This window comes from Candidatus Pelagibacter sp. PS_41, assembly GCF_059417725.1.
In genome coordinates this window covers 229974-460659 of sequence record NZ_CM182062.1, presented here as the reverse complement: position 1 = coordinate 460659, position 230686 = coordinate 229974, and the positions used below count along the sequence as shown (strand labels likewise).

The following is a 230686-nucleotide window of genomic DNA, read 5'->3' as shown; positions in this document are numbered from 1 at the left end:
AAGTTCTATACTGATTATCTGTTAGAAAAACATAAACGATTAAACTTGACAGAAAAAAAAGATAAATCAGAGATAAACTTTTAAAAAAAAATTTTAAAATTCTATTTTTAAAATCTTTTTTTTTAAAAATTTTTGAAATTAGCCCTAAAAACTCAATCCATACAATTATTGAAATAATAAAGAGAGAAATAATCAAAATATAACTATAGAGATACATTAATAGTAGAAGAGCAACTAAAAATATTGATGTTACTATTCTTTTTTTTAATTCTTTCATTTTATATTGAGCCAAAATTCCTTTTTAATAATCTAAACTTTTTAAGAATTCTTTTATAATCATCCTTACTAAATTCAGGCCAAAACTTTTTTATAAAAAAAATTTCTGTGTAGGCAATCTGCCATAACAAGAAATTGCTTAATCTATTAGTATTGCCTGTTCTGATTAGGATATCTGGATTTGGTATTTTTTTTGTATATAAATTATCATTTATATTTTTCTCAGTAATAACTTTTTTTTTTTTAATTAATGTTTTACATGCAGTAATTATTTCATCTTTAGAGCCATAATTAAGAGCAACATTTATTTGAAGTTTATTATTAAATTGTGTTCTTTTTTCTGAATCATTTATTATTTTCTGCAGTTTTTTTGAAATTTTTTTTTTATTTCCAATTACATTAAATTTAATACCATTTTGAACTAAATTAATTGTTTTCTTTAAAAGAAAATTTTCAAAAATTTTGAATAAAAACGTGATTTCTTGCTTTGGTCTTTTCCAATTTTCTGTAGAAAATGTGTAGAGTGTTAAATATCTAATTTCTTGTTTTAAACTCTCTGTAATAATATTTTCTATAGTCTTTAAACCTTCTGTATGCCCTTTATTTCTTGAACCTCTATTCTTTATGCCCCATCTACCATTTCCATCCATAATAATGGCAACATGTTTAATTGGGTTCATATAGTCATGATTTCTTTTTCTTTAATCTCAACTTTTTGATCAATCGTTTTAATATGATTGTCAGTAAACGTTTGTACTATCTTTTCATATTTCTTTTCATCATCTTCACTAATTTCTTTAGATTTAAGTAAATTTTTTAACTCATCATTAGCTTCTCTTCTAATGTTTCGAATTGATACTTTGCACTTTTCACCCATTGATTTAATAACTTTTTTAATCTCCACTCTTCTTTCTTCACTTAAATCTGGAACAGGTAATCTTATTAATTGACCATCTATCTGAGGATTTAAACCCAATTCAGATTTTTTTATAGCTGAATCTACTAATGAAACATTGTTGGCATCCCAAACTTGAATATTTATCATTCTTGGTTCAGGTGTTGTGATACTAGCAACTTGATTTATTGGCATAGCTTGGCCGTACACATCAACTTTAACAAGATCTAGCATTGCAGCATTTGCACGACCAGTTCTTAAAGATGTTAGTTCTTTAGAAAAAACCTCAATGGTTTTATCCATTTTTTGATTATATGTTTTGTCGTTAAACATTTATTCACCAATTTTTAATCTATAAAAATCATTAATCTTTAAACCAGAAATATTAAGTTCTTTAACAATATCTTGAACTTTCTTTTTTGGCTCCATAACCCAAGCTTGAGTTAATAATGCATTTTCCTCTTTAAATTTATTCATTTTGCCTGAACTAATTTTTTGAACAATTTCATCTGGTTTGCCTGAGCTTTTAAGTTCTTCTGTGACTAATTCTAGTTCTTTTTGTATAAGATCTTTATCAATTGAATCTGCATTTAAAGACAAGGGACTAGATGCTGCAATGTGCATTGCCAATTGTTTTCCAAAAGTTTTGACTTGATCTGAAACATCTTTAACTTCAAGCGACACAATAACAGAAAGTTTAGATAAATTATCTTTAACAACTGTATGTAGGTAGTTAAAATTTTTAGAACCTGAGTTATTAAAAGTTTTTGCTCTACCTATTGTTATTTTTTCACCCATTTTAGCTATAAGTGCAACTAAACTATCTTTAACAGTTTCGCCATTTGACATTTTAGTTTCGCTTAGCTTTTCAATATTAGATTCTGCTTGATTATTAAGTTCACTCAATTCTTTAGCAAATAATACAAAATCATCGTTTTTGGCAACGAAATCTGTTTCACAGTTAACTTCAATAATAGAAATTTTATTTTCATCACCAGAAGTTGCAATTACACCTTCTTTAGCATCTCTTGACATTTTCTTAGAAGCTTTTGATATTCCTTTTACTCTTAAGATCTCAACAGCTTTATCTAAATCTCCACCAGACTCTTTAATTGCAAGATTACAATCTTTAAAACCAGCACCTGTTGCTTCACGTAATTGTTTAACTTTTTCTATATCGCTCATTAGTTTAATTTTTCTTTATTCTTTTTAGCAAATTTGGCATCAAGTTTTTCTCTATCAATTTCTTGAACTTTTTTAGTAGATGCTTCTTTTGGCTTGCCTTCATCTGCTTCTGGTTTATCATCTACTTTTGCTGGAGCAGCTTTTTTTGCATTTTCAATAGTTTCTTTTACCAAATTACAATAAAGATCAATTGCTCTTCTAGCATCATCATTTCCCGGTATTGGAAAATCTATTCCATCAGGGTTTGAGTTACTATCCAAAATAGCACAAATTGGAATGCCTAATTTAGAAGCTTCTGCTATTGCTAAAGATTCATAGTTAGTATCAATTATAAAAACTAAATCTGGAACTTTTTTCATCTCTGCAATTCCTCCTAGAGCTCGTTCCAATTTGTCTTTTTTGACACTCATTTTTAATAATTCTTTTTTTGTGAAACCTCTATTTTCAGCAACAAGATCTGCCTCATATTTTTTCATTTTCTTAATTGAGCCTGAAATAGTTCCCCAGTTAGTTAGCATTCCACCTAACCATCTATAATTTACAAAGTATTGGCCAGTTTCTTTAGCAACTTCGGCTATAGCTTCTGATGCTTGCTTTTTTGTTGATACAAAAAGTATTTTTCCATTATTAGCAATTGTATTGTAAACTTTTTCTAAAGCTACGTTGGTAAGTTCTAGTGTTTGAGTTAAATCAATAATATGTATTGAGTCTCTTTTTCCAAAAATGTACTTTTTCATTTTTGGGTTCCATCTTAGAGTCTTGTGACCTAAGTGTACGCCTGCTTCTAATAGTTGTTGGATAGTTAAACTTGGTATTTTCATATTTATTCCCGGTTAAGCCACCACAGTAATTTCCATTTAAGGACCGGAGGTATAAAACCACAAACTGTGTGCGTGTTAATTTAATTTACCAGGTATTTACAAATATTTAATGAAACAAACAAGTCTTTTTTACTGTATTATTACTGATATATCGTCTTTTCTTAGTAAATTTATAGCTTTTCTATCAATTAAACGTCTGTTCTTAAGTTTAAAACTAATATTGTTGTCGTTAGTATTTAAATTAATTTTTACCTCTGTTGTCCCCTCTTTACCTAATAATTTGGATATTTTTTCAATATCATCAACAGTCTTAATATTAAAAGCAATTTCATTAACTGGTTTATTAAATAAGTCTTTAAGAGAAGCGATTTTTTGAACATTTGTTCTCTTTAATCTGTTTTCATCATTTGAAATTGTTTTAATTAAAGTAATAATTAGTGAATTTCCCTCAATCAAAATTTCTCTATTAATCTCAAGAATATCTGAAAAAATAAAAAGTTCAAATACACTAGTTAAATCTGTAAATTTAATAACCGCATAAGAGTTTCCTTTGGCTGTTTTACGTTCAGAAATTTTTAATAAAGTAGCTGCTATATTTGCATCTTTAATATTATCATCAGAATTAAACTTTATATAATCAACAATTTTATAATCATCAAAAATTTCTTTAAACTGATTTAAAGGATGGTCTGATATAAAAAAACCAATAGCTTCAAATTCTCTTGAAAGTCTATCCTCAAATTTCCAATCCTCTATATTAAAAACAATTTCATTATCCTGCTCTTCATCAGCACCAAATAAGTCTATTTGATTAGCTGCTTTGTTTTCATAAATGTTTTTAGTTTTAAGAATGAAATTTGGAATTGAATTAAACAAAGCTTGTCTGTTCTTTTCAATATTATCAAAGGCTCCTGCTTTAACTAGCCCTTCTAATTGAAGTTTATTAATATCCTTAGGATTTACTCTATTTAAAAAATCATTAATTGATTTAAATTCACCATTTGCTAGTCTTTCTTCTACTACATTTGATATAGCATCAAACCCAACACTTTTAATTCCACCTAAGGCATAATAAAAGTTTTCTTCATCAAATTTAAAATCAGCATAACATTTATTAATATCTGGTCTTATAACATTAATATTTATTCTTTTAAGTTCCTCATGAAATTCACTTAATTTATTTTGATTTGAAATATCCATAGTCATCGATGCTGCAAAAAACTCTTTTGGATAATAAGTTTTCAAAAATGCTGTTTGATAAGAAATTATTGCATATGCTGCAGCATGACTTTTGTTAAAACCATATTCAGCAAATGGTTCGATTTTTAAAAAAATACTTGCCGCAACATCTTTGCTAATACCATTTTTTAGTGCACCTGCAATAAATCCTTGTTTTTGCTTTTCTAGTTCAGCTCTTTTCTTTTTACCCATTGCCCTTCTTAAAATATCAGCTTCACCTGCAGTAAAACCTGATAATTTTTGAGCTATTTGCATTACTTGTTCTTGATAGATTATGACACCATATGTTGGTTTGAGAATGTCTTCTAAAAGAGGGTGTAAATAATCAGGCGTTTGTCTTCCATGCTTACAATCGTTATATACAGGAATATTGCTCATAGGTCCTGGTCTATATAAAGCAACTAATGCAATAATATCTTCAATATGATTTGGTTTCATTTGCATTAAAGCTTCACGCATACCGGCACTCTCCACCTGAAATAAACCAACTGTATAACCTGAAGAAAGTAATTCAAAAACTTTTTGATCCTCAAAATTTATGTCTTCAATATTAAAATTTTTATCTTTCTTTTTAATTAGTTTTTGAGTTCTATTAATGACTGTTAAAGTTTTTAGACCTAAAAAATCAAATTTTATTAAACCTGCATTTTCAGCAGAATACATATCAAATTGAGTTGATGGTAATAAAAGATCTGCGGAGGCGTCTTTATATAAAGGAACTATTTCAGTTAATTTTCTGTCGGCTATAACAACACCGGCAGCATGAGTTGCAACATTCCGATTTAGTCCCTCTAACTTTAGTGATAAATCAGTAAGTTTTTTTACTCGAGGATCTTCATTTACTAATTTTTGAAGTCTTGGCTCACTATTTATGCATTCAATTAAACTTTGTGGACGTGAAGGATCAAATGGTATCATCTTAGAAATGCTATCTACAAAACCATATGGTAAACCTAAAACTCTACCAACGTCTCTTATAACCATTCTTGCTTTTAATTTTCCAAAAGTAATTATATGAGCAACACTATCTTTGTATTTTGTAGTTAAATATTCAAATACAAGATCTCTTTTTTCTTCACAAAAATCTATATCAAAGTCAGGCATAGATATTCTATCAGGATTTAAAAATCGTTCAAAAATTAGATTAAACTTTATTGGATCAACATCAGTAATTGATAAACACCAAGCTACTAAAGAGCCAGCACCAGAGCCTCTACCGGGTCCTACCGGAATATCATTTTTCTTAGCCCATTTAATATAATCAGAAACTATTAAAAAATAACTTGGGTATTTCATTTCAATTATAATTCTTAGTTCATGATCTAAACGATCTTTATAAAATAAAAATTTTTCATCATTAATGAGGTTTTTTTCTTCTATTTTAAAAATTTTTAAAAATTTTTCTTTTAATCCATTTAAAGAGTCCTTTTTCAATATTTCATCGGCACTACCATCTTTTTCTGTGCTTATATTAGGAAGAACAGGTTTGGAAAATTGAGGTCTAAAACTACACCTGTATGGTAAATTAAAATTATTTTCTAAAGCTTCGGGTAAATCAGAAAATAGAGCACGCATTTCTTCTGAAGACTTAAAATAGTGTTGATCGCTATATTTAATTCTATTTTTATCATTAAGATATGTTTTTTCACCAATGCAAGTAAGAGCATCATGGGCTTCATGCATGTCTTTGGTTAAATAATAAACTTCATTTGATGCAATAATTGGAATTTTTAATCTAAAAGATTGTTCTAAATTAAACTTTTCAAAGGATTTTTCATTTTGATCACCATGTCTTTGAATTTCTAAATAAAAATTATCTTTAAAATTTTTTAGTAAATCTTTGTAGATTTTTTGTATTTCATCAAATCTTCCTTTTTCAAATAACTTGCCAAATAAGCCATGATTTGTTCCTGAGAAAAGAATAACATCACTAATGTTATCTAGTAATTCTTTGATATCCAAATGTGGTTTTGATAAAACGTCATTTTCTAAATATGATTTTGAAGACAATTCAATAATTTTTTTGTAACCATTTTCATTGAGGGCGATTAAGGGGAGTAAACCTGTTGTGTCTTCATATTTAAAATTAATTTGAGTTCCAATAATAGGTTGAGTGCCTACTTTAGAGATATTTTCAGAAAATTCTAATGCACCACATAAATTTTCAGTGTCACAAATTCCAACAGATACTAATTTATTTTCTTTACAAAAATCTTTTAAACTCTCAATTTTGACAGCTCCTTCACAAATGGAGTACTGTGTATGAACTTTGAAGTGAGTAAAATGTTTATTGTTTGAATTTTGCATTGATAGTTTTTATATTACCATCAATCATTTCTAGTTTGCAATCTGCCATATTGGCAAAATATCTATTATGAGTTGCATATATAATTAATCTATTATTATCCTTTAATTTAAAAAGAATATTAAAAATTTCTTTAGCTGTACTATGATCTAAACTTCCAGTTGGTTCGTCAGCTAATATTACCTCAGGTTCATTAATCAGTGCTCTAGCAATTGCTGTTCTCTGCATTTCACCACCAGATAATTCTGATGGATAATGATCTTCTCTTGATTTTAAACCCATCTTTTTTAAAATTATTTTCGCCTTATATTTTGCCTCTTTTTTATTATTAGTTAAAGATAAATGAGCCATGTAAACATTCTCTAAAGCCGTAAAGTCAGTTAATAAATTATTTTGTTGATAAATAATGCCAATTTTTTCTGATCTAATTTTATCATTGTCTAAAGTTTTTGAAAAATTCACCACTTTATTACTTATAGATAAACTTCCACTAGTCGGCCTATCAATCATTGATAAAATATTAAGCAAAGTTGACTTCCCAGAACCAGATGGTCCTACCAAAGAGTAAATTTTACCTCTTGTAAATGAATAATTTATTTTTTTTAATACTGAAATTTTTTTATTATTATAAAATGATTTAGAGATATTCTTTAAATTTATAAGATTATTCATATTTCAAACCTTTTACTGGATCAAGCTTAGAGGCTTTTATAGCAGGATATATTGAAACAATTATGGTTATTAAAATCGAACAAACGGAGATTATTAATATAGAAACAAGGTTTATTTCTGTGGGCATTTTACTTAAAAAATAAATCTCTTCAGGAAATAAACTTATATTAAAAGTATAACTCAAAAACTGTCTAATATTTTCAATATAAAGTGAAAACAATACACCCAATAAAATACCAAATATTGTAGCTGTTGTCCCAATTGTAACTCCTACTAAGAAAAAAATTTTAGTAATTGATTTATTTAGAACACCTATTGATTTAAGAATTGCTATATCTCTAGTTTTATTTTTCACCAATATTGTAAGACCTGAAATTATATTAAATGCTGCTACTAATATTATTAAAGACAAAATTATAAACATTACATTTCTCTCAACTTTTAATGCTGAAAATAACGAACTATTCATATCAGCCCATGTATAAATAAATTCATCTTTAAATACTTCTTTAACTTTATTTTTTGCAATAACTATGTCTGAAGGATTTTTAAGATAAATTTCTAAATTTCTATCATCTTTATTAAAATCAAAAAAATTTTCTAATGTATTTATATTTATAAAAGCTATATTTCTATCAAAGTCAGCTAATCCACTTTCAAAGATTGAGCTAACAGTAAAAACTTCTTGTTTGGGTAAATTACCAATAATAGTTTCTATCCCAGATGGAGAGATAATTGATAATTTATCTCCAATCTTAAGTTCTAAATCAAAACTTAATTCCTTACCGATTGAAATATTATTTTTATAAAGTTTCTTCGAATTGCCAGAAAATCGACCTTTATTTACCACGTTAAGTTTTGAGAAATCTTTTTGACTGTACCCCCTTAAAACAATACCTTTGGTAAAATCTTGACTAATAATAATTGCTTCACCTGAATTACTATATAGCAATTCTTCAGAAATCTTCTTTAACTCTTTATTATTAAGTTTATCTACAGAGATAGAATTTTCATAAGGCTTAATAGTTATATGAGGATTAAAACCAACAATTTTGTTTATAAGTTCTGTTCTAAAACCATTCATTACCGACATAACGATAATTAAAACAGCAACACCTAGACTTATTCCAATAAAAGAAAATATTGAAATTATATTTAAAAAACCATCTTTTTTTCTAGTTTTTAGATATCTAAATGTAATCTCTTTTTCTAAAGTAGAAATCAATTTTTTTCTTTTTGTTTAATTAAAATTTTTAATATTTGATCTAAAGTTAAATTTTGAGGATCTTTGCCAATTTCTTTAAATTCTAGTAAATCACCATCTGACTTTTTTCCAATAATAATTTGATAAGGAACGCCAATTAAATTAAATTTTTTAATTTTAGATGATAGGTTTTCATCCATATCATCAATTATTGCATCAATACCATTGACATTAAAAAATTCAAAAATTTTATTTGCTTTTTCTAAAGTTGAATTATCATTTTTGTTAATCATTGGTAATATTGCAAGTTCAAATGGAGCAATAGCAAATGGCCATTTCATGATTTCTTCTTTATCATCATATTTAGCCTCAATAATTGCACCAACTAATCTAGACACACCGATTCCATAAGATCCCATTTTAACAAAATCTTTCTTACCCTCAGGCAAATCTACTGATGCATTTAATGGTTTAGAGTACTTATCTCCAAAATAAAATATATGTCCAACTTCAATTCCTTTTGTTATCAATCTATTTTCAACCGAAACTTCTTTTTCAAATTCTTCTTTTTTGAATTTTTCATCTGTAACAGAATAATATTGTTCAAATTTTTTTCTTAAATTTTCTAAAGAATTTTTTTCTATTATTGAACCATCGCTATTCAAGTCAAAAATTCTTTTGTCTGTAAAAATTTTACTTTCACCTGTGTCAGCAAGAATAATAAATTCATGTGAAAGATTTCCTCCAATTGGGCCTGTATCGGCAGCCATAGGAATTGCAGTTAACTCAAGTCTTTTAAAAGTTTTTAAATACGATAAGAAGAATTTATTGTAAGAAAATACAGCCTCTTCATCACTCACATCAAATGAATAAGCATCTTTCATATAGAATTCTCTACACCTCATTATTCCAAATCTTGGTCTTACTTCGTCTCTAAATTTCCATTGAATATGATATAATAATTGTGGCAATGATTTATATGATTTAATACTAGATCTGAATATATCAGTGACTAACTCTTCATTTGTTGGACCATATAACATTTCTCTATTTTGGCGATCATTTATCCTTAACATTTCTTCTCCATAATCGTCATAGCGTCCACTTTCTTTCCAAATTTCACTAGATTGAATAGTAGGCATCAAAATTTCTTGAGCACCAATTTTGTTTTGCTCTTCTCTTACAATTTGTTCAATTTTTTTCATCACCTTAAATCCTAAAGGTAACCAAGAGTAAATACCCGCCGAGGATTGTTTTATCATACCGACTCTTAACATCAATTGGTGTGATTTTATTTTAGCTTCAGAAGGGTTGTTTTTTAATATGGGTATAAATGATTTTGATATATGCATATTTAACTAATTATATTTCTTAAATTTAAGTATTCATATTTAATTAAAATATAAATTATTATAAAAATTAAGGATGTAATACCAGTACAATAAAAAAATTTTTTTAACATCTTTGGATTTTCAGGAGATCCAGCATCTTCACCTTCAATCTTAATAGTCTTATTTCTATTAACATCTATTGGTAAAATTACAAAAAATACTATCCACCATATTATGATATAAATAATTGCTAGTCCTGTTGCGCTCATCTAAATTTTTACTAAATTGATATTTGTAAAAGGTTTTTTTCCTGTCATTTCTTTAGTATATTTTTTACAAGTGATCTTTAATGCATCGATTAAGTTATATTCTTGTTTTTTATTACCTAAAGAAAAGGTTCTTATTGTGCCTTCAATAGCTTCCTCTAATCCATAAATAAATTCATCTACATCATAAACTGGGATACCTCTAAAAGTTAATACTGGTCTTTTATGTATATTTCCTTTCTGTGAAATTAAAATTGTAACTTCCATATATCCATTTGCACTTAAATTTTTTCTATCTTTTATCGATTGTGAATCTTCTTCAACACTCATATTTCCATCAAGATAAAGTCTACCACTAGGTGCTTTATCAAATACATGAGGTTTTCCTGGAAATAATTTTACAATATCACCATTTTGTACTTGTACTGGATGTGGCACCTTCATTTCATGTGCAAATTTCATATGTTCAATCATATGACGATGCTCTCCATGTACTGGGATTACACAATTAGGCTTCACCCAATCATACATTTCTCTTAAGTCGTCTCGATTAGGGTGACCAGAAACATGTACAAATTCACTTTCTTCTGAAATAACTTCGATGCCATCTTTGACTAATTGATTTTGCAATTTAAACAATTTTTTTTCATTTCCTGGAATAATTTTAGATGAAAAAATAACTGTATCATCTTTCTCAATAAAAACATCGGGATGTGTGTAGCTAGCAATTCTCATCAAAGCTGCCATTGGCTCACCCTGACTACCTGTGCATAAATAAACAATTTTTTCTCTAGATATTTTTTTTGCCTCTCTAGCATCTATTGGTTCAATTACATTTTTTAAATAACCGCATTGTCTAGCAGCTTTAAAAATTCTATGCATTGATCGACCAACTAAAGAAATTTGTCTGCCAGTTTTTTCTGCACAATAAAAAGCTGTCTCCATTCGTGCAACATTTGATGCAAAAGATGCCATGACAATTCTTTTTTTTAGACTACCCATAATATTTAATAGGCTCTTTCTAACATCTAACTCTGAGCCTGCTTTACCCATGCTGAATACATTTGTTGAGTCACATATCATTGCAAGAACACCTTCTTTACCAACTTCTTTTAGTCTGTTTGAATTAGTTTTTTCACCAATTAAAGGTTCTGGATCAATCTTCCAATCTCCAGTATGTAAAATTATACCAGCCGGTGTTTCAATTCTTAGTCCATTAGGTTCAAGTATAGAGTGGGTTAGTGTTATATATTCTATCTTAAATGGTTCTAGATTTACTGTACCGTTAAGTTGAACAATCTTTAAATGATTAGTTATATCTATATTTTTTTCTTTAAATTTTTCTTTAATTAAAACAGCAGTAAAAGGTGTTGCAAAAATTTTGCACTTAAGCTGTGGCCATAGCAGAGCTATTGCGCCAATATGATCTTCGTGCGCATGTGTTAAAATAATTCCTAGCAGATCTTCTTTTTTATCAACAATAAAACCTGGATCTGGATATATTAGGTCAACACCTGGAATGGTATCGTCAGCAAATGTTACACCAATATCTACCATAATCCATTTATGTTCACCTGCTTTTCCGTAAGCAAACAAATTCATATTCATTCCAATTTCACCAGAGCCACCTAAAGGGCAAAATAATAATTCATCTTTCATATTTATTTAATTAGAATTGAGGCTTTGATTAAGCCATTAATAGTAATATCTTTATTTAATGTAACTTTCGCTTTGATTGATTTTTTAAACAAATTAGAAAATCCTCCAGTAATTATTATTTCAAAGGACTTCTTTGTCTCTTTCTTAATTAAATTAACAATATTGTCAATTAAACCTGCATATCCCCAAAAAAAACCAGACCTAACTGCATTTATAGTATTTTGGCCAATAACTTTTTTTGGCTTTTTTAGGTTTATATTTGGTATTAAGCTAGCTTTATCAGATAATGTTTTTAATGACAGTTTAACACCAGGTGCTATTACACCACCATAATAATTTTTTTTAACCAATACATCAAAAGTTGTTGCTGTACCAAAATCTAAAATAATATAATTTTTTTTTTCACCAATAACACTTAAAGCATTAGCCAATCTATCAGATCCAATTTGTTTATAATTAACCTTGATATTAATCATTTTTTTGAGATCTAAATCTTTAAGTTCGTAAATTTTAATTTTAAGCTTTTGATAAAAAATTTTTTTTATTTGATTAAAAGCTTTAGGTACAACACTACAAAATAAAACTTTTTTAATATTTATTTTGCTCAATTTAAATTTAGTCAATAGCACTGATAGAGAACTATTGTTAATATCTTTAGTTTTGATTATAATTTTTTTAATAATCTTGTTTGATTTGTCAATTAAACAAACCTTTGTCTCTGTGTTTCCTATGTCTCCAACTATTATCATTTCAAAATACTATATATTTTTTCAATATTATTTTTTTGTATCATCGGAATATATTTTTCATAAATTTTTATTAACTTTTTTTGAACATTATTAACTGTTATTTTGCTATTTGTTAAATCTAAAAGATTGGTAGTAGGATAATTTGTTAAATTTGGATTTTTAATCAAATTTACACCTATTCCAATAATTATGAATTTTTGATCAAGTTTTAATAGAGTTTCTTGTAATATTCCTGAGACTTTTTTATTATCGATTAGTAAATCATTTGGTTTTTTAATTTTTATTTTTCCTTTATAGAATGAAGAGATTGTTTTTTTAACTAATAAACAATTTATGAAAGTAAATTTCTTTAAATCAAAGTGTTTATTGTCTATTGGAAAAAAAATACTTACATACAGATTGCCTTTTGGAGATTCCCAAGTTTTACCATATTGCCCTCTACCTTTAACTTGCTTTTCTGCAGAAACAATCCCAAACTTATTTTTTGAGTGTAGTATTATTTTATGCGCTAAATTATTTGTGCTATTTACTATTTTAAAGTTGAATTTTTTTAGCTTCATCAAAGAATATTAATTCTTGAGACTACCTCAACTATTTGACCTGGAAAGATAAAATATAAAAGAATTAACAATGTTGATAAAGTTAGTGATGCTTTTAACCAAATATTATGATCATCATCATATTTGTCTTTTTCTTGATCAAAATAAATAACTTTAATTATTTTAAGATAATAGAACGCCGCTATTACAGTAGATAACAACCCAACGATTGCTAAAAAATACATAGATTGTTCTATTACAGCTTTAAATATATAAAATTTTGCAAAAAAGCCTGCCAATGGAGGAATACCTGCTAATGAAAATAATATGATAAGTAAAGATAATGATAAGACTGGATGATTTTTTGATAAACCTGATAAATCATCAATAGTTTCAAAGTATTCATCGTTTCGCTTAAGCATTAATAGACAGCTAAAAAAAGCTAAATTCATAACTAAATAAATGCTTATATAAACAATTGAACTTTGAATTCCTTCGTTAGAACCTACTGATAATCCTGCAAGGGCATATCCCATATGACCAATTGAACTATAGGCAATAAGTCTTTTAAGATTACTTTGACCTATCGCTGCAATGGCTCCAAAAATCATAGAGGCGATAGATAAAAAAATTAATATAGGTTGCCATTGTTCAATCATACTTACAAATGGTACATATAAAAATCTTATAAATACTGTAAGTGCAGCAACTTTTGGTACTAGAGCGAAAAATAATGTTACTGCTGTAGGAGAACCTTCATACACATCAGGAGCCCACATATGGAATGGGACTGCTGATATCTTAAAAGCTAACCCAACTAAAATGAAAACAATTCCAAAAGTTAATCCATAATTATTTGAGTTCATTGAATTATTTATAATTTCAAAGTTTGTAGACCCTGAGAAGCCATAAATTAAAGAACATCCATAAAGCAATAAACCTGATGATAAGGCACTTAAAACAAAATATTTAAGTCCAGACTCTGATGATTTTAATTGATCTCTATTGAATGAAGCTAAAACATATAAAGCTAATGACTGAAGTTCTAGACCAATATAAAACACCATGAGATCATTAGAACTAATCATCACCATCATTCCTAGTACTGAGGATAGTATTAAAATTGGGTATTCTATTAAAAAAATCTTAAATATTTTTAGATATTTAGTTGATATAGATAAAACAAATGCTGTAGCTATAACTGTAAGAATTTTCATATATGATGAAAGTTTATCGACAACATAACTGTCATTAAACAACATAATATTTTGATTTAATGACTCATTAAAAATCAAAACACCAGTAATTAATAAAGAAGCTAAAGCACAATAATGAACAATAATTGAACTATTCTTTTTAAATACTCCAAGAAGAAGTAAAAACATTATTGATAGTGAAATAAAAATTTCTGGTAAAATGGAAGCTATATTGTTCATTAATTATTTACCTCCAATATTGTTATTTAAATTAAAATTATACATCTCAATTAAATCTTTTACTGAAACTTCTATTGTATTGATAATTGGTTCTGGATAAAAACCAAAGAACAATACTGGAATTGCTAAAGACCATAATATTAGCTTTTCTGAATTATCAAGGTCAGTCATTTTTAAAAGATCTTTGTTTACAATTGTACCAAAAACAACCCTTCTATATAACCAGAGCATATAGGCTGCACCAAAAATAACTCCCAAGCTAGCTATAACTGCAACTAAAAAATTGTCTTTAAAGGCTCCCATTAGTATTAAGAACTCTCCAATAAAACCACTTGTACCAGGCAAACCTAAAGCTGCTAAAGTAAAAAGCATAAATAATATTGAATACTTTGGCATAACAGATACTAATCCACCATAAGTTGCTATTAATCTTGAATGCATACGGTCATAAATAATTCCGACGCATAGAAATAATGCTGCAGAAACTAGTCCATGACTAATCATCTGAAATATACTTCCTTCGATACCTTGCTGAGTAATTGTAAATATACCTAAAGTAACAAAACCCATATGAGCAACAGAAGAATATGCTATTAATTTCTTCATATCTTCTTGCATTAATGCAACTAAAGATGTGTAGACAATAGCAATTAAACTTAAAATATAAACTAGAGGTGTAAATAATTCAGAAGCAATAGGAAAAAGTCCTAAAGAAAATCTTATAAAACCATAACCAGCCATTTTAAGTAATATAGCAGCAAGTAAAACAGATCCTGCTGTTGGAGCTTCTACGTGGGCATCTGGTAGCCAGGTATGTACTGGCCACATTGGTGTCTTAACAGCAAATGAACTAAAGAAGGCAAGCCATAATAAATTTTGATATTTGCTATCTATTCCAAATTCATAAAGTTGAGTAATATCAGTTGTTCCAGATATCCAATAAATTGAAATTATAGCTATCAACATTAATACAGAACCAAGAAGTGTGTATAAGAAAAATTTGAATGCTGAATAAACTCTTCTTGTGCCACCCCAAATTCCAATTATTAAAAACATGGGGATTAAACCAGCTTCAAAAAATAAATAAAATATTACTAGATCTAATGAACAAAAAACACCGATCATTAAACTTTCCATCACTAAAATTGCAATCAAAAAATCTCTTAATCTATATTTAACAGAATTGTTGACCGATATAATGCAAAGAGGAGTTATGAATGAAGTTAAAACAACAAACAATATTGATATACCATCAACACCTATTTTATAATTAATGAAACCTTTTAACCACTCTCTATCTTCAACAAATTGAAAACTCGATGTAGTTGGATCAAATTGATACCAAAGATAAATTGAAATTAAAAAATTAACAAAAGATGTAAATAAAGCAACATACTTTCCTGTATTTGAATTTGTATCTTTTGAAAAAAGTAAAAACAAAGAACCAATTACTGGAAGTAAAATTAATGATGATAGAATTGGAAAATTCATTAGTTTAAAATTAAAAAAGTTAATAATGCAGAAAATCCTAATAATATCATGAAAGCATACTGATAAATAAATCCACTTTGAAATTTACTAGCACGTAATGATAAATTTTTAATCAATAAAGAAACTCCATCTGGACCAAATTTATCAATCACCTTTACATCAATTATTTTCCAAAAAAATAAACCAATTTTTTTTGAAGATTGAATAAACAAAACATTATAAAGTTCATCAAAATACCATTTATTTATTAAAAAATTATATAGGGGTTTATTGGATTGAACGATACGATTTGGTATATCTTTATCCTTAACAAACAAATAATAAGCAAGTGGTATAGATATCAATACTAAAATTGGGGTAGTTAAAAGAAACCATAATGGTGGATGCTCTGTGCTCAAAGGATTTAAAAATTTTATCGAATTTCCCCAAAAAACATTTTGCTCACCATGACCAATGAATAAATCTTTAAATAAAAAACCTACAAATATTGCACCAATTGCAAGCACAAATAAAGGTATAAGCATTACCAATGGTGACTCGTGCATTTCATTAATATCAATTTTTCTATTATTGTATTCACCATGAAATGTTTTAAAAATTAATCTCCAAGAATAAATTGAGGTTAAAACAGCAGTAAAAATACCAATTCCAGCTGCATAATATCCTGTCGTGTTACCTTTAAGATATGCAAATTCTATAATTGCATCTTTTGAGTAAAAGCCTGACAAAAAAGGAAATCCTGTAAGCGCTAAAGTACCAATAATCATAAAGATATATGTGTAAGGTAACTTTTTATATACAGCACCCATTTGGTTGATGTCTTGTTCATCTTTGAATGAATGAATAACTGAGCCTGAACCTAAAAAAAGTAATGCCTTAAAAAAGGCATGAGTGAAAAGGTGAAACATTGCAACATTATATGCGCCCACACCAGCAGCAAAAAACATATAGCCTAATTGACTACACGTAGAGTAAGCAATGATTTTTTTAATATCAGTTTGAACTAAAGCAATAGTTGCAGCAAAAAATGCCGTAGTCATTCCCACTATTGTAATTATATTAAGTGTTAAAGGTGAATATTCAAATATTGGAGAACATCTAACTACTAAAAAAACTCCAGCTGTAACCATAGTTGCAGCATGTATTAAAGCTGATACAGGGGTCGGTCCCTCCATCGCATCAGGCAACCATGTATGTAGAAATATTTGTGCTGACTTACCCATTGCACCAATAAATAAAAGAATACAAATAAGATCAACAGCATCTATGTTCATACCCAAAAATAGTAATTTTTTGTCAACAACTTCAGGAATCTGATTAAACACTTCATTATAATTTACCGTACCAAATAAATAGAAAATCAAAAATATTCCTAAAGCGAATCCAAAATCACCCACTCTATTTACCACAAAAGCTTTAATTGCGGCCGCATTAGCAGAGTCTTTTTTAAACCAAAAACCAATTAAAAAATAAGAGCATAGACCTACTCCCTCCCAGCCAAAAAATAACTGAAGAAAATTATCTGAAGTAACCAACATAAGCATTGAAAAAGTAAAGAGTGATAAGTATGCCATAAATCTAGGTTTGTGAGGATCATGAGACATATATCCAATCGAATAAATATGCACCAAAGCAGAAACTAAAGTCACAACAACTAACATTACTGAAGATAAAGCATCTACTTTTATGGACCAGTTAACATCTAAACTTCCAGAGTTAATCCATGTGGCAATGACTACGTTATTCTCATAGTCATTAACAATGACATTATAAAATATCAGTAAAGAGATTATTGCAGAAATTGAAACAAAAACACTTGTGATAATTTCAGAATTTCTGTCGCCCAAAAGTTTACCAAAAAAACCTGAAATAATTGATGCTAGTAAAGGAAGAAATAATAATGCAATTTCCATATTATCCCTTCAGGCTATCAATATTTTCAACATCTATAGTTGATGAATTTCGATAATAAACAACAATAATTGCCAAACCTATTGCTGCTTCAGCCGCTGCAACTGTTAAAATAAATAATGTAAAAATTTGTCCAGATATATCATTTAAAAATATGGAAAATGAAACAAGATTTATATTTACTGCTAGCAATATAAGCTCAATACTCATCAATATTACAATAATATTTTTTCTATTTAAAAATAATCCAACTATGCCAATGGTAAATATGATTGCCGCCAAGGTTAAATAATGACCTAATCCAATGCTAATCATCTGCTTTTACTCCTTCATTAATTTTGACATCTATCATCTCAACACTATCTGATCTTTCTCTAGTAATTTGATTAAAATATCCTTGCCTTTTAACACCAGACCTTCTTCTATAAGTTAGAACAATTGCACCAATCATTGCTACAAGCAAAATCATGCCACTAAGCTGAAATATATGTATATAGTCAGTGTATAGTACATAGCCTATAGAGTGTGTATTGCTGATATCTTGATCTATAGGTAAAGACATAGCAGAAACAACATCTGGTTTATACTTCCAGCCACCTATAACTATAATTAATTCAAAAAATATAATGACACTTACTATTAGCCCTATTGGAATATGTTTTGAGCTTTCTTTAGAAGAAAACCATTGATTTTTTTGTTGAGCAACATTGAGCATCATAACAACGAATAAAAATAGAACAGCAACGGCACCAACATAAACAATTAGCATAATCATGCCTAAAAATTCTGCACCTATCATGATAAATAAACATGAAATGCTTATAAAATCTAAAATTAGAAAAAAAACAGAATGAACAGTATTCTTAGAAACGGTTACCATGATGGCCGAAACTGTTGCTATAAATGCAAATATATAAAAAAAAATTGCGTGCGCTAACATAATTATCTATAGGGATTATCAGCTTTAATATTTGCTGCCAAAATATTCTCCCACCTGTCTCCATTATCTAATAATTTTTCTTTGTTATAATAAAGTTCTTCTCTTGTTTCGGTAGAAAATTCAAAGTTTGGACCTTGAACAATTGCATCTACGGGACAAGATTCTTCACAAAGACCACAGTAAATGCATTTCATCATATCAATATCATATCGAGTAGTTTTTCTGCTACCATCTTCTCTTTCAGAAGATTCGATAGTAATAGCTTGAGCAGGACAAACAGCCTCACATAATTTACAAGCTATACATCTTTCTTCACCATTAGAATATCTTCTTAAAGCGTGCTCACCTCTATAACGAGGAGAAATTTTTCCTTTTTCAAAAGGATAATTAATTGTTTTTTTTGATTTAAAAATTTCTTTTAAAGCAATTATTAACCCTCCTAGGAAGTCTAATAAAAAAATTGTTTTAAATATTCTAGATATTTTCATAATTAGTTTGTTGGTAATAAATTGAAGTAAAATAAATAGCTAGCAGTTAAAACTACCCAAGTTAGTGACATTGGAAGAAATACTTTCCATCCCAAACGCATTAGTTGATCATATCTATACCTAGGAACAATAGCTTTTACCAATGCAAATAATATAAATAATAGCAAAATTTTTATTATCAACCAAATTGCACCTGGAATTAAGTTAAATGGATAAAGCTCAATTGGAGACAGCCATCCTCCTAAAAAAAGAATAGAACCCATAGCACACATTAAAAGAATATTTGCGTACTCACCTAGCCAAAACATTGCATACATCATTCCCGAGTATTCTGTTTGATATCCAGCAACCAATTCTGCTTCTGCCTCAGGTAAGTCAAAAGGTGGTCTATTTGTTTCTGCTAATGCTGAAATAAAGAAAATTACAAACATTGGAAACAAAGGTATTACAAACCATAGATTTTCTTGAGCCATTACAATGTCGTTTAAGTTTAATGAGCCAACACATAACAAAACATTTATAATAATAACACCAATAGAAACCTCGTATGAAACCATTTGTGCTGCTGATCTAATCGCTCCCAAAAAAGGATATTTTGAATTAGAAGCCCATCCTCCCATAATAATTCCATAGACACCTAAAGATGAAACGGCAAAGAGATACAAAATTCCAACATTAATATCTGCTAAAACTTGTGTTGCACTAAAAGGTATAACAGCCCATGAAATTAATGCTAATGTCATAGTTACGATTGGGGCTAAAATAAAAATTACTTTATTAGAGCTTGAGGGAATAATAACTTCTTTAAAAATGTACTTTAACGCATCAGCTAAAGACTGTAATAAACCAAAAGGTCCCACAACATTTGGTCCTTGTCTTTTTTGAACAAAGGCCCATATACGACGATCTAACCAAACTATCATAGCTACAGAAACCAAGACCGGAACTAATAAAAATAATATTTTATAAGTTTCAGAAAGAATTATATTTAAATATTCCATATTTATCCTTCTGTTCCTGTAGATTTGAAATTAGTTTTAGCAGATTTGCATTCAAACATGGTCTTTGATGCTCTAGCTATAACATTAGAATAATAGTAGTCTTCATTAGTAATCTTTAAAATTTCATCTTCAAATATTAAATCTTTAATTTCAGTTGAAATAACTAAATTATCTTTTTCTAAATAAAGATTTAGATAATTAAGCATGCTACTATCAAGTTCATCTTTATCATTGAATAATTTTCTATGATTCATAGCTTCAGCTAACTCATTAATTATTAACCAATCTTCTTTTGCTTCTTCAGGTGGATAAGAGGCCTTATAGGCTTTTTGTAGTTTTCCCTCTAAGTTTGTAAAATAACCATTCTGTTCTGTATAAGCGGCACCTGGCAGTATAATATCTGCAATTTCTGCACCTTTGTCACCATGACTACCTTGATAAATAATAAACTTATTCTTTTTTTTAAATTGAAAACTATCTAGACCTAATAAATAAACAATTTCAAATTTATTGTTATTTAGATCTTCTAAAACTTTGTTTGAGCCATCAGTAGTTTTATATAATCCTAAATCTAAACTTCCAACTGTTGAGGCATTATCCGAAATTATATTTAGCGAATTCCATTCATTGGAAATCTTATTATTCTTATTTATAAAACTCTTCATAGCCTCAAATATATATTTTGCAGATTTTGATTTAAAAGCAGATTGACCAAATACAATTAAAGGTTTTTTAGCTTCTTTTATTAATTTTGAGACTTTATGACTATCCTTTGAAATTTCTTTAATATTATTAATTTTACCATCAAGAAACTCGTAAGGGTATGTAAGGTCTCCAACATTATTTAAAGAAATAATTTTTGTTTTATTTTGGACATAAGATTTCCTAATACGTGCATTTAAAATAGTAGCTTCATATCTAGGATTAGTTCCAATCAGAAAAATAAAATCTGATTCCTCTACCCCATTTATTGTTGAATTGAATAAATAATTTTCTCTTTTCTCTACATTTAAATAAGAATGATCATTTCTAGACTCGACATTTTGTGAACCAAGTGTCTTATTAAAGAATTCTTTAAATATATATAGTGTTTCCATATTTACTAAATCACCTGTTAAGCCACAAATTTTATTTTTATCTGTATTATTAAATTTTGATTTAATTATATTAAAAACTTCATCCCAAGATGCTTTTTCAAATTTATTATTATACTTTACATAAGGTGTATCTAAACGCTGATTTAATAAACCATCACAAGCATATCTACTTTTATCAGATATCCATTCTTCATTGATGTTTTCATTAATTCTTGGAAGAATTCTTTTTACTTCCCATCCATAAGTATCAACTCTAATATTGGAGCCAATTGCATCCATTACATCTATGGACTCTGTTTTCTTTAATTCCCAAGGACGAGCTTCAAAAACATAAGGTTTTGATGTAAGTGCACCAACAGGACATAAATCAACAACATTAGCTGACAGCTCAGATTGCATAGACTTTTCGAGATAAGTTGTAATTTGCATATCTTCTCCTCTGCCTATTGCTCCTAATTCTGGTACTCCTGCAATTTCAGTTGCAAATCGTACACATCTAGTGCAATGAATGCATCTAGTCATTTGTGTTTTAATTAATGGTCCCATATTTTTTTCTGGAACTTGTCTTTTATTTTCGTTGAATCTTGACTTGTCTACACCGTAGAACATTGATTGATCTTGAAGATCGCATTCTCCACCTTGATCACAAACTGGACAATCTAAAGGATGGTTAGCTAATAAAAACTCCATAACACCTTTTCTAGCCTTTTCTACAAAAGGAGTGTTGGTTTTAATATTCATTCCTTCTGTTGCTGGCATTGCGCAAGACGCAACTGGTTTAGGTGATTTTTCCATTTCAACAAGACACATTCTGCAATTTCCAGCTATTGATAATTTTTCGTGGTAACAAAATCTTGGAATTTCAACTCCAGCTTTCTCACAGGCCTGCAAAACTGTTAAACCCTCTTCAACCTCAACATCTATATTATTAACTTTTAATTTAAGCATTTTTTTTATCCATTAAATGTTGATCCACCAAATATGGAATATTCTTTTTCTTTTTAATTGAGGGATCAAAATTATTTCTTTGCTCTATTTCTTTTTTAAAATGTCGCAACAATCCTTGCACTGGCCATGAAGAACCCTCACCAAAAGCACATATTGTGTGACCTGCTATTTGGTTAGTAACATCTCCCAACATATCAACCTCTTCTCTTGAAGCTTCACCTTTTGCCATTCTTTCAAGCATTCTCCACATCCATCCAGAACCTTCTCTGCAAGGTGTACATTGACCACAGCTTTCATGTTTATAAAATCTAGCAATTCTTGCCATACATTTAATGATATCTTGATCTTTATTTATAACAACTATACCAGCAGTACCTAAGCCACTTTTTTCAGCAACTAAAGAGTCAAAATCCATTGTTAAAGTTTCACAAGTTTTTTGAGGTATCAATGGCATTGAAGATCCACCAGGTATTACTGCTAATAAATTACTCCATCCTCCCACTACTCCTCCTGCATGAGCTTCAATTAATTCTTTTAGAGGGATACTCATTTCCTCTTCTACATTACATGGTTTATTAACATTACCTGAAATACAAAAAATTTTAGTTCCTGTATTTTTAGCTTTGCCTAGAGATGAAAACCATTTTCCTCCTCTTTTTAAAATTGTTGGAACAACTGCTATTGTTTCAACATTATTAATTATTGTCGGACAACCATATAGACCTATAAGAGCTGGAAATGGTGGTTTCAATCTTGGTTGGCCCTTTTTACCTTCAATACTCTCAAGTAATGCAGTTTCCTCACCACAAATGTAAGCACCAGCTCCATAGTGAATATAAATGTCTAAATCCCAACCAGTACCAGCTGCATTTTTGCCAATTAAATTTTTTTCATAAGCTTCATTAATTGCTGATTGAAGTTTTTGACCATCTACAAAATACTCGCCTCTAATATAAATATAACAAACGTGTGCCTGGACAGCATATGCTGCAATCAAGCAACCCTCTATTAACTTGTGAGGTTCAAATCTTAAAATATCTCTATCTTTGCACGTACCTGGTTCAGACTCGTCACCATTAATTACTAAATAATGTGGTCTGGAACCTAACTCTTTTGGAGCAAAAGACCATTTTAAACCAGTTGGAAATCCAGCGCCCCCTCTTCCTCTCAGCTCTGAGGTTTTAACCTCATTAATAATCCATTCTCTTCCTTTTTTTATTAAATCTGCAGTACCTACCCAATCACCTCTATTTTTTGAAGAATCGTAATCAGATCCTCTATCGTTATATAAATTCTGAAATATTCTATCTTCGTCTTTAAGCATTTTTTAAATCTAAAAGTGTTTTTCTATTATTTTCTGGTTCATTATTAATTCTGCCTCTGTAAGAACCTGGTTTTGGTGTTTTATCATTTAATATATCATCCAGAATTTTTAAGGTTTTTTCTTTATCAAGATCTTCATAATAATCATCATTAATTTGCATCATTGGTGCGTTCACACAAGCTCCCAAGCATTCAACTTCCATCCAAGAACACATTTTATTTTGAGACAATTCATTTTCATTTTCAGAGATTTTTTCCTTACAAGCTTCAACTAATTTATATGCTCCTCTAATCATACATGGTGTTGTAGTGCAAACTTGTACAAAATGTTTACCTACAGGAGAAAGGTTATACATTGTATAAAATGTAGCAACTTCATAAACCTTTATATAAGGCATGTCTAAAAATTTACCTATGTATTTCATAGCTGCTAATGGAATCCAATTTTCATTTTGTTTTTGAGCAATATATAATAATGCCATTACTGCACTTTGCTGCTTACCATCGGGATAGTTAGAAATAATTTCTTTTGCAGCAGCTAAGTTATTTTGATTGAATTCGAAACTTTCTGGTTGATCTTTAGCAGGTTTTCTTAAACTCATTATCTGTCTACCTCACCAAAAACTATATCTAAAGAACCTAATACTGCTGGTACATCAGCTAACATATGACCTTTAATTAAGTAATCCATCGCTTGTAAATGAGAAAAACCAGGGGCTCTAATTTTGCATTTATATGGTTTGCTTGAACCGTCAGAAATTAAATAAACACCAAATTCTCCTTTTGGTGCTTCAACTGCGGTATAAATTTCATCATTAGTTACACGATAACCCTCTGTAAAAAGTTTAAAGTGGTGAATTAAAGCCTCCATGGACTCTTTTATATCTTTTTTTGGTGGGGGGCTAATTTTTCCATCTAAGGATTTAATTGGTCCTCTTGTCATTTTTGCTAAACATTGCTTTATTATAGAAATACTTTCTCTCATCTCTTCAATTCTACATAGATATCTATCATAACAATCACCATTTTTTCCAACTGGTATTTTAAATTCAATTTGCTCATAACAATCATAAGGTTGTGATTTCCTTAAATCCCACGGCACACCAGATCCTCTTATCATCACACCACTAAAAGAATAATCTAACGCATCTTCTTTAGTAACAATTCCTATATCTACATTTCTTTGTTTAAATATTCTATTGTCAGTTAATAGAGTTTCAAGATCATCAATTATTTTTGGAAAGGTTTCACAAAATTTTGCAATATCGTCTTCCAGCCCCATTGGTAGATCTTGATGAACACCACCTGCTCTAAAATAATTAGCATGCAGCCTTGATCCGGAAGCTCTTTCATAAAAAGTCATAAGTGTTTCACGTTCTTCAAATCCCCATAGGGATGGTGTTAATGCCCCAACATCTAAGGCTTGTGTAGTAACATTTAATATATGACTTAAAATTCTTCCAATCTCACAAAACATTACTCTTATAAATTGAGCCCTAATTGGAACATCAATGCTTAAGATTTTTTCAATTGCCAAAGCAAATGCGTGTTCTTGATTCATTGGAGCCACATAATCCAACCTATCAAAATAAGGTACAGCTTGCATATAAGTCTTGTTTTCAATTAATTTTTCTGTTCCACGATGTAATAATCCAATGTGAGGATCAGCTTTCTCAACTACTTCACCATCTAATTCCAAAATTAACCTTAAGACACCATGAGCAGCAGGATGCTGAGGACCAAAGTTAAGATTTAATGTTTTAGTTTTTTTTGTCATTTTCTTGATCTGTCTGTTTCTTAATATACTTTGTTCCTTCCCATGGACTCTCATAATCAAAATTTCTATAGTTTTGTTCTAATTTAACTGGTTCACTAATAACTTTTTTTTGATCTTCACTATATCTAACCTCAGTATGCCCAGTCAGAGGAAAATCTTTTCTAAGCGGATGACCTTCAAACCCATAATCTGTAAGAATTCTTCTTAAATCTGGATGATCTTTAAACTTAACACCATACATGTCAAAAACTTCTCGCTCCATCCAGTTTGCAGCAGGAAATATTGATGTTAATGAAGGAATCACTTCATTTTCATTAATTAAATAACTTAATATAATTCTTTGATTAAACTCATGACTTAAAAATAAATAAACAACTTTAAACCGTTGAGAATTTTCTGGATAGTCAACAACTGTTATATCAATTAATTGTCGGAATTTAGTATTTTCATTATTTTTTATAAATAAAGCTACATTTAATAAATCTTTACTTTCAATATTTATATAAAGTTGATCGTGTCTAATTTCAGTTTTTTTTATTTTAGTGGTAAGTTCTGAATTAATTTTTTTTTCTAGATCTATAAAGCTTTTCATAAATATTATCTTTCGAAAGAGCCTTTGTTTCTAATTTTTTTCTGCAATTGCATAATTCCATATAATAAAGCCTCTGCAGATGGTGGGCATCCTGGAACATAAACATCAACAGGTACAATTTTATCACAACCTCTAACTACAGAATAAGAATAATGATAATAACCTCCTCCATTTGCACAGCTTCCCATTGATATAACATATCTTGGTTCTGGCATTTGATCATAAACCTTTCTTAGCGCTGGTGCCATTTTATTTGTCAATGTTCCAGCTACAATCATGACGTCAGATTGTCTTGGTGATCCTCTTGGTGCTGCACCAAATCTTTCTAAATCATATCTAGGCATAGCTGTTTGCATCATTTCGACAGCACAACAAGCTAGACCAAAAGTCATCCAATGTAATGATCCAGCTCTTGACCAATTGATAAGATTATCTAGAGATGTGGTTATAAAACCATTTTTACTAAAATCCTCAGAGAGCTTTTTAAACTCTTCGGGTATTTCATTATTTTTTTTATTCAAATCCATAATCTAAATTATTATTCCCAATCTAATGCACCTTTTTTCCATTCATAAATAAATCCTACTGTTAAAATGAATAAAAAGATCATCATGGAAGTAAAACCCAAACCTCCAATAGCTCCAAGACTAATTGCCCATGGAAAAAGAAAAGCGATTTCTAAGTCAAAAATAATAAATAAAATTGCAACTAAATAAAATCTAACATCAAATTTCATTCTTGAGTCTTCAAAGGGTTCAAAACCACATTCGTAAGCTGATAACTTTTCAGGGTCTGGATGTTTTGGAGAAAGTATCAAATTAACAACTACAAAAGCCCCACTTAAACCAAGTGCAATAATCAAAAATATTATAATAGGCAGATAATCTTTTAAAAACTCTGAAAGCATGAAATCTATATAGCAGTTTTTTTAACTTCTTGAAGTGTGCATAAGGGGCAATTTTGACACTATTAACAGTCAATATTAAGAAAAGTGGCGGGAGTGAAGGGACTCGAACCCTCGACCTATCGCGTGACAGGCGATCGCTCTAACCAACTGAGCTACACCCCCACTTTAGTTGTTTTGGTGGGCAGTAAAGGACTCGAACCTTTGACCCCCTCGGTGTAAACGAGATGCTCTACCAACTGAGCTAACCGCCCAAAACAAGCGCTACTAATACATCAACGAATAGATAATGTAAATTGGTAATTATTGAATACTGGCTTGAGATTTATCGTCAGATTTAGAAATTTGTTCAACTTCAACCCACTCAACTCTTTTCAATTCTTTAGTTAAAGCTATTTTTAATACCTCGTCTGCATATTCGACTGGAGTAATTTTTATATCGTCAATAATCTTCTTTGGCATATCTACTAAATCTTTTTCATTCTCTTTAGGTATAACGACCTGTTTGATTCCAGCTCTATGAGCAGCTAAAAGTTTTTCTTTAAGTCCACCGATAGGTAAAACTTGTCCTGTTAAAGTAACTTCTCCAGTCATTGCAACATCTCTTCTAACAGGAATTTTTGTAATTGCTGAAACAATTGAAGTAACCATACCTATACCTGCAGAAGGACCATCTTTAGGAGTTGCTCCTTCAGGAACGTGAATATGAAAGTCTTTCTTTTCAAATAATGGAGGAATAATTCCATAATCTAAACTCTTAGATCTTATAAATGATTTAGCAGCTTTGATTGACTCTTGCATTACATCTCCCAGTTTTCCAGTAATTTGCATTCTACCCTTTCCAGGCATAACAACAGTTTCAATCTTAAGTATTTCTCCACCATATTCAGTCCATGCTAAACCAGTTACAACACCAATTTTATCTTTTATCTCAAGCTCACCGAATTTAAATTTTTGTATTCCTAGGAAATCATGAAGATTTTTTAAATCTACTTTAACCTGTTTTTCTTCACCAGAAACAACTTTTTTTACAACCTTACGTGCAACTTTTGAAATTTCTCTTTCTAAGTTTCTAACACCAGACTCTTTGGTATAACTTCTGATAATTTCTTTAATTATATCATCAGATAAAGTCATTTCATTTTCTTTAACACCATTGTCTTTTATCTGTTTTGGTAAGAGGTAATTGTTTGCTATATTAATTTTTTCATCCTCTGTATAACCAGCTAACCTTATAACTTCCATTCTATCTAGTAATGGTGGTAATATGTTTAGTGTATTAGCTGTTGTGACAAACATTACATCAGATAAATCATAATCAACTTCTAGATAGTGATCATTAAATGTTGAGTTTTGTTCAGGGTCCAATGCTTCTAATAATGCTGATGAGGGGTCACCTCTATAGTCATTGCCAATTTTATCAATTTCATCTAGAAGAATTAAAGGGTTTTTAGTTCCTGCTTTCTTCATCATTTGAATAATTTTACCAGGTAATGAACCAATATAAGTTCTTCTATGCCCTCTAATTTCAGCCTCATCACGCATTCCTCCAACAGATACTCTTACAAATTCTCTATTAGTTGCTTTTGCAATTGATTTACCTAAAGAAGTTTTTCCAACACCTGGAGGTCCAACTAAGCATAATATAGGTCCTTTAATTTTATCCATTCTTTTTTGGACAGCTAAAAATTCTACAATTCTCTCTTTTACTTTTTCTAAACCAAAATGATCAGCATCCAATACTGATAATGCTTTTTTAAGATCAATATCAACTTCACTTTTTTTATACCATGGAAGCTCTATCATCCAATCAAGATAATTTCTAATCACAGTTGCTTCAGCAGACATTGGGCTCATATTTTTTAATTTTTTTAACTCTGCCAAACATTTTTTTTCTACATCTTTAGGCATTTTTGCCTTAATAATAGATTTATTCAGACTAGATGTTTCATCTTTACCATCTTCAATTTCACCTAACTCTTTTTGAATTGCCTTAAGTTGCTCATTCAAATAATATTCTCTTTGAGTTTTCTCCATTTGAGTTTTAACTCTACCTCTAATTCTCTTTTCAACTCCGATTATGCTAGTTTCATTTTCCATGATTTTGACAATGGAATTTAATCTCTTCTTTACATCTATAGTCTCAAAAATTTGTTGTTTTTCCAAAATGGTAGCTGTTAAGTGTGAGGCAATATTATCAGCAATATGAGATGCATCAGTTAATTTTTTGATATTATTGATTGTCTCTGTTGAAACTTTTTTATTAATTGAAGTAAGTTTTTCCAATCTTCTTACCGCAGTCATAGCTAAAGGTACTAAGTCTTCATCTTTAGACACTACATCATGATGATGAGCGTACTCACAAACTATAAATTTTTCATTATCTTTAAAATCTAGTATCTTAACTCTTTTACTTCCCTCTACTAAAACTTTAACTGTTCCATCCGGTAATTTTAATAATTGAAGTATATTACCTTCACAGCCATACATAAATATATCTGTTTTTTTGGGATCATCTATTTCTGAATTTTTTTGAGTAACAAGAATAATCTTTTTATCCTTTTTCATTACTTCATTTAGAGCTGCAATTGATTTATCTCTTCCAACAAATAAAGGGATTACCATATTTGGAAACACCACTATATCTCTTAAAGGTAATAAAGGTTTTTCAATTTTAACGTCCATGATCTAAATATGGATATTAAAAAAAAATTTGCAATAGCTATTTATTAGTTATTAACGTTGAATTAAGCGGCAGACGTTTTGTCCATCTTTGTTTTTGTATTATTTTTTGAATGAACAATGATGGGTTGCGATAGACCTTTAGCCGCACTAGCATCTACTATCACTTCTTCAACATTATCCTGACTAGGTAAATCATACATGGTCTTTAATAAAATATTTTCTAAGATCGATCTCAGTCCTCTGGCACCAGTTTTTTTGGTGATTGCTTTTTGTGCAATTTCTTTTACTGCATTTTCTTTAAAGCTTAATTTAGCACCATCTAATTTAAATAATTCTTGATATTGTTTGATTAAAGAATTTTTTGGTTCTTGTAATATTTTGATTAAAGATTTCTCATCTAAATCTTCTAGTGTAGCTATCATTGGTAATCTTCCAATAAACTCTGGTATCAAACCATATTTCAATAAATCTTCAGGTTCTAACGTTTTCATCCATTCACCAGTTTTTTTATCATCAGTTTTTTTAACATTCGCACCAAAACCAATAGAGGTTCCCTTGTCTCTTTGTGAGATAATTTTATCTAAACCAGCAAAAGCGCCACCACAAATAAATAATATATTTGTAGTATCAACTTGTAAAAATTCTTGTTGAGGGTGCTTTCTACCTCCTTGAGGTGGAACACTCGCGACTGTTCCTTCCATAATCTTTAAAAGAGCTTGCTGAACACCTTCACCAGAAACATCTCTTGTAATTGAAGGGTTCTCAGATTTTCTACTAATCTTATCTACTTCATCAATGTAGACAATTCCACGTTGTGCTTTTTCTACATTATAATCAGCTGCTTGTAATAATTTTAAAATAATGTTTTCAACATCTTCACCAACATAACCAGCTTCTGTAAGAGTGGTTGCATCAGCCATTGTGAAAGGAACATCAAGTATTCTAGCCAAAGTTTGTGCTAATAAAGTTTTACCACAACCTGTAGGACCCACTAGTAGAATATTAGATTTTGATAGTTCAACAGTTTTATTAGTCTTGTTTTCATAGTTTAATCTTTTGTAGTGATTGTGCACCGCTACAGACAAAACTTTTTTTGCATGAGACTGTCCAATTACATAATCATCTAATACTGTGCAAATTTCTTTTGGCGATGGTAATCCATCTTGATGTTTTACAATTGAGTCTTTGCTTTCTTCTTTTATAATATCCATACAAAGTTCAACACACTCATCACAGATAAAAACTGTAGGACCAGCAATTAATTTTCTAACTTCATGTTGGCTCTTGCCACAGAAAGAACAGTAAAGAATATTTTTATTATTTGTGCTCATAATTTATAAACGAATCATCATTGTTACTTTAATATAGATGACTCATACTAATCAAGTATGTACTTAATAATTTTCAAGATATTGTGGTTTAAGATCTGTTCTCTACTACTTCATCTACTAAACCAAAGTCTTTAGCAATATCAGGGGTCATAAAATTATCTCTTTCAAGAGCTTTTTTAATATCATCTACTGATTTGCCAGTGTGCTTTGAGTAAATTTCATTAAGTCTTTTTTTAAGTGCCAAGACTTCATTTGCATGAATTTCAATATCTGTAGCTTGACCTTGAAAACCTGCAGATGGTTGGTGAACCATAATTCTAGAATTAGGTAGAGAAAACCTTTTACCTTTTTTTCCAGCAGCTAAAAGAAAAGATCCCATTGAAGCAGCCTGACCAATGCATAAAGTTGAAACATCTGGTTTGATGTATTGCATAGTATCATAAATACCTAGACCAGCAGTTACTAGACCGCCTGGACTATTAATATATAAATTAATTTCTTTTTTTGGATCCTCAGATTCTAAAAATAAAAGTTGTGCAGTAACAAGAGACGCTACGTTATCATTAATTGGTCCAACTAAAAAAATTATTCTTTCTTTTAAAAGTCTTGAATAAATATCATAAGCTCTTTCACCCTTGTTAGATTGTTCCACAACCATAGGGACTAATGTATTCATTTGATCAGAAAAATTTGTTGTCATAAGTTGATTCTTATCAGTTATACAACTTGTGATTACTTTTTGCTAACTTTTTTTGGTGCAGCTTTTTTTGTTTTTGTGGGCTTAGTTGCTGCTTTTTTTGGTGCAGTTTTTTTAGGTGCAGCTTTTTTGGGTGCTACTTTTTTTTGTGAATCTTCATGATCATGATCGTGATTATGATCATTCTCTTGCCTTTGATGTTCTTTTAGTATTTTTTCAGCTTCGTCTTTGCTTATTTCTTTTTTATTAGGTTTTGCTTTTGATTTAATTACATCAATTATTTTTTCTTCATATACTGTTCCTCTTAGGCTAGCCAAAGCTGAGGGATTTTTTTGATAAAATTCCATAACCATTTTTTCTTGACCTGGCATCATTCTAAGTTGTTTTTGTACCTCGGCTTGTATTTCTTGCTCTGTAACTTTAATTTTGTTTTGCTCACCAAACTCATTCAAAATTAATCCAACTTTAATTCTTTTTTTAGCTATTTCTTCAAATTTTTTTCTACTTTTTTTAGAGTCTTCCTCACTCATGCCTTGTGATAAGATTTTAACCTCTTCCTCTAAAAGATTTTCAGGAATTTCATCGACTTTAAAATTTTCAATTTCTTTAAGAATTTGTGTTTTAGCCAACCTACCTAAAGAATTTTTATATTCATCATTAATTTGCTTAGATACTAAAATTTTTAAATCAGCCAAGTCTTTAGCTCCTAAATTTTTTGCAAATTCGTCATTTATTTTTACTTCTTCAGATTTTCTTACAGATATAATCTTGCATGTAAAACTAGCTTTTTTATTAGCAAATTCTTTATGAGGGTAATTTTCAGGTAGTGTAGCCTCTACAACTTTTTCATCGTTTTTTTTGACGCCAATTAATTGGTCATCAAATCCTTTAATAAATAAATCTTTTCCAAGTATTAATTGAGTATTTTTACCTTCACCACCAGTAAATTCTTTACCATCAATTGTTGCTTTATAATCAAAAATAACCAAATTTTCTTTTAAAGCTTTTGTTCCATCAGCAACATCTTTAAAGTTATTCTGACTTTTGGCGATTTCATTAATTCTCTTATCTGTTTCTGAATTATCAATTTTAACTGAATATTCATCAAATTTTATATTTTCAACAGACTTAAGTTCAACTTTTGGAAGTTCTGTTACAGAAATCACATATTCTAAATCCTTATCTTCTCCATAGGTTTTTAAATCAAGTTTTGGTTGGCCTGCTGGTTTTATTTTATTATCTTCTAATGCCTTGGTGGAGGTTTCTTTTAAAACCTTGTCTAAAACTTCACTAAAAATTGCTTGGCCAAATTGTCTTTTAAGAATTTCTTTGGGAACTTTTCCTGGTCTAAAGCCTTTTAAATTAACAGTCCCTTTAATTTCTTCATACTTTGCGTCCATATGAGTACTCATAGTTTTTTTATCTATGAAAACTTTAATGTCCTTATTTAAACCTTTTATATTCTCTACTGTTACTTTCATAATTTTTATAACTTTTTGGTAGGCGAAAAAGGACTCGAACCTTCACATCTTGCGATACTGGTTCCTAAGACCAGCGCGTCTACCAATTCCGCCATTCGCCCACAATCTTGTGGGGTTTTATATATTATTGATATCATTTGTCCAATGACAATAATTATAAAATATATTAATAATCATGTGATTTAGTAATAATTTATAAAAATGATAATTTCACCCTGCATCAGTATATGCAAAACCGATCCCAAAACAGGGTATTGTTACGGTTGCGGTAGAAACAACGAAGAAAAAAAAATGTGGAAATTAGACAGTACTACTAATCAATGGAAACAAGATAATTTAATTAACATTCAACAAAGACTTAACGGTTGGCAGCTTGAGAGCTTTAAAGATTCATACAAACATAAAATAGAGAATGGTATTTCTTTATATAAAAAGGTTTTAAATAATGAGTAAATCAACATTAGCTATTATAATTTATATAGTAGGACTTATATTTGGTGCTTTAGTGCTAGATTTATGGAGTGCGGAAACAGGGCCCAAAGCTTTCATTGGTATTGGTTGGACAGCCATTCTGCTAGTTGCCCTACTCCATGCTGATAAGTATGAAAAAAAATAGTTTACAAACTAAAATAATTTATTTTTTATTTTTTTTTATTAGCATTCAATCAGTATCTATTTCAGAAATAATGCATTTGACTGGTTGCAAAAACCTAAAAGATGGGTTTATTAAAAATGAATATATTTTAAACTTTGAAAAATCATTAATGATTAGAAATTATATATATGACAATAAGACATTTAAAAAATATAAGTCTACTGATCTAAGTGTGAAACAAGAAGGTTCAGTAGAAAGATTTATTTATGAAGAATCAGATCTAATTTATACTGATAAAGTTGGCTATCCACAGTTCTACACTCAACTTATGTTTAAAAAAGATAGTCCAATAATAAATATCAAAACAGTAATTAACGGAGAAGAAGGTATATCAAAAATATCTACTTGCAAAAAAGTTGAGGTATTTGTTAAAGAAAGTTAAGATTTTTTATTTTTTTTATTTAACTTACTTATAAAATTAGTTTTTTTTGGAATAGGTCTATTGCTTGTAATATTACTTCTATGTTTAGCAAATGCTTGTTTTTGAGCTAACTTCATTGCTTTTTTTGATGACATTATTTTATTCTATATTTATTCCTAATAAAATAAACTTTAATTAATCGAAATTTTTTGTCTTTGTAAAACGTTAAAATTTTTATCAGTAATTACCATTTCACCAGATGAAACAGCAGTATTCGTAACTTCTAAGATTGTAACATAATGGGTAATTAAAACTAAATTTTTACTACTATTCCATTCATTTACATATTCTTTTAGTTCATTGATTTGTTTGGTTTTATTTTTTGAAAATTTTTCACTAAAAAAAGAATTTAAAAAGCTTTTTGTTTCAAATTTTTTAAAAGCATATTCAGCTGTTTGTTTGCATCTACACCATTCACTAGATAAAACTTTATCAACCTTTATTTGATTTTTTGTAAAAAAAATTCCTAAATTTACAGATTGAACGATACCCTCTTCATTTAAATTCCTTTGGGTGGAACAATCGGTTACATCAAAATTGCTAGGATCTCCTCCTCCAGGGGCATAAGCATGTCTCACAAATATTAATTTTCCCCCGTCCTTTAAAATATTTTCAATGTTTGTGTTAGAATAAGTTTTAAATGGTAGATTGAAAGATATAAGTAAAAATATTACAATTTTAATAAGTTTCATGAATGACTATTAAGTTCGAAAAAATAAATAATTCAATAATTAAATGTAAAAAATGTCCTCGCTTAATTAGTTATAGTAAAAAAATTTCAATAGACAAAAGAAAGCAAAATATTAACGAAATTTATTGGGGAAAACCTGTGCCCGGGTTTGGTGACATTAATGGCAAATTAATGATTATTGGACTTGCTCCTGCAGCACATGGAGGAACAAGAACAGGTAGAGCTTTTACTGGAGATAAGTCGGGTGATTTTTTATTTAATTGTCTCTATAAAGTTCAAATTTCAAATCAACCTAAATCTACAAACATCAATGATGGTTTAAAATTAAAAAATACTTACATCACAAACATACTGAAGTGTGTTCCCCCAGAAGATAAGCCCTTAAAAAGTGAGTTGGATAATTGTTCAAGTTATTTTGATTATGAAATTAAAAATTTAAAAAAATTGAAGGTAATTTTAACTCTAGGAAAGATAGCTTTTGATAATTGCATTAAATTTTATAATAAAAGTTATAAATTTGAAAAAAAATTAAAATTCAAGCATGGAGCAAAATATAAGTTGCCAGATGGGAGGACTTTAATTGCAAGCTATCATCCGAGTCCAAGAAATGTAAATACTAAAGTTATTAATACAAAAAAAATGATTTCATTATTAAGAAAAGCTAAAAAATTATTTAAACTTTAATACTGTCACAAAAATAAGGTTTTAAATCTTCAAATAAACTTCCTGGAATTTTCATGGGTTTTCCCTCTTCATTAACAAAGACCAAATGAACTTTAGCTTCTGTTATCAAATCTTCATCCCTACTAATAAATTGATTCATAAAAAAAGAGGTTTTTGTAACTGACTTTATAAAAGATCTCACTTTAAGTTGATCTTCAAGATATGAGGGTTTTATGTATTCTATATTGCATGACTTTACTATTATTAAAGCTCCAAATTTTTCTTTTATCTTTTTATTACTAAAACCAAGTTCGACTAAAGCTTCAGTTCTAGCTCTTTCAAGAAATTTTAGATAATTTGCATAATAAACTACACCACCCACATCTGTGTCTTCGTAATAAACTTTTAAATCATAAAAAAAATTTTCATGCATGTAAGTATACTAACAAAAAAAATGATTTTTAACATCAAAGTAAGATATAATAATAATAATGAAAGTTTATATAATTTGGCTAACTACCGTTATAGCTTGGAATTTTATGGTGCCTAGAGCAACACCATTAGAAGATGTGGTTGTTGCTGTACTTTTGTCGTTAATGAGTATGTTTCTTAAAAAAAAACTTTAAATCAAATTTATTTATCTGAAAAATAAATGTTTTGATAATACGATATTGCTTTTAGTTTTGAATTATCGGTATCAGTCATTATTGCTACACCTGAAATATTATCGACATCTAAACCATGTAACTTCATAAAATCTTCTTTAACATTAGCTTTAACTGTAACCCATGTATTAGGTTTGTCGATTGTAGTAGATAAAACATAGTCAATAGATTTTTTTGTGTACGGACTAGGCCAATTTTGATCAATTATATTATTGCTTGAAAATACATAGTTAATTGCTCTATTTGACAGGGGTGTTGCTCCTGTTTTTTTAATTACAAAAACACGTGCTGCATAATCATGACCTTTTTTACTATTTTCAATTATCCCTGAAAGGTCTTTTTCAACTTTCCAAGTAATATTTATAAATGGTGTTTTATTTAAATCTATTTCTATTTCCCTACCGAGTCCTGAGCCTACTCCTTCAGCTTCAGCTTTGATATAAGCACCATTTTCATTAGACCCGAGTGTCCATTTGGTTTCTCCTTTGACTTTTTTTATTTGTAGATTCTTGAACTCTTCGTCTGTAAAATCAAATACCCTAATATTTTCAGCAACAGTACTGGTTGAAAATAGAATTAATGTTAGAAATAAAATTAAAAAATTTTTTATCATTGCAGTCTATATAGCTATTGTATTTCAAAAAACAATATTTGAACAAAATTTAAACATTTAAAAATCAACTTTAGGTATTAATTCTAATGTTATGAAAATAATTTCTATATTTGTCCTTTTAATCTATTGGTCGGTAATACTGCTTGCACCTGTAATTTCTAAAGAACAAAAAATTTACAAGACTGAGACCAAAATAACCTTAAATAAGCTTAATAAGTAGATCTACCGCCACTAATATCAAATACTGCTGCTGTAGAAAATGAATTTTCTTCAGAAGATAACCAACAAACTAATGAAGTAAACTCTTCAATTTCTAAAAATCTTCCTCTTGGAACTTTTGACAACATCCTAGCTACGTGTTCTTTTGACATTTGGTCTAAGATTCTAGTTTTTGCACCAGCTGGCGTTATTGCATTAACAGCAATATTTTTATCGGCTAATTCTTTACCTAGTGATTTAGTCAGACCAATAGCCCCTGCTTTTGCTGAACTATAAGCGCTCGCATTTGCGTTGCCATCTTTGCCAGCAACTGAAGCAACGTTAACAATTCTTCCATAGTTATTCTTGATCATATTGGGAACAATGCATTTGCAGCAATTAAAAGTGCCCATTAAATTAATCTGAACTATCTTATTCCATTCATCAACATCGTAGTCCCACAGAGATGAGGTTGAGCCAGTAATACCAGCATTATTAATTAAAATGTCAATATTAGATATTTTTGTTATTTGGTCTACGGTATTTTTAACATTACTAAAATTAGATACATCCACTACATTATATGCAAGGTTTGGATTGTTTATTTCTTTTACAGCTTTTTGTAATTCTTTTTCATCAATATCCCAGATTATAGTTTTTACGCCAGAATTTAAAAATCTCTTTGCAATATCTAGACCGAAACCTTGGGCGCCACCAGTAATTATTGCAGTTCTATTTTTAAGATCAAATTGATGCATTAAGATTTTTTATTAGCAATAAGATAATAGGTTAAAGAAGAGATAAAAGTGCCAATTATCCAAGAATAAGAATGAAAACTCATTAAGCTTTCATTCCAAATTGTAGAAGCGGAAAAGATAAAGCCTAAAAACAAAGAATAAAGACCTCTTAAATTCCAACCATTTGAATAAAAATATAGCCCTTCAGTATTTGATGAAAAAATTTGTCTATTGTCTAAATTAGTTTCTTTAACAAAGTAATAGTCAATAATTATAAGTCCAAATATTGGTCCAAAAAAAGAGCTTAGAGTGTCAATAAATGCTAAAATGCCGATCTGACTTAATAAAGGTAACCAAAAAATACCAACTATAAAACCAGTACAACCAATTATGATTGCTGAACTTCTTAAATTTAGAACACTTGGAATAAAATTTATTAGTGAATTTTGAGTTGGAATATAATTAGCAATTAAATTAGTTGAAGCAGATGAAAAAATAATAAAAAATAAAACAATCACGGTTAATTGTATATTACCGATCTTACCCACTATATCAGTTGGGTTTGTTAAAATTCTTTCCATAAGTTCTAAATTTTTATTTAAAAAAATATCTGCCCCGATGACAATAAAAACTGTAAAAAAAGAAAATAATAATAAATTTAATAATAGACTTAAGTTACCTTTTTTTAATTCCTTTTCGTCTTTAACATATCTGCTAAAGTCTCCATAATTTACAATTATAACAGAAAAATATGCAAAAACTGTTCCAACCACAGCAAGTAATGGAGCTATATTGGTTCTATCAAATAGATTGTTTATAGAAAAAATATCAACAAAAGCTGAACTTATAACTTTAACGTCATAGAGCAATACAACTAAAAAAAATATTAACATCCCACTATAAACAGTAATTGCTGAAAATTTTATTATACTTCTATTAAATTGATGGCTTTTGCTAAATAAAAAAAGCTGTAAACTAATTGTAAAAATAAAAGCTGTCCAATCAATTAAATTTAATCCTAAAATAAAAATTAAAAAAATATCTTCATCAAGAAAAGAGCTATCAATAGAAAAAATTGAAATTCTAATAAGATAACTAAAAAGTTTTGATAAAAAATAAGTTTGAATGCCAAACATAAAGATGCCAACAATTCCTCTTGTTAAAGCAAAATATTTAGCACCATTAATTCCAAGAGCACTTCTTAAAATTACTGGAAACGGTAATCCATATTTTTGGGAGGGTTTACCGATTAAATTTGCGAAAAAATAAACAATTATAGATGCAATTAAACTACCAAATAAAACTACAAATATATTAAGTTCATAAACTAAATAAAGAGAAGCAATTAAAGAAAAAGCAATTACACTTTGAATATTACATCCCCAAAAATAAAATAACTCTTTCCAAGTCCAATTTTTGTCATTGGGATTAACACTTACTAACTCCCAGTTTATTAAAGCATTGTTTGATTTGATTTGATTCACTAGTTTTATAATAAACTAATAAATACTACTGTCCATATAGATAGGTTGGTAGCCATAAAGCAATTTGTGGAAATACTATTATTAAAATAAGTCCAATAACTTGAATCACCATAAATTGCATCATTCCATAATAAATATCTTTAAGATCCCATTCTGGAACTACACCTTTTAAGAAATAAGCAGATAGAGCTACAGGTGGTGAGAGCCATGCGGTTTGCAGATTAACTGCAACAAGTATAGCAAACCAAGTTAAATTAAATCCTAGAGCTTCAACTAATGGTATAATTATTGGAACTATAATCATTACTATTGGTACCCATTCTAAAGGCCAACCTAATAAGAAAATTATAACCATAATCATGCCAAGGATTAAATATCTATTCATTTCTAAACTTAGTAAAAATTCAGTTAAAAGCATCGGTGTTCCTAATCTAGAAAACACTGCCCCAAAAAAATTTGATGCTGCAACCAATACCATTATCAAAGCTGAAATTTCTAGAGTTTTAACTAAAGCCTCTTGTAACTTTTTAAAAGTTAATTTTCTATAAGCGACCGCTAAAAGCAAGGATCCCATTGCACCACAGCCTGCAGCTTCAGTTGGAGTTGCAAAACCAAATAAAATACTTCCTAGCGCAGCGAAGACTAAGGCGGCTGGTGGAACTAGTCCTAGAAAGAATTCTATCCAAACTGCTTTCATGCTAGTAGCTCTCAACTCTACTGGTAAAACCGGTCCAAGACTTGGGTCAATCCAACATCTAATTGTTGTGTAAGCCGCATATAAGGTTGCTAATAATATTCCAGGAATAATTGCTGCAGCAAAGAGGTCTGTTACTGGAATTTCCATTATTGGACCCATCACAACTAACATAATGCTTGGTGGTATTAGAATACCCAGTGTACCACCAGCTGTAATTGTTCCAGCGGCCAATCTCACATTATAACCTGATTTATTCATAGATTTGGCTGCCATTATTCCAAGTATAGTTACAGATGCACCAACAATTCCTGTGGCAGCTGCAAAAACAACTGATACAAAAAGAACAGCATAATATAAAGAGCCTCTTACTTTAGAAAGCATTAGCTGAAATGCTGAAAATAATCTCTCCATCAAACCAGCCTGCTCCATCATAATTCCCATAAAAACAAAGAGGGGAACAGCGGCCAAAGTTTGCTCTGTCATGACCATAGAAAACTGCAGGGTCATTAAATAAAATACTAATTTACCAAATCCAAGGTATCCAAAAACAAATCCAAGGAATATTAAAGTAAATGAAATTGGAAAACCTACAAAAATAGAGAACAACATTACTCCTATTAAAATGAAACCTAAGACAGCTGGATCCATAAATTCAGCTAACATTATTTTTGTTCTCCTGGCCACTTACCTTTAGTTGCGGCCCAATAGCTTTTTAATAATTCAGATACACCTTGAACTAATAAAAATATAATTCCTAAAAATAAACATGCTTTAATTGGCCACATATATGGCATCCAAGCAGTGTCCATCCCTTTTTCACCTCTCATTATAGATTCTTGTAAAAACCCAGTCGACATATACAAAAATACGCTTAATCCAGGAAAATAAAATATAAGGTATAACCAGAAATCTATTCTACCTTGGTTTTTAGTTTTAAAATTTCTGTATAAAAAATCAGCTCTTATATGAACACCTTTTGATAAAGCATAACCAGCACCAAGCATGAATAGAGCTCCATACATAAATCTACTCATGTCATACGCCCACATTGTAGGAGCATTAAAAAGTTTTCTTGCTAAAACCTCATAAACCATCGCAAATATTAAAGGGATGGTGATCCAACAAACCACATTACCAATCCACTTACTTGCTAAATCAATTTTTGTAATAGTTAATGCCATCCATTTTGGCATATCGTCAGGCATTGATCCTGAACCACCTCGCCTTTCAGCTATCATTTCATCGGATATATCTAATTTGGTAGGTTCGTTTGCCATAATAAATTCTCTAAAAAAAAACTAAAGCGGATCGTTAAATCCGCTTTAGTTATATTTATTTTTTTTCTAAATACTACTTTAATGTTTCAGCGTGAGCCATTCCTAGCTTAGCGTTAGACATTTGAGATCCAGACCAGAAAGGCACTGCAATATCAGCAAATGCTTTTTGAGAGTCCCAAACTTTTTTAAAGAATTTGTTCTCATTAGCATTTTTTTCTAAACTTGCTTTTGCAGCAGCCATATATGCTGGGAAATAATCAGCTGGGGTATCATGTAAAATCACACCGTGTTTTCCAGTCAACTCAGCTAGAGCTTTTCCGTTTTCATATATTCTGTAACTCATTGATTTTGATAGAGATGCATTCGCAGCAACTTCTAAAGCTTTTTTCTCTAAAGCAGACATCTTTTTGTATTTAGAGCCTGTAATATAGAAGTCAGCATTTACTACTACTTGGTGAAGACCTTGTAGGTAGTAATGTTTTAGAACTTTCTGGAAACCGAATGTCATGTCAGGTTTTGGACAACACCATTCAGCAGCATCAATTGTTCCTGCTTCAAGAGCTGGGAGAATATCTCCACCACCCATTGCAACAGAAGCTACACCGATATCTTTATAAGTTTGTCCTGGAATTCCCGGAGGAGTTCTGAACTTATACTTTCTAAAGTCAGCCATGCTATTAATTGGCTCTTTGAACCAACCTAAAGCTTCAGGGCCTACTGGTTGTAACATAAATCCTTTGATGTCTCTTCCCATCTCAGACCATAGTTGGTCGTAAAGTTCTTTACCACCACCGTATTGGAACCAAGATAAAAATGCGATGTTATCGATACCAACACCTGCACCTGCTACTGGCGAACCAAATAACATAGCTGCTGGGTGATCACCTGACCAGTAGTGAGTCCAAGCAAAACCACAATCGATTAATCCTTTATCAACTGCATCTAAAGTTTCTTTTACACCTACTACAGCGCCTGCTGGCATAATTTCGAACTTAAGTGATCCACCAGTTAATTCTGTTACTGTGTCAGTGAAATCTTTTAACATTACCACTTCATCAGCTTTTGAACTAATTACTGTTTGACACTTAAGAGTTTGTGCGGATGCACCTGTTACTGTCATTACAGTAAGTAGAAGTGATCCAACGAACAAAGATATTATTTTTTTCATATTAATATTTCCTTCTTATTGTGTTTTTTTATGTACGAGACCTTCTCAAAAAATTTAATTAGAAACAAGTGTTAATATAAAAAAAAACTAAGTTATTTTCATTGCTAACGCTAGTATTTTATTTTTTTAGATATTATAAGACCTAAGTCATGGACAAATTCGATTTTATCATACTTGGAGCTGGTTCAGCAGGTTGTGTACTAGCAAACAGATTGTCTGAAAATCCTCATCATAAAGTTCTTTTAATTGAAGCTGGTGGCAAAGATAATTATCCATGGATTCATATACCAGTTGGTTATTTTAAAACTATGCACAATCCAAATGTGGATTGGTGTTACAACACTGAGCCGGATGAAACTATGAACAATAGATCTATTAGATATCCAAGAGGTAAAACTTTGGGTGGCAGTTCATCTATTAATGGTTTGCTTTATATAAGAGGACAGCACAGAGATTATGATATTTGGAGACAGTTAGGAAATAAGGGTTGGAGTTGGAATGATGTTTTGCCTTATTTTATTAAAGCTGAAAATCAAGAAAGAGGTAAAAATGAATATCATGGTGTTGGGGGACCTCTTTCAATTTCAAATCAAAGAATGAGTTTACCTTTATTAAATGAATTTAGAAATGCAGCAGAAGAGTTTGGAATTCCAAAAACAGATGATTTTAATACAGGCAACAATCATGGTTCTGGTTATTATCAAGTTACAGAAAAAGATGGATTTAGATGTAGTACAGCCGTTGGATATTTAAATCCAATTAAAAAAAGATCTAATTTAAAAATAATTATAAATGCACATATAAAAAAAATAAATTTTGAAAATAAAATTGCTAAAGAGGTTGAGTACTGGGTCGATAATAAGTTATTTACTGTCGGTGCTGATAAAGAAATTATCTTATCATCAGGGGCAATTGGATCTCCACAACTTTTACAAGTTTCTGGTATTGGAGACTCAAAAAAACTTAAAAAATTAGGTATTGAAGTAGTTCATGAATTGAAAGGTGTTGGTGAAAATTTACAGGATCATTTAATGTTCAGACCTATTTATAAAATTCAAAATTTAAAATCACTTAATAAAAAAATTAATAGTCTTATTGGTAATTTATTAATTGGGTTAGAATATGTTTTTAATAGAAGCGGTCCAATGACTATAGGAGCCAGTCAACTTGGGATGTTTGCTAAAAGTGATCCTTCGATAGAATTGCCTGATTTGCAATGGCATGTTCAACCTATGAGTATGGATACTTTAGGTGCAACTAAAAATCATGATTTCCATGCATTTACTCCTACTGTTTCTAATATAAGACCAACTAGTAGAGGACATATAAGTATTGTAGATAAAGACTCTCGAACTTACGCAAAAATAAAAATGAACTATCTGTCAACAGATGAAGATAGAAGAATTGCAGCAGCGGGTCTTAAATTGACTAGAAAAATTGTTTTAGAATCAGAAACATTTAAAAAATATCAACCAGAAGAATATAGGCCTGGAATTCATCTTAATGAGGATGAAGAAATTTTAAAAGCTGCAGCAGACTATGCACAAACAATATTTCATCCTGTTGGCACTTGTAAAATGGGAAATGATGATAGTGCAGTAGTTACAGATCAATTAAAGGTTCATGGTATAAATAATTTAAGAGTAATTGATGCTTCAATCATGCCCAACATTACTTCTGGAAATACTAACGCACCTACAATAATGATTGCAGAAAAAGGTGCTGATATGATACTAAACAATTGATGTTTGCTGAATTGATAAGTCCAGAACAGCTAGTTATTTTAACTCAAATTATTTTTATTGATTTAGTTTTAGCAGGAGACAATGCCATTATTATTGGAATGGTTGCTTCTAAATTTCCACCTGAACAAAGAAAAAAAGTAATCTTTTGGGGAATAGGTGGTGCGGTAATTTTAAGAATAATCTTAACTATGTTAACTGCTTATTTATTGCAAATAACAGGATTAAGATTGATAGGAGGATTACTTCTCCTTTACATAGTCTACAAACTCTACACAGACGTAATCAAAGGTCAGTCAAGTGATGAAGATATTAAAGTAGATAATTCAAGCTTTATGAAAGCTATATGGACTGTTTTACTTGCTGATTTTACAATGAGTTTGGATAATGTTTTGGGTGTAGCTGGTGCTGCTGGTGATCACTATGTATTATTAGTATTTGGTTTAGCTTTATCAATAATTCTTATGGCAACAGCTGCCACTGTAATTTCAAGATGGATTAATGAATATAAATGGATAGCCTGGATTGGTTTAATTGCTATACTGGTTGTCGCAATCGAATTAATTTATACTGATTTAAAATTATTTATTTAAATGTACTTACAAAAAATAAACCTTAAAAACAAATATGCATTAGTTACAGGTGCTGGTAAAGGATTGGGAAGAGCCTGCTCTATCGCTCTTGCTGAAGCTGGAGCTACAATAATTGCATTGAGCAGAACACAATCGGATCTTGATAAGCTTGAAAAAGAAATAAAAAAGTTAAAAGGTAAAGTTATCAAAGTTAATTGTGACGTAATGAATTACAAAGAATTAAAAGAAAATCTAGATAAAATTAAAATCATAGATGTTTTGGTTAATAATGCTGGAACAAATATTCCAGAACCTTTTGAAAAAATTAAACAAGAAAGCATGCATTACTTAGTAGATTTAAATCTAAAAGCTGCTTTTAATGTTGCTCAATTAGTTGTTAAAAAAATGCTAAAGAATAAAAAAAGAGGTGGGTCAATTATTAATATGTCCTCTCAACTTGGTCATGTTGGAATGGCTGGTAGAAATATTTATAATATGACAAAATTTGGTATTGAGGGTTTAACTAAAGGGATGGGTGTTGAGCTTGCAAAAAATAATATTAGAGTAAATACGGTGGCCCCCACTTTTGTAGAAACACCAATGGTTAAAAGATTTTTTAAAAATAAAGCATTTAAAAAACTTGCTTTAGGAAATATCCCAATAGGCAGAGCAGCAACAGAAAGTGATATTGCAACAAGTGTTTGTTTTTTAGCTTCATCTGCTTCATCTATGATTACAGGAACATCTATAATAATAGATGGTGGTTGGACTGCTCAATAATGTCTAGATTGCTAATATTAATAGCAATTTTTTTTACAACCCAATCTTTTGCGTTAGAATTTCAGGGAAAATTCATTCAAGGACATTACATTATTGGAAAAACTGAACCTGGTAATTTAATCTTAGTAGATAAGAAAAAAGTTAAAGTCTCAAAAGATGGTTATTTTGCATTTGGAATTGAAAAAGATAGAAAATTTGACATCATAATTACTGAAAACAATAAAGATATCATAAAAAAGATTCAAAAGAGGAAATATAATATTCAAAAAATAGAAGGTTTGCCTAAAAAAAAAGTTACCCCTCCTAAAGAATTCTACGAAAGAATAAAAAGAGAAAATAGATTAATTGTTGATGCAAGAGAAATAGAAAGTGACTTACAATTTTTTAAGGAAAAATTTATTATTCCAGTTGATGATGCAATAATTACCGGTGTTTATGGTAGTCAAAGAATTTTAAATGGTATACCCAAATGGCCACACTATGGTTTAGATTTTGCTCAAAAAAAAGGTACTCCTATTAAAGCAATGAATAACGGTATAGTTACTTTGGCTGAAAAAGACTTGTTTTATACTGGTGCTACTTTAATTTTTGATCATGGCCATGGAGTTTCAACTCTCTACATGCATATGGATGAAATTTTTGTAAATGTAGGTGATCACGTTAAAAAAGGAGACATCATCGCAACTGTTGGTTCCTCTGGTAGATCAACTGGACCTCATCTGGATGTAAGGCTTAATTGGTTTGGTACTAGACTAGATCCTGCAACTATATTAAACATTCAATAATGAAAAAAACCTTATTAGAAAAAACAGCAGATAAATTAGTTAATGCCTTTGTAAACAATAAAATAATTGCTCCTCTTCCAGCTAAATTTACAAAAAAATTAGGTGAAGCTCAAAAACTAAGAAAATTATGTGAGAGTAAAGTTAAAGATCCAATAATTGGATTTAAAGCTGCGGGTACTGGAATACCTGTAATGAAAAAACTTAAAGAAAAGAAACCTTTCTACGCTGCAATCTTTAAAAAGAATTTTATCAAAAGTGGAAAAAAAGTGAAAATTAACAAATCTACTTTAGGTATAGAGCTTGAGGTTTGCTACTTAATTAAAAAAAATTTTTTCTCATCTAAGAGATCAATTACTATGAAAAACGTAACAAAGTACATTTCATATATGGCTCCTTGTATTGAGGTTATAGGTTATAGACAAAAGAAAAAAGGCATAACTAGCTTTGGTGATTTATGTAGTGATTTTGGTGCTAACGTTAAATTTTTGATTGGTCAAAAGAAGAAATACAAAAGAATAAAAATTGGAAACTTAAAGACAAATATTACTAATAAAAAAATTGGGCAAATTGTTAATGGAAATACAAATACTGTTTATATAAATCCGCTTAATTCACTTAGATTTGTTTTGAATGAATTAAAAAAAGATAAAGTAAATCTTGATAAAGATTTTTATGTATTCACTGGATCAACTGTTGGGGTTGTGCCAATTTTAGGTAAAGGTCTTTACACTGGAAAAGTAGATCAACTTGGATCTGCCAAAGCAATTATTCATTAATTTTTAAAAAATTTTTTAATGGCGTTACACTTTAGTAAACAAGAATTTGAAAAAAGAAAACTAGCAACATTAAAGTCTATGAAAGAGCAAAATCTTGATGCTCTTTTAATGTTCAGACAAGAATCTATGTTTTGGCTCACAGGTTATGACACCTTTGGCTATGTTTTTTTTCAAACTTTAATATTAGACCATAAAGGAAATATTATTCTTTTAACAAGAGCTCCAGATTTAAGACAGGCTCAAAACACTTCAAATATTGAAGATATAAGAATTTGGGTAGATAAAGACCAGTCTAATCCAACAGATGATCTTAAAATCATCTTAAATGAACTAAATTTAAAAGATAAAAAAATTGGTATTGAGTATGAAGCTTACGGTATGACAGGTCGTAATGCTTTAAGACTTAATAAGTCACTGAAAGGTTATTGTGAGGTAGAAGATCAATCAGAATTAATTACCAAACATAGGGTTATTAAATCTCAAGAGGAGATTGTTTATGTAAAAAAAGCTGCAGAGCTTGCTGATCAAGCCCTTGATGAAGCATGGAAGCATACAAAAGCTGGCGCTAGTGAAGCAAAGATTTTAGCTGAAATGCAAAGAGTAGTTTTAGAGGGTGGCGGTGACTACCCAGCAAATGAATATATAATTGGATCTGGACACAACGCATTACTATGTAGATATCAATCAGAGAAAAGAATTTTATCTGATACTGATCAATTAACTATTGAATGGGCTGGAACTTATAAACATTATCACTCTGCAATGTTTAGAACCATTCCTATTGGTAAAGCTGACCCCAAACATATTAAAATGCATGAGGCTTGTGTTGAGGCTTTAACCAATTGTGCAAAGACTTTAATACCAGGAAAAACTGCTGGAGATGTATTCGATATACACGCTAAAACTTTTGATAATCTTGGATACAATAAAGCAAGAATGAATGCTTGTGGTTATTCATTAGGGACAACCTTCTCACCAAATTGGATGGACTGGCCTATGCTATACACAGGTAATCCATATATCATCACACCAGGAAACGTCTTCTTTATGCATATGATCCTAATGGACTCAGAAAGTAACCTTGCTATGAATTTAGGGGAAACTTATTTAGTGACCGAGAATGGTAATGAAAGATTAGGAAAACAAAAGTTGGATTTAGTAGTACTCTAGGTATTCAGATTTTAGTTAGGTTCAAACTCCAAAGGAAGTTAAAAAAAGACTTCTTAATAGTAATCATATTTAAATATCAGATCGAGATCTAAATCTCTCAAATATCAATCTTGTTTTAACTCCTATATTTAAAAATGGTTGTGGTGGAAGCCATGTAGGCTTACTTCTAGATTCTATTATATTAATTTCATCACTATTTTCATTACTTGCTTTAATTGCTATCTGTTCACCAAATAAAGTTCCAACTCCAATACCAGAACCATTATAGCAACCTGCTACAAAAACATTATCTTCTATTTTTTCAAAAATTTGTGAACTATTTCTAGTTCTGGATACAACCCCAGACCAACTAGATACAATAATATCATCTGCTAAACTTGGAAATCTTTTTTTTATTCCAAGTTTTTGATTTAAAGATCTTTTATCCAACTCTGATTTAGACATTTTAAAAGGATTATGAACTTCTGCAGTATTTCTAATTAAAATCCTTTTATCTTTTGTCATTCTAATAGTTGCACCCATTGGTCTTACAGGTAATACTCCCCACTCTCTGGGCTCACCAATGGACTTATACTCTGTATCAGTTAATGGTCTTGTCATGCTTGCAGTCAAAGTTAATGGGAAATTATAATTATTTTTTATACCAAGTGATTTTAAAAAACCATTAGTACAAAAAATAATTTTTTTAGTAATTATTTTATGATTATTAAATTTACAAATAATAGTATCAATATTTTTTGACCATTCATCTAATTGAGTATTTTCTAATAGCTCAACATTATCTGGTAAAGTGTCAATCATAGCTCTGACTAATTTTCCAGGATGTAGTAAAATTCCTCCCTTAGTATAAAGTGCTAAATTATAAAAATTCGTACCCAATCTTTTACTTAAATCATCTTTATCTAAAATATTATGCTCAAAATTTAATTTTAATAAAGTTTTACTAAAATTTTCTAATATCTTTCTGTCTTTTTCATTTGATGAGGCAAAATACTTTCCACTTTCATTCCAATCACAATCTACCTGATGCTCTTTGATAAACTTTTTTACAACATCAATTCCTAATTTATAAATGTCTGTTTTCTTTTTATAATTAGAAAGTTCTTTATTTGAGGTAAAACCATCGTTAAGGGTTGTATCGACTAAATATCCTGAGTTTCTTCCACTAGCACCTTCACCTGCTAATTGGGCATCAACAATAATAATTTTTTGATTTGGGTGTAGTTCTGATAATTTTCTAGCAGCAGACAAGCCTGTATAACCAGCACCTACTATTAACCAATCACAGGATTTATCTTTATCTAAAACTTTTATATTAGACCTTCTAGCAAGATCATTAATCCAACTACAACCAGTATCATTAACTACATTCATGCAGTTAGATTATGACAGATAAGATATTTTTAAAAGATCTTAAGATACCAATGATGGTTGCTTGATCATGTCTTCTTTTTTGATCCCTGCAACTTTAACTGGTTTTTTCATAGCATCTCTTCTGAAAGGCTCTCCCAGTTCTTGGTTAAGAATTACTTCAATAAATGTTGTAATCCCTTTCTTTTGATCTTCGCATGATTGTTTAAGAGCAACTGTAGTCTCTTCCATTGTACGAACTGTAACACCTTTTAAACCACAAGCATCAGCTACTTTTGCATAACTTAATTCTGGATCAAGTTCAGTGCCAACAAAATTATTATCAAACCATAAAGTAGTATTTCTTTTTTCAGCACCCCATTGGTAATTTCTAAAAATCACCATCGTAATTGCTGGCCATTCTTTTCTAGCACATGAGCTCATCTCATTCATACTAATACCAAACGCACCATCACCTGCAAAACCAATTACTGGTGTATCAGGGCATCCAATTTTTGCTCCAAGAATTGCTGGAAAACCATATCCACATGGACCAAATAATCCTGGCGCTAAATATTTTCTTGGTTTTTCGAATGTAGGGTATGCATTTCCAATAGCACAATTGTTTCCAATGTCGCTTGAAATAATTACATCATCAGGCATACCTGCTTGAATTGCTCTCCATGCTTGTCTAGGAGACATTCTATCAGAGTCTCTTTTCCTAGCTTCAGCATTCCAAACTGTTCCTTTATCATCGTCTTCATGATCTAAGCTTGATAGCTCTTGCAACCAAGCAGATTTAGTTTGGTGGATTATGTTTTTTCTCTCTTCTCTATTAGTATCTCCTGCTGTTGGAGAAAGTTGAGCTAAAATTTGTTGAGATACTAATTTTGCATCTCCACAAATACCAACTGTAACTTTTTTAGTTAAACCAATTCTATCTGAATTCATATCAACTTGGATAATACTTGCATCTTTAGGCCAGTAATCCATTCCATAACCTGGCAAGGTTGAGAAAGGATTTAATCTTGTACCAAGTGCAAGAACTACATCAGCTTTTTTAATTAATTCCATTCCAGCTTTAGATCCATTATAACCTAACGGTCCAGCAGCTAATGGGTGACTTCCTGGAAAACTATCATTATGTTGATAACCTGAACAAACTGGAGCATCTAATTTCTCAGCTAATTTTTTACAATCTTCAATCGCTCCACCAATTACAACACCTGCACCAGATAATATTACTGGAAACTTTGCGTTTGATAATAAGTCAGCTGCTTTTTTAATTGCATCAACTCCACCTGCTTGTCTTTCAAGTCTAACAATTGGAGGAAGATCAATATCAATAACTTGTGTCCAATAATCTCTTGGTACATTTATTTGTGCAGGAGCTGATCCTCTGATCGCTTTTTCAATTACTCTATTTAATACTTCTGCCATTCTTGAAGGGTCTCTAACTTCTTCTTGATAACAAACCATATCTTTAAATAAATTCATTTGTTCTACTTCTTGGAAACCACCTTGGCCCATAGTTTTATTGGCAGCTTGAGGTGTTACCAATAATAATGGTGTGTGGTTCCAGTATGCAGTTTTAATAGGAGTAACAAGACCGGTAATTCCAGGACCATTTTGAGCAATAACCATTGACATTTTGCCAGTAGATCTTGTGTAACCATCAGCAATTAATCCACCGTTTGTTTCATGAGCAACATCCCAAAAAGTAATTCCAGCATCAGGAAAAATATCTGAAATAGGCATAAATGCAGAACCAATAATTCCGAATGCGTGTTCAATACCATGTATTTGTAAAACCTTTACAAAAGCTTCTTCAGTTGTCATTTTAGTCATAATAATTAGGCCTTCCTGCTTAAGTTTGTTAAAAAAATCTATAAATAATTTGTTAATTTTTAAGATTAATATATAAGAATTTAAAAATTTCAAACAAACAAATCGACCCAATTATGGCCACAGATATTATAATACATGATGAGAAAGACAACGTAGGAGTAGTTGTTATTGATAAAATCACTCCAAAACAAGATTGTGCATGCTGGATTATGGAGAATGATAAAACAGTTCAAATTCAATCTGTTGACGAAATTCAATTAGGACATAAAATTGCAATGGTTGATCTTAACGAAGGTGACACTATTTTGAAATATGGTCATGATATTGGAAAAGTAGTTAAATCAATCAAAAAAGGTGAGCATGTTCATGTTCATAATGTAAAAACTAAGAAATGGTAAAAAATATGGAAATTCCAAAAAGTTTTTTAGGTTATAAAAGAGAAAATGGCAGAGTTGGTACTAGAAACCATGTGATCATCTTGCCTGTAGACGATATTTCAAATGCTTGTGCTGAAGCTGTAGCAAACAACATTAAAGGAACAATTGCCCTTCCTCACTCTTATGGAAGACTTCAATTTGGTGCTGATTTAGATTTACACTTTAGAACAATGATTGGGACTGGAAAAAACCCTAACGTTGCTGCTGTAATTGTTATTGGAATTGAACCTAAGTGGACAAAAAGAATCGTTGATGAAATTGCTAAAACTGGAAAACCTGTTGAAGGATTTCATATTGAAAGAACTGGTGATATTGGAACAATTATGAAAGCTTCTAAAAAAGCTCAAGAATTTGCAATGTGGGCTTCTGAAAAACAAAGAGAAGAATGTCCTTTAAGTGATTTATGGATTTCGGTTAAATGTGGTGAATCTGATACAACATCAGGTCTTGCTGCTAACCCAACTGTTGGAAACCTGATGGATAAATTAGAGCCATTAGGAGTTCATTTATGTTTTGGTGAAACATCAGAGTTAACTGGTGCTGAAAAAGTTTGCGCTACACGTGGTGCAACCCCTGAAGCCTCAAAAAAGTTCATGAAAACATGGAGCGATTACAACGATTTTATTTTAAAAGAAGCAACAGATGACCTTTCTGAAAGTCAACCAACTGCAGGAAATATTGCAGGTGGATTAACTACAATTGAAGAAAAAGCGTTTGGAAATTTCCAAAAAATTGGAAATTGTAAGTTTATCGATGTTTTAGAGCCAGCTGAAGAACCTACTAAAGGAAAAGGATTATACTTTATGGATACTTCATCTGCTGCAGCAGAGTGTATTACCCTTCAAGCAGCTGCTGGATTTAACATTCATTTATTCCCAACAGGTCAAGGTAATATTGTAGGTAACCCTATTGAACCAGTTGTAAAATTAACTGCCAACCCATTAACTGTAAAAGGCATGGGTGAACATATTGATTGTGATGTATCAAAAATATTATCACGTGAGATGAACATGTCTGAAGCAGGTGATGAATTAATTAAATCGATGATTAGAGTTGCTAATGGCAGATTGACTTGCGCAGAAGCTTTAGGTCATAAAGAGTTTGTTATGACTAAACTTTACAGAAGTGCTTAATAATAAAATCTAATAAATATTCATGATATTTAAAAAATACCTGGTCGTTGTACCAGGTATTATTTTAGCATTTGTTCTCTACAGTTTATCTCAAGGTTTTAATAATATCATTGGAATTGAATTGTTAGGCTATGAAAAAAGCCCAATATCTACAGCAATGATTGCTATTTTACTTGGAATGGTTTTTGGAAACATATTTCAAATGAGAAACAACTTCGTTAAAGGTTTAGAATTTACTCAGTCATATATTCTCAAACTTGGAATAATTTGTTTAGGAATTCAGTTAAAACCTTTTGAGTTTATAGAATTTGGTGCAATAGCAATACCTTTAATCATAATTTGTATTGTAGCTGTACTGATAGTTATAAAGCTATTAATTAAAAAACTCAAAATCCCTACTAGAATGGCCTATTTGATTTCTATTGGCAGCACCGTATGTGGGACAACAGCAATTATGGCGACTGCTCCTGTAATAGGTGCAAAAAAAAATGAAGTATCTTATGCAATCGCTAACATCACATTGTTTGGAATTTTATCAATGCTCTTATACCCTTATTTTGCCAACCATTATTTTGATGCTGAGCCAATGTTTGTTGGTTTATTTTTGGGGACATCAATTCATGAAACATCTCAAGTAGCTGCTGCTGGACTTATTTATGATCAACAATTTAATAGTCCCGAAGCACTGAATGTTGCAACAGTAACAAAATTAATAAGAAATACATTTCTGGTAATAATGATTCCTCTATTTGCATATCTTTATAATAGAAATAATGTTGTTAAAAAAGACTATTCAATAATTGCAATTTTTCCTTATTTTGTACTAGGTTTTGTGGCTATGATAATTTTAAGGAATATTGGAGATCAATTTTTTTTAAACACTTATAATAATTTGTGGCTAGAAGCAGTTGATACTATCAAATCATCATCAAAAATATTTTTAACAATGGCGATGGCTGCTATTGGTTTGTCTACTAATCTAAAAGATCTTAAAAGTATGGGTTACAAACCATTTTTGGTGGGGTTTATAGGGATGGCGACAGTAGGCTTGGTTAGTATTTTAAGTATAGAATTTTATATTAATTTCTTAAACTAAGATTTCTTCAGTAACATCTTTTTTTTAAAATTAGAAAAAACACGTCTAATAAGAGCGGTTCCAACTCCTAAAATAATTGCAAACATAATTGAAAATAATCCATAAAAAAATGGCATGTCTTCTGAAAATTCTAAAATAAATAATGAGAAAAAGTTTAAATCTGAAGTTAATACTTGTATTATTTCTTTTTCAGTTTGCTCAGCAAAAAAAGTATCATAAGCAATAGCTATACCAACTAACAATAATAAAATTGCCAGTAGTGCTTTTAAACCAGAACTATCAATTTTTTCACCAAGTTTTTGTCCTATTTGAACACCTATAATCGATCCAATAACTAACATTAGTACTAGCATTAAATCTATAGATCCAAAATTAAATGAATGCAAAAAAGTAACTATGACACTCACAAAAATTGTTACAAACAGAGAAGTTCCTGGAACTAATTTTGTTGGCATTTTAATTATATAAATCATTGCAGGTACCAATATAAAAGCACCTCCTATACCCATAATAGCTGCAATAAATCCTACAATTAAACCAATTATAATTGGGGTAAATATACTTTCGTATAATTTTGATTTTGGAAATCGCATTCTTAATGGAAGACCATGTATCCAATAATGAACATGTAATTTTTTTTTAATAATAAGATTTCTTTTTGCTCTGTCTATTTCTCCAAGACTTTCGACTAACATTAATGTGCCAATTATTGCAAGTATATACATGTAGGCTAAAGAAATAACTGTATCAATTTTTCCAATACCTTTAAAATATGTAAAAGTATAAATACCTAATGTAGTTCCAATAGTTCCACCAATAACAATCATAAGACCCATTTTATAATCTAAAGTATTTTTTAAATAATGAGTTGTTGATCCTGATACCGATGTTGCAAGAATATTGTTAGCTTCATTTGCAACTGCATATGCAGGTGGTACACCTAAAAAAATTAAAAATGGTGTCATTAAAAAACCACCACCAACACCAAATAAACCTGAGAGCACTCCAACGATTGCACTTAATAAAAGTATTTCAATGGGGTTAACAAATACTTGTGCTATTGGTAAAAATACTTCCATAAAAAATTAATAGTTGTTAAAAAACAACCTAATTAAATGTGATAAAAGTTCCAATTAAAATAACACCCCAATAAGCAGCTAGACTAACGAAGATCCCTGTTTTTATTAAAGTTGCTTTAAAATTTGAAAGTTTATTTATTATTTTTATGTTGAAAATTGACATTACAACCGTCAATACACCCAGTTAATTATTTGTCAAATAAATAGTTTATCTAAAATGATTTTTTTTTATTAGTAGATGGTCGCTCCAAAAACTTTGACTTCATCCCCCTCAACACCAAGGACCAATCTTCCAAGGAACTCACCTTCAATTTCCTTACTCCTCTGTTTGAATAGAACTGTGATGTTTTGGCCTCGTCTTAAACAGCCAAATGCCTGATAGTCTTCTTTTAAGCTTGTTAAAAGCTTATTATTAGCCCACTGCTTTCCAAGCTCAACTTCATTCGCACCAAACAACATTTGAGTACCAAAATCTTTAGTGAAACCACCATAATCTTTCATATTTGAAGTTTTAACAAGATTGTCCCAAATAGGATTAGCAATTGCTATAATCTCATCATCAGATTTCTCTAATAAATTCATAATTTAAGTTTTACTATTTTAAGAAGCTTTTTTCTTCTCGTTCTCGTCAACTATGTGATAAACTGGAACTTTCTCAAGTGAAAATTTACCAGTTTTAGGATCACGTCTAGAAACCGTTAAACAATGCCAATTATCATCGTCAAGTTTCATGTGATCACCTCTGTAATAGTAACCAGGCCAACGTGTTTCCTCACGAAACATAGTATGTTCTGTAACACACTGTGAAGTTAAAGCTCTATGCTTTAATTCCCAAGCTCTCATTAGTTCGTGGTAATCTTTAGCACCAACGTTTTCTAAATCTTCCTCTAACCAAGCCAATAATTCTAAGCCTCTTTTAAGCATATTACCATTGGTCATATAGTTAGTTGCAATTCCTCCAACATATTCGTCCATAATTCTTTGTAGACGTTGTAGTCCTTGAATAGGTGAAATGTAGCTTGGTGAAACTGTTCCACCAGTAATTTCGTTTTGACCTACAGTGTAGTTTTCCAAAGGTTTATAAACTGTAGCTTTAAAATCTTCACATTGTTTATCAGAAACTTTAATTCCTTCAGCTTTTTTATCTTCAATATATTTTACAGCAGCTTTTGCAGCTAAACGTCCTTCTGTGAAAGATCCAGATGAAAATTTATGCGCACTTCCACCAACTGTATCTCCAGCACCAAAAAGTCCATCAATAGTTAACATTCTATTGTATCCCCAAAAGTATTCTGGTGGAGATAAGTCTTCTGGTCCACTTACCCAAGCTCCTGAACAAGTTGCATGAGAACCCATAACGTAAGGCTCAGATGTTGTTAGTTCTGGATTTGTGTACTTAGGGTCAATATTTTGTGATGCCCAAACAACAGCTTGACCAACCGTCATACCAAGGAAATTTTCCCAGCCAACAGTCTCTAAATGTGGATCTTGGAATGCTTCAGTAGTAACCATGTGAATTGGTCCACCACCTGCCATTGTTTCTTGAATAAATGCATGATTTCTTAAACATGTTGGAGTTGGATGATGGTCAATGTATTCACCAACTAATTCTTTAGTTTGGTCGTACCATTTCTTCTCGTAGTTTTCTCCATTCGCATTTTGAGTATAAGTTTTAAGATGTAAAAAATATGCTCCAACTGGACCATAACCATCTTTAAATCTACATAACACAATTCTATTTTCCATTTGTGTCATTTTAGCGCCAGCTGCAATTGGTAATGCATAAGCAGAACCATTACTCCATGGTGCATACCAAGTTCTTCCCATTCCTTCACCAACGGCTCTTGGTTTGAAAATATGAGAAGCTCCACCAGCTGCAACGATTACAGTCTTTGATCTAAATACATGAAAATCACCGGTTCTCATGTTGAAGCCTACAGCACCACCTACTCTATTTTCTTGAGTCTCATCCATTAAAAGATGAGTAATCATTATTCTATTATAAATTTTATCAGCAGATTTTTTGGCAGCTTCAGCAACAATTGGCTTATAGCTTTCTCCATGAATCATGATCTGCCATTTACCTTCTCTAAGGTAACGGCCAGTTTTTTCATTCTTCATCATTGGTAATCCCCACTCATCAAACATATGAACAGTTGAATCTACGTGACGAGCCATATCATATCCTAAATCTTCTCTAACCATTCCCATTAAGTCATTTCGAGCATATCGTACATGATCTTCGGGTTGGTTTTCTCCCCACTGCATACCCATATAACAGTTGATAGCATAAAGACCTTGAGCAACCGCTCCACTTCTATCAATATTAGCTTTTTCAACACAGATGATTTTCATATCTCTGCCCCAGTGTCTAGCTTCAAATGTAGCACCTGTTCCAGCCATACCTCCACCAACTACTAAAACATCACAATCTTCAAAATGTGTCTTATGCTTAGCCATTAGTAGTAAACTCCTTTTTTAAATGAGTCTTTTGGAACTGACGGTAAATCTCCATCAATATTTAAACCTTTTGGTTCAGTGTAAAGTCTTTGTGAATTAATTTCACCTTGATTAGGTTTATCAACTTCAGCTAATTTTGGTATAAATTTTCCCCAAGGCTTTGTTGTAATTGGAGACACAAAATCCTTTGTAGTTCCATTTCTAAATTTAATTTTCCAAGAGATAGTTCCTTTTTCTTCTTCACGTCTAACCCTAACACTGTGACCCATTGGTGCAAAGTCTGCATAACCACGAACATCTATTGCATGATTAGGGCACGCTTTTACACATGAATAACATTCCCAACAAAAGTTAGGTTCGATATTTACTGCTCTTCTAATATTTTCATCAATGTGCATGATATCTGAAGGACAAATATCTACGCAGTGACCACATCCATCACATCTCGTCATGTATACAAAAGTTGACATATTATTTTACCTCTCTCTATTAATAGTGCTTTGGTTGTTCTCTTTTAATGCCTAATCCAAATTGTTTTGGTGCATCTGCAAGTGGAGGAAGATTATCTCTTGAACCATCTGCTTCAGCTAAGTTTTTTTGGATAGCTGCACCAGGTTTATAAAACATGTGTGCAAATTTTGACCAATAAACTCCCCCAAATAAAACAATGTTTGAGGTAATAAATAAAATTAAAAATAAATAACTAAGTCCCATTGAATTTGATGATTGAAAATAAGACCATGCAAGTCCAGTAGTTGCGCAAGCTAATAATGCTAAAACAAATAAGTCTGCTTTAATAATTCTATACCAAGGATGAGCTTCGGCTAATACATCAACTCTTAAAAATAACCAAAACCAATATCCACCAACACAAGTCATAATTGCTCCAATATGCCAAATCATTGGCCATATTGTAGGTGTCATTATTTCTTTCCCAGTATAACAAAAAACCATTACAACTGAGGCTACCCAAAATAAAATAGTGCCATACATACCTAGTACATGCGCAACTCTTCTTTTTCCAGCTCCAAGTTCTGCTGTTGTTGCAATGTCATGTACTACAGTTTTTAAAATTACTGATGTTTTTTCAGCTGCACCCAATTCTCTATCAGCTGACAATTTTGCTTTTTTTGCGTTATTAAAAAAATAAGTAACATTTTTATGATGGATCATCTGAATAATTGTTCCAATAATAATAAGAGCAATCATTGCTAATACAAAAAATTGTATAGTTGCTGGAGATATAGTTTCAGCCAAAACTGAAAAAGGGTTAATTGACATCATAATTAGTAGTACCTTAATTTAGATTCTATATTGATTGTGATTTTTTAGTACAGTTAAAATAATAGATCAACCGTTTTATATGGGTTATTTTATCATATAAGGTTTTACACCTTGCGCTTGTAATGTTGTTGCTTTGGTATAACCGACCGAACTCCTCCTTGTGGGTTATCAACATCACCTTCTCTACGAGGAATTAAATGAATATGACAATGCAAGATTGACTGTCCAGCAATAGCGCCAGCATTTGTTCCAATATTAAACCCTTTAACTGCAGGATCTTTTAACATTATTTCTTCTTTAATTTGCTTGATTAAATTATTGCAAGCAATCACCTCATCATCATTTAAATCAAAATAATCCCTAACATGACGTTTTGGAATAATTAAACAATGAAATTCAGACACAGGATATGTGTCATAACTAGCATAAGCAAACTCATTTTCAGCGGCCAAACCACTTTGTTTAGAATTGCAGAATAGACAAGGATTGTTTGGGTCGAACATAAATATTATTTATAGATAGAACATTTGTTAACTTCACTTTTATAAAAACTAGAAAATATTTTATAAAATTTTAAACTTTTTCTCTTCCAATTAATTTCATTAATATTTTTTATTGATGCAACACCTTTTCCAGAGCCAATAAGAAGGATTTCATCATACTCAGATAAACTTTTAATCAAAATATCTTTACTAATAATTTTTCCTAATTTCTTTTTAAAAAACCTATAAGTTATACCTTTGTAAATATTATTAAGTGGAGAATATACTTTATCATTTTTTATAAATAGCATATTTGAAGTTCCACTTTCTAAGATAGTATTTTTGTAACAAAGTCCCACATCCGAGGTGGTATTATTCATTTTTGATAAATGCTTAAGTATAAACTTATATTTAAGATTTTTATATTTAGGATCAAATCTTTTATGATTTATGAGTTTTAAATTAAAATTTAATTTGGGAGTTTTTCTGTTTCTTAATGAAATTGATATCATCTTTTTATTTACAGCAACCCTAAGAAGATGATTATAAGATTTTTTTCTATCAATATTTAATTTTATTAATTTAAGAATATTTTTTTCAAGATTGGGAGTATTTAATTTATAAACCTTTAAAGATTTAATTAAATTTTTAATATGTTTTTTAAAAAAAAGTATCTTTGCTGGTTTTCCAAAAATCCACATTGTTGTAAACACACCCTTGTCCCCCCAAAGATCATTAAAATTAATTTCTTGGTTGGTTTTAAGCTGATAAGATTTTTTTAATAAGTAAGTTACCATTTTCAGTTAAAAAAGATTCAGGGTGAAATTGAAAGCCATATATTTTCTCTTTATTATTTTCTATTGTCATTGCTGTATTTGAAATAGCACACCTCATTGTAATTTCAAAATTTTTGGCAGTAAACGGCTCTTTTAATTTTAGAGAGTGATATCTACCTACAGTGAATTGACTATTTCTTTTAAATAATGAGTTTTTGCTAGTTACTTTTATTTTAGATTGGAAACCATGGTAAATCTTTTTTTGTTCAATTATTTTTCCATTTTCACAATGAAGAATTTGTTGAAACCCAAGACAAATTCCAATAATTTTTTTTTTACCTTTGAATTTTTTATAAATCTCAGAACTAATTGGGTAGTTTTTTGGAGCACCTGGACCTGGTGAAAAAACAATAATATCTGCTTTTTTTAATTTACTTTGATTTATTTTATTAAAATTAGTGCAAACCACTTCATCAAAATTTTGAAATTGATGCACTACGTTTTGAGTAAAAGAGTCATGATGATCGATAATGTATATCATTTGTAAAGATCCATTAATGACTTTGCTTTAATATAGTTTTCATCAAATTCATGAGCTGCATTGCTGTCAATTACCACTCCTGAAGCCACAGAAATTTCTGATTTACCTTTAAAATTTAATATCGCTCTAATAATGATATTAAACCTCATATCCCCATTGAACTTTAAGTAACCAAAACTACCTGTATAAATATTTCTACTTTGTTTTTCCTGTTTGTTTAACAAATTTAATGTACTAATTTTAGGACATCCTATTACAGAACCCCCTGGCATCATTGCTTTTATAATCTCTAATGAGGTAACTTTATTCTTGAGTTGTCCTCCAATTAAACTCACATAATGATAAAGATCTTTGTATTCTTCAACTATCTTCTTTTTTAAAATTTTTACTGAACCTGGTTTACAAATTTTAGATAGGTCGTTTCTTTCCATATCAACAATCATGTTGTGTTCTTTGGATTCTTTTAAGTTTTTTCTAAAAAAAGTAAGGGCTTTATTTTTATTTAATTTTTTAGTTTTTTTTAAAGTGCCTGCTATAGGCTTCGTTGTTATAAAATTATTTTTTTTTGTTATCAAATTTTCAGGTGAGCAGCTTATTATTGAATAATTTTTATCCTTAATCATAAAAGCTTCGGGTGCCATATTACTTTTTACAAGTCTACAAAAGAAGTCTAAAGCATCAATTTCTGATTTATTACTATATTTCGTACAAATTTTAATCTGGTATGTTTCTCCAGATTTTATTTTCTTTTTAAATTTATCAAATATTTTCTTATAGGATTTGTTATTAATATTTATCTTAAATAAATCATTAGCATTTAATGATCTTGTCTTGTTATACTCAAGATTATTTGAAAGTTTTATTTTTGTTTCAGGTTTGTAAAATATTCCTTTAGGGAAACTTATTGTTTTTTGTTTTTTAATTTTTACCTCAATTAAATTATTTAATATTTCATAGCCAAAAAAACCGATAAATAGATCTGTTTCTTTGTGGGGGGATCTCGATCTATTATTTTTATTAATAAATTTTTTAATATTATTATTGTTTAAAATGATCTTTTTCGAAAAGTCTGTATAAAGATCAAACCCTTTATCTGATTTATAGATTATGAAGGGTTTCTTTGAATTATTTAAATCCAGTAAGTAGTTTTTCTTATTCAATTTCTATTCTGTTTTTAGTCTTAGAACTGCCTCTTCTTTAATTGGTAAATGTATTATTGCTGCAAAAACAGATAAAGCAATTGCTAAATACCAAGCATAATCATAAGAGCCATATAAATCATGAAATAGTCCTCCAAGAAATGCTCCAAAAAATGAGCCTACTTGGTGACTTAAAAAAACTATTCCATAAAGAATACCAAGATATTTTGTTCCAAAAATATGAGCAACTATTCCACTTGTAGCAGGTACTGTTGAAAGCCATAAAAAACCAAAACTTGCACCAAAGATAAATGCATTAATGTTACTTGCGGGTAAAAATATGAATAATATAATTGAAATTCCTCTCAATGCATAAATAGAGCTTAAGATAATTTTTTTACTAATTTTTGTAGATAGATATCCACTTAATAAAGAACCAAATATGTTAAATAATCCAATTAATGACAATATTGCAGCAGCCGTCCAGCTTTCTAAACCTCTATCTATTACGTATTTTGGGACGTGTGTTCCAACTAAAGTTATATGAAAACCACATACAAAAAACCCTGAGACTAAAAGTATATAACTTTTGTTTTTGAAAGCTTCCTTAAATGCCTCTATAGCGCTTTGGTTGTTTGGTTTTTCAATGGATTGAGATAAAGAAGGAGATCTAACAAAGAAAGCCACTATAAGTCCAATAAATAAGAATATCGTGAATACAAAAAGTGTGTCCACCCATCCATTTTTAATTAACGAATAACTCGTATAAAGCGGAGAGATAAAATATCCTAAAGAACCAACGGCTGTCACTATACTCATTGCTATAGTTCTGTTTGATAGTGGAAAATGTTTTCCAACAATGGACATTGGAATACTAATTGCTGTTCCACCCAAACCAATTCCAACTAAAAGTCCTAAATCTATCTGAAAAAAAATTCCAGTATTTGGACCAGCATATAAAAAATAAATTCCTAAAATATAAAAAATAAAAGCTAAACAAATCGCTTTATGTCCACCATATTTGTCTGCAATGGCTCCAAATATAGGACCAGTTAAACCCCACATTAACATTTGAATGCCAATTGCTAATCCAGATTGAGTTATTGAGATATCCAGATCATTTTTAAAATCCATAAAAAACAAACCAAAAGTTTGTCTAACTCCAAGAGAAATTAAAACTACAATACAGGCTGCAATCAGCGTTATTAAAGCTGTTCTATTTTGAATAAATTTTTCTGAACTCATTTAACGTGTTTAATAGATCTTTTTAAATCATCAATGAGATCTTTTGGATCCTCTAAACCAATATGTAATCTAACTAAATGTTCATCTTTTGCTAATTTTAAATATTTTCTATTGCCCTGTTCTCTTTTGTCTTGATATAAAGCCAAACTTTCAAACCCACCCCAACTATAACCATAGCCAAATAACTTAAGAGAATTTACAAATTTGATCACAGAATTCTTATTTTTAGATTTTATTTTAAGACCCATTAATCCTGATGCACCAGAATAATATTTTTTCCACATTCTAAAATTGAATGAATCTTTTTTGTGGGGATATAAAAGTTTTATATTTTTGTAATTAGACAAAAATTCTGCAACTAACTTTGCATTTTTTTGATGTCTGTCTAACCTAACATCTAAAGTCCTAAGACCCCTTGTTATTAAATACGCATCATCTGGTCCAAGTCTTAGACCGGTAATTTTATTTGTTTTGTCAACTTGTTTAAAAACTTTTTTATTAACAGCTAAAGTTCCACCCATTACATCTGAGTGTCCTGAGTAATATTTGGTAGCTGATACTATAGACATATCAAATCCTAAGTTCATAGGTTTTAAAAAATATGGTGTTGCCCAAGTATTATCAATTGCAGTTAAAACTTTATTCTTTTTTGCAATTGAAACTATTTTACCTAAATCTTGAAAATCAAATGTGTTACTTCCTGGATTTTCAACAAAAATTAATTTAGTTTTTTTTGTAATTGCTTTTTCTAAAGTTTTCAGATCATGTGGGTTATAAAAAATTGATTTTATATTAAACTCACTTAAAAAATTTTCTGTTAAAATTCTTGTTGGTGAATATGTGGGATCAGCCACAATAATTTCATCACCTGGTCGGGTAACACTGAAGATTGACAAAAAAACTGCACCAAATCCTGTTGGAGTTAAAAAAACATGATAAGCCTCTTCAATTTCTTTAAGAATTTGTGATAAAATATGTGTTGTTGATGTACCTTGTCTTCCATAATCAAAATGTCCACCCGTTGGATCTTTTTTGCTTTTCTCTTGCATTTTTCTAATATCTTGCATGGATTTGAAGATAATAGTTGATGCTCTAACAATTGGAGGGTTGACTGACTGATTATGGTAATCTTTAGCTGTATGTTTAATGAATGTCTTAAAAGATTTAGTCATAAAAAATTTGATAAGTTCATAGGAGAATGCTATATCCCTCGAATTACGTCAATAAAATTAATTATAGGATAGTATGGGTTACCCAAAAAAACATAGAGGTCGAAGAAAACAGGGTTCTAAAAAAAGAAGAGCCAAAAGAAAAAATAAAAAGAAATAGTTTCCAATGGAGCAGATCAACAGGGTTAAGTCCATAAGTATATGGATTTTTATCGTACCGTTTGTTGCAGTAAATACTTGCTTAATACTAATAACCCAATTTCAAGAATTATTTCCTAATCAAGAGGATATCATCCACAATACAATACCTTATTTTGATGGAGGAGCTTCCATCAGCAGAACTGCAAGACCTTATCCGTCGTGGCTTGTTTTTAAACCAGCAATGTTTTTAACCTCATTCCTATTAATTAAATATTGGCTATTCAATAAAGCTATTGCATCCTCATTTGAAAAAAATCATAAATATATTAATAAATTTGTTTATTTTGGGATAGCTTCGGCAATAGCCTTAACTGTTCACTCAATTTTCCTAGGAATAAAATTTGATAATGATTTTTATAAATTATTCAGACGTGTTGTTATGCTTATGTTTATAATTTTTGAAATTGTTGCCCAAGCATATCTAGTTGCAACTTTATACTCTTTTAAAGATAAACTATCTAAGTATATTAATAAAACTTATCTAACTTTAAAATTATATCTTGTAAGCATTTTAATTGTTGTAGCAGTAATAAGTGTCCCTATAATTAGTTTACCAGGTAATAATTTTTTAGGTTTTAGTGTAAAATTTTTTAAACATGGTTTAGAGTGGAATTATTTTATAGGCGTAATAACATTTTATCTATTAACTTATTTGATGTGGAAAAAAAAAATTAATTAGTTATCCACCCACCCCCAAGAACTTTATACCCATTATTATTTTTTGAATAAAAAACACACGCTTGACCTGGAGCAATACCATGCTCCTCTTCTAATAAAAGAACATTAGCTGTAGTGCTGTTTATATCAATTTTAGCTTTTATTAGTCTTCCAGTGGATCTAACTTTGACTAATAATTCTTTTTCAAAATCTTTATGATTATTAGTAATAATATTTAAATCTTTTAAATTTATTTCTGTTTTAACAAGATGCTCTTTAGAGCCAACGATTATTTCATTTTTATTAGCAATTATTTTTATTACATACAAAGGATTTTTATCGGAAACACCAATTCCTTTTCTTTGGCCAATTGTATAGTTAATTATGCCATCATGTACTCCTATTACATCACCGTCAATATTCTTGATGTTGCCTTTGCTAAAAGAATTAGGTCTAAATTTTTCTATAACAGAAGCATAATCACCATTTGGAACAAAACAAATATCCTGACTGTCAGGTTTATCTGCAACATTAAGATCTAAATCTCTTGCTATTTTTCTAGTTTCATCTTTTAGCAAGTTTCCAAGTGGAAATCTTAGAAAATTTAATTGATCTTTTGTTGTATTGAATAGAAAATAACTTTGATCTCTATTTAAGTCAATTCCACGGTACATATCAGTATTATCAAAGTCTGTTATACTTTTTACGTAGTGTCCTGTAACTAGCGCATCAGCTTTTAATCTTTTTGCTTCTTTAAACAAATCTGTAAACTTAACTGTTTTATTACATTGAACACAAGGAATGGGTGTTTCTCCATTTAGATAGCTATCAATGAAGTTATCAATAACTCCCTCTTTAAATTTATTTTGATAATATAAAATTTTATGTTCAATTTTTAATTTATCAGCTACCCTTTTTGCATCCATAATATCTTGTCCGGCACAGCATTGTTTTGAAGATGCGGTTTCTTTATTATCATTGTAGAGCTTTAGTGTTATTCCAATAACGTTATAGCCCTCGTTTTTCATCATCGCTGCAACTGTAGAGGAGTCAACTCCTCCAGACATAGCAACAACAACTAACGTATCTTTTGGATCTTTGGCTATTCCAATTGAATTCAATTTTGTCATATTTACTAATATTTATTAGTATATTATCTATAAGTAAATTAATGATTTTAGATTTTGAACCTGGTGACAAAGTAACTAATCCTGACAACAAAGAATGGGGTATTGGACAAGTTCAATCAATAATTAATGGTAAAGTTACAGTAAATTTTGAAAATGTAGGAAAAAAAGTAATCAACTCTAAACTAATAGAATTAAAAAAATTATATAAATGAATTTAGAAGAAAAAAAAAATAACCCTTTCGTTAATAGATACTTTTAATAAAGCAGGAAAAGTAGCTTTAGATCTTAGAGAAGCAGGATTAACAAAAGAAACTAAGTCGGACAATACGCCTGTAAGCAATGGAGATATTGAGGTTAATAAACTTCTTACTAATAAAATAAAAGAGATTACACCTAATATTATAATTGTTTCAGAAGAGAGTGCAAATCACAAGCAGGATATTGATTTAAATAATTTTTGGTTAATAGATCCAATAGATGGAACTAGGGATTATATAAATAATAGAAATGAGTTTACTCTAAATGCATCATTAATCTTAGATAAAAAACCAGCAATAGGAATTATAACTGCTCCTGCAAAAAATAGAGTTTTTTACTCATATGGATTATCACATAGTTATGAGTTGATTAACACTCAAGAAATTCAATTAATAAATAAAAAAAAAAATCATAATACAATAACAGCTGTAAGTTACTCTAATGAATTAAAACCAGAAATTTTAGAAATACATAAAAAAAATAATATTACGTCATATCAAAAAATGAAAAGCTCCTTGAAATTCTGTGTAATTGCTGCTGGTGAATTTGATATGTATGTTGCTGAGCCTAGAGCTTGTGAGTGGGACATTGCTGCAGGGCACGCAATACTTGAACATGCAGGAGGTAAAATAACAGATTTTAATGGTCGTGAAATACTTTATGGTAAACCAAGTTTTAAAAACCCAAGTTTAATTTTAAAAAGTAAAAATATACTGTAATGGATGAACAATTAAGAATAATATTGATTATAATAGTTTCAGTTTCAATATTTGGTCTTGTAACTTTTGTATTTGTTAGAAACTATATCAAAAATATTATCAACCAATTAGTTAAGAAAGATAAAAAAAAATCAAAGTAGTTTAATTATCTTTAAATAGTCAGCTTGATCAATATCCATTATTCTTTTTGATGTTTCAAAGTCAAAACCATTTCTAGCAAGTAAAGAAATATCTTTTTTGTAGAATAAAGTTCTATTGTCTTCTGCTCTAGCAGGTCCAATTCTTTTTTTTTTACAAATCTTTATACCTGAGAAAAAATCTTGATCAGAATTATCCTCTTTAATCTTATCAATAGTTTCTTTGATGTAGGTGTCATCAATGCCCTTTACCATTAAGTAGTTTCTAATTTTATTAATTGAGCTACCTCTTTGAATAAGGCTTCTTGATTTACTTTCTGAATAAAATTTATCACTAATAAATTTACTTTTTTCAAGATCTACTAAAACAATATCTATCAAATCAGTAATATCTTGTTTTTTAACATTAGGGACATTTGCTTTTAAATATTTTTTTAATAAGTAGGTTCGTAGTTGTTGTTTTGAAGGAGCATATTTCTCTATGTAAGCGAAGGAAAAATTTCTCATTTCTTCCATGGTAACTTCTAGTGTTTTTTTTCTATTTCTTATGGGAATCATGCTATCTTGTAATATAATACACTAAAAAATGATTGATCAAATTTATACATATTTTACTATTGAGATGATTTTTCTATGGTTGAATTTAGGTGTTTTGCCATTCTGGCTAGTGTTAATAATTTTTCCACAATCACAAATATGTAAGGTTTTTATAACATCAATCTTTCCTATTTCTATAATAAGCTTGGTTTATTCCTATTTGTTATATTCATTGTTTAATGATGGTTATGATTTTCTAAGAAATTTTGAGCTTTATTTAGGGTTAAACTCAATTTTAAATCTATTTTCAGATAGATCTTTTTTAATTTTATTTTGGTGTCATTTTTTAGCTATAAATTTATTTTGTGGTGGATGGATTGTTAAAGACTCTCAAAAATTTGGTATCAATAAGATATTGATAACTTTACCTCTCATATTAACTTATTTTATTGGACCAATAGGAATTACTATTTATTGGTTTATAAGAATTTTTTATTCAAAAAAAATAAGTCTATATGACTAAGGAATTAGAATTCTATTTTGACTTTATAAGTCCATATGCATACCTAGCTCATAAAAAAATCCAGTCACTTCCAAGCAGTATTAGAACAAGTTATAAGCCTATATTATTAGGTGGTCTTCACAATTTAGAGGGAATAACAGCTCCCGCATTTATAAAATCAAAATTAAAAAATATGATTAATGATTGCAATCTTGTTGCAAAAAAATTTAATTTTAATTTCAAGTGGAATGATAAGTTTCCCCTAAACTCATTAAATATCATGCGTGGTTACTTTTCGGTGAATTCAACCATTAAAGATCAGTATGTAAATACAATGTTTGATGCATATTGGAAAAACAATTTGGATATTACTGATGAAAAGATATTAATTACTCTTCTTAAAAATTGCAAAATTGATCCTGATCAATTTTTTGAAACAATTAAAGAACAAATGATTAAAGATAAATTAAAAGAGGCCACTAAAGATGCTCACGAAAAAGGAATATTTGGTGCACCAACTTTTATGATTAATAATCAAATATTTTGGGGTCAAGATCGATTAGAGTATGCATTAGATGAATACAGTAGTTAGGTTAGACTATTTCAAAATCACTTTGACTAATTGCAGCAAATCCACCATCAATATGTGAAACCGTTTCAAAGCCCATTTCTTTTAAAGATTTTGCAGCAAGAGCAGATCTTAAACCACCCGCACAAAATAAAACCATTTCTTTATTCATGTCCAGCTTACCATCTTTGAAATAAGCACTATTTGGATCTAACCAAAATTCTAACATTCCTCTGGGAATATGGTTAGAGTTTTCAACTCTACCCATTTTATCCAATTCACCTTTTTCTCTAATATCAATTAAATTACATTTTCCTTCATTGGACAGCTTTAAAGCCTCTGCAGGAGTAATAGTTTTAATTTCTTTAAGTGCCTCAGAAACAAGAGTTTGTGATGATTTAATAGTCATAATACTGTAAAAATATAATCATAAACAATTATATGAAAAAGACCATCCTTAAAAAATTATTTATTAAAATTTCAAAATTTTTAGGATATCAGATTATTGATCAGGCAAATTTTTACTCCCCCACTCTTGATAAAGAATTAAGTAATGATCTTTCTTCAATTAACAAAAAATCTATTGTTTTGCCACTAGGCGAAGTTCCAATTACTAAAAAAGTAAAATCTGTACTGTTAATTTTTAGAACTAATACAGATATTGAGATTTGGGATCAAAATAAAAGAAGATTATTTGAAAAGCCAAAAATTGAATATTCATTAAGATCTTTAAATTCACTTATTAAATCAATTAAATTTTCTAAAAACAAATATTCTAATATAAATTTCAAAATGATAATTGTAGATGACAAGTCTAAAAAAGAAAACTTTGAAAAAATAGAAAAATTAATAAATGAAAGTAATCTAGATATTAATATTATTTCAGTAGATCATGAAAAATATAAAAATAAAATTAAGCCACAAAAAACTCATCAAACTTTTTCAAATTTGGCAAGCTTGCTTCAATGTTTTGAATTAGGAAAAAAATATGGTGAAGATTTAATTTACTTTGTAGAAGATGATTATTTGCATTTTGAGTCAATGCTAGAAGAAATGATTGCGTCTTATGAAAGAATTGCTTCCCAGGTTAATAGAGATATTTTTATGTGTCCTGCTGATTATCCCTATCTTTATATGAATAATCAAAAGAGTAATATTATAATTGGTAATAAGAGACATTGGCGTACAATTAATCAGACCTTGTGTACTTTTCTTACAACTAAAAATTTACTTAACAAATATTGGGAAAACTTTAATAAAACTTGTCTAGATAGACATGATCCTTTTGAAAAATATTTAAATGATATTTATAAAGATGAATTTTGTATATCACCTTTAAAGAGTTTATCTTTGCATTTAACCAACATAAACTCTAGTTATGGTCTATCCCCTTTTATAGATTATAAAAAACTATGGGATGCAAATGAAATAGTTGATGCTTAAGATAAATTCTAAAGCTCCTAATTTTAATCTAGTTTCTACTAATGGTAGTTCGTATTCATTAAAAAATTCTATTGGAAAATATGTAGTTCTATATTTTTATCCAAAAGATGATACTCCAGGATGCACTATTGAGACTAATGACTTTAATAAATTATTATCTAAATTTAAAAAACTTAATTGTGAGGTATTTGGCATTTCAAAAGATAACCTTAAAAGTCATCATAAATTTAAGGAAAAATATAATATTAAATTTGATCTTTTAGTAGATGAAGAAATTAAAATTGTAAAAAGTTATAAAGTTTGGGCTAAAAAAAAATTTATGGGTAAAGAGTTTATGGGTGTAGTTAGAAGTACATTTTTGATTGATCCTAAGGGTAAAATTGTAAAAATTTGGGACAATGTAAAAGTTAAAGATCATGCACAAGAGGTCTTGAGTACCCTAAAAGACCTTTAGAAATAAAAAAGGCCCCAATTAAGGGGCCCCTTTTCAACTATAAGAGAGCAATAGTTATTTTTTTAATCTCTAATTGCGTAAGCAATTACACCTGTTTCTGAAACGTCTGTACCTTTTGTTTCAGCTTCTTTACTTAATCTAAGACCAACAGTTGCCTTCATAATCGACCACACAATGTAAGCAATAACAAAGATAAATATATTAACTGCTAGTACTCCAATTAACTGAGCACTAAAAGAAGCATCAGGGTTAGTTGCTGGTACAATTAATGTTCCCCAGATACCTGCGAACAAGTGAGCTGGGATAGCTCCTACAACATCATCAATTTGTAAAGCAAATAATAATTTAGTACCGTAGACAACAATTACACCACCTACACCACCAATTAAGATAGCAGCTAATGGAGATGGCATTAATGGTTCAGCTGTGATTGCAACTAATCCACCAATACATCCATTAAGCATCTGTACAACGTCAGTTTTTCCAAATCCTAATCTTGTAACTGTTGCAGCAGCCATTACACCACCAGCTCCAGCTAAGAACGTATTAATAAAGATTGTTGACACAGCAATTGCATCAGCAGCAGTTCCCATAGCTAGTTGTGAACCACCATTGAAACCAAACCAACCTAACCATAAAATAAATACACCAACTGTAACTAATGGAATTGATGAAGCAGCAAATGGCTTAATAGGAGCTGGCGCACCAGACTTTGTAAATCTTCCAAGTCTTGGTCCAATTATTATTGCGCCCGCTAAAGCTGCAGCACCACCAGTTGAGTGCACAAGAGTTGAACCAGCAAAATCAGAAAAACCTAATTCTGCTAACCAGCCACCACCCCACTGCCAACCCATTACGATTGGATATAAAATTCCAGCTAAAATTGCTGCAAATAAAAAGAATGGCCATAATTTAATTCTTTCCGCCATTGCACCTGATACAATAGATACTGTAGTTGCACAAAATACCATCTGGAAATACCAATCAGATCCATCTGAATAACCTGTTTCAATTGCACTACTATCAGACCAAGGAATAATAGTTCCTATATATCCACCTTCTGGTATGCCGTAAGCTAAATTATAACCTACTAACCAGAACATTATTCCAGCTATTGAAAATAAACCGATATTTTTTGCACAAATTACTGATACACTTTTTGAAGTTACCATCCCAGATTCTAGCATTGCAAAACCCGCCGCCATGAACATGACAAGGAAACCACAAATTAAAAATAATAGAGTATTAAAAATAAACCCTACTTCTGCTGACACTGTAGTCTCAGCATGCCCAACACTTGTTAAGCCCATTAATATTACTAATGAATATAAAAGTGCTGTTATTAGTTTAATCATTTTAGTCATAAGACCTCCCGTTTAATGAAAAGACTTATAATTTAGTGACTTACAAAAACTAACGTTGATTAGGTAAAATAGCTATGCAGTATTCGCATATAGAAACGGCCTAATTGCTTATACTTAAAACATTTAGGCCGTTTAAAAAAAGTGTTATTTATTGAATACTTCTTTTAATGCTTTTGCTGGTAAGAATTTAACTTTTTGAGAAGCTCCGATTTGAATTTGCTCTCCAGTTCTTGGATTTCTTCCAACTCTAGCTTTTCTTTTTGCTACTTTATAAGTACCAAATCCGGCGATTTTAACTGAATCATCGCCTTTTAAAGCATCTAGAATAGTGTTTGTTATCGTATCAAAAGTACGCTCTGCATCAGCTTTACTTAGGTTTAAAGAACCTGAAAGTTTAGCGATTAGTTGTTTTTTGTTCATTTATTTAGCTCCGGTTTTATTGGTTATTTTCACATAATTTACATAAAACCCTATAAATCAAGCTTTTTATTAGTGTCTCTTAAAATAAAAACCTCAACATGTTGTGATTAATTAAATAAACGTTGATTTTAAAGGGTTATTTAAGAAATGTAATTGTTAAAAAACTTAAATAAACCAACATCTTTTAGGTCATTAAATGTGGTGAAAAACATCAATGATAACAATAAAAACATACCGATTCGAAAGAAACCTTCTTGTGTTTTTTGTGATAAGGGACGACCTAATATTTTTTCAATTCCATAAAACATTAAATGTCCACCATCAAGCATTGGAATTGGAAACAAATTGATTAGCCCTAAACTTATAGAAATATAGGCCATTAAACTAATAAAAGGTAAAATACCAAATTCTGCAACCTGCCCACTTATTTTTGCAATTCTTATGGGTCCACCTAATTGTGAGCTATCACCATTTCCAGCGATCATACTACCTAAGTATTTAAGTGATGAGGTAGTCACATAATAAACCTCATTAACAGCATAATATATAGCTTTAGAGGGACCAAGTTTTACATGGTTTACTTCATTATTGTAAGCTCCAAGTTTTATGCCAATCATTCTTTTATTGATTTTATTACCAAGATTGTCTTCGCTGTTAACTAAATTGGGCTTAACTCTAAAAATTAGTTCTTGATCAAATCTTTTTATAGTAAAGCTTATAAATTCATCAGTAGACATGGTGATAAATTTAGAGACATCCATTATGCTTTTTACCTCATTGCCATCAATTGAAATCACAATATCATTATCTTTTAGGCCTGCTACCATTGCAGGGCTATCTTTTTGAACTTCATTAATCACAGCTGGAGTAAAGTCTTTGCCAGCAAATGTATAAATTGAAAAAAATATCAAAATTGCTAATAAAAAATTAGCTAAAGGGCCACCAAAAACAATTAAAGCTCTTTGATATAAAGGCTTTAATACAAATAATTTTTCTTGATCTTCTTTACTATATTCTTTTATAATTTTTTCATTATCAGCTTGGCTATAAACATTTCTATCACCAAAAAATTTAACATATCCACCAAGTGGTATGACACAGATCTTCCATCGCGTACCAGATTTATCATTCCAACCAAACATTTCTTTTCCAAATCCAATGGAAAAATCAGTAACCCCTACTCCATAGCGTTTAGCAAAATAATAGTGCCCATATTCATGGATAAAAACCACTACAACAATTAGAGCTATAAAGGGTAAAATATAAGATAACATAATGATGGTTTATAATACTGTTTTTAAACTAAATTTCTAGCTCTTAATATTATAACCTTTTTTAAGTAAGATGCTCACAAGTGTAATACAGACCATTAAGAAGAAGACCATTGAGCTGATACTGATCCAGATATTAAAATCAGACACCCCATAAAAAGAAAATCTTAAACCATCAATTAAATAAACCACAGGATTAAAATAAGAAACTGTTTGCCAAAACGGTGGCAGCATATCAAGAGAATATAAACTTCCTCCAAGAAAAACCATGGGTGTAATAACTAACGACGGGATTATAGACATTTGTTCGAAGTTTTTACTAACAACACCAATTAAGAAACCAAATAATGCAAAGGTAAAAGAAACCAAAACTAATAAAAATATCATCAACGTTGGATATTTGACTGTGACATCAGCAAAAAAGGATGCGGTGGTATAAATTACAGTTCCAACGATTAATGTTTTGGTAGCTCCTGCTCCAACAAAAGCAATTACTGTTTCAAGTGTTGAGATAGGTGCTGCTAAAATTTCATTAATAGTTCCATTAAATTTTGGAAAAAATATTCCAAAAGATGTATTGCTTATAGATTGAGTTAACAAGGTTAACATTAATAATCCAGGGACAATGTATGATCCGTAACTCACACCATCAATTTTTTGAATATAACTGCCAATAACTGAACCGAAGACAACAAAATATAATGAGGTTGATATAACAGGAGATAAAATGGATTGACCTACAGTTCTTATAAATCTATTCATCTCGTGAACATATATAGCTTTAAAACCATAATAATTAAATTTCATTGTTCTCCTTTACCAAATTAACAAATATTTTTTCTAATGTGCTTTGTTCAGTTTTTAAATCTTTTAATTTTAAGCCAGCATCTTTTAAATTTTGCAATAAATCTGTAATCCCAGTTTTTTCTGCCTGAACATTATAAGTATAAATTAAATTTATATTTTCATTACCTATTTCAAGATTATACTTAGATAAATCTTCAGGTATTTTTGTAATTTTTTCTTGTAACTCTACAGTTAACTTTTTATGGCCCATTTTTTTAATAAGTTCTTTTTTGTCTTCAACAACAATAATTTCACCTTGATTAATAACAGCCACCCGATCAGCAATAGCTTCTGCTTCTTCAATATAATGAGTAGTTAGAATAATAGTTACTCCTGTTTTTCGAAGTTCATCAACAACTAGCCACATATCTCTTCTAAGCTCAACATCTACACCTGCTGTTGGTTCATCAAGAAACAATATTTTAGGCTCATGCGATAAAGCTTTAGCAATTAAAACTCTTCTCTTCATTCCGCCCGATAATTGTCTAAGCCTTTGGTCTTTTTTATCCCACAAGGTTAAATCTTTTAAAACTTTTTCAATATGTTTTGGGTTAGGTGATTTTCCATAAAGTCCCCTAGAATAAGATACAGTATCAAAAACTGTTTCAAAAGATTCTAAATTTAGTTCTTGAGGAACAAGTCCTATTCTTGATCTTGTCTCTCTATAATTTTTTATAATATCAAAATTATCTATTGTAACTGTGCCTGAGGAAGGCTTAACAATACCACAAATAATACTAATTAAACTAGTTTTGCCAGCACCGTTTGGTCCAAGCATTGCAAGAATCTCTCCTTGTTTTACTTGAAGACTAATATTCTTAAGTGCATTAAAGCCATTATCATAAACTTTGGATAAGTTGTTAATGGATATTTGAATCTCAGACATTTGTTAAGGTGTATATAGTTACTTATACACCTTTTACAAATTATTAGGTCTATTTTTTAGATCCTTTTATTTTCCAAAATATTACGGGCAAAAAAGTTGCGATAATAAAAGATAAAAACAACAATGATTGAGAGACAAAAGCTGGAAAAGTATCTACTGGTAAAATTATACCAACTAACAAACTCTTTGAAAAATCAGGAGCTGGGAATAAAAGAAATCCTCCAATTAATCCAATAATAATTGAAATGTATGCTGTTTTTTCATTCAACTTCTTATTATAGAAACTATAAAAAACAGTAAGTACAAACGCACAACAAAATAAATCAGCTAATAAGAATAAGTATAAAACACTGAACCCTTTTGAGGCAATTGCAAAAGCTATAATTGAAAGTACTACTATAAAATATTTTGAAAAAGTTAAGTAATTAGTTTTCTTATTTAAATTTAAAGTCGCTTTACCATCAACTACTATTAAGCTTGATATTGCATTAACTAAAGTATCAACAGTACTAATTGTTAATGACAAACCAAGGATCACAATTACTAATGATAAAAATTCTGTCTGATCACTTAATAATAAAGAGAAGAAACCAAGGTCAGGAATAACTTTGGGATTAGCTGATACTGCAACTAAACCACTAAAGCCCATAAAAAAGACTATTGGAATAATTACAATAAATGCAACAATTAAACTTTTCTTTAAAACTTCGTTATTTTTTGCAGCATAAACTCTTTGCCAATTTCCTTGGTGGAAAAGATTGGTTGCTGCAACTGCTATAAAGAAAGTTAATCCTGCGGTATAGTTTGGAATATAACTTGCACTTAATAAGTGAGGACTTTTTTCTTTAATAAATGAGAAAGAAAACTGATCTCCTGTAAATGATGTTAGATAAAATACTGAAATTAATAATAAAGCTACAATTACAATCATTTGAATATTATCTGTAAAAATTGAAGCTCTTAATCCACCATATAAAGTATAAGCAAGTGTTGCGATCAAAATAATTAAAGAAGTAACCCAAAGCTCAGTGCCCGAAATATAATTTATCAATATTGCAACAGCTGTAACTTCAGCGCATAAAAAAACAAACATATAAAATACTGTCATCAGTAAAATAAGTTTAAATAAACTCTTACCAAATCTTTTTCTTAAAAATTCAATTAAAGTTGAACCTTTTGGAAACTCCGTTCTTATTTTCTTTCCAAGTGAAATTAAAAAGATCATAGGAAATGCCGTTCCTAACGCGTAACCAATCACAGCTCCAATTCCACCCCATGTTGCAGCTGATGCTGGACCAAATAAAATCCAAGCCCCAAGTGCTGATGCAATTAGGCTTGTTGTTAGTGAAAAGAAACCAATGTTTCTATTCGCAGTTAGATAATTGTTAATCCCTTGATATTTTTTAGAGTAAATTAATCCAACTATTGTAAAGATTAAGCTTATAGTTATGACGAGTGTTAATGATGTTGATTGACTTATAAAGTATGTTTTATCCATTGTTCTCCCTTTCTGAATTACCGGACAGGTTATTAGGGTTTATTCTCAGTCAGTTACGACACCCCTAACAATTTTTATAGACTATAATTTAGAATATTAAAGAGAAACTTAGTGTTTAGTATCTAATATTTCTAAAGGTAATGGTGCTTCAGGGTATTTTTCTTTACACAATTTTTCATAATTTTTGCAAAGAGTACTTACCGTGTCATGTGCTTCATCTTTTGAAGTTAAAAATTTAATTAAAGTATCTCTCTCGAGTTCGATTTCTTTAATATCTGCTCCTCTTAAATATTCACCAGTTTCAACTTCCCAGTAAGTATCATTTAATTCACCAATATCTAAAGTATTAAGTTTACTCTGAAGTTCAATAATAATCTCATCGTCCGTTTTACTATCTTTCATTGGAGAGTTAACTAATTTTCCTAAACATTTGTCTTTAAGATCATCTAAAAAAGTATTGTAGGGTTTACCTTCAGCTAAACCTTGAAAGTGATTGCTTTCAAAGTACTTACTGATTGCAGCATTAGTTGAAATTTTATTTTTACCCTTAGCAACAGCTACTTGAACGTAAACTTCCTGGCTAATGTATTCGTTTAAATAATCTTTAATTTTATCCGATAACATTAGTTAAAAAAATTACAGAGTTTTTAAAGGATCGACATAATCATACCCAAAAACATCAGCCACTGCTTTATACGTTACTTGACCTTTACAAACGTTTAGTCCTGCAAGTAAATGTTTATCATCGCTTAGTGCTTTAGCATAACCCTTGTTTGCAATTTTAATTAGATGTGGAAGAGTTGCAGTATTTAATGCAATCGTTGAAGTTCTTGGAACTCCACCTGGCATATTTGCTACACAGTAATGAACAACATCATCAATAATAAAAGTTGGGTCACCATGAGTTGTTGGTTTACTCGTTTCAACACAGCCCCCTTGGTCAATTGCAACATCAACTATTACAGATCCTCTTTTCATTAATTTTAACATTGGTTTAGTAACTAATTTTGGAGCTTCAGCACCTGGAATTAAAACACCTCCAATTAAAAGATCAGCTTCTGCAACTAATTTGTTTAAATCAATTTTATCACTTTGTTCTGGAGTAATTTTATCACCAAACATTTCAACAAGTTGTTTTAGTCTTGCTTCAGATTTATCAACAATATGAACTTTGGCTCTCATACCAGTTGCTATCACTGCAGCATTTTCTCCAACAACACCACCACCTAAAATAACAACAGTTCCACCTTCAACTCCAGGAGCACCACCTAATAAAAGCCCTCTACCATTTTGATTTTTTTCTAAACAATGTGCACCAGCTTGAACTGACATACGTCCTGCAACTGCACTCATTGGTGCAAGTAATGGTAATCTCCCATTATCATCAGTGACTGTTTCATAGGCTATGCAAACACTTTTAGATTTAATTAGTCCCTCAGTTAATTCTTTCGCTGCTGCTAAATGTAAATAAGTATAAACAATCTGATTTTCTCTAATCATCTTAACTTCACCTGATTGAGGCTCTTTTACTTTGACAATAATATCTGCATCATTGAAAATGTCTTCGGCTTTATCAATGATTTTAGCACCAACACTTGTATATTGATCATTTTCAAAACCAGCTTCAAAACCACCATTATTTTCAACTAAAACTTCATGACCCTCTGATATTAAAGTTTTTACACTCTCAGGGGTTAATCCAATTCGATGTTCTTGGGGTTTAATTTCTTTAGGTACGCCAATCTTCACAAACTTATCTCCTTAATTTATTATTTTAAAACTTTAAAGTTCTTAGTTTTTTTGATTTTTTTGATAGTTGGTAATACCAGTTCTTAACTTTTCAATAATTTCATCAATGTGTTTTTCTTCGCAGATGAATTGAGGAGCTATAATTAAACAATCTCCTGTAGCTTTAAAGTTAACACCAGCTTCATAGCATGCTTTAAAACATTCATAACCAGCTTTACCTGGTTTAGTATTTAACTTCATGTCTATACCGCCCATCATTCCATATCCTCTAATATTGTCTACTGACTCTAGATCTTGAAGAGAGAACAACCCTTTTTGAAAATAAGGAGCTAAATTTTTTGCTCTATTGAAAATATCATCTTTTTCAAAAATATCTTGCACTGCAAGAGCAGCCGCAACTGCAACTGGAATTCCTGAATAAGTGTAACCATGAAATAATTCAACTGAACCTGTTGGTGAAGCATCCATTACCGCATCATAAATATAATCATTACATGCAACAACACCCATAGGTACAACACCATTTGTTGTAGCTTTAGCCATTGTCATAATGTCAGGAGTTACACCAAATTCATCTGCACCGAATTTAGAACCAGTTCTACCCCAACCAGTAATTACTTCGTCAAAAATTAAAAGTATTCCATGCTTATCACAGATCTGTCTAAGTTTTTGCAGATATCCTTTTGGTGGAACTAATGTTCCAGTAGATCCAGCAATAGGTTCAACTATACAAGCAGCTATGTTTTCACCACCAAAGTTTTGACAAATAGTTTCTAAATCATTTGCTAAGTAGTCTCCTGTTTCCGGTTGACCACTAACAAATTTATGCTCTGGCAAATGTGTATGACTAATATGTTGAACACCTGGCATTAAAACACTTGCGAATGTTTTAACATTGTTCACCATTCCACCAACTGATATACAGCCAATATTCATTCCATGATAACCCCGCTCACGTCCAACAAACCTAAATCTTTCTGCATGACCTTTTGCTCTATGATAAGCTATAGCAATTTTAAGTGCAGTCTCAACAGCTGTTGAACCACATATAGTAAAAAACATTTTGTTTAAGTCACCAGGTGTATGTTTTGAAATTTTTGTAGCAAGCTCAAATGAACCACCAAAACCTTGTTGGAAAGGTTGTGCGTAGTCTAATGTTTCTAATTGTTTTGTAACAGCTTCTGTAATTTCTCTTCTACCATGACCAAGTGGATTGCAAAATAAACCTGAGCTCGCATCTATTTGAGTTTTGCCATGATGAGTTTTTAAATAAACCCCTTTAGCTTCTGTGATTAATCTTGGATTTGCTTTAAAATCTTTATTAGATGTAAAAGGCATCCAATGTTCATTTAGTGAATTAGGTACGGCAGTTCTATTTTCTGAGCTCATAAATTTCTCTCTGTTTATGTGTTGTTTAATAAATTCTATTTTTAAGTATTAGACTAAATCATAATGTTTTCTAGAATTATTTTTTTTAGAATCTTTCTTAAGTAAATACAACTTACAAGTGTAAAAAATTTGTTTTACATCCTTTCTAATTTCAATTTAAATACATGTAATTTAATTAAATTACTAACAGAGGAATAATAATGAAAAAAATACTTAGTTTTATTCTTGGTGCTGTAGTTGCTCTTAACTTATCTATTTCAGTTGCAAATTCAGCTGCTAAAGAAGTTAGAGTTGCATTCTTTTTAGAATGGCCTACTCCAAACCAAGAAGATAAAGTTAAAGGAATGTACGAAAAAGCATTGGGTGTACCAGTTAAGTGGACAAACTTCACTAACGGTGGTGCAATGACTGATGCAATGTTAGCAGGAGATATTGATATCTCTTACTCACAAGGTTTAGTTCCTTTTATCAATGCTGTAAAATCAAAAGCGCCTATCAAATTAATTGATGTCGCTATGGAATACGGGATGGGTGGAACAACTTGTGTAACATCAAATGCTTCAGGAATCACAAAAGCAAATGGTTCTGAATTAGAAGGTAAAAAAGTTGCTGTTCCACTTGGAACAATGGCTGAATACGTTTTTGATGAAAGTATGAAAGTTGTTGGTGCTGACAGAAAAAAAATGGATATCATTCAAATGGACCCTGAAGAAGGTGCTGCTGCATTAGTTAGTGGCGATGTTGTAATGGCTTGTTTATTTGGTGGTAATTCTATCAAAGCTGCAACAGCAGTTGGTTCTAGACTTTTAACAGTCCAAGAAGCTAGAGATGCTGGAATATTAGGTATCGATATTACTTCTGTAACTACAAAGTTTATGAAAGAAAATCCTGGAATGGTTAGAACTTTTATCGAAGTAACTCATGAAGCTAATGCTAGATACAAAGCAGGTAAATCTGACTTAAATGTTATAGCAAAAGATGCTGAAATGAAACTTGGTGATATGAAAGAAACTATTGGTGGATTTAAATTTCTAGATGCACAAGAAACAAAAACATCTATGGAAAGTGGTAACTTACATAAGTTCCTTCAAGGTATGGGTACACCTAGAGGAAATGTAGATACTAGTTTCTTACCTCTATAATATTACAGAGATATAAAAGTTTAACAGGCACCAAAATTTTTTGGTGCCTATTTTTATTAAAAATTCTAATATAAAATTATTCAATGAGCGAATTAGTTTCTCAAGATCTGAACATGATTTTTAAAACTCCTAAAGGAGAAACTGTTCATGCTTTAAAAGATGTAAATTTCACTTTAAAAAAGGGTGAGCTCTTAACTGTCCTTGGTCCATCTGGTTGTGGAAAAACAACTTTATTAAATATTACTGCAGGATTTATTAGACCAACATCAGGTAAGATTACTTTAAATAATAATGAAATTGATGGACCTGGTGTTGAGCGAGGAATGGTTTTTCAACAAGGCGCTTTATTTGAATGGTTAACAGTTTCTGAGAACGTTAACTTTGGTCTTCGTATGAAAAAAGAAGATCCCGTAATAACTCAGAAAAAAGTTGATGAATGGCTTGATATTGTTGGTCTTAAAGGGTTTGGCAATACTCCAACTTATCAATTATCAGGTGGAATGCAGCAGAGAGTAGCGCTTGCAAGATGTTTGATTAATGACCCTGATTTAATTTTAATGGATGAACCTCTTGGTGCATTAGATGCTTTGACAAGAGAAAAAATGCAATCTTTAGTATTAAAAATTTGGAAAGAAACTGGAAAGACAATTATTTTAATAACACACTCTGTTGAAGAAGCGTTATTACTTGGTGAAAGATTATATGTAATGGCTCCAAGACCAGGAAGAATACATAAAGAATACAAATTACCTTTTGCAAACAGAGGATTAAAAGAAGATTTAAGAGAAATTAAAAAAGATAAAGAATTTTCGAAAACACGAGAAGAAATCTTAACTATGATTTGGAATATGGAAGAAGAAATTATGGGTAAAGAATGAAATGATTACACAGATTCTTACAATATTAATCTTAATTACAATTATTGGATCTATTGTTTATGGTCGAAAATTAATTCAAACTGAAAAAATTGATGCAGTTTTTGGAAATCCAGAAAGATCTAAAGGTGGTACACATTGGGTAGTTTTAGGAAGTTGTTCATTACTTTTAATTTGGATGTATTATTCTTGGGATATTGCGAGAGGTTTTTATCCAAAATCTGCTAATGAGCTTTGTCAGGTAGCTAAAATTAACGATTCTCTTTTAGGATTGAAATATCAATTTCCAATAGAACAAAGAGAATTAAAAAGTACAGCCCAAATAAAAAAAGAAAATGAAAATATTAGAAGCTTATCAACTGAAATCCAAAATTCAGGTGTAAGTGCTCAGCAAAAAGAAATTTTAATTGGTTTTCTTAATAAAACTTCTCAATTAATCCCATTATTAACTAATCAAGATTTAATTGAAAATGAAACAAAAGAAAAAATAAATGAAATAACAGGAAAAATTAATCTATTAACTGAAAATTTTAAAAAGCCTGAATATCCTTTTGAAACTAAACAACAACTTCAAGAAAGACTTGATGCAGCAAATAAAGAAGGTGGTTGGGGTATAGTAAAAGTTGATGCCGGATCTGGATCTATTGAAAATACCTTAGAGGTACCATTAATCCCCTCAACCGATTTAGGTTTAAAATTTCATGTGGCTGCAGAAAAAATAGGTTTAATAAGTGAAGAGTTTTTTAAATTAAGAAATCATAATTCACAATTCAAAGATCAGATTAATGAGATTAAAGATCAAATAAAAATTTATAGAGGTGAGTTAAATGAAAGTGAAGATGTTGCTTCTGAATATGCTAAAAATATTGTTAAAATTGCAAGACGTATAGAGTTTGCAAGCATCTATCCACCTAATGCTCTTGATAATTTACAAGAAGCTGTTGTTAATTTTGACAACGCAAAAAATAAAATTCAAGGTGGGTTAAGATTAGTTGATATTTTTTTATTTCCTGCAGGAACTATTGTAGCTAGTGGTCAAAGTTGTTCAGAACAAGGTTCGGGAAGATGGCTTCCAAAACCATCTGATACTTTTAATAAATTTATACTGATGTCTAATCCTAGCATTGGCTATAAAGATGTTCCTCTTTTATGGATACAATTAATTGATGTTAGTCAAATAATTGGTTTCATTTTGCCTGATTGGATTGCAGATATTATACCTGGTGAGTACCCTATTCACACTAAAGAAGGTATTGTTGAACAGAACTTTAAAGGAAATGTTTTAAAAATTGTTACAGGTGACTTTAGTTTATTTAAAGTTCCTGTTCCTTACGGACATATCTGGGACTCTTTCTTAAGAGTTTTATTAGGATTAATTTTTGGAATAATAATTGGTGTTCCTTTAGGATTATTTATGGGTCTTAATAGATTTGCTAAAGGATTTTTTGATCCTTTAATCGAGCTTTATAGACCGGTACCTCCTCTAGCATGGGCTCCTTTAATTATTTCTGTACTTGGAATTGATAATTCAGGAAAAATCTTCTTATTATTCATGGTCTCTTTATCTATTATGATTATCTCAGCAAGAGCTGGAGCATCTGGAACGCAATTGTCAAAAATCCATGCAGCTCACTCTCTAGGGGCATCAAAAAAACAAATATTAAGATATGTAATATTTCCAAATTCTTTGCCTGAAATATTAACGGGTATAAGAGTTGCGGTTGGTATGTGTTGGGGAACTCTAGTTGCAGCTGAATTTCTAGCAGGAACAACTGGTATAGGGTTTGTTGAAAATGTTGCTAAAAAATATTTTCAATATGAGGTTATTTGGATTACAATTTTTATAATGGGAATGCTTGGATTATTGTTTGATGTAACTTTAAGAAAACTTATAGATAAATATATTCCTTGGAGAGGAAAAGGATAATCACACTATCCTTTTGAACAATTATGAATTCTTCAAAATTAAAGGCAATAATTAAAGATATATTTATAAAATATAAATTAAGTAAAGATCATGCTTCGATCTGTGCTGAGGCATTGATTAATGCTGAATTAGTTGGTGCACCCTCACATGGGTTATCTCGTCTTAAAATGTATTGTGATCGAATTTCAAAAAAAGTGATCAATCCAAGAGCTAAAATTAAAATTAAAAAGATTTCTCAATCAATTGCTCATATTGATGCGAATAATAGTATTGGCTTTGTTGCAGCAGATACTGCCATTAAAACTGCCATAAATAATGCTAAGAAAACAGGGATTGGCTTAGTTGCAGTTAAGAATAGTGGTCATTATGGTTTGTCCGGCTATTACGCAGAGCAAGCCGTTAAAAAAGGCTTAATGGTTATGGTGTTTACAAATGCACCTCCAGCAGTTGCACCTCATGGTGCATTAAAAAGTTTATTTGGAACAAACCCTATTTGTTTTGGAACTCCCACTGGATCAAAGGTTCCTTTTATTTTAGATACATCTATTTCAATGATTAATAGAGGAAAAATTAGAGTAGCAGCAAGAGAGGGAACTAAAATTCCTGAAGGTGTTGCTTTAGATAAGTTTGGTAAACCCACTACTGACCCTAAAAAAGCATTAGAAGGTGTTCAATTACCAATAGCTGGTTTTAGAGGTTCAGGATTAGCCTGGATGGTTGACATTTTAAGTGGTGTATTAACTGGTGGTAATCATGCCGGAAGAGTTAAAGATCCATTTACTGATTTTAGTGGACCACAAAATATTGGTCATTTATTTTTTGTGTTAAAGCCTAATTTATTTGTCGGTAATTCTTTTAATAAAAGAATAAAAGATAATATTAAAACTATAAAAAAACTACCTAAAATAAAAGGCGTAAAAGAAATTCTTTATCCAGGACAAAGTAAATTCAAAAGATTTAAAAATAATCTTAAAAAAGAAATTAATATCTCAAAAGCTGTTTTAAAAGACTTGGAGTATTTAAAGGATCGTTAACTAAAAGCCTTGGTTCCTATAAAGCAGCAAAAAGTCTCTCATTTGTTATCTCAGTCCATAAAGTGATATTTATAAATTAACTAACTATTGATCTAAAATTTGAAATTTAAAAGCATTTATCTTGATATTTTTACACTATATACTTTTGTAAATTTGAGGATAAAAATACCTTATGCTTTCTAATAAAGAAATTGTTTGTCCAAATAACCTTTTGGACCATGCCAATAAAAAAAGAGGCGTTAATGCAGCTATTGTTAATGCGGGTCTTCCCTTGCCCATGCTCTCTGTTCAAGATGCTGTAAAAGAAGGTCTTATCAGACCTATCTTTATAGGAAATAAAAAAGAGATCTTAAAATGTGCAGAAAATTTAAAATGGGATATCTCTGAATTTGAAATTATTGATGAGCCTGTAGAAAATAATACAGCTGCTATTGCTGCAAAGCTTGCTAGTGAAAAAAAGATAAAGATTATTGTTAAAGGTCATATTCATACAGATATTTTAATGAAAGAAGTTTTAAAAAGAGATTATAATTTACTTGGAAAAACTAGACTAAGCCACATATGGCATATGACAAATACTAAAGACGACAAACCACTTATAATTACTGATGGTGCTTTAAATGTTTTGCCTAATGTAAAAACCAAAATGCATATTTTAAGAAATGTAATTGATTTTTCAAATCGTATAGGAATTGAAAGACCAAAAGTTGCAGTTCTATCAGCGACAGAAGAAATTTTAGATAGTGTACCAAGCTCAATCGAAGCAGATGAAATTACAAAACTTGCAAAAGAAGAAAATTTAAATGCTGATGTTTTTGGTCCCCTGGCATTTGATAATAGTATTTCAAAAAAATCTGCTGCTATAAAAGGTGTTAAGAATATTGTTGCTGGTGATGCAGACGTATTATTGGTTCCAAGTGTTGAAACTGGAAATAGTTTGGTTAAAATGATGATTTACTTTATGGGAGCTTGTGCAGCTGGTGTAGTTGTTGGTGGTAAAGTTCCAATAGTAATTACAAGTAGATCTGATGAGGCACAAGCTAGATTGGCCTCTATTGCTGCTGCTGTTGTTACTTTAGACTGATTCTTCATTGAAATAATCATATTAATGTTTTAAATAAAGCTTCAAAATTAAAGAGGAAAACAATGGCTATAACTTATTTAAAAAAATCACCTAAAACATCATCAACAGATGACACTAAAACAACTGGAATTGTTCAAGATTTATTAAAAAATATTGAAACTACCAAAGAACAAGGGTGTATCGATCTTACAAAGAAATTTGATAAATATGATGGTGATATTATTGTTTCCAAAGAAAGAATTGAAGAAATCAAAAAAACATTAGACCAAAAAACAAAAGATGATGTTCAATTTTCATATGAAAGAGTTAGAAAGTTTGCTGAAGCACAATTAAAAAACTATGGTCAGGACTTTGAAGTGGAGCTTTCAGATGGATTATTTGCTGGTCAAAAGTTAATACCAGTTAATACTGCTGGATGTTATGTACCAGGAGGTCGTTATGCACACATTGCATCTGCAGTGATGAGTGTAACAACTGCTAAAGTTGCTGGTGTAAAAAATGTTATTGCATGCAGCCCTCCTAAAGAAGGTGTGGGTGCTCATCCAACAATTGTTTATACAGCTGACTTGTGTGGTGCTGATGTAATTTTAAATTTAGGTGGTGTTCCAGCTATAGCTGCAATGACTAATGGTTTATTTAATAATCCTCCTGCTGATATTATTGTTGGTCCTGGAAATCAATTTGTTGCTGAAGCTAAAAGAATTTTATTTGGAAAAGTTGGTATTGATTTATTTGCAGGTCCTACTGAAATTGGAATTATTGCAGATGCTAAAGCTGATCCTGAAATAGTTGCTGTTGATTTAGTGGGTCAAGCTGAACATGGTTATAATTCACCCTGCTGGTTATATACAACAAGCAAGGAACTAGCAGAAAAAGTGATGAAAAGAGTTCCAGAATTAATTGCAGAATTGCCTGAGGTTCCAAGAACAAACGCTGATGCGGCTTGGAGAGATTATGGAGAAGTTATTCTTTGTGATACTGATGAAGAAATGGCAACCATTAGTGACGAGTATGCTCCAGAACACTTAGAAGTTCAGACAGAAAATTTAGAGTGGTTTCACAAAAGACTTACTAACTACGGTTCTCTATTTATCGGAGAAGAAACGACTGTTGCTTATGGGGATAAATGTTCAGGAACTAATCACATACTTCCAACTAAAGGTGCAGGAAGATATACGGGTGGACTATTTGTTGGTAAGTTTGTTAAAACTTTAAGTTTCCAAAGAATGACTAAAGAATCTACAGAGCTAGTTGGTGCTGCAGCTGCAAGAATTTCTAGATACGAAGGAATGGAAGCGCACGCAAGAACCGGTGATGTTAGACTTAAAAAGTATGGTTATTCTAACTAAACTTAGATAATTTCTATTAACACTGTTAAGGCTAAAATAGACATAAAAAGAATAATTAAATAATTTATTCTTCTCCATATATTTTTACTTTTTAGATGTTTGGAAAAATATTTTGATAAATATCCCAACATAAAAAAAAATAAGAACGAGGAAGTAGCTGCACCAACTCCAAAATAATACTTATCTATCTGGTTAAAATTTTTAGAAAAATTTCCAAGAAAAAATACAGTATCTGAATAAACATGTGGATTAAGAAAGGTAAATCCCAGAGTTTTAGTTAAAATCCCAAAAAAATTATTAGTTTTACTATCCATATTGAATGTTGCTTCTAAAACTTCAGTTTTTAATTTTCCCCAAATAAAATGTAATAAGAATATTAAGAGTAAAATGTTAAAGATTAGCTCTACTGTTGGAGTAAAAAAATTACTTAAATATTGAAATAAAAAAATACCTAAAAAAATTAACAATAAATCTGATAATGAACATACTAAACAAACAATAAAGATTTGTTGTTTTTTTAAACCTTGTTCAATGACAAATATATTTTGAGCACCTATTGCTAAGATTAAACTTAATCCAGTAAAAAAACCCAATAATAAAAAATCCATTAAGTTTTATTAAACTCTTTTTTTACCTTGAACAACTCTATCCAGTATTAAAGCAACAAACAAAATAGCAATACCTGCTAGTATACCTTGTCCAACATTAGCATACTGTAAAGCCTCAAGAACATCTTGTCCTAAACCTTTTGCACCAATTAGAGATGCTACAACTACCATAGCCAAACTAAGCATTACAGTTTGGTTAACACCTGCCAAAATTGAAGGTGTGGCTAGTGGTAAATCTACTTTTCTAAGTAAATACCATTTAGTTGCACCGTAAGCGATAGCTGCCTCACGAATTGTTTCTGGCACTCCACGTAACCCTAAAACCGTAAGTCTTACAACAGGTGTACCACCAAAAATCATTGTAATAATTACTGCCGCAACCTTTCCAGTTCCAAAAAAAGCTATAACTGGAATCATAAATACAAAGGCTGGCATTGTTTGCATGAAATCCATTATAGGTCTTATTAGTGAATAAAATCTTTGTCTTCTTGCACAATAAATTCCAAGAGGAATACCAATTGCTATACTTAAAATTGCAGCAGTTCCAAGTAACGCAAGAGTTGTCATGGCTTTTACCCAAAACCCTAAAAATCCCATATAACATAAAAATCCAGTTGAGTATATTGCTGCCCTTGGTCCAGCTGATAAACCAGTAAGTGTTACAATGGCTGTTATAATTACTATCCAAGGGGTTTTAACGAATAGTAATTCTAAAAAATCTAGAACTGACCTAATACCAATTGTTATAGCAGTAAAAATTACATCTCCTTTAACAACTGCATAATCAAAAATAATTTCTATCCACTTAATTGAAAATAATCTTATTTCTGGATGGGTTGGAAACGTATCCATTAACTGAAGTAAACCTGGAAAGCTGTAATGGATAACAGTAAAAATCATTATTACAGAAGTAAAAACACTACTTAAGATATAATTTTTCATCTGCATACCTGGATCAATAGATTTATCAGATAACCATTCAGAATATTTTTTTTCCAAAATTGAATTCGCCAAAACTCCTTGAACAACCTTTACTACTATCAATAAAATAAACCCAAAAATTGTAATCCAAATTGCTGAGGCTTCTACTCTTGTAATCTCATCAAGATAACCTTGCATAGCATCCTCTAATGATTTTATATTTCTTTTAAAAACATCAATCTTATCTGGATTATTTTCTATAGCTGCTTCTAATTGTTTATTCCTAAAAGCTATTGTACTTTTAACTTGTTCTACTTTAGCAATAGCATCTGCTGTAATATTGCCAAATAAACCTCTGATGATTTGCACTACTGAAAAAGTTTCAATAATTAAAAAAGCTAATGTCCAATTCCAAACATTACGCATTCCAAACCAAACTGGACCTAAAATAAATGCAAATAGATTAAATGAAAATGAATAAGTAGGTTTACTACCAATTTTTTTAAACTCTTTAATATAGTAATTTGGATTACTTTTTACAAAATCAGTAATCAATTCATCTCTAGATGGATTTTTAACTGCTTTACTCTCCATCACTACCCTCTACAACAGCCTTAAGTAAATCAGCTTGTGTTATCACCCCAACATTTTTATTATCATTGTTAATTACTAATATTGGTTCGTCTTTAATAGAAGATTTTTCAATCAATTTATTTAGCAAATCATTTTCATAAACACTTTCTAAATCTTTGGCCAGTGATCCAAATTCTTTTTTGAATTTTTCAATTGGTTGCATGATAGATTTAGCTTGAACAATTTTTAATCTAGATATTCCTTTTACAAAATCAGCAACATAGTTATCCACTGGCTTCATTACTATTTCCTCTGGTGTTCCTATTTGAATAACTTTTCCATCTCTCATGATAGCAATTCTATGACCTACCCTAACAGCTTCATCTAAGTCATGCGTTATAAACACTGTAGTTTTTTTCATTTGTTTTGAAAGTTTGATAAATTCTGCTTGAAGTTGTCTTCTAATTAATGGATCTAATGCACTAAATGGTTCATCCATTAATAAAAAATCAGGATCGGCCGCTAAAGCTCTTGCTAATCCTACTCTTTGTTGCATTCCGCCTGATAGCTCATGAGCAAATTTATTTCCCCAGCCTTGAAGTTCTACGATATCTAAAATTTTATTAGCGGCATCTAGCCTATCATTTTTGCTAATACCTCTTATTTCAAGTGGCATTGCTATATTATCCAGTACAGATCTATGGGGCATTAAAGCAAAGTTTTGAAAAACCATACCTATTTTTTTATTTCTTAAATCTTGCAAACTTTTTGAGTCAAACTTCATCACGTCTTCATTATTGATTAAAATTTGTCCAGAGGTTGGCTCTAATAATCTATTAATATGTCTAACTAAAGTAGATTTACCACTTCCAGAAAGACCCATTACACAAAAAATCTCTCCTTTTTTAACATTAAAAGAAACATCAGATACACCAATTACTGAATTATATTTTTCTAAAGCTTCCTGTTTTGAAATACGTTGATTTTGAATAGCATTTAATGCTTCTTCAGAATTATTACCAAATATTTTCCAAACATTTTTTATTTCAATAGCTGATTCCATCAGATCCATTCGAAAATTTAATAAATTTTTTTTTAAGAAAATTACCTGGCAACTAAAAAGTTGCCAGGTAAAAATTTAATTTAACCTAAAGTCCTAACCAACCGTCAACTTTGGACTTATTATTTTTCATCCATGTTCTAGCAACAGCAGCTGGATCTTTTTTTTCAACTGAAATTTGATAGGCCATTAATGAAACATCATCTGCTGACAATTGAAAGTTCTTAAAAAATTCAACAATAGCTGGTGATTTAGCTTCTAATGAAGTTCCCCAACCAATTTGAATTTGTTTAAGAGCATCTTTCGATGCAACATAAGATTTTTTGTACCAGTCAGCATCTTCTTTGGGTTGAACCATTTTATATTTAGCTTCATCAAACTTTGGTTCTGTTAACATTACAACATCTGCCATTCCCCAAATTGCATGTGGCTTGTAACAATAAAATGCATAGCCCTCACCTTTTTTAATTGAATCAAGCACTCTTGCATTTTTAACAGCTTCTGCTGCTCTTATGCCTTCAATACCAGCATCATATAAACCGTAATCTCTAAGTTTAACTTGGTTTACATTTGCTGAAGCCCATCCATCAGCACCAATCCAAAACTCACCTTTTCCATTTCCGTCGCTGTCCATTGCTTTAACAACTTCTGGTCTAGCTAAGTCTTCAATTGCTGTAATTTTCATTTTTTTAGCAAATTGTTGAGACACACAATATCCTTGGTTTCCCTCATACGGTTTTGAACTTAACTTAAGAGTTCCTTTAGGAACTAGATCGTTAGTATAAGCCTGTTGATTAGGTAGCCAGATATCTGGGTGAACTTCTATTTCACCTTTGCTTCTATCAATTGCTGCGTAGATAGCAGTATTGTTCCCTGGAACTAATTCTGCTTCTCCACCCATTTTATCATTAACAACTGCTGCTAATAAATTTGCAATAGCTGTTGCACCTGTCCAACCTGGATCTCCAATTTTTACTTTCTCAGCAAATGTTGAAAAAGTAGCAAATAAAGAAATCAAACCAGCTACAAGTGTAGTTTTAATTATTTTCATTATCTTCTCCTATTAATTTAAAAAATAAGTCTAACGCGAATGAATAAAGTGTGTCAAAGGAAATAAAGATATAAAAAGTATATATAACTGGCCTATATTTTACAAATTTATCAAAATCAATTATGACTGATCCAGATAGTTTTTGTTTTAAGATAAGCTGTTATTTAACAGTTATTCAGGATTACTTGTAAGAGTTTTAATTTCTAAAATGTTTTCGTTAGGATCTTTTACAAAGAAAGTTTCTTGCTCATATTTAGTGCCCTTAAATCTTAAATAAGGTTCATCGTAATATTTAGTACCATTATCTTTTAATCTTTGTTTAAGAGCATCAAAATCTTTTCTTGATAAGTGTACACCAAAGTGAGGAACAGAAACATTTCCCATATCAACATCGTGTCTTTCATTTTCTAATTTATGTGCACTTGCGTGAAGAGTTAATTCATTTCCCCAAAAATCAACATCAGCCCATTCTTGAGCTGAATTATCTAATCTGCAGCCTAAAGCTTCGTTGTAAAATTTTTTTGCAACTTCTAAGTCACCGCAAGGTATTGCAAGGTGAAAACAGTTGGTATTTTTGTACATATTTTTTCTCTTTAATTAATAAATATAATGACTATATAAAGATCGCTTTTAAGTCAATCTAGCAAAAAGATAAAATGGAAAAATTTTTACAATCTATAATAGACAGAGACCCTGCTGCAAAATCAAAATTAAGTTTAATATTAACTTATCCTGGAGTTAAAGCAGTTTTTTTTCACAAAATTGCTAATTTTTTTAGTACTGCTAAATTTGATTTAATTGCTAGAATTATTTCACAATTTTCAAGATTCTTAACTGGTATTGAAATTCATCCAAAAGCAAAAATTGGAAAAAATTTATTTATTGATCATGGTATGGGAGTTGTGATTGGAGAAACCTCTGAAATTGGTGATAACGTCACTATCTATCATATGGTAACACTAGGTGGAATTGCTCCAAGTATTAATTCAAATGATCAGCGTAATATAAAGAGACATCCAACAATTGAAGATGAAGTTGTAATTGGCTCAGGTGCGCAAGTATTAGGTCCTGTTAGAGTTGGAAGATGTGCAAAGATTGGTGCTAATGCAGTGATTACAAAAGATGTTCCAGAAAAAGCTGTAATGGTTGGTATACCTGCAAAAAATGTTGGTATCGCTGATAGTGAATTCAAACCTTATGGTATTACTCCAGATAGTGATACAAAATCAGATTAATGAGCAACATTCAAAATGATTTTATTTCAGGAATTGGTAATACTCCTTTAATAAAATTAAAAGCAGCATCAGAAATTACAGGGTGCAATATTTATGGTAAGGCTGAATTTTTAAATCCAGGTGGATCAGTTAAAGACAGAGCGGCCCTAGCTTTAATTAAAGACGCTCAAGAAAAAAAGTTAATTTCAAAAGGTGGAACGGTTGTTGAAGGTACAGCTGGCAATACTGGAATTGGCTTAGGGCTCTTAGGAAATTCATTAGGATACAAAACAATTATTGTAATGAATGACAATCAAACTCAAGAAAAAAAAGATTTACTTAGAAATTTAGGTGCAGAACTAAGATTGGTTCCTGCAAAACCTTACAAAGATGACAATAACTTTGTAAAAATTGCAGCTAGACTTGCTGATGAGCTTAGACCATCAAACAATAATGGAGTTATCTGGGCTAATCAATTTGATAATACTGCAAATGCAAAAGGACATTACGAGGGAACAGGACAAGAAATTTGGAAACAAACAGAAGGTAAGGTTGATGGTTTTGTATGTTCATCTGGAACAGGGGGCACAATTTCAGGTGTAAGTAATGCTCTTAAGGAAAAGAATAAGGATATAAAAATCTATCTATCAGACCCTAAAGGATCTGCTCTCTATAATTATATAAAGAATGGTGAATTAAAATCTGAAGGTGGTTCGATTACAGAAGGAATAGGTTCTAGTAGAGTTACCAAAAATTTTGAAAATGCTAAAATAGATGATGCTTATTCAATAGACGATCATGAGGCATTGCCTATTCTTTATGATCTAATTCAAAATGAAGGTTTAAGCCTTGGTACTAGCTGTGGAATTAATATAGCGGGAGCAATAAGATTAGGTAAAGAATTAGGTCCTGGAAAAACTATCGTTACAATTCTTTGTGATAAAAGTGAAAAGTACGCAACTAAAATGTTTAATAAAAAGTTCCTTGAAGAAAAAGGTTTGCCATTTCCCTCTTGGCTTTAATAAAAGAAAATTTAATCTGTGAAGTGCATCCATCCTGTAATAATATATTTTGAACCACTATTTAAAACAGATCCTCTATGTGCATGAGTCCATTCAGATGGCCATATAACCGTTTTACCTTGTTGTGGTTTTATTTTTAAATCAAAATATTTAAAATCAGTTGTACCACCATCTTCAACATCATTTAAGTATGTCATCCATGCAAACAATCTATGAATTGAACTTAAATTAGTTCTTTCTGAATGGATTGATGAAAAATGATCTCCTTTTAAATATTTCTGAATGTTAAAATGACCTATGTGAACTTTTTTGGCCATAACTTTTAAAAAGGAATACTGATCCTTATAATCCTCAAAACATTCATTTAATTTTTCAAAATATTTATTAAAGATTTGATATTTTGGTTCTTTTAAACTTTTTGGATTAATTGTGATATCTATTGTTTTTTTTACAGAATAATCTACTCCACCTGAAGTTGTTCCAATAATATGTAAATCTTTATTTTCTTCAAAAAAGTTAATTAGTTCTTTGCATAGTTTATTATCTTCTATGTTCCACAAGCCAATAAAACTCTCAGATCTAAAATCGTCTATTTTAATTTTTTTCATTAATTAGTAATTATACTTATATTATTATCATTAAATTCAATAAAACCTGTTCCTTTTTTTAAATACTGTAAAGCTTCTCGGTGACAATTTTTTTTCATTAAATTTTTACTTAATAATTTGTACAAATATTCATTCTCAGGATCAAATTCGATTTCTTTTTTGCAATAATCTATCGCCTCATCAATATTGTTATTATAAGTTAAGCAAGAAGCCAAATTGTTTTTATTAATTTTTTTTTGGGGTTGTATTTTCAAAGATTTTTTAAACAACTCAATTGCTTTATCGAACTTTCTTTGTTTTAAAAAAATATTTGCTAGATTATTAATAAAAACAATTTCTTCTTGATTAAAATTAAAACATTGAAGATAATATTTTTCAGCTTCAAAAAAATTATTCAAACTTTCATACGCTGCTCCAAGATTATTTATTGCCGGAATTATATTGGGATTGATCGATAATATTTCTCTATACAAATTAATTGATTCTTGTGTTTTTTTTTCCAAAAAAAGCTTCTCGGCTAAAGTAAATTTGGCTCTTAAATCTTGATCTGAATTCATACAATATCAATCATAAATAGACCCTAACATAAATTAAATTTTAATTAAATTTTAATTTTTATGAAACCTATAATGATTTCACTTGAAACTGGCGTAACTAAGATACCTAAATAATTATATATATTTAGCGAGATTTCATTTAAAGTTAAAGAATGAGTCTCGCTACTTCATATGGATTTCTGTTCCTAGCAGTTATTCTTGGAGTAACTTCAAATAGTTTCGCAAAAAGTGCTGAAGGGTTCACGCTTCTATTTCCAAGTATTATTACAGGTATAACAATCGTTGCATGTATGTATGCGCTCTCAATGGTGATGAAAAATATTCCAATGGGAATTACTTATGCTTCATTTGCAGGATTAACAATTATTTCAACTGTAATTGTTGGTATAATTAGATTTAATCAAATGCCAAACCTTTATTCAATGATTGGTTTGGGTTTAATTATAATAGGTGTATTAATGGTCAACTTGTTAGGAAATAATTAATTATAATTAAAAATTATAAAACTTTTTTTACAGAAAATATTGTAATGAGATTTTTTAAATTATCGAGATCCTATTACTTTGCTAGGTTGCATACAATTGATTTATTTCACATAAAGTAAAATAAATGTTTTGAATGCAATTTTTAGAAATGATATTGTCTAAATATCAATAAAGGAGGTTGATTATGAACTTATCACCACCTGACACATAACTGGTGTGATTAAATAACCAAAGACTAATTAAGATCAAAAAAATATAAAGTCCATTATTATGGATTTTGGCGTATACCGCTAACTTACAGGGGAACTCTTTTGGAGCTTTCTGAAAGGGTGAACCCCTTAAAAGATAAGTTAAAATATAGATGGTAAGACGTGAGTACCATCATCATCTAAAGTAATATCAAATTCTTCTACAACATTAGATAAGTCAAGTGGTGAATATAAATGGGGAAACATATTTCCATCAGAGGCTTGTTCCCAAACTAGATGATCTAGTTTTAAAGTATCTATCTTTAATAAAATTAAATCATTTTGATTTTGGTAAAATTTTTTAAGAGTTCCAGCAACCTGATCATCACCTGAAAAATGAATAAAGCCATCTTCTAAATCTTTTTTAAAACCTGTTAATTGACCTTTACTTTTAACTTCTTGCCACTCAGATTTAGTGCATATTTTATAAACAAACTTAAAGTTCATTTAAAATTTATATTATTCAGTGGGGATGATGACAATAAGAAACTTCCCCTTTCGGGGAAGCTTATATTAACTAACTAAAGAGAGAGAGAAGTTAATGTTAATTATTGAATTTCGTACTTTCTTTATAGACGGCACATCAAAATATTAAAGCGATATATTATCATTATAGGTATGATAATATTGAATATCTTATTTTACCTGTTCACTTAATGAATATTTACCAGGAAGAGTTCGGTTGACTTAAAAACTCTATCTCTTCAGGAGTAGATTTTCTTCCTAACACTATGTTTCGATGAGGATATCGATGAAATTTCTTAATTGCTAATGTGTGATCTTTCCAAAATTTTTTTATAGAAACTAAGTCTGGATGATCTTTTAAATATTTATCGAGTAAATAGTAGGCCATATCATGGTCGGTTATTTCTTCACTATGAATAAGTGGCAATAGCATAAAAAATCTTTGATCTTGGTCCTCCATTTCATCTAAAAATCCTGCATAAACAGAATCATTAACTATTAACCTTGCTTTATGATCTTGGCTAAAGACTTTTGGGTCATCTCTAAACATATTTCTTGAAAATTGGTCAAATAAAATAACTAAAGCTAATGAACCAAGGGGGCTATCTTGCCAATCATCATACTCATTGGAACCTGCCAGTTCATAATCTTTTAAAAAATTATTTTTTATTAGTGCATCAAAATCTTTATGTTTTTGAAATCTTTTTTTTGGTGGGGTTTCTTTAAACCAAAAATCTAATATTTTTTTAGCTCTTGTATGCATTTATCTTGCAATAGGTTTTAAAAGTTTAAGCATTTTATTATGAATAGATTGATTAGCTGAAACTAAAATATTTCCTGCGTTAACTGCATTTCTATTATTCCAAGTTGTAACAATTCCTCCTGAAGCTTTTATAATTGGCATCAATGGGTGAATATCCCAAATTTTATTATTAGCTTGAAAAACAACATCAATTTTTCCCTCACATAAATGAGAGTAGCTTAACGCATCTGCAGTTGGAAATTGCATTAATTTTAAAACTTTTGGAATTCTCATTTGCTGCTTAAGAGAGACCGCTTCATAAAATGCTCCCGATACTTTAATCTGACTAAATAGTATTTTTTTTGAAACAGAAATTTTTCTTTTTTTACCTTTTTCAAAAACAAAACAATTTTTGTTATCAAAGTTTAAATAATATTTATTTAATATCGGGAAATTTGCTAAACCCACAACTGGTATGCCTTTAAAATTAAGAGATATTAAATTACTCCAAGTTGGGTTACCTATTACAAATGATCTTGTCCCATCAATCGGGTCTATCACCCATGTAAAGTCACTAGTTGATTTTTTGTGACCAAACTCTTCACCTATAACTTGATGATTTGGAAATTTTTTTTTAATTTTCAATCTAATAAATTTTTCAAATGCTTTGTCAGATGTTGTAACAGGGTCATACCCTTTGCCTTTAAGCTTGTTAGATATCGCAAAAGTTTTATTAAGTTTTGAATAATAAAATTTATTTAAATCTTTTGCTAAAGTATTTAAAAAGTTTGAATATAATTTGTACTCTTTCACACTTAATAAGCTCATTATGTTATGTTCTCAATTTGACTTTCTGCTTCTTTAATTGATTTTTCATAATCTATAGCCAATTGATCAGCAGCAATAATATCTATTTTTTTTATACCAAAAAAATTTAAAACATGGGTTAGCCAGGGTGTTAAAAAATCATCTTTACTATTAATCTTTGTGCCACCAGAGGTAATTATTAGATAAACCTGTTTGTCTTCAAGCAAGCCTACCCTGCTTCCGTCTTCATTATATTTAAATGTCTCTTTAACTCTTGCAGCCAAATCTGCCCAGGCTTTTAGCGTTGCAGGCGGACCAAAATTATAAATTGGTACAGAAATTATAATTGTATCACTTTCTTTTAGTTCCATGACTAGTTTATCTGACATTTCAAACATTTTCTTATGTTGCTCTGTTTGCTCGCCCTCTGGAATTTTCATTCCAGACTCTGTTAAATTAGAAATAAAAATCATTTCGTCATTAAGATCTCGATAAACAACCTCATCTTCTGGTTTTTTTATTTTGTCTAATAATTTTTTTGCTAAAGCTCTTGAAGTAGAACCTTCTTTTCTAGCACTAGTATCAATTTGATATATTTTCATGAATTAATTGTTTCAGATAGTTCTAACCGAAATTTTGTAAAAAAGGCAAATAATTTAAAATATAGTATCCAAGAACTTGTAATTGATTTGTTAAAATTAAAATTCCTGTAATTAAAAGTATTATGCCACCCCCTTTAGTTACTAAATTAATATTTTTTTTAAAATTCTTTGAAAATAATAGAAACCTTTGCATCAAATACCCCGATAAAACAAAAGGTATGGCAAGTCCTAAAGAGTAAAAGCTTAAAAGTATAATTGCTCTATAAATTGTTTCCTCTGTTGAAGCTAAAGCAAGTATTGATCCTAAAATAGGTCCTATGCAAGGTGTCCATCCAAAACCAAATGCCATTCCTATAATAAATACAAAGAATATATTATTTGATTTTTTTGTATAAAATTTCTTCTCAATATTAAGAAATTTAATATTTAAAATACCAATCAATTGAAGTGAGAAAATAACTATTATACTTCCAGCAACAAGTCTTAGGATTTGTGAATTTTGTAAAAGAATTTGCCCTAAAAAGGATGCAGTTGCTCCAAAAATAATAAAAACAAAAGAGAAGCCAAGTGAAAAAATTATTAACGGCAATAAGTTAATTTTTTTATTTTCTAAAATTTCATTTAATGAACTTCCTGTAACAAAAGAAACATAACCAGGTATTAATGGTAAAACACAAGGTGATAAAAAACTAATAAGACCTGCTCCTAGCGCAACAACTAATTCTATCATATCAAATTATTCTTTTATAACCTTAATATTTTGTTTTCCAAGGTTATCGACCGAAAGTTCCATCTCATCTCCATCTTTTAAAAAAATAGGAGGTGTCATTCCAAGACCCACTCCCGGTGGTGTTCCAGTAGTCACTATATCACCAGGCATTAATGTTATAAAACTTGTAATATGAGCAATTAAAAAATTAAAATTAAAAATCATTTGGCTTGTATTTCCTGTTTGATGTCTATTACCATTAACATCTAGCGTTAAACTCAAGTTATTAACATCCTCTATTTCATCTCTTGTCACTAAATATGGGCCTAAAGGTCCGAAGGTATCACCAGATTTTCCTTTAACCCACTGACCACCTTTTTCTTTTTGCCACTCTCTCTCACTTATATCGTTACAAATGCAGTATCCAAAAATATAATCTTGTGCATCTTTTTCTATAACTCTTTTTGCTTTTTTTCCTATTACAAAAGCAATTTCAACTTCATGGTCTAATTTCTTTGAATTAATAGGTATAATTACATTGTCATTTGGTCCTATAATTGAATGAACAGATTTATTAAATAATACTGGATGCTCTGGTGGCTTTGCCCCAGTTTCTTTTGCATGCTCAGTATAATTCAATCCAATAGCAAAAAAATTTCCTGGTTGAGTAATACAAGATCCTATTCTTTCACTTCGATCTATCTCTTCTAGATTTTCTAAATTTATTTTCTTTAATTTATCGAGAGTTTCAAAATTAATATTTTCTGGATTTAAGTCTTTAATAATTGATGATAAATTTCTAAATTTTCCATTTTTATCTATAGCCGCTGGAACTTCCTGGCCAATTTTTCCTATTCTTAATAATTTCATTCTATTTTTTATTTATTTTTTCAATAGCATTATATAAAGAGCTATGATCAGTATTTCCATGTCCATCAGCTACTAAGTCTTTATACATTTCTTTTATTAAGCTCGAAATAGGCAAATGAGTCTCTACAGCCTTTCCTGCATTAACAATATTAGTCATATCTTTTAGTTGTGTTGTTGTTTTTCCTTTTGGTGTAAAATCTTTATCGATCATTCTTCTTCCGTGTGTTTGCAGTATTTTACTATCAGCCCAACCTCCCGATAAAGCTTCAATCATTTTATAAGGATTAGTTCCTGATTTTTCACATAATGTAATTGCTTCTGCAACTGCTCCAATAGTAACGCCTACAATAATTTGATTAGCTAATTTAGATATTTGACCTGATGATACTGGGCCAACTAATGTTGGGTTGCCCATTTTTTTTAGAAGCTCGTAGCAATTTTTAAATGTTTCTTCATTACCACCAACCATTATAGCTAAACTTGCTTCTTCAGCTCCTATTGTTCCACCTGAAACTGGGGCATCTAAATAATTTATTTTTTTTTCTTTTAATTTTTTTGAATACTTTATGGTCAAAACTGGATTAACCGAACTCATATCAATAACAGTAGCTCCTTCTTTAATATTAGATATAAATTCATCACTACTCATTACTTTCTCAACTGCAGCATCGTCTGTAAGCATTGTAATAACCACATCTGCATTAGTAACAACGTCCTTAATGGATAGGGATATTTCTGCTCCATATTCTTTTAATCTATCTGCTTTATCTTGAGATCTATTATAGGCTTTTAAATTATACCCCGATTTAAGAAGATTTTTGGCCATAGGAAATCCCATGAGACCAATTCCAATAAATCCAATATTTTTCATCTAAAGTTTTTGAAGTGTTAACCTTTTATACCGAGGTGTGTATATTTAACATTTAGATAGTCTTTAATTGCCATCGAACCACCTTCTCTTCCATATCCACTCTGCTTTATTCCACCAAATGGTGCCTCAGCAATTGCAACAAATCCTGTGTTAACAGCAACTGATCCTGTCTCTAATTGCTCAGATGCTAAATGAGCTCTCTCCATTGAGTTGGTACAAACATAACTACAAAGTCCAAGCTCATGATTATTTGCTCTTTCGATTACTTCATCAAATGATTTAAATGATAACATTGGAACCAATGGTCCAAAAGGTTCTTCTTTCATAATGGTAAAATCATCTTTTACATCATCAAATATTGTTGGTTCATAAAAAAACCCTTTATTGAATCCTGCGGGTCTTTTTCCACCTAATAAAACTTTAGCTCCTTCTTGCTTAGTTTTTTCAACTAGTGTTTCAATTTCATTTAATCTTTTTTGAGTTGTTAAAGGACCTAATTGAGTATCGGGATCCATACCATTACCAATTTTTAACTTTTTAGTCTTCTCTACAAATAGATCAATAAATTCATCTTTCTTCTTTTCATGAATATAAAATCTATTAGGAGAAATACATACTTGGCCATTGTTTCTAAATTTTGCAGCTATAGCCATATCTGCTGCCTTTTTGATATCAGCATCATCAAAGACTATAAATGGTGAATGACCACTTAATTCCATTGTTACTCTTTGAACTTTATCAGCGGCTTGTTTTAATATTAGTTTTCCTACTCTTACAGAGCCAGTAATAGAAATCTTCTTAATAATATCTGATTGAATTAATTGAGATGCAATACTTGGAGGGTCACCTGATAAAAGATTAATTGCTCCAGGAGGAACACCGCATTCTCTACAAATATCAACTAACTCCATTACAACACCAGGAGTGATTGTATCAGGTTTAATAATTACCGAACAACCGGCAGCAAGTGCAGTAGATATTTTTCTAGCTGCTAAAATAAGTGGAAAATTCCAAGGCGATAATGCTGCTACAACTCCAACTGGCTGGTAATAAACATGAACTCTTGTGTCTTCAAATCTACTTTCAATAGTTTGTCCAAAAATTCTTTTTGTCTCTTCAGCATTCCATTCAAAAATGTCTGCTGCTCCATTTGTTTCACCAACACCTTCTGCTAATGGTTTTCCATTTTCTAAAGTCATCCATTTGGCTAATACATCTTTTTTCTCTCGAAGTTTATCTGCTATACGTCTAAGAATATAAGATCTGTTCCAAGGTGTTGTTTTTTTCCAGACTTGTAATCCTTTTTCAGCTGACTTTAATGCTTTATCAACATCAGCAGATGTTGCTTTAGAAGCATGACCTAAAACTTCTTCTGTCGCTGGATTGATAACCTCATAAGTTCCCTTGTCTGTTGAAGGAGACCAGCTACCATCGATGAATTGTCCAAATTTTTCGTACATTATTTGCTAAATATAGAATTGATCTTATAAAATTTTGTCTCAATTATCTAACAAATATGTTTTAATGTTTCAATTTAATAATGTAATTAAAATTAGATGAAAGCACTAACTGATACTTTTGGAAGAAAATTCCCCTACATAAGATTATCGATTACAGATGTGTGTAATTACAGCTGCACTTATTGCTTGCCTCAAGGTTATAAAAAAACACCTGGAGACACGAGAAGCTTTATGTCTGCCGAAGAAATATCCAGATTAACAAAAGCATTATCTGAATTAGGTGTTTGTAAAATTAGATTAACTGGTGGAGAGCCAACAGTTAGAAAAGATTTTTTTGATATCCTTAAAGATATGAAACAAAATTCAAATATTCCCAAAGTAACAATGACGACTAATGGTTATCGTTTGGACAAAATTGCAAAACAATTATCTGAAGCTGGCTTAGATGGAATAAATATTAGTATAGATAGTTTAAATAGAAAAACTTTTAAAAAACTAACAGGACATGATAGGCTTGAAGAAATTTTAGAAGGCATAAAGACTTTACAAAAATTAAATTTTGAAAATATCAAAATTAATGCTGTTTTACTTAAGGGTGTTAATGATAACCCTGATGAGTTTAACAAATTTGGGAATTTTATAAAAAATAACAAAATTGACTTTAGATTTATAGAATTGATGCAAACTGGTGATAATTTTGAATATTTTAAGAAAAATCATGTTTCTTCTAATTTATTCAAAGATTATTTAGAGAAAAATAATTGGATCCCTCAAACTTATGGGAAAGATGCAGGCCCTTCATTAAATTTTATACATCCAGAATTTAAAGGTAAATTTGGATTAATTGCTCCTTACACTAAAGATTTTTGTCAAACATGTAACAGATTGCGAATTACCTCAAGAGGTGATTTGAGATTATGTTTGTTTGGTAATACTGGAATTAGTATTAGACATTTACTGCAAGACGATGCTCAAAAAGATGAACTTGTAAATCTTATTATAAAACAATTGCATCTTAAAAAAGAGTCACATTATTTAGAATTAGGTGATACTGGAATTACTCCTAATTTATCAAGTACCGGGGGATAAATGAAAAACTTAAAAATTATAAATGAAGAAAATTTAAAAGATTGGGCAAAAGAAATTTTTCAAAAAAACTCTTTTAATATGGTTGATGTTTCATCTAAAAAAGAAACATTCCGTAGAGCTTTGGCTTCTGGAAAAATTTATGTTGGAAAAGAAGTTTTTAATTTAATTAAAGATAAAAAAATGCCCAAAGGTGATCCAATTACTTTAGCTGAGGTATCAGCTGTACTAGGTGTTAAAAAAACTAGTGAATTAATTCCTTTATGTCACCCTCTTCCAATTGATCACACTGCTACTAAAATAATTATAAATGAAGTTGATAGCTCATTGGAAGTTTTTTGTGTTGTGTCAGCGGTAGCTAAAACAGGTGTTGAGATGGAAGCTATTATGGGAGTTAATGCTGCATTAATAACCATTTATGATTTAAGTAAAATAGTAAATCCTCATCTTAAAATTGATAATGTTAAGTTATTAATTAAAGAAGGTGGAAAAAGTGGATTATGGACTAATCCAGATGGATTACCTGAATTTCTTAAAAATATTTTTTAATATTTAATGTCTGTTTATTTAAGTTCTCAAAAAGTTATCAAGGATTGGATTGATTATAACGATCATATGAATGTTTCATATTATCTTTTAATGTTTGATAAATATGGTGCTGATACTCTAAATAATATCTTTAAAATGGGTGAACACTCTGCAAAGACAACTAAGAAAAGTACAATGATTGTAGAGTCTCATATAACTTACAATCAAGAACTCCAACTAAATGATGAAGTTGATATTAATTGTGTTTTTTTTGATCATGATAAAAAAAGACTTCAATATAAAATGGAAATGATACATAAAGAAAAAAAATTCCTAGCCTCAACAATTGAAATTCTAGCTTTATATGTGGATCTTAATGAAAGAAAAGTTGCTGAATTTGAGGAAGAAAAAGTAAAGATTATGAATGACTTTATTAGTAAAAATAAATCTGAATTTAAAGATAAAGACTTAAAATTTTCATCTAAATTAAAAAAATGAAAATCAAATTAGAATTATTTGGAGCTAGTAGAGATTTTAGTGATAAAGATCACTTAGAATTAGATATTAAAGATAAAGCTTCAATAGATGATTTAAGGAATGAAATTATCAAATATATAGACAAAAATTTTCAAGGTAACGAAGACTTCATTAAAGTTGTAAAATCTTCTGCTTTTTGTTCTGAAAATAATGAAATAATTAGCGACAATTATAAAATCACAAAAAATCAAAAGATTGGTATTATACCACCTATCGGAGGAGGCTAATGCTTCATACAAAAATAGTAGATTATAAAAAAGATAAAATACTAACTTCAAACGCTGAAAAATTTATTAAAGATTCTATGTTTGGAGCATCAATTTATTTTTTAGGTACTGTAAGAAGTATTAATGATAATAAAAAAGTTATTGGAATTACTTACGATAGCCATGACGAAATGGTGATCAAAAGTTTTGAAAAAATTTACAATGAAGCAGATCAAAAACTTGACATTAAAGATAAAGCTGTATTTATTGAACATGCAAAAGGTCATCTAAAATTAGGTGAAATAAGTATTATTATCGCAGTTGCTTGCAAACATCGTGATCAAGCTTATGTACTCTCAAGATATATAATTGAAGAAATTAAAAAAAGATCTCCAATTTGGAAAAAAGAACATTATGAAAATAAAGAAAGTGAATGGTTAAAAGGAAATCCTATTGCTAATGAAAAAGTTTAAATATTCAGAGATAACTCCAGAAAAAATTTATAACAAAAGAAGATCTTTTATAAAGTCTATGGGCTATGGTTTGAGTGCACTTACCTTTAGTTCAGTTCCACTAATTAATGCTAAAGCAAATAATTTAAATGAGCCAACTAGTTATAAAGATATAACTACATATAACAATTTCTATGAATTTGGTACTGGCAAAGGTGATCCCCATAGACGAGCAAAAAATTTTTCTACAAGACCCTGGACTGTTAAAATTGAAGGTGAAGTTGAAAAGTCAATTGAACTTCCAATTGAGGAAATTCTAGATATCAAATCTGAAGAGAGAATCCTAAAACTTCGATGTGTTGAAGGTTGGTCTATGGTAATTCCTTGGTTGGGCTTTTCATTAAGTGAGCTACTTAACAAAGTTCAGATTAAATCAACTGCAAAGTTTGTAGAATTTGAAACAGTTTATAATCCAGAAGAGATGGTTGGACAGAGATATCCTGTTTTAAACTGGCCTTACATTGAAGGTTTGAGATTAGATGAAGCAATGCATCCTCTAACAACTGTTGTAACTGGTTTGTACGGCAAGTCACTACCAAATCAAAATGGTGCGCCTTTAAGAATATTTATTCCGTGGAAGTATGGTTTTAAGAGTGCTAAATCCATTGTTAAAATCAGGTTAACGAAAAATATGCCTAATACTGCTTGGAAAAATGCTTCGCCAAGAGAATATGGTTTTTACTCAAATGTAAATCCAGAAGTTGATCATCCACGATGGTCTCAAGCAACTGAAAGAGTAATTGGGGAAAGTATATTAGCTCCAAGAATAAAAACTTTAATGTTCAATGGTTATGGAGATGAGGTTGCTCATCTTTATAGTGGTATGGACCTTAAAAAAAATTATTAGATAAATTGAAAAATTATTTCAAGCCTGCTGTTTTCTTACTATCACTTTGGCCGATTTATATAATCACCTATCAATTAATTTATAATAAATTAGGTCCTGAGCCTGTTGATAGGATTATAAATCATTTTGGAAAATGGACTTTAATCTTTGTACTTTTAACTCTTTCAATGACACCTCTTAAGAAAATCACAAATTCCTTAGCGTGGATAAAATTTAGAAGGATGCTGGGTTTGTTTGCATTTTTTTATGCTTCGGTTCATATGCTTAGTTATGTTGGTCTAGATTATAGGTTTGATTTTGAACCATTAATTGATGATGTTTTGAAAAAAAAATTTATTTTTATAGGATTTTCTGCTTGGTTATTACTAATCCCTTTAGCGATAACTTCATCAGATAAAATGGTTAGAATTTTAAAAAAAAATTGGAAAAAACTACATAGATTAGTTTATGTAATTTCAATTTTTGGAGTTTTGCACTTTATCTGGTTATCAAAAACAATATTTTTTAAACCTTTAATATTTTTAATTATCTTAATTATTCTTCTTTTATTCAGAATAAATTTAAAGAAATTTAATTTATCGTAGTATCTTCGGGAATACAGATCTCAGATCTAGTTAAAAATCTTCTACCAGTACCATTATCTAGAGAAAACATTCCACCCATACCTTTGACACAATCAATTATCAAATCTGTATTTTTCCAAGCTTCATGTTGAGTTTCACTAATATAAAAAGGAATGCCACCTATTTTACCTATCATTAAATCATCTTGTCCTACTTGATATTCTTTAGATGGATAACACATTGGAGCACTACCATCACAACATCCGCCTGATTGATGGAATAGCAATTCTTTACCGTGATCTTTTTTTAAATCTTCAATAAGCTTTAAAGCAGAAGGTGTCGCTGTAACTTTCATATTTATATGGCCCGTAATTTAATACGGGCCATTATAATATATCTGTTAAAAGAAGCCTAATTTTTTCTCACTGTAAGACACGTGTAAATTTTTCACCTGTCTGTAGTGATTAAGCATCATTTTGTGGGTTTCTCTACCAATACCAGATTGTTTGTAACCACCAAAAGCAGCATGAGCCGGATAAGCATGGTAACAATTAGTCCAAACTCTTCCTGCCTGGATTCCTCTTCCCATTCTATAGGCTATGTTACCATTTCTAGTCCATACACCAGCACCTAACCCATAAAGAGTATCGTTAGCAATTTCTAATGCTTCCGCTTCATCTTTAAATTTAGTAACTGAAACTACTGGTCCAAAAATTTCTTCTTGAAAAACTCTCATAGAGTTTTTTCCTTCAAAGATAGTTGGTTCAATGTAGTTACCTTTTTCAAGACCACTATTTACTTTTGCAACATTTCCACCACATAGAACTTTGGCACCTTCTTTCTTACCTAAATCTAAATAAGATTTTATTTTTTCCATTTGTTCTACCGATGCTTGTGCACCAATCATAGTTTCCATCTGCAAAGGATTTCCTTGTTTAACAGCTTTAGTTCTAGCTACAGCTTTTTCCATAAATTTATCATAGATAGACTCTTGAACTAGCACTCTACTAGGGCAAGTACAAACTTCACCTTGGTTAAGAGTAAACATTGCAAATCCTTCCATACATTTATCAAAGAAATCGTCATCATGATCCATGACATCTTCAAAGAAAACATTTGGAGATTTTCCACCTAATTCTAAAGTTATTGGAATTAAGTTTTGTGATGCATATTGCATAATTAAACGTCCAGTTGTTGTCTCACCAGTAAAAGCAATTTTTCTAATTCTTTTAGATGAAGCTAATGGCTTACCTGCCTCAAGACCAAAGCCACTTACAACGTTAACAACTCCTGGAGGTAATAAGTCTCCAATAAGTTCCATTAAAAGTAAGATAGACGCTGGTGTTTGTTCAGCTGGTTTTAGAACTACACAGTTACCTGCAGCAAGTGCTGGTGCAAGTTTCCACGTTGCCATTAACAATGGAAAGTTCCAAGGTATAATCTGACCAACTACACCAAGAGGTTCAGGTATATGATAAGAATATTCACTATTACTTATCTCAGCTACCGAACCTTCTTCCGCTCTTATTACTCCAGCAAAATATCTCCAGTGATCAACAACTAATGGCAAATCTGCTGCCATACATTCTCTAATTGGCTTTCCATTATCTAAACACTCAGCAGTAGCTAATAAATCTAGATTTTTTTCAATTACATCTGCTATTTTAAGCAGCATGTTTGATCTTTCAGTTATTGAAGTAACTCCCCATGTAGGAAATGCAGCATGTGCAGCATCTAATGCAGCATCAACATCTTTAGCATCTGACCTTGGAACAGAGCATATAACTTCATTGTTAATTGGGCTTACGTTATCAAAATATTTACCTGATTTTGGTTTAACGAATTTACCCCCTATAAAATTTCCATATTGCTCTTTAAATGGAAATTTAACTTTAAGGTGAGATGTATCCAGTAAAGGAGACTTCCCAGCTTTGATTGTTTCTGTACTCATCTTTTTTACCTTTCTTGTTTTTTTATTTTTAAGCTTGTTATTTATTCTAGAATTTTTAGAACGCTTCTTAGTCGCAGACTTTTTGGTCGCAACTTTTTTATTTTTTTTTATTTTTCTAGATTTATTGACCAACTTAGATTTTTTCTTTTTGGCCTTAGTTTTTTTCTTTTTGGCTTTTTTTCTCTTTTTAGTTGCCATAGTTAATTTAACCAAAGAAACTGCATAGGATCTACTTTTATAAAAATTTTATTTCTACCAACAATTGAATTAAACCTACATCTTGTGCTTAATTAAAATGTGTCTAATATTTTATTTATGACTAAAGATAAAAAACAAGAATTACAATCAGCTACTTTTGAGAGACTACTTAAACATTTAAATGAGAGAAAAGATGTTCAAAATATAGATATTATGAACCTTGCTGGTTTTTGTAGAAACTGTTTATCAAAATGGTATCGAGAAGAAGCTGAGAAAAGAGGTGTTGAAATTTCAGACCTAGATGCACGTGAGCATGTGTATGGTATGCCTTATTCTGAGTGGAAAGAAAAATATCAAAAATAATTATTTTTCTTTAAGTCTTGGAAACAACTCTACAAAATTACAAGGTTTATGATTTACATCTAACTGGTGTTTTAAAATTCCATCCCAGGCATCCGTGACCCCACCTGAAGATCCTGGTAAAGCAAACACATACTTACCATTAGCCAGTACAGCACAAGCTCTAGATTGAATAGCAGATGTGCCAACTGTTTTTAAACTTATCGTTCTAAACACCTCTCCAAAACCTGGAATATGTTTGTCAGCAATCTCGTTTACTGCCTCTGGTGTGATATCTCGACCCGTAAGTCCAGTGCCACCTGTTGTAATTACAACATCTATTTCAGATTGATTAATCCAATCTTTAAGGATTTTAATAATGTCTTCTTTATTATCTTTACAAATTTTTCTATCTACTAATTTATGTTTAGCCTCCTCTATTTTTTTGACTAAGATCGCACCTGACTTATCGTTCTCAAAAGTTCTGGTGTCCGTAACAGTTAAAAGTGCTATATTTACAATCATAAATTTAAAATAATTATTATGATTATATTATCATTTTTATTTCTTCTAACAGCAACTTTATACTCTAGTGTTGGATTTGGAGGTGGTTCTACGTATTTAGCTCTTCTGTTAATTTGGGATGTTCCCTACTTAATCTTTCCTGTAATTGCCCTCTTTTGTAATATTATTGTCGTATCAGGAAATTGTATTAATTATATTAAAGCTGGAAATATCAATCTTAAGATCCTTGCCCCATTTTTAATATCATCTGTCCCACTTGCATTCATAGGTGGCTCTTTATCAATAAATAAAGAAATTTTTGAAATTTTACTTTTTGTAGTCTTAACACTAGCAGGAGCTCTACTTCTTGTGAAATTTAAATCTTTTGATCAAAAGATTGAAGTTTATAAAAAAATACCAAAAATGTTATCCTTATTAATAGGCGCATCTATTGGATTTGTGTCTGGTGTAGTTGGGATTGGTGGTGGAATTTTCTTAAGCCCCATATTGTTATTGATTAGAGCAGATAAAGTAAAAAATATTGCAACTGCCGCATCATTATTCATACTGATTAATTCTCTGTCAGGTCTTGCTGGTCAATTTACAAAGTCATCGACAATAAATGGAATTTATGATTATTGGCCTTTATTTCTGTTTGTTTTAATAGGCGGTCAAATAGGAAACTATTTAAATCTTAAAATTTTTCCTGCAAAAATGTTGGCTTTAGTGACATCAGCACTTGTCATATTTGTCGCTATTCGAATAGGATTGAAGTTGTTTGCATAACGGAAGTATTAAATTATTATAGATAAAATATGAAAACATTTAGAGCTTTTGGACCAACTATTGGAAAAACAAAGTTATCTAAAAAAATTATTAACATATTAAATAATCACGTTGATAAGACCCAATCATCTATAAAAGATGATTATAGTTCTAAGCTAGCAAGTCAAATTAAGAATGAAATCAAAATACCTAAAACAATAGTTAATAAAAGTTTGTCTAAAGAGATAATAAAAAATATCAAAGTTTATCTTGATAAGTCAGGAGTTAAAAAAATTAAAGAAATTAAGATAATCAACCTATGGGTAGTAAGACAATTAAAAAATGAGTATAACCCAATTCATTATCATGAAGGACAACTATCAGGGGTTGGGTATCTTAAAATCCCAAAAGATATGAATCAAAATAAACTTCTTAAGAATAAAAAGATTAAAACTAATGGAACTATTGATTTTATCAATGGTCAAAAAAATTTTTTAAGTAAAAGCATCTACAATTTAAACCCTAAATTAGGTGATTTATTGATTTTTCCAAATTATTTAATGCACACAGCTTACCCATTTAATGTTGATGGTGAGAGAAGATCCTTCTCATTTAATGCTAAAATATTATTTAAGAAGTGATTTACTAATCAGTCTATTTGATATATAAACACATTAACCGATTTGATCCATATTGCAGGTATTAACTGCTAAAAAGGAAATCATTATATAATTGGTAAAGGTAGTTGGACTATATTGTGCACCTGGCATAAAGCAAAAGCACTAAAAAAGTAAGGAGTAAGAATGGATATTAATTTTTTTAAAACAACACGAATTTTAGATGGTGGTATGGGGCAAGAATTATTAGCTCGTGGTATGAAACCTAATGGAACATTGTGGAGTGCTAACGCATTGCTTAAAGAAGAATATCATCAGCTATTATTAGATACTCATTTGGATTTTATTAAAGCTGGAGCTGAAGTTATTGTTACCACAACTTTTACAACTAGAAGAGTTAGGTTACGTGACAATAAAGTTGAGGATAAATTTGAATACCTAAATAAAAAAGCTGGGGAGATAGCTCAAAAAGCTAAAAAACAATTTCCACATATTTTGATAGCTGGGGGTCTTCCACCTCAATATTTAACTTACGAAGAAGACACGAGAGCAGATGAAGAAATTAAACAAAATTTTTATGATCAAGCAAAATTACTTGATCCATATGTTGACTTTTTTTATTTAGATGTTTTATCAAGTGTTAAAGAATTCAGACTAGCAATTGAAGCAATCCAGGATTTCAAAAAACCTTATCTGATAGGTGCGCACATATCTGAGGGTATTAATCTTCCAAGTGGTGAAAAAATATCTAATATTGTAAATAATATTGACCACAAGAATTTACTTGGATTAATCTTATCTTGTATTTCACCTGAAAATTTTTCTATAAATTTGGAAGAGGTTAAAAATTTAGGTATTCCTTTTGGATTTAAGCTTAATGCATTTGAAACGACCAAGCCCAAAAATGGATATACTAATTCCTATAATAAAAGTAAAACAGGGAATCCTAATGAGTTTTTAGGTCAAAGAAAAGATTTAACACCTGAATTGATGGCAAATTTTGTTAAAAAGTTTAAAAATGCTGGTGCAACTATTTTAGGTGGATGTTGTGAAACAAGGCCTTCTCATATTAAGGAAATGGTTCAATTTAAGTAGTTTTTTTTTGATCTGATTTTTTTACAAAATAAATTCCAACAACAACTGCTAATAAAGATAATAAAACTTTAGGTGTTATTATTTCTTTTAGGAAAATATAACTTAATATAGTGCCAAATATTGGAATTAAGTAAGAAACTTGTGACTGAAATATAAGACCATTATCTTTTAGAATTTTAAATCTTAGTAACCAAGCAACACCTGTTGAAATCATTCCTAGATAAACTACTGATATTGTAGATTCAATGCTTGGAACCGAGTTCCATGGTTTTTCAATAAAATAAACAAATGGTATTAAGATTAGGACAGCCCAAATTAATATAGAGCATGTTACATTTTCATTCTTTTTCTTACTAATTTTAAGAGTTAAAACTCCCCCAATAACATAACAGGTTGACCCAAGTAATATTAATAACGCAGAAATAAAATTACTATCATTTATCAATAGATTATCTGAAAATAAATAAATAATTCCTGAAAAGCCAATTAGTATTCCAAAAGTTTTAACTAAATTAAACTTTTCATTTTTTGTATAAAAGTGACCCAATATTGTTGAGCTTAATGGTGTTGTAGACATTAATATTGCAGCCAAGTTACTTTGCACTGATTTAACACCGTAAGCTATTAGAAAAAAAGGTAAAACTAAATTTACAAAACCTATTATAGCAAACCAATACCAATCTTTAGAGAATGCCTCCACTCTTATTTTTTTGTAAAAACATAATAATAATACTGGAATAGATCCAAAAAAAACTCTTAGAAAAGCAATTGTAACAGGGCCAAAAGATTCTGTTGCAATTTTAATATTAAAAAAAGCTGAAGACCAAATTAAAGCTAGAATTACTAACAATATATAATCAATTAATTTAGGTTGTCTCATTCAGTTATATTTTCAATTTCTCCATTAGTGATTTTTTGAATATTGGTAAAATTTATTTTAAATACACAATTTGGATGTCCTGCTGCTGCAAATAGCTCATTAAACCTTTCTAGAGAATTGTCTATAATAATTTCGATTTGCTTTAAATGACCAATAGGTGATACACCGCCAATTGTATATCCTGTTTGAGATTTTACGTCCTCTGGATTTGCCATTGAAACATCTTTTTTGTTAATTATTTTTTTTATTTTATTCAAAGAGGCTCTCTTATCACCTGCAACCAAACAAAGTATAAAACTATCATTTGTTTTAAATAATAAACTTTTAACAATTGCTCCAACATTACAACCTAATGCTGTTGCTGCATCTAGAGCTGTTCTTGCTGATTTATCTAAAACAATAACCTCTAAGGATTGATCAAAATCCTTGAGGGATTTCTCGGCTCTTTTAACTGGCTCTTTGTCTAATAAACTCATAATTCAACTAACAATTGATTGATAATTTAACAAATAATGATGTAATTCATATGTAAAAAACGCATAGGTGTTATTAATTAATCAAGCAATATAATTAAGATAATTTTTGATAATTTGACATAGCAAAATTTAAAAAGGAGAAATCATGAGTGCTAAAAACGTACTAAAATTTATTAAAGAAAAAGAAGCAGAGTTTGTTGATTTAAGATTTACTGATCCAAGAGGAAAACTTCAACATTTAACTATGGATTCTACAATTGTAGATGAAGATATGTTAAATGAAGGTGTGTTTTTTGATGGGTCATCTATTGCTGGATGGAAAGCTATCAATGAGTCAGACATGATTTTAAAACCTGATACTTCAAGAATGGTCATGGATCCATTTACATCTCATAATACGTTAGTACTTTTTTGTGATATCCTCGATGCAGTAAAGAAATCTCCTTATGACAGAGATCCAAGAGGAACAGCTAAAAAAGCTGAAGAGTATTTAAAGAAATCTGGTATTGGTGATAAAGCTTTTTTTGGTCCTGAGCCTGAATTTTTTGTTTTTGATGATGTAAGAATTAATAATGATCCAAACAATACTGGTTTTAAAATAGACAGTAAAGAAGGCCCTTATAATTCAGGGACAGAATATGCAAATGGAAATATGGGACATAGACCTCCAGTAAAAGGTGGCTACTTTCCTGTTCCTCCAGTAGACAGTGAACAAGATATGAGAAGCGAATACCTAAAAAGTCTAAAAGAAGTTGGGATTAAAGTTGAAAAACATCACCATGAAGTAGCTCCAAGTCAACATGAACTTGGAATGTATTTTGGTACTCTGGTTGATCAAGCTGATAATGTTCAGTTATATAAATATGTAGTGCAAATGGTTACTCATTCTTTTGGAAAAACTGCAACATTCATGCCAAAACCAATTGCAGGTGATAATGGTTCTGGAATGCACATTCACCAATCAATATGGAAAAATGATAAACCGGTTTTCTCTGGCGATGCATACGCTGGATTATCAGAGACTGCACTTCATTACATTGGTGGAATTTTAAAACATGCTAAAGCAATAAATGCATTTTCTAATTCTACTACTAACAGCTATAAAAGATTAATACCTGGCTTTGAAGCTCCAGTGCTACTTGCTTATTCTGCAAGAAACAGATCTGCTTCTTGTCGTATACCAATTTCATTAAGCAAAAATGGAGCAAGATGTGAAATAAGATTTCCTGATGCCTCAGGTAATCCTTATCTTACTTTTGCAGCAATGCTTATGGCTGGACTTGATGGAATTAAAAATAAGATACATCCAGGAGAGTCGTTTGATCAAGATCTATATGATTTACCTCCTGAAGAAGTTAAAAATATTCCAACTGTTTGTGGTTCATTAAGAGAAGCAATGGAAAATCTAGATAAAGATAGAGAGTTTTTAACTGAAGGTGGAGTATTTACTGACGATCAAATTGATGCTTACATTGCATTAAAATTTGAAGAGATACATAAATTTGAACATGCACCTCATCCTGTTGAGTTTGAGATGTATTACAGTAGTTAAATATAATTACTGTCTAGTTGTTGCTATTGTATCTTTGTTAATTCCTTTTTTAACAACGTAATCCTGTGTGCCATTAGCACCAGTATTTACCTCTGTTCTAAGAGTTTTAAAAAAAGTTCTTTCTTTTAAAGACTTCTCCAGTGATTTAACAAGATTTTTAAATTCAAATTTATTCATATCTAATTAATACACTAGATATGTGTTATTTGCAATACAGATATGCGTATAATTAATATCAAATTTTAAAAGACTCTCCACAACCACAACGTTCAGACTCATTGGGGTTATTAAAGACAAAAGATGATGAAAATTCTTCCTTTTTATAGTCCATTTCTGTACCCAATAAATACATTACAGCTGCTGCATCAACAAAAACTTTAACACCCTTATCTTCTATAATTTCGTCTGTAGGATTAATTTCTTTTGCATACTCCATAACATAAGACATTCCAGCACAACCCCCAGATTTAACTGCAACTCTTACACCAATAGAATTTGATTCTTTATCTGACATTATTTCTTTAATTCTATTAGCCGCATTATCGCTTAATCTAATTATAGGATTCATTATAAATTTAACTCCAGTTTAGCAGCTTCTGACATCATTGATTTATCCCATGGTGGCTCAAACACTAAATCAAGATCTACTTCTTCTATACCCTCTACTTGCATAGCGCTGTCTTTAACTTCTTTAGGTAGGCTTTCAGCAACTGGACAGTTTGGAGTGGTCAATGTCATTATAATTTTAGCCTTATCATCTTTTACTTTAACATCATAAATTAGACCTAATTCATAAATATTAACTGGTATTTCAGGATCATATATTTTTCTAATTTCAGCTATTACTTGTTCTCTTAAGTCCATATTTTAATCTAATCTTTCAGTATTAATTTCTTCTTGAGTATTGTCAATTGCAGAAACTAAAGTATGCCATGATAAAGTTGCACATTTAACTCTCATTGGATATTTTTTTACTCCAGATAAGCACATTAATTTGGTTTTTTCATCCTCTTTTAAATTTTCTGAATTTAATTCAGGATTTTCTTTTATCATTCCTAAAAAATCTTCAACAATTTCTTTAGCTTCATGTTCATTCTTACCTTTAATTAAGTCTGTCATAATTGAGGCTGACGCCATTGAGATAGCGCAACCACTACCTTCAAAAGAAATATCTTCTACTATTTTTTGTCCATTAAGTTTTAAATAAATATGTACATTATCACCACATAAAGGATTATGTCCTTTAGCATCTTTATTAAAATTTTCAGTTTTTCTAAGATTGCGTGGATTTTTACCATGCTCTAGTATTATTTCTTGATATAATTCTTTTAAGTTCATTTTTGGTTAAATATTTTTTTACAATTATTTATTGCATCATTAAGTGTATCTAAATCTTCTCTTGTATTATAAATTCCAACAGATGCTCGCGAACTTGCAGGTATATTTAATTTATCATGTAGAATTTGACAGCAATGATGACCCGCTCGAATTGCAACTCCATCTCCATCTAAGATAGTTGCTACATCATGTGGGTGAATACCCTCAATAGTAAAAGATAAAACCCCACCTTTATTTTTAGGATTACCAATTAATCTAACTGAGTTATTTTTTTGTAATAGTTCCTGCCCATATTCAACTAAGTCAGCTTCATGTTCCACCACATTATCTATACCAATTCTTTCTAAAAATTTAATAGACTGATCAAATGCAATCACTTGAGCTGTAGCCATAGTTCCTGCCTCAAATTTATTAGGAAGATCGCCATAAGAAATTCTATCTTTTTTAACCTCATTGATCATTCCACCACCACCTTGATATGGAGGCAATTCTTCTAACCATTTTTTTTTACCATACAAAACACCTAAACCGGTAGGGCCATACATTTTATGACAAGAAATAGCATAAAAATCACAATCAAGATCTTGCATATCTAATCTTAAATGAGGAGCGCCCTGACAACCATCAACTACAACAATTATACCTTTTGAATGAGCAAGCTCTGTTATTTCTTTAATTGGTAAAATAGCACCTGTAACATTTGATAAATGTGTAATTGAAATTACTTTTGTTCTAGAAGTAATTCTTTTTTCAATTTCTTCTAATGTTACTTCACCATCATCATTAATTTCAGCAAAATTAATTTTTATATTTTTGGATTTTCTTAGAAAATGCCAAGGCACATAATTAGAATGGTGCTCCAATTCAGTGATAAGCACTTCATCACCATCCTGTAAATAATTTTGACCCAATATATTTGCAACTAGATTAAGTGCTTCTGTTGCACCTTTGGTAAAAACAATTTCATTTTTATCCTTAGCATTAATAAATTTTTGAACTGAAGTTCTTGTGTTCTCATATAAATTGGTAGCAGCAACCGCAAGATAATGAACACTTCTGCCTACATTAGAAAATTCTTTACTATAAAATTCATTAATTCTATCTATTACAACTTTTGGTTTTTGAGAAGAATTTGCACTATCTAGATATACTAAATCATTATTTTGAATTTTTTCATCAAAAATAGGGAACTCTTTTTTTATCTTGTCTATATTCATTCTTTAAGTCCAATCATGTTTTTAATTAAATTTTTTATTTCAGAGTCAGTTATTTTTTCTATTACATCTAGTAAAAACCCATTAATTAAAAGTTCTCTTGATTGTTGATAATTTAACCCCCTAGACATTATATAAAATATAGAGTCCTCATCTAAACTACCTGATGCTGAACCATGTGAACATTTAACATCATCTGCATAAATTTCTAATTCTGGTTTTGCATTAAATTCAGATGCTTCATTTAATAAAATTGCTTTACTTAGTTGATATCCATCTGTTTTTTGTGCTTCTGAATTAACAAATATTTTTCCCTGATATACAGCTTTAGAACTATCGTTTAAGACACTTTTAATTAATTGATAGCTTTTGGTATTTTTTGTTAGGTGATTTATGGTAGTTCTAACTTCATGGTGTCTATCATTAGAAAGTGAAAAAATACCATTTATATATGCTGATGAATATTTTCCATTTAAATTACAATTAATCTCATTCTTAAAGAAATGTGATCCAGATGATAAAATAAATGTTTCTGATAAACTGTTAGCAGCTTGTTCAATATTATTAAAAGAATATTTTACATTCGTATTTTCTATTTTATCAATTTTATAATTTTTTAAAATTGCATTTTGTTTTAAATCAAAATTATAAAAAATATTTAAAAAATTTTTTTCTGAATTATCATTAAATAAGTCTATTAATCTCAAGGAGCTATTTTCTTCTAGTTGAAAATCTAAGTTTAAATTTATGTTTTTGGACTTAATCTTATCATTCGTTACGTGATAAATTATTAAAGGTTTTTCTAATTGATAATCTTTTTTAATTAAGATTTTATAAGATTTATTGGTAAAAGCTTTATTTAAATCAATTAAAGAGTTAAAGTTATTTGACCTGTTGTCAATTTCTGGCTCATCAACTATTTTTATCTTATCTTTTTTTTCATAATCAAAATCAATTTTTTCAATTCTGCCATTTACAAAAACGATCTTGTTATGTTCAAGCCCATCAATAAATACTGATGTATCAATCTTATTTGATAATGAATAATCATTATAAAAGCTTAGATCACCAATATTTTTTTTAATTATTTGATTTAAATCAGAAAATTTCCAATTTTCATCTCTTCTATTTGGAAAGCCTGTTTTTATAAATTCATTCAAAGAGTTTTGTTTAAGTTCAATATCTCTTTTGGTAAAACTTGAAGTTTTTATAATATTATCAAAATCTATTTGAAGTTGTTCTTTCATTAAATTAAAAACTTTCATATCCTTTTTTTCTAGTTCTAAAGCTAATTCTGCTCCACCAGATTTAATAATCTTTCCATTTTTCAATACATGCACAAAATCAGGTTTAATATAATCTAGTAGCCTCTGGTAATGGGTAATTATTAGAAAAGAATTTTTCTTATCCCTTAAAGTATTCACCCCATCGGCAACAATTTTTAAAGCATCAATATCTAATCCAGAGTCGGTTTCATCTAAGATTGATAACTTTGGTGCTAACAATGACATTTGCAAAATTTCATTTTTCTTTTTTTCTCCACCAGAAAAACCAACATTTAATTGTCTATTTAGTTTTTCTTCATCAAACTTAAGTTCTTTTGCTTTTTCTTTTACTAATTTTAAAAACTCGATAGCATCAAGCTCCTTTTCACCTCTTGCTTTTTTTACTGCATTTAATGAAGTTTTTAAAAATATATTTGTATTAACTCCTGGAATTTCTAAAGGATACTGAAATGCTAAAAAGATACCTTTGTGTGCTCTTTCCTCTGTTTCTAAATCAAATAAATTTTTATTTTCAAAAAGAACCTCTCCTGAAACTTCATATCCTTTTTTACCTGATAAAATATTTGATAATGTACTTTTTCCTGATCCATTTGGACCCATTATAGCATGAACTTCTCCTGGGTTTATTTCAAGAGAAAGTCCTTTTAAAATTTCTTTACTATCTATCGTTGCATTTAATTTATTTATCTTTAACATTACCCAACACTTCCTTCCAAACTAATGCCAACTAACTTTTGGGCTTCAACAGCAAATTCCATCGGTAATTGTTGCAATACCTCTTTACAAAATCCATTCACTATTAATCCAACTGCTTCTTCTTGACTCAAACCTCTTTGCTGACAATAATGAAGTTGTTCTTCACTTATTTTTGAAGTTGTTGCCTCATGAGCAATATTTGATTCTGAGTTTTTGTTTTTAATATACGGAACTGTATGTGCTCCACACTTATTACCCATTAACAATGAATCACATTGAGTATAATTACTAGAATTTGATGCTTTAGAGGAAATATCAACTAGACCTCTGTAAGTCATATCTGAAAATCCTGCGCTTATTCCTTTTGAAATAATTTTACTCTTTGTATTTTTACCTAAATGGATCATTTTTGTACCCGTGTCAGCTTTTTGATGGTTATTTGTAATCGCAATTGAATAAAACTCTCCAATTGAATTGTCTCCTTTTAAAATACAACTTGGATATTTCCAGGTAATAGCAGATCCTGTTTCTACTTGTGTCCATGAAATTTTAGAATTTTTACCTTTGCACAATCCTCGTTTAGTAACAAAATTATATATTCCACCTTTTCCATCTTTATCACCAGGATACCAATTTTGAACTGTAGAATATTTTATTTCAGCATCATCTAGTGCTATCAACTCTACATTAGCAGCGTGCAATTGATTTTCATCTCTCATAGGAGCTGTGCAACCTTCTAAATAACTTACATAACTTCCTTTATCTGCAACAATTAAGGTTCTTTCAAACTGACCTGTATTTGAGGCATTAATTCTAAAGTAAGTAGATAGTTCCATCGGACATCTTACGCCTTCAGGTATATATGCAAATGAACCATCAGTAAAAACAGCAGAATTAAGAGTTGCAAAAAAGTGATCAGTTGTAGGAATTACAGATCCTAGATATTTCTTAACTAGTTCAGGATGATTTTGAATAGCCTCCGATATAGGACAAAATATAATTCCTAGCTTAGACAGTTCTTCTCTAAAAGTTGTGGCAACTGAGACCGAGTCAAATACTGCATCAACTGCAATACCATTTAATCTTGCCTGTTCTTGAAGTGGGATCCCAAGTTTTTTATATGTTTCTAAAAGTTTTGGATCTAATTCGTCTAAACTTTTAGGTTTATCATCCATACTTTTTGGTGCTGAATAATAATATAAATCTTGATAATCAATTTTTGGATACTTTGGTTTTTGCCAATCTGGTTCTTTTAATTGTTTAAATCTTTCAAATGCTTTTAATCTAAAATCAAGCATCCATTTAGGTTCTTTTTTAATATTTGAAATAAATTTAATTACTTCTTCATTTAAGCCTTTGGGCGCTGTTATACTTTCAATGTCAGTTGAAAATCCATATTTATAATCTTTTAATTTTTCTATTTCTTTTTCTCTAGCGTCCATTTTAATTTCTACTTTCTGATGAGTTGCTTATAAGATCTTTTAAATTTTTTTGTTCAAAAAAATGATTGATATGGATTTCAAGTTCGTCCCATAAGTTATGAGTGATGCATTTTGTGGTCTTGCTATTGCATCCCTTTTTAGACTCCTTCTTGCATTGAACAGTTTTAACTTCTTCATCAACAGCACTAAGTATGTTTGCTAATTTAATTTCTTCTGGTTCTTTGTTTAAGATATAACCTCCATTAGTTCCTCTAATGCTCTTTACGATATTATATTTTTTTAACTTAGAAAAAATTTGCTCTAAAAAATCCAAAGAAATTCCTTGTCTTAACGATATATCTCTCAAAGGAACTGGATTAACGCTGTTGAACCTAGCAAGGTCAGCTAAAGCCATTACCGCATATCTACCTTTTGATGTTAATTTCATATTTACCCTTATTTAAGAAGGCTTTTTATATAAACTTGACCAAATTAGTCAAGTATCCAATATGAAAAAAAGATAACATATTGTCGCTTAGTTATGATAAGTGTATTTTTTTTTGAGAATAATAATCAATATCATTTATGGATAACAAAATAGTAGAAGTTTTCATACCTGGGCCTGCTGGAAGATTAGAAGCAAAATATTATAAAAGTAATAAAAGCACTTCACCAATAGCGTTGGTGCTTCAGCCACATCCTCAATATGGTGGAACAATGAACAATAAAGTTGTTGTTGATACATTTCATACATTTATGGAAAATGAATTTTCAGTTTGTAGAGTTAACTTTAGAGGTGTTGGTAAAAGTGATGGTGAATTTGATAATGGCCAAGGAGAATTAGCTGACGCAGCCGCCGCACTAGATTGGCTTGAGAGAGAAAACTTTGATAATTCTCAATGTTGGGTTTCTGGATTTTCTTTTGGTTCATTAATTGCAATGCAATTATTAATGAGGAGACCTGAAATAAATAGATTTATTGCAATATCTCCTCAGCCAAATGTGTATGATTTTTCATTTTTGTCTCCTTGTCCAACTTCTGGATTAATGATCTATGGAAAAAAAGATGAACTAGTTCCAGTTGAACATATTACTGAACTTGATAAAAGATTAAGTGCTCAAAAGGGAATTAAAGTTGACTTTCAAGTTATAAGTGATGCTAATCATTTTTTTTCAAAGACTGAGGATGTTTTAATTAAATATTTAGATAAATATATTAAAAAAGAGTCTGCTTTATTTTAAAGTTAATAATTTTTAACTAAAATTCCACCAGTGCAAGATTTTTTAACATTTGTTGTTTTAACAAATGAAATTTCTTTTTTAAGTAATGATCTTATTGCAAGATATGCAAAAGCCTGTGATTCAATAAAATCGCCATTTATATTATAGTCGTCAATTAAATCTAAATTAATATTATTTGGTAGTTTATTTCTAATATTTTCAATTAGTGTTAAGTTTTTTCTTCCACCACCACAAACTAATAAATTAATCTTATTAGTTTTATCTTTTTTTGTGTTTTTAATTATTGAGTCACAAATAATTTCACTAGTAAATTTTGTCAAGGTTGAGAGTCCATCTTCATAGGATAAGCCTCTAACAAAACTTAAATCAAAATTTTTTATATCAAATGAGAGATTTTTATTTTTGTTTATATTTTCAAAATTTTCAGTAGCTTGGTTCAAGATGATTTCATCTATTTTTCCAATACTTGCAGCTTTGCCATTTAAATCATATCTATAACTAGTATGCTTTCTAACCCATTCATCTAATAAACAATTACCAGGCCCTATATCATAACTTATCAGATCATCATTTTTATTTGATGTTATGATAGTAATATTTGCTATGCCTCCAATATTTAGAATAAAAACTGGTAGCTCAATTTTATTTTTATTTATTATTAAATTATGAAAAATGGGTGCAAGTGGGGCGCCTTGACCACCATTCTCTATATCATTAGCCCTAAAATTATAAATTACATCTTTTTTTAAAAGACTAGATAATAAGGATCCATCACCTAATTGTTTTGAAATTTTTTGGCTTGCATCATGAAATATGGTTTGACCATGAAAACCAATTAAATCCACCTCATAATCACTTTTATTAATAATCTTATTGCAAATTTCCGCATGATATAAAGTGATTTTTCTCTCAATTTCACTTACTAATTCAGAATTAATAATTATATCATTAGCAGAATTAATCTTGTTTCTTAGATTTACTAAATCTTTATATAAAGCCTGATCATATTCAAAGAATTCATCAAAAATTGACTCATATTCATTTTCCCCATCCGATCTAATAATTGAAGCATCAATACCATCCATTGAAGTTCCGCTCATTAAACCTAAAGAGGTGTAAAATTTTTCCATTCTTAATTTCTAAATAAATATTGTATATTCTTGATAGCATATTTATGAATATTTTTTTAAAAGAATTTAAAGAAAGAGGTTTTTTTTACCAATGTACTGGAGAAGAAAATCTATCTCAATTACTTGATAAAGAAAAAATTAATGCTTACATTGGTTTTGATTGTACAGCTGAAAGTCTTCATGTTGGAAGCTTGCTTCAAATTATGTGTCTTAGATTACTACAAAAACATGGTCATCGTCCTATAGTGTTACTGGGTGGGGGGACTACTAGAATTGGAGATCCATCAGGAAAAGATAAAACTAGAACTATTTTATCAGAAGAAGAAATTGAAAAAAATATTAAGAATATTGAAAAAATATTAAAAAATTTTTTAACTGATACTAACCCAAAAACAAAACCTATATTCGTAAATAATTATTCTTGGCTAAAAAACTTAAATTACATTTCTTTTTTAAGAGATATTGGAAAACATTTTACAATAAATAAGATGTTAAGTTTTGATAGTGTTAAAACTAGATTGGAAAGAGAGCAATCTTTGAGTTACATGGAATTTAATTATATGATTTTACAAGCATATGATTTTCTTGAACTAAATAAAAAAGAAAATTGTATGTTGCAAATTGGTGGTTCTGATCAATGGGGAAACATTGTAAATGGTGTTGAATTAATTAAACGATATTCAAATAAACATGTTTACGGTCTCACTACACCTTTAATAACTCTAGCCTCTGGAGCAAAGATGGGAAAAACAGAATCTGGTGCTGTTTGGCTAGATAAAAGATTTCTTTCTAGTTATGATTATTGGCAATTTTGGAGAAATATTGATGATCGTGATGTTTTAAAGTTTTTAAAAATTTTTACAGATATTACATTGGAAGAAATTGAAACTGTTAAAGATAAAAATATAAATGAATTAAAAATTTTATTAGCAAATAAAACTACTGCACTGCTACATGGTGATGGAGAAGCAAAAAAATCTGAAGAAACAGCAAAACAAACGTTCGAGGGTAGAGTGCTGGGAGATAATTTGCCAACTATTCAAATTATGAAAAAAAAATTAGACAATAAACTAAACATCATAGATCTAATAGTTATGTCTAAGTTAGAGAATTCCAAAAGTGAAATTAGAAGATTAATTAAAGGAAATGGTGTTAAGATTAATAATCAAACTATCTCTGATGAAAAAATGCTTATCTCTAAAACTTTATTTAAGGATAATTTAATAAAACTTTCTTTAGGTAAAAAAAAACATATAAAAGTAGAATTAATTTAGTTCTTTTTTAATTTTTCTAGAGTTCTTGTAATAAATCTTGGTGTTAAAGTTTTAACAGGATTAACAGTAGTTGATAAGTCTTCTGGTGGTCCTTTAATTTTAAAGCTAACACCAAATACTCCCTCTCCAACCTTATCTCCAATTAATAGATCGCCTACAATTGGTATCGAAGCAATAGATCTATTTATTGTTGTTGCTGGCACTAACGTTCCTCTTAGACTAACTAATTTTTTACTTTCTATATAACCATCCATTAATATCGATACAGCTGGCCCTATGGCATACATTTCATCAATATTAGTAAGGCCTTTTTTATTAGAAAATCTCATTTCGAGGTCAGTAAATCTTATTCCTTCACCAGTAAGAATATCTGCTATTCCCTGAAGTGAAGCTAAGCTTAAAAGTTTAGCAAAAATAGGGACTTCTTGAACTTTGAAGTCATCAATAATTAATTCTGAGTTCGATACACCGTCTTTTTTAATGGATTTAAAATTTAAATTTCCTTCTTCAAATCCTTTTATAAATTTATATCTCTTAATTAATGGTTTTGGGTAATCTGTAATTAGACTTGTGGTGGTTTCCTTTGCATCATTAGTTAATACTGTAAGTGAAATGTTTTTATCATTTGGAAAGTCTGCATCAAGTATTAGATTGTTAATCTTATTATTTTTTAAAATTATATATCCTGATAAATTATTGAGATGATTAATTTCATCAATATAAGTTTTTTTAATATTTATATCGACTCTACTGTTAAGATTTTCAAATATAGAAGAATTTTCATCATTGTTATCCATGATATTATCAATTAGCTTTGAAAGATCTAGGTTATCTCCCTCAATAATAAAATTGGAATTATCTTTTCTTAAATTGATTTTATTAAGAATTTTATTTTTATTTTTAAAATTGATATTAGCTTTTTCTATATCTAAAACTTTAAAATTATTATCTAGCTTTAAATTATTAATCAAAATTTTATTTTTGTTTTCTTCTAAAGAGATAGTTTTAAATTTAAGTAAGTTTCCTTTTTTGAAGTCTCCATTTATTATAATTATAGAGTTTACATCTTCTTTTTTTTCATAATTTAGAGGAACAATTTGGAAGGAATTATCTTTAATATCAAATTTAGTATCAAATGAAAATTGATCATTACTCTTAATAATCTCATAAGTTATTTGTTCAGATTTATCAGTAAAAAAAATACTACCAGTTCCTTTCACTTTCAGTTTGTCTTTTTTGTAATTAATTTGAATTTTATTTTTTTCAAATAATATTTCTTCTTTTGTATTTTTTAAATATGCACTTAAATCAATAAATTTTTTAGAGAAAATTAATTTATCTAGGTCAAGTGTAGTATTAATATCAAGTTTATTAATCTTAAATTTCTTATTAATTTCAAATGAAAGTTTGTTGTTGGAACTAAATTCAATTTCTTTTATATCTTTAAGATTAATTAAACCTTTGGATATAAAATTTAAATCATCACCATCTAATTTTTGATTTTTTGTTAAAAATATTCCATCTATTAAATATGAATCTTTTTTTTTTGTAATTTCAATCAGCGGTGAATTTAATTTAATTTCATTAAAAGAAGTTTTAATTTTACTTAATGAATATTGATTTTTATTTAAATTAAATAAAAAGTTTAAATCGTTAATGGTTGACTGATTTAATAAATCCAATCTTGCATTTTTAATAGATCCTTTAATCTGATAGTCGTCTTTTACTTTGCCTTTAGTATCAAAGTTTATACTAACATCTGCTTCTATTGAGCCATCCTTAATTATTGTGCTTATAATGAATAACTGAGGAGAATTGTGAACTTTTCTAGTAAAGAATAATAAATCATTAATCTCTATTTCAGCTGTTGAGATTTGCAAATCATCGATTGAAAATTGATTGTCAATAAAAGATTTTATTGAAATATTTGTTTTAATATTCTTAATATCAATCAGTCTATCTTCAATTAATAATTTGGAATTATTTGTTGAAATATTTATACTTAAATTTTTTAGATTTAATAAATAGTTAACATCATTTAATTGAAAATTAATTTTATTATTAACTTCTGAAATACTTTTCTTAATCTGATTATTAAATTTCTTTGTTTTTAAACCAAAAATACTCAGATATCCTATTCCAAGAATTAAGACTAAAAAAAAAGTTAATAGAGTTTTAATAATTCCTTTAATCATTTTACTTTATATAGGGAACTTTCTAAAAAGTCGTCAATTTCTCCATCTAGTACTTTATCGGGATTTGAGCTTTCAAAATTAGTTCTATTATCTTTTACCATTCTGTAAGGGTGTAAGACATAAGATCTAATTTGGTGACCCCATCCTATTTCTGATTTTGAAGACTCTAAATTTTGACTGTCTTTTTCTTTTTTCTTCATTTCAAAATCATAAAGTCTCGCTTTAAGCATATTCATACAGGTTTCTTTATTTTTATGTTGAGATCTTTCATTTTGACACTGAACAACTATTTTAGTTGGTAGGTGCGTAATTCTAACAGCGCTGTCGGTTGTATTAACATGCTGTCCTCCTGCACCACTAGATCTGTAAGTATCTATTCTTAAATCTTTTTCAACAATTTCAATATCAATATTTTCGTCTACTATAGGATACATCCACACGCTAGCAAAGCTAGTATGTCTTCTTGCTCCTGAGTCAAATGGAGAAATTCTGACCAATCTATGAATACCCGACTCGGATTTAAGCCAACCAAAAACATAATCACCTTCAATTTTAATTGTTGAAGATTTTATTCCTGCTTCATCTCCTTTATGCTCACTAATTAATTCTGATTTAAAACCTTTAATGTCAGACCATTTTAAATACATTCTTCTTAGCATTTCTGCCCAATCTTGGCTTTCTGTACCTCCTGCCCCCGCATGTATTTCTACATAGCAATCTAAACTATCGGTTTCATTAGACAGGAAACATTTTGTTTCATTCTCTTTAGCTGTCTTTTTTAATTTTATAATACTTTCTAAAACTTCTTTAATTATTGATTGATTTTTTTCTTCTGTGGCTAAATTATTTAATTCATCTAAATCGGTAAGAGATAAAGAAGTATTCTCATATGAGTTTATTAAGTCTTCATATAGCTTTTTTTCTTTAATTATTTTTTGTGAGATAGATTTATTCTGCCAGAAATTACTTTCTAACATCTTTGCATTATTTTTCTCTAATTTTTGACGAATATCATTTTTTTCAAAGATACTCCTTAACTCTATGGTTAATTTTTTCTATTTCTAATTTGTAATTTATGTATTCGTTATCCATTAATAAAACCTTAATATATTATTATTTTTTAATCTATTGTTAATATCTTGATTTGCTAAATTATCACTAGGTAAATTTTTATATGCCTCAATTATGGTTGATTTAGTTGATGAGCTTGGTTTTTTTCCAGTAATTGGATCTATTACTTTCATGATAATATTATCTGCAACTTTGAATGGTCTAGCTTCTTCTTTTTTAACTGCATTTTTTACAAAATTTTTAAAAATTGGTAATGCTGTTTTTGCCCCTGTTTCATATTTTCCTAACGATTTGGGATTATCAAACCCAACATATGCACCAATGACAAGTTTTGATGTAAAGCCTATGAACCATGTATCGGTATTGCTATTTGTGGTGCCAGTTTTTCCACCAATATCTAAGTTCAAATCTTTTAAATTTTTTCCTGTACCATTTTGAACAGTACCCTCCAATATTGATGTCATTTGATAAGCAGTTTCAGAAGAAAAAATTTGTAAAAATTCGTCTCTAATATTTGGATAATTTTCACTTAAATAAGAAATCTGATCACAATTAATACACTTTCGTTTTTCATTATTGAATATCGTGTTTCCTTCACTATCTTGAATTCTGTCAATCATTATGGGCATTATAAGCTTTCCTCCGTTAACAAAAGATGAGTAAGCTGATGTTAATTTTAATAGTGTTGTTTCAGCTGAACCAAGTGAGATTGATAATAGTTCACTTGGATCTTCGTAAATTCTTAGTTGTTTTGAAAAATTAACTATCTTCTTAAGACCTAGATCTTGAGCTATTCTTACAGTCATCAAATTTCTAGATTTTTCTAATCCCATTCGTAAAGTTGAAGGACCATAGAATTTTTTTCCATAATTTTCAGGTTTCCACATCTTAAGATCTGATCCCTGCTCTAAAACGAGAGGAGCATCTAATATTAAAGTTGATGGCGTATATCCATTCTCAAGTGCCAACGCATATATGAATGGTTTAAATGCTGACCCAGGCTGTCTTAATGCTTGAGTTGCTCTATTAAACTCACTTTTTTTAAAACTAAAACCACCACTTAGTGCTAACACTCTTCCAGTAAATGGATCCATAACAACTATTCCCCCATTAACTTCAGGAAGCTGTCTTAATGCAAAAGTATTACCTTTTAATTTTTCAACATAAATTATATCACCAACCTTTAGTATTTGATCAAACTCTTTTTTTACCCAAGAAATATTTTCATATTTTATGGTGCCATTTTTTTTATTTTCTGTTTCAACATCTACAAAAAACTTATCAATCTTTATTACTATAGCAATCTCCCAATTAATTGATTTTTCTAATCTAAATTTATCTAAATTAATATCTTTGTTCCAATTATCTAATTTTTTACTATTAATTATTGGACCTCTCCACCCTCTTCTTTTATCGTAACTTATTAGTCCTTCTCTTAAAGATTTTATTGCAATTTTTTGTAAATCTAAATTAATTGGAGTGCTTATATTCAATCCTTGTTTATAGACTTTATCAAAACCTAATTTTTCAACAACATCTTTTCTAATATCTTCTACGTAATAACTGGTATCTTCTATAAAAGTTTTTTTTCTTTTTTTTAAACTGATTTTATTATTAGTGAATTCTTTGTAATCACTTTCATTTATGTAGCCATTTTCTAAAAGATTTTTTAACACTAAGTCTCTTCTAAACTTTGCTAATTTAATATTTTTATATGGATTATATCTGCTAGGAGCTTTAGGTAATGCCGCTAACATAGCTGCTTCTTCATAGCTTAATTCACTAATTGGCTTATCAAAATACTCAAGGCTTGCAGATGCTACACCATAAGTTCCTTCTCCAAGATAAATTTGATTCAAATAAAGTTCTAATATTCTTTCTTTTGAAAGTGCCCTTTCAATTCTAAATGCAAGAATTGCTTCTTTTATTTTTCTATTTAAACTAACTTCATTTGTTAATAAAAAATTTTTAGCTACTTGTTGCGTTATAGTTGATGCTCCTTCTAGTCTTCTTGATGCAATAATATTGGATATGTTATTGACTACAGCTCTAAGTACTCCTTTTGCATCTACGCCGGGATGATAAAAAAAATTTTTATCTTCAGCTGATAGAAAAGAATTTATAACTTTTTTAGATATTGCTTTATAGGGAACAAAAATTCTTTTTTCTGAAGAGAAATCATTTACTAACTCACCATCTCCTGAATAAACTTTGCTTGAAACTGCAGGTTTATAGCCCTTTAGAAATTTATAATCAGGCAAATTATTAGAAAAAGCCCATAAAACTGCTATTATTGATAATGCAGACAATAGACCAAAGCTTAAAATTAGTATAAAAATATTCTTAATTATTCGATGCATTAACTTTAATATATATATGAATTTGTTAAAGATAAGGCATCAAAATTAAAACAAAATTTAAAACTATTTAAATATAATGAAACAATTAATCAAAAATATATGGAAAAAAATTTATACATTGATGCTTCGCATCCAAACGAAACTAGAGTTGTTCTTAAATCTGGTGATAATATCGAAGACTACGAATACGAAGGTTTAAAAAATAATCTAATTAAAAATAATATCTATCTTGGTAAAGTTAGCAGAGTTGAGCCCTCTCTGCAGGCTGCATTTATAGATTTTGGAAGAGAAAGACATGGATTTTTATCATTCAACGATATTCAATCTGATTATTATCAAATTCCTCAGAGTGATTTAATTAAGATCAAAGAAGAGGAAGAAAGAGAAAGAGAAGAGCTTTTAAAGGAAAGTGAAAAAGAAGAGCAAAAAAATATTAATGAAGGTAATTTAGATATAAACGATCCAGTTGAGGCACAACCTGTGCTGGATTTAGAATTAAATACATCTGAAGAATTAGTTGTATCAGAAGAAGTTGCCACAGATGGAGGTGTTAAAGAAATACCTGAAATCGAAAATATTAAAAAACCACAATCAAGATTTAGAGCTAAGAGATATAAAATCCAAGAAGTTATCAAACCAAATCAAGTAATTTTGGTTCAAGTCTTAAAAGATGAAAGAGGACAAAAAGGTGCTGCCTTAAGCACTTTTATTTCAATTGCTGGTAAATATATTGTGTTAATGCCTAATACTCCAAAAGGAGGTGGGATATCTCGTAAAATATTTAATCCAGGAGAAAGAAAAAAAATCAGAACAATTTTAAATGAGATAGTTATACCAAAAGAAATGGGTCTTATAGTTAGAACAGCAGGATCTAATAAAACTAAAAATGATATAGATCATGATCTGCAAACATTAATTAAAACATGGAATGAAATAAAAGAAACAGCTCTAAATTCAATTGCACCTTCTTTAATTCATCAAGAAAGTGATATTATAAAAAGAACTTTAAGAGATATATATGACGAAGATACTAACAGTATTGTTGTAGAGGGAAATGAAGCATATAAAAAAGCACAAGGGTTTATGAAATTAATGATGCCCTCACATGTAAAAAAAATAAAAAAATATCGAGAAAAAACCCCTCTTTTTTTTAAAGAAAATATTGAAGGAAAGTTAAATCAAATTTATGACACAGAAGTAAAACTAAAATCTGGCGGTTATTTGGTTATCAATCCAACAGAAGCTTTAGTTTCTATTGATATAAACTCTGGAAGTTCGATAAAACAAAAAAATGTTGAAAGCACAGCTTTAGATACAAATTTAGAAGCAGCTGATGAAATATCAAGACAAATAAAGATTAGAGATTTATCTGGCTTAATAATTATAGATTTTATTGATATGTTAAGCTTTGGTAATAGAAGACTGGTCGAGAGAAGACTAAAAGAAAAATGTAGAACTGATAGAGCAAGAATACAAATAGGTAGAATTAGCACATTTGGTCTACTAGAGATGTCAAGGCAGAGATTGAGGGAAAGTGCTGTAAAATGGAAAGTAGCACTAACTGATGAGTCATTTTCACTTAAAATACTTAAAATGGTAGAAGTAAAAGCTGTTTTAACTAAAGCTAAGTTTGTTGAATTAAAGATTTGTCAAAAAATTTCTGATTTTATGAAAGAAAATTTCATAGAAGATTTAAAATTTTTTGAAGAAAAAAACCTTATAAAGATAGATATTATTGCAGATAACACTTTAATAATTCCTGAATATATAATTAATTTACAAAATAAGAGTAAAAAAACTATTGAGATTGTAGAGCACTTTGAAAAATTAAAAAATCTTGAGGATCAAAAAAAAGAAGCTAAAACTTATGAAATTTCTAATAATAAAAAACCGTTAAAGAAAAAGCCTTTTTTTAAAAAGAAATTTTACAAAAATCCAGCTGCTTAAATAATTCCTGTAGTTGGCGAAGAAGCACTGCCATAAATAGTTTTTTCTATTCTACCAGCTAAGTATGATTGTCTCCCTGCTATAACTGCATCTTTAAAAGCTAAAGACATTAAAAAAGGTTTTTTGGCTTTTGCAATAGCAGTGTTAGCCAAAACACCGTCACAACCCAACTCCATAGCAATAGTTGCATCTGAAGCCTGTCCTAATCCTGCGTCAACTATTACTGGAAGTTTTGTCTGACTTCTTATTATCTTTATATTTGTTGGATTCAAAATACCAAGGCCTGAGCCGATAGGAGCTGCCAGTGGCATTATTGCGCTCGCTCCCACATTCTCTAATCTTTTAGCCATCAACGGATCATCATTACAGTAAACCATAACCTTAAAACCTTCATTGGTTAGAACTTCAGTTGATTTTAAAGTTTCTATCATATCAGGGAATAAATTTTTTTTATCACCTAGAACCTCTAACTTAACCAATTTCCATCCTCCAATTTCTCTTGCTAATCTTAAGGTTCTAAGAGCTTCATCTGAAGTGAAACAGCCAGCTGTGTTGGGTAAATAGGTAATTTTTTTTGGGTCAATATAATCCATCAATAATGGTTTTTTCTTATCAGAAATATTTACTCTTCTTACCGCAACAGTAACAATATCTGCGCCAGATAATTTAATTGCTTTTGCACATTCTGACATTGTTTTATACTTTCCAGTACCAACAATTAATCTGGAATTAAATTTTTTTTTAGCAATAATAAATTTATCGTTTATCAATTTTAACCCCCTCCAATAAAGTGAACTATCTCTATTTTGTCGTCTTTTTTTAATTTGATATTATTTAATTTTTTTTTATCTACTATTTCGTGATTTAATTCAATTGCAACTTTTTTTAAAGGAATTTTAAGCTTATTCAATAAGGTAAAAAGACTTAAATTTTCATTTATTAATGAAAATTTACCATTAACTTTAATTTTTATTTTTTTTATTTTCTTCATACTATATAAGTCTCTGATGAGTAATAATATTATAATTATTAATGGCCCTAATCTTAATCTATTGGGTAAAAGAGAACAATCACAATATGGTGCTATAACTTTTGAACAACTAAAAGAAAACTGCCAAGCTAAAGCTAAAGAATTAAATGTTAATTTAGAATTTTATCAATCAAATATTGAAGGTGAAATTGTTACTCGTATACAAAAATCAAAAAATGAACATGACGGTATAATCGTTAACGCTGCCGGTTTTACACATACTTCTGTTGCTATAAGAGATGCTTTAGATATCTTTAAAAAACCAATCATTGAACTTCATATTTCAAATATATACAAAAGAGAAGAATTTAGACAAAAATCTCTAATTAGCGATATTGCTACTGGTGGTATTTTTGGTCTTGGAGATTTTGGATATATTTTAGCCATAATCTCCATGCAAAACATGTTAGAAAAATGAAAATAGATAAAAATATTATTAAAGAATTAACTGATTATCTTAATGAGTTTAATTTAACTGAAATTGAGTACACAGAAAAAGATACAAAAATAAAAGTATCAAAATCAACCAATACTGTTTCTGCAAATTCGAGTGTTGCAACTCAGCTCACTCCTTCATTAAATAAAGAAACAGCCAAACCTGCTATTACTGGAACTGAAGTAAAATCTCCAATTATTGGAACCGCCTACCATGCTCCAGAACCAGGAGCTAAAAAATTCATTGAAGTGGGAAAAAAAATTAAAAAAGGTGAAACGGTAATGATTGTTGAAGCAATGAAAACTATGAACCACATACCATCTACAACTGAAGGAATAGTAAAAGAGATTTGTGTAGAAGATGGCCAGCCTGTTGAGTATGGTCAAACGATTATCATCGTAGAGTAATGTTTAAAAAAATTTTAATTGCAAATAGAGGTGAAATTGCAGTTAGAGTTATAAGAGCCTGCAAAGAATGGGGAATTGCTACAGTTGCAGTGCACTCTGACGTTGACAGAGATAGTATGCATGTAAGATTAGCAGACGAAAGTGTTTGTATAGGCTCACATCAACCTGCAAATAGTTATTTAAATATTCCAGCATTAATGTCAGCTATTGAACTTACAAAAGCTGAAGCTGTTCACCCAGGCTACGGTTTTTTATCTGAAAACGCTAACTTTGCCAGAGTACTAGAAGAGAATAATATTAAGTTTATTGGTGCGTCATCCAAACTTATAGAAATGATGGGTGATAAAATTCAAGCAAAAAGAATTGCAAAAGAACATGGTTTGCCTGTTATTGAAGGATCCGAAGGTGGTGTAAAAGATATTAAACAAGCAAAAGAACTATGTAAAAAAATTGGCTTCCCTGTTTTAATTAAAGCTTCTGGTGGCGGTGGTGGTAAAGGAATGAAGATAGTTCATAAAGAAGAAGAATTTGAAAATTCTTTTTCAACAGCCAAGTCTGAAGCACAAAAATACTTTGGCAATGATGAAGTATATATAGAAAAATTTTTTCAAAATCCAAGACATATAGAAGTTCAAGTTTTATCTGGTAAAAATAGAACAGTTCATTTGCATGAAAGAGATTGTTCTGTACAAAGAAGACATCAAAAATTAATCGAAGAAACTCCAAGCCCTGTTTTAACTGATCAAATAAGAAAAGATCTTTTTGAAAGAACAGTCAATATGGTAAGTAAAATTGGTTATGAAGGTGCTGGAACTGTAGAATTTATTTATGAAGATGGAAAATTTTATTTTCTTGAAATGAATACACGTGTTCAAGTTGAACACCCAGTTACTGAAATGGTAACTGGTATTGATATTATTAAAGAACAAATTTGGATTGCTTTCACTGGAGATACTGCTTTAAAACAAAGTGATATAAACCCTAGGGGCCATGCTATAGAATGCAGAATAAACGCTGAGGATGCTAGTAAAAATTTTCAGCCCTCTCCTGGTACAATTGGTATGTGCCACCAGCCTTCAGGTTTTAGAACTAGAGTGGATGGTGCTATATTCCAAGGTTACAAAGTTACTCCTTATTATGACAGTATGGTATGTAAAGTGATTACTCATGGAAGAAATAGAACTGAAGCTATTCAACGTATGAATAGATCTCTTGATGAATTTGTTATTGAAGGCATCACAACAACAATACCTCTTCATAAAATTCTTCTTAATCATAAAAAATTTATAGAGTCTGATTTTAATGTTAGTTGGTTAGATAACGAAAAAGTATTTTAATAACATTTTGTTAACCAAATATCATATACAGGGTGATCGAATGGATTGATTGCAGGACTAGAAGAGAACGTCCAACCATTAAATACAAAGACTTCATTATTATCTCGGTTAGTTAAATCTTGAACTTGAATGTATGCAGTAATTTCTGGATTATCATCAAACTCTGAATTTTTACATTTAAGGCTTTTTATTAAAAGATTTTGAAATTTAACTTCTTCACCAATATTTAATTTTAAAGAGTTGGTTTTAGAACTTACTTTATCTAAAATTTTTAACTCAATAAAACTATTTGGAATACTTTCTAAAGCAGACAATGAAGATGACAAAATTATAAAAAATATTAGCAATGAAAAAGATATAAAACTAACTTTTCCAGGTAGTATACTTTTTTTTAATATCTTCATTATTTTTATTTGGGTGATAAGCGTTAGATGTGCCGGTTTGATTAGATTGATGAGGCTTTTGCCAATCATATTTTTTTAAATCATGATTATTTTCTATTTTATTTTTTGTAAAATGAATCCACGAGTACCATTCGTTAGGTATTTTTGATGCATCAATTTCATCACTATAAATAACCCATCTTTTACCATCTTTACTTTCGTAATATTTGTTTCCTGTCGAATCAGTCCCAACAAGTTTTCCAAAAAATAAAGTCTTTAGTTTTGTTCCAAGTGTTTCCTGATTCCACCAAACAAAAATTTTTTTTAAAAGTATCAACATATAATTTAATTCTTTCTTCAATCTAAAATTGTATAATTTAAATTAGACTAAAGTAAGGATTTGTATATAAATTAATTATCTTAAGATTCAAAATAAAAATTAATTAAAGGAAAAATGGCAAAATATTTAGTTGAAACATATTATACATGTAGCTTTAAAGTTAATCATTACTTAGATGACATCAATGAAAAAGAATTGGCTAATCTAGAAAAAAGAGACGATGGAAAATTCGAAGTTTTAGATGTAAAGCTTGATACTAGAAAAACAAAGAGTTTAGACTCGAACAATAAAGTAACTGAAACAAAAAAATTAGATATTATTTCAGAACAAAGTCAGCCAAAAACAATATCAAAAGAAAATAATACTACTTTTGTCAAAAAAATTAATGAAGGTGTAAGTAAACGTTTCAGTATGCCTGATAGAAGAAAAGGCTATATTCAAAAAGCAACTATTGGAGATCATAAAGTTTATCTTCACACTGGAGAATATGAAGATGGTAAAATTGGAGAAATTTTTATTGATACGAGTAAAGAAGGAGAGCTGGTAAAAGCTTTAATGAATAATTTTGCAATTGCTATTTCACTAGGCTTACAATACGGCGTTCCTTTAGATGAATTTATTAGTGCTTATGTTGATACAAAGTTTGAACCATCAGGAAAAGTTTATGGAAATGATAGAATTATGAGTGCTTCGTCTATACTTGATTATATATTTAGGGAGCTCGCTATCTCTTATCAAAATAGAGAGGATCTAGCTCATACTCCTGCAATTGGAGGATCTGACCGATCATCACCTGAGGAAGAAAATACTGAAGATCAAAATCAATTACTTAAAATTGTTAAAGACATTACCAGCAAAGGATTTGTAAGAAACAATTATAAGAAAAATTTGGTTGATTTATCTGATGTTAAGATCAGTTTAAAGGGTAAAAAGTAAATTACTTTTTCAACTTTATTGCTAAACCAAGTTCTTTAAGTTGATTTTCACTAACATCAGAAGGCGCATTCATCATTAGATCTTGAGCATTCTGGTTCATTGGAAACATTGTAACTTCTCTAATATTTTTTTCATTAGCTAAAAGCATTACAATTCTATCAATACCAGGTGCAATTCCACCGTGTGGAGGAGCGCCATAACTTAGAGCATTAATCATTCCACTAAATTTTTCATCAACATGCTTTTTTTGATATCCTGCAATTGAAAATAGTTTATACATTAATTCAGGCACATGGTTTCTTATTGCACCAGAAGATAGTTCTATTCCATTACAAACAATATCATACTGATAAGCTTTTATCTTTAACGGATTATCAAAATCTATATCTTTAATATCTCCTTGAGGCATTGAAAATGGATTGTGGCTAAACTCAATTTTATTAGTTATCTCATTTTTTTCAAACATGGGGTAATCAACAATCCAACAGAAAGCAAAAATATTCTCATCTATTAAGTCTAAGTCCCTTGCAATCCTATCTCTTGCAAGAGCAGTAATCTTTTCAACTTCATTAATTTTACCACAAGCAAAAAATACACTGTCTCCTATGTCAGCACCAGTTATTTTCATTATTTCTTTAAGTGATTCTTCTGAGAAAAATTTACCCACAGGTCCTTTAGCAGAAACATTGTCACCTTTTTCAATTGTAAAATAAGCTAACCCAGATGCTCCCTGCTCTTTAGCCCATTTGTCAATGTTATCAAAAAAACTTCTAGGTTTATCCTTTGTATTTTTTGTGACAATACATCTTACTTTTGATCCAGATTTTACAAGTTTTTTAAATATTTCAAAAGTTACATCCTTTCTTGAAAATATTTCTGTTAAATCTGATATTACTAATGGATTTCTTAAATCAGGTTTATCAGAACCATATTTAAGCATAGATTCTTCATAAGAAATTCTTGGAAAGCTTTCGTGCATTAATTTCTTGGATGAAAATTCTTTAAAAACATTTAGCATTAATTGTTCAACTACTCTAAAGACATCTTCCTGTTCTACAAAAGACATTTCAAGGTCAAGCTGATAAAATTCTCCTGGACTTCTGTCTGCTCTAGCATCCTCATCTCTAAAGCAAGGTGCAATTTGAAAGTATTTATCAAATCCAGACACCATTATTAATTGTTTAAATTGTTGAGGTGCTTGAGGTAAGGCATAAAATTTTCCAGGATTTAATCTACTTGGAACCAAAAAGTCTCTAGCTCCCTCAGGACTCGAAGAAGTTAAAATTGGAGTTTGAAACTCTAAGAAACCCAATTTAAACATTTCGTTTCTTATAAAAGAAATAACTTTTGATCTTAAAATAATATTATCATGAATTTTTTTTCTTCTAAGATCTAAAAATCTATATTTAAGTCTTATTTCTTCAGCATATTCTTGATCGCTAAAAACAGGCATTGGTAGTTCTTTGCATGAGCCCAATACTTCAAAAGAGTATATATTGACTTCAATCTCACCAGTCTGCAAATCTGAATTAATAGTTTCATTACTCCTTTTTATTACTTTGCCATTAACTTTTATTACACTTTCCAACTGTATTTTTTCAAGAGATTTAAAACTTTCATTACTTTTATCTATAATACATTGTGTAATTCCATAATTATCGCGCAAATCAATAAATAACAAATTACCATGATCTCTTTTTTTGTTGATCCATCCAGATAATATAATCTCTTCTCCATTGTTAGATATTGATAATTCGTTACAATTATGTGTTCTATACTTATTCACTTAATTTTCTAAAGCCTCATTAATAATTTTAAAATCGATTGATTTTTTTTTTTTAAACTAATTTCATCAATTTTATATATGAATTCAAATATTTTGCTATACGATCTGTCTATTCTTTTAATAATATAATCAATCAACTTTTTATCTAATGTAATTTGTCTATCTGATAAATTTTTCAGTATTATAGCAAACATTAACTCATCATCTGGATTTTCGATTTTTGCTAAAAGACAATTTTTTGTTCTAGATCTTAGATCTTGTAACTTAAAATCAATTTCTACAATCGGTTTATTTGATGTAACAATTAAAAATTTATTATCCTGATCAATTATATTAAAAAGTGTGTAAATAAGGTTTTCATCAATTTCTAAGGTCAAATTCTCTAATACGATACATTGAAAGGGTTTAATGGTTTTAAGATCTCCATTATTTAATAAGTTTGATTCAATCTTAATTCCATTAAATTTTTTTAAAAAAATATTAACAAGATGAGTTTTACCAGAGAACTTTTCACCACTTATATTTAAAATGTTTTTTTCCCATTTTGGCCATTTATTTATAATCTCAAAAGTGTAATAGTTACTTTTTCCAACATAAAAATCATCATCTTTAAAATTTTGCTCATAATTAAAATCTAGTAATAATTGGTTCAGACTTTTCATTTAACTACCCATACATTATCAGTCATGACCAAATCAAAATTTTGTTTCTTCATATCGCTTAAGAATAGTTTTGGAGAGCCATTATAAATTATTCTAATTTGAAAATTTTGATTATCAAATTTCAATGTATAAAATTCTGATATAAGGTCCATATTTGCTAGAACATTTCTTATTTTAGAAATTCTTTTATAATCTTTTGAATCTAAAGAAATAGTAATTGGAAGTTTAATTGATGTATTAATTTCATTATTTTTTTTCCATTGATTTTCATAGTCGTCTTTTAAATCTATGATTAATTTTTCAATATTGATTTCATTTTGTAAATTAATTTCACTATATGTTTTATTTACAAGTTTAGTTGAATTGTCTAATTTTATTTTAGATAAAATTTTTACTTCATTTTTTGTTTTATAGACTATTAATATTATATGATCTTTGATGTCATATTTTTTTACCAATCTATTAAAGTCATATACTTCAATATTGTTAATTTCTTCTTGGATATTATTTAGATCATCTAAATCTTCACTTGGTAAAAAGTATTCTAATAATTGAAAGTTATTTTTTTCTTTATTCCACTTATTATAAAACGGGTTATCATCATAAAGATAGACTCTTTCTTTTTCAGTGTCGAATAAAACAGGTATCAATAAAACTTTATTTTTTATAGGTGCAGATGGAAAAATATTTTTATTTTCAAGAAACTTTAAAACTTTTTTTTTATTAAAAGTTGTTTCAAGAATAGCAATGTATTCATTGTCGACAAATTTCTCCTTCGAAATTGTAAAAGAATCTATCATTTCTTTAATTTTAATAATTGAGGTATTTTTAATCTTTTTTTTATCGGTAGTGGTTGTGATCATTGACAAAAGATTAATGAAAGATGTTTTAAAACCATCATCAATTACAGTATTTTTTTGGAAATTTAACTCAAATGATGAAGAAATTTCAATATTTGATACTTTAAATGCATTGGCATGCAAATAGCTTGTGGAAAAAATTATTAAAAATAGAACGATATAGCTAAAAATTATATATAGTTTTGAAAATCTTAAAAATTTATTAAAAATTTGCATATTTTATACTAATGAAAAAAGAAAAATTTACCTATGAAAAAAGTGGAGTGAACATAAATGCTGCAGATAACTTTGTTAAATTTATATCTTCAATTTCAACAAAGAATAAAGGCAAAAAAAAGTTTCAAAATATTGGTGGTTTTGGATCAATATCTAACATTCCAAAAGATATAAAAAAACCAAAAATTGTAGCCTGCACTGATGGTGTGGGTACGAAAGTTGAAATAGCTAATACACTCAATAAATTTGATTCAATTGGTATTGATTTAGTTGCAATGAGCGTAAATGACTTAGTCGTTCAAGGAGCAAAACCTTTATTATTTTTAGATTATATCTCTATTAACAAAATAGATTTAAAGAAATTGAAATCAATCCTTAAGGGCATTGTAAAAGGATGTAAAATTTCAAATTGTGAACTTGTTGGGGGGGAAACCGCTGAAATGCCAGGTACTTATGCAAAAGGTAAATTTGATATTGCTGGATTTGCAGTAGGGATAGTTGATGGCAATAAGATTTTGGATAAAAAAAATATTAAAAAGAATGATTTAATTTTAGCAGTCCCATCAAATGGTATTCATTCAAATGGATATTCATTAGTACGATATGTCTTAAAAAAAAATAATATAAATTTTAAAAATAATAAATTTTTAAAAAAAGAACTTATCAAACCAACTAAAATTTATGTTAATGAGATTTTAAATTTGATTCAAAATAAACTGTTAAATTCATGTGCCAATATTACTGGCGGTGGCCTTGAGGATAACATTAAAAGAGTGATACCGGACGGTCTTTCTGCTGATATTGATTTGGATAAAATAAAAACTAAAAAAATTTTTAAATGGCTAAAACAAAATAATATTAATGATAAAGAGATGTTAAAGACATTTAATTGTGGTGTTGGTTTTTGTTTAATTATAAAACCACAAAACTTAAAAAAGATTAGTAAGTTTTTTAGTAAAGAGTTTGAACCTTATGTTATTGGTAAAATAACTTCGGGCAAAAAAAAAATTAAACTTAGTGGCAAAATTGATTGGTCTTAATAGAATAAAAACTGCAGTTTTCATTTCAGGAACTGGTAGTAATCTTAAAAACTTAATTAATTTTTCAAAAACCAAAAAAAGTCCAATTTCTATAGATTTAATAATTTCAAATACAATTAAAGCAAAAGGTTTGAAATTTGCTAATCAATATCAAATCAAAAAAAAAATATTTAATTTTAAAAATATTAAAACTACTGAAAAAAAATTATTTATCTTATTAAAAAAAAATAAAATAAAATTTATTTGTTTAGCAGGATTTATGAAAATTCTATCCAGTAAATTTATTAAACAATTTAATGGTAAAATAATTAATATCCATCCTTCTCTACTTCCAAGATACAAAGGTTTGAACACTCATAGTAGAGCTATTCAAAATAAAGATAAATTTTCAGGCTGTACTGTTCATTTTGTTACGGAGAAATTAGATTCTGGAAAAATTATTATGCAAAAAAAAATTAAAATTTCAAAGAAAGATACTCAATCATCTCTTGCTAGAAAAATTCTTAAGCAAGAACACAAAATTTACCCTAAAGCTATTTTAAAAATATTTAATTAGTCTTTAAAAAAAAAATCAATTTCTATCTTTGCATTTTCAACACTGTCTGAACCATGTACAGAATTTTTATCAATTGAAATTCCATATTTCTTTCTAATAGTTCCCTCTTCAGCATCTTTTGGGTTGGTTGCTCCCATTAATTCTCTATTACCCAATACCGCATTTTCTTTTTCAAGAACCATAACAACTATTGGTCCAGATGAAAGATAAGCGCATAAATCACTATAAAACGGCTTTGTTTCATGAACTTTATAAAACTGTTCTGCTTCACTTTTTGTTATTTGAATCTTTTTGTCTTTTACAATCTTGAAACCTTTGTCTTGAAACATCTCCTTAATTTCTTCCTCTAAATTTCTTTCTACAGCATCTGGTTTAATTATTGATAATGTTTGCTCTAAATTACTCATAATGATCCTCTATTAGTTGGTTTAATAATCTTACTCCATAACCTGTTGCTCCACCTGAATTTAAAGCACCACCATATTTTGAAAAGGCCATACCTGCTATATCTAGATGAGCCCATGGTGTTTTGTTTAGAATAAATCTTTGTAAAAATTGTGCGGCTGTCGTTGATCCAGCGCCACCAACATAGTTAATATTTTGCATATCAGCATTTTTTGAGTCAATTAATTTATCAAAATTTTTATGTAGAGGCATTCTCCATAACTTTTCATCAACTTTTTCACTAACTTCTAATAACTGTTTTGATAATTTATCATCATTTGAAAATAATCCCGCATACTCAGAGCCTAAAGAAACAATTATAGCGCCTGTCAAAGTTGCTAGATCAATCATAAATTTTGGTTTGAATTTTTTTTCTGTAAAACTTAGAGCGTCAGCTAAAACTAATCTTCCCTCGGCATCAGTATTTAGTATTTCTATTGTTTTTCCACTATAAGATTTAACAATATCACCAGGTCTTTGAGCGTTTCCTCCTGGCATATTTTCAACAAGCCCTACAACACCAACAGCATTAACTTTTGCTTTTCTTAAAGCTAAATTTTTCATCAAACCTACTACTGTAGCTGAACCAGCCATATCATAAGTCATGTCCTCCATAAATTTTGCAGGTTTTAAAGAAATACCTCCAGTATCAAAACAAACTCCCTTACCAACAAAAGCTACAGGTTTAGAACTATTTTTTAAACCATTCCATTCCATTGTTACTAAATACGATCCTCTAATGCTGCCTTGCCCTACGCCAAGTAATGCATTCATACCTAATTTTTTTAATTTTTTTTCATCATAAATATTTATTTTTAAACCATTTTTTTTAAGCCCTCTTATTCTTTTTGCATACTCATCAGGATGTAAAATATTTCCAGGTTCTGAGACAAGATCTCTTGCAAAAAAAATTCCTTCTTCTAAAGCTTTAAATCTTATTATGCTTTCAACAGTTATTTTATTCTTACTTCCAATTACATTAATAAAAATTAATTTTTCATTATTTTTAGATTTATAAAGGTTGAATTCATATGATTTTAACTTTAATCCATGCAAAAAATATGCTGCAAGGTTTTCTATTCTGCTATTTATTGTGTCTAAGTTTATAAAATAATCTTTATCTTTTTTGTAATCAATATACTTATGAAATTTAGCACCTAAACTTTCTATATCTGATGTTTTTAAATTTTTTTTAATTGACACAAGATATATGGTTTTTTTTGAATTAATCCTGAAAACTAGAAAATTTTTTTTTAAATCACTGTTTTTTAATAAATCTGATATGTAGGAGAATTCAGAGCTAGAAATAATCTTTTCTAATCTTTTCAGGCTAAAATCTTCATCAACAAAATAGATTAGATTAGCAGGTACCTTGTTTCCAGATTTAAAAGAATAATTAATTTTAATGGACATAATTTAAATACACTCAAGAAGCGATTAATGCTATATATGACTAAAAATTAACATTTTCAATGAAAAAAATCATTTTTAATAAACTTCAAAAAGAAATATTTCTTTTTTTTTTGATTTCTAGTATTGCATTAACTCTAATCATATGGGTCATACAAGCTGTAAACTACCTTGATATAGTAACCGAAGATGGGCATAGTTTTAAAGTTTACTTTTTATTTACCCTACTATCTTTGCCAAAGATATTTTCACAAAGCTTACCTTTTGTATTTTTTTTATCTGTTTTTTACATTGTTTCTGACTATGAGGATAAAAACCAGTTATTAATTTATTGGTCGTATGGTGTAAATAAATTACAGGTTATTAACCAAATAATTCAACTTTCTCTGATTTTTGTTATTTTTCAAATTATTTTTTCTACAATTGCAGTTCCCTACACTCAAGATAAGTCAAGATCCTTTATAAGAAATTCAAATTTAGATTTTTTTCCTAACTTAATTAAACCTAAAAAATTTATAGACACAGTAAAAGGATTAACAATTTTTATAGACGAAAAAAATGAGGATGGTTCATTTAGTAAAATTCTTTTAAAAGATGAGACAAACACAAATAATATTCAGATTATTATTGCAGAAAAAGGTAATATAATTCTCAAAGATAATAAAAAGACACTTCTACTAAACAATGGGGAAATACTAAAAGTTAACAAAAATAATAAAACAACCTCCTTTAATTTTCGTACTACCCAATTTAATTTAGAAAATTACTCATCCAAGACTACTAAAACACCAAAAGTACAAGAGATTGCTACTATCGATTTAATTAAGTGCTTTGATTTTTTAAAAAAAAACCTCAATACAAGTGTTGTTATCAGAAGTTTAAATTGTAATTCAAATTTTTTAAAAAATATTTATCAAGAACTTTTTAAAAGAATGTATTTACCAGTTTATATTGCGTTAATTGGATTAATTGCTTCATTAATATTATTAAAATCAAAAAATACACAAGGATATTTTTCTTTTAAAATTAAAATATTTTTAACTGGTATTTTTTTTATTATATTATCTGATATACTGTTAAATTATACGGGCAATAAAATAATAAATAATTTAATATACATAGCAATTCCAGTTTTTTCTTTTTTAATAATTTATCAAATCTTATTTTTAAAATTGAGAAAAAAAAAATAACATGATTTTAAAGGTATATCAAAATTACATAATTAAAAAATTTCTATCAACTACTTTAATGGTCACATTTGTATTTTTTGGATTGGTGATCATTATGAATACATTTGAAGAGGTAACTTTTTTTTCTGAGACTGATGTTAATATTTACTTTCCAATACTACTTGTATTCTTGAATTCCTTTTCAATTTTGTTTCAATTATTTCCCTTTATTTTTTTAATTGGAATTCAATTTTTCTTTATTAATTTTATTAATTCAAATGAATTTAATGCATTTAAAAGTTATGGTCTTAGTAATATAAAGATATTAAAAATAATCACACTAAGTGCTTTTGTGTCTGCAGTTCTTATTCTCACTTTATTCTATAACTTTTCAGCTATTCTAAAATTTAAGTACATTGAGCTTAAGAATGCTGAAAGTAATGATAGTAAATATCTTGCTAGTGTTACAGAAAATGGCTTATGGATCAAAGATGAGTATAATGAAGATATATTATTTGTTAACGCAGAAAAAATATCAAAAAATAAATTGTATAATATTGAAATCATAGTCATTAATAACAACTTTTCTATTATTAAAAAAATTTTTTCTGATGAGGTAAATATTTCAAAAAATGATTGGGTCATGAATCAAGCACTGATTACAGATAAATATGGAAAAACATCTATGAAAGAAAATTATATTTTTAATACAAATTTTAATTATCAAAAAATTAATAACTTATACTCTGATTTATCTTCTTTAACATTTATGGGGCTACTAAAGCATCGTAGGGATTATCAATTAATCAACTATTCAGTAATAGATTTGGATATGCACATTGCTAATCTTTTTGCATACCCCTTTTATTTGACTGTTATAACAATTTTATCTAGTATTATTATGATAAATATACCCCATCAAAAACCTAAAATATTTTATATATCTGGGGGAATAATCTTTTCTGTAATAATTTACTATATCACATTTTTTTTTGATGCACTGGGAAGAAATGAACAAATCCCTATTTTACTTTCAGTTTGGTTACCTATCTTTCTATTATTAATTTTATCATCTATAGGAGTTGTAAAATTGAATGAAAAATAATTTTTTTAAAATTTTGCTACTTTTATTATTAAGTTTTATTTTTTACAATTCTGCAAATTCTAATGAACTCACTTTTGAAAGTAATACTATCGAAATAACTAATAACGGAGATGTGATACAAGCGAGTAATGGAGTTGAAGTTAAAGGCATTAACAATATTAAAATAACTGCGAAGAATTCTATTTTTAATAATTTAACTTCTGAATTGTTAATCAAAGATGATGTCATATTTTATGATAGCTTAAAAGACATTCAAATAAAAAGTAACGAAATTTTATATAACAGAAAAATTGAAAAAATTATTTCAAATGGAAAAACTTATATTAAATTAGCAAATGATTATAAAATTATTACAGATAACATTGAATATTTAAAAAATGAAAATACTATTCAATCAAAATTTAAGACAATATTGATAGATAAATTTAATAATCAAATATCTGTAAAGGACTTCGTATATCTGACTGATAAAAAACTATTTCATGGAAATGATATAATTATGCTTGATGCAGATAAAAATAATTATCTATTTGAAAATACAATAATTGATCTAAATAATCGTACACTTCTTGCAAAAGATGTGGAGATTAACTTTAATAAGAATATTTTTGGAAACTCGAACAATGATCCTAGACTTAAGGGTGCCTCTCTTTCTTTAAATAAAAACGAGACTATTGTTAAAAAAGGTATTTTCACATCATGTAAAAAAAATGATGATTGCCCCCCGTGGAGCTTACAATCTTCAGAGATAAAACATGATAAAGTAAAAAAAACTATTAACTATAAAAATGCCTGGTTAAAAATATACGATAAACCTATTATTTATTTTCCAAAGTTTTTTCACCCTGATCCTACTGTAGAAAGACAGTCTGGTTTTTTAATGCCAAGTTTAGTGAATTCTTCTACTATTGGAAACTCTTTGAGAATTCCTTATTTTGCTGCAATATCTGAAAATAAAGATTTAACAATAACTCCTCGATTTTACACAAAAGGTGATTTCATGATTCAAAATGAATTTAGACAAGTGGAAAAGAACTATCAAAATATCCTTGATTTTAGTTATAAAAATATGAATGGTGGAAATAAGTCACATTTTTTCTCTAATTCCTTAATTAATTTTGAAGACTTAAATTTAGAAATTAATTTTGAAACCACCTCACATGATACCTACTTAAAAACAGATAATATTAAAACTCAAAAAAATTTTAGTCCTGCCATGATGAATAATTACTTTAATTTTGATATGTCTAAAGAAAATTTGGATATAGAAATTGAATTTAAAGCTTACGAGGACTTATCTTTAACAAATTCAAGTGATAAATTTGAATATGTTTATCCAAATTTTTCAATTAACAAAACTTTATCAACTCAATTTGATTATCTTGGTAATTTTGATTACCGGGTGAGTGGCTTTCAAAGAAAATATGAAACTAATAAAACTGAGCAGTTAATTGTTAATGATTTTATTTTTTCTTCTAATCCTGTTTTTTCAAAATTTGGTTTTAAAAGTAATTATGCCGTAAATCTAAAAAATTCAAATAAACATGGTAAAAATTCTTCCACTTACAAAGATAAAGAAACCTCTAATTTATTTTCATTGATAGATTTAAATACTTCCATTCCACTAGTAAAAGAAACTGATAATTATATTAGAGAATTTACACCTAAATTGTCTCTTTTTTTAAGTCCTAATAAATCTGATAATATTACAACACTAGATAGAAAAATTAATAACACTAATATATTTTCAACTAACAGACTTGGGTTAAGAGAATCCCTAGAAGGTGGTCAATCATTAACACTTGGTACAGAGTATAATTTAAATAAAAGTGATGGATCTAATATATTTCAAATTGATCTAGCGCAAATTTATAGAGCTAATGATAATAATAATCTTCCAACCAAAACAACTATGAATAATAAAGTGTCTAACTTATTTGGAGATGTTAAACTTAATGCCAATCAGTACTTAGACTTTGAGTATAATTTTGCTTTAGATGATAATTTTAAAACTTTAAATTACAACAAGATTAAATCAACTTTTTCTATCAACAATTTTGTAACTTCTTTTGAGTTTTTGGAAGAAAATAATACAATGGGTAGTACCAGCTATCTTTCAAATGAAACTAGTTTAGCTCTAGACAATAACAGTAAAATATTATTTCGTGAAAGAAGAAATAAAGAAACAGATCTTAAAGAGTTTTATAATATAATATATCAATATGAAAATGACTGTTTAGTAGCTTCTCTAGAATATAATAAAGATTATTATACTGATAGAGATTTAAAACCAAATGAAGAGCTGTTTTTTTCTTTAACAATAATTCCTTTTGGCTCATTAAATACACCTAGCTTCTCAAAATAATGATTAAAAAAATTTTTATATTCTTGGCAATAATTAACCTCCTATCCTCTACTTTAATTGCTGAAGATAGATATGAAATTATTGTTAGTATTGATAATAAAGTTATTACTAATTTTGATATACAAAAAGAGGTCAATTATTTACTGGCTTTAAATCCAGCATTGGATAATTTGCCAAAAAAACAAATTTATGAAATAGCAAAAGAGTCATTGGTTAGAGAAGAAATTAAAGAAAAAGAAATATCAAGGTATTATAATATAAATTATAAAGATCCTGAGTTAAGTTTATTGATTGAAAAAATTTACAATAGATTAAACATTGCTAATGAAAATGAATTTAATAAGTATTTGTCAAATTTTGATCTAAATATTGAAATGATTTCTGCAAAACTTGCAATAGAAAAGGCTTGGAATAGATTAATCTTTGAAAAGTTTAATAAATCTATTAACTTGGATGAGCTAAGATTGAAAAAAGAACTGGAAAAAAATTTAAGTCAACCACAATCACAGAATAGATATTTAATATCAGAAATTCTATTTCAATCTAAAGATGAAAAAGAGTATCAAAAAATATTAAAAAATATAAAGAAAACTATAGAGGAAAATTCTTTTGAAACTGCGGCATCAATTTATAGTATCTCGGATTCATCTAAAAATGGCGGAAAAATAGGTTGGGTGAATAAAAATGAAATTTCAGATACAGTTAACAATATGTTGAATAAGCTATCTATTGGAGAATTTACACAACCAATAAAAATAGCATCTGGTTTTTTAATTATCTATTTAAATGATATTAAAAAAGAAGACCAAGAATTCAATGTTGATGAAGAACTTAAGAAGATGATAATTAGTGAAAAAAATAGACAATTTAATGAATTTTCAATAATTCATTTTAAGAAAATTGAACAACAGATTTTCATAAATGAAAAATAAAGCTATTCTAATAGTAGCTGGAGAACCCAACAGTATATTTTTAGAAATTTTTTTTAAATCTTTAAAAAAAAATAATTTTAAAAAACCTATTATATTAATAGCTTCAAAAAATTTAGTTGCACAGCAAATGAAAAAGTTAAGATTCAATTTTAAGATTAATTTAATCGATACAAAAAAAATTGTATTAAATTTATTAACTAATAAAGAATTAAATATAATAAACGTGGATTATAAATTTAAAAAAGTATTTGATAAAATCTCTGAAAGCTCTAACTTGTACATTAAAAATAGTTTTGATATTGCTTTAAATCTTTTGAAAACAAATAAATTTATAGGATTAATAAATGGACCGATATCAAAAAAAACTTTTTTAAAAGATAAATTTTTTGGTATGACTGAATTCTTCGCTAATAAAACTGAAGTTAAAAAAAATAAATTTGCCATGTTAATTTATAACAAGAGGCTATCTGTCAGTCCTCTAACTACCCACATACCTCTTAAAGAAGTACACAAATCAATTACAAAGAATAAAATAATTGATCTTGTGCTTCTAATTAATGAATTTTATAAAAAAAGATTAAAGAAGAAACCAAAAATTGCAATTACTGGACTGAACCCTCATTGTGAAAGTAATTATAAAACCAGTGAAGAAGAAAGAATAATTAAGCCTGCCATTAAATATTTAAGAAGAAAAAAAATTAACTTATTTGGTCCTTTTCCAGCTGATACTATTTTTCTAAAAGAGGTTTCTAAAAAATATGATGTTGTGGTTGGTATGTATCATGATCAAGTATTAACGCCCCTTAAGACTTTATTTGAATTTGACGCAATTAATATTACTCTTGGATTGCCTTTTATTCGAATTTCACCTGATCATGGACCTAACGAAAAAATGATAGGTAAAAATAGATCTAACCCTCAAAGTTTAGTCCAAGCAATTAAATTTTTAGACAAGTAAGTGTATTTCAAAGCTAAAAAAAGCCTTGGACAGAATTTTCTTATAGATAGAGAAGTTCTTGAGAAAATTGTGTCTATAGTAAAAATTGCTGATAAAGAAATTTTAGAAATAGGTCCTGGAAGTGGGAATTTGACAAGTTACATTTTAAAAAAAAAACCAAAAAAATTTTTTGTTATAGAAAAAGATGACGAGCTCTCTTTAATTTTAAAAGAAAAGTTTGCTAATCAGATAGAAATTATAAATGATGATGTTTTAAAGATTTCAGAAAATGAAATTACTGACCAAAAATTAGTGGTGTTTGGCAACCTGCCTTATAATATCTCAACAGAGATACTTTCTAAGTGGATCATAAACATTAATAAAAAATTTTGGTTTGAAAGCTTACTACTAATGTTTCAAAAGGAAGTAGCTGATAGAATTATTGCTGACTCTAATAATTCAAAATATGGACGTCTTTCCATTCTAACTAATTGGAAGCTAAATGTTGAAAAAATAATAAATATTAAACCTCAAAGTTTTTCTCCTCGTCCCAAAATAGATAGTTCTCTTTTATTGTTTACTCCTAAAGAAAATTCTTTTGAATTAAAAGATGCTAAAAATCTTGAAATGATTACTAGAGTTTTTTTTAGTCAAAGAAGAAAAATGTTAAAAAAACCTTTTAACCAAATATTTAATAATGCTAAGGAAGTTGCTAGTAAATTTAATATTGATCTTAATCTAAGACCACAAAATCTTGAACCTGAAATTTACTTTAAGCTGACAAAAGAATATGAGGATCTAAAACGTTAATTTTTCTACGTGTTTTCTTATGTACTCTTTATCGTAATCTTTTGAGCCATTGTTAACTTCAGCGTCAATTAAATTATTGATTTTTGAATAACATTCTTCAAGATTATCATTGATGATCACATAATCATAATTAATCCAATGTAAAACGTCTCTAGTAAACTCTTTCATTCTCTCTTCTACAATTAATTTATCATGGGTGTGCCTATTAGATAGTCTTTCAAATAAAACTTCCTTACTAGGAGGCAAGATAAAAAAGGTAATTAGTTTATAGTTTAGCTTTTTATTTTTAATTTGATCAGCACCCTGCCAATCAATATCAAATATTACATTTTCACTTTTTTCTAACTTTTCAATCACAGGTGTTCTTGTGGTTCCGTATAGGTGATTGAATACTTTTGCGTATTCTAAGAATTCTTCGTTTTTAATTAAGGTTTCAAACTTTTCATGATTAACAAAATAATAATCTTTATCTGCAATTTCATTAGTTCTTGGTTTTCTAGTGGTATGAGATACCGATATATGAAAGTCTTTATTTTGAGAGAGAAGTTTTACTAATGTGGTTTTACCTGCCCCAGATGGGGATGATAAAATCACCATTATCCCATCTTTTTTTTTGGACATTTAAATTTTTAGTTAGCTTTGCCTTCAATAAATTTAACAGCATCACCAACAGTTAGAATTTTTTCAGCTTCACTATCTGAAATTTCTGAACCAAATTCTTCTTCGAAAGCCATAACTAATTCAACTGTATCTAAGCTATCAGCTCCAAGGTCATCAATAAAGCTAGAGTCATCTTGAACTTTTGCTTCATCTATTCCTAAATGGTCTGCTACAATTTTTTTAACTTTGCTTGAAATATCTTCTGACATATTGATCCTTTTTGTTATATTTCGTTAATAGTTTAAAAAGGGATTTTGTCAACCCAAATACATGCCTCCATTTACATGTATAGTTTCTCCATTAATATAGTCAGATTGATCTGAACTTAAGAATATTACAGCATTAGCAATATCTTCGGGCTTACCTAGTTTATTTGATGGAATTTTAGCAATAATTGCTTCTTTATGTTTCTCATCTATCTGATCTGTCATGGCAGTGCTTATAAAGCCAGGAGAGATACAATTAATATTAATATTTTTTTTAGCATACTCAATTGCTAAGCTTTTAGACATTGCAACAATTCCTGCTTTAGATGCTGTGTAATTAGCCTGACCTACGTTTCCTGTGTGACCCACAACAGATGTTATGTTAACAATTTTTCCAGACTTATTCTTAAGCATTTTTTTAATAGAATATTTGCACATTAAAAAAGTAGAAGTTAAATTTATATCTATTACTTTTGTCCACTCTTCCAAGCTCATTCTTATTGTTAAATTATCTTTTGTAATTCCAGCATTATTTATAATACCATCAAGTGAACCACCTAATTTTTCAGTAGCTTCATTAATAAATTCTTCAATTTTTTCGTGTTGAGAAATATCAAACTTGAGAGTTTTAATGCCATTAAATTTTTTTGCTAGTTCTTCTAATTTTTCAATTCTTGTTCCTGTTGCTAAAACTTTTGCACCTTGTTCATGTAGTTTTTCAGCAATGGAATTTCCTATTCCACCTGAAGCACCTGTGACTATAAAATTTTTATCTTTTAAACTACTCATTTATATTTATTAACTTTATATCTTCTTCACTATTTATTGCACTAACTTTTACATTTTTATCAATTCTTTTTACTAAACCTGACAAAACTTTACCTGGGCCTATCTCTATAAATTGAGTAACTCCTTTTTCAATCATCAATAAAACGCTTTCTCGCCATCTAACTCTACTTTCAATTTGTTTTACCAATAAATCTTTTAATTCATTAGAATCTGATATTTCTTTACCAGTTACATTTGAAATCAGTTTATTTTCTGATTCTTTAAAATTCAATTTTGCTATTTCCTCATTCATTACCAAAGTTGCTTTGCTCATTAATTTACAATGAAATGGGGCACTAACCGGAAGTTTTATATTTTTTATATTTGCAGCTTTTAAATCACCCATTATTTTTTCTAAATCATCTATCTTACCACTTAGCACTATCTGCCCCATAGAATTGTCATTTGCTATGTAACACTCATACTTATCTTTGTTATCTGTAATAATTTTTTCTATTGTCTCAATTTCAGAGCCTAAAACTGCAACCATTCCGCCCACACCTTTTGGTACAGAGCTTTGCATAGCATTTCCTCTGATCTTTAATATTCTTAATGTGTCTGAAAATGATAATGATCCAGCAGAAGTTAAGGCTGAATACTCTCCTAATGAGTGTCCTGCAAAAAAACTTGCTTTATTTAAGTCTATTTTAAATTCTTCCTTAATAAGTTTAAATATAGAATAGCTAACAAGAAATATTGCTGGTTGAGTATTCTCTGTTAGATCCAAATCTTCCTTTGGACCTTCTAAAACAAGTTTTGATATGGAAAATCCAAGGGTGTCATCTGCTTCTTTAAATAAATCTTGAACTAGACTATGCTTATTATGTAAGTCTTTGCCCATTCCTACTAATTGAGAGCCTTGGCCTGGAAATATAACAGAAAACATTTAAATATCTAAAGTTTATTATGGTTTTAAGTGTTGTAATTCAATAATTATAATAGTATATCCTCACTTTTTATTAAAGAACAAATATGAATTTATACGAACACACTATAGTAGCAAGACAAGACACAAGCCCTACTCAAGTTAAGTCATTAACTGAGAAATACTCTAAAATAATTGAAAAAAATGAGGGTGAGATTGTACAAACTGAAGATTGGGGATTGCTAAACCTAGCATATGAGATCAAAAAAAATAAAAAAGGTATCTACATGCACTTTAAAATTAAAGGTGCTGGTAAAATTATAGAAGAATTAGAGAAGAATGAAGCAATTGATAAAAACCTTTTAAGATATATGACGGTTAAAGTTAAAAAATTTGACTTAGAAGCTAAATATTTCTCAAAAAAGGATGAATACGAAAAAAAAGAATACAAAAAAGATTTTAATAAGAACTAATTATGCCATCAAAAAAAAGAGCTGGAAATAAAAAAAAAGGAAGTCAAAGTAACTTTGCAAAATTAAGTATTTTTCAACCAAACAAATATAAATTTAAAAAATCTTGCCCACTATCGGTAAAAGGTGCTCCAGAGGTTGATTATAAGAACATAAGGTTATTAAAAAAATACATGTCTGAAAATGGCAAAATTTTACCATCAAGAATTACTAACGTTTCTCAAAAAAAACAGAGAGAGCTTTCACTGTCTATCAAGAGAGCTAGAAATTTAGCGTTAATTTAGATGAAAGTTATTCTTTTAGAAAATCTTAGAAGAATTGGATCTATTGGTGAAATCATAGATGTTAAAAGAGGTTTTGCTAGAAATTTTCTTATCTCAAATAAAAAAGCTTTATATGCTTCAAAAGAAAACATTGCTGAAGTTGAAAAAATTAAAACTGAGCTAGGTAAAAAAGATGCTGAGAAAAAGAAAGAAGCTCAAAAAATTTCAGAACAAATAAATGGTAAAGAGTATGAAATTAAAAAATTGAGTACAGAAAACAAAGAGCTTTATGGTTCAGTTAAACCAACTGAAATTTCTAAAATATTATTAGAGAATGATAAATTAGATATTAAACCATCAATGATACAACCCGTAACTGAAATTAAATCACTTGGTAAATTTAAAGTAAAAATTATTTTACACTCACAAGTGGATTCTGAAATTACAATTAATGTAGTTACAGCAGAAAATATTCAGTAATTATACAATTTTTTCCCCAGCATATATTTGTTATTTTTTAAAATCGTTTTTCAGATAAGATTTACTCATGGAAAATAATCTAAGCATAGTCAAAGATACCTTCAAAGAATTACCAAACAACATCGAAGCTGAGCAATCCGTTATTGGGTCTATTTTGGTGTCGAATGAAATATTTGATGAAATTAATACAGTAGTTTCAAGTATTAATTTTTATGATCCAATGCATCAGAAAATATTTTCTGCAATTGAAAGTCTTATTTACAAAGGGATGCTCGCAAACCCTATCACTTTAAAGAATTATTTTGAAAATGAAAAAGATGAAATTAATGTACCTGAATACTTAGTTAAAGTTACAAAATTTTCAACATCTTCAAGACAAGCGATTGAGTATTCAAGAATTATTTATGACATGTTCGTCAGACGTGAATTAATTAAAATTTCTGAAAATACAATTGATGCTGCAAAAATAAATGACCTTAATACTAATGGTCAAAACATAATTGAAAACTCAGAAAGATTATTATTTGATTTAGCTGAAAAAGGTTCGTTCAACTCATCTTTAATTAAATTTGATGAAGCAATGAAGCAAACCATTGAAATGGCCTCTGCTGCTTATAAAAATGATGAAGGAATTGTTGGAGTGCCAACAGGTCTTCGAGATTTAGATGATAGGTTAGGTGGATTACATAATTCTGATTTAATAATTATTGCTGGAAGACCTTCAATGGGTAAAACCGCACTTGCAACCAATATAGCATTCAATGCTGCACAAAAATTACAAGAAGCTGGAAAGAAATCATCAGTAGCATTTTTTTCTCTTGAGATGTCTTCAGAACAGTTATCAACTAGAATTCTAGCAGAGCAATCAAGAATTAAATCAAATGATATAAGACGTGGAAGAATATCAGATGAACAGTTTGATAAATTTATTGAAACATCAAAAAACATAGCTGAGTTACCTCTTTATATAGATGAAACTCCAGCAATTAGTATTGCTGCAATGAGTAATAGAGCAAGAAGAATTAAAAGATTATTTGGTCTAGATTTAATTGTAGTTGATTACATTCAATTAATGAGAGGATCTTCTGGAAATAGAGACGGTAGAGTTCAGGAAATTTCTGAAATCACTCAAGGACTTAAGGCAATGGCAAAAGAACTTAAACTTCCAGTTATTGCTCTATCACAACTTTCAAGAGCTGTTGAACAAAGAGATGATCACAAACCTCAATTATCAGATTTAAGAGAATCAGGATCAATTGAACAAGATGCGGATGTAGTAATGTTTGTCTATAGAGAAGCTTATTATCTGGAAAGAAAAGAGCCAAGACCAGCAACCGTTGAGCATGCAGAATGGCAGGCTAAAATGAATGAAGTATCAAATTTAGCTGAACTTATTATTGGAAAACAAAGACACGGGCCCACAGGTAATATCATGGTAGAATTTGAGGCAATGTTTACTAAATTTAAAGATACTCAAAGTAACTAATATCAAATATATTAGTCTTAAATGCTATCTCATTTATACCAAAACACTATATTAAAGAATCCAAAATCAATTTTTGTATTGCTTATAATAACGTTGCTAAGTTTTGGTTATTTTTCAAAAGATTTTAGATTAGATGCTTCATCTGAAACCCTTTTAATTGAAGGAGATCCTGATCTTAAATATCTACAAGAAATTACTGAACGATATGGCTCTAAAGAATTTTTAGTTCTAACCTACTCTCCTAATGAAGGAATGGTTACAGCGTCTTCAATTAATAATCTTTTAAGTCTTAAATATAAAATTCAAAGCCTAGACTGGGTACATAGTGTAGTAACCTTGCTAGATATTCCTTTATTAAATAATTCAGAAGCACCTCTACAAGAAAGATTGGAAAGTTTTACAACTCTAAAAGATGAGGGTGTTGATACTGAACGGGGATTTAAAGAAATACTAAACAGCCCTGTCTTTAGAAATTTTGTTATCAGTGAAGATGGTAATACTAGTGGTATAATTGTTTATATCAAAAAGAATGATTTAAAAGATTTAGAAAATAAAACTGATGAAGAAATAGAAATTTATAAAGACACTTTAAAGAAGAAAAATCACGAAAACATTACTGAAATAAGAGAGATTATCAAAAGCTATGAAGATATAGGTAAGATCTACCTAGGTGGTATCCCTATGATTGCTGATGATATGATGTCATTTATCAAAAGTGATATTATTGTATTTGGCCTAGGAGTTCTATTGTTTATCATCGCAACACTCTGGTTTGTTTTTAGAAAATTAATTTGGATCATTGTTCCAATTAGTAGCTGTTTCTTTTCTGTATTGATTATGACTGGATTGCTTGGTCTACTTGGTTGGAAAGTAACTGTTATATCATCAAACTTTATTGCACTGATGTTGATCTTAACTATGGCAATGAATATTCATATGAGCACTCGTTTTCTACAGCTAAAGAATGATTTTCCAAATTTAGATAATTTTAAAATTATCTCAATGACCACTGGCAAAATGTTTTGGCCAATTATCTATACCGTATTAACTACAATATGTGCTTTCCTTTCATTAATATTTAGTGGCATAAAACCTATTATAGATTTTGGATGGATGATGACCTTTGGTTTGATCACTTCATTTATTATAACCTTTACGTTGCTGCCAACACTTCTAAACTTCATGTCTAATAATAATATTAGCATTAAAGAAGATGAAGGTTCAAAGATTACTGCCTTTCTTGGAAAAATATCTATTAATAATAAAAGTATTATTTTTGTAATTACTGGTTTTATTTTAATTGCAAGTGTCCTTGGTATAAGCCGTCTTGAGGTTGAAAATAGTTTTATAAATTATTTTAATAAAGACACTGAAATTTATAAGGGCATGAAACTAATTGATGAAAAATTAGGTGGCACCACACCTTTGGAGGTAATCTTAAAATTTCCTAAACGAATAGAAGAAAAATCAAGTGAGGATGATGAATTTGAAAGTTGGGATGATGAAGAGAGTCAAGATGATGAAAAATATTGGTTTACTAAAGATAAAATCGATAAAATTCAGTCTGTTCATAATTATTTAGATAGTTTACCGGCAATCGGTAAGGTTTTATCTTTTAGTTCCATTATCGAAGTTGCAACCCAGCTTAATAATAATAAGCCATTAGGAACTTTAGAGATGGGTGTTTTATATTCTAAGATCCCAGAAGGTATTAAAAAAGAAATTATAGATCCATATATTTCAATTAAAGATAATGAAGCAAGAATAAGCTTAAGAATTATCGACTCTCAAGAAGGATTAAGACGAAATGATTTAATAAATAAAATTAATTATGATTTAGAAAATGAATTAAAATTAAGTAAAGAGGAATTTAAACTAGGTGGTGTGTTAATTTTATTTAACAATTTATTACAAAGCTTATTTAAATCTCAAATACTAACTCTGGGATTGGTAATGACTGGAATTTTTATAATGTTTTTAATCTTGTTTAAAAATGTTAAATTATCTTTAATTGGAGTTGTGCCAAACTTTATTGCAGCTTTTTTTATCTTAGGAATTATAGGGCTACTTGGAATACCTCTTGATATGATGACTATCACTATCGCAGCCATTACCATTGGTATTGCTGTCGATAATAGCATTCATTATATCTACAGATTTAAGGAAGAGTTTACTAAAACTAACGATTACAATAAAACACTTAAAACTTGTCACTCAACTGTTGGCGTTGCAATACTCAATACTTCAATTACAATAGTATTTGGTTTTTCAATTTTAGTTTTCTCTAAATTTATACCCACAATTTATTTTGGTGTATTTACTGGCATAGCCATGTTGCTAGCAATGATTTCTGTTTTAACCCTACTTCCTTCTCTTCTACTAATTAGTAAACCTTTCGGAAAATAAAACAGTTATGTTGGATGTTTTAAAAGATTTTTATGAAACAATCTCTTTAATTGATCTCATCTATTTAATTTTAACAATAATGTCTGTCATCAAATGTTACAGTAAGGGTTTTGTTTTAAGTTTGTTGTCAGCTTCAAAATGGTTATTGGCTTATGTGGTCACTTTAATCTTATTTCCAAGAATTAAACCCTATTTTAAAAACATAATTGATAGTGAGTATGTGCTTGATGTAACCCTTGGAGTTGTTATTTTTGTTTTGGTTATATTCATTATCTTAATTGCCAATAGAACAATCAGTAAAACTATTAAGTTTGTTGGACTAGGAAGACTCGATTCTATTTTTGGTTTATTTTTTGGTTTTATTAGAAGCTATATAATCTGTGTTTGCTTATTCACAGCCATAGATATTGTTTATAATTATAACAAATGGCCAATTAACATTGATAAATCATACACCTTTCCATACATTGAAAAAGGTAGTAATTATCTAGTAAAAGAATTTCCAAATGAAAAAAGTTACCAAAATTCTAAAGAAAAAATTGAAGATATATAATCCAAAATTAAAAGAAGAGTGTGGAGTTTTTGGCGTCAGCAATAGTGAAGATTCTGCTGCACTTACTGCCTTAGGCTTACATGCTCTACAGCATAGAGGTCAAGAAGGTTGTGGAATTGTCACTTTTGATGGCAAAAAATATCATTCTGAAAAAAGATTTGGTTTGGTGGGTGATAATTTCAATAAAGAAAAAGTATTAAATAGTCTACCGGGTAACTATGCTATTGGTCATAATCGATACAGTACAACTGGTGAAAATACTTTAAGAAATATTCAGCCTTTCTTTGCTGACACTAATGCAGGAGGCATAGGTGTTGCGCATAATGGGAATTTAACCAACTCCATTACCCTAAGAAATAAATTGGTTGAAGATGGTGCAATTTTTCATACGACATCTGATACTGAAACTATTGTTCAACTCATTGCAAAATCAAAGCGTAATAAAACTATTGATAAAATTATTGACGCAATTTTTCAAATTCAAGGTGGTTATGCTTTAGTTATGCTTACCCAAAATACTTTAATCGGTGTTAGGGATCCTCATGGAATAAGACCATTGGTGATTGGTAAAATTAAGAATAGTTTTGTATTTGCATCTGAAACTTGTGCGCTAGATATTATTGGCGCAAAATATATTAGAGATGTTGAAAATGGTGAAGTGGTTTATGTTGAAGAAAACGAATTAAAAAGTATTAAACCTTTTCCTCCTAGAAAAGTTCGCCCTTGTGTTTTTGAATATATTTATTTTGCAAGGCCAGATAGTTTACTAAATGGTAAATCAGCTTATGAGTATAGAAAAAAGTTTGGTATTGAACTTGCAAAAGAAAATAAAATTGAAGCAGATATAGTGGTGCCTGTTCCAGATTCTGGAAATTCAGCAGCTCTTGGGTTTGCTCAACATTTAGGGATAAATTTTGAATTAGGCTTAATTAGAAATCATTATGTTGGTAGAACTTTTATTGAACCTAGTCAAAAAATTAGAAGTCTTGGGGTTAAATTAAAATTAAATGCTAATCAATCTACGATTAAAGACAAAAGAATTATTTTAATAGATGACTCGTTAGTAAGAGGAACGACCTCTCACAAAATTGTTAAGATGTTATATGATGCGGGAGCTAAAGAAGTTCATGTAAAAATTGCTTGCCCAGAAATTAAATATCCTGATTTTTATGGAGTCGATACTCCAACTAAAAAAGAATTATTAGCGGCTAATAAAACTAATGATGAAATTTGTGAATTCATTGGTGCTAAATCTTTAGACTTTTTATCAATTGAAGGTTTGTATAGAGCGATGGGATTTGAAAAAAGAGACGAAATTTATCCACAACTTACAGATCATTATTTTACAGGTGAATATCCTGTTAAACCAATCGATATTTTGGGTGATGATAAAATTACACAACTATCTCTTTTAAGCACAGCATCAAATAATTAAATTTCTATATATAAAATATGATCACTCATAAAGAAAATATCATTAATTATTTCAAGTCCGGTATTAAAGAGGTTAGGAGCTTTAAAATCGGAATTGAACATGAAAAATTTTTATTTGATCAAAAAACAAATAAACGTATCGACTACCCCACTATACTTAAAATGTTTTCAGCTTTAACTGAATTTGGTTGGCAGCCTATTATGGAAAAGCAAAATATTATTGGCCTTCAAAAACAAGGAAAAAGTATTACTCTTGAGCCTGGAAATCAAATTGAGCTATCAGGTGATAAACTTAATAACATTCATGAGGCTTGTGCAGAATCTCATGACTATTTATTTGAATTACAACAGGTTACTAAAAAATTTGATTTAAAAATTGTAAGCTCAGGTTTTGATCCAATATCAACGCGAGCAGAGGTGCCAAACAATCCAAAACAAAGATATATAGTAATGACTAATGATATGCCAAATGGTGGGCCCTTAAGTTTAGATATGATGTATAGAACTTGTGGTACTCAGTTAAATCTAGATTACGATTCAGAAAAAGATTTTATTAAAAAATTTAAGGTTATAAATTCAATAGTTCCTATATCTATTGCCCTTTTTGCAAACTCATCCATTGTTGAAAAAAAAAATAGTGGTTACATGTCTTATAGATCAAAAGTTTGGCAAGAGACCTCTAGAGGTGGATTGCCTAAAGTTTTTTTTGATAACATGAACTTTGAAAAATATGCTGACTTTGCAATAAATTTTCCTCTTTTATTTATTCAAGACAATAAAGAGTACTTATCTGGAAACAATTATTCCTTTCAAGATTTTATGGATGGCAAAATTAAAGAGATCAATAACAGAGTTCCTACTGAAGATGATCTAACAACACACTTGAGTACAATCTTTACTGAAAATAGATTAAAAAAATATATTGAATTAAGATCAATGGACACTTGTGGGTGGGACTGCTTATGTTCAGGTCCAGCTTTTAACACTGGAATTTTGTATGGTAATTTAGATGAAGCATATGATTTAATTTCTAAGTGGGATAAAAACAAAATTATTAATGCCTACCTTGAGGCTCCAAAAAAAGGTTTTAATACAGAATTAATGGGTAAAGATTTACTTTACTGGTCTTCAATTTTACTTAGGATTTCTAAAAAAGGTCTTAAAACAAGAGATGTTTTAAGTAAATCTGGAGAAAGTGAAGTGAAATTTTTAAATCACCTAGATAAATTAATTGATAATAAGACAACAAACGCAGATCATATGATAAATAAATTTTCTAAAAATGAAAATTTAAATGACTTATATGACAAGTAATATAGTTGGTATTCAAGCTAACCATCCCTCAAAATTAAATCCAAAAAGTGATACAAGTGTATTTTTAGCGGTAGAGGCTCAAAGATTAAATTATAAGATATTCCATTATGACCCTAAGGATCTATCTATTATCAATGATAAGGTTTTAGCTAAGGGTTTTTTTATAGAATTTAATTATACAAATAAAAATTTTTTTAAGATTAAAAGTAAACAAACTTTAGATCTTTCAAAGTGTAAATATATCTTAATACGTCAAGACCCTCCTTTTAACTTAGAATACATCACTACAACCTACATCTTAGATAAAATAAAAAATAAAGTTAAGGTTATTAATAATCCAACGTCAGTTAGAAATGTTTCTGAAAAATTATATTCAGCAAAATTTCAAAAATTTATGCCAGCAACTATTTTTACTAGAGACCTTCAGGAAGTTTATAAATTTTTTAAAAAATATAAAGAAATGATTATTAAACCCATACATAGTTTTAGTGGAAATGATATTCATCTTATCAAGGGTGAGCTTAATAAAAAATTGGTTGAAAATTTTATAAAAAAACACGGGCATATTATGTGTCAAAAATTTTTATCTAAAATTAAGTTTGGTGACAAAAGAGTTTTTATTATCAATGGTAAAATTTCTGGTGCCATTTCTAGAGTTCCTAAAAAAGGCTCATTCTTAAGCAATATGAGCAAAGGTGCAGTTCCTATTTCAATTAAACTAACACAGATTGAAAAGAAAATTTCAACTATAATTGCAAAAGACCTTAAGAAAAATAATGTCTATTTTTCTGGTATTGATTTTATCGATCAAAAATTAAATGGAGATATTAATGTAACTTCTCCGACAGGTTTAAAAACTTATTATGACCTGACCAATATAAATCTTGCTAAAGTTTTTTGGAAAGGATTAAAAGCTTGAAAAATTTAACCGATCAACAAAAAGGTTCATTACTTGCGTTTGTTGCAGTAATGTTTATCACCCCCGATAGCTTATTTATTCGGCTTTCTAATGTTGATACTTGGGGCTTAGTATTTTATCGAGGATTAATTCCTTTTGTTACTGTTTTTTTAGGAATGTTAATAATCTATAGAATTAACTTTTTTAAAATGCTTTTTGCTAGTGGTTATTATGGTTTACTTTACATAGCGACATTCTCCGTTACCAATATTACCTTTGTGGTCTCTATACAAAATACTAATGTTGCTAATACTTTAGTCATGATTGCAATGGCACCCATGTTATCTGCGGTCTTAGGAGGTATTTTTTTAAAAGAAATGCCTGATCGTAAAACTTGGATTGCAATTTTTGTAACCTTTATGGCTGCAATTTATATATTTTACGACTCTATTCAGTTGGGTAATATTTTTGGCGATATTTTAGGTCTTATAACTGCTCTAGGATTGGCAGTTGGCGCAGTTACTATTAGAGCTGCAAAAGATAAAAATTTAATACCTGCGGCAGTAGTTGGTAAGTTAATTGTGGCTTTATTTGCTCTAATGTTTATCGAAACCTTTGCTCTAGATGGCAATGATCAAATTATAGTACCTTTAATGTGTATTTTATGTGTGGCAATCCCTTTTGTGCTGGTTACGATTGCTCCAAGATTTATACCTGCGGCTGAGGTTAATTTATTTTTCTTACTTGAGACCATTATAGGCCCTATTTGGGTATGGCTGATTATTAAAGAGCAACCAAGCCTTGAGACGATCCAAGGTGGAGTTGTGATCATAACAGCCATAGCTATTCACTCATTTATCAAGCTAAAAAACTCATAATAAAATCACATTTAAGACTTGATTTAAAAGTACATGGGAAATATGTACGGTCAAATTTATGAATAAAGTATTAAAGAATTCTTGGGCACTTTTTACGGGCATGGGTTTTCTAATGATGGCCTATGGGTTTCAAGGCTCTCTGCTAGGCGTTAGAGCGGTTGCAGAAGAATTTAGTTTAATGGCAACTGGCTTTATGATGTCAGGCTATTTTGTTGGATATTTCATTGGTGCAAAAATTATACCCAATATTGTAGCAAGCGTAGGACACATTAGAGTATTTGCAGCATTTGCATCTATTGCATCACTTATTGTTTTAATGCATTCAATTTTTGTTAATCCCTATATCTGGTTTATTTTAAGAGTACTCACTGGAATAAGCATGGTCTCAATTTATACTGTAACTGAAAGTTGGTTAAACGATAGAGCGACTAATAAAAATAGAGGTAGTATTCTCTCTATCTATATGGTTATTTTATATGGTGCCATGGGAATTGGTATGTTTCTTTTAAATTTTAGTGATCCAATTAAATTTGAGCCATTTATTTTAATTTCTGTACTTACATCAGCTGCACTGGTACCAATTTTACTAACTAAAAAGAAGCCCCCCACCTTTAAAAAAGTTAAAGGAATGAGTTTAAAAGATGTTTATGCTGCATCTCCCTTTGGAATGGTTAGTTCATTTTTTTATGGAACCATTCAATCAGCTTTATTTACATTACTTGCAGTGTACGCAGCATCAATGAATTTTACAATTTTTCAAATTTCTGTTGTAACTTTTTTATTAGCTATTTCTGGTGCCGTATCTCAATGGCCCATAGGTAAAATTTCTGACATGTTTGATAGAAGAAAAGTAATCATCTATTCAACTTTTGGAGCAGCTTTTTTTGCGCTTTGTGCAATTCTAGCTTCAAGACAAATGTATTTACCTGGAGAATTAGCGACTAATAAAACTTGGTTTTATTTATCCTTAATTTTATTTTCATTCTGTAGTTTGCCAATGTTTTCTTTAATTCTCGCTCACACCAATGACTTTATCCCTAAAGAACAATTTGTTGCAGCGGGTGCTAGTTTACAATTTACGTTTGGTATGGGCGCTATGAGTGGTCCGTTTTTATGTTCAATTTTTATGAATATTGTTGGATTAAATGGATTTTTTGTTTTTATAATATTTTTTCATATACTTATTGGTTTATTTGGCTTGTATAGAAACACAATAAGAAAAGTTATTGAGAATCCTGACTCTCAGTTCGTTGCAATGCCATCAACTATTACACCAGTTGGAATAGAATTAAGTCCTAGTACAGAAGATATAGATGAACCTAAAAAAACTGAAGATACACAAGTTACTAATTTCTAAATAAGATTATTTAGGCGTATTGCCCAGCAACAAATCCAGATGACCAAGCCCATTGAAAATTATAACCTCCTAAATGACCAGTAACATCAACCACTTCTCCTATAAAGAATAAGCCCGGATGTTTCTTAACCATCATTGTCTTTGAAGATAATTCATTAGTATTTACACCTCCCAAGGTAACTTCTGCTGTTCTGTATCCTTCTGAACCAGTGGGATTAATTGCCCATGAATTTATAGCATCACTTAATTGTTTAATTTTTTTTGAAGATAATTCACAAATATTACCACTAACTTCATTCTCTTTACATATTATTTGTGCAAGACGTTTTGGTAAAATTTCAGAAATGATTAAATTTATATCTTTTTTTGGTTCCAATTTTTTCTTGCTCTCCAATGATTGAAATAGATTTAATTTTGGGGCTAAATTTATATTAATATTATCTCCTAATTTCCAATATGAAGAGATTTGCAATACAGAGGGTCCACTTAAACCTCTGTGAGTAAATAACATGCCCTCTTCAAAAAATGTCTTTTTAAACGATACCACAGCTTCAACTGATAAGCCTGCAAGCTCTTTACATTTAGCAAGAATTTTTTCACTAAACGTTAAAGGAACTAGCGCTGGTAATGTCTCAACAATATCTAGATCAAATTTCTTAGCCACTTTATAACCAAAGTTACTAGCACCAATCTTGGGGATAGATAAACCGCCCGTTGCTAGGATCAAGGAATTTGCAATATATTGATTGGAGTTTGTGGTTATAAAGTACCCTTCATCTTTTTTTCCAACATCGTCAACAATTACTTCTTTTTTAAGTACTACATTCGCTTTTTCACATTCTAACAACAGCATATCAATAATTTGCTGTGCACTTTCATCGCAAAACAATTGTCCTAATTTCTTTTCATGAAATTTTATATTGTATTTTTTAATTAAATTGATGAAATCATTTTGTGTATATTGATTTAATGCCGATATGACAAACTTTGGATTTTGAGAAATAAATTTATTAGGCTTTGTATGAATGTTGGTAAAATTACATCGCCCTCCTCCTGATATTCTAATTTTTTCTCCTATTTTTTTTGAGTGATCCACTAAAAGAACTTTTCGACCTCTTTTGCCAGCCTCTATAGCGCTCATCATGCCAGCAGCGCCTGCACCAACTATAATTACGTCATAGGCTTCTGTATTCATTATTTTTTCAATTAGTAATGAGGAGGTTTTTTATTATCAGTGATAATATTTGCGTCTGATCCGTCATTAAGCTCATTAATTCTTTTATTTAAATTTAAGATTTCCTGTTTTAAAGTTTTAATTTCTTTTTGCTGGGAGTATAGCTCCTCACTCACTTGTGATATTTCGTGTTGGAGAAAGCTAATTTGTTCTTCTAATTTTTTAACTAAATTTTCCATATAATGTTAATTTATGTGACTTTTGAGATAAAACAAGAATTGGATCTTTTTTGATTGATATAATTTGTCTTTCATTAAAATAGAGCTAATTGAGATTGCCCAAATTAAAAAATACATTATTGTATAAGCAATTAAAAAGTTATGCCTTCATTTGATGTAATCAGTAAAATTAATCACCAGGAATTTGACAATGCTTTAGCAAATTGCTTGAGGGAAATTGGTAATCGGTTTGATTTTAAAGGACTTAATATCTCAATTGAGCGAAAGGACCAAGTAATCACAACTTTAGCTCCAGACGAATTGAAGTTAAAACAAGTTAACGAATTGCTGCAAGTTCATCTAATTAGAAGAAAAGTAGATCCAAGAGTAATTGTTGTAAAAAATTCAGAAAATGCAGCAGGTTCATCTATTAGACAGGTTAGTGAACTTAAAGAGGGTATTAACCAAGAAAATGCTAAGAAAATTATAGCTGATATAAAAAAACTAAAGCTTAAAATTCAAATCAAAATTCAAGGGGAAGAACTACGAGTTGAAGGAAAAAAAAGAGATGACCTTCAAGAAGCTATGTCGGCCATTAGAGGAATTGATATTGGTCTTCCTGTAGAATTTGTAAACTTTAGAGACTAAAAATCATAAAATAGCAATCATAGGTTGAACTCATTTTAGACAGTATTTAAAAAAATTAATATAAATCTAGTTGAATATTAATAATTTCTTTGATCAAATAATTTTTTAAAATATGCCTTTAAAAAATAAAAAAAAAAGAAAATTAAATCTTCAAAAAATAAGTCTAGCTTAATAAAGCTAGCTTCTATTACCACCAATACTTTAAGTAATGCATATTCAAAATATAAACAAAACTTAGAAAAGAAAAAAATCAAAGAAATTAAGCTAAAAAAACTTCAAGAAAAAAATGAGATTTTAAAAGAACAAAAAGAATTAAAAATTTTAAAAGAAAAACTTGAAAAGGAAAATAATAAATTAAATTTAAAAGATAAAGAATTAAAGATTAAAGAAGAGTCTATTAAAATAGAAAATAAAAGACTAATTAAAAAAGATGAAGATTTGGGTCAAATTGACAAAGATCTCAGAGTAAAAGAAAAAGAGCTTAAGCTTAAAGAAGAAGAGCAAAATAGAAAAGAATTAGATTTAAAAGTTAGAGAAGAAGAACAAAAAAACAAAGAATTAAAGGAAAGAAGAAAAAAAGAAAAATTTTTAAAAGAATTAAGAGAGCAAGAGGAATTAAAGAAAAAAATTGAAAATATTAAATTGAAAGAATGGGAAGAAAAGTTTGACCAAGAACAAAAATTAAAATTACAAGAAGAATTAATAAAAGAACAGAAGTTTAAAGAAAGAGAATTTGCAAAAAAAGAGATAGATAACAATCAAGACTCAGAGGTAACTACTTCAGCTTTAGAAAATTTTAAAATTGAAAAAACCTCTCAAAACTAAACTTGAATAAAGAAAACGCAAGCAAACTGTGGAAAATGATACAGGAAGCTGGCGATTATTTACTAGGACAACTTCCCAGTCATCCAAATCATCCTAAAGGCAGAAACCCTTACGCACATGTTGCCTTGTGTGTAAAAAATAAATTTCAAGCAAGTTATAAAGATATTCCAGACACTAAGTACGATGAAGTTGTAGATTATATTAATTTTTTAAAAGACAATCCAAGTTAAGATAAAAAAACTTCATTTCTTTCAAAAATTTCTCCATCCTCCAAGGGCAGCAAATAAACCCCCATATCTATATGATTATAATTTCTTCTGAGTGTTAAAGGTAGATTGATATCTTGTTCATCTGAATTAATTCTCAAATTCGTTGCTGAACATCTCGGGATATGTCTTAAGACTTTAAATTGAGTACCATTAATTGTAATAGTTTTTCCAAGCCATTGTCTTTCTTTCCAAGCTTTTAAACCTTTGATATAAATATTTCCTCTAAAACGCTCAAACTCAATTTTTTGATTAATCTTTAACTCAAAATCTTTAATGCTATTTAAATTTATCAGTGAGATGGTGTTCGACACACTTTCACCACTTGTAGTATCATAAAAGGGATAAGCCTCATTTTTAAGCAAATAACTTGGCTGGGGTAAATCTTTTTCAAGCTCAATAATTTTATTAGCAAGCTCTTGTCTTTGCTCCTCACTATCAATTGATGAGCAGATAATCTCTTTTGTATCCTCTGATAAATAAATACAATTATCTTTGAGTTCAAAATTATATTTATTAAGTGCAGGTGTATTTTTTAAAGTCATAAAATTAATTAGTTCTCTTTGTGTTGGATCTTGCTCTATTTGTTTTGCCTTTGTCAGGTCCACTCCTCTAGAAAATGCTAAAATTCTATCGTGTAAAATTCCAATTTGCTTTTTAATAGTTGCTTTTTTAATATTTTGAAAAGACAGTGATTTAATTGGGGAAAAATATAGAGATGAAATAGTTAAACTCATTCTCTAAGGTTTATTTAGATTGATTTATACTTTCAAGAAAACTCTCAACATCTGAATTTTGAGTATTCCATGCAGCAACTAAACGAACTGCTTGGCCATCTAGCTCATCTTCATTCATTTTATACCCAAGTGAATTTAAGTGTTTAATCATTTCTCTTGGAAATTTTGCAAATACTTCATTGGCTTGTGTTGGGTAAGCAAGTTTTATACTATTGTGTTTCACTAAACCATCACTTAGCTTTTTACCCATTTCATTTGCTTGTTTAGCATTTTTTAACCATACATCATTTGAAATGTATGCATCTAATTGGGCAGAGACAAAACGCATTTTAGATAATAGGTGCCCCGCTCGCTTCATTAAAAAAGAAATATTACCCACTAACTCTGGTTTAAAAAAAATAATTGCTTCTGCTGCGATACAACCATTTTTTGTAGCACCGAAAGATAGAACATCTATTCCTGACTTCCATGTCATTTCTGCGGGTGTACAATTAAGAGCAACTAACGCATTAGCAAATCTTGCACCGTCCATATGCATATTTAATTTATGTTTGTGTGCTACATCAGTTATTTTTTTAATTTCATCTAATTCATAAACCTCACCTGTTTCACATACTTGTGTAACACTTACTGATGAGGGTTGCGTATGATGAACAATACCTGTTCCACTAATATTTTTTTCTAATTCTTCAGGAGTAATTTTACCATTAATGCCAGTTAAAGTGATTAATTTAGCACCACCCGTATAAAACTCAGGAGCACCACATTCATCAGTATTAATATGAGCTAGTTTATGACAATAAATATTACCAAATACAGGTGTCATAGTTGATAATGCAAGAGCATTAGCGGCAGTGCCTGATGCTGTTGGATAAACAATTACTTCTTTTTCAAATATTTCAGAAAATTTTTCCTGTAAAACTTTAGAGTAATCATCATTGCCATAGGGTGCACTATCTCCTTCGTTAGCTTTCATTAAAGCATCTAAAACTTCAGGACAAGCTCCTGCGACATTGTCAGAGGCGAATTTAACTCGCTCTCTTTTTGTTTTAATTGTTGCCATAATTATTGTTTTGGAAAATAATCTTTAAGTTCACCTTCACGGTAAACATCTGCTGTACAACAATGGAGACCTCCACCAAATGCATATGCCTCTCTTAAATCAACAGGGATTACTTCCATTCCTAATTTATCTAATTGTTCTGCTTGATATACTTCACTTTTTTCAACACACACTGTTTTAGGATCAAGCACCAATACATTCATTGATAACCAAGTAGAAGAATAACATAATGGAGGTGGTTCATTGTGTGCCGGCTGAGCACTATCAATTATTTTCCATCCATTATTTTCAAATAATTTTCTTTGTTCTTTTGGCAATCTTCTTTGAGGATTATTAATGATTAATCCTTCTTTAATAGGAGTAAAGGTTGCATCAATATGAATTGGATAAGGATCACCTGGAAAATTTACAGCGTGTACTCTGTGATTTTTGAAATGCCTTTTAAGCCAATCTATGCCTTTAAGATTAGTAGTAAATCCATGCTGTACTACTAAATCTTTACCAAATCTTAAAACATCTGCTGCATCAAATAATGGCTCTTCTTCAGTTGTTACAAAAAACTTGTCTTCAGTCCATTCTAATCTTTTTTGAATACCAATTTTATCTGATAAATAATCTTTTCTGTAATCTGCATCCGTTAACCTTGGTTTAGGCGCAGACTCGTGTCTCATATTTGGATCATCATTATAATATTTTTGTAATAATGGTCGGTAACATAGGTATTCAAACCATCTGCATCGATAACTCATTGTCGCCTCTAAAATTTCACTGCCTATAGTTAACAAAACATCTCGTGGAGGCATACAGCCAAACATTGTTTCTGCTTGCCAATCTGGTGTTGAAATTTTTTGATTAAAATCTATTGGGTCTGGTCTATCGACTTTAATTCCTCTTTTTTCAAGCATGCTCGAAAAATCATCTAATAATTGATTGGCTTTATCGACTGTATCTTTAGTTCTTGGTCCAAACTGACCTCGCATATCACTGTCTTCTGGAACCTTTGCATCTAATGCAGGTTCTGGTGCTGGAATACAAGTGCCATCAGCCTTACCAACAATTACATGTTTTAAAGGATCCCATTCGTTCCAACTGCTAACTATAGTCTTATCACTCATAATTTAGGATTTAATAATATTATGTTCTGGTCCAAAAGGAAACTTAGTAATATTTTCAGCACTATCTTTTCCTATAACTAAAATATCGTGTTCTCTGTATCCTCCTGCACCAGGATTACCTTCTGGTATCATGATCATTGGTTCCATTGAAACCACCATATTTTCCTCTAATATCGTATCAATATCTTCTCTAAGTTCTAGTCCTGCCTCTCTTCCATAGAAATGAGATAAAACTCCAAAAGAATGTCCGTAGCCAAATGTTCGGTATTGTAGATAACCTAATTCTGCAAATAATTCATTTAATTCATGACAGATGTCAGAACATTTAACTCCTGGTTTGATTAACTCTAAACCTCTTTTGTGTACTTTTATATTAGCTTCCCAGGCTTTCAATGATGCATCGTCTATTTCATTTACAAATAAAGTTCTCTCAAGTGCTGTGTAATAACCTGAAATCATTGGGAAAGTATTTAAAGATAAAATATCACCTGATTTTAATTTTCGATTAGTTTTTGGATTGTGTGCTCCGTCAGTATTTAAGCCAGACTGAAACCAAACCCAAGTATCCATGTATTCAGCATCTGGATATGTTTTGGCAATTTCTCGCTCCATTCTATCTCGGCCTGCAATTGCTATTTCAAGTTCACTTTCTCCAACTTTAATATGTTTAACAATTTCTTCTCCTCCAAGATCAGCAATTCTTGCTCCATTTTTAATCACTTCAATTTCTTCTTTGGATTTAATCAATCTAAGCTTCATTAAGTCTTGTGAAACATCACTAAAAGTTGAAAAAGTAAAAATAGAGTTAAGTTTTTCTTTAATATCAATAGTTATATGATCATTTTCTATACCAATACTTTTTGGCGGTTCGTCTCTACCAATTATAGAAACTATTGCTTTTAGAAAATTATCTCTTTTCCAGTCAGTATAAATTACATTATCACAGTGAGACCTTCTCCAAGGTTGACTAGCATCAATATTAGCAGAAATAGTTGAGATTTTATTTGCTGTTACAATGCAGCCATAAGGTCTACCAAATGAACAATAAATAAATCCAGTGTAATAAGCAATATTATGCATTGAGGTTAAAATAATCATATCAAGATTATTTTTACTCATTACTTCTCTTAATCCATTAACTCTATTTTGATACTCCTTGTCAGTGAATGGTAGTTTTGCTTTATCACCATTGTATAATGTAAAAAAATCTGGTCTTTCCATCTAAAGTTTCTAATTTAAAGCTATAAATCTTCGGTTGGATTTAATTGTTAAACTATAATAGATGATAGACATAAAAAGAAAGAAGCCACCTATTATAGTATTGGTTGATGGTATCTCATTAATACCTAAAATTGGTATCCAAACCCAAAAAATTCCACCTATAACTTCAGTTAACGATAGCAAGGTAAGTTCTGCTGCTGGAATAGCTTTAGAGCCTATTGAATATAAAATTAATCCCATACAAACTAATGTTCCATGCAAAGAAAACAAAGCACCATTATAGCTTGAAGATAAAAATTGCATATCATTACTTAGGATTACAATTGTTGCAACGGCAAAACAGAAAAAACCTGAAAAAGCTACAGTTGTAAATTTTGGTGTTTCTTTTTTCCATCTAAGGCTTACTGAGAAAACTGAAAAGCCTATAGAAGAAGTCATACCAAAAATAAGCCCCAGTAAAGAACTTGGTTCAGTGTTTCCAAATGCAATAATTATAATGCCGATAGTTGCAATTATAATTGCTATCCAAACATTTAAAGAAATTTTCTCTTTTAAGAATAAAAAACCCAATAAAGCTGTAAAAAATGGCATTGCCGCTAAACAAAGTAAAGTTACTGCAGCACTTGTATTCGTGATTGAATAAATAAAGGTAATCATTGCAATACCAAGTCCTGTGCCACCTACAACTCCTGAAATACCAATTTTGAAATAATTTTTATAAAAATCTTTGCCCTCTTCAAAAAAAAGATAAAGATTTAAGACTAAAAAAATAGTTAATCCTCTTGTAAAGATATACTGCCATGGAACTAGATTGGGTTGATCCATGTATCTGACAACTAAAGGTCCAAAAGACCAAATAAGCCCAGCCAATAAGACAACTGGTATGGCTATCTTTTCATTTTTTAATTCATCCATGTTCAGATTATTTAATAGGTATTAATTAGGACTACAACAAAATAGCTTTCAACTAACTTATATTTTGATTAGGGGTGTTAATAAAAAAACAATCAATAATATCGCCTTTTTTAAATCTAGATTTACCTGCTGGCATTAAAGACCAGCTATTTGACTTAACAAATGATTTTATTCTAAAAGATTCTTGGCCCTGAAGTACCTCAACTTCAATTTTTCCATTTTTGGTTGTACTTAATTTACTTTTTACAAATCTGGTAAAATTCTTCTTCTTGTCAAAGTTATTTTTCAAAATTGCCTTTAATGGTTTTTCTGCATCGAGCTTTAAGATATATTCAATAAAGGGATAAACAAAAAATCTAAAACAAGCTGCAGATGAAATTGGATTTCCAGGTAACCCAAAAATTACTTTTTCTTTACCTTTAATTTTTGCAAACAATACTGGTTTACCTGGTCTAATGGCAACATTTTTAAAGTAGTTAGATAGTTTAAATGAATTTATAACACTTGGTATAAAATCAAATTTGCCTGCTGACACCGCTCCTGAAGTAATCATAATATCTGTATCTGATTTCAACATTTGATTTATTTTAGATTTAAAAATTTTTTGATGATTATCTCTTAAAATTCCACCATTTTTAAAATTAAATAGAAAGTTGTTATTTAAATTATTTAAATAAGGACCATTAGAATTTCTCACTTGCCAAAAAGGAACATTGTCTTTATTTGATATTTCATTTCCAGTTGAAAAAAATGCAATATTAATTTTCTTTTTTACAGTAATATTTTTAATACCTAGTGTCTTAAATGCTAGTAAATGATTAGGTTTAATGATGTTATTTTTCTTTAACACTAATTCTTTTTTTTTATAATCTGATCCTTGGAATCTAACATGGTTATATTTTTTTATTTTTTGATTAACTAAAATATATTTTCTATTACTATTGCTTGGGTAAAAAATAATTTGTTCAATTGGAATGATTGTATCAAAACCTTTTGGGATAATTCCACCTGTCATAATTTCTACTGCTTCGTATTTATGAATCTTTTTCTTAAAAGGTTTGTTTCCTGCTGCAATAGAGCCAATAATTTTGAATTTTTGCTTAATACCTTTTTTTATATTATTTGTGTCTTTTGCATTAATTGCAAAACCATCAAATGCTGCATTGTTGCCTGCTGGATAATGAATGGGAGAATAAATATTTTCTGATAATATTCTATTTAATGAGTTTATACTTTTTATCTTTTCATCTTTTATTTTGATGACTCCTCTTTTTAAAATGTTTCTTGAGTTTTGATAACTAATCATTGCCTATCTTTGCTTTAGCTTTTTCTAAATCTTCTTTAGTATTAATATTAAAAAAAGGATCATCTTTTTCAAAGTCCATATTAATTACTTTAACACCAACGCTATTTGCCCAAACCTCTACTTTACGTTCTCCTTTATTTAAATCTTCCTCTAACTTATTCATCAATTCTAAAGACCATAACCCAAATATATTATGCCTGGTATTATTAGATTTGATAAAAAATAATTTACTTTCTCCGGGGTGAATTTCATTAAAAAAGTCTTTTAATATCTTATTTTTAAAGAATGGAGAATCTGTTGGGAAAGTTGAAACCCACTGATAATCTTTATTATTATCTTTAATCCACTTCATTGCAGTAAAAACTCCTCCTAATGGTCCTAAATCTTTTTTAAAATCTTCAATAACCGAAATCTTATTAGATTTTTGAAAATCTATTGATTTGTTTGCAACAATTAGAATTTCTTTAAATTCTTCAATGATTTCAGATAGGATATAATCAATTAATAACTTATCAGCCAATTTTACTTGGGATTTATCCATGCCCAACCTTACCGATTTCCCTCCCGCTAGAACTGTGCCTAAAATCTTGCTATGATCCATTTACAAAATATAAAACATTAAAGTTTTAATTAAAGAAATATAATGGACCTTAGAATTTTAGAAATTGCTGCACATACTGAAAATAATAAAGCAGTTAGTAATTACACTCATAAATCTAAAAATAAGAACCCCTTATGTGGAGATGAAATGGAAATCAGTTTAATTGTCAAAAATGATATTGTGATAGATATGGGTTATCAATGTAAATCTTGTGTTTACTGCCAAGCATCCGTTAGCTTGCTCTCTAGACTAATTAAGAACAAGAAAATCGATGACATAAAATCTTTTATCTCATTAAGTGGCAATTTATTTGAGGGTACTAAAGCTTTATTAAGCAAAGAATGGAGAGATTTTAAAGAAATCCTAGATAAAAAAAATTTAGCAAGAAAAGAATGTTTGCTGTTACCCCTAAAAACAGTTTTAAAGGCTTTAAATTCTTAATGATAAAAATTACCAAACCTCTTTTACAAAAAGCAATAATTGCTGGTTTCTTTTCTACACTAACAATTGGGGTCTTAACGTTACTCACTTATAAAAGTACATTGGGATATTTTCTAGCTGGATCATTTGGCTCCTCAATGGTTTTATTATTTGGTTTTCCAGAAAGTCCTTTTGCTCAACCCAAAAATGTTTTTTTTGGTCATCTGTTAACTGCGGCTGTTGGGGTATTTTTTGTAAACTTTATTTCGTTACCTATTTATATCAATATTTCACTAGCAGTTGGTTTTGGAGTTTTTTTAATGATATTACTAAATGTTGTCCATCCTCCAGCAGGTGGTAATCCTATTATGGTTATAATTGGCAGCGCTTCTTATGAATATTTAATTAATCCAATAATCTTAGGCTGTATTATAATTTTATTATTAGCAATTATTATTAATAAATTTATTCTAAAAAAAAATTATCCTTTAAAATAATTTATGAGCTCTAAATATAAAGTTTTGAAATATAATCTTAACAAATTTGAAAATATTGATGATTTAGTTTCAGTAGAAGAACCTTTAGAAATTTCTATAAAATATAAAGATAAGAATAATTGGATTACTAAAATTTTATCAATCACTATGCGAACACCTGGAAATGATGAAGATCTAGTTCGAGGTTTTTTATTTAATGAACAAATAATTACCAATATTAAAGATGTTGATTCAATTGAGAGTTATGGTGAAAAAGTTGGGCAATATAATATTCAAAATAAAATTTTAGCAACTGTGAATAACTCAAAAAACATTGATATCACAAAAATAAAAAGAGATTTTATAACAAATTCATCATGTGGGGTTTGTGGAAAATCTTCTTTAGATGCATTAGAAATTATTAAGTCAAATAAAACAGATCTAAATTTGCCAAAGATAAATAAAGAGATAATTATTCAATCGCCCTCAATATTAAGAAAAAATCAGTCAGAATTTAGTAAAACTGGTGGAATACATGCGAGTGGATTATTTAATGCTAGTGGAGAATTAATCGACCTTAAGGAAGATGTGGGTCGTCATAATGCCTTGGACAAACTTATTGGCAGCACCCTTCTCGCTGGCCAAATAAGTCCCTTAGATCAATTCATCACTTGCTCTGGGAGACTTAATTTTGAGCTAGTTCAGAAAGTTTTAATGAATGATATTGGTATAATGATTGGGGTGGGTGCGCCAACAAGTCTTGCAATCGATTTAGCTAATAAATTTAACATAACTCTGATTGGTTTTGTAAAAAGTGATAGTTTTAATATTTACACCAATACCAAAAAAGTTATTGTGGGCTAACTTAAAAAAAAAGGAAATTGTGTCAAAGAATATTAGTAATTTGTCGGGTAGAATTGGCTTAAAAAATAATTTATTTAAGCAACTTTCTGAAAACCTTTTAAGCGACAATCCTAAAGATATAAAAGATATAGCAAAACAACACAATTTAGGTGTTTCAACTCTTCATGGTGCTGAGAGTTTTTATGAATTTTTAAGACCTTCCCACAGAGAAAAGAAGGCTTTTGTATGCAATGGTAGTGCTTGTATGTGTGCTGGCACTCAAGATCAATTAAAGAAAACACTTAAAGAAAAGTTGGGTGACGATAAAGTTGGCGAAATGTTTTGTTTAGGACATTGTTATGAAAATAAAGCTTTTCATTATGATGGTGAAAACTACGCTGGTAATGACATTGAAAAAATAGATCAAATCTTAAATGGTGAAGAGATTAAACAAGAAAAATTTTTTTCAAAAAGTTATGCAACGACAAGCTTCTTAATGGATGAAAAACTTTCTTCCTTTGATCAATTTAAAGATCAGTTAAATAACTTTTTAAAAGCTGACAAAAAAGAAATAATTAAATCTCTTTTGGATTCTAATTTAACTGGCAGAGGTGGAGCGGGATTTCCAACGGGAATGAAATGGGATTTTTGCAGCAAAGCAAAGGGTGATAAAAAATATGTCATTTGTAATGCTGACGAAGGTGACTCAGGTGCATTCTCAGATAGATATTTATTAGAAGATCAACCTTTAAAAGTTATTTTTGGAATGGTCATTTGTGGAATGGTTATTGGTAGTGATGAAGGAGTTTTATATATAAGAGGTGAGTATCCAAAATCTATTGAGGCGATCAATGGATGTATTAACGAATTAAAAAAGTTAAATTTATTAGGTGAAAATATATTGGGAACAGATTTTTCGTTTGATCTTGGTATTTGTATTGGTCAAGGTGCTTATATTTGTGGTGAAGAAACTGCACTCATTGCTTCAATTGAAGGTAGAAGAGCAGAAGTAGATGTTAGACCTCCTTTTCCAGTAACAGAGGGTTTATATAAAAAACCAACAGTAGTTAACAATGTTGAAACATTAGCCGCTGCGGCTGGTATTTTAATAAATGGACCTGAAAAATTTTCTTCAATAGGTAATAAAAAATCTGCTGGAACAAAACTTGTTTGCCTTGATAGTTTTTTTAACAACCCTGGTGTTTATGAAATTGATATGGGAACACCAATGAGTAAAATATTTAATGAAATTGGAGGTGGTTATACAAAACCTGTTAAGGCCTTTCAAATTGGTGGACCTTTAGGTGGTGTGATCCCTTTAGGTGAGATTGATAATTTAAATTTAGATTTTCAAGAGTTTACAGCAAAAGGTTTTATGCTTGGACATGCTAGTGTTGTTAGTATTCCAAAGGATTTTCCAATGGTTGAGTATATTCATCATTTATTTGAATTTTCAGCAGAAGAATCTTGTGGAAAATGTTTCCCCGGCAGACTTGGTTCTTACCGAGGAAAAGAAATGTTTGACCAAGCTAAAAGTGGTACTGCTAAAATACCCCTTAAATTACTCAATGAATTACTAGTAACTATGCAAAAAGGTTGTTTGTGTGCACTTTGTGGAGCAATCCCTACCCCAATAATGAATATTCTTAAATACTTTGGTGATGAAATGAAAAATGATATAGTCAAGGAAAATTAATGAGCTCTGAAAAAAGAAAAATAGCCTATATAGATGGAAAACCGCATGAAATAAGTGCAAATCACACTTCTATTTTAAAATTTGTTAAAAGCTACTTTGGTGAAAAAAAAGTTCCTACTTTATGCGATGATCCTAATTTAGCTCCATATGGTGCTTGTCGTGTTTGTTCGGTTGAAGTTGCGTTAGAAAAAGATGGTCCAACTAAAATTGTAGCCTCTTGTCATACGCCAGTAGTTGAAAATCAACATATCTTTACTTCTAATGAAGCGTTAACAAGCCTTAGAAAAAATATTGTCGAACTAGTTTTAACTGACCACCCAATGGAATGTGGAACTTGTGAAGTAAATAATAATTGCGAACTTCAAGATGTTGCAAATGACTTAGGTATATCAGATCATAGATATAACAGTCCAAAGCAACACAAGGGTATTACTAAAGATACATCTCACGATTATATGAGAATGAATTTAGACAATTGTATTAACTGTGGAAGATGTGTTCGTGCTTGTGACGAAATTCAAGGATCTTTTGTTTTAACAATGAGTGGCAGAGGATTTGAATCTAAAATTACAACTGATAACGATGCTTTGTTCGGAGATTCGTCTTGTGTATCTTGTGGTGCTTGTGCGCACACTTGTCCAACAGATGCTATCTCTGATGTTTTCCAATCAAAATCTGTTGCTGTAGATGAAAAAGTTAGAACTACTTGCTCTTACTGTGGCGTTGGATGTAATTTAGAAGCATCAATTAAAGATAATAAAGTTGTTGCAATTTCTACCCCTAAAGAATCTGAAGTTAACGCAGGTCACACTTGTATTAAAGGAAGATATGCATTTGGATTTTACGATCATCCAGATAGGTTAAAAACTCCTTTAATTAAAAGAAATGGAAAATTTGAAGAAGCTTCATGGGATGAAGCATATGACTTTATTAAAAAAGAATTAAATAGAATTACAAAAGAAAGTGGTCCTGATGCTGTAGCTGGAATTTCTTCTGCAAGATGTACTAATGAAGAAAATTATGTATTTCAAAAAATGATTAGAGCTGCAATTGGAACTAATAATATTGATTGTTGTGCAAGAATTTGTCATTCACCAACAGCTTGGGGAATGCAACAAACTTTTGGAACTGGTGCTGCAACTAATTCTACAGAAGATATTTATCACGCAGATTTATTTATGGTTATAGGAGCAAATCCTACAAATGCTCACCCCGTTACTGGAGCAAAAATTAAACAACAAGTAATGAAAGGAAAAAAACTAATAGTTTTAGATCCTATTACTACTGAATTAGCAAAACTTGCTGATTATCATATTAAACTTAGACCAGGAACAAATGTGGCTGTTTTAAATATGATGTTACATTTTATATTAAAAGCAAACCTTCATGATAAAGATTTTGTTAGAGATAGAACTGAAGGTTTTGCAAATTTCATTAAAGAAATTGAAAGACAAGATATGGATCATCTAGCGAAAGTTGCTGGTGTTGATAAACAGTTAGTTAAAGAAGCAGCAATTGCTTATGCGACAGCTAAAAACTCTATGGAATTCCACGGTTTAGGAGTTACTGAACAAGAACAAGGATCTAAGACGGTCATGTTAATTGCCGATCTTGCAATGATTACTGGAAATATTGGTAGAAAAGGTGTTGGAGTTAACCCATTAAGAGGACAAAATAATGTCCAAGGTGCAGCTGACATGGGTTGTCAACCTCATCAAGGAGCTGGTTACTTTGAAGTAGCTGATGAAAAAGTTCAAAATTTCTACACTGAAAAATATGGAGTGGTTCACCCGACCAAAGCAGGATTAAAAATTCCAGAAATGTTTGATGGGGCTATTAATAAAGAAGTTAAAGCGGTCTGGATTATTGGAGAAGATATTGTTCAAACAGATCCAAATAGTGCACATGTGGTTCAGGCAATGAACTCATTAGAATTATTAGTAGTTCAAGAAATTTTTATGAGTGAGACTGCAAAACTTGCAACTGTAGTATTACCTGGAACAACTTTCTTAGAAAAAAATGGAACCTTTACTAATACCGAAAGAAGAATTCAAAGAGTTAATCGAGCCGTTCCTCCATTATCTGGTACTAAAACTGATGGAACAATTGTAACAGACATGATGCAAAAATTAGGCTTTGACCAACCTGAATACGACGCTGATCAAGTTCTAGCAGAAATAGCTGATGTCGTTCCTTTCTTTAAAGGTGTAACAAGAGAAAGACTTGGCAAAATGGGATTACAGTGGCCAGTTCAAGAAGATGGAACAGACACTCAAATTTTACACCAAGAAACTTTCAAACTTGGAAAAGGACGTCTTAAAAATTTTGATTGGAAAGAGTCTACAGAAATTGAAAATAATAAAAAAGAATATCCATTAATTTTAACAACTAGTAGAGTTCTACAACATTACAATGCTGCGACGATGACAAGACGTACAAGTAACATCAATATAGTTTCTGAAGACTTATTATTGGTTCACCCAAATGATGCTAACAAAAGAGAGTTAAATACAGGTGACATAGCAAGACTTTATTCTGGACGAGGAGAAGTTGCTCTAAAAGTAGAGGTTACAGATAAAGTTAAAGAAGGCATAGTATTCACAACATTCCATTTTCCAGAACATATGGTCAATATGGTAACCGGTCATGGTAAAGATGAAGAAACAATGTGCGCAGAATATAAAGTGTCAGCTGTCGAAGTTCAAAAAATATCAAACCAATTTAAAACTGAAATCAAACCAAAAGAAAATCAAGCAGAAGTTAACTAATCAATAAAATGACAATTGGTTGGCATTTTGACAATAGTTATTCAAGATTACCAAAAACATTCAAAGAAAATATCAACCCTGTTGCAGTTAGCGCACCAGAAATATTAATATTAAATAAAGATCTAGCAAATAAATTAGATCTAGATTTTTCAAATGTTAATGATAGCGATTTATCAAAAATTTTTTCAGGAAATATGTTACCTAAAGGATCTAACTCTATAGCACAAGCTTACGCTGGTCACCAATTTGGCCATTTTACAATGCTTGGTGATGGAAGAGCCATTTTGATTGGCGAACACTTGACCAAAAATAATGAACGATTTGATATACAATTCAAAGGTTCTGGTAGAACTCCATTCTCACGCAGTGGTGATGGTAGGGCTGTTTTAGGCCCTATGTTGAGAGAATATATAATAAGTGAAGCAATGCATTTTTTAAAAATACCTACTACTAGAAGTTTAGCAGTAGTTAAAACTGGTGAAGATGTGGTTAGGGAACAAATTTTACAAGGTGCAATTCTTACAAGGGTAGCCTTAGGCCATCTAAGGGTTGGAACATTTCAATACATTGCTGCAAAACAAAATATTAATGATTTAGAAATTTTAATTAATTACACAATTGAAAAGTATTATCCCAATATAAAATCATCAAAGAATAAAGCATTAGACTTACTAAATGTTTTAATCGAAAAACAAACCCAGCTTGTAATTGATTGGATGCGTGTTGGTTTTATTCATGGGGTTATGAATACTGATAATATGTCTATATCTGGTGAAACAATAGATTATGGTCCTTGTGCATTCATGGATGTTTATGATCCTAAAACAGTTTTTAGCTCAATAGATCAATTAGGTAGGTATGCCTATGACAATCAACCAAAAATTACCAAATGGAATTTAACAAGATTTGCTGAATGTCTAATTCCTCTTATTAGTAAAAATGAAGATGAAGCAATTAAATTAGCCACAGAAGCTTTAGATAAGTTTGAGCAAAATTACGAAACAAAATGGTTAAATATGATGCGAGATAAACTTGGGTTATATGGTGAAGATAAAGAAGATAAAAATTTAATTATGGAATTATTAAATTGGATGTATGAAAAAAAAGCAGATTATACAAATACTTTTATTTTTTTGATGAATAAAACAATTAAAAATTCTAAAGTTTATGATAATGCTGACTTTGATTTATGGAAAACTAAATGGATGAAAAGATTAATAATGTTTGGTAATTCCTATGTTAAATCTATGATTTTAATGAGTTCTTCTAACCCAATGGTAATACCTCGTAATCACAAAATTGAAGAGGCTTTAATGTTAGCTAATAATGGTGATTTAACTTTATTTAATAAATTAACTGAAATTTTAAAAAATCCATATCAGGTTAATGAAAATGATTTAGAATTAATGTCTCCTGCTCCACATAGTGATAGGAAATATCAAACTTTCTGTGGTACATAATCTATAAATATAAAAATGATTACTAAATACAAAACCTTAATAAAAAAATTTGTTTCTCTTTTATTAAAAAAAAAAATAAAATATCACGAAGTATCAAAATTTCTTAATACTAATGATTTAATTTTTGATGTTGGCGCTCACCTTGGAGAAAAATCAAAAGAATTAATTAAAAATAATATCAATGTTATTATGATTGAGCCTCAACCTGAGTGTTTAAAACAACTAAATAAATTATACTCAAAAAATAAATTTGTTACTATCGTCCCCATGGGTCTCGGAAAATCTAAACAAAAAATGGAAATGAGCATCAACTCTAAACAACCTGTGATTTCTACATTTGCTGAACATTGGAAGACAGGTAGGTTTTCAGACTCTAAATGGGATGAAAAAATTATAGTTGATATAACAACACTAGACGAACTTATAAAAAAATTTGGTGAACCTAAATATATTAAAATTGATGTCGAGGGCTTTGAACACGAGGTAATATTAGGCTTAACAAAAAAATCTGGAATAATATCATTTGAATTTACCTCAGAATTTATCGAAGATGCTTTTAAATCTATAGATTATTTAATTTCATTAGGATATTTAGATTTTAGTTACTCGCTTGGTGAAAGGAGAAAATTTTACACACACTGGACAACTGCTAACACAATTAAAGAGGATATTAAAAATAATATTCAAAAAGACAATCTTCTGTGGGGAGATTTATATTGCAAGTAATTAAGTTACAAAACGTAGGGTTCTGGTCTAGCATTATTATCAAGAACTCTTTCAACAGAAAAATCACTAATATCAATCGTTTGATAAGATCCTGTAGAAATTAATTCAGTTAATGCTCTTCCTATTCCAGGGGCTTGCATTAATCCTCTACCTGTAAACCCTGAGGCCATATATACATTTTCATATTTAGGGTGTTTGCCAACCACGGCATTGTTATCTAATTTATTACAATCATAATAACCAGCCCATCCACCGGTTAATTTTAATTCTTCAAAAGCTGGAATTCTTTGTGCTAATGCAGGCCATACTAATTCCTCAAAATCATTCCAAGCTGGTTCTAAATCAGTAGCATCAAATACTGAATTAGGTGAACCTGCTAAATATTCTCCACCCTCAGGTCTCCAGTAAACTCCTGTTGTTAAATCTCCCGTTAATGGCATTTCTTTAATATATTTAGGGCATTTAACTCTAAAAACTGTGTGTTTTTGTGGAACCACTGGAATATCTTTTAATAATTCTTTAGTCCAACATCCTGCTGCCGATATAATTGTTTTAGCTTTGATATCAGAAATATTTTTTACTTCGCCTTTAATAAATTCAGCACCTAATTCAATTGCCTTACTTTTTAAAGCACTATGAAACATGAAAGGATCAATCCATCCCTCACTTTGATTGTCAGTATAAGTTGCTGTTTCAATACCTTCACTATTTATATAAGGAAATATTTTTGATAGTTCAGAACCTTTGATATTTTTAGTTCCAGCATCACAAGCTTCATGATTTTTTAAGGCTTCATATTGTTCCTCGGCATGCTCTGGACCAAACATTAACAAGTAGCCATTTGTAACCATGCTTGCTGTAGGGTTTGGATTTTTTTCAGTTTTAAGTAATTCTGGTATTTGAAAGATAAATTCTCTAGCAAACTTTCCAAGTAATATGTTTTCTTTTTGAAAAAACTGTCTTCTAAATCCGCCAAGTGATAATGGAAAAGAAGCTGTTTTATAAGTCGGGTCTCTTTCTATAACTTTTACTTTTCTACCTTCTTTAGATAAAAAATAAGCTGTAGCAGTTCCTATTATTCCACCACCTACTATTACAACATCATCCATAATTTATTTTAATTTAATATGATTAAACTTATATTAAGAAGTAATGCAAAGAGACACCAAAGTAAATAAGGAATCATTAAATAATAACTGTACAAGTTGACACGCTTAAATCTAATTATGAGAATAATTATCAATAAGATTAAAATTACCAATACAATCATGGCTAAAACAATTTTATGAAAAACAAAAAAAACTATACTCCAAGTTGTATTAAAAATTAAATGAATGAAATAGATGTAAATAGTGTTCATGTCTCTATTTTTACTATGCCAAAATTTCCAGATAGCAATTGTCATAAAAAAATAAAGTGTTGTCCAAACTGGTGCAAAAATCCAATCTGGTGGATTAAATGAAGGTTTGATGATTAAAGAATACCAAGGCTCTTTAAAACCTACTGTAGCGAAACCTCCTATTGTGGATGCATAAAAAGTTACAAGCGCAAATAATAAAAAAGATAAGAATTTGTTTTTTAACATATTTCTATTATACAATAGAATATGGAAGAAAAAAAAGTTATTTGGATAACCGGTGCAAGTAGTGGAATTGGTAAAGCTCTTGCAATCAAATTTGCAGAAAATGGGTGGGTAGTTGCTGCATCTGCAAGACGTGAAAATTTATTAAATGAACTTAAAAAAATTAATCAAAATATATTTCCTTTTCCTTTGGATGTTACTAAAGTCGATTCATGTAAATTAGTTGCAAAAGATATAATCAAACAATTAAATAGTATTGATATATGTGTGTTCGGTACTGGCATGCATGATCCAAAATCAGAGAAAAAATTTAATTTAGATAAAATAAGAGAAATAATGGAAGTTAATTATTTTGGAACAATGAATTCAATTAATTCAATCTATGATTATTTTTCTGAAAAAAAAAATGGCCAAATATCTATAATTTCTTCTGTTGCGGGCTACAGAGGATTACCTGCAGCTGGGGCATATTGTGCTTCAAAATCAGCACTTACCAGCTTTGCTGAAAGTTTAAACTTTGATATGAGAATGAAGAATGTACGAGTTTCATTAATCAGTCCTGGTTTCATAAAAACGCCTATGACTGATCAAAATGATTTTCCAATGCCCATGATTAAAACCCCAGAATTTGCTGCTGAGGAAATTTATAAAGGATTAGTAATCAAAAAAAGTTTTGAAATACATTTCCCAAAAGCCTTTACTTATTTTTTAAAATTTCTTCAAATGCTGCCTAGTAGTTTATATTTTAAGCTAGTTGCTAGAGGCATGAAGAAAATTGATTATTAATTTTTTTTAAAGAAAACAGTCAATTCTCCAACTTTAAAACCAAATTTTGTAAGTGTGGCACGATTAATTGCAACATCTTCATCTTGTTTAAAAATCCAATCATCAAAAGAAACTTTAATATTCTTTCCTTTAAATGGGACCATTAAATCATATTCAAATTTAAAAGCTGATCCATATTGATAGCCTTTAGCTGTACCCACTACATCAGGTGCCGTACCTTCATAGTAATTTTGATCAATCTTTTTTATTTCCCATATTCGATTTTGTTTTTCTCCATCTGTCCAATAAAAATCTTCTTTAAGAGTTAAAATATCTCCTTCAAAACTGCCCGTCATATCTGCTTTAAATTGTCTAGTAACCTTACCACTACGGTCTTGTAATAGACCCCATGCTTTAACCGGACCATCAAAGTATTGCTCTATAGTCATAGTTGGTTTTGTATTTTTGAAATCTGTAGGCTTCATAGAGTTATTGTTTATACAACTTGCTGTAAAGAATAAAGCAATTATTAACACTGTTAATCTAGTTATCTTAAAGTTTATCATGTATCTCCTATTGTTATTTATTTTGTAGTGAAAATTGAATTAAGTCTATATTTTTTGATTTAAACCCAGCTTCACAATATGAAAGGTAAAATTCCCACATTTTTTTAAATTTTAAATCAAAACCTTGTTTTTTAATTAAGTCCCATTTTTTATTAAATATTTCTCTCCAAACAATCAAAGTCTCCGAGTAATGGTTGGCATATGAATTATATTCATTAAATTTTAATCCATTTTTATCAACATAATTTTGTAATTCACTTTTTGAAGGCAAAAAACCACCCGGGAAAATATATTTTTGAATAAAATCTTCTTTATTTTTGTATCGATCAAATAATTGGTCATCGATAGTTATTGCTTGAATACCAGCCGTGCCAGAAGGTAACAAATTATTTTTAATAGTATTAAAATAACTATTCAAGTAATCTTGACCTACCGCTTCTATCATTTCAATTGATGCAATATGGTGATACTTAGCTTTCAAATCTCTATAATCTTTTAATTCTATATTAACTTTTTCGTTTAACCCGTATTTGTGAATTCTTTCTTTAGCAAATTCAAATTGTCTTTGAGAAATGGTTATACAATCTAACTTAACATCGTAATTAGTGCCTAAGTACTCAGCAAAACCCCCCCAACCACATCCAATCTCTAGCACTCTACTCCCACTTGATGGTTGTAAAAGGTCTATTAATTTTTGATATTTATTTTTTTGTGCTTCAAATAAATCTTGATCAGGGTCTTTAAATATTGCACTTGAATAAGTTAACGATTTATCTAGCCATAAAGAAAAGAAATCATTACCAAGGTCATAATGCCTTGCAATATTCTCTTTACTTCTAGTTTTAGTATTTTTAACAAACTTTCTCTTTATATAATTAATAATAGTTAAGTCTAAAATCCCTGAAAACTTGTAAATGATATCTATGTTACGAGCAGTTAATTCAATTAAATCTGAAAGGTTATTTGTTGTAAAAAATCCTTTCATATAAGATTCGCCTAATCCTATGCTTCCACTCTTGATCAGGTTATAAATGAAACTTTTATCTTTAATTTCTAATGAAACTTTTAAACTTTCATTTGGATCACCAAACTTAAGGACTTCACCATTCATTTTTATAACCTCAAGATATCCATGCTTAATATTTTTCAATAAGCTAAATACAATTAAATCTGACAGTTTATAAATGAGCATTAATTTTCTATTGTAATATTATTTTTAATTTTAATTTTTTTTTGAATAAACTTTATTTTTTTTATCCACAATTTAAATGCCTCAAAATGTATCGCCACGATAACTTTAAATGTCATTAATGGGTGCTTTAAGTAAGACTTGATTAAAGATGCATTATTTAATTCACTTTTAATCCCATCTTGAGATGCATAAAGAATTTTACCCTCTGGGTCTTGTACATCAATTATTACTGAAATTTTATTTCCAGGTTTTAATATTCTAAAAAAATAAACACAATTCATATTTATAAAAGGTGAAACATGAAATTTCTTTTTACAAATTTGCTGTACTAAATTTTCATTTTTATTAACTTTAAAGATATAAACGTGTTGTTCACCAAATGTATTTTTAACTTCATGCATGATTGATATAAGATTTGATTTATTATCATATATATAAAAGACACTTAGTGGATTAAAAACATAACCGAATATTCTTGGATAACATAAAAGTTTAATTTGTACGTCTTCATACTCTTGATTATTTTTTTTTAGATTATCTTTAACCCAATTTTCAACTGGGCTACCATCTCTTGGTCCATGGTCTACATCAAAAAAACTAACGATATTGAATTTATTATATGAAAATATTTTTAAATTTTTTTGTAATGTATCTAACTCAGCAAGATCAATTAGTAATGAAAATACTTTATATTTAAAACTATGAATGGTTGGCTTGAATCTTTTGTGTATTACAGATCCTGTATAAATATATGAGTTTTTAATCATTAAGTTTTTTTAGCATTTCAATAGAAGATTTTATTCCATCTTCATGAAAACCATAGCCAAAATAACTTCCACAAAACAATATATTTTCTTTATTTTGAATTTTATGCAGTTCACCTTGATTTAGTAATGCCTCTGCATCGTAATAGGGATGAGTAAACGATACCTTTTTAAAGATTTTTTCAACAGGTATTTCCTTAAATGGATTTAAGGTTAAAAAAATATTTCTATCAATTTCTAGGTTTTGCAACTGATTTAACCAATAGGTAACTGACGTCTTTTCAATATTATTTGGATCCATTGAAGAGTTCCATGAACACCAAGCTTTCTTATTTTTTGGCATAACACTCTCATCAAAATGAATAACAGCAATATTACTTTTATATTTAAAATTTTTTAAAATTAATTCCTCTTCTGGTGTTGGACTATCTATAATATTTAATACTTCATCTGCATGAGTTGCAATTACAACTTTGTCATAATCAAAGAATTCATTTTCTTCACCATAAAAAACTTTAACACCTGTACTTTGTCTAGTTATTTTATTAATGTTATAATTTTTGTAATGTTGACCACTAATTTGTGAAATTATTTTATCAACATATGTTTTGCTCCGATTTGCAACCGTATACCATTGTGGTCTATTTTTTATTTTAAACAATCCATGATTTTTAAAAAAACTTAAAAAGAACGTCAGAGGCATTTGTGAGGCTTCATAGGGAGGCATTGACCAAATTGCTGAAACCATAGGAATAATATGATAATTTATAAAATAATCTGAAATTTTTATTTCTTTAAGATAATTTCCTAGTGTTGTGGATTGTATTTTTGCAATATCCAATTTTTCACAGTTTTTATAAAAGCTAAGAATTTCAAAAAACATTTTGATAAATTTTAAATTAAATAAATTTTGTTTATTTGAAAAAATTCCTTTTAACCCTTTGCCACAGTATTCAATATTAGTGCCCTCAACAGTAACAGAAAATGACATATCACTTTTTTCTATTGCAATTTTATTTTCAGAAAAAAAATTGATTAGATTTGGATAGGTATTTTTGTTAAATACCATAAATCCAATATCTACAGCTATTTCTTTGTTTTGTCTGTAATTAACTTTTATTGTATTTGCGTGACCACCAAACTGATTTTCTTTTTCAAATAAATCAACTTTATGTTTTTTAGACAAATAATATGCTGCACTTAAACCTGATATGCCAGCTCCAACTACAGCAATTTTCATTTTATGATATTTTTATTATGCTGCTGTCTCTTCGTATTCATCCATTGAAGGACATGTACAAAATAAGTTTTTATCTCCATAAACATTATCTACTCTAGCAACTGGAGGCCAAAACTTAAATGATCTTAAAAATTCAGAAGGATAAGCTGCCTCTTCTCTTTCATATTTATGATCCCATGTATTTGAAGCTAATTCAACGTGCGTATGTGGCGCATTCTTTAACGGATTATCCAATTTATCAAAAGCACCTGATTTTATCTTATCTATTTCTTGTTTAATCTTAATCAAAGTATCGCAAAACCTATCAATCTCCTCTAAGCTTTCACTTTCTGTGGGCTCAATCATCATCGTTCCTGCAACAGGCCAAGACATAGTAGGTGCATGAAAACCATAATCTATTAATCGTTTTGCAATGTCTTCCTCTGTTATTCCTGTTTCAATTTTTATTTGCCTGATATCAATAATACATTCATGTGCAACGTTGCCATTTTTGCCTTTGTATAAAATAGGAAAAGAACTGTTTAATTTATAGGCAATGTAATTAGCATTTAAAATTGCAACTTCTGATGCCTTTCTCAAACCTTCCGATCCCATCATCTTCATGTACATCCAAGATATGGAAAGAATGCTTGAACTACCCCAGGGAGCTGCAGAAATTGCACCTACACCTGTTGCTGGTCCACAATCTTTTACAACTGAATGGTTGGGCAGAAATTTTTCTAAATGTTTTTTACAGGCGATTGGTCCCATTCCAGGTCCACCTCCACCATGAGGTATACAAAAAGTTTTATGTAAATTTATATGACAAACATCAGGCCCAAATTTGCCAGGCTTTGCTATTCCAACAAGTGCATTTAGATTAGCACCATCCATATAAACTTGTCCACCGTTACTATGTACAAGTTCACAAATATCTACTATCTTTTCTTCAAAGACACCATGTGTCGAAGGATAAGTAACCATCAATGCTGCTAGATTGTCTTTATGTTTTTCAACTTTATTTTTTAAATCTTCAAAATCTACGTTTCCATGACTATCACAACTGACAACTACAACTTTCATTCCAACCATTTGTGCACTAGCAGGGTTTGTTCCATGTGCTGAACTTGGAATTAAGCATATGTTTCTATTATGATCTCCATTGTTTTCATGAAATTTTCTAATCACCATAAGTCCTGCAAACTCTCCTTGAGCTCCAGCATTAGGTTGTAAAGATACACCTGAAAACCCAGTTATTGAACGTAGCCAATTTTTTAAATCAGTAAATAATGTTCTATACCCTTCCATCTGCTCTAAAGGTGCAAATGGATGTGGTTCTGAAAATTCTCTCCAAGTAACTGGAATCATTTCAGCAACTGCATTTAATTTCATTGTACATGATCCAAGAGCAATCATTGATCTGTTCAATGCTATATCAGAATCTTCTAATCTTTTAAGATACCTCAACATATCTGTTTCAGAATGATAACTATTAAACACTTTGTGTTGTAAAAATTTAGAAGTTCTTAATAAGTTTTTAGGAATATTAGTTAAACTTTCATTCATCTCTTCTTTGATAGTTTCTGAACAATTAAAAACTTTAAGCAATTGATTAGCACGATAAACATTTTTCTTTTCATCAAATGAAACTGCTAACATTTGAGAGTTTACTTTTCTTATGTTAATATTTTCTCTTAATGCATTGTTATAAATAATGTCAGTTTTATCTAAAGTTTTGATAGTAACTGTATCAAAGAAATGTTCTGAGTATAATTCATAGCCTGTCTGCTTTAGCTTATCTGAAAAGTTTTTTGTTAATTGAGATGTGTTGTTAGCAATTTTAAGAATTCCCTCTGGCCCATGATAAACTGCATAGGCTGCAGACACTATTGCTAGTAAAGCTTGAGCTGTACAAATATTACTTGTTGCTTTGTCTCTTCTTATATGTTGTTCACGAGTTTGTAGTGCAAGTCTGTATGCTTTTTTGCCATGACGATCTACCGATACCCCTATAATTCTTCCTGGCATTGATCTTTTATACTCATCTTTTGTTGCAAAAAATGCTGCATGGGGTCCACCATAACCCATTGGAATTCCAAAACGTTGTGAGCTTCCAACTGCTATATCCGCACCAAGTTCAGCAGGTGTTTTTAGTTTGGCTAACGAAAGTAAATCACAAATTAAAACTGCCTTACCTTTATTCTTATGAATTTGACTGATCGCTTCACTTGGATCTTTAATATCACCTAAAGTTCCAGGGTATTGAATAATACCACAAACAATTTCACCTTTGATATCTTTATATTCATCTCCAACAATAACCTCTAAACCCATAGGTTCAGCTCTTGTTTTAATAACATCGACAGTTTGAGGGTGACAATCTTTTGATACAAATACTTTATTACTTTCATTTTTACTAACTCTGTAACTTAGTCCGACAGCTTCAGCTGCCGCAGTACCTTCATCAAGTAAAGAGGCGTTAGCTATATCCATTCCTGTAAAATCAATAATCATTTGTTGGAAATTTAAAAGCATTTCCAATCTACCTTGGGCTACTTCAGGTTGATATGGAGTATAAGATGTATACCAGCCTGGATTTTCTAAAATATTTCTAAGAATTACATGTGGAGTAAAAGTTCCATAATACCCCATACCTATAAAGTTTGAATTAATTATATTTTTTTTTGAAATTTCTTTTAGTTTTCTTAAAGCTTCATATTCTGAATTAGGTTCACCAATTTCAAGACTTTCTTTAAGTAAGATTTTTTCTGGAACTGTTTTGTTTATTAGTTCGTCCAAATTTTTAAACCCTAATTCTTTGAGCATAAAATTTTGCTCAGTATCAGATGGTCCAATATGTCTTTTAATAAAATCTTTTTGTGAAGCTTTAAGCATTTTTAATTACCACTTTCTTTTGCAAATTTATCGTATTCCTCTTTATTCATTAGAGTATCCAACTCTGCCTTATCTTTAATTTTAAGCTTAAAAAACCAAGCTTCATTTTCCGGATCACTATTTATTTTACCCGGGTCATCAACAATTGCTTGATTGTTTTCAACTACTTCTCCAGAAACTGGGGTATAAACATCACTTGCAGCTTTTGTAGATTCAACCACTCCCGCATTACCATCTTTTTCAACATTTGATCCTAATTCAGGAAGCTCAACAAAAACAATATCTCCCAACATTTCTGTTGCATGTTGTGTAATCCCTATTGTGGCTATATCACCATCCATTTTAATCCATTCATGTTCTTTTGAAAATTTTACATCACTCATTAGTTTGCTCCTTTCACATAGCTTTTTTTATAAAATGGTAATTTACATATTTTAGCTGGGTATTTTTTACCTCTAACTTCTAATAAAATCTTTGTATCTAATTTAGCATACTCACTTTGCACATAACCAAGTGTAATTGGTTTTTGTATGCTTGGTCCAAAAGTTCCACTTGTTATTTCTCCTATAACTTCATTATTCTCATTAAACACTTTTGTTTTTTCTCGAGCTATAATTCTTTCTTCAGGAGCAATGCCTACTCTTAATTTTTTAGTACCTGATTTTATCTGACTATCAATTTTATCAAACCCTCTGAAACCACCATTCTCTAACCTTTTTTTAGAGATTGCCCATTTAAGATTTGCCTCAATTGGTGTTGTCTCTAGATCAATATCATGACCATATAAACAAAGACCTGCTTCCAATCTTAAGGTATCTCTTGCACCCAAACCTATTAATTTTGCCCCTTTTAGTATTAAATTTTTAACTAAATCCTCTACTTTGTTATTGCCTATTGAAATTTCAAAACCATCTTCACCTGTATATCCAGATCTTGTTATATAAACTTTATCATCTGAGTAATTAAACCAATCACCATTCATAAAATTAAGATTATCAGGACCTGCAATGACTTCTTTTAAGATATTAGCAGCTTTAGGGCCCTGAATAGCAATGAGTGATAAATCAGAATTTAAAACCATTTCATATTTATTATTTAATAATTTTGCTATAATTTGATAATCTTCATTTTTGCAAGCTGCGTTCAAAATAATATTGTATCCTCCTTCTACTTTTGTGATAATCAAATCATCGTGAATAAAGGCTTCTTCATTCATTAAGAAACTATACTTGCTTTGATTTAAGGAGATATTTTTTAAATCTAAGGGAAAAATTTTTTCTAAATCTGTAGTTAATTCCTCACCACCTTTAATAAAAAGTTGTCCCATGTGAGAAACATCAAATAATCCTGCATCTGATCTTGTGTATTTATGTTCTTCTACAATGCCTTCAGGATATTGTATCGGCATTTCATAGCCTGCAAATGGAACAAACTTTGCTCCATGCTTTTGATGTAAATTGTAAAGTTTAGTTTTTATATTTTCCATATTAACTTTTATACCCATCTGTATGTTTGCCTGAGAGTTTTGCTCCTTCGGCGAGAACTAAATCTCTTTCCAGAGTTAATATGGTACGGTCCTTTTTGCCTGAGAGATTCCTGGGTGGTTGCTCCTTCGGCGCTACGTAGTGTAGTCTCTCCCGTATGATGTGATAATCTATGAGTTGATGTTAAGAGTCAACTTCTAATTTTTTTTTACTTGGAAAAAGTAATGCATAAAATTGCAGTAATACTGCAAAAAGAATAATACTGCCTCCAATTAATGTAAATAATGATGATCTTTCACCTGCAAATAAAAATGCCCATATAGGTCCTAAAACAGATTCGGATAGCATTATAATACCAACCATCGCAGAAGGAGTACTTCGAGCACCCATAGTTATAAATATAAATCCAAATCCAACTTGAAAAAAACCTGCAGTAAATCCTAAAAAGATATCATTAGAGGAAATCATAAGTTTGTCTGATAACAAATATCCAATAATACATGAGCTTACACCCGCAATAAATTGTGCAGGTACCATATCGACATTAGGAAACTTTCTCACAATCATTATCAGAACAGCAAATGTAATAGGCATACTAAAAGCTGCTAAATTGCCAGACATTTCTCCTGGTGATAAAGAATTTCCAACCATTAACAAAACTCCAGTGATCGCAAGGATAATTGATACTAATGTTAAAGATGTAATTGTTTCTTTTAAGAATAAGTATCCAAACATTGCTAGAAATAATATTTGTGTTGAAATGATAAAATTAGTGTTTGCAACAGTTGTATTATACATCGCAAAAACATATCCACAGAAACCCAAGGATAAAATAATTCCACCAAAAAACCCTGGCAATCCCGAGTCGTAAAATGCCTTAAATAATTTTTGCTTATAAGTGATTACTAAAAACAACAAAATTGTTAATGAAAAAAATAATGAACGCCAAAATAATATTTGCCACAGAGTTGCACCCTCGAATGATTTTACAATCAAGCCTCCAAAGCTTAAGCAGCATGCACCCATAAAAACGAGTATCGGGCCAGGAATTTTGCTAATTATTTTCATTTAAATATTTATTTGTATCAATCGTATATGCTTTAAATATATTCTGAGCTTCTGCAAGGCTTACTTCTTTAAATCTTATTTTAGATCCAGGTGTAAATTGACCAACTTGATCTAAATCTGCTGAAATAACAACTCCGATCTTTGGGTATCCTCCAATAGTTCCGTGATCAGAAAGCATTATAATTGGATTTCCATCGGCTGGGACCTGGATTACTCCTCTTACAAGACCTTCTGATTTAATATTTGTGTTAACGATATTTTCTAACTTAGGTCCAGTCAATCTAATGCCCATTCTATCTGCATCTTTAGTTACTGAAAACTCATTATTAAAAAAACTAGCTTGTGATTTTTTTGAAAAATAATTGAAATTAGTACCTTTAATTATTCTAATTAAATTATCAGAACTTTCATTATAATTTATTTTATTTTTTTTATTTAATGCAAGATCTTGATTGTTAATTAGAATTTTATCTTTTAGTGAATATTTTTTACCATTGTTTGGACCAATATTTGCTTTTGTATTTATTGAATAACTATTCCAAATCTTTTGTAATTTAAAACCATTGCTAACTGATAAATATCCATAAGCAGTATTTTTGGTTGAGACTATATCTAATTGCTCTTCATCTTCTAAAGTATAGCTTTCATAACATATGCCATCTTCTATTGAGCCATCTTTTTTAATAATCTTAAAAATTACATCACCAGTGATACAAAAATTAATTGAACCATTTTTTAATTTTAAGAGAGGGCCTTGATAAGCAAACTCTATCACTGCTTCATTTAACGAATTGTTTACAAGTTTATTACTTAAAACATAGTTTCTTTGATCAATTGCACCACTAATTGTAATGCCTAAGTGATACATGTGATTTCTTCCAATATCTTGGATTGTTGTATTAACTCCTGCTCTTAAAACTTCAAAATATGTATTACTCATTCCAATTTAAATATTCTTCTTTAGATATTTGATAAAAACTAACTCTATCTCCAGGTTTAATTAAAGCAGGTTCTTTCCTGTTTAAATTATCAAAAATTTTTTCAGGGGTATTGCCTATAATATTCCATCCTCCAGGGCTTTCAAAAGTATAAATGTTTACAAACTGCTCGGTTATTCCAACCGAACCTTTTGGAACTTTTAATCTTGGTGTTTCTAAACGATTACATCTAATGTCCTTATTTATATCTCCTAAAAAAGGCATACCCGCAATAAATCCTGTCATATAACAAAAGTATTCTTTATTTAGACTTAAGTTTAAAATTTCTTCTTTCGAGAGTTTGGTTATTTTTGAAATTCTATTAAAATCTAGGCCAAATTCATCATCACAACAAATAGCAATCTTAATTTTTTTAAAATTATCCTTGGTTTGATTTTTAACATCTAATGCTAAAATTTTTTCTTTAACTTCGTTAAATGTAGTTTGAGACAAATCAAAATTGATGATTAATTTATTATAGGAAGGGATAATATTATTTATTCCAGTAGTTTCATTTGTCTCAACTAACTTTGAGATTTCATTAAAATAACAAATTACATTTGAATTTATTTGTTCATTTACGTCTGATCCGAAATCACAATATACTGATGCGTCACCAAGATTTAATATATTTTTGATCATAGCATGTTATACTCTAAGGTATAGGTTATGGAAATTAATATCAATTGTGACTTAGGCGAAAAATCAAAATTTCATTCAATAGAAAATGATCCTGCTTTATTAGATATTGTTAATTCAGCAAATGTTGCTTGTGGTTATCATGCTGGAGATAATGATACAATGAGAATGGTTGTCCAAATTTCAAAAAAAAATGGAGTAAGTATTGGAGCCCATCCTTCATTTAATGATCCAGAAAATTTTGGAAGAAAAAGAATGAATTTAAATTCATCTGAAATTTCAAAACTTATTATTGACCAATTTCAAACTCTAAATAAAATTGCTCAAGAGTATGGTGAAAAGGTTACTCATATAAAGCCACATGGTGCGTTAAATAATATGGCTTGTGAAGACTTAGAGCTTGCAACACTATTAGCAAAAACTATCTATCAAATTGATAAAGAAATAATCTATCTGGTGCCAACCGGATCTAAAATGGAAATAGCTGCAAAAAAACTCAATATGAAAATTGCATGTGAAATATTTGCAGATAGAAACTATGAAGATAATGGAAATTTAGTTTCTAGAAAAAAACCTCACGCTTTAATAATCAACCCAGAACAAGCAAAAAAACACGTATTAAGTATGGTAAAAAATCAGTCGCTTAATTGTCACAGTGGTAAGCAAATACCTTGTGAAATAGACTCTGTTTGCATACATGGGGATAATGAAAGTTCATTAGCTACTGCAAAATCAATTAAAAAAAATTTAATAGATAATGGACTTAAACTAAAACCACTTAATCTAATGAAAAAATTTATATAATTATGAAAAATATTTTTGTTACTCTTTCTATTTTAATTTTATTATCAACAAATTCTTATGCCGCTGGGTCTAGTAGTGATAGTTCTAGCAAAGTAAAATCAAATTATGATAAGGCAGTTACGATTATTAAAGCTGCAAAAAAATATGAAAAACAAGGTAAAACCGAAAAAGCCAACAAAAAATATGAAAAAGCTTTAGACCTTTTGGTTATATCTAATAAAGAAAAACCAAATAAAGCTGATACTCTCAATTATCTTGGTTTTACAACAAGAAAGCTTGGAGATTATGCTGGAGGTGAAAAATATTATTTACAAGGACTTTCTATAGAACCCAACCATAATGGAATTAATGAATACTTGGGTGAGCTTTATGTTGTTACTAACAGAATTGATTTAGCAAAAGAAAGACTTGATGTGTTAAAATCATGTAATTGTGAAGAATATAAAGAACTTAAATCAATAATTGCTGGGGGAAAAAAATCTAAATATTAATTTTAGTTATTTCGTAATGATCTGTCCTAAAATTAATTTAAAAATTTCTACGTCTTATTAAGCCTTTAATATATTGATTTATTATAGATTTTTACTATTATTCAATCATCTTGATTGAAGAAGGCATAATACTACTCCAAATTATCTTTATAGATATTATCCTAGCTGCAGATAACGCTATAATTATAGCTTTAATCGCAGCTAACTTCGTTCCAAAAAATAGAAAACAAATAATTCTCTGGGGTGTTGTGGGCGCATTAGTTTTTAAAGTTATTTTTGCATTATTTGCCACTTATTTATTTGAATTCTATTATATAAAAATTTTAGGTGGGTTGCTTCTAATTTGGATTGCTAACGATTTGAGAAAAGATTTAGTCGAGATGAAAAATAAGATAAAATCTCCAGTTAAAAAATCTACAGAACCATCTTATATACAAAGTGTTTACAAGGTATTATTTGCAGATATTACAATTAGTTTTGATAATGTCATTGGGGTAGTTGGGGCTTCTAAAGGATACTTTGGTTTTATGATTTTTGGTCTTGTTTTATCTGTGGTTCTAACTGGTGCATTAGCTACTTATTTAGCTAACTATATTCAAAAGCATATTTGGATAGCATATGTTGGTTTATTTTTTATATTGATCGTTGGACTACAATTAATCATTGGTGGATTGAATGATTATGGAGTGTTATCAATAAATCAAACTTTTCAAAAATACTTCTAGCTAATAAGAGTGTTTTTTGGCAGGAAACTTTTTTTTTGTTACGTCTTGTTTATATTTTAAGACAGCATTATTTATTTGTTTTTCAATATTTAGATACTTTTTTACAAATCTTACTTTTATATTACTCAGTCCTATAAGATCATCCGTAACAAGAACTTGTCCGTCACAATTAACTGATGCGCCTATCCCAATTGTTGGCACATTAATTGATTTCGTAATTTCTTTTGCTAAAGAGCTCTCGACACACTCTAAAACCATTGAGAATACACCTGCTTCTTCTAAAAGTTTAGAATCTCTTAAAATAATTTTTCTTTCTGATGTTTTTTTTCCTTTAAATCTAAAATTTGTTGCAGATTGAGGAAGAACACCAAGGTGGCCCATAACTGGAATTTTATTTTTAATCAAAATTTTAATTACTTTAATAATCTTTTTACCACCTTCAAGTTTGACGGCATCACAATTAGTTTTAGAAATTATTTTTTTCGCATTAGTCAACGCTTCTTTAGGGGTACGGTAGGTGTTGTGTGGCATGTCTACTACCATTAAACTTTTTTTAACACCTTGTCTTACACTTTTAGAATGTTCAATGATCATATCTAATGTAACTTTTTTTGTAGAAGAAAAGTTGTAAAGGACTGATCCAAGGGAATCTCCAACCAAAATAAGATCGCAGTGTTTATCAATAATAGATGCAATATTTTTTGAATAAGCAGTAAGGCTTATAATTTTAGATTTATTTTTTTTTTTAATAAAATCTATAATTTTTTTATTCATCTTTTAATATCTTATAATTAACTATTACTCTAATTCAATAGTACTTGGTGGTTTAGATGTTACATCATAAACAACTCTATTTATTCCTCTAATATTATTGATGATTTGATTAGAAATAGATTGCATAAAGCCTTTTGGAAAATCAAAAAAATCTGCAGTCATTCCATCCTCTGAAGTAATTGCTCTTAATAAACAAATATGTTCGTAAGTTCGGTTATCACCCATTACACCAACTGTTTTAACTGGTAATAGAGCAGCATAGGCTTGCCAAATTTTATCGTATAAACCATTATCTCTTAAAGCCTTAATAAAATAATAATCTGCCTCTTTTAAAATATTAATCTTTTCTCTTGTTATATAACCAGGCATTCTTATTGCTAAACCAGGTCCAGGAAATGGATGTCTAGATATTATATCTTTTGATAAATTTAGTTCTAACCCAAGTTTTCTTACCTCATCTTTGAAAAGAAATTTCAATGGCTCAACTAATTTTAATTTCATTCTTTTTGGTAAACCACCCACATTATGATGGGATTTAATTTTTGATGTCTGGCTTCCTGTAACAGATCTACTTTCAATTAAATCAGGATAAAGGGTGCCTTGAGCTAGAAACTTAACATTCTTTATTTTTTTTGCATATCTTTCAAATATTTTAATAAATAAATTTCCAATGATTTTTCTTTTTTTTTCAGGATCAGAAATGTTAGTTAATTTATTAATAAATTCTTTTTCCGCATTAACATAAACTAAATTTATTTTTAATTTTTTTTTGAATGTATTGACTACTTGTGTTTCCTCATTTTTTCTCAAAAGACCATTATTAACAAATATACAAGTAAGGTTTTTTCTAATAGCTTTACTCAATAATTGAGCAACAACACTGCTGTCCACTCCACCTGATAGACCACAAATTACTTTATTATTACCTACTTGTTTCTTTATGTCTCTGATTAATTCTAATTTTTGATCTTTTGAAGACCAATTTTTTTTAAATTTGCATATATAAAAAACAAAATTACGTAATAAGATTTTACCTTTATTAGTATGGGTTACTTCAGGGTGAAACTGTACACCATAATAATTATTTTTAGTATTTTCAATTATTGCTAATTTTGAATTTTTTGAAGATGCAATAATTTTAAAATTTTTTGGCATCTTAGATACTTGATCTGCATGGCTCATCCATACATTGTTACTATTATCTTTATTAAAAAAATTCTTAGTTAATTTACTATTTGAAACCTTTTTAATAGTTGCTAGACCAAACTCTCTATGTTTAGATTTTTTAACACGTCCACCTAGTTCTTTGGACAGTATTTGATGTCCAAAACATATTCCTAAAACTGGTATTTTTAAGCTTAATATCTTTTTATCAAATTTAAATTTATCATTTTGATATACATTAAGCGGACCCCCTGAGAGAATTATTCCACCAATGTTATTATTAATAATTTGATTTATTTTTATCTTTTTATGACTAATAATTTCTGAAAAAACACCAAATTCTCTTACTCTTCTTGCGATAAGCTGTGTAAATTGAGACCCAAAATCTATTATTAGAATTTTGGTGAGCTTGTTATTAAGACTCATTTTTTGGTTCCAAATCTTTTAAAGACTCTAAAATAATTTTTTCTTTACCACATAAATCAATGCAAATTTTAGAGAAACTTTGAGCCAACTCTCTAACTTTTAAATAATTGCTTCTTTTAAGTTCTATTTCCATAAGCATATAATTTGCTTCTTCATTTTTAGGTTCTAGTAACAAAACTGTATCTATATTCTTTTTTTCTTCTTTTTTATTTTCTTCAATACTAAAAATTTTTGCTAGATATAAATATGATTTTTCATCTTTAGGATTGAATACTATTCCTCTTTGAAATAAAAACTTAGCCTCTTCATAACTTTTTTCATCATATTTAATTTTTCCCTCTTCAAAAAAATTATCTTCTGCAAAAGATAAATTCGAAATATTTAAAAATACAAAAATTATAAAGACTAGTTTGTTAAATTTAATCATTAGTATTTGTTGTCACTCTTTACTTCATCAACATTATGAACCATGCTTTCATAAAATCCAGCTTTTGTTATTTTTACAAAATTAGGTTTAGTTTTTAGATTTAAAACTTTTTTTGCTCCCAAATAGCCCATGGAAGATTTTAATCCTCCGATTAATTTATAAATTATATTTTTAACATCACCTTTATATTTAACAAAACCCTCTACACCTTCTGGTACATATTTAGATGTATCTTTTTGTTTTTTTTGAAAATATCTATCAGCAGAACCTTTATTCATTGCTCCCACAGAACCCATTCCTCTAAAACTTTTAAATAATTTTCCATTTTTTTTTATTAGTTTTCCTGGTGTCTCTGTGCTTCCAGCAAATAATGAACCAATCATTACAGCATCTGCTCCTGCTGACAATGCTTTTGCAATATCACCAGAATATTTAATTCCACCATCAGAAATTATTTTTGTTTTATTATTTTTTATTCCTTGTTTAACTGCTAGGATTGCACTCAATTGAGGTACACCAATACCAGCTACCAATCTAGTAGTGCAAATTGAACCAGGTCCAATACCAACTTTAACTATATCTACACCTAATTTTATTAAAAATTTTGCAGCGTCCGCTGTAGCAATATTTCCAGCACACAAGGTTGTCTTTTTAGTTTTAATTTTCTTAATTGCTTTAACAATTTCAGCTACTTTTTTGCTGTGACCATGTGCTGTATCAACTACAATTAAATTAATTTGTTCTTTTAAAATCGCCTCTGCTCTTTTAAGTTCTAGTGGACCAGCTCCTACAGCAGCTCCAACTAACAATCCTTGTTTTTTTACTTTTCTAATCTCTTCAATTTGTTTTTTAATATTTAAATTTCTGTGAATTACACCAATGCCTCCTGCTTTAGCTATCGCTATTGCCATTTTACTTTCTGTAACAGTATCCATTGCTGATGATAACAAAGGTATTTTTAATGTTAAATTAGCTGATAATTTTGTGCTTGTGTTAACTTCTGAAGGTAAAACTCCTGAGTACTTCGGAGCCATTGTGACATCGTCAAAGGTGAGTGCTTCTTTAATAGGATCCATAATAATTTATATACGATTCCTTTTAAAAATAAAGTTACTATCTTAGAGTTTTACAAATAATAAAGCTTTCCTTAGATTCTTTTCTACTGGATTTTGGCTTAAATACCTTCACCTCTTTGAATATTTTTTTACCAAGTGCGACTATTTCGTTAAATGATGATCCTAAAAAAATTTTAGAAACAAATCGTCCTTCTTTAACTAGCATTTCTCTTGAAAAGTTCATTGCTTCCATGGCAAGTTCCCCTGTATAAATTGCATCAATATCCTTTATGCCCGTTGTATTAACAGCCATATCGGACACGACAACATCAACTTTTGATTTGAATAAACCTTTTATTTTTTCTTGAGATTCTAAATCAGTAAAGTCTCCTTTTATTTGAATTATGTTTTCAATTGCTTCCATATTTTTTAAGTCTATAGAAACTAATCTTCCACTTTTTACCGTCCTTGCTATATACTGAGACCAGCTACCAGGTGATGCGCCTAAGTCTATTACTGATATTCCATTTTTAAATATCTTAAATTTTTCATCTATTTCAATTAATTTATATGCAGATCTAGCTCGATACCCATCCACATGGGACTGTCTAACATAAATATCTCTTTTTTGTTTGTTGATCCAGTTTTTAGAGATTCTATTTTTTTTCAATTAATGACCAAATCTAAGACTTTTAGATAATATTTTTTGCTGGATAGTCTTAATATTAATTTTAACCTCTCTATCTAACCTCATATCTTTACCTGAGTCCCAAATTCCAGCGGCTAAGTGCATAATTCCTATTTTATAATTTGGTAAGTAAGGTTCAACGAATGTATTTTTAATTTCATCAAATTTTGGTAATAAATTACTAGCAATCCAATTGCAATTTAATGGTAAAAATTCAGTTTCTAGATCGTCTATATAAACTGACATATTGATAGCAAGACCCTCTGAACCAAAGATATTTCCACTTTTTAATGTTTGTTCTAGATTTTTTTGCCAAGAAGCCCAACCAGGTGAATTTTTTTCTAATGAAAAAACGCCAATATTTATATGAGGAGCAAAAGCTAATTTTCTAGCTTTATTAATTCCAACTTTTGATTTTATTGCATGTTTAAAATTTTGAGATTTAATTATTGCTACTTTACCAAACAGCCAATTTACTTTTGACATTATTTTGTATCCCGGTCCTAATGTTTGAGTAATTCCTAATTTACCATTTTCACAAGCTTTAAAATATAATTCAACAGAATTCCAATCATTCACCCACGCGTCACAATCTATCCATAGAAATTTTTCATAACTGGGAAAATATTTTGGTAAAAATGCTCGAGATACTTGACTCTTTAGCCACTCTTTTCCTTTTACTTTAAATGCTGGAACATCAATATCCCATTCTGCTGATTTAATTTCATCAACCTTTTTAGATAATTCATTTTTTTGCTCTTCAGATAAACCGGCATCTAAAATACAAATTGCTGTATCTTTGCTTTTTTCAAAACTCTTAATAGAATCAACTAATTCATTAAGTAATTCAAAGTAATTTGAGTCAGCCAAAGATACAATTACATTTTTTTTCATTTAGAGTATGTCTTCAAGATCTTCGACTTCTTGGTTTTCACCACTTAAAATCTTTTGTTTATAGGTTTTTTTATAACTGAAATATCCAAATGGAAGTAAGGTTATATAAATCAGGCCACATATGACTAAGACTTTAAATGTATATATAAATAATAGACCAAAAAATAACACAACACCAAATAATACAAAAATTGTCATTCGACGAGGTATTGATATCTTTTTAAATGCAAAAGTTGGTATTTTACTAATCAATAAAAATGAATTTACAATAAAGAATAATGGTACAAGAATATCATAATTAATATTAATTAAATTTATATCACTTAGACTTAATATTAATGGCATAAGAATTAAAATTCCTCCGGCTGGAGACGGAACACCCTCAAAATAATTATCTTTCCATGAAGGTTCAGTATTTGAAGTTACATTAAACCGCGCAAGTCTAAGGGCAACACAAACCACGTAGATCATTGTAAGTAACCAACCAAATTTACCAAAATTATTTAAAGACCAAAAATACATTATAAAAGCTGGAGCAACACCAAAACTAATTAAATCAGCTAATGAATCTAACTCCTTTCCAACCAACGAAGTGCCTTTTACTAATCTTGCAACTCTACCATCTAGTGCATCAAAAACTGCAGCAAAAATAATAGCTATAATAGATAATTCAAATTTTTCATCTAATGCAAATTTAATAGAGCTAAGACCAATGCAAATATTGATTAGAGTAAGTGTATTTGGAAGAAGCATCCTTGCTTTTTTATCAGATACAATTTTAAAATTATTTTTGGGTTGCTCCATATGCTACCTCTTAGCTAATAGTGTTTCACCTGCGATTGTCTTTTGTCCAACTTTAACTAAAGGCTGATAATTTTCAAAATAGACATCAGCTCTACTTCCAAATCTGATCATTCCTATTCTATCACCTTGTTGTAGCTGTTGATCTTTAGATGACTCACATACAATTCTCCTTGCGATCAAGCCTGCAATCTGCACGACAATTACTTCTTCTCCGTGAGAGTTTGTAATTTTATAATAATTTCTTTCATTATCTTCACTTGCTTTATCAAGTGATGCATTTAAAAACTTTCCTGGTTTATAAAGTATTTCTGAAATTTTACCATCACATGGTGTTCTATTAACGTGACAATCAAATACGTTCATAAAAATACTAATCTTTGTAAATTTTTTATCTTCCAAACCTAATTCTTTTGGTCCATCAACCTCATGAACCATTAAAACCTCTCCATCTGCAGGGCTTGTTAAGTAATTTTCATCATTGATTGAAATTCTTTCAGGGTCTCTAAAAAAATAATAAACCCATATAGATAGTACCAATCCAATTAATCCTAAAAAAGTACTCAACAGATACAAAAAAAAGGTTGCAATTATAGCTATTGCTAAAAACTTGTACCCCTCAGAATGTATTTTTGGAAAAATTTTGTCTAACATGAGCTTCTATTTGATAATATTTTATTAATATGTATATAAAGCACTAAATTACAATTACTAATATATATTATTCAATTATGGCTAAAATAAACGTTAAAAATCCGGTTGTTGAGCTAGATGGTGACGAAATGACTAGAGTCATTTGGGAGTTCATTAAAAATAAACTAATTTTACCATATTTAGATTTAGACATTAAGTACTACGACTTGGGAATGAAAAGTCGAGACGATACAAATGATCAAATAACTATAGACTCAGCTAATGCAATTAAAGATTACAATGTTGGCATAAAATGTGCAACGATTACTCCAGATGAAGCTCGAGTAGAAGAATTTAAACTAAAAAAAATGTGGAGATCGCCTAATGGAACTATAAGAAATATATTAGGTGGAACAGTTTTTAGAGAACCAATAATTTGTAAAAATATTCCAAAACTTGTGCCAACATGGACTGACCCTTTGATTATTGGAAGACATGCTTTTGGAGATCAATATAGAGCAACTGATTTTAAGGTACCTGGTAAAGGTAAAATGGAAATCAAATGGACATCAGAAGATGGTAAGGATGAAATAAAACATGAAGTATTTAACTTTCCAGGACCAGGGGTAGCTTTATCAATGTACAATTTGGATAAATCTATTGAGGACTTTGCCAGATCTTGTTTTAATTATGGAATAATTAAAAAATGGCCTGTTTATTTGTCAACAAAAAATACTATTTTAAAGATTTATGATGGAAGATTTAAAGATATTTTCCAAGATATTTTTGATAAAGAATTTAAGTCAGAATTTGAAAAACTAAATATTACTTACGAACACAGATTAATTGATGACATGGTCGCATGTGCAATGAAATGGAGTGGTAAATATATTTGGGCTTGTAAAAACTACGATGGTGATGTTCAGTCAGATACTGTAGCTCAAGGATATGGGTCGTTAGGATTAATGACTAGTGTTCTTCTTGCACCTGATGGAAAGACTATGGAGGCTGAAGCAGCTCATGGTACTGTAACAAGACATTATAGAATGCATCAACAGGGTAAAGAAACTTCTACTAATCCTATAGCTTCAATTTTTGCTTGGACTAGAGGTTTAGCACATAGAGGAAAATTAGATGGCAATGAAGAATTAATTAAATTTTCAACTACCTTGGAAAAAGTTTGTATAGACTGTGTTGAAAATGGATCGATGACTAAAGACTTGGCGATCTTAATTGGTCCAACTAGTAATTATTTAACTACTAACCAGTTTTTAGATGAATTAGATGGACGGCTTAAAAGAAGCTTAATTAATTAAATTTTTAATATTTTCAAAAGACTCTTCAATTTTATTCGGTAATGTTCCGCCTGCTTGAGCAAAATCTGCTCTGCCACCACCACCTTTTCCACCAATAATCTCTGAACCAGCACGTACAATTTCTACTGCATTAAATTTGTTCTCTAAAGTTTTTGTAACACCAACTGCTAGTCCAACTTTGTTATCATTTACAGCATAAATTACAATCAGCCCTTCACCAATTTCTCTTTTTCCTTGATCAATTAATTTACGCAAATCTTTGAAGGGTAGATCTTGAATATTTTGAAATCTAACATTAATTTTATTTACAACTAAATTGGTTATCTTATTTTTTGACTTATCTTGTAATATAGATCCGACTTTAAGTTGCTCTAATTGTCTATTTAAGTCTTTAATCAAAGATAACGTATCCTCATTTTCAATATTTGGTTTACCACCTAGCTCGATAATTTTTTTTGACAAATCTTTTATAATCTCATTGTTTTTTTGATTAGTTTCTGTTGATAATTTTTCTTTATTTTTAAGGTATTCATCAAGCTGCTTGTCCCTTAATGCCTCAATTCTTCTTATGCCTGATGCCACTGCGGATTGACTAATAATTTTAAACCTTCCAATATCAGAGGTATTTTTAACATGGGTACCTCCACATAACTCAGTTGAAAAATACTTTTTTCCCTCATCTCCCATTGATAAAACTCTGACCTCATCACCATATTTTTCTCCAAACAAAGCGAGAGCACCATTAGCAACCGCCTCTTTTGGTGTCATTATTCTTGTTTTAACATCAGACTTTTTTTCTATAACAGCATTAACATTGTGCTCAATTTTTTCTATTTCTTCTTTTGAGATAGGTTTCATGTGGCTAAAATCAAACCTTAATCTATCAGATTGAACTAGTGATCCTTTTTGTGTGACATGATCACCTAATACTCTTCTCAATGACTCATGCAGTAAATGAGTTGCTGAATGATAAGCTCTAGTATTATTCCTTCTATTAGTGTCTATTTTCATTTCAACATCTTGGTCAAGTTTAATTGATCCACTCAAAACTTTTCCATAGTGAACAAATAGATCTCCTATTTTTTTTTGAACATCTGTTACTTCAAATTTGAAATCATCCTTAATAATCACTCCCGTATCAGCTACTTGACCTCCTGACTCAGCATAGAATGGTGTTTGATTTACAACTATAATGCCTTCATCACCTTTATTTAGCACCGATACTTCTTTATGATTTTTTAGTAAACATTTGATTATGCCTTGAGCTTGGTCATATTCGTAACCAAGAAATTCTGTTGTCCCAATTTTTTCTTTAATACCATACCAAATTTTTTCAACAGTACTATCGCCTGAGCCCTTCCAATTTTTTCTTGCAAGTTCTATGCCCTCTCGCATTAATTCATCAAATCTTTTTTTATCAAATTTTAAAGATTTATATTTTAAAATATCTTCTGTTAAATCAATTGGAAATCCATAAGTCTCATACAGCTTAAATGCTACATCTCCTGGCAAAATATTATCAATCTTAGATATTTCTTCATTTAGAATTTTAATTCCTTTATCCAATAAAACTAAAAATTTTTCTTCTTCTGTTTTTAGAGTTTCTTTAATTAATGATTGTGCTCTTTCAAGTTCTGGATAATTATTAGACATCTCCTCTAATAGTGTTTTAAAAATATCATAAAAGATTGGTTTCTTAGATCCCAACAAATGTGAGTGCCTCATGCCACGTCTCATTATTCTTCTTAAGACATAGCCTCTTCCTTCATTAGAAGGCAAAACTCCCTCAGCTAATAAAAATGAACTTGCACGTAAATGATCAGCTATTACTCTAAAGCTTGATTGATTGTCATCAGTTACCTTAACTTTTAAAGTATCAGATGCTGATTGTATTAATTTTTTAAAATGATCTGTTTCATAATTGTCATGAGTTCCCTGTAAAAGTGCAGCTATTCTCTCAAGGCCCATTCCAGTATCTACAGATGGCTTTGGTAATTCAATTCTTTTATCTTTTGAAATTTGCTCATATTGCATAAATACTAAATTCCATATTTCTATAAAACGATTACCATCTTCATTTTTGCTTCCTGGTAATCCACCCACGAGATGGTCTCCATGATCATAAAATATTTCAGAGCATGGGCCACAGGGACCTAAATCACCCATTGACCAAAAATTATCTGTAGTAGAAATTCTAATTATTCTATCATCACTAAAGCCTGCTATTTTCTTCCAAAAATTGAATGCTTCATCATCACTATGATATACGGTTACATAGAGACGATCTTTATCAATTCCAAATTCTTTAGTGATTAAATTCCAGGCATAACTAATGGCTTCTTCTTTAAAGTAATCTCCAAATGAGAAATTGCCCAACATCTCAAAGAAAGTATGGTGTCTTGGTGTGTAACCTACATTTTCAAGATCATTATGTTTTCCACCAGCTCTTACACATTTTTGTGAAGTGGTTGCTCTTACATAATCTCTTTTTTCCAGTCCAGTAAATACATTCTTAAATTGAACCATACCTGAGTTTGCAAACATTAAGGTTGGATCGTTATTTGGAACTAAATTGCTAGAATCTACTATCTCATGATCATTTTTTTGAAAATAATCTAAGAAAGTTGTTCTAATTTGATTTAATGTTTTGTCGGCCATATTTATAAAATACAGCTTTTTTATTTGATGTCTAGATATGAGTAGGGAAAAAAGGCGCTTAATTTAAGCGCCTTTTAATAATTAAAGATGACTTTAACTAATTCTTTTTAGATGGCGGAGTTACTTCTTCTTTTGTCTCAGTAACTGGGTCTTCTATTTGATCCTTCGCAGCTTTCTCAGGATCTAATGGATTACCTTCAATTTTTTTTGCTATTACACCAGCTTTTTCTCTAATTGCCATTTCAATTTCTGCTGCAACTTGAGGATTTTGCTCTAAGTAAATTTTAGCATTTTCTCTTCCTTGGCCAATTTTTTCACCTTTATAAGCATACCAAGCACCTGATTTTTCAACAATCTCAGCTTTTGCTCCAAGGTCAATCAACTCACCAACTTTGCTAATTCCTTTTCCATACATTAGATCAAATTCAACAACTTTAAATGGTGGTGCTACTTTATTTTTCACCACTTTAACTCTTGTTGAATTTCCAATTATTTCATCTCCATTTTTAATTGCACCTATTCTTCTAATATCCATTCTTACTGATGAATAAAATTTAAGTGCATTACCACCAGATGTTGTCTCTGGACTACCAAACATAACTCCAATTTTCATTCTTATTTGATTTATAAAAATCATCATTGTGTTTGTATTTGAAATTGAGCTAGTCAATTTTCTTAAAGCCTGACTCATTAATCGTGATTGAAGACCTACGTGATGATCTCCCATCTCGCCTTCAATTTCAGCCCTAGGTGTTAATGCAGCCACTGAGTCAATTACAATAACAGAAATTGATCCAGATTTAACTAAAGTATCAGCTATTTCTAAAGCTTGCTCACCAGCATCTGGTTGAGAAATTAATAATTCATCAGTATTTACACCAAGGTTTTTTGCATATACTGGGTCTAATGCATGTTCTGCATCAACAAAAGCACATATACCACCTGCTTTTTGAGCTTCAGCAACCACCTGTAATGCTAATGTTGTTTTACCAGAAGACTCTGGTCCATAAATTTCTACAATTCTTCCTTTAGGCAAGCCACCAATACCAAGAGCCACATCTAAACTCAACGATCCAGTTGATACAGATTCTATGTCCATTGCTCTTCTTTGACCTAGCTTCATTACTGAACCTTTTCCAAAGTTATCAATAATCTGGCTCATTGCTGCGTCTAAAGCTTTATTTTTATCGTTTGCGTCTGTTGCTTGTTGTTTTGTAGATTTAACTACTTTTAGGTTATTTTTAGTCATTTTATGCCTTTTTTTATTAAATAATTAGTATTCGAATCGTGCTTTAAATGTACACATTTTGTTCTTATTTTCAATAGTTATTTTTTTTGTGAAAAAACAGCTAATTACTGGAGTTTTAGATACTTGCTATTTAAGTAGCCTACTGACTGTAACAATTTAAATTGAGACAGTAGATAATTTCTTTCTGAATCTGCCAAGCTTATTTTGGCATTTAATAAAATTGAATTGGATTGGATCACATCCAAAGTTGATCTTCCAAGTCCTGACTCATATTCAACTGTTATTCCTTCGTTTGCAATCTCAGCTGCTTTAACTTGAGATGTAACAGAATTTAATAAGCTTTTAGAAACTTGAAAATTTGACCATGCACTTGCAACATTTGTATCATTAGATTTTAGAGCATTATCTAATAATAATTTTTTCCTATTTTTAAGATTTTTACTTTTATTTAATGAAGCATAATTTTTTCCTCCATTAAAAATTGGCCATGAAATAGTTGCTTTTAAAATTTCTTTATCACGTTCACCTATCGTTGAACTTACATCGTCTGATTTTGAACTATTAAAAGATAAGGATGCAGAGGGTGATAGATCTGATCTGGCTATAATCATATCTTTTTCTGATTGTTCATACTCTAATCTTGAAATAATTAAATTCGGGTTATCTTTTTTAGAAATTTCAATTGCTTCATTTAAGCTTACTGGTAATGCAAAATTTAAATCAGATTCTTTATCTAAAGAATTTATATCAGCGATTGGTCCTATTATTTTTTCATAGTTTAATTTGGAAGTTACTGTTTCATTTTGAGCCTGTAAAAATTTAGCTTGCGCTCCTGCAAGTGATGACTCAGATTGGGAAAGATCAGATAAAGTAATTTGTCCTCTTTCTAATCTAGCCTGGTCAGTTTCAACTTGTCTCTCTAATAAATTAACATTATCTTGGTTAATCTTTAATTTTTCTTCAGCAAATATAAGTCCTGTATAAGCTTCTATGGCTTGATATAAAATTTCTTGCTCTGTTTTTAATAGTTTTGCTTGAGCCAAAGTTAATCCAATTTTACTTTTTTCTAAACTTGCTGTACCTGCAAATCCTTGAAATAGTTTTTGCTCAATATCTATAGATTGTGTTTTAGGATCAACGTCTGTAAACGCAGAGTTTGCTCCTGAACTATCAGTTTGCTTTTCAGTATTTTCTTGGCTTTTTGAGCCTGACAAAGTAACGCTTGGCAAAAATTGACTTTTTGATATTTTTACTTCTTCTAAAGAAACTTGAATGTTTTCACGCTCTGCATTCAGTACTGGATTTTCATTGTAGGCTTGTAACAACGCTTCTGATAATGGCGCAGAAAAAACATTTCCACTAAAGAAAATAAATAATACAAATATTAAAAAGTTTTTTTTCATTATTTTTTAAATTTTATTTTTTGTATTTGATGTTTATTATTTAAATACATAATAACTGAAGAGTTTTTTACAGCATCTTTAAACATTTGTTGAGTAATTCTTTGATAAGTTTGCATAAAATTTATAACATCACCACTGCTCATAATCTTTAAGTTTTTCTTATTTTTTGTTTGCAACCAAAGCTTTCTCTCTTGCTTTAGCCTCCACTCTCTTAATAAACTAAAGTCTTTAGCTTTTAAATATAGTAGTCCATCTAATTGCCTAAATAATGCTTTGTATTTATTTTTTAACTGATCATTAACATACTTTCTCCATTTAGTTTGCTGATCATAGACTTTTTCAACTGAGTTTATTGGTTTTTTAAGCTGGTTATTTGATTGCGCTCTAGCCCCTACACACCAGCCTTCAAAGATTACAACATCAGGCTTTTTTTTTATTATATGCCATAAAGTTTTTGGATAACGATCATCTATCGCTTTATTGAATGCTGGCACTTGTAATCTTTTAAAATTTTTAGCTTTAATTTTTTTAAAAAAATTTAGCATTAAATCAACATCATGTGTTCCTGGCACACCTCTTGTCATTAATAAAGAATGTTTTGTTTTAGATAATAATTTTCTATCTTTTCTTGTTTTATAAAAATCATCAATTGAAATTTTAAAAACATTTAGTTTAAAATATTTTTTTAAAATTAATGTTAAAAGTGATGAGATGGTTGTTTTTCCTGATCCTTGACCTCCTGCTAAACCAATTATCAATGGATTTTTTTTTGTTTTTTTTGAAATCCAATAACTGATTGGGATTAGAAAAGATTTTATCATCTTGTCTTTATTTTTAAATTTATCTTTTTTTGTTTCTTGTGAAGAAATAAATTTAAAACAATCTTTTTTAACCTTGCTATAACATTCGCCAACAGACCACATAAAAAATTATTTTTTATCTAAAGGATGATTTTGACCATCATTGACAGGAACATCTTTCATATCAAAAGTATTTATTTCATCTATACATCCTACATTAAATCCTGTCATTGCAGGATTTGCTCTTGGATTATGATGGGTATAAATTCCACAAACTGAACAAAAGTAATGTTTAGCTATTTTTGAATGGAATTGATAAAGAGTTAATTTATCTTCACCTTTGGTAACTTTAAAATCTTCATTTTTTACCATCGACATAATTGCTCCTTTTCTTTTACAAATAGAACAATTGCATTTTATTACTTTAGCTAAATCTCCTTCTAAATTAATTTCTGCTTCTACAGTGCCACAATGACAAGTTAGTTTTTTCATTATTTTTTCTCCATTTCTATAAATCTACTTTATACATTACTTCATTTCTTTTAAGTATTGGTAAAGTAAATGGTGAGTTATATGACGCCCTTATTGGTGGACTTAGAACCAATAAGTTGTCTTGCTTAAGCGCTTTTTCTAAAATATCTTTATTTTTTAAAAAGTTTTTATCTGAAGATCTCCCTGAATATTCAATCACAGCATAATATCCACCCTCAATAGTTAAAATTTTTACTTCTGAATCGACTGGTTTTGGTGCATTATCTTTATTAAATTTTGATGGCAAATAAAATTGCATCGTCATATTTTCATTTTTAATTTCTTGAGTAACTGGAACTGTCATTTTTATTTCTTCATTTTCTTTATTATTTCCTGAAATATAATTAAACAATTTTCTAAAACCATTACCTTGAACAGAATTTGTTTCAATGACCAAACGATTAGGGTATTTTCTTATTTCATAAATTTTATTCTCTTTTACTACCTCGTAGTTTGTTTCTTCGTATGCCATCAATTGAGAACTTAAAGTTAATATAAAGGTTAAAACTAATAAAATTTTTTTCATTTTCGAATTTTTTAAACTATCTCTGGTTGAAGTTATCCACAAGCATACAAAATGTGGTTTTGGATGTTCACCTTTTGATTCACTTTTGATTCACTTCCAGACTCAAAATACAACCTATTGCGTGCATTGTATAACTAGTCTATAAATAAGAACAAAATAAGAACATGAAACTAACTATCCCTTATTACTTACATAAAGCAGGTGCTGGGTTTCCCTCTCCTGCAACAGATTATATCGAAGAAGATATTGATTTGAACATACATTTAATAAAAAATGTTCCAGCAACTTTCATCATTCGTGTTCAGGGTAAATCAATGGTCGATGTTGGAATTAATGATGGAGATTTATTGGTGGTTGATAAAAGTTTAAAACCAAAAAACTTTTCAACAGTTATTGCAAACGTTCATGATGAGCTTGTAGTTAAAAGCTTGGTTCAAGAAAGAGATAAAAAGTTTTTAACATCAGGGTCTAAAGATTTTATTGATAAAATTTTAATTAATGAAGAAGAAGACATCTTTATCTGGGGGGTTGTAACTTATGTCATCCATTCTACGTACTAAAAAGATAGCATTAGTTGATTGTAATTCTTTTTATGTTTCTTGTGAAAGATTATTCAATCCTAAAATAAGAAGAAAACCTGTTGTAGTTTTATCTAATAATGATGGTTGTATCATCTCAAGATCTAATGAAGCAAAAGCTTTAGGAATTAAAATGGGTGAGCCTTATTTTAAAGAAAAAGATATTATCATAAAAAATAAGGTTGAAGTTTTCTCTTCTAATTATTCTTTATATGGTGATTTATCTAGAAGAGTAATGCGAACTCTTAAAAGATTTAATACAAAAATAGAGGTTTATTCTATTGATGAGGCTTTTTTAGATTTATCAAATTTTCCAGACCAAGATATAGAAAAAGTTGGCAAAGAAATTCGAGACACAGTTTTACAATGGACAGGGATCCCAACTAGCATTGGAATTGCTAAAACAAAAACTCTAAGTAAAATTGCAAATCATATTGCAAAGAAAAAACAATCAGGAGTTACTAGTTTAATTAATATTGAAAATATTGACCCTATTTTAGAAAAAATAGATATTAATGATGTATGGGGTGTTGGTAGACAACTTACAAAATTTTATAATAAAAATGGAATTTATAATGCTAAGCAGCTTAAAAATAAATCTAACAGCTGGATTAAAAAATCTTCTAATGTTTTAAGTTCAAGAACTGCAATGGAACTTAAAGGTATTCCTTGTATTAATTTAGAAACAACTACTACAAAAAGAAAGAGTTGTGTTGTCTCAAGATCATTTGGGAAAAGAGTAGAAAGATTTCAAGAATTAAAAGAAGCAGTTGCAAACTATTGTTTAAATGCATCTGAAAAAATTAGATCAGAGTCGTTAGTTGCAAAAGCAGTCACAGTATTTGTTAGAACTAGTCCCTTTCAAAGAAACTATGGATATTACTCAAATGCAAAGACTGTTGATTTTCCAATTGCAACAAACAATAGTATTGAAATAGTTAAAGCTGCAGTAACAATTCTAGAAATAATTTTCAAAAATGGTTACCAGTACCAAAAAGCAGGTGTGATGCTTACAGGATTATCTAACGCTAATGAAAAAACAAATCTATTTTCATCTGAAAAAGATGAAAAAATAAACAGTTTAATGAAATCTATTGACAGCACTAATCATCGATACGGAAGATCTACCTTAAGTGTTGCAAGTGCTGGGGTTCAAAAAAAGTGGAATATGAAAAGAGAATATTCTTCTAAAATAGATACAGCTGATTTTTATTCTCTACCAACGATTAGAGCTTAATTTTTTTTACTCACTTTATCTTATCAATATTATGAATATTTTTTAAAGAATTATTAAATTCTTCCATATTTTCTCTTAGAGCTAAATTGGAAATTGAATAAATCATTATTAATAATAGAACTAAAGGTAATGAAGTAATAATTGATGCATTACTTTTAATTAAAAGAATATAAAAAACGATAAATAAAGCTGAACGAATTAAAACTGTTTTTCTAAATACACTAATAATTGAAAGTGAGTGTTTTAATAAATTAAAAAAACTCATTTTAGATGGTCCAAAATATCTAGCCCCTCTAATAGAAGGAATGGTTAATAAATCTTTTTCTATTTTTTTTAATGAACCAGAAAAACTATTCCAGGTTGCTTTTTCTTTAAGCATTTTTTCAATTGTAGTCTTAGAGAGACATGTAAAATTTCCAAATTTAATAGATTGACCTGTAAATGATAATGTTAAGAATTTATGAAACTGATAACAAGATTTGAAAAATAAACTTTCAGATCTTTTAACTCTTTCACCTACTATTGATTTACCATCTGTTTGTTCAGCAAGCTCTATAAAATTTTGAATCTCTTCTGGTCGATCTTCACCATCTCCATCCATAGGTATTACATAGTCAAATTCTTTTTTTTCATAAATATACTTTAATCCTGAGGCAATACATCTTGCATGACCTCTGTTTTCTTTCATGTTTATAATTTCAATTGAATTAATATTTTCAGTATTTCGATAATCATCAATTATTTGTTGAGAAGATGCATCGTTAATAACAACAATTGAAATCTCAGAATTGATACTTTGTATTTCAGAATTTATATTTTCAATTAGCTTGGTTAAGCTCTCTCGATCGTTATAAATTGGAATTAAAATTACATATTTTTTCATAGCTATTTTGATCCAACACAAACATTATCAAAGCACATATAATCTTTCAATTGATCAAGCTTTTCTTTTTCAACAAAACCCTCCCATACAGGTCTTGATTTTAGATGATATGATAAATTACCTGCATTCCACTCATTTCCATAAACTACATTTATCTTAGAATTGAACTGTTGATCCCAAGCATATTGAGTTTTAATAGCAATTTCCTTCCCTGGGTAATCAGTTCTTTTGTCTTCTTTTGATATTGAGACATAAACGTAAAGCACTGGTGACAAAAAAAATAAAAAGATAAAGCCAATCATAAATGGTTTTAACTTTTTAATATTGATTTGAGCTTGAAATAAATAGACAAATAAAGTTCCAAAAAATAAATAAAACGGTGTCATCCACATTGTTCTAGTCTTAGAGCCTGTAACAGCTGATGTTAAAAACATTAACATGATAGGTAAAATGTTAATCGCTAACAAAAAAAGTAATTTTTTATCTTTAAAATCTATTCTAAATTTTATTTTTTTTACTAGCAACCAAACTAAAATTAAAAATGGGATTAGTAATCCAATTTGCTTTATTAAAAAAATCAATGGATAATTTATATGATTAATCAAACTAGATTGTCCCAATCCAGTTCTTGCAAGTCCATAAGTTATAGTAATAAAATCATTATTGTTTAGCCAAATTAGATGAGGAACTAAAACAATCAAAAATACCTCTAGAGTTATAAGATACTTAAAATCAAATTTTCTATCCTTCTTAAGAAATATTAAATATATAAATAAAAAATCAATTGAAACTAAAAGATAAACAAATAAATATTTAGATAAAAAACCAAATGCTGCAAATAATCCAACTAAAAAACAATCAGTAAATTTTATTTCTTTACTAGTATAAATTTTCCATGAAAAATAAACTGTTAAGGACCAAAATGGGAGCTGGCAAACATTTACGTTAAATTCAGGAGTGGTAAAATTATAAAAATAAATTGCTTCAATAAGTAAAACTGAAATTATACCTAATAAATCACTATTAAAAAATTCTTTAGAAAATTTAAATACATAATAAAAAGAAATAAGCACAAATATTTGACTAAGCAAATAATATATCCAATCTTGAGATCCAAAAATTTGAAAAAAAACTTCTGGAAAAAAAGCACTCATTGGAGGATGTTTGTTAAAACCCCATTCTAAATTACTACCCCATGCTAAGGCTTCAATTGTATCAAGAGGTAGATTGTTATTTGTTAACGAAGGAATTAATGTCCATAAAAATAAATGTGCTGTGAGAAAGACATAAAAGAACTTATTAATATTATTTTTATTAAGTAACATTTTATATAGATTTTATATGAATTAAGCTTGCTTGACACCTATTAATTGCTGAATATACTCCGGCCACTAAATTTATACATATGCCCAAAACTTCAAAAAAAACTGCTAAAAAAAAAGTTGCTAAATCTAAAAAATCTACTTCTATAAAAACAAAACCCGCTAAAGAAGTTAAAAAAGTTATTGTTGAAGATAAAAAAACTAAAGCACCAGTTAAAATTTCAAAAAACTATCTCCCAAAAGAAACTGAAAAATATATGTGTGAAAAGCACTTAGTTTTTTTTAAAATAAAATTAACTGAATGGAAAAAAGAGTTAGTCAAAGCAAATAATGAAGCCCTTTATCATGGATCAATGGATGACAATAGTATTTCGGCAGATATTGTGGACCAAGCAAGCTCATACACTGATAAAGCTGTTGAAATGAAAGCGATTAACCGTCAAATAAAATTAATTTCTAAAATTGATCAGGCTATATTGAGAATTAAAAATGGAACATATGGATTTTGTGAAGAAACAGCTGAGCCCATAGGTTTAAAAAGGTTAATGGCAAGACCTGTTGCTGACTTATGTATAGCTGCTCAAGAAAAACACGAAAAAGAAGAAAAAGTATACGCTGACGATTAAGGCTTTGGTATTATTGAACCATTTTTTAATAAATCATAACCTTTTATAACGGCCTCTCTTTTTGAAATATCTAAATACCACCTTGTAAGGCTTTTATAATTATTAAGTCCAATATCATGCCATTCATGTCTTGCTATCCAGGGCCAAGTTGCAATATCAGCAATAGTATATTCATTTCCAGCTAAGTATTTTGATGAAGATAATCTTTCATCTAGCTCACCATAAATTCTTTTAACGATTTCAAAATATCTTTCTTCTCCAAATTCACTTTTTCCAGGATTATAATGATGAAACTGATGATGTTGACCAATCATTGGTCCAATAATTCCCATCTGAGCCATTAGCCATTGATTAATAATATAACGATCTTTTAGATCATAAAACTTGTTATATTTTTCACCTAAATAAATAAGAATTGCCCCAGACTCAAATAATGATTGTCCATTTTCATGGTCAATGATTACTGGAATTTTTCCAAAAGGACTTATTTTTATGAAATCTTTTTTTAATTGCTCACTTTTAGATAAATCAATTTTAGTTACTTTAAAATCACAGCCTAACTCTTCTAACATTATTGTGATTTTTTTCCCGTTTGGAGTGTCGGCCGTAAAAAGCTCTATCACTTTTTAATACCCAGTCTACTTTTTACTGTTTTGGAAGAAGTTGTAAATTCAAATCTGTATTTTTCATTTGGTTTTGCATACTTAAAGCAGCCTCTAGCAGCTAATGCCCCTTCATGAAAACCTGAAAGAATTAGTTTTAGTTTTCCAGGATAGGAACAGATGTCTCCAATTGCAAAAATGCCTTCTTTATTAGTCTCAAAATTTTCTGTGTTAACAGGAATAGTTTTTTTATCTAAATTTAATCCCCACTCAACTATAGGCCCCAATTTCATAATTAATCCAAAAAAACCCAAAACATAATCTGTTTTAATTTTTTTTATACTTTCATCATCATGTTTAATGTTAATATTTTCAATCTTATTGTCACCTTCAACTGAATCTAATTGGTACTTAGTATAAATCTCTATTTTACCCTCTTCTTTCAATTGATTAACTTTATCAATACTTGCTTGCATTCCTCTAAAATCATCTCTTCGGTGAACTAATATTACCTTTGAGGTATTTGATAATTCAATTGCCCAATCTAATGCAGAATCTCCTCCACCAAAAATAGTAACAGTTTTATTTTTAAAAATTTTTTTATCTTTTACTGAAAATAATATTTGTTTACCTTCGTATTTTTCTATTTCTTTTGTTGAAAATTTTCTTGGCTCAAATGAACCTACTCCAGCTGCAATAATTATGCTTGAAGCTTCAAATTGAGTTCCTTTATTTGTTTTTATTAACCATTTTTTTTCATCTTGCTTAATTTCTTCTACTCTTTCATTTAAATGAAAATTTGTTTTAAATGTTTTTATTTGCTCAAGTAAATTATTAGTTAATTCTTCCCCAGTACATTCTGGAACAGCTGGGATGTCATATATAGGTTTGTCTGGATAGAGCTCAATACATTGTCCACCAATTTTATCTAAATTATCTACTACTTCACAAGTCAACCCAATTATTCCCAGTTGATGAACACAAAACAAACCAACTGGTCCAGCACCAATTATCAATGTATCTGTTTTAATCATTTAACCTTGCTTTGATGGAATGCTTACTATTAAACCATCTAATTCATCTGAAACTATTAACTGGCAGCTTAATCTGCTATTTTTTTTTGGCTCAAATGCCATATCCAACATATCTTCTTCACCATCTTCTTTTTTAGGGAGTTTGTCAAACCACTCATCATTTACATAAACGTGACAAGTAGCACAAGCCATACCACCTCCACAATCTGCATCAATACCTTGAATATCATTCTGGACAGCGCCTTCCATAACAGTCAACCCATTGGGCACTTCTATTGTTTGGCTGTTACCATTGTTTTCTAAATAAGTAATTTTAGGCATATATTCTAAATATAATTACATAAGAAAAAAGGGCAAGTATGCAAAAACATACCTGCCCTTTTTTTTAATTATTTAACGAGTAAAACTACTTCTTAGCTCTACCAGGTTGTTGCATTGCTGCTGCCCAAATGATTAGACCAAAAGCGATCTTGTTCAAAAAGTCAGCTGCATTGTAAATCACGTTTAGCGAGTTAGCATCTACACCACCTGTTAGGTAACCAAATACATAACCTAATGGGTAAATAGCCCAACCAACTGTAACGATCATTCTCATAGCACCAAATGCAGTAACAAGAGCTTTGTTTCCACTCTTCGCTGCCATTTTACCTGCTTCACCTGAAAATACTTCATAAAGAATGTAGAACCATCCAGCCATACCGATTACAAAACCAAGTGTAGCATTAATGTATCCTGCTTCTCCTAAGTATCCACCGATTAACATTACTAAAGTACCAATCATCAATCTCCAGAATATTCCAGAGTTTGCTTTATTTACTGCTGCAAGAACAAAATAGAATTCTAACATCAATAATGGAACTGTAATTAACCAGTCAATATATCTGTATACTGTTGGTGACTCACCAGTCATAATCCACACATCTCTCATGTACATGTAATGTATGAATGCAATACCAGTTACTAGTCCTGCAACAGTTATTGAAACTCTCCAGCCAGCTGGAACTGATGCTCTTTCAATAAAAAAGAATGCCGTTGACGCTAATAACGCCATTGACACAAGCCAGAATGAAATTCCGACAAAGTCATCAGAAGCTAACAGTGCAGTTTCTGCGTTTGCTACACCTGTAACACCCATTAGGGCTACAGCTGTAAGGGCAAACAATTTTAGTTTTTTCATAAAAAACTCCCTCTTTGTTAGTTTTTAACTTTTAGTTTATATAAACTAGACACAAATATTAGTTTGTATCTATAGTGTGGATTAACTATCAAAATAAGTTAGTTTTTAGAAGTTCTAAATTCATCTAATTTGTGTTGATTTTATTGACTTTTTAAATTTAAATACACTTTTTAATTTAAAAACCCAAAAAAAATAAAAAATAGAATCAAAAACAATGAATAATAAATTTCACCAAATATACGAAAATTCTATTAAAAAACCTGAAGAGTTTTGGCAAGAAGTCTCGAAGGATATATTTTGGTTTAAAAAACCAACAAAAATTCTAAACAAATCTAATCCTCCTTTTTATAAATGGTTTGAAGATGGAGTTACCAACACCTGTTATAATGCTTTAGACATTCATATCGATGAAGGTAGAGGTGAAAAGATAGCATTAATATATGACAGTCCCATAACTGGTAACAAAAAGCAGTTTACCTATAAAGAATTAAAAGAAAAAGTTTCAAAATTTGCAGGAGCTTTAAAAAACCAAGGGGTTAATAAGGGAGATAGAGTTATAATCTATATGCCCATGATCCCAGAGGCAGTTATTGCAATGTTGGCTTGTGGAAGAATTGGAGCAATTCACTCAGTGGTATTTGGTGGTTTTGCATCCAGTGAATTAGCAAGCAGAATCGATGATAGTAAAGCAAAAATATTAGTAACGGCTTCGTGTGGTTTTGAACCAGGAAGAACTGTTGAGTACAAACCTTTAGTAGAGGAAGCCATAAAAATGGCATCTCATAAGATAGAAAAATTAATCCTATTTCAAAGATCTGGAAATGAAGCAAATATAAATGCTCCAAAAGAAATCAGTTGGGATGAAGCGCTTTCAAATGCAAAAGAAGTAGATTGTGTTGAAATGAATTCAAATGATTTAGCTTATATTTTATATACCTCAGGAACTACGGGTGTTCCAAAAGGAATAGTTAGAGATATTGGTGGTCATATAGTTGCTCTAAAATGGACTATGAAAAATATTTATAATATTGATACTGATGATGTCTGGTGGTCAGCAAGTGATATTGGCTGGATAGTTGGTCATTCTTATATAGTCTATGCTCCTTTGTTTAAAGGTTGCACCACAGTACTATTTGAAGGAAAACCTGTTGGCACTCCTGATGCTGGTACTTTTTGGAAAATAATTTCTGATTATAAAGTAAAATCACTTTTTACTGCACCAACTGCTTTTAGGGCTATTAAAAAAGAAGACCCTGAGGGGAAGTTTTTTTCTAAGTATGATTTAAGTAAATTTGAGTCATTGTTTTTAGCTGGTGAAAGGGCTGACCCTGATACCATTAAGTGGGCAGAAAATTTATTAAAAGTTCCTGTAATTGATCATTGGTGGCAAACAGAAACTAGTTGGGCAATTAGTTCTAATTGTACAGGAATTGAAATGATGAAAACAAAGTATGGCTCAGCTTGTAAGGCAGTCCCTGGTTATGACGTTCAAATTATGAAGCCAGATCAAACTTTAGCAAAACCTAATGAGATGGGAGATATAGTTATAAAATTACCTTTGCCTCCTGGAACTTTTCCAACACTATGGAATGCAGATAAAAGATACAAAGATAATTACATGACGAACTATGACGGTTACTATGAAACTTATGATGCAGGTCATATAGATGAAGATGGTTACATTTGGATTATGTCTAGAACAGATGATATTATTAATGTTGCAGGCCACAGATTATCAACTGGAGCAATTGAAGAAGTTTTATCAGAACACCAATCAGTTGCTGAGTGTGCAGTATTGGGCGTTGCGGATAAATTAAAAGGACAATTGCCAATTGGTTTGGTCGTTCTTAAATCTGGTGTTGAAAAAGATCATGCAACAGTTTCAAAAGAGTGCATTCAGATGGTTAGAGATAAAATTGGTCCTGTTGCTGCATTTAAGATTGTAATTGTTATTAAAAGATTGCCAAAAACAAGATCTGGAAAAATATTGAGAGGAACAATAAGAAAAATTGCTGATGGGGAAGATTATAAAATGCCAGCAACTATTGATGATCCTTCAATTTTAACTGAGATAAAAGAAGACTTAATGAAAAATAATATTCTTAAATAATGATAAAGACATATTTATTTTTAACTATTGCAATTTTTTGTGAGGTAGGTGGAACAATGTTATTACCCGTTTCACAAAATTTTACCAAAATAATTCCAACCACAACACTTGCAATTTTGTATCTATCTTCATTTTACCTTTTAACATTTGTGGTTGATAAACTTCCTATCGCCATTGTTTATGCAACATGGAGTGGCCTTGGTATATTTACAATTGCAATATTAGGATATATTTTCTTCAAACAATCACTACCATGGCAGGCTGTTTTAGGGTTGTTCTTTATTGTTACTGGTGTTGTTCTGGTAAATAGCTTTACTATAAAAACTATCTAAAATTTTAAAGGCTTACCGTCAGGTTCACCCAATATCTTACCATCTCTCATTTTGATTTGGCCAGCAATAATTGTTGACACAGGAGTTCCTTTAAATTCATACCCATCAAAAGGTGACCAGGCGCATTTACTTTCAATATTTTCATTTTTAATTATAATTTTTTTATTCATATCAACGATTGTGAAGTCTGCATCAAATCCTTTTTTAATAAAACCTTTATCTTGAATGCCAAAAATTTTTACTGGATTTTCACATATAAAATTCATTAATTGTTCTAAACTTAATTTTCCATCATTAACATGGTTTAACATAACTGGTAAAAGTGTCTGAACACCTGGCATTCCAGATGGTGAATTTGGATATTTTTTTTCTTTGTTTTTTTTTAAGTGTGGAGCATGATCAGAACCAATTGTATCATTAAGATTATTTTTTACTCCATACCACAACCTGTCATAGTGAGACTTATCTCTAATTGGTGGATTCATTTGAGCATATGTTCCAAGTTTATCATAACAATCTGGGGCGTAGATTGTTAGATGTTGAGGCGTTATCTCAAATGTGATGTTACCTTTGTGCTGCGATAAAAAATCAATTTCTTGTTTTGTTGTTACATGAAGGATGTGTGCTTTTTTTTTATATCGCTCAGCTATTCTTACAATTCTTCTAGTAGATGAAATTGCACATTCTTCACTTCTCCAAATTGGATGTGAGTGAACATCTCCATCTTTAATTAATTTTTTATTCCTATTTAAAATTTCTTCATCTTCAGAGTGAACTGAAACAACTTTAGAACTACTTTTAAATACTTTTTCAATATCTTCTTCAAATTGAACTAATAGATTTCCTGTCGAAGAACCGGCAAAAAGCTTAATTCCACAACATCCTTCTAAGTTTTTTAAGTCTGCTAACTCATCAGCGTTATCTGGTGTTGCGCCAAAATAAAAAGCATAGTTGCAATACATTCTATTTTTTGCAAGATCTAATTTCTTTTGAAATTCAACTTTATTAGAAGTTGGTGGATTAGTATTTGGCATTTCAAAAACACTCGTTATTCCCCCAACAATTGCTGCCCTACTTCCAGAATGAAGATCTTCAGTGTCAGTTGATCCGGGTTCCCTAAAATGAGTTTGAGTATCAATACATCCTGGTAAAACAGTTAATCCCTTGGCATCAAAAACTTCTTTTGCTTCACTATCAATTTTACCAATTTCTATGATTTTACCATCTTTGATTGCTATATCTTGATCTTTAAGATCTTTATCTATGTAGCAAGAACCGTTTTTAATTATTAGATCTAACATTTATGAAAAAAGTAATTATATTATATTAAGACATCAATCAATTATGAATAATCAAAATGTGTACATTTTAGAAGATAGAGGAATTCTGTATATAAACGGTACAGATGCTAAAGAATTTTTACAGAATATGATTAGTAATGATATTGATAAAGTACGTGAAGACAGTAGTTGTTTTGCATCGCTATTAACTCCTCAAGGAAAATTTCTTTTTGCTTTTATTATTATAAAACACAAGTCTGGCTACTTCATTGACTGTGAAAAATCCCAAACAGAAGCACTTTTCAAACAACTTAGTGTCTATAAACTTAGATCAAAAGTTGAAATTATGAATCTTAGTAACGAATTTGTTGTAGCTGCGTTTAATAAAGAAAAATTTTTAGAATTTGAAGGATCAAAAGATATTGCTGGGAACACAATTAAATATAGAGAAGATTCCATCTTATTAGACCCAAGAAATAAAAATTTAGGTGCCAGGCTTATCATTAATTTAGAAAAGCTTTATCTATCTTTAAAAAAATTAGAGCTAAAAGATTCCCCAATTTCTGAATATTATGAATTGAGTCATCAATTAGGAATTCCTCAAAAAAACATGAATGAATTACAGAATAAGCTATTTGGAATTGAATGTAACTTTGAAGAATTGAATGGAATAGACTTTAAAAAAGGCTGTTATGTTGGGCAAGAGAATACTGCAAGAATTAAATTAAAAAATAAACTTTCAAAAAGATTATTACCTATTTATTTAATTGAAGGAGAAATAAATCAAGATGATTTAATCTATAATGGTGATTTTGAGATAGGAAAAGTTTTAATAAGTAATGAATATCCTTTTGCTTTAATTAAATATTTGGATGATAATTTTAATCAAGAAAATGAGTTTAAAAGCAAAAACGCCAAGTTAAAAATTAACATTCCTAGTTGGATTAATTAGTGCGTCAGAATAAATGCATGACAAGATTGTATCAAATTGATAGGTTTTAGTATGGAGTTCACCGAAGAAGTAAAAAAAGCAACCGATCCAATTTATCAAAAAATCTCAAAGGTTTTACCTGAAATTGAATGGTCAGTTCATGCTCCATATGTTCATAGAATTAATCAATTAAAAAAAGAAAAAAATGCAGTAATTTTAGCTCATAACTATCAGACACCTGAAATCTATCACGGTGTTGCAGACTTTGCAGCTGACTCTTTAGCGCTAGCAGTTGAAGCCTCAAAAACTTCAGCTGATATAATTGTAATGGCTGGAGTACACTTTATGGCAGAGACAGCAAAATTAATGAGTCCTGAAAAAAAAGTTTTATTACCAGACATGCTAGCTGGATGCTCTTTGTCATCCTCTATTACAGGTAAAGATGTAAGATTACTAAAAGAAAAGTATCCGGGTGTTCCTGTTGTATCTTATGTTAATACATCGGCAGATGTTAAAGCTGAAACTGATATATGCTGTACGTCAGCTAATGCGGTTAAGATTGTAAATTCTTTAGGTGTCAAAAAAGTTATATTTTTGCCAGATGACTACCTAGCTAAGTATGTAGCATCTCAGACTGATGTTGAAATAATTGCTTGGAAAGGTATTTGCGTTGTGCATGATCAGTTTAATGAAAAAGAGATAAACGAGATAAGAAATAATAATCCTGGAATAAAAATAATTGCCCATCCAGAATGTCCTCCAGATGTTATTAGGGCTAGTGATTTTGCAGGATCAACTTCTGGAATGATTAAATATGTTGAGGATAATCAGCCTAAAAAAGTAATGATGGTTACTGAGTGTTCTATGAGTGATAATATTCAAGTAGAGAATCCTAAAGTTGAGTTTATTAAACCATGCAATTTATGTCCTCATATGAAAAGAATTACACTTCCAAAGATTTTAGCTTGTTTAGAAAATGAAACAGGTGAAATAATTATGGACAAAGAAACTATCAATAAAGCTCGCATACCTGTTGAAAGAATGACTGCTATTGGTAGATAACAAAAGTGTCTAAATTTAAACTAAGTACCTATTATATAAAAAATAAAGTCAAGCTTGCCTTAAATGAAGACCTTTATCCAGATGGAGACATTACATCAAATTTAATCAAAAATGATAAATCTATTAAAGTTAAACTAATTTCCAATCAACCAGCAATAATTGCAGGATTAGAATTTGCAAAACACACATTTAAGCTAATAGATAATAAAATAAAATTTACTATTAGAAAAAAAGAAGGTTCAATTGTAAAAAAAAATGACGTTATTGCAACAATACAAGGTAAGGCTGAAAATATTTTAATTGGTGAGAGAGTTGCATTAAATTTTTTGAGTCATATCTCTGGTATAGCAACTAAAACCAATCAATTTGTTAAATTAGTTAATAAGAACTGTAAAATTTGTTGTACCAGAAAAACAATTCCAACTTTAAGAATAATACAAAAATACGCTGTAAAGTTAGGTGGTGGAACAAATCACAGATTCAATTTAAGTGATGAGTTTTTAATTAAAGATAATCATATAGCAAGTTCTGATATTAAAACTTTAGTTTTGCTGGCTATAAAGAATAAAAAAGGAAGAAAAATTACGGTTGAAGTTGATAATCTTAATCAACTTAAAAAAATAATAGGTCTAAAGTTTGATACGGTCTTATTTGATAATATGAATTTAAAAACACTAAAAACTGGTGTTAAAATCGCAAAAAAATACTACGAAACTGAAGCATCAGGAAACGTCAATTTAAAATCCATAAAAAAAATTGCAGCAACAGGTGTAGATAGAGTTTCTATTGGTAGTATCACTCACAGCGTTCCAGCTGTTGACTTTAAATTAGAGATTTAATTTTTTTTGATATTTCTGCTTGAGCAGCAGCCAATCTTGCAACTGGTACCCTATAAGGTGAGCATGAAACATAATCCAAACCTACTTTTGAGCAAAAATGAATACTTTTTGGATCTCCCCCATGTTCTCCACAAATTCCAAGTTTAATTTTTTTATTTGTTTCTCTGCCTTTTTTTACTGCAATTTCGACAAGATCACCTACGCCATCATCTATGGAAACAAAAGGGTCTATTGAAAAAATCTTATTATCAAGGTAATCATTTAAAAATTTTCCACTATCGTCTCTACTCAAACCAAAAGTTGTCTGAGTTAAATCATTAGTGCCAAAGCTAAAAAACTCCGCATGTTTTGCTATGTCATTAGCTTTTATAGCTGCTCTAGGGAGCTCAATCATAGTTCCTACCAAATAATCAATTTTAACTTTTTTATCTTTTTGAACTTCTTGTGCAACTCTTATTACTAGATCTTTCATTATTTTAATTTCAGCTTCAGTCGATACAAGAGGAATCATTATTTCAGGAAATGCTGATTTAATCTTCTTAATCTTTAAATCAGATAAAGCTTCAAAAATTGCCCTACATTGCATTTCATAAATTTCTGGAAAGGAAATTCCCAATCTACAGCCTCTATGTCCTAACATTGGATTCTGTTCATGTAACTCATTAATTCTAGACTCTATTTCCTTCAATGGTAAGCCTACTACATTTGCTACATCATTTATTTCTTTTTCTGTTCTAGGAAGAAACTCATGTAAAGGGGGATCTAGCAATCTAACTGTTACTGGTAAATCACTCATAATTTTAAATATTTCAATAAAATCATTTCTCTGATGTGGTAATAGTTTTGATAAAGCTTTATTTCTATCATCAACTGTTTTTGACAGGATCATTTCTCTAACTGATAAAATTCTTTCTTCATCAAAGAACATATGCTCTGTTCTACAAAGACCAATACCTTCGGCACCAAAGTCTCTTGCAGTTTTTGTATCAAGTGGAGTTTCTGAATTAGCTCTAACCTTCAACTTTCTGAAACTATCTGCCCAACTCATTAATTTTGAAAAATCCCCAGAAATTTCTGGTTTAACTGTTGGAACTTCTCCAAGAATAATTCTACCAGTTGAACCATCAATTGTAATTATCTGTCCTTCTTTAACTTCAATTGAAGATGTTTTAAAAGTTTTTGCTTCATAGTTGATATCAATTTCACTTGAACCAGAAACGCATGGTCTTCCCATACCTCTTGCCACAACTGCCGCATGACTAGTCATTCCTCCTCTAGCAGTTAAAATTCCTTTTGCAGCATGCATTCCATGAATATCTTCTGGAGAAGTTTCAACTCTCACTAAGATTGTATCTTGCATCATATCATTTAATCTTTCAGCCTCTTCTGATGAAAAAACAACTTTTCCACTTGCTGCACCTGGAGATGCAGGCAATCCATTTGCTATTACATTAACTAAACTTTTTTCATCAAGCGTAGGGTGCAATAAGGTATCAAGTGAAGCAGGATCTATTCTCATTACAGCCTCTTTTTTTGACAGCAATCCTTCTTTAACCATATCTACGGCAATTTTAACTGCAGATTTTGAAGTTCTTTTTCCAGATCTTGTCTGTAACATCCAAAGTTTATTATTCTCTACTGTAAACTCTACATCTTGCATGTCTTTGTAGTGTTTTTCTAAAACCTTTAATATTTTATCTAGTTGCTTAAATACTTTTGGCATAGACTCTTCCATAGATGCTTCTTTAGCTTTAGCATCCTTACGAGCTTTTTTTGTGATATATTGTGGTGTTCTTGTTCCAGCTACCACATCTTCACCCTGTGCATTAATTAAGTATTCTCCGTAAACTTCATTAGAGCCATCAGATGGGTTTCTAGTAAAGACAACTCCTGTTGCACAA

The 230686-nt window shown here is 29.6% G+C and carries 246 protein-coding genes, 3 tRNA genes, 2 pseudogenes and 2 riboswitches (2 of these 253 only partly in view); of the genes and pseudogenes, 93 read left to right on the top strand and 158 right to left on the bottom strand.

Annotated features, from left to right (window positions below; all coding sequences use genetic code 11):
• The 34 genes from AC5SL8_RS02475 to AC5SL8_RS02310 all read right to left on the bottom strand — a co-directional run.
• Window positions 1-277 carry the 5' end (the start) of a phosphatidate cytidylyltransferase gene (locus tag AC5SL8_RS02475; RefSeq protein WP_494580586.1) on the bottom strand. The gene continues 392 nt to the left of window position 1, outside the view, so 277 of the gene's 669 nt are visible here — the first part of the coding sequence; its start codon is at window positions 275-277; the stop codon falls past the left edge of the window.
• 1 nt (window position 278) lies between these two features.
• Entirely contained in the window at window positions 279-956 is a 678-nt protein-coding gene (uppS, locus tag AC5SL8_RS02470; RefSeq protein ID WP_494580584.1) for a polyprenyl diphosphate synthase, read from the bottom strand.
• A complete protein-coding gene (frr, locus tag AC5SL8_RS02465; protein ID WP_494572598.1) occupies window positions 953-1504 on the bottom strand; it encodes a ribosome recycling factor in 552 nt (183 codons plus the stop codon). Before frr ends, uppS begins: the two co-directional genes overlap by 4 nt.
• On the bottom strand, window positions 1505-2356 hold the full coding sequence (gene tsf / locus AC5SL8_RS02460; protein WP_494580582.1) for a translation elongation factor Ts: 852 nt from the start codon (window positions 2354-2356) through the stop codon (window positions 1505-1507).
• A complete protein-coding gene (rpsB, locus tag AC5SL8_RS02455) occupies window positions 2356-3177 on the bottom strand; it encodes a 30S ribosomal protein S2 (protein WP_494580580.1) in 822 nt (273 codons plus the stop codon). The genes tsf and rpsB overlap by 1 nt, the downstream gene beginning before the upstream one ends.
• A gap of 129 nt (window positions 3178-3306) precedes the next feature.
• Window positions 3307-6723: a DNA polymerase III subunit alpha gene (gene dnaE / locus AC5SL8_RS02450; RefSeq protein ID WP_494580578.1), complete on the bottom strand. Its 3417-nt coding sequence runs from the start codon at window positions 6721-6723 to the stop codon at window positions 3307-3309.
• Window positions 6704-7393, bottom strand: a complete 690-nt coding sequence (locus AC5SL8_RS02445; RefSeq protein ID WP_494580576.1) for an ABC transporter ATP-binding protein — start codon at window positions 7391-7393, stop codon at window positions 6704-6706. The genes dnaE and AC5SL8_RS02445 overlap by 20 nt, the downstream gene beginning before the upstream one ends.
• Complete coding sequence (locus AC5SL8_RS02440; protein WP_494580574.1) at window positions 7386-8618, bottom strand: lipoprotein-releasing ABC transporter permease subunit; 1233 nt, start codon at window positions 8616-8618, stop codon at window positions 7386-7388. The genes AC5SL8_RS02445 and AC5SL8_RS02440 overlap by 8 nt, the downstream gene beginning before the upstream one ends.
• Window positions 8615-9949, bottom strand: a complete 1335-nt coding sequence (proS, locus tag AC5SL8_RS02435) for a proline--tRNA ligase (RefSeq protein ID WP_494580572.1) — start codon at window positions 9947-9949, stop codon at window positions 8615-8617. Before proS ends, AC5SL8_RS02440 begins: the two co-directional genes overlap by 4 nt.
• A 2-nt stretch (window positions 9950-9951) precedes the next feature.
• Entirely contained in the window at window positions 9952-10197 is a 246-nt protein-coding gene (locus tag AC5SL8_RS02430) for a DUF1467 family protein (RefSeq protein WP_494580570.1), read from the bottom strand.
• Window positions 10198-11853: a ribonuclease J gene (locus AC5SL8_RS02425; protein WP_494580568.1), complete on the bottom strand. Its 1656-nt coding sequence runs from the start codon at window positions 11851-11853 to the stop codon at window positions 10198-10200. It lies immediately after the preceding gene.
• 2 nt (window positions 11854-11855) lie between these two features.
• Window positions 11856-12602 (bottom strand): type III pantothenate kinase, encoded by a 747-nt coding sequence (locus AC5SL8_RS02420; RefSeq protein WP_494580566.1) that lies wholly within the window; start codon window positions 12600-12602, stop codon window positions 11856-11858.
• A complete protein-coding gene (locus tag AC5SL8_RS02415) occupies window positions 12599-13162 on the bottom strand; it encodes a biotin--[acetyl-CoA-carboxylase] ligase (protein WP_494580564.1) in 564 nt (187 codons plus the stop codon). The genes AC5SL8_RS02420 and AC5SL8_RS02415 overlap by 4 nt, the downstream gene beginning before the upstream one ends.
• The gene (gene nuoN / locus AC5SL8_RS02410; RefSeq protein ID WP_494580562.1) at window positions 13162-14577 is read right to left on the bottom strand and encodes an NADH-quinone oxidoreductase subunit NuoN; all 1416 of its coding nucleotides are present in this window, start codon (window positions 14575-14577) and stop codon (window positions 13162-13164) included. The genes AC5SL8_RS02415 and nuoN overlap by 1 nt, the downstream gene beginning before the upstream one ends.
• A gap of 3 nt (window positions 14578-14580) precedes the next feature.
• Window positions 14581-16068, bottom strand: coding sequence for an NADH-quinone oxidoreductase subunit M (locus AC5SL8_RS02405; protein WP_494580560.1), 1488 nt, complete (start codon window positions 16066-16068; stop codon window positions 14581-14583).
• The gene (gene nuoL, locus AC5SL8_RS02400) at window positions 16068-17981 is read right to left on the bottom strand and encodes an NADH-quinone oxidoreductase subunit L (protein ID WP_494580558.1); all 1914 of its coding nucleotides are present in this window, start codon (window positions 17979-17981) and stop codon (window positions 16068-16070) included. The genes AC5SL8_RS02405 and nuoL overlap by 1 nt, the downstream gene beginning before the upstream one ends.
• Before the next feature lies 1 nt (window position 17982).
• Window positions 17983-18291 carry an NADH-quinone oxidoreductase subunit NuoK gene (nuoK, locus tag AC5SL8_RS02395; protein WP_494580794.1) on the bottom strand — a complete coding sequence of 103 codons (309 nt, stop codon included), beginning with the start codon at window positions 18289-18291 and terminating at the stop codon, window positions 17983-17985.
• Window positions 18287-18919, bottom strand: coding sequence for an NADH-quinone oxidoreductase subunit J (locus AC5SL8_RS02390; RefSeq protein ID WP_494580556.1), 633 nt, complete (start codon window positions 18917-18919; stop codon window positions 18287-18289). Before AC5SL8_RS02390 ends, nuoK begins: the two co-directional genes overlap by 5 nt.
• A 2-nt stretch (window positions 18920-18921) precedes the next feature.
• Window positions 18922-19407, bottom strand: a complete 486-nt coding sequence (gene nuoI / locus AC5SL8_RS02385) for an NADH-quinone oxidoreductase subunit NuoI (protein WP_494580554.1) — start codon at window positions 19405-19407, stop codon at window positions 18922-18924.
• A gap of 2 nt (window positions 19408-19409) precedes the next feature.
• Window positions 19410-20408, bottom strand: coding sequence for an NADH-quinone oxidoreductase subunit NuoH (nuoH, locus tag AC5SL8_RS02380; RefSeq protein WP_494580552.1), 999 nt, complete (start codon window positions 20406-20408; stop codon window positions 19410-19412).
• 2 nt (window positions 20409-20410) lie between these two features.
• Complete coding sequence (nuoG, locus tag AC5SL8_RS02375; RefSeq protein ID WP_494580550.1) at window positions 20411-22453, bottom strand: NADH-quinone oxidoreductase subunit NuoG; 2043 nt, start codon at window positions 22451-22453, stop codon at window positions 20411-20413.
• Window positions 22446-23777 (bottom strand): NADH-quinone oxidoreductase subunit NuoF, encoded by a 1332-nt coding sequence (gene nuoF, locus AC5SL8_RS02370; protein ID WP_494580548.1) that lies wholly within the window; start codon window positions 23775-23777, stop codon window positions 22446-22448. The genes nuoG and nuoF overlap by 8 nt, the downstream gene beginning before the upstream one ends.
• Entirely contained in the window at window positions 23770-24378 is a 609-nt protein-coding gene (nuoE, locus tag AC5SL8_RS02365; protein ID WP_494580546.1) for an NADH-quinone oxidoreductase subunit NuoE, read from the bottom strand. Before nuoE ends, nuoF begins: the two co-directional genes overlap by 8 nt.
• A complete protein-coding gene (locus AC5SL8_RS02360) occupies window positions 24378-25553 on the bottom strand; it encodes an NADH-quinone oxidoreductase subunit D (protein WP_494580544.1) in 1176 nt (391 codons plus the stop codon). Before AC5SL8_RS02360 ends, nuoE begins: the two co-directional genes overlap by 1 nt.
• Window positions 25537-26145 (bottom strand): NADH-quinone oxidoreductase subunit C, encoded by a 609-nt coding sequence (locus AC5SL8_RS02355; RefSeq protein ID WP_494580542.1) that lies wholly within the window; start codon window positions 26143-26145, stop codon window positions 25537-25539. The genes AC5SL8_RS02360 and AC5SL8_RS02355 overlap by 17 nt, the downstream gene beginning before the upstream one ends.
• Before the next feature lie 5 nt (window positions 26146-26150).
• Window positions 26151-26672, bottom strand: coding sequence for a NuoB/complex I 20 kDa subunit family protein (locus AC5SL8_RS02350; protein ID WP_494580540.1), 522 nt, complete (start codon window positions 26670-26672; stop codon window positions 26151-26153).
• 11 nt (window positions 26673-26683) lie between these two features.
• Entirely contained in the window at window positions 26684-27052 is a 369-nt protein-coding gene (locus tag AC5SL8_RS02345) for an NADH-quinone oxidoreductase subunit A (protein WP_494580538.1), read from the bottom strand.
• 85 nt (window positions 27053-27137) lie between these two features.
• Window positions 27138-27214 (bottom strand) — tRNA-Asp (locus tag AC5SL8_RS02340).
• 13 nt (window positions 27215-27227) lie between these two features.
• A tRNA-Val gene (locus AC5SL8_RS02335) sits at window positions 27228-27303 on the bottom strand.
• Between the two features lie 49 nt (window positions 27304-27352).
• Window positions 27353-29734 carry an endopeptidase La gene (lon, locus tag AC5SL8_RS02330; RefSeq protein ID WP_494580536.1) on the bottom strand — a complete coding sequence of 794 codons (2382 nt, stop codon included), beginning with the start codon at window positions 29732-29734 and terminating at the stop codon, window positions 27353-27355.
• 62 nt (window positions 29735-29796) lie between these two features.
• Entirely contained in the window at window positions 29797-31065 is a 1269-nt protein-coding gene (gene clpX / locus AC5SL8_RS02325) for an ATP-dependent Clp protease ATP-binding subunit ClpX (protein WP_494580534.1), read from the bottom strand.
• Window positions 31066-31153: 88 nt separating this feature from the next.
• Window positions 31154-31765 (bottom strand): ATP-dependent Clp endopeptidase proteolytic subunit ClpP, encoded by a 612-nt coding sequence (gene clpP / locus AC5SL8_RS02320; RefSeq protein WP_494580532.1) that lies wholly within the window; start codon window positions 31763-31765, stop codon window positions 31154-31156.
• Between the two features lie 32 nt (window positions 31766-31797).
• Window positions 31798-33243 (bottom strand): trigger factor, encoded by a 1446-nt coding sequence (gene tig / locus AC5SL8_RS02315; RefSeq protein WP_494580530.1) that lies wholly within the window; start codon window positions 33241-33243, stop codon window positions 31798-31800.
• A 16-nt stretch (window positions 33244-33259) separates the two neighbouring features.
• Window positions 33260-33344, bottom strand: a tRNA-Leu gene (locus AC5SL8_RS02310).
• A gap of 100 nt (window positions 33345-33444) precedes the next feature.
• Between AC5SL8_RS02310 and AC5SL8_RS02305 the strand changes: the two genes are divergently transcribed.
• The 3 genes from AC5SL8_RS02305 to AC5SL8_RS02295 are packed head-to-tail and all read left to right on the top strand — an operon-like array spanning window position 33445 to window position 34280.
• Window positions 33445-33696, top strand: coding sequence for a DUF1289 domain-containing protein (locus tag AC5SL8_RS02305; protein WP_494580528.1), 252 nt, complete (start codon window positions 33445-33447; stop codon window positions 33694-33696).
• On the top strand, window positions 33689-33859 hold the full coding sequence (locus AC5SL8_RS02300) for a hypothetical protein (protein WP_494580526.1): 171 nt from the start codon (window positions 33689-33691) through the stop codon (window positions 33857-33859). The genes AC5SL8_RS02305 and AC5SL8_RS02300 overlap by 8 nt, the downstream gene beginning before the upstream one ends.
• A complete protein-coding gene (locus tag AC5SL8_RS02295; RefSeq protein ID WP_494580524.1) occupies window positions 33846-34280 on the top strand; it encodes a hypothetical protein in 435 nt (144 codons plus the stop codon). The genes AC5SL8_RS02300 and AC5SL8_RS02295 overlap by 14 nt, the downstream gene beginning before the upstream one ends.
• Here the strand turns inward: AC5SL8_RS02295 and AC5SL8_RS02290 are convergent.
• A complete protein-coding gene (locus AC5SL8_RS02290) occupies window positions 34277-34414 on the bottom strand; it encodes a hypothetical protein (RefSeq protein WP_494572630.1) in 138 nt (45 codons plus the stop codon). The two genes, AC5SL8_RS02295 and AC5SL8_RS02290, sit on opposite strands and share 4 nt — an antisense overlap.
• A gap of 36 nt (window positions 34415-34450) precedes the next feature.
• Window positions 34451-35011 carry a histidine phosphatase family protein gene (locus AC5SL8_RS02285; protein ID WP_494580522.1) on the bottom strand — a complete coding sequence of 187 codons (561 nt, stop codon included), beginning with the start codon at window positions 35009-35011 and terminating at the stop codon, window positions 34451-34453.
• 2 nt (window positions 35012-35013) lie between these two features.
• Here AC5SL8_RS02285 and AC5SL8_RS02280 point away from each other — a divergent pair, with 2 nt between their 5' ends.
• Window positions 35014-35694 (top strand): uracil-DNA glycosylase, encoded by a 681-nt coding sequence (locus AC5SL8_RS02280; protein WP_494580520.1) that lies wholly within the window; start codon window positions 35014-35016, stop codon window positions 35692-35694.
• On the opposite strand, the gene AC5SL8_RS02275 is transcribed toward AC5SL8_RS02280, so the two are convergent.
• On the bottom strand, window positions 35684-36106 hold the full coding sequence (locus AC5SL8_RS02275) for a YbgC/FadM family acyl-CoA thioesterase (RefSeq protein WP_494580518.1): 423 nt from the start codon (window positions 36104-36106) through the stop codon (window positions 35684-35686). The genes AC5SL8_RS02280 and AC5SL8_RS02275 overlap by 11 nt on opposite strands.
• A gap of 58 nt (window positions 36107-36164) precedes the next feature.
• On the opposite strand from AC5SL8_RS02275, the gene AC5SL8_RS02270 reads away from it, so the two are divergent.
• Window positions 36165-36299 carry a hypothetical protein gene (locus AC5SL8_RS02270; protein WP_494580516.1) on the top strand — a complete coding sequence of 45 codons (135 nt, stop codon included), beginning with the start codon at window positions 36165-36167 and terminating at the stop codon, window positions 36297-36299.
• A 7-nt stretch (window positions 36300-36306) separates the two neighbouring features.
• On the opposite strand, the gene AC5SL8_RS02265 is transcribed toward AC5SL8_RS02270, so the two are convergent.
• The 6 genes from AC5SL8_RS02265 to AC5SL8_RS02240 form a co-directional block, all read right to left on the bottom strand.
• Window positions 36307-36951, bottom strand: coding sequence for a DUF3047 domain-containing protein (locus AC5SL8_RS02265; RefSeq protein WP_494580514.1), 645 nt, complete (start codon window positions 36949-36951; stop codon window positions 36307-36309).
• 209 nt (window positions 36952-37160) lie between these two features.
• Complete coding sequence (locus tag AC5SL8_RS02260) at window positions 37161-37907, bottom strand: SDR family NAD(P)-dependent oxidoreductase (RefSeq protein ID WP_494572636.1); 747 nt, start codon at window positions 37905-37907, stop codon at window positions 37161-37163.
• Window positions 37907-39370, bottom strand: coding sequence for a cytosine permease (locus tag AC5SL8_RS02255; RefSeq protein WP_494580512.1), 1464 nt, complete (start codon window positions 39368-39370; stop codon window positions 37907-37909). Before AC5SL8_RS02255 ends, AC5SL8_RS02260 begins: the two co-directional genes overlap by 1 nt.
• A 25-nt stretch (window positions 39371-39395) precedes the next feature.
• Window positions 39396-40730, bottom strand: coding sequence for a TRAP transporter large permease (locus AC5SL8_RS02250; RefSeq protein ID WP_494572638.1), 1335 nt, complete (start codon window positions 40728-40730; stop codon window positions 39396-39398).
• Window positions 40730-41344, bottom strand: a complete 615-nt coding sequence (locus tag AC5SL8_RS02245) for a TRAP transporter small permease subunit (RefSeq protein WP_494572639.1) — start codon at window positions 41342-41344, stop codon at window positions 40730-40732. Before AC5SL8_RS02245 ends, AC5SL8_RS02250 begins: the two co-directional genes overlap by 1 nt.
• Window positions 41345-41417: 73 nt before the next feature.
• On the bottom strand, window positions 41418-42512 hold the full coding sequence (locus AC5SL8_RS02240) for a TRAP transporter substrate-binding protein (protein WP_494572640.1): 1095 nt from the start codon (window positions 42510-42512) through the stop codon (window positions 41418-41420).
• 149 nt (window positions 42513-42661) lie between these two features.
• Between AC5SL8_RS02240 and AC5SL8_RS02235 the strand changes: the two genes are divergently transcribed.
• From AC5SL8_RS02235 to AC5SL8_RS02210, 6 genes are read left to right on the top strand one after another with little or no spacing between them, the layout of a single operon-like run.
• Window positions 42662-44257: a GMC family oxidoreductase gene (locus AC5SL8_RS02235; protein ID WP_494580510.1), complete on the top strand. Its 1596-nt coding sequence runs from the start codon at window positions 42662-42664 to the stop codon at window positions 44255-44257.
• Window positions 44257-44847 carry a TerC family protein gene (locus tag AC5SL8_RS02230; protein WP_494572642.1) on the top strand — a complete coding sequence of 197 codons (591 nt, stop codon included), beginning with the start codon at window positions 44257-44259 and terminating at the stop codon, window positions 44845-44847. The genes AC5SL8_RS02235 and AC5SL8_RS02230 overlap by 1 nt, the downstream gene beginning before the upstream one ends.
• Window positions 44848-45606 carry an SDR family NAD(P)-dependent oxidoreductase gene (locus tag AC5SL8_RS02225; RefSeq protein WP_494572643.1) on the top strand — a complete coding sequence of 253 codons (759 nt, stop codon included), beginning with the start codon at window positions 44848-44850 and terminating at the stop codon, window positions 45604-45606. It begins immediately after the preceding gene.
• On the top strand, window positions 45606-46391 hold the full coding sequence (locus tag AC5SL8_RS02220) for a M23 family metallopeptidase (protein WP_494580508.1): 786 nt from the start codon (window positions 45606-45608) through the stop codon (window positions 46389-46391). Before AC5SL8_RS02225 ends, AC5SL8_RS02220 begins: the two co-directional genes overlap by 1 nt.
• Complete coding sequence (locus tag AC5SL8_RS02215) at window positions 46391-47167, top strand: fumarylacetoacetate hydrolase (RefSeq protein WP_494580506.1); 777 nt, start codon at window positions 46391-46393, stop codon at window positions 47165-47167. Before AC5SL8_RS02220 ends, AC5SL8_RS02215 begins: the two co-directional genes overlap by 1 nt.
• A gap of 18 nt (window positions 47168-47185) precedes the next feature.
• Complete coding sequence (locus AC5SL8_RS02210) at window positions 47186-48337, top strand: M24 family metallopeptidase (protein ID WP_494580504.1); 1152 nt, start codon at window positions 47186-47188, stop codon at window positions 48335-48337.
• Window positions 48338-48406: 69 nt separating this feature from the next.
• On the opposite strand, the gene AC5SL8_RS02205 is transcribed toward AC5SL8_RS02210, so the two are convergent.
• Together AC5SL8_RS02205 and xsc are read right to left on the bottom strand one after the other, a co-directional pair.
• Entirely contained in the window at window positions 48407-49711 is a 1305-nt protein-coding gene (locus AC5SL8_RS02205) for an NAD(P)/FAD-dependent oxidoreductase (protein ID WP_494580502.1), read from the bottom strand.
• 39 nt (window positions 49712-49750) lie between these two features.
• Window positions 49751-51535 (bottom strand): sulfoacetaldehyde acetyltransferase, encoded by a 1785-nt coding sequence (gene xsc / locus AC5SL8_RS02200; RefSeq protein WP_494580500.1) that lies wholly within the window; start codon window positions 51533-51535, stop codon window positions 49751-49753.
• A 113-nt stretch (window positions 51536-51648) separates the two neighbouring features.
• Between xsc and AC5SL8_RS02195 the strand changes: the two genes are divergently transcribed.
• From AC5SL8_RS02195 to AC5SL8_RS02185, 3 genes are read left to right on the top strand one after another with little or no spacing between them, the layout of a single operon-like run.
• Window positions 51649-51933, top strand: coding sequence for a UxaA family hydrolase (locus AC5SL8_RS02195; protein ID WP_006997074.1), 285 nt, complete (start codon window positions 51649-51651; stop codon window positions 51931-51933).
• Window positions 51934-51938: 5 nt separating this feature from the next.
• Window positions 51939-53105 (top strand): UxaA family hydrolase, encoded by a 1167-nt coding sequence (locus AC5SL8_RS02190; RefSeq protein WP_494572649.1) that lies wholly within the window; start codon window positions 51939-51941, stop codon window positions 53103-53105.
• 22 nt (window positions 53106-53127) lie between these two features.
• Window positions 53128-54201, top strand: coding sequence for a YeiH family protein (locus AC5SL8_RS02185; protein ID WP_494580498.1), 1074 nt, complete (start codon window positions 53128-53130; stop codon window positions 54199-54201).
• Here the strand turns inward: AC5SL8_RS02185 and AC5SL8_RS02180 are convergent.
• The 12 genes from AC5SL8_RS02180 to AC5SL8_RS02125 form a co-directional block, all read right to left on the bottom strand.
• Window positions 54198-55280 (bottom strand): sulfite exporter TauE/SafE family protein, encoded by a 1083-nt coding sequence (locus AC5SL8_RS02180; protein WP_494580496.1) that lies wholly within the window; start codon window positions 55278-55280, stop codon window positions 54198-54200. The two genes, AC5SL8_RS02185 and AC5SL8_RS02180, sit on opposite strands and share 4 nt — an antisense overlap.
• A gap of 28 nt (window positions 55281-55308) precedes the next feature.
• Window positions 55309-55443, bottom strand: a complete 135-nt coding sequence (locus AC5SL8_RS02175; protein WP_494580494.1) for a hypothetical protein — start codon at window positions 55441-55443, stop codon at window positions 55309-55311.
• A gap of 68 nt (window positions 55444-55511) precedes the next feature.
• Window positions 55512-55862, bottom strand: a complete 351-nt coding sequence (locus AC5SL8_RS02170) for a hypothetical protein (RefSeq protein WP_494580492.1) — start codon at window positions 55860-55862, stop codon at window positions 55512-55514.
• Between the two features lie 18 nt (window positions 55863-55880).
• On the bottom strand, window positions 55881-57740 hold the full coding sequence (aprA, locus tag AC5SL8_RS02165; RefSeq protein ID WP_494580490.1) for an adenylyl-sulfate reductase subunit alpha: 1860 nt from the start codon (window positions 57738-57740) through the stop codon (window positions 55881-55883).
• Window positions 57740-58210: an adenylyl-sulfate reductase subunit beta gene (gene aprB / locus AC5SL8_RS02160; protein WP_494580488.1), complete on the bottom strand. Its 471-nt coding sequence runs from the start codon at window positions 58208-58210 to the stop codon at window positions 57740-57742. The genes aprA and aprB overlap by 1 nt, the downstream gene beginning before the upstream one ends.
• Before the next feature lie 19 nt (window positions 58211-58229).
• Window positions 58230-59024, bottom strand: a complete 795-nt coding sequence (locus tag AC5SL8_RS02155) for an adenylyl-sulfate reductase (RefSeq protein WP_494580486.1) — start codon at window positions 59022-59024, stop codon at window positions 58230-58232.
• A gap of 104 nt (window positions 59025-59128) precedes the next feature.
• Window positions 59129-59527, bottom strand: a complete 399-nt coding sequence (locus tag AC5SL8_RS02150; RefSeq protein WP_494580484.1) for an HIT family protein — start codon at window positions 59525-59527, stop codon at window positions 59129-59131.
• 5 nt (window positions 59528-59532) lie between these two features.
• A complete protein-coding gene (locus AC5SL8_RS02145) occupies window positions 59533-60303 on the bottom strand; it encodes an aminotransferase class IV (RefSeq protein ID WP_494580482.1) in 771 nt (256 codons plus the stop codon).
• On the bottom strand, window positions 60266-60823 hold the full coding sequence (locus tag AC5SL8_RS02140) for an aminodeoxychorismate/anthranilate synthase component II (RefSeq protein ID WP_494572658.1): 558 nt from the start codon (window positions 60821-60823) through the stop codon (window positions 60266-60268). Before AC5SL8_RS02140 ends, AC5SL8_RS02145 begins: the two co-directional genes overlap by 38 nt.
• The gene (locus AC5SL8_RS02135; protein ID WP_494580480.1) at window positions 60820-61983 is read right to left on the bottom strand and encodes a chorismate-binding protein; all 1164 of its coding nucleotides are present in this window, start codon (window positions 61981-61983) and stop codon (window positions 60820-60822) included. The genes AC5SL8_RS02140 and AC5SL8_RS02135 overlap by 4 nt, the downstream gene beginning before the upstream one ends.
• 3 nt (window positions 61984-61986) lie before the next feature.
• On the bottom strand, window positions 61987-63207 hold the full coding sequence (locus tag AC5SL8_RS02130) for an MFS transporter (RefSeq protein ID WP_494580479.1): 1221 nt from the start codon (window positions 63205-63207) through the stop codon (window positions 61987-61989).
• On the bottom strand, window positions 63204-64379 hold the full coding sequence (locus AC5SL8_RS02125) for a trans-sulfuration enzyme family protein (protein ID WP_494580478.1): 1176 nt from the start codon (window positions 64377-64379) through the stop codon (window positions 63204-63206). The genes AC5SL8_RS02130 and AC5SL8_RS02125 overlap by 4 nt, the downstream gene beginning before the upstream one ends.
• A 163-nt stretch (window positions 64380-64542) precedes the next feature.
• Between AC5SL8_RS02125 and AC5SL8_RS02120 the strand changes: the two genes are divergently transcribed.
• Window positions 64543-65256: a hypothetical protein gene (locus AC5SL8_RS02120; RefSeq protein WP_494580477.1), complete on the top strand. Its 714-nt coding sequence runs from the start codon at window positions 64543-64545 to the stop codon at window positions 65254-65256.
• Here AC5SL8_RS02120 and mnmA read toward each other — a convergent pair.
• Complete coding sequence (mnmA, locus tag AC5SL8_RS02115) at window positions 65249-66364, bottom strand: tRNA 2-thiouridine(34) synthase MnmA (RefSeq protein ID WP_494580475.1); 1116 nt, start codon at window positions 66362-66364, stop codon at window positions 65249-65251. The two genes, AC5SL8_RS02120 and mnmA, sit on opposite strands and share 8 nt — an antisense overlap.
• A gap of 41 nt (window positions 66365-66405) precedes the next feature.
• Here mnmA and AC5SL8_RS02110 point away from each other — a divergent pair, with 41 nt between their 5' ends.
• From AC5SL8_RS02110 to AC5SL8_RS02100, 3 genes are read left to right on the top strand one after another with little or no spacing between them, the layout of a single operon-like run.
• Window positions 66406-66576, top strand: a complete 171-nt coding sequence (locus AC5SL8_RS02110) for a DUF3553 domain-containing protein (protein WP_494572664.1) — start codon at window positions 66406-66408, stop codon at window positions 66574-66576.
• 18 nt (window positions 66577-66594) lie between these two features.
• Entirely contained in the window at window positions 66595-67341 is a 747-nt protein-coding gene (locus AC5SL8_RS02105; RefSeq protein ID WP_494580793.1) for a 3'(2'),5'-bisphosphate nucleotidase CysQ family protein, read from the top strand.
• Window positions 67341-67481: a hypothetical protein gene (locus AC5SL8_RS02100; RefSeq protein WP_494580473.1), complete on the top strand. Its 141-nt coding sequence runs from the start codon at window positions 67341-67343 to the stop codon at window positions 67479-67481. The genes AC5SL8_RS02105 and AC5SL8_RS02100 overlap by 1 nt, the downstream gene beginning before the upstream one ends.
• On the opposite strand, the gene AC5SL8_RS02095 is transcribed toward AC5SL8_RS02100, so the two are convergent.
• The gene (locus AC5SL8_RS02095) at window positions 67473-68036 is read right to left on the bottom strand and encodes a regulatory protein RecX (RefSeq protein WP_494580471.1); all 564 of its coding nucleotides are present in this window, start codon (window positions 68034-68036) and stop codon (window positions 67473-67475) included. The genes AC5SL8_RS02100 and AC5SL8_RS02095 overlap by 9 nt on opposite strands.
• Before the next feature lie 28 nt (window positions 68037-68064).
• On the opposite strand from AC5SL8_RS02095, the gene AC5SL8_RS02090 reads away from it, so the two are divergent.
• Together AC5SL8_RS02090 and AC5SL8_RS02085 are read left to right on the top strand one after the other, a co-directional pair.
• Entirely contained in the window at window positions 68065-68538 is a 474-nt protein-coding gene (locus AC5SL8_RS02090) for an ABA4-like family protein (RefSeq protein ID WP_494572668.1), read from the top strand.
• Window positions 68531-69109 carry a 2-hydroxychromene-2-carboxylate isomerase gene (locus tag AC5SL8_RS02085; protein WP_494580469.1) on the top strand — a complete coding sequence of 193 codons (579 nt, stop codon included), beginning with the start codon at window positions 68531-68533 and terminating at the stop codon, window positions 69107-69109. The genes AC5SL8_RS02090 and AC5SL8_RS02085 overlap by 8 nt, the downstream gene beginning before the upstream one ends.
• Before the next feature lies 1 nt (window position 69110).
• Here the strand turns inward: AC5SL8_RS02085 and AC5SL8_RS02080 are convergent, their stop codons facing one another.
• Window positions 69111-69494, bottom strand: a complete 384-nt coding sequence (locus AC5SL8_RS02080; RefSeq protein WP_494580467.1) for a rhodanese-like domain-containing protein — start codon at window positions 69492-69494, stop codon at window positions 69111-69113.
• A gap of 32 nt (window positions 69495-69526) precedes the next feature.
• On the opposite strand from AC5SL8_RS02080, the gene AC5SL8_RS02075 reads away from it, so the two are divergent.
• Entirely contained in the window at window positions 69527-70528 is a 1002-nt protein-coding gene (locus AC5SL8_RS02075; RefSeq protein ID WP_494580465.1) for a glycosyltransferase family 2 protein, read from the top strand.
• Entirely contained in the window at window positions 70521-70982 is a 462-nt protein-coding gene (gene bcp, locus AC5SL8_RS02070; protein WP_494580463.1) for a thioredoxin-dependent thiol peroxidase, read from the top strand. Before AC5SL8_RS02075 ends, bcp begins: the two co-directional genes overlap by 8 nt.
• 62 nt (window positions 70983-71044) lie before the next feature.
• On the opposite strand, the gene AC5SL8_RS02065 is transcribed toward bcp, so the two are convergent.
• The 9 genes from AC5SL8_RS02065 to aptA form a co-directional block, all read right to left on the bottom strand.
• Window positions 71045-72346, bottom strand: coding sequence for an ammonium transporter family protein (locus AC5SL8_RS02065; RefSeq protein ID WP_494580461.1), 1302 nt, complete (start codon window positions 72344-72346; stop codon window positions 71045-71047).
• Between the two features lie 144 nt (window positions 72347-72490).
• Window positions 72491-72766, bottom strand: coding sequence for an HU family DNA-binding protein (locus AC5SL8_RS02060; protein WP_271495401.1), 276 nt, complete (start codon window positions 72764-72766; stop codon window positions 72491-72493).
• A gap of 140 nt (window positions 72767-72906) precedes the next feature.
• The gene (gene rseP / locus AC5SL8_RS02055) at window positions 72907-74040 is read right to left on the bottom strand and encodes an RIP metalloprotease RseP (protein WP_494580460.1); all 1134 of its coding nucleotides are present in this window, start codon (window positions 74038-74040) and stop codon (window positions 72907-72909) included.
• Between the two features lie 36 nt (window positions 74041-74076).
• Complete coding sequence (locus AC5SL8_RS02050; protein WP_494580458.1) at window positions 74077-74844, bottom strand: ABC transporter permease; 768 nt, start codon at window positions 74842-74844, stop codon at window positions 74077-74079.
• Window positions 74834-75769, bottom strand: coding sequence for an ABC transporter ATP-binding protein (locus AC5SL8_RS02045; protein ID WP_494580456.1), 936 nt, complete (start codon window positions 75767-75769; stop codon window positions 74834-74836). The genes AC5SL8_RS02050 and AC5SL8_RS02045 overlap by 11 nt, the downstream gene beginning before the upstream one ends.
• A gap of 49 nt (window positions 75770-75818) precedes the next feature.
• Complete coding sequence (locus tag AC5SL8_RS02040) at window positions 75819-77267, bottom strand: sodium:solute symporter family transporter (RefSeq protein WP_494580454.1); 1449 nt, start codon at window positions 77265-77267, stop codon at window positions 75819-75821.
• A 108-nt stretch (window positions 77268-77375) separates the two neighbouring features.
• Window positions 77376-77891, bottom strand: a complete 516-nt coding sequence (locus AC5SL8_RS02035; RefSeq protein WP_494580452.1) for a hypothetical protein — start codon at window positions 77889-77891, stop codon at window positions 77376-77378.
• 12 nt (window positions 77892-77903) lie between these two features.
• Window positions 77904-79016: an alanine dehydrogenase gene (gene ald / locus AC5SL8_RS02030; RefSeq protein WP_494580450.1), complete on the bottom strand. Its 1113-nt coding sequence runs from the start codon at window positions 79014-79016 to the stop codon at window positions 77904-77906.
• 42 nt (window positions 79017-79058) lie between these two features.
• Window positions 79059-80405: an omega-aminotransferase AptA gene (aptA, locus tag AC5SL8_RS02025; RefSeq protein ID WP_494580448.1), complete on the bottom strand. Its 1347-nt coding sequence runs from the start codon at window positions 80403-80405 to the stop codon at window positions 79059-79061.
• Between the two features lie 200 nt (window positions 80406-80605).
• Here aptA and AC5SL8_RS02020 point away from each other — a divergent pair, with 200 nt between their 5' ends.
• The 6 genes from AC5SL8_RS02020 to hisD all read left to right on the top strand — a co-directional run bounded on the left by AC5SL8_RS02020 (window position 80606) and on the right by hisD (window position 87816).
• On the top strand, window positions 80606-81547 hold the full coding sequence (locus tag AC5SL8_RS02020) for an ABC transporter substrate-binding protein (RefSeq protein WP_494580446.1): 942 nt from the start codon (window positions 80606-80608) through the stop codon (window positions 81545-81547).
• Between the two features lie 83 nt (window positions 81548-81630).
• Window positions 81631-82425, top strand: coding sequence for a taurine ABC transporter ATP-binding protein (locus AC5SL8_RS02015; RefSeq protein WP_494573511.1), 795 nt, complete (start codon window positions 81631-81633; stop codon window positions 82423-82425).
• Window position 82426: 1 nt separating this feature from the next.
• Window positions 82427-84349, top strand: a complete 1923-nt coding sequence (locus AC5SL8_RS02010; protein ID WP_494580444.1) for an ABC transporter permease — start codon at window positions 82427-82429, stop codon at window positions 84347-84349.
• Window positions 84350-84372: 23 nt separating this feature from the next.
• Complete coding sequence (locus tag AC5SL8_RS02005) at window positions 84373-85383, top strand: Ldh family oxidoreductase (RefSeq protein ID WP_494580442.1); 1011 nt, start codon at window positions 84373-84375, stop codon at window positions 85381-85383.
• Window positions 85384-85555: 172 nt separating this feature from the next.
• Complete coding sequence (locus AC5SL8_RS02000; RefSeq protein WP_494580440.1) at window positions 85556-86467, top strand: bifunctional enoyl-CoA hydratase/phosphate acetyltransferase; 912 nt, start codon at window positions 85556-85558, stop codon at window positions 86465-86467.
• 62 nt (window positions 86468-86529) lie between these two features.
• A complete protein-coding gene (gene hisD, locus AC5SL8_RS01995) occupies window positions 86530-87816 on the top strand; it encodes a histidinol dehydrogenase (protein WP_494580438.1) in 1287 nt (428 codons plus the stop codon).
• 2 nt (window positions 87817-87818) lie between these two features.
• On the opposite strand, the gene AC5SL8_RS01990 is transcribed toward hisD, so the two are convergent.
• The 5 genes from AC5SL8_RS01990 to AC5SL8_RS01970 all read right to left on the bottom strand — a co-directional run bounded on the left by AC5SL8_RS01990 (window position 87819) and on the right by AC5SL8_RS01970 (window position 92611).
• Window positions 87819-88424, bottom strand: coding sequence for a LysE/ArgO family amino acid transporter (locus tag AC5SL8_RS01990; protein ID WP_494580436.1), 606 nt, complete (start codon window positions 88422-88424; stop codon window positions 87819-87821).
• A gap of 9 nt (window positions 88425-88433) precedes the next feature.
• Window positions 88434-89939 (bottom strand): ABC transporter permease, encoded by a 1506-nt coding sequence (locus AC5SL8_RS01985; RefSeq protein ID WP_494580434.1) that lies wholly within the window; start codon window positions 89937-89939, stop codon window positions 88434-88436.
• The gene (locus tag AC5SL8_RS01980; RefSeq protein ID WP_494580792.1) at window positions 89929-90981 is read right to left on the bottom strand and encodes a quaternary amine ABC transporter ATP-binding protein; all 1053 of its coding nucleotides are present in this window, start codon (window positions 90979-90981) and stop codon (window positions 89929-89931) included. The genes AC5SL8_RS01985 and AC5SL8_RS01980 overlap by 11 nt, the downstream gene beginning before the upstream one ends.
• An 85-nt stretch (window positions 90982-91066) precedes the next feature.
• Complete coding sequence (locus AC5SL8_RS01975; RefSeq protein WP_494580432.1) at window positions 91067-92029, bottom strand: ABC transporter substrate-binding protein; 963 nt, start codon at window positions 92027-92029, stop codon at window positions 91067-91069.
• A 171-nt stretch (window positions 92030-92200) separates the two neighbouring features.
• The gene (locus tag AC5SL8_RS01970; protein WP_494573498.1) at window positions 92201-92611 is read right to left on the bottom strand and encodes a VOC family protein; all 411 of its coding nucleotides are present in this window, start codon (window positions 92609-92611) and stop codon (window positions 92201-92203) included.
• Between the two features lie 74 nt (window positions 92612-92685).
• On the opposite strand from AC5SL8_RS01970, the gene epsC reads away from it, so the two are divergent.
• Window positions 92686-93264, top strand: a complete 579-nt coding sequence (gene epsC, locus AC5SL8_RS01965) for a serine O-acetyltransferase EpsC (RefSeq protein WP_494580430.1) — start codon at window positions 92686-92688, stop codon at window positions 93262-93264.
• Complete coding sequence (locus AC5SL8_RS01960; RefSeq protein WP_494580428.1) at window positions 93264-94265, top strand: cysteine synthase A; 1002 nt, start codon at window positions 93264-93266, stop codon at window positions 94263-94265. The genes epsC and AC5SL8_RS01960 overlap by 1 nt, the downstream gene beginning before the upstream one ends.
• An 11-nt stretch (window positions 94266-94276) precedes the next feature.
• On the opposite strand, the gene AC5SL8_RS01955 is transcribed toward AC5SL8_RS01960, so the two are convergent.
• A complete protein-coding gene (locus AC5SL8_RS01955) occupies window positions 94277-94873 on the bottom strand; it encodes a 2OG-Fe(II) oxygenase (protein WP_494580427.1) in 597 nt (198 codons plus the stop codon).
• A complete protein-coding gene (locus AC5SL8_RS01950) occupies window positions 94873-95430 on the bottom strand; it encodes a tetratricopeptide repeat protein (protein ID WP_494580425.1) in 558 nt (185 codons plus the stop codon). Before AC5SL8_RS01950 ends, AC5SL8_RS01955 begins: the two co-directional genes overlap by 1 nt.
• 152 nt (window positions 95431-95582) lie before the next feature.
• On the opposite strand from AC5SL8_RS01950, the gene AC5SL8_RS01945 reads away from it, so the two are divergent.
• Window positions 95583-95915, top strand: coding sequence for a DMT family transporter (locus AC5SL8_RS01945; RefSeq protein WP_494580424.1), 333 nt, complete (start codon window positions 95583-95585; stop codon window positions 95913-95915).
• A gap of 350 nt (window positions 95916-96265) precedes the next feature.
• Here AC5SL8_RS01945 and AC5SL8_RS01940 read toward each other — a convergent pair whose 3' ends face one another.
• From AC5SL8_RS01940 to AC5SL8_RS01905, 8 genes are all read right to left on the bottom strand, one after another.
• Window positions 96266-96610 carry a DUF952 domain-containing protein gene (locus AC5SL8_RS01940; RefSeq protein WP_494580422.1) on the bottom strand — a complete coding sequence of 115 codons (345 nt, stop codon included), beginning with the start codon at window positions 96608-96610 and terminating at the stop codon, window positions 96266-96268.
• Between the two features lie 217 nt (window positions 96611-96827).
• Window positions 96828-97391, bottom strand: coding sequence for a DUF924 family protein (locus tag AC5SL8_RS01935; protein ID WP_494580421.1), 564 nt, complete (start codon window positions 97389-97391; stop codon window positions 96828-96830).
• The gene (locus AC5SL8_RS01930; protein WP_494580420.1) at window positions 97392-98198 is read right to left on the bottom strand and encodes an inositol monophosphatase family protein; all 807 of its coding nucleotides are present in this window, start codon (window positions 98196-98198) and stop codon (window positions 97392-97394) included. It abuts the gene before it with no gap.
• Window positions 98198-98779 (bottom strand): FMN-dependent NADH-azoreductase, encoded by a 582-nt coding sequence (locus AC5SL8_RS01925; protein ID WP_494580418.1) that lies wholly within the window; start codon window positions 98777-98779, stop codon window positions 98198-98200. Before AC5SL8_RS01925 ends, AC5SL8_RS01930 begins: the two co-directional genes overlap by 1 nt.
• A 22-nt stretch (window positions 98780-98801) precedes the next feature.
• Window positions 98802-99509, bottom strand: a complete 708-nt coding sequence (locus AC5SL8_RS01920) for a cytochrome c biogenesis CcdA family protein (RefSeq protein ID WP_494580417.1) — start codon at window positions 99507-99509, stop codon at window positions 98802-98804.
• A 6-nt stretch (window positions 99510-99515) separates the two neighbouring features.
• A complete protein-coding gene (locus AC5SL8_RS01915) occupies window positions 99516-100358 on the bottom strand; it encodes a fumarylacetoacetate hydrolase family protein (RefSeq protein ID WP_494580416.1) in 843 nt (280 codons plus the stop codon).
• A 1-nt stretch (window position 100359) separates the two neighbouring features.
• Complete coding sequence (locus AC5SL8_RS01910; RefSeq protein ID WP_494580414.1) at window positions 100360-101229, bottom strand: NAD(P)-dependent oxidoreductase; 870 nt, start codon at window positions 101227-101229, stop codon at window positions 100360-100362.
• A 17-nt stretch (window positions 101230-101246) separates the two neighbouring features.
• Complete coding sequence (locus AC5SL8_RS01905) at window positions 101247-102689, bottom strand: NAD-dependent succinate-semialdehyde dehydrogenase (protein ID WP_494580412.1); 1443 nt, start codon at window positions 102687-102689, stop codon at window positions 101247-101249.
• Between the two features lie 96 nt (window positions 102690-102785).
• Here AC5SL8_RS01905 and moaA point away from each other — a divergent pair, with 96 nt between their 5' ends.
• Genes moaA through msrQ form a run of 7 tightly spaced genes read left to right on the top strand, consistent with a single transcriptional unit; the run spans window position 102786 to window position 106989 of the window.
• Window positions 102786-103778, top strand: a complete 993-nt coding sequence (gene moaA / locus AC5SL8_RS01900) for a GTP 3',8-cyclase MoaA (protein ID WP_494580410.1) — start codon at window positions 102786-102788, stop codon at window positions 103776-103778.
• Window positions 103779-104324 carry a cyclic pyranopterin monophosphate synthase MoaC gene (moaC, locus tag AC5SL8_RS01895; protein WP_494580408.1) on the top strand — a complete coding sequence of 182 codons (546 nt, stop codon included), beginning with the start codon at window positions 103779-103781 and terminating at the stop codon, window positions 104322-104324.
• Between the two features lie 6 nt (window positions 104325-104330).
• Window positions 104331-104801, top strand: a complete 471-nt coding sequence (locus AC5SL8_RS01890) for a thioesterase family protein (protein WP_494580406.1) — start codon at window positions 104331-104333, stop codon at window positions 104799-104801.
• Complete coding sequence (locus AC5SL8_RS01885) at window positions 104798-105067, top strand: MoaD/ThiS family protein (protein ID WP_494573478.1); 270 nt, start codon at window positions 104798-104800, stop codon at window positions 105065-105067. The genes AC5SL8_RS01890 and AC5SL8_RS01885 overlap by 4 nt, the downstream gene beginning before the upstream one ends.
• Window positions 105067-105519, top strand: coding sequence for a molybdopterin synthase catalytic subunit (locus tag AC5SL8_RS01880; RefSeq protein WP_494580404.1), 453 nt, complete (start codon window positions 105067-105069; stop codon window positions 105517-105519). The genes AC5SL8_RS01885 and AC5SL8_RS01880 overlap by 1 nt, the downstream gene beginning before the upstream one ends.
• Complete coding sequence (gene msrP / locus AC5SL8_RS01875; protein ID WP_494580402.1) at window positions 105506-106405, top strand: protein-methionine-sulfoxide reductase catalytic subunit MsrP; 900 nt, start codon at window positions 105506-105508, stop codon at window positions 106403-106405. Before AC5SL8_RS01880 ends, msrP begins: the two co-directional genes overlap by 14 nt.
• 5 nt (window positions 106406-106410) lie before the next feature.
• Window positions 106411-106989, top strand: coding sequence for a protein-methionine-sulfoxide reductase heme-binding subunit MsrQ (gene msrQ / locus AC5SL8_RS01870; RefSeq protein WP_494580400.1), 579 nt, complete (start codon window positions 106411-106413; stop codon window positions 106987-106989).
• Here the strand turns inward: msrQ and AC5SL8_RS01865 are convergent.
• Window positions 106976-107323, bottom strand: coding sequence for a DUF779 domain-containing protein (locus AC5SL8_RS01865; RefSeq protein ID WP_494580398.1), 348 nt, complete (start codon window positions 107321-107323; stop codon window positions 106976-106978). The genes msrQ and AC5SL8_RS01865 overlap by 14 nt on opposite strands.
• Before the next feature lie 45 nt (window positions 107324-107368).
• Window positions 107369-108919, bottom strand: a complete 1551-nt coding sequence (locus AC5SL8_RS01860; RefSeq protein WP_494580791.1) for an aldehyde dehydrogenase family protein — start codon at window positions 108917-108919, stop codon at window positions 107369-107371.
• A 315-nt stretch (window positions 108920-109234) separates the two neighbouring features.
• Here AC5SL8_RS01860 and AC5SL8_RS01855 point away from each other — a divergent pair, with 315 nt between their 5' ends.
• On the top strand, window positions 109235-109480 hold the full coding sequence (locus AC5SL8_RS01855) for a DUF1244 domain-containing protein (protein ID WP_494580397.1): 246 nt from the start codon (window positions 109235-109237) through the stop codon (window positions 109478-109480).
• Here AC5SL8_RS01855 and moaB read toward each other — a convergent pair whose 3' ends face one another.
• Window positions 109481-109981: a molybdenum cofactor biosynthesis protein B gene (gene moaB, locus AC5SL8_RS01850; protein WP_494580395.1), complete on the bottom strand. Its 501-nt coding sequence runs from the start codon at window positions 109979-109981 to the stop codon at window positions 109481-109483.
• A gap of 18 nt (window positions 109982-109999) precedes the next feature.
• Here moaB and AC5SL8_RS01845 point away from each other — a divergent pair, with 18 nt between their 5' ends.
• The 3 genes from AC5SL8_RS01845 (at window position 110000) to AC5SL8_RS01835 (ending at window position 112437) form a co-directional block, all read left to right on the top strand.
• Window positions 110000-110746 carry a sulfite exporter TauE/SafE family protein gene (locus AC5SL8_RS01845; protein ID WP_494580394.1) on the top strand — a complete coding sequence of 249 codons (747 nt, stop codon included), beginning with the start codon at window positions 110000-110002 and terminating at the stop codon, window positions 110744-110746.
• 29 nt (window positions 110747-110775) lie between these two features.
• Entirely contained in the window at window positions 110776-111366 is a 591-nt protein-coding gene (locus AC5SL8_RS01840; RefSeq protein WP_494580393.1) for a 2OG-Fe(II) oxygenase family protein, read from the top strand.
• An 89-nt stretch (window positions 111367-111455) separates the two neighbouring features.
• Window positions 111456-111519: riboswitch (SAM riboswitch) on the top strand.
• A gap of 9 nt (window positions 111520-111528) precedes the next feature.
• The gene (locus AC5SL8_RS01835) at window positions 111529-112437 is read left to right on the top strand and encodes a homocysteine S-methyltransferase family protein (RefSeq protein ID WP_494580391.1); all 909 of its coding nucleotides are present in this window, start codon (window positions 111529-111531) and stop codon (window positions 112435-112437) included.
• Here AC5SL8_RS01835 and AC5SL8_RS01830 read toward each other — a convergent pair.
• Together AC5SL8_RS01830 and AC5SL8_RS01825 are read right to left on the bottom strand one after the other, a co-directional pair.
• A complete protein-coding gene (locus AC5SL8_RS01830) occupies window positions 112430-113317 on the bottom strand; it encodes a DMT family transporter (protein WP_494580389.1) in 888 nt (295 codons plus the stop codon). The genes AC5SL8_RS01835 and AC5SL8_RS01830 overlap by 8 nt on opposite strands.
• The gene (locus AC5SL8_RS01825; RefSeq protein ID WP_494580387.1) at window positions 113314-113793 is read right to left on the bottom strand and encodes a YbaK/EbsC family protein; all 480 of its coding nucleotides are present in this window, start codon (window positions 113791-113793) and stop codon (window positions 113314-113316) included. The genes AC5SL8_RS01830 and AC5SL8_RS01825 overlap by 4 nt, the downstream gene beginning before the upstream one ends.
• 145 nt (window positions 113794-113938) lie before the next feature.
• Between AC5SL8_RS01825 and glnA the strand changes: the two genes are divergently transcribed.
• Window positions 113939-115345, top strand: coding sequence for a type I glutamate--ammonia ligase (glnA, locus tag AC5SL8_RS01820; protein ID WP_494580385.1), 1407 nt, complete (start codon window positions 113939-113941; stop codon window positions 115343-115345).
• Between the two features lie 6 nt (window positions 115346-115351).
• Here glnA and AC5SL8_RS01815 read toward each other — a convergent pair whose 3' ends face one another.
• The 9 genes and pseudogenes from AC5SL8_RS01815 to AC5SL8_RS01775 form a co-directional block, all read right to left on the bottom strand.
• A complete protein-coding gene (locus tag AC5SL8_RS01815; RefSeq protein WP_271480643.1) occupies window positions 115352-115522 on the bottom strand; it encodes a hypothetical protein in 171 nt (56 codons plus the stop codon).
• A 58-nt stretch (window positions 115523-115580) separates the two neighbouring features.
• Window positions 115581-115913: a HesB/IscA family protein gene (locus tag AC5SL8_RS01810; RefSeq protein ID WP_494572716.1), complete on the bottom strand. Its 333-nt coding sequence runs from the start codon at window positions 115911-115913 to the stop codon at window positions 115581-115583.
• A complete protein-coding gene (locus tag AC5SL8_RS01805) occupies window positions 115913-116209 on the bottom strand; it encodes an iron-sulfur cluster assembly protein (RefSeq protein ID WP_481968292.1) in 297 nt (98 codons plus the stop codon). The genes AC5SL8_RS01810 and AC5SL8_RS01805 overlap by 1 nt, the downstream gene beginning before the upstream one ends.
• 3 nt (window positions 116210-116212) lie before the next feature.
• Window positions 116213-116683 (bottom strand): Fe-S cluster assembly sulfur transfer protein SufU, encoded by a 471-nt coding sequence (gene sufU / locus AC5SL8_RS01800; RefSeq protein WP_494580383.1) that lies wholly within the window; start codon window positions 116681-116683, stop codon window positions 116213-116215.
• Window positions 116680-117900 (bottom strand): aminotransferase class V-fold PLP-dependent enzyme, encoded by a 1221-nt coding sequence (locus AC5SL8_RS01795; protein WP_494580381.1) that lies wholly within the window; start codon window positions 117898-117900, stop codon window positions 116680-116682. The genes sufU and AC5SL8_RS01795 overlap by 4 nt, the downstream gene beginning before the upstream one ends.
• A pseudogene (gene sufD, locus AC5SL8_RS01790) lies at window positions 117897-118739 on the bottom strand (Fe-S cluster assembly protein SufD); the annotation flags it as partial. The gene AC5SL8_RS01795 and the pseudogene sufD, both read right to left, overlap by 4 nt.
• Window positions 118740-119165: 426 nt before the next feature.
• A pseudogene (gene sufC, locus AC5SL8_RS01785) lies at window positions 119166-119879 on the bottom strand (Fe-S cluster assembly ATPase SufC); the annotation flags it as partial.
• Window positions 119879-121321, bottom strand: a complete 1443-nt coding sequence (gene sufB, locus AC5SL8_RS01780; protein WP_415276111.1) for a Fe-S cluster assembly protein SufB — start codon at window positions 121319-121321, stop codon at window positions 119879-119881. The gene sufB and the pseudogene sufC, both read right to left, overlap by 1 nt.
• A gap of 1 nt (window position 121322) precedes the next feature.
• Complete coding sequence (locus AC5SL8_RS01775) at window positions 121323-121748, bottom strand: RrF2 family transcriptional regulator (RefSeq protein ID WP_494580379.1); 426 nt, start codon at window positions 121746-121748, stop codon at window positions 121323-121325.
• A 149-nt stretch (window positions 121749-121897) separates the two neighbouring features.
• Between AC5SL8_RS01775 and AC5SL8_RS01770 the strand changes: the two genes are divergently transcribed.
• On the top strand, window positions 121898-122542 hold the full coding sequence (locus AC5SL8_RS01770) for an alpha/beta hydrolase (RefSeq protein WP_494580790.1): 645 nt from the start codon (window positions 121898-121900) through the stop codon (window positions 122540-122542).
• Between the two features lie 2 nt (window positions 122543-122544).
• Here the strand turns inward: AC5SL8_RS01770 and AC5SL8_RS01765 are convergent, their stop codons facing one another.
• Window positions 122545-123672, bottom strand: coding sequence for an anhydro-N-acetylmuramic acid kinase (locus tag AC5SL8_RS01765; RefSeq protein ID WP_494580377.1), 1128 nt, complete (start codon window positions 123670-123672; stop codon window positions 122545-122547).
• Between the two features lie 44 nt (window positions 123673-123716).
• Here AC5SL8_RS01765 and tyrS point away from each other — a divergent pair, with 44 nt between their 5' ends.
• Window positions 123717-124946: a tyrosine--tRNA ligase gene (gene tyrS, locus AC5SL8_RS01760; protein WP_494580375.1), complete on the top strand. Its 1230-nt coding sequence runs from the start codon at window positions 123717-123719 to the stop codon at window positions 124944-124946.
• Here tyrS and AC5SL8_RS01755 read toward each other — a convergent pair.
• The 3 genes from AC5SL8_RS01755 to AC5SL8_RS01745 are packed head-to-tail and all read right to left on the bottom strand — an operon-like array spanning window position 124943 to window position 130572.
• Window positions 124943-127141 (bottom strand): hypothetical protein, encoded by a 2199-nt coding sequence (locus AC5SL8_RS01755; protein ID WP_494580373.1) that lies wholly within the window; start codon window positions 127139-127141, stop codon window positions 124943-124945. The two genes, tyrS and AC5SL8_RS01755, sit on opposite strands and share 4 nt — an antisense overlap.
• Entirely contained in the window at window positions 127138-128184 is a 1047-nt protein-coding gene (gene prfB / locus AC5SL8_RS01750) for a peptide chain release factor 2 (RefSeq protein WP_494580789.1), read from the bottom strand. Before prfB ends, AC5SL8_RS01755 begins: the two co-directional genes overlap by 4 nt.
• 48 nt (window positions 128185-128232) lie before the next feature.
• Window positions 128233-130572, bottom strand: a complete 2340-nt coding sequence (locus AC5SL8_RS01745) for a penicillin-binding protein 1A (protein WP_494580371.1) — start codon at window positions 130570-130572, stop codon at window positions 128233-128235.
• 99 nt (window positions 130573-130671) lie between these two features.
• Between AC5SL8_RS01745 and AC5SL8_RS01740 the strand changes: the two genes are divergently transcribed.
• Complete coding sequence (locus AC5SL8_RS01740; RefSeq protein ID WP_494580369.1) at window positions 130672-132519, top strand: Rne/Rng family ribonuclease; 1848 nt, start codon at window positions 130672-130674, stop codon at window positions 132517-132519.
• On the opposite strand, the gene AC5SL8_RS01735 is transcribed toward AC5SL8_RS01740, so the two are convergent.
• The gene (locus AC5SL8_RS01735) at window positions 132516-133289 is read right to left on the bottom strand and encodes a thiazole synthase (protein WP_494580367.1); all 774 of its coding nucleotides are present in this window, start codon (window positions 133287-133289) and stop codon (window positions 132516-132518) included. The genes AC5SL8_RS01740 and AC5SL8_RS01735 overlap by 4 nt on opposite strands.
• Window positions 133290-133291: 2 nt before the next feature.
• Complete coding sequence (thiS, locus tag AC5SL8_RS01730) at window positions 133292-133510, bottom strand: sulfur carrier protein ThiS (RefSeq protein ID WP_494580365.1); 219 nt, start codon at window positions 133508-133510, stop codon at window positions 133292-133294.
• Window positions 133511-133526: 16 nt separating this feature from the next.
• Between thiS and aroQ the strand changes: the two genes are divergently transcribed.
• From aroQ to accC, 3 genes are read left to right on the top strand one after another with little or no spacing between them, the layout of a single operon-like run.
• A complete protein-coding gene (gene aroQ / locus AC5SL8_RS01725) occupies window positions 133527-133967 on the top strand; it encodes a type II 3-dehydroquinate dehydratase (protein WP_494580364.1) in 441 nt (146 codons plus the stop codon).
• Window positions 133964-134392: an acetyl-CoA carboxylase biotin carboxyl carrier protein gene (locus AC5SL8_RS01720; RefSeq protein ID WP_494580362.1), complete on the top strand. Its 429-nt coding sequence runs from the start codon at window positions 133964-133966 to the stop codon at window positions 134390-134392. Before aroQ ends, AC5SL8_RS01720 begins: the two co-directional genes overlap by 4 nt.
• Entirely contained in the window at window positions 134392-135729 is a 1338-nt protein-coding gene (accC, locus tag AC5SL8_RS01715; RefSeq protein WP_494572732.1) for an acetyl-CoA carboxylase biotin carboxylase subunit, read from the top strand. Before AC5SL8_RS01720 ends, accC begins: the two co-directional genes overlap by 1 nt.
• Here accC and AC5SL8_RS01710 read toward each other — a convergent pair.
• On the bottom strand, window positions 135726-136133 hold the full coding sequence (locus AC5SL8_RS01710) for a DUF2155 domain-containing protein (protein WP_494572733.1): 408 nt from the start codon (window positions 136131-136133) through the stop codon (window positions 135726-135728). The genes accC and AC5SL8_RS01710 overlap by 4 nt on opposite strands.
• Complete coding sequence (locus tag AC5SL8_RS01705) at window positions 136093-136452, bottom strand: NADH-ubiquinone oxidoreductase subunit NDUFA12 family protein (protein ID WP_494580788.1); 360 nt, start codon at window positions 136450-136452, stop codon at window positions 136093-136095. The genes AC5SL8_RS01710 and AC5SL8_RS01705 overlap by 41 nt, the downstream gene beginning before the upstream one ends.
• Before the next feature lie 114 nt (window positions 136453-136566).
• Here AC5SL8_RS01705 and AC5SL8_RS01700 point away from each other — a divergent pair, with 114 nt between their 5' ends.
• Window positions 136567-137388 (top strand): TSCPD domain-containing protein, encoded by an 822-nt coding sequence (locus tag AC5SL8_RS01700; protein ID WP_494572735.1) that lies wholly within the window; start codon window positions 136567-136569, stop codon window positions 137386-137388.
• 1 nt (window position 137389) lies between these two features.
• On the opposite strand, the gene aspS is transcribed toward AC5SL8_RS01700, so the two are convergent.
• Genes aspS through AC5SL8_RS01685 form a run of 3 tightly spaced genes read right to left on the bottom strand, consistent with a single transcriptional unit; the run spans window position 137390 to window position 140699 of the window.
• Window positions 137390-139174: an aspartate--tRNA ligase gene (gene aspS, locus AC5SL8_RS01695; protein ID WP_494580361.1), complete on the bottom strand. Its 1785-nt coding sequence runs from the start codon at window positions 139172-139174 to the stop codon at window positions 137390-137392.
• A gap of 8 nt (window positions 139175-139182) precedes the next feature.
• The gene (locus AC5SL8_RS01690; protein ID WP_494580359.1) at window positions 139183-139836 is read right to left on the bottom strand and encodes a P-loop NTPase family protein; all 654 of its coding nucleotides are present in this window, start codon (window positions 139834-139836) and stop codon (window positions 139183-139185) included.
• Complete coding sequence (locus AC5SL8_RS01685; RefSeq protein WP_494580357.1) at window positions 139833-140699, bottom strand: hypothetical protein; 867 nt, start codon at window positions 140697-140699, stop codon at window positions 139833-139835. The genes AC5SL8_RS01690 and AC5SL8_RS01685 overlap by 4 nt, the downstream gene beginning before the upstream one ends.
• Here AC5SL8_RS01685 and AC5SL8_RS01680 point away from each other — a divergent pair.
• From AC5SL8_RS01680 to purN, 3 genes are all read left to right on the top strand, one after another.
• Window positions 140692-140823: a hypothetical protein gene (locus AC5SL8_RS01680; protein WP_494580355.1), complete on the top strand. Its 132-nt coding sequence runs from the start codon at window positions 140692-140694 to the stop codon at window positions 140821-140823. The genes AC5SL8_RS01685 and AC5SL8_RS01680 overlap by 8 nt on opposite strands.
• A 100-nt stretch (window positions 140824-140923) precedes the next feature.
• Window positions 140924-141952, top strand: a complete 1029-nt coding sequence (gene purM / locus AC5SL8_RS01675; protein ID WP_494580353.1) for a phosphoribosylformylglycinamidine cyclo-ligase — start codon at window positions 140924-140926, stop codon at window positions 141950-141952.
• Window positions 141930-142508 (top strand): phosphoribosylglycinamide formyltransferase, encoded by a 579-nt coding sequence (gene purN / locus AC5SL8_RS01670; RefSeq protein WP_494580351.1) that lies wholly within the window; start codon window positions 141930-141932, stop codon window positions 142506-142508. Before purM ends, purN begins: the two co-directional genes overlap by 23 nt.
• Here purN and ndk read toward each other — a convergent pair.
• Together ndk and AC5SL8_RS01660 are read right to left on the bottom strand one after the other, a co-directional pair.
• The gene (ndk, locus tag AC5SL8_RS01665; RefSeq protein WP_494580349.1) at window positions 142505-142915 is read right to left on the bottom strand and encodes a nucleoside-diphosphate kinase; all 411 of its coding nucleotides are present in this window, start codon (window positions 142913-142915) and stop codon (window positions 142505-142507) included. The two genes, purN and ndk, sit on opposite strands and share 4 nt — an antisense overlap.
• The gene (locus tag AC5SL8_RS01660; protein ID WP_494580347.1) at window positions 142908-144365 is read right to left on the bottom strand and encodes a leucyl aminopeptidase; all 1458 of its coding nucleotides are present in this window, start codon (window positions 144363-144365) and stop codon (window positions 142908-142910) included. Before AC5SL8_RS01660 ends, ndk begins: the two co-directional genes overlap by 8 nt.
• 59 nt (window positions 144366-144424) lie before the next feature.
• Between AC5SL8_RS01660 and AC5SL8_RS01655 the strand changes: the two genes are divergently transcribed.
• From AC5SL8_RS01655 to rsmA, 6 genes are read left to right on the top strand one after another with little or no spacing between them, the layout of a single operon-like run.
• The gene (locus tag AC5SL8_RS01655) at window positions 144425-145552 is read left to right on the top strand and encodes an LptF/LptG family permease (protein WP_494580345.1); all 1128 of its coding nucleotides are present in this window, start codon (window positions 144425-144427) and stop codon (window positions 145550-145552) included.
• Between the two features lies 1 nt (window position 145553).
• Complete coding sequence (locus tag AC5SL8_RS01650; protein WP_494580343.1) at window positions 145554-146636, top strand: LptF/LptG family permease; 1083 nt, start codon at window positions 145554-145556, stop codon at window positions 146634-146636.
• Window positions 146626-149001: an LPS-assembly protein LptD gene (locus AC5SL8_RS01645; protein ID WP_494580341.1), complete on the top strand. Its 2376-nt coding sequence runs from the start codon at window positions 146626-146628 to the stop codon at window positions 148999-149001. The genes AC5SL8_RS01650 and AC5SL8_RS01645 overlap by 11 nt, the downstream gene beginning before the upstream one ends.
• Window positions 149001-149933, top strand: coding sequence for a peptidylprolyl isomerase (locus AC5SL8_RS01640; RefSeq protein WP_494580339.1), 933 nt, complete (start codon window positions 149001-149003; stop codon window positions 149931-149933). Before AC5SL8_RS01645 ends, AC5SL8_RS01640 begins: the two co-directional genes overlap by 1 nt.
• Window positions 149923-150891, top strand: a complete 969-nt coding sequence (locus tag AC5SL8_RS01635) for a 4-hydroxythreonine-4-phosphate dehydrogenase PdxA (RefSeq protein WP_494580337.1) — start codon at window positions 149923-149925, stop codon at window positions 150889-150891. Before AC5SL8_RS01640 ends, AC5SL8_RS01635 begins: the two co-directional genes overlap by 11 nt.
• Complete coding sequence (gene rsmA / locus AC5SL8_RS01630; protein WP_494580335.1) at window positions 150892-151680, top strand: 16S rRNA (adenine(1518)-N(6)/adenine(1519)-N(6))-dimethyltransferase RsmA; 789 nt, start codon at window positions 150892-150894, stop codon at window positions 151678-151680. It abuts the gene before it with no gap.
• On the opposite strand, the gene gmk is transcribed toward rsmA, so the two are convergent.
• Genes gmk through fabD form a run of 4 tightly spaced genes read right to left on the bottom strand, consistent with a single transcriptional unit; the run spans window position 151669 to window position 154260 of the window.
• On the bottom strand, window positions 151669-152301 hold the full coding sequence (gene gmk / locus AC5SL8_RS01625; RefSeq protein WP_494580333.1) for a guanylate kinase: 633 nt from the start codon (window positions 152299-152301) through the stop codon (window positions 151669-151671). The two genes, rsmA and gmk, sit on opposite strands and share 12 nt — an antisense overlap.
• 8 nt (window positions 152302-152309) lie before the next feature.
• Window positions 152310-152549, bottom strand: a complete 240-nt coding sequence (locus AC5SL8_RS01620; RefSeq protein ID WP_415284196.1) for an acyl carrier protein — start codon at window positions 152547-152549, stop codon at window positions 152310-152312.
• 48 nt (window positions 152550-152597) lie between these two features.
• Window positions 152598-153335 carry a 3-oxoacyl-[acyl-carrier-protein] reductase gene (gene fabG / locus AC5SL8_RS01615; RefSeq protein WP_494580331.1) on the bottom strand — a complete coding sequence of 246 codons (738 nt, stop codon included), beginning with the start codon at window positions 153333-153335 and terminating at the stop codon, window positions 152598-152600.
• A complete protein-coding gene (fabD, locus tag AC5SL8_RS01610) occupies window positions 153328-154260 on the bottom strand; it encodes an ACP S-malonyltransferase (RefSeq protein ID WP_494580329.1) in 933 nt (310 codons plus the stop codon). Before fabD ends, fabG begins: the two co-directional genes overlap by 8 nt.
• Before the next feature lie 86 nt (window positions 154261-154346).
• Between fabD and rpsF the strand changes: the two genes are divergently transcribed.
• The 11 genes from rpsF to AC5SL8_RS01555 all read left to right on the top strand — a co-directional run bounded on the left by rpsF (window position 154347) and on the right by AC5SL8_RS01555 (window position 165778).
• Complete coding sequence (rpsF, locus tag AC5SL8_RS01605; protein ID WP_494580328.1) at window positions 154347-154712, top strand: 30S ribosomal protein S6; 366 nt, start codon at window positions 154347-154349, stop codon at window positions 154710-154712.
• A 2-nt stretch (window positions 154713-154714) separates the two neighbouring features.
• Window positions 154715-154993 carry a 30S ribosomal protein S18 gene (gene rpsR, locus AC5SL8_RS01600; protein ID WP_415276086.1) on the top strand — a complete coding sequence of 93 codons (279 nt, stop codon included), beginning with the start codon at window positions 154715-154717 and terminating at the stop codon, window positions 154991-154993.
• Entirely contained in the window at window positions 154994-155452 is a 459-nt protein-coding gene (gene rplI, locus AC5SL8_RS01595; protein WP_494580326.1) for a 50S ribosomal protein L9, read from the top strand. It begins immediately after the preceding gene.
• Between the two features lie 67 nt (window positions 155453-155519).
• Window positions 155520-156938, top strand: a complete 1419-nt coding sequence (locus tag AC5SL8_RS01590) for a replicative DNA helicase (RefSeq protein WP_494580324.1) — start codon at window positions 155520-155522, stop codon at window positions 156936-156938.
• Between the two features lie 21 nt (window positions 156939-156959).
• Window positions 156960-159344 (top strand): efflux RND transporter permease subunit, encoded by a 2385-nt coding sequence (locus AC5SL8_RS01585; RefSeq protein WP_494580322.1) that lies wholly within the window; start codon window positions 156960-156962, stop codon window positions 159342-159344.
• Window positions 159345-159351: 7 nt separating this feature from the next.
• Entirely contained in the window at window positions 159352-159897 is a 546-nt protein-coding gene (locus AC5SL8_RS01580; RefSeq protein WP_494580320.1) for a CvpA family protein, read from the top strand.
• Window positions 159851-161332, top strand: coding sequence for an amidophosphoribosyltransferase (gene purF, locus AC5SL8_RS01575; protein WP_494580318.1), 1482 nt, complete (start codon window positions 159851-159853; stop codon window positions 161330-161332). The genes AC5SL8_RS01580 and purF overlap by 47 nt, the downstream gene beginning before the upstream one ends.
• Before the next feature lie 17 nt (window positions 161333-161349).
• Window positions 161350-162645: a glutamate--cysteine ligase gene (locus tag AC5SL8_RS01570; RefSeq protein ID WP_494580316.1), complete on the top strand. Its 1296-nt coding sequence runs from the start codon at window positions 161350-161352 to the stop codon at window positions 162643-162645.
• Complete coding sequence (gene gshB / locus AC5SL8_RS01565) at window positions 162635-163564, top strand: glutathione synthase (RefSeq protein WP_494580314.1); 930 nt, start codon at window positions 162635-162637, stop codon at window positions 163562-163564. Before AC5SL8_RS01570 ends, gshB begins: the two co-directional genes overlap by 11 nt.
• Window positions 163561-164421 carry a DMT family transporter gene (locus tag AC5SL8_RS01560; protein ID WP_494580313.1) on the top strand — a complete coding sequence of 287 codons (861 nt, stop codon included), beginning with the start codon at window positions 163561-163563 and terminating at the stop codon, window positions 164419-164421. Before gshB ends, AC5SL8_RS01560 begins: the two co-directional genes overlap by 4 nt.
• Window positions 164422-164479: 58 nt before the next feature.
• Window positions 164480-165778: an MFS transporter gene (locus AC5SL8_RS01555; protein WP_494572762.1), complete on the top strand. Its 1299-nt coding sequence runs from the start codon at window positions 164480-164482 to the stop codon at window positions 165776-165778.
• Window positions 165779-165788: 10 nt separating this feature from the next.
• Here the strand turns inward: AC5SL8_RS01555 and AC5SL8_RS01550 are convergent, their stop codons facing one another.
• Window positions 165789-166973, bottom strand: coding sequence for a BaiN/RdsA family NAD(P)/FAD-dependent oxidoreductase (locus AC5SL8_RS01550; RefSeq protein WP_494580312.1), 1185 nt, complete (start codon window positions 166971-166973; stop codon window positions 165789-165791).
• Between the two features lie 11 nt (window positions 166974-166984).
• On the bottom strand, window positions 166985-167191 hold the full coding sequence (locus AC5SL8_RS01545; RefSeq protein ID WP_494580310.1) for a SlyX family protein: 207 nt from the start codon (window positions 167189-167191) through the stop codon (window positions 166985-166987).
• A gap of 141 nt (window positions 167192-167332) precedes the next feature.
• Between AC5SL8_RS01545 and AC5SL8_RS01540 the strand changes: the two genes are divergently transcribed.
• The 3 genes from AC5SL8_RS01540 to AC5SL8_RS01530 all read left to right on the top strand — a co-directional run bounded on the left by AC5SL8_RS01540 (window position 167333) and on the right by AC5SL8_RS01530 (window position 168873).
• Window positions 167333-167818, top strand: coding sequence for a YajQ family cyclic di-GMP-binding protein (locus AC5SL8_RS01540; RefSeq protein WP_494580308.1), 486 nt, complete (start codon window positions 167333-167335; stop codon window positions 167816-167818).
• Window positions 167819-168256: 438 nt separating this feature from the next.
• Window positions 168257-168643 carry a hypothetical protein gene (locus tag AC5SL8_RS01535; RefSeq protein WP_494580307.1) on the top strand — a complete coding sequence of 129 codons (387 nt, stop codon included), beginning with the start codon at window positions 168257-168259 and terminating at the stop codon, window positions 168641-168643.
• 2 nt (window positions 168644-168645) lie between these two features.
• A complete protein-coding gene (locus AC5SL8_RS01530; RefSeq protein ID WP_494572769.1) occupies window positions 168646-168873 on the top strand; it encodes a hypothetical protein in 228 nt (75 codons plus the stop codon).
• Here AC5SL8_RS01530 and AC5SL8_RS01525 read toward each other — a convergent pair.
• Genes AC5SL8_RS01525 through AC5SL8_RS01495 form a run of 7 tightly spaced genes read right to left on the bottom strand, consistent with a single transcriptional unit; the run spans window position 168870 to window position 175867 of the window.
• A complete protein-coding gene (locus AC5SL8_RS01525; RefSeq protein WP_494580305.1) occupies window positions 168870-169646 on the bottom strand; it encodes an MOSC domain-containing protein in 777 nt (258 codons plus the stop codon). The two genes, AC5SL8_RS01530 and AC5SL8_RS01525, sit on opposite strands and share 4 nt — an antisense overlap.
• A gap of 10 nt (window positions 169647-169656) precedes the next feature.
• A complete protein-coding gene (locus AC5SL8_RS01520) occupies window positions 169657-170709 on the bottom strand; it encodes a threonine aldolase family protein (RefSeq protein ID WP_494580303.1) in 1053 nt (350 codons plus the stop codon).
• A 2-nt stretch (window positions 170710-170711) separates the two neighbouring features.
• Window positions 170712-171824, bottom strand: coding sequence for a serine/threonine protein kinase (locus tag AC5SL8_RS01515; RefSeq protein ID WP_494580301.1), 1113 nt, complete (start codon window positions 171822-171824; stop codon window positions 170712-170714).
• A 3-nt stretch (window positions 171825-171827) separates the two neighbouring features.
• Window positions 171828-173045 (bottom strand): aminopeptidase P family protein, encoded by a 1218-nt coding sequence (locus AC5SL8_RS01510; RefSeq protein ID WP_494580299.1) that lies wholly within the window; start codon window positions 173043-173045, stop codon window positions 171828-171830.
• Window positions 173046-173054: 9 nt separating this feature from the next.
• Window positions 173055-173960, bottom strand: coding sequence for a DMT family transporter (locus AC5SL8_RS01505; protein ID WP_494580297.1), 906 nt, complete (start codon window positions 173958-173960; stop codon window positions 173055-173057).
• A gap of 52 nt (window positions 173961-174012) precedes the next feature.
• Window positions 174013-175266 carry a molybdopterin molybdotransferase MoeA gene (locus AC5SL8_RS01500; RefSeq protein WP_494580295.1) on the bottom strand — a complete coding sequence of 418 codons (1254 nt, stop codon included), beginning with the start codon at window positions 175264-175266 and terminating at the stop codon, window positions 174013-174015.
• Complete coding sequence (locus AC5SL8_RS01495; RefSeq protein WP_494580293.1) at window positions 175259-175867, bottom strand: molybdenum cofactor guanylyltransferase; 609 nt, start codon at window positions 175865-175867, stop codon at window positions 175259-175261. The genes AC5SL8_RS01500 and AC5SL8_RS01495 overlap by 8 nt, the downstream gene beginning before the upstream one ends.
• A gap of 42 nt (window positions 175868-175909) precedes the next feature.
• On the opposite strand from AC5SL8_RS01495, the gene AC5SL8_RS01490 reads away from it, so the two are divergent.
• From AC5SL8_RS01490 to AC5SL8_RS01460, 7 genes are read left to right on the top strand one after another with little or no spacing between them, the layout of a single operon-like run.
• Window positions 175910-176308 carry an iron-sulfur cluster assembly scaffold protein gene (locus AC5SL8_RS01490; RefSeq protein WP_271517159.1) on the top strand — a complete coding sequence of 133 codons (399 nt, stop codon included), beginning with the start codon at window positions 175910-175912 and terminating at the stop codon, window positions 176306-176308.
• Window positions 176308-176784 (top strand): HPP family protein, encoded by a 477-nt coding sequence (locus tag AC5SL8_RS01485; RefSeq protein ID WP_494580291.1) that lies wholly within the window; start codon window positions 176308-176310, stop codon window positions 176782-176784. The genes AC5SL8_RS01490 and AC5SL8_RS01485 overlap by 1 nt, the downstream gene beginning before the upstream one ends.
• 3 nt (window positions 176785-176787) lie before the next feature.
• Window positions 176788-177627, top strand: a complete 840-nt coding sequence (gene fdhD / locus AC5SL8_RS01480) for a formate dehydrogenase accessory sulfurtransferase FdhD (protein ID WP_494580289.1) — start codon at window positions 176788-176790, stop codon at window positions 177625-177627.
• Between the two features lie 19 nt (window positions 177628-177646).
• The gene (locus tag AC5SL8_RS01475) at window positions 177647-179302 is read left to right on the top strand and encodes an NADH-ubiquinone oxidoreductase-F iron-sulfur binding region domain-containing protein (protein ID WP_494580287.1); all 1656 of its coding nucleotides are present in this window, start codon (window positions 177647-177649) and stop codon (window positions 179300-179302) included.
• Window positions 179302-182070 carry a formate dehydrogenase subunit alpha gene (fdhF, locus tag AC5SL8_RS01470; protein WP_494580285.1) on the top strand — a complete coding sequence of 923 codons (2769 nt, stop codon included), beginning with the start codon at window positions 179302-179304 and terminating at the stop codon, window positions 182068-182070. The genes AC5SL8_RS01475 and fdhF overlap by 1 nt, the downstream gene beginning before the upstream one ends.
• Window positions 182071-182078: 8 nt before the next feature.
• Window positions 182079-183530 (top strand): protein adenylyltransferase SelO, encoded by a 1452-nt coding sequence (locus AC5SL8_RS01465; RefSeq protein WP_494580283.1) that lies wholly within the window; start codon window positions 182079-182081, stop codon window positions 183528-183530.
• 15 nt (window positions 183531-183545) lie between these two features.
• A complete protein-coding gene (locus AC5SL8_RS01460) occupies window positions 183546-184256 on the top strand; it encodes an FkbM family methyltransferase (protein WP_494580281.1) in 711 nt (236 codons plus the stop codon).
• A 5-nt stretch (window positions 184257-184261) separates the two neighbouring features.
• On the opposite strand, the gene AC5SL8_RS01455 is transcribed toward AC5SL8_RS01460, so the two are convergent.
• Together AC5SL8_RS01455 and AC5SL8_RS01450 are read right to left on the bottom strand one after the other, a co-directional pair.
• Window positions 184262-185365, bottom strand: coding sequence for an NAD(P)/FAD-dependent oxidoreductase (locus AC5SL8_RS01455; RefSeq protein WP_494580279.1), 1104 nt, complete (start codon window positions 185363-185365; stop codon window positions 184262-184264).
• Window positions 185366-185373: 8 nt separating this feature from the next.
• Complete coding sequence (locus AC5SL8_RS01450; RefSeq protein ID WP_494580277.1) at window positions 185374-185841, bottom strand: TspO/MBR family protein; 468 nt, start codon at window positions 185839-185841, stop codon at window positions 185374-185376.
• A gap of 21 nt (window positions 185842-185862) precedes the next feature.
• On the opposite strand from AC5SL8_RS01450, the gene AC5SL8_RS01445 reads away from it, so the two are divergent.
• The gene (locus AC5SL8_RS01445) at window positions 185863-186624 is read left to right on the top strand and encodes an SDR family NAD(P)-dependent oxidoreductase (protein ID WP_271516605.1); all 762 of its coding nucleotides are present in this window, start codon (window positions 185863-185865) and stop codon (window positions 186622-186624) included.
• On the opposite strand, the gene AC5SL8_RS01440 is transcribed toward AC5SL8_RS01445, so the two are convergent.
• The 10 genes from AC5SL8_RS01440 to AC5SL8_RS01395 all read right to left on the bottom strand — a co-directional run bounded on the left by AC5SL8_RS01440 (window position 186621) and on the right by AC5SL8_RS01395 (window position 197410).
• A complete protein-coding gene (locus AC5SL8_RS01440; protein ID WP_271516607.1) occupies window positions 186621-187169 on the bottom strand; it encodes a DUF3833 domain-containing protein in 549 nt (182 codons plus the stop codon). The two genes, AC5SL8_RS01445 and AC5SL8_RS01440, sit on opposite strands and share 4 nt — an antisense overlap.
• 13 nt (window positions 187170-187182) lie before the next feature.
• Window positions 187183-188361 carry a class I SAM-dependent methyltransferase gene (locus AC5SL8_RS01435; protein ID WP_494580275.1) on the bottom strand — a complete coding sequence of 393 codons (1179 nt, stop codon included), beginning with the start codon at window positions 188359-188361 and terminating at the stop codon, window positions 187183-187185.
• Complete coding sequence (locus AC5SL8_RS01430) at window positions 188361-189128, bottom strand: DUF1365 domain-containing protein (RefSeq protein WP_271516611.1); 768 nt, start codon at window positions 189126-189128, stop codon at window positions 188361-188363. Before AC5SL8_RS01430 ends, AC5SL8_RS01435 begins: the two co-directional genes overlap by 1 nt.
• Window positions 189121-190365 (bottom strand): NAD(P)/FAD-dependent oxidoreductase, encoded by a 1245-nt coding sequence (locus AC5SL8_RS01425; protein ID WP_494580273.1) that lies wholly within the window; start codon window positions 190363-190365, stop codon window positions 189121-189123. The genes AC5SL8_RS01430 and AC5SL8_RS01425 overlap by 8 nt, the downstream gene beginning before the upstream one ends.
• Window positions 190366-190380: 15 nt before the next feature.
• Window positions 190381-193239 (bottom strand): aminomethyl-transferring glycine dehydrogenase, encoded by a 2859-nt coding sequence (gcvP, locus tag AC5SL8_RS01420; protein WP_494580271.1) that lies wholly within the window; start codon window positions 193237-193239, stop codon window positions 190381-190383.
• A gap of 2 nt (window positions 193240-193241) precedes the next feature.
• A complete protein-coding gene (gene gcvH, locus AC5SL8_RS01415) occupies window positions 193242-193622 on the bottom strand; it encodes a glycine cleavage system protein GcvH (RefSeq protein WP_271516618.1) in 381 nt (126 codons plus the stop codon).
• Window positions 193622-194725 (bottom strand): glycine cleavage system aminomethyltransferase GcvT, encoded by a 1104-nt coding sequence (gene gcvT, locus AC5SL8_RS01410; protein WP_494580269.1) that lies wholly within the window; start codon window positions 194723-194725, stop codon window positions 193622-193624. The genes gcvH and gcvT overlap by 1 nt, the downstream gene beginning before the upstream one ends.
• A gap of 76 nt (window positions 194726-194801) precedes the next feature.
• Window positions 194802-194889: riboswitch (glycine riboswitch) on the bottom strand.
• A gap of 17 nt (window positions 194890-194906) precedes the next feature.
• Window positions 194907-195791, bottom strand: a complete 885-nt coding sequence (locus AC5SL8_RS01405; RefSeq protein ID WP_494580267.1) for a DMT family transporter — start codon at window positions 195789-195791, stop codon at window positions 194907-194909.
• The gene (locus tag AC5SL8_RS01400) at window positions 195778-196731 is read right to left on the bottom strand and encodes a 5-oxoprolinase subunit C family protein (protein ID WP_494580265.1); all 954 of its coding nucleotides are present in this window, start codon (window positions 196729-196731) and stop codon (window positions 195778-195780) included. Before AC5SL8_RS01400 ends, AC5SL8_RS01405 begins: the two co-directional genes overlap by 14 nt.
• Window positions 196724-197410: a 5-oxoprolinase subunit B family protein gene (locus AC5SL8_RS01395; RefSeq protein WP_494580263.1), complete on the bottom strand. Its 687-nt coding sequence runs from the start codon at window positions 197408-197410 to the stop codon at window positions 196724-196726. Before AC5SL8_RS01395 ends, AC5SL8_RS01400 begins: the two co-directional genes overlap by 8 nt.
• Before the next feature lie 27 nt (window positions 197411-197437).
• On the opposite strand from AC5SL8_RS01395, the gene AC5SL8_RS01390 reads away from it, so the two are divergent.
• The 3 genes from AC5SL8_RS01390 (at window position 197438) to AC5SL8_RS01380 (ending at window position 199427) form a co-directional block, all read left to right on the top strand.
• Complete coding sequence (locus tag AC5SL8_RS01390) at window positions 197438-198211, top strand: 5-oxoprolinase subunit PxpA (RefSeq protein WP_271516627.1); 774 nt, start codon at window positions 197438-197440, stop codon at window positions 198209-198211.
• Window positions 198212-198213: 2 nt separating this feature from the next.
• Window positions 198214-198702: a tetratricopeptide repeat protein gene (locus AC5SL8_RS01385; protein WP_494580261.1), complete on the top strand. Its 489-nt coding sequence runs from the start codon at window positions 198214-198216 to the stop codon at window positions 198700-198702.
• Between the two features lie 110 nt (window positions 198703-198812).
• Complete coding sequence (locus tag AC5SL8_RS01380; RefSeq protein ID WP_271516633.1) at window positions 198813-199427, top strand: YjbE family putative metal transport protein; 615 nt, start codon at window positions 198813-198815, stop codon at window positions 199425-199427.
• Here the strand turns inward: AC5SL8_RS01380 and panB are convergent, their stop codons facing one another.
• The 8 genes from panB to AC5SL8_RS01340 are packed head-to-tail and all read right to left on the bottom strand — an operon-like array spanning window position 199428 to window position 206310.
• Window positions 199428-200201 carry a 3-methyl-2-oxobutanoate hydroxymethyltransferase gene (gene panB / locus AC5SL8_RS01375; RefSeq protein WP_494580259.1) on the bottom strand — a complete coding sequence of 258 codons (774 nt, stop codon included), beginning with the start codon at window positions 200199-200201 and terminating at the stop codon, window positions 199428-199430.
• Between the two features lie 24 nt (window positions 200202-200225).
• A complete protein-coding gene (gene guaA, locus AC5SL8_RS01370; RefSeq protein ID WP_494580257.1) occupies window positions 200226-201791 on the bottom strand; it encodes a glutamine-hydrolyzing GMP synthase in 1566 nt (521 codons plus the stop codon).
• Complete coding sequence (locus tag AC5SL8_RS01365; protein ID WP_494580255.1) at window positions 201781-202218, bottom strand: hypothetical protein; 438 nt, start codon at window positions 202216-202218, stop codon at window positions 201781-201783. Before AC5SL8_RS01365 ends, guaA begins: the two co-directional genes overlap by 11 nt.
• Window positions 202218-203294 carry an IMP dehydrogenase gene (guaB, locus tag AC5SL8_RS01360; protein ID WP_494580253.1) on the bottom strand — a complete coding sequence of 359 codons (1077 nt, stop codon included), beginning with the start codon at window positions 203292-203294 and terminating at the stop codon, window positions 202218-202220. Before guaB ends, AC5SL8_RS01365 begins: the two co-directional genes overlap by 1 nt.
• Window positions 203295-203331: 37 nt before the next feature.
• Window positions 203332-203943: an RlmE family RNA methyltransferase gene (locus tag AC5SL8_RS01355; protein ID WP_494580251.1), complete on the bottom strand. Its 612-nt coding sequence runs from the start codon at window positions 203941-203943 to the stop codon at window positions 203332-203334.
• Window positions 203944-204855 carry a glycosyltransferase gene (locus AC5SL8_RS01350; protein ID WP_494573395.1) on the bottom strand — a complete coding sequence of 304 codons (912 nt, stop codon included), beginning with the start codon at window positions 204853-204855 and terminating at the stop codon, window positions 203944-203946.
• Window positions 204856-205659, bottom strand: a complete 804-nt coding sequence (pssA, locus tag AC5SL8_RS01345; protein WP_494573394.1) for a CDP-diacylglycerol--serine O-phosphatidyltransferase — start codon at window positions 205657-205659, stop codon at window positions 204856-204858.
• A gap of 3 nt (window positions 205660-205662) precedes the next feature.
• A complete protein-coding gene (locus tag AC5SL8_RS01340) occupies window positions 205663-206310 on the bottom strand; it encodes a phosphatidylserine decarboxylase (protein ID WP_494580249.1) in 648 nt (215 codons plus the stop codon).
• Window positions 206311-206387: 77 nt separating this feature from the next.
• Here AC5SL8_RS01340 and AC5SL8_RS01335 point away from each other — a divergent pair, with 77 nt between their 5' ends.
• The gene (locus AC5SL8_RS01335; RefSeq protein ID WP_494580247.1) at window positions 206388-207605 is read left to right on the top strand and encodes an NADP-dependent isocitrate dehydrogenase; all 1218 of its coding nucleotides are present in this window, start codon (window positions 206388-206390) and stop codon (window positions 207603-207605) included.
• Here the strand turns inward: AC5SL8_RS01335 and alaS are convergent.
• From alaS to AC5SL8_RS01305, 6 genes are all read right to left on the bottom strand, one after another.
• Window positions 207594-210263: an alanine--tRNA ligase gene (gene alaS / locus AC5SL8_RS01330; RefSeq protein WP_494580245.1), complete on the bottom strand. Its 2670-nt coding sequence runs from the start codon at window positions 210261-210263 to the stop codon at window positions 207594-207596. The two genes, AC5SL8_RS01335 and alaS, sit on opposite strands and share 12 nt — an antisense overlap.
• A 97-nt stretch (window positions 210264-210360) precedes the next feature.
• Complete coding sequence (recA, locus tag AC5SL8_RS01325; protein WP_494573390.1) at window positions 210361-211512, bottom strand: recombinase RecA; 1152 nt, start codon at window positions 211510-211512, stop codon at window positions 210361-210363.
• A 104-nt stretch (window positions 211513-211616) separates the two neighbouring features.
• Window positions 211617-212915, bottom strand: coding sequence for a TolC family outer membrane protein (locus AC5SL8_RS01320; protein WP_494580243.1), 1299 nt, complete (start codon window positions 212913-212915; stop codon window positions 211617-211619).
• Window positions 212915-213838 carry a uridine kinase gene (locus tag AC5SL8_RS01315; protein WP_494580241.1) on the bottom strand — a complete coding sequence of 308 codons (924 nt, stop codon included), beginning with the start codon at window positions 213836-213838 and terminating at the stop codon, window positions 212915-212917. Before AC5SL8_RS01315 ends, AC5SL8_RS01320 begins: the two co-directional genes overlap by 1 nt.
• Before the next feature lie 6 nt (window positions 213839-213844).
• Window positions 213845-214207: a GFA family protein gene (locus AC5SL8_RS01310; RefSeq protein WP_494580239.1), complete on the bottom strand. Its 363-nt coding sequence runs from the start codon at window positions 214205-214207 to the stop codon at window positions 213845-213847.
• 16 nt (window positions 214208-214223) lie between these two features.
• Entirely contained in the window at window positions 214224-214772 is a 549-nt protein-coding gene (locus AC5SL8_RS01305) for an SOUL family heme-binding protein (RefSeq protein WP_494580237.1), read from the bottom strand.
• A 164-nt stretch (window positions 214773-214936) separates the two neighbouring features.
• On the opposite strand from AC5SL8_RS01305, the gene AC5SL8_RS01300 reads away from it, so the two are divergent.
• Window positions 214937-215332, top strand: a complete 396-nt coding sequence (locus AC5SL8_RS01300) for a LexA family protein (protein WP_494580235.1) — start codon at window positions 214937-214939, stop codon at window positions 215330-215332.
• The gene (locus tag AC5SL8_RS01295; RefSeq protein WP_494580233.1) at window positions 215310-216587 is read left to right on the top strand and encodes a Y-family DNA polymerase; all 1278 of its coding nucleotides are present in this window, start codon (window positions 215310-215312) and stop codon (window positions 216585-216587) included. Before AC5SL8_RS01300 ends, AC5SL8_RS01295 begins: the two co-directional genes overlap by 23 nt.
• Before the next feature lie 10 nt (window positions 216588-216597).
• Here the strand turns inward: AC5SL8_RS01295 and AC5SL8_RS01290 are convergent, their stop codons facing one another.
• Complete coding sequence (locus AC5SL8_RS01290) at window positions 216598-217470, bottom strand: glycosyltransferase (protein ID WP_494580231.1); 873 nt, start codon at window positions 217468-217470, stop codon at window positions 216598-216600.
• 2 nt (window positions 217471-217472) lie between these two features.
• Window positions 217473-218795 (bottom strand): glycosyltransferase family 39 protein, encoded by a 1323-nt coding sequence (locus tag AC5SL8_RS01285; RefSeq protein WP_494580229.1) that lies wholly within the window; start codon window positions 218793-218795, stop codon window positions 217473-217475.
• Window positions 218796-218875: 80 nt separating this feature from the next.
• On the opposite strand from AC5SL8_RS01285, the gene AC5SL8_RS01280 reads away from it, so the two are divergent.
• Window positions 218876-219418, top strand: a complete 543-nt coding sequence (locus tag AC5SL8_RS01280; RefSeq protein WP_494580227.1) for a TraR/DksA C4-type zinc finger protein — start codon at window positions 218876-218878, stop codon at window positions 219416-219418.
• Here AC5SL8_RS01280 and AC5SL8_RS01275 read toward each other — a convergent pair.
• The 4 genes from AC5SL8_RS01275 to AC5SL8_RS01260 all read right to left on the bottom strand — a co-directional run bounded on the left by AC5SL8_RS01275 (window position 219415) and on the right by AC5SL8_RS01260 (window position 222231).
• Window positions 219415-220041: a glutathione S-transferase family protein gene (locus AC5SL8_RS01275; RefSeq protein WP_494580225.1), complete on the bottom strand. Its 627-nt coding sequence runs from the start codon at window positions 220039-220041 to the stop codon at window positions 219415-219417. The two genes, AC5SL8_RS01280 and AC5SL8_RS01275, sit on opposite strands and share 4 nt — an antisense overlap.
• Complete coding sequence (locus AC5SL8_RS01270; RefSeq protein ID WP_494580223.1) at window positions 220038-221054, bottom strand: NAD(P)/FAD-dependent oxidoreductase; 1017 nt, start codon at window positions 221052-221054, stop codon at window positions 220038-220040. Before AC5SL8_RS01270 ends, AC5SL8_RS01275 begins: the two co-directional genes overlap by 4 nt.
• Window positions 221055-221375, bottom strand: coding sequence for a 2Fe-2S iron-sulfur cluster-binding protein (locus AC5SL8_RS01265; protein WP_494580221.1), 321 nt, complete (start codon window positions 221373-221375; stop codon window positions 221055-221057).
• An 85-nt stretch (window positions 221376-221460) separates the two neighbouring features.
• Complete coding sequence (locus AC5SL8_RS01260) at window positions 221461-222231, bottom strand: bacteriorhodopsin-like (protein ID WP_494580220.1); 771 nt, start codon at window positions 222229-222231, stop codon at window positions 221461-221463.
• Between the two features lie 214 nt (window positions 222232-222445).
• Between AC5SL8_RS01260 and AC5SL8_RS01255 the strand changes: the two genes are divergently transcribed.
• Together AC5SL8_RS01255 and AC5SL8_RS01250 are read left to right on the top strand one after the other, a co-directional pair.
• Window positions 222446-224341: a propionyl-CoA synthetase gene (locus AC5SL8_RS01255; protein ID WP_494580218.1), complete on the top strand. Its 1896-nt coding sequence runs from the start codon at window positions 222446-222448 to the stop codon at window positions 224339-224341.
• Entirely contained in the window at window positions 224341-224673 is a 333-nt protein-coding gene (locus tag AC5SL8_RS01250) for a DMT family transporter (protein WP_494580216.1), read from the top strand. Before AC5SL8_RS01255 ends, AC5SL8_RS01250 begins: the two co-directional genes overlap by 1 nt.
• Here AC5SL8_RS01250 and AC5SL8_RS01245 read toward each other — a convergent pair.
• Window positions 224670-225974, bottom strand: coding sequence for a dihydroorotase (locus AC5SL8_RS01245; RefSeq protein WP_494580214.1), 1305 nt, complete (start codon window positions 225972-225974; stop codon window positions 224670-224672). The genes AC5SL8_RS01250 and AC5SL8_RS01245 overlap by 4 nt on opposite strands.
• Window positions 225975-226017: 43 nt before the next feature.
• Here AC5SL8_RS01245 and ygfZ point away from each other — a divergent pair, with 43 nt between their 5' ends.
• The 3 genes from ygfZ to nadC are packed head-to-tail and all read left to right on the top strand — an operon-like array spanning window position 226018 to window position 228785.
• Window positions 226018-226905, top strand: coding sequence for a CAF17-like 4Fe-4S cluster assembly/insertion protein YgfZ (ygfZ, locus tag AC5SL8_RS01240; protein WP_494580212.1), 888 nt, complete (start codon window positions 226018-226020; stop codon window positions 226903-226905).
• 51 nt (window positions 226906-226956) lie between these two features.
• The gene (gene nadA, locus AC5SL8_RS01235; protein ID WP_494580210.1) at window positions 226957-227946 is read left to right on the top strand and encodes a quinolinate synthase NadA; all 990 of its coding nucleotides are present in this window, start codon (window positions 226957-226959) and stop codon (window positions 227944-227946) included.
• A 5-nt stretch (window positions 227947-227951) separates the two neighbouring features.
• Window positions 227952-228785 carry a carboxylating nicotinate-nucleotide diphosphorylase gene (gene nadC / locus AC5SL8_RS01230; protein ID WP_494580208.1) on the top strand — a complete coding sequence of 278 codons (834 nt, stop codon included), beginning with the start codon at window positions 227952-227954 and terminating at the stop codon, window positions 228783-228785.
• Here the strand turns inward: nadC and ppdK are convergent.
• Window positions 228769-230686, bottom strand: the 3' portion of a protein-coding gene (gene ppdK, locus AC5SL8_RS01225) for a pyruvate, phosphate dikinase (protein WP_494580206.1). The gene runs 758 nt beyond the window's last position; 1918 of the gene's 2676 nt are visible here — the last part of the coding sequence; the start codon falls outside the window, past its right edge; the stop codon is at window positions 228769-228771. The genes nadC and ppdK overlap by 17 nt on opposite strands.

Bases quoted from the DNA above. Each gene is read 5' to 3' on its own strand.
- AC5SL8_RS01385 (WP_494580261.1), top strand. From the start codon at position 198,214: ATGAAAAATATTTTTGTTACTCTTTCTATTTTAATTTTATTATCAACA.
- AC5SL8_RS01285 (WP_494580229.1), bottom strand. From the start codon at position 218,795: ATGTTACTTAATAAAAATAATATTAATAAGTTCTTTTATGTCTTTCTC.
- AC5SL8_RS01635 (WP_494580337.1), top strand. From the start codon at position 149,923: ATGAAAAATAAAGCTATTCTAATAGTAGCTGGAGAACCCAACAGTATA.
- epsC (WP_494580430.1), top strand. From the start codon at position 92,686: ATGGAAAAATTTTTACAATCTATAATAGACAGAGACCCTGCTGCAAAA.
- AC5SL8_RS02185 (WP_494580498.1), top strand. From the start codon at position 53,128: ATGATATTTAAAAAATACCTGGTCGTTGTACCAGGTATTATTTTAGCA.
- AC5SL8_RS01460 (WP_494580281.1), top strand. From the start codon at position 183,546: ATGATTACTAAATACAAAACCTTAATAAAAAAATTTGTTTCTCTTTTA.
- AC5SL8_RS01540 (WP_494580308.1), top strand. From the start codon at position 167,333: ATGCCTTCATTTGATGTAATCAGTAAAATTAATCACCAGGAATTTGAC.
- AC5SL8_RS01450 (WP_494580277.1), bottom strand. From the start codon at position 185,841: ATGTTAAAAAACAAATTCTTATCTTTTTTATTATTTGCGCTTGTAACT.
- fabG (WP_494580331.1), bottom strand. From the start codon at position 153,335: ATGAGTAGTTTAAAAGATAAAAATTTTATAGTCACAGGTGCTTCAGGT.
- AC5SL8_RS02390 (WP_494580556.1), bottom strand. From the start codon at position 18,919: ATGTTAGCGCACGCAATTTTTTTTTATATATTTGCATTTATAGCAACA.
- AC5SL8_RS02270 (WP_494580516.1), top strand. From the start codon at position 36,165: ATGAAAGTTTATATAATTTGGCTAACTACCGTTATAGCTTGGAATTTT.
- AC5SL8_RS01910 (WP_494580414.1), bottom strand. From the start codon at position 101,229: ATGAAAAATATTGGATTTATTGGAATTGGTCTCATGGGATTTCCTATG.
- sufB (WP_415276111.1), bottom strand. From the start codon at position 121,321: ATGGACGCTAGAGAAAAAGAAATAGAAAAATTAAAAGATTATAAATAT.
- AC5SL8_RS02150 (WP_494580484.1), bottom strand. From the start codon at position 59,527: ATGTTCGACCCAAACAATCCTTGTCTATTCTGCAATTCTAAACAAAGT.
- guaA (WP_494580257.1), bottom strand. From the start codon at position 201,791: ATGAGTCTTAATAACAAGCTCACCAAAATTCTAATAATAGATTTTGGG.
- clpX (WP_494580534.1), bottom strand. From the start codon at position 31,065: ATGAGCACAAATAATAAAAATATTCTTTACTGTTCTTTCTGTGGCAAG.
- AC5SL8_RS01295 (WP_494580233.1), top strand. From the start codon at position 215,310: ATGTCATCCATTCTACGTACTAAAAAGATAGCATTAGTTGATTGTAAT.
- AC5SL8_RS02010 (WP_494580444.1), top strand. From the start codon at position 82,427: ATGATTACACAGATTCTTACAATATTAATCTTAATTACAATTATTGGA.
- AC5SL8_RS02005 (WP_494580442.1), top strand. From the start codon at position 84,373: ATGAATTCTTCAAAATTAAAGGCAATAATTAAAGATATATTTATAAAA.
- AC5SL8_RS01705 (WP_494580788.1), bottom strand. From the start codon at position 136,452: ATGTTGATACTTTTAAAAAAAATTTTTGTTTGGTGGAATCAGGAAACA.
- AC5SL8_RS02360 (WP_494580544.1), bottom strand. From the start codon at position 25,553: ATGACAAAAAAAACTAAAACATTAAATCTTAACTTTGGTCCTCAGCAT.
- AC5SL8_RS01320 (WP_494580243.1), bottom strand. From the start codon at position 212,915: ATGAAAAAAAACTTTTTAATATTTGTATTATTTATTTTCTTTAGTGGA.
- nuoN (WP_494580562.1), bottom strand. From the start codon at position 14,577: ATGAACAATATAGCTTCCATTTTACCAGAAATTTTTATTTCACTATCA.
- AC5SL8_RS01335 (WP_494580247.1), top strand. From the start codon at position 206,388: ATGGCTAAAATAAACGTTAAAAATCCGGTTGTTGAGCTAGATGGTGAC.
- AC5SL8_RS01935 (WP_494580421.1), bottom strand. From the start codon at position 97,391: ATGCATACAAGAGCTAAAAAAATATTAGATTTTTGGTTTAAAGAAACC.
- AC5SL8_RS01945 (WP_494580424.1), top strand. From the start codon at position 95,583: ATGAGTCTCGCTACTTCATATGGATTTCTGTTCCTAGCAGTTATTCTT.
- AC5SL8_RS01340 (WP_494580249.1), bottom strand. From the start codon at position 206,310: ATGTTAGACAAAATTTTTCCAAAAATACATTCTGAGGGGTACAAGTTT.
- AC5SL8_RS01400 (WP_494580265.1), bottom strand. From the start codon at position 196,731: ATGAGTAATACATATTTTGAAGTTTTAAGAGCAGGAGTTAATACAACA.
- AC5SL8_RS02050 (WP_494580458.1), bottom strand. From the start codon at position 74,844: ATGAAATTTAATTATTATGGTTTTAAAGCTATATATGTTCACGAGATG.
- AC5SL8_RS01525 (WP_494580305.1), bottom strand. From the start codon at position 169,646: ATGAGTTTAACTATTTCATCTCTATATTTTTCCCCAATTAAATCACTG.
- AC5SL8_RS01445 (WP_271516605.1), top strand. From the start codon at position 185,863: ATGGAAGAAAAAAAAGTTATTTGGATAACCGGTGCAAGTAGTGGAATT.
- recA (WP_494573390.1), bottom strand. From the start codon at position 211,512: ATGACTAAAAATAACCTAAAAGTAGTTAAATCTACAAAACAACAAGCA.
- alaS (WP_494580245.1), bottom strand. From the start codon at position 210,263: ATGGCCGACAAAACATTAAATCAAATTAGAACAACTTTCTTAGATTAT.
- AC5SL8_RS01250 (WP_494580216.1), top strand. From the start codon at position 224,341: ATGATAAAGACATATTTATTTTTAACTATTGCAATTTTTTGTGAGGTA.
- msrP (WP_494580402.1), top strand. From the start codon at position 105,506: ATGAAAAAGTTTAAATATTCAGAGATAACTCCAGAAAAAATTTATAAC.
- sufU (WP_494580383.1), bottom strand. From the start codon at position 116,683: ATGAACTTAAAAGAATTATATCAAGAAATAATACTAGAGCATGGTAAA.
- AC5SL8_RS02250 (WP_494572638.1), bottom strand. From the start codon at position 40,730: ATGTTAGCTGAATTTATGGATCCAGCTGTCTTAGGTTTCATTTTAATA.
- AC5SL8_RS01940 (WP_494580422.1), bottom strand. From the start codon at position 96,610: ATGAACTTTAAGTTTGTTTATAAAATATGCACTAAATCTGAGTGGCAA.
- nuoI (WP_494580554.1), bottom strand. From the start codon at position 19,407: ATGAAAATATCTAGAATATTTAAAACAATTTTTTTATTAGACTTCCTA.
- AC5SL8_RS02275 (WP_494580518.1), bottom strand. From the start codon at position 36,106: ATGCATGAAAATTTTTTTTATGATTTAAAAGTTTATTACGAAGACACA.
- gmk (WP_494580333.1), bottom strand. From the start codon at position 152,301: ATGTCCAAAAAAAAAGATGGGATAATGGTGATTTTATCATCCCCATCT.
- rpsR (WP_415276086.1), top strand. From the start codon at position 154,715: ATGCCATCAAAAAAAAGAGCTGGAAATAAAAAAAAAGGAAGTCAAAGT.
- xsc (WP_494580500.1), bottom strand. From the start codon at position 51,535: ATGACTAAAATGACAACTGAAGAAGCTTTTGTAAAGGTTTTACAAATA.
- AC5SL8_RS02190 (WP_494572649.1), top strand. From the start codon at position 51,939: ATGGAAATTCCAAAAAGTTTTTTAGGTTATAAAAGAGAAAATGGCAGA.
- AC5SL8_RS01555 (WP_494572762.1), top strand. From the start codon at position 164,480: ATGAATAAAGTATTAAAGAATTCTTGGGCACTTTTTACGGGCATGGGT.
- AC5SL8_RS01585 (WP_494580322.1), top strand. From the start codon at position 156,960: ATGCTATCTCATTTATACCAAAACACTATATTAAAGAATCCAAAATCA.
- AC5SL8_RS02060 (WP_271495401.1), bottom strand. From the start codon at position 72,766: ATGAACAAAAAACAACTAATCGCTAAACTTTCAGGTTCTTTAAACCTA.
- AC5SL8_RS01795 (WP_494580381.1), bottom strand. From the start codon at position 117,900: ATGAATATAGACAAGATAAAAAAAGAGTTCCCTATTTTTGATGAAAAA.
- aprB (WP_494580488.1), bottom strand. From the start codon at position 58,210: ATGTCAACTTTTGTATACATGACGAGATGTGATGGATGTGGTCACTGC.
- AC5SL8_RS01590 (WP_494580324.1), top strand. From the start codon at position 155,520: ATGGAAAATAATCTAAGCATAGTCAAAGATACCTTCAAAGAATTACCA.
- tyrS (WP_494580375.1), top strand. From the start codon at position 123,717: ATGAATATTTTTTTAAAAGAATTTAAAGAAAGAGGTTTTTTTTACCAA.
- glnA (WP_494580385.1), top strand. From the start codon at position 113,939: ATGAGTGCTAAAAACGTACTAAAATTTATTAAAGAAAAAGAAGCAGAG.
- moaB (WP_494580395.1), bottom strand. From the start codon at position 109,981: ATGATTGTAAATATAGCACTTTTAACTGTTACGGACACCAGAACTTTT.
- AC5SL8_RS01290 (WP_494580231.1), bottom strand. From the start codon at position 217,470: ATGAAAAAATATGTAATTTTAATTCCAATTTATAACGATCGAGAGAGC.
- AC5SL8_RS01840 (WP_494580393.1), top strand. From the start codon at position 110,776: ATGAAAACATTTAGAGCTTTTGGACCAACTATTGGAAAAACAAAGTTA.
- AC5SL8_RS02300 (WP_494580526.1), top strand. From the start codon at position 33,689: ATGAGTAAATCAACATTAGCTATTATAATTTATATAGTAGGACTTATA.
- AC5SL8_RS02130 (WP_494580479.1), bottom strand. From the start codon at position 63,207: ATGAGTTCAGAAAAATTTATTCAAAATAGAACAGCTTTAATAACGCTG.
- AC5SL8_RS01515 (WP_494580301.1), bottom strand. From the start codon at position 171,824: ATGAGTGATAAGACTATAGTTAGCAGTTGGAACGAATGGGATCCTTTA.
- AC5SL8_RS02280 (WP_494580520.1), top strand. From the start codon at position 35,014: ATGACTATTAAGTTCGAAAAAATAAATAATTCAATAATTAAATGTAAA.
- AC5SL8_RS01495 (WP_494580293.1), bottom strand. From the start codon at position 175,867: ATGGATCATAGCAAGATTTTAGGCACAGTTCTAGCGGGAGGGAAATCG.
- AC5SL8_RS01755 (WP_494580373.1), bottom strand. From the start codon at position 127,141: ATGATTAAAGGAATTATTAAAACTCTATTAACTTTTTTTTTAGTCTTA.
- AC5SL8_RS02065 (WP_494580461.1), bottom strand. From the start codon at position 72,346: ATGACTAAAATGATTAAACTAATAACAGCACTTTTATATTCATTAGTA.
- thiS (WP_494580365.1), bottom strand. From the start codon at position 133,510: ATGAAGAAAATAAAAAAAATAAAAATTAAAGTTAATGGTAAATTTTCA.
- AC5SL8_RS01865 (WP_494580398.1), bottom strand. From the start codon at position 107,323: ATGAAAGTTACAGCGACACCTTCTGCTTTAAAGCTTATTGAAGATTTA.
- AC5SL8_RS01740 (WP_494580369.1), top strand. From the start codon at position 130,672: ATGGAAAAAAATTTATACATTGATGCTTCGCATCCAAACGAAACTAGA.
- AC5SL8_RS02430 (WP_494580570.1), bottom strand. From the start codon at position 10,197: ATGAGCGCAACAGGACTAGCAATTATTTATATCATAATATGGTGGATA.
- AC5SL8_RS02425 (WP_494580568.1), bottom strand. From the start codon at position 11,853: ATGAAAGATGAATTATTATTTTGCCCTTTAGGTGGCTCTGGTGAAATT.
- AC5SL8_RS01805 (WP_481968292.1), bottom strand. From the start codon at position 116,209: ATGGACTTAAGAGAACAAGTAATAGCTGAAATTAGAAAAATATATGAT.
- AC5SL8_RS02295 (WP_494580524.1), top strand. From the start codon at position 33,846: ATGAAAAAAAATAGTTTACAAACTAAAATAATTTATTTTTTATTTTTT.
- AC5SL8_RS01685 (WP_494580357.1), bottom strand. From the start codon at position 140,699: ATGATCACAACCACTACCGATAAAAAAAAGATTAAAAATACCTCAATT.
- AC5SL8_RS01580 (WP_494580320.1), top strand. From the start codon at position 159,352: ATGTTGGATGTTTTAAAAGATTTTTATGAAACAATCTCTTTAATTGAT.
- AC5SL8_RS01880 (WP_494580404.1), top strand. From the start codon at position 105,067: ATGCTTCATACAAAAATAGTAGATTATAAAAAAGATAAAATACTAACT.
- AC5SL8_RS02445 (WP_494580576.1), bottom strand. From the start codon at position 7,393: ATGAATAATCTTATAAATTTAAAGAATATCTCTAAATCATTTTATAAT.
- aprA (WP_494580490.1), bottom strand. From the start codon at position 57,740: ATGGCTAAGCATAAGACACATTTTGAAGATTGTGATGTTTTAGTAGTT.
- nuoH (WP_494580552.1), bottom strand. From the start codon at position 20,408: ATGGAATATTTAAATATAATTCTTTCTGAAACTTATAAAATATTATTT.
- AC5SL8_RS02225 (WP_494572643.1), top strand. From the start codon at position 44,848: ATGTACTTACAAAAAATAAACCTTAAAAACAAATATGCATTAGTTACA.
- tig (WP_494580530.1), bottom strand. From the start codon at position 33,243: ATGAAAGTAACAGTAGAGAATATAAAAGGTTTAAATAAGGACATTAAA.
- AC5SL8_RS02085 (WP_494580469.1), top strand. From the start codon at position 68,531: ATGACTAAGGAATTAGAATTCTATTTTGACTTTATAAGTCCATATGCA.
- fdhD (WP_494580289.1), top strand. From the start codon at position 176,788: ATGAGCTCTAAATATAAAGTTTTGAAATATAATCTTAACAAATTTGAA.
- AC5SL8_RS01710 (WP_494572733.1), bottom strand. From the start codon at position 136,133: ATGAAGATATTAAAAAAAAGTATACTACCTGGAAAAGTTAGTTTTATA.
- AC5SL8_RS01825 (WP_494580387.1), bottom strand. From the start codon at position 113,793: ATGAGTTTATTAGACAAAGAGCCAGTTAAAAGAGCCGAGAAATCCCTC.
- AC5SL8_RS02265 (WP_494580514.1), bottom strand. From the start codon at position 36,951: ATGATAAAAAATTTTTTAATTTTATTTCTAACATTAATTCTATTTTCA.
- nuoE (WP_494580546.1), bottom strand. From the start codon at position 24,378: ATGAGTTTAAGAAAACCTGCTAAAGATCAACCAGAAAGTTTCGAATTC.
- AC5SL8_RS01970 (WP_494573498.1), bottom strand. From the start codon at position 92,611: ATGTACAAAAATACCAACTGTTTTCACCTTGCAATACCTTGCGGTGAC.
- AC5SL8_RS02260 (WP_494572636.1), bottom strand. From the start codon at position 37,907: ATGCATCAATTTGATCTTAAAAATAGAACTGCAATAATTACTGGTGGC.
- AC5SL8_RS02215 (WP_494580506.1), top strand. From the start codon at position 46,391: ATGAAAAAAACCTTATTAGAAAAAACAGCAGATAAATTAGTTAATGCC.
- AC5SL8_RS01985 (WP_494580434.1), bottom strand. From the start codon at position 89,939: ATGGAGAGTAAAGCAGTTAAAAATCCATCTAGAGATGAATTGATTACT.
- clpP (WP_494580532.1), bottom strand. From the start codon at position 31,765: ATGACAACAAATTTTTCTGATCAAATGAATACATTAGTCCCTATGGTT.
- AC5SL8_RS01815 (WP_271480643.1), bottom strand. From the start codon at position 115,522: ATGAATAAATTTGAATTTAAAAATCTTGTTAAATCACTGGAGAAGTCT.
- AC5SL8_RS01245 (WP_494580214.1), bottom strand. From the start codon at position 225,974: ATGTTAGATCTAATAATTAAAAACGGTTCTTGCTACATAGATAAAGAT.
- AC5SL8_RS01640 (WP_494580339.1), top strand. From the start codon at position 149,001: ATGATTAAAAAAATTTTTATATTCTTGGCAATAATTAACCTCCTATCC.
- AC5SL8_RS01570 (WP_494580316.1), top strand. From the start codon at position 161,350: ATGATCACTCATAAAGAAAATATCATTAATTATTTCAAGTCCGGTATT.
- AC5SL8_RS01655 (WP_494580345.1), top strand. From the start codon at position 144,425: ATGAAAAAAATCATTTTTAATAAACTTCAAAAAGAAATATTTCTTTTT.
- AC5SL8_RS01395 (WP_494580263.1), bottom strand. From the start codon at position 197,410: ATGATCAAAAATATATTAAATCTTGGTGACGCATCAGTATATTGTGAT.
- AC5SL8_RS02240 (WP_494572640.1), bottom strand. From the start codon at position 42,512: ATGAAAAAAATAATATCTTTGTTCGTTGGATCACTTCTACTTACTGTA.
- AC5SL8_RS02235 (WP_494580510.1), top strand. From the start codon at position 42,662: ATGGACAAATTCGATTTTATCATACTTGGAGCTGGTTCAGCAGGTTGT.
- AC5SL8_RS02075 (WP_494580465.1), top strand. From the start codon at position 69,527: ATGAAAAAGACCATCCTTAAAAAATTATTTATTAAAATTTCAAAATTT.
- AC5SL8_RS01500 (WP_494580295.1), bottom strand. From the start codon at position 175,266: ATGATTAGTTATCAAAACTCAAGAAACATTTTAAAAAGAGGAGTCATC.
- AC5SL8_RS02290 (WP_494572630.1), bottom strand. From the start codon at position 34,414: ATGTCATCAAAAAAAGCAATGAAGTTAGCTCAAAAACAAGCATTTGCT.
- AC5SL8_RS01955 (WP_494580427.1), bottom strand. From the start codon at position 94,873: ATGAAAAAAATTAAAATAGACGATTTTAGATCTGAGAGTTTTATTGGC.
- AC5SL8_RS01520 (WP_494580303.1), bottom strand. From the start codon at position 170,709: ATGGCAACAATTAAAACAAAAAGAGAGCGAGTTAAATTCGCCTCTGAC.
- AC5SL8_RS01990 (WP_494580436.1), bottom strand. From the start codon at position 88,424: ATGGATTTTTTATTATTGGGTTTTTTTACTGGATTAAGTTTAATCTTA.
- AC5SL8_RS02220 (WP_494580508.1), top strand. From the start codon at position 45,606: ATGTCTAGATTGCTAATATTAATAGCAATTTTTTTTACAACCCAATCT.
- gcvH (WP_271516618.1), bottom strand. From the start codon at position 193,622: ATGAGTGATGTAAAATTTTCAAAAGAACATGAATGGATTAAAATGGAT.
- AC5SL8_RS02405 (WP_494580560.1), bottom strand. From the start codon at position 16,068: ATGAATTTTCCAATTCTATCATCATTAATTTTACTTCCAGTAATTGGT.
- AC5SL8_RS01305 (WP_494580237.1), bottom strand. From the start codon at position 214,772: ATGAAAAAAATTTTATTAGTTTTAACCTTTATATTAACTTTAAGTTCT.
- AC5SL8_RS02155 (WP_494580486.1), bottom strand. From the start codon at position 59,024: ATGATGTCAATTAACCCTTTTTCAGTTTTGGCTGAAACTATATCTCCA.
- uppS (WP_494580584.1), bottom strand. From the start codon at position 956: ATGAACCCAATTAAACATGTTGCCATTATTATGGATGGAAATGGTAGA.
- AC5SL8_RS02230 (WP_494572642.1), top strand. From the start codon at position 44,257: ATGTTTGCTGAATTGATAAGTCCAGAACAGCTAGTTATTTTAACTCAA.
- rseP (WP_494580460.1), bottom strand. From the start codon at position 74,040: ATGTTATCTTATATTTTACCCTTTATAGCTCTAATTGTTGTAGTGGTT.
- AC5SL8_RS01720 (WP_494580362.1), top strand. From the start codon at position 133,964: ATGAAAATAGATAAAAATATTATTAAAGAATTAACTGATTATCTTAAT.
- tsf (WP_494580582.1), bottom strand. From the start codon at position 2,356: ATGAGCGATATAGAAAAAGTTAAACAATTACGTGAAGCAACAGGTGCT.
- AC5SL8_RS01545 (WP_494580310.1), bottom strand. From the start codon at position 167,191: ATGGAAAATTTAGTTAAAAAATTAGAAGAACAAATTAGCTTTCTCCAA.
- AC5SL8_RS02080 (WP_494580467.1), bottom strand. From the start codon at position 69,494: ATGACTATTAAATCATCACAAACTCTTGTTTCTGAGGCACTTAAAGAA.
- AC5SL8_RS01365 (WP_494580255.1), bottom strand. From the start codon at position 202,218: ATGATTAAATTTAACAAACTAGTCTTTATAATTTTTGTATTTTTAAAT.
- AC5SL8_RS02210 (WP_494580504.1), top strand. From the start codon at position 47,186: ATGGCGTTACACTTTAGTAAACAAGAATTTGAAAAAAGAAAACTAGCA.
- fabD (WP_494580329.1), bottom strand. From the start codon at position 154,260: ATGTTTTCTGTTATATTTCCAGGCCAAGGCTCTCAATTAGTAGGAATG.
- AC5SL8_RS01550 (WP_494580312.1), bottom strand. From the start codon at position 166,973: ATGAATACAGAAGCCTATGACGTAATTATAGTTGGTGCAGGCGCTGCT.
- nuoG (WP_494580550.1), bottom strand. From the start codon at position 22,453: ATGCTTAAATTAAAAGTTAATAATATAGATGTTGAGGTTGAAGAGGGT.
- guaB (WP_494580253.1), bottom strand. From the start codon at position 203,294: ATGGATCCTATTAAAGAAGCACTCACCTTTGACGATGTCACAATGGCT.
- frr (WP_494572598.1), bottom strand. From the start codon at position 1,504: ATGTTTAACGACAAAACATATAATCAAAAAATGGATAAAACCATTGAG.
- moaC (WP_494580408.1), top strand. From the start codon at position 103,779: ATGAAAAACTTAAAAATTATAAATGAAGAAAATTTAAAAGATTGGGCA.
- AC5SL8_RS01960 (WP_494580428.1), top strand. From the start codon at position 93,264: ATGAGCAACATTCAAAATGATTTTATTTCAGGAATTGGTAATACTCCT.
- AC5SL8_RS01650 (WP_494580343.1), top strand. From the start codon at position 145,554: ATGATTTTAAAGGTATATCAAAATTACATAATTAAAAAATTTCTATCA.
- AC5SL8_RS01390 (WP_271516627.1), top strand. From the start codon at position 197,438: ATGGAAATTAATATCAATTGTGACTTAGGCGAAAAATCAAAATTTCAT.
- AC5SL8_RS01435 (WP_494580275.1), bottom strand. From the start codon at position 188,361: ATGCTCATTTATAAACTGTCAGATTTAATTGTATTTAGCTTATTGAAA.
- AC5SL8_RS02020 (WP_494580446.1), top strand. From the start codon at position 80,606: ATGAAAAAAATACTTAGTTTTATTCTTGGTGCTGTAGTTGCTCTTAAC.
- AC5SL8_RS01885 (WP_494573478.1), top strand. From the start codon at position 104,798: ATGAAAATCAAATTAGAATTATTTGGAGCTAGTAGAGATTTTAGTGAT.
- AC5SL8_RS02170 (WP_494580492.1), bottom strand. From the start codon at position 55,862: ATGAATTTATTAGAGAAATCTGATGATGAGATTATAGCAATTGCTAAT.
- AC5SL8_RS01405 (WP_494580267.1), bottom strand. From the start codon at position 195,791: ATGAAAATAATTAGCAAAATTCCTGGCCCGATACTCGTTTTTATGGGT.
- AC5SL8_RS02120 (WP_494580477.1), top strand. From the start codon at position 64,543: ATGGAGCAGATCAACAGGGTTAAGTCCATAAGTATATGGATTTTTATC.
- AC5SL8_RS01440 (WP_271516607.1), bottom strand. From the start codon at position 187,169: ATGATAAACTTTAAGATAACTAGATTAACAGTGTTAATAATTGCTTTA.
- AC5SL8_RS02125 (WP_494580478.1), bottom strand. From the start codon at position 64,379: ATGACTAAATCTTTTAAGACATTCATTAAACATACAGCTAAAGATTAC.
- aptA (WP_494580448.1), bottom strand. From the start codon at position 80,405: ATGAGCTCAGAAAATAGAACTGCCGTACCTAATTCACTAAATGAACAT.
- AC5SL8_RS02180 (WP_494580496.1), bottom strand. From the start codon at position 55,280: ATGGAAGTATTTTTACCAATAGCACAAGTATTTGTTAACCCCATTGAA.
- AC5SL8_RS02350 (WP_494580540.1), bottom strand. From the start codon at position 26,672: ATGGATTTGAATAAAAAAAATAATGAAATACCCGAAGAGTTTAAAAAG.
- AC5SL8_RS02420 (WP_494580566.1), bottom strand. From the start codon at position 12,602: ATGATAATAGTTGGAGACATAGGAAACACAGAGACAAAGGTTTGTTTA.
- AC5SL8_RS01510 (WP_494580299.1), bottom strand. From the start codon at position 173,045: ATGGAAAGACCAGATTTTTTTACATTATACAATGGTGATAAAGCAAAA.
- AC5SL8_RS01890 (WP_494580406.1), top strand. From the start codon at position 104,331: ATGTCTGTTTATTTAAGTTCTCAAAAAGTTATCAAGGATTGGATTGAT.
- AC5SL8_RS02145 (WP_494580482.1), bottom strand. From the start codon at position 60,303: ATGGTAACTTACTTATTAAAAAAATCTTATCAGCTTAAAACCAACCAA.
- AC5SL8_RS02090 (WP_494572668.1), top strand. From the start codon at position 68,065: ATGATTGATCAAATTTATACATATTTTACTATTGAGATGATTTTTCTA.
- mnmA (WP_494580475.1), bottom strand. From the start codon at position 66,364: ATGACAAAATTGAATTCAATTGGAATAGCCAAAGATCCAAAAGATACG.
- AC5SL8_RS01920 (WP_494580417.1), bottom strand. From the start codon at position 99,509: ATGATAGAATTAGTTGTTGCGCTAGGAGCAGGTCTTATTAGTTTTTTA.
- AC5SL8_RS01660 (WP_494580347.1), bottom strand. From the start codon at position 144,365: ATGTCCATTAAAATTAATTATTCTTTTAAATCTGGAAACAAGGTACCT.
- AC5SL8_RS01425 (WP_494580273.1), bottom strand. From the start codon at position 190,365: ATGAAAATTGCTGTAGTTGGAGCTGGCATATCAGGTTTAAGTGCAGCA.
- AC5SL8_RS01860 (WP_494580791.1), bottom strand. From the start codon at position 108,919: ATGAGTACAGAAACAATCAAAGCTGGGAAGTCTCCTTTACTGGATACA.
- AC5SL8_RS01485 (WP_494580291.1), top strand. From the start codon at position 176,308: ATGATAAAAATTACCAAACCTCTTTTACAAAAAGCAATAATTGCTGGT.
- nuoF (WP_494580548.1), bottom strand. From the start codon at position 23,777: ATGCTTAAAGACGAAGATAGAATATTTCAGAATTTATATAACGATAGA.
- dnaE (WP_494580578.1), bottom strand. From the start codon at position 6,723: ATGCAAAATTCAAACAATAAACATTTTACTCACTTCAAAGTTCATACA.
- AC5SL8_RS01490 (WP_271517159.1), top strand. From the start codon at position 175,910: ATGGACCTTAGAATTTTAGAAATTGCTGCACATACTGAAAATAATAAA.
- lon (WP_494580536.1), bottom strand. From the start codon at position 29,734: ATGGACGTTAAAATTGAAAAACCTTTATTACCTTTAAGAGATATAGTG.
- AC5SL8_RS01930 (WP_494580420.1), bottom strand. From the start codon at position 98,198: ATGAGCTTATTAAGTGTGAAAGAGTACAAATTATATTCAAACTTTTTA.
- AC5SL8_RS02110 (WP_494572664.1), top strand. From the start codon at position 66,406: ATGATTTTAGATTTTGAACCTGGTGACAAAGTAACTAATCCTGACAAC.
- AC5SL8_RS02040 (WP_494580454.1), bottom strand. From the start codon at position 77,267: ATGGATAAAACATACTTTATAAGTCAATCAACATCATTAACACTCGTC.
- ndk (WP_494580349.1), bottom strand. From the start codon at position 142,915: ATGAGTAATTTAGAGCAAACATTATCAATAATTAAACCAGATGCTGTA.
- AC5SL8_RS01925 (WP_494580418.1), bottom strand. From the start codon at position 98,779: ATGAAAATATATCAAATTGATACTAGTGCTAGAAAAGAAGGTTCTACT.
- AC5SL8_RS02285 (WP_494580522.1), bottom strand. From the start codon at position 35,011: ATGAAACTTATTAAAATTGTAATATTTTTACTTATATCTTTCAATCTA.
- AC5SL8_RS01835 (WP_494580391.1), top strand. From the start codon at position 111,529: ATGGATATTAATTTTTTTAAAACAACACGAATTTTAGATGGTGGTATG.
- AC5SL8_RS01455 (WP_494580279.1), bottom strand. From the start codon at position 185,365: ATGGATGATGTTGTAATAGTAGGTGGTGGAATAATAGGAACTGCTACA.
- proS (WP_494580572.1), bottom strand. From the start codon at position 9,949: ATGCATATATCAAAATCATTTATACCCATATTAAAAAACAACCCTTCT.
- purM (WP_494580353.1), top strand. From the start codon at position 140,924: ATGAAAAAAGAAAAATTTACCTATGAAAAAAGTGGAGTGAACATAAAT.
- AC5SL8_RS02100 (WP_494580473.1), top strand. From the start codon at position 67,341: ATGGATGAACAATTAAGAATAATATTGATTATAATAGTTTCAGTTTCA.
- AC5SL8_RS02205 (WP_494580502.1), bottom strand. From the start codon at position 49,711: ATGAATGTAGTTAATGATACTGGTTGTAGTTGGATTAATGATCTTGCT.
- AC5SL8_RS01690 (WP_494580359.1), bottom strand. From the start codon at position 139,836: ATGAAAAGTCTGAACCAATTATTACTAGATTTTAATTATGAGCAAAAT.
- AC5SL8_RS01255 (WP_494580218.1), top strand. From the start codon at position 222,446: ATGAATAATAAATTTCACCAAATATACGAAAATTCTATTAAAAAACCT.
- AC5SL8_RS01465 (WP_494580283.1), top strand. From the start codon at position 182,079: ATGACAATTGGTTGGCATTTTGACAATAGTTATTCAAGATTACCAAAA.
- nadA (WP_494580210.1), top strand. From the start codon at position 226,957: ATGGAGTTCACCGAAGAAGTAAAAAAAGCAACCGATCCAATTTATCAA.
- AC5SL8_RS01745 (WP_494580371.1), bottom strand. From the start codon at position 130,572: ATGCATCGAATAATTAAGAATATTTTTATACTAATTTTAAGCTTTGGT.
- AC5SL8_RS01300 (WP_494580235.1), top strand. From the start codon at position 214,937: ATGAAACTAACTATCCCTTATTACTTACATAAAGCAGGTGCTGGGTTT.
- AC5SL8_RS02015 (WP_494573511.1), top strand. From the start codon at position 81,631: ATGAGCGAATTAGTTTCTCAAGATCTGAACATGATTTTTAAAACTCCT.
- AC5SL8_RS01265 (WP_494580221.1), bottom strand. From the start codon at position 221,375: ATGCCTAAAATTACTTATTTAGAAAACAATGGTAACAGCCAAACAATA.
- AC5SL8_RS02305 (WP_494580528.1), top strand. From the start codon at position 33,445: ATGATAATTTCACCCTGCATCAGTATATGCAAAACCGATCCCAAAACA.
- pssA (WP_494573394.1), bottom strand. From the start codon at position 205,659: ATGGAGCAACCCAAAAATAATTTTAAAATTGTATCTGATAAAAAAGCA.
- AC5SL8_RS01845 (WP_494580394.1), top strand. From the start codon at position 110,000: ATGATTATATTATCATTTTTATTTCTTCTAACAGCAACTTTATACTCT.
- hisD (WP_494580438.1), top strand. From the start codon at position 86,530: ATGGCTATAACTTATTTAAAAAAATCACCTAAAACATCATCAACAGAT.
- AC5SL8_RS02095 (WP_494580471.1), bottom strand. From the start codon at position 68,036: ATGATTCCCATAAGAAATAGAAAAAAAACACTAGAAGTTACCATGGAA.
- AC5SL8_RS01855 (WP_494580397.1), top strand. From the start codon at position 109,235: ATGACTAAAGATAAAAAACAAGAATTACAATCAGCTACTTTTGAGAGA.
- purF (WP_494580318.1), top strand. From the start codon at position 159,851: ATGAAAAAAGTTACCAAAATTCTAAAGAAAAAATTGAAGATATATAAT.
- rpsF (WP_494580328.1), top strand. From the start codon at position 154,347: ATGAATTTATACGAACACACTATAGTAGCAAGACAAGACACAAGCCCT.
- AC5SL8_RS02195 (WP_006997074.1), top strand. From the start codon at position 51,649: ATGGCCACAGATATTATAATACATGATGAGAAAGACAACGTAGGAGTA.
- AC5SL8_RS01765 (WP_494580377.1), bottom strand. From the start codon at position 123,672: ATGGAAAAATTTTACACCTCTTTAGGTTTAATGAGCGGAACTTCAATG.
- gshB (WP_494580314.1), top strand. From the start codon at position 162,635: ATGACAAGTAATATAGTTGGTATTCAAGCTAACCATCCCTCAAAATTA.
- gcvP (WP_494580271.1), bottom strand. From the start codon at position 193,239: ATGCTTAAAGCTTCACAAAAAGATTTTATTAAAAGACATATTGGACCA.
- AC5SL8_RS01950 (WP_494580425.1), bottom strand. From the start codon at position 95,430: ATGAATTCAGATCAAGATTTAAGAGCCAAATTTACTTTAGCCGAGAAG.
- AC5SL8_RS02245 (WP_494572639.1), bottom strand. From the start codon at position 41,344: ATGGCAAACGAACCTACCAAATTAGATATATCCGATGAAATGATAGCT.
- rpsB (WP_494580580.1), bottom strand. From the start codon at position 3,177: ATGAAAATACCAAGTTTAACTATCCAACAACTATTAGAAGCAGGCGTA.
- AC5SL8_RS01260 (WP_494580220.1), bottom strand. From the start codon at position 222,231: ATGAAAAAACTAAAATTGTTTGCCCTTACAGCTGTAGCCCTAATGGGT.
- accC (WP_494572732.1), top strand. From the start codon at position 134,392: ATGTTTAAAAAAATTTTAATTGCAAATAGAGGTGAAATTGCAGTTAGA.
- AC5SL8_RS01620 (WP_415284196.1), bottom strand. From the start codon at position 152,549: ATGTCAGAAGATATTTCAAGCAAAGTTAAAAAAATTGTAGCAGACCAT.
- AC5SL8_RS01310 (WP_494580239.1), bottom strand. From the start codon at position 214,207: ATGAAAAAACTAACTTGTCATTGTGGCACTGTAGAAGCAGAAATTAAT.
- AC5SL8_RS01830 (WP_494580389.1), bottom strand. From the start codon at position 113,317: ATGAGACAACCTAAATTAATTGATTATATATTGTTAGTAATTCTAGCT.
- AC5SL8_RS01270 (WP_494580223.1), bottom strand. From the start codon at position 221,054: ATGATTAAAACAGATACATTGATAATTGGTGCTGGACCAGTTGGTTTG.
- AC5SL8_RS01280 (WP_494580227.1), top strand. From the start codon at position 218,876: ATGCCCAAAACTTCAAAAAAAACTGCTAAAAAAAAAGTTGCTAAATCT.
- AC5SL8_RS02035 (WP_494580452.1), bottom strand. From the start codon at position 77,891: ATGTTATCGGATAAAATTAAAGATTATTTAAACGAATACATTAGCCAG.
- AC5SL8_RS01350 (WP_494573395.1), bottom strand. From the start codon at position 204,855: ATGAAAAAAAATGTAATTGTATCTTTGGCTGACTCAAATTACTTTGAA.
- panB (WP_494580259.1), bottom strand. From the start codon at position 200,201: ATGAATAAAAAAATTATAGATTTTATTAAAAAAAAAAATAAATCTAAA.
- AC5SL8_RS01915 (WP_494580416.1), bottom strand. From the start codon at position 100,358: ATGAAATTATTAAGAATAGGAAAAATTGGCCAGGAAGTTCCAGCGGCT.
- nuoL (WP_494580558.1), bottom strand. From the start codon at position 17,981: ATGGAAATTGCATTATTATTTCTTCCTTTACTAGCATCAATTATTTCA.
- moaA (WP_494580410.1), top strand. From the start codon at position 102,786: ATGAAAGCACTAACTGATACTTTTGGAAGAAAATTCCCCTACATAAGA.
- AC5SL8_RS01505 (WP_494580297.1), bottom strand. From the start codon at position 173,960: ATGGATGAATTAAAAAATGAAAAGATAGCCATACCAGTTGTCTTATTG.
- AC5SL8_RS02345 (WP_494580538.1), bottom strand. From the start codon at position 27,052: ATGCTTTCAGAGTTTTTAAAAGATTATCTGCCTATTATAATATTTTTG.
- AC5SL8_RS02140 (WP_494572658.1), bottom strand. From the start codon at position 60,823: ATGATATACATTATCGATCATCATGACTCTTTTACTCAAAACGTAGTG.
- AC5SL8_RS01980 (WP_494580792.1), bottom strand. From the start codon at position 90,981: ATGGAATCAGCTATTGAAATAAAAAATGTTTGGAAAATATTTGGTAAT.
- fdhF (WP_494580285.1), top strand. From the start codon at position 179,302: ATGAGCTCTGAAAAAAGAAAAATAGCCTATATAGATGGAAAACCGCAT.
- AC5SL8_RS02175 (WP_494580494.1), bottom strand. From the start codon at position 55,443: ATGTCAATTTTCAACATAAAAATAATAAATAAACTTTCAAATTTTAAA.
- AC5SL8_RS02415 (WP_494580564.1), bottom strand. From the start codon at position 13,162: ATGAAGCTAAAAAAATTCAACTTTAAAATAGTAAATAGCACAAATAAT.
- AC5SL8_RS01700 (WP_494572735.1), top strand. From the start codon at position 136,567: ATGGCAAAATATTTAGTTGAAACATATTATACATGTAGCTTTAAAGTT.
- AC5SL8_RS01975 (WP_494580432.1), bottom strand. From the start codon at position 92,029: ATGAAAATAATTAAAACTACACTTGTAGCTGGTTTGATTTCTTTATTT.
- AC5SL8_RS01775 (WP_494580379.1), bottom strand. From the start codon at position 121,748: ATGAAATTAACATCAAAAGGTAGATATGCGGTAATGGCTTTAGCTGAC.
- AC5SL8_RS01430 (WP_271516611.1), bottom strand. From the start codon at position 189,128: ATGATTAAAAACTCATATATTTATACAGGATCTGTAATACACAAAAGA.
- bcp (WP_494580463.1), top strand. From the start codon at position 70,521: ATGCTTAAGATAAATTCTAAAGCTCCTAATTTTAATCTAGTTTCTACT.
- AC5SL8_RS01315 (WP_494580241.1), bottom strand. From the start codon at position 213,838: ATGTGGTCTGTTGGCGAATGTTATAGCAAGGTTAAAAAAGATTGTTTT.
- AC5SL8_RS01810 (WP_494572716.1), bottom strand. From the start codon at position 115,913: ATGAATCCTATAATTAGATTAAGCGATAATGCGGCTAATAGAATTAAA.
- AC5SL8_RS02355 (WP_494580542.1), bottom strand. From the start codon at position 26,145: ATGAAAAGCTTTATAGATCTAGAAAAAAAAATTAATTCAGAACTTACC.
- ygfZ (WP_494580212.1), top strand. From the start codon at position 226,018: ATGAATAATCAAAATGTGTACATTTTAGAAGATAGAGGAATTCTGTAT.
- AC5SL8_RS02045 (WP_494580456.1), bottom strand. From the start codon at position 75,769: ATGTCTGAGATTCAAATATCCATTAACAACTTATCCAAAGTTTATGAT.
- AC5SL8_RS01905 (WP_494580412.1), bottom strand. From the start codon at position 102,689: ATGTACGAAAAATTTGGACAATTCATCGATGGTAGCTGGTCTCCTTCA.
- aroQ (WP_494580364.1), top strand. From the start codon at position 133,527: ATGAGTAATAATATTATAATTATTAATGGCCCTAATCTTAATCTATTG.
- gcvT (WP_494580269.1), bottom strand. From the start codon at position 194,725: ATGGAAAATATAAAAACTAAACTTTACAATTTACATCAAAAGCATGGA.
- AC5SL8_RS02000 (WP_494580440.1), top strand. From the start codon at position 85,556: ATGCTTTCTAATAAAGAAATTGTTTGTCCAAATAACCTTTTGGACCAT.
- rplI (WP_494580326.1), top strand. From the start codon at position 154,994: ATGAAAGTTATTCTTTTAGAAAATCTTAGAAGAATTGGATCTATTGGT.
- AC5SL8_RS01645 (WP_494580341.1), top strand. From the start codon at position 146,626: ATGAAAAATAATTTTTTTAAAATTTTGCTACTTTTATTATTAAGTTTT.